At 29.0% G+C, this 230,686-nt stretch carries 227 protein-coding genes, 8 tRNA genes, 3 rRNA genes, 1 other RNA gene and 17 pseudogenes (2 of these 256 cut by a window edge); 48 read left to right on the top strand and 208 right to left on the bottom strand.

The genetic code is table 11. From position 1 onward, the window contains the following. The 7 genes and pseudogenes from HMPREF9127_RS02555 to HMPREF9127_RS09725 form a co-directional block, all read right to left on the bottom strand. Positions 1–244: the start of a nitroreductase family protein gene (locus HMPREF9127_RS02555; RefSeq protein ID WP_009448214.1), read on the bottom strand. 275 nt of this gene lie to the left of the window's left edge; only the first 244 of its 519 coding nucleotides appear in the window; it begins with the start codon at positions 242–244; its stop codon lies off the left edge, out of view. Between the two features lie 11 nt (positions 245–255). Next, positions 256–465 (bottom strand): DUF951 domain-containing protein, encoded by a 210-nt coding sequence (locus HMPREF9127_RS02550; protein WP_009372460.1) that lies wholly within the window; start codon positions 463–465, stop codon positions 256–258. 69 nt (positions 466–534) lie between these two features. Further along, positions 535–1,077 (bottom strand): mechanosensitive ion channel family protein, encoded by a 543-nt coding sequence (locus tag HMPREF9127_RS02545; RefSeq protein WP_009448233.1) that lies wholly within the window; start codon positions 1,075–1,077, stop codon positions 535–537. 200 nt (positions 1,078–1,277) lie between these two features. Then, positions 1,278–1,550, bottom strand: coding sequence for a putative Se/S carrier protein (locus HMPREF9127_RS02540; RefSeq protein ID WP_009447867.1), 273 nt, complete (start codon positions 1,548–1,550; stop codon positions 1,278–1,280). A 10-nt stretch (positions 1,551–1,560) separates the two neighbouring features. After that, a complete protein-coding gene (locus HMPREF9127_RS08855) occupies positions 1,561–1,797 on the bottom strand; it encodes a hypothetical protein (protein WP_009448424.1) in 237 nt (78 codons plus the stop codon). Between the two features lie 47 nt (positions 1,798–1,844). Continuing rightward, a complete protein-coding gene (locus HMPREF9127_RS02535) occupies positions 1,845–2,576 on the bottom strand; it encodes a hypothetical protein (RefSeq protein WP_009448446.1) in 732 nt (243 codons plus the stop codon). 8 nt (positions 2,577–2,584) lie between these two features. After that, positions 2,585–3,874 (bottom strand): annotated as a pseudogene (locus HMPREF9127_RS09725) (NAD(P)H-dependent oxidoreductase). A gap of 254 nt (positions 3,875–4,128) precedes the next feature. Between HMPREF9127_RS09725 and mreB the strand changes: the two are divergent. The 3 genes from mreB to HMPREF9127_RS08830 all read left to right on the top strand — a co-directional run bounded on the left by mreB (position 4,129) and on the right by HMPREF9127_RS08830 (position 6,100). Next, positions 4,129–5,187: a rod shape-determining protein gene (gene mreB / locus HMPREF9127_RS02525; protein WP_009448070.1), complete on the top strand. Its 1,059-nt coding sequence runs from the start codon at positions 4,129–4,131 to the stop codon at positions 5,185–5,187. 74 nt (positions 5,188–5,261) lie between these two features. Beyond that, positions 5,262–5,786 (top strand): radical SAM protein, encoded by a 525-nt coding sequence (locus tag HMPREF9127_RS08835; RefSeq protein ID WP_009447921.1) that lies wholly within the window; start codon positions 5,262–5,264, stop codon positions 5,784–5,786. Further along, the gene (locus HMPREF9127_RS08830; protein ID WP_482198142.1) at positions 5,774–6,100 is read left to right on the top strand and encodes a hypothetical protein; all 327 of its coding nucleotides are present in this window, start codon (positions 5,774–5,776) and stop codon (positions 6,098–6,100) included. Before HMPREF9127_RS08835 ends, HMPREF9127_RS08830 begins: the two co-directional genes overlap by 13 nt. Positions 6,101–6,153: 53 nt before the next feature. On the opposite strand, the pseudogene HMPREF9127_RS02515 reads toward HMPREF9127_RS08830, so the two are convergent. The 17 genes and pseudogenes from HMPREF9127_RS02515 to HMPREF9127_RS02445 form a co-directional block, all read right to left on the bottom strand. Continuing rightward, positions 6,154–6,498, bottom strand: a pseudogene (locus tag HMPREF9127_RS02515) (GNAT family N-acetyltransferase); the annotation flags it as partial. Positions 6,499–6,643: 145 nt separating this feature from the next. Continuing rightward, positions 6,644–6,913 (bottom strand): DUF2087 domain-containing protein, encoded by a 270-nt coding sequence (locus HMPREF9127_RS02510; RefSeq protein ID WP_009448025.1) that lies wholly within the window; start codon positions 6,911–6,913, stop codon positions 6,644–6,646. A gap of 73 nt (positions 6,914–6,986) precedes the next feature. Then, positions 6,987–7,514, bottom strand: a pseudogene (locus HMPREF9127_RS02505) (ATP-binding cassette domain-containing protein); the annotation flags it as partial. 91 nt (positions 7,515–7,605) lie between these two features. Further along, entirely contained in the window at positions 7,606–8,490 is an 885-nt protein-coding gene (locus HMPREF9127_RS02500; protein ID WP_255261698.1) for an ABC transporter transmembrane domain-containing protein, read from the bottom strand. A gap of 305 nt (positions 8,491–8,795) precedes the next feature. After that, positions 8,796–9,560 (bottom strand): class I SAM-dependent methyltransferase, encoded by a 765-nt coding sequence (locus HMPREF9127_RS02495; RefSeq protein ID WP_009447789.1) that lies wholly within the window; start codon positions 9,558–9,560, stop codon positions 8,796–8,798. Positions 9,561–9,688: 128 nt separating this feature from the next. Next, positions 9,689–10,078 (bottom strand): bleomycin resistance protein, encoded by a 390-nt coding sequence (locus HMPREF9127_RS02490; protein ID WP_004832955.1) that lies wholly within the window; start codon positions 10,076–10,078, stop codon positions 9,689–9,691. 278 nt (positions 10,079–10,356) lie between these two features. After that, positions 10,357–11,661, bottom strand: coding sequence for a 16S rRNA (cytosine(967)-C(5))-methyltransferase RsmB (rsmB, locus tag HMPREF9127_RS02485; RefSeq protein ID WP_009448418.1), 1,305 nt, complete (start codon positions 11,659–11,661; stop codon positions 10,357–10,359). Positions 11,662–11,713: 52 nt separating this feature from the next. Beyond that, on the bottom strand, positions 11,714–11,968 hold the full coding sequence (locus tag HMPREF9127_RS08825) for a DNA-3-methyladenine glycosylase (protein ID WP_255261671.1): 255 nt from the start codon (positions 11,966–11,968) through the stop codon (positions 11,714–11,716). Then, positions 11,917–12,582: a methionyl-tRNA formyltransferase gene (locus HMPREF9127_RS02480; protein ID WP_009447756.1), complete on the bottom strand. Its 666-nt coding sequence runs from the start codon at positions 12,580–12,582 to the stop codon at positions 11,917–11,919. Before HMPREF9127_RS02480 ends, HMPREF9127_RS08825 begins: the two co-directional genes overlap by 52 nt. Then, complete coding sequence (gene def / locus HMPREF9127_RS02475; protein ID WP_009448284.1) at positions 12,582–13,076, bottom strand: peptide deformylase; 495 nt, start codon at positions 13,074–13,076, stop codon at positions 12,582–12,584. The genes HMPREF9127_RS02480 and def overlap by 1 nt, the downstream gene beginning before the upstream one ends. Before the next feature lie 9 nt (positions 13,077–13,085). After that, positions 13,086–13,343, bottom strand: a complete 258-nt coding sequence (locus HMPREF9127_RS08820; RefSeq protein WP_009448331.1) for a hypothetical protein — start codon at positions 13,341–13,343, stop codon at positions 13,086–13,088. Beyond that, a complete protein-coding gene (gene priA, locus HMPREF9127_RS02470; RefSeq protein ID WP_009448148.1) occupies positions 13,319–15,481 on the bottom strand; it encodes a replication restart helicase PriA in 2,163 nt (720 codons plus the stop codon). Before priA ends, HMPREF9127_RS08820 begins: the two co-directional genes overlap by 25 nt. Beyond that, positions 15,475–15,750: a phosphopantothenoylcysteine decarboxylase domain-containing protein gene (locus HMPREF9127_RS08815; RefSeq protein ID WP_255261697.1), complete on the bottom strand. Its 276-nt coding sequence runs from the start codon at positions 15,748–15,750 to the stop codon at positions 15,475–15,477. The genes priA and HMPREF9127_RS08815 overlap by 7 nt, the downstream gene beginning before the upstream one ends. A 52-nt stretch (positions 15,751–15,802) precedes the next feature. Further along, on the bottom strand, positions 15,803–16,594 hold the full coding sequence (coaBC, locus tag HMPREF9127_RS02465; protein WP_255261670.1) for a bifunctional phosphopantothenoylcysteine decarboxylase/phosphopantothenate--cysteine ligase CoaBC: 792 nt from the start codon (positions 16,592–16,594) through the stop codon (positions 15,803–15,805). 60 nt (positions 16,595–16,654) lie between these two features. Then, entirely contained in the window at positions 16,655–16,852 is a 198-nt protein-coding gene (gene rpoZ, locus HMPREF9127_RS02460) for a DNA-directed RNA polymerase subunit omega (protein WP_004832943.1), read from the bottom strand. 12 nt (positions 16,853–16,864) lie between these two features. Continuing rightward, a pseudogene (gene gmk, locus HMPREF9127_RS02455) lies at positions 16,865–17,418 on the bottom strand (guanylate kinase). A 31-nt stretch (positions 17,419–17,449) separates the two neighbouring features. After that, entirely contained in the window at positions 17,450–18,334 is an 885-nt protein-coding gene (locus HMPREF9127_RS02445; protein ID WP_009448400.1) for a YicC/YloC family endoribonuclease, read from the bottom strand. A gap of 198 nt (positions 18,335–18,532) precedes the next feature. Here HMPREF9127_RS02445 and HMPREF9127_RS08340 point away from each other — a divergent pair, with 198 nt between their 5' ends. Together HMPREF9127_RS08340 and ssrA are read left to right on the top strand one after the other, a co-directional pair. Beyond that, positions 18,533–18,922 (top strand): hypothetical protein, encoded by a 390-nt coding sequence (locus HMPREF9127_RS08340; protein ID WP_009448450.1) that lies wholly within the window; start codon positions 18,533–18,535, stop codon positions 18,920–18,922. Between the two features lie 77 nt (positions 18,923–18,999). Next, positions 19,000–19,347: a transfer-messenger RNA gene (ssrA, locus tag HMPREF9127_RS07685) on the top strand. A 201-nt stretch (positions 19,348–19,548) separates the two neighbouring features. Here ssrA and HMPREF9127_RS02435 read toward each other — a convergent pair. Then, positions 19,549–19,836, bottom strand: coding sequence for a hypothetical protein (locus tag HMPREF9127_RS02435; protein ID WP_009448442.1), 288 nt, complete (start codon positions 19,834–19,836; stop codon positions 19,549–19,551). Between the two features lie 234 nt (positions 19,837–20,070). On the opposite strand from HMPREF9127_RS02435, the gene HMPREF9127_RS08185 reads away from it, so the two are divergent. The 4 genes and pseudogenes from HMPREF9127_RS08185 (at position 20,071) to HMPREF9127_RS07675 (ending at position 22,742) form a co-directional block, all read left to right on the top strand. Beyond that, on the top strand, positions 20,071–20,526 hold the full coding sequence (locus tag HMPREF9127_RS08185; protein ID WP_009448151.1) for a sunset domain-containing protein: 456 nt from the start codon (positions 20,071–20,073) through the stop codon (positions 20,524–20,526). 39 nt (positions 20,527–20,565) lie between these two features. Then, a complete protein-coding gene (locus tag HMPREF9127_RS02425; protein WP_009448252.1) occupies positions 20,566–21,120 on the top strand; it encodes a hypothetical protein in 555 nt (184 codons plus the stop codon). A gap of 344 nt (positions 21,121–21,464) precedes the next feature. After that, positions 21,465–22,516: pseudogene (locus tag HMPREF9127_RS02420) on the top strand (YeeE/YedE family protein). A gap of 52 nt (positions 22,517–22,568) precedes the next feature. Next, positions 22,569–22,742: a sulfurtransferase TusA family protein gene (locus HMPREF9127_RS07675; protein ID WP_081446152.1), complete on the top strand. Its 174-nt coding sequence runs from the start codon at positions 22,569–22,571 to the stop codon at positions 22,740–22,742. Between the two features lie 31 nt (positions 22,743–22,773). On the opposite strand, the gene HMPREF9127_RS02415 is transcribed toward HMPREF9127_RS07675, so the two are convergent. From HMPREF9127_RS02415 to HMPREF9127_RS02320, 22 genes and pseudogenes are all read right to left on the bottom strand, one after another. After that, positions 22,774–23,106: an NFACT RNA binding domain-containing protein gene (locus HMPREF9127_RS02415; protein WP_009448135.1), complete on the bottom strand. Its 333-nt coding sequence runs from the start codon at positions 23,104–23,106 to the stop codon at positions 22,774–22,776. Continuing rightward, positions 23,103–24,504: pseudogene (locus HMPREF9127_RS08810) on the bottom strand (Rqc2 family fibronectin-binding protein). The gene HMPREF9127_RS02415 and the pseudogene HMPREF9127_RS08810 overlap by 4 nt, the downstream one beginning before the upstream one ends. 17 nt (positions 24,505–24,521) lie before the next feature. Then, positions 24,522–25,340 (bottom strand): energy-coupling factor transporter transmembrane component T family protein, encoded by an 819-nt coding sequence (locus HMPREF9127_RS02400; protein ID WP_009448334.1) that lies wholly within the window; start codon positions 25,338–25,340, stop codon positions 24,522–24,524. Next, positions 25,340–26,192 (bottom strand): annotated as a pseudogene (locus HMPREF9127_RS02395) (energy-coupling factor transporter ATPase). Before HMPREF9127_RS02395 ends, HMPREF9127_RS02400 begins: the two are co-directional and overlap by 1 nt. After that, on the bottom strand, positions 26,192–27,055 hold the full coding sequence (locus HMPREF9127_RS02390) for an energy-coupling factor transporter ATPase (protein WP_009448262.1): 864 nt from the start codon (positions 27,053–27,055) through the stop codon (positions 26,192–26,194). The pseudogene HMPREF9127_RS02395 and the gene HMPREF9127_RS02390 overlap by 1 nt, the downstream one beginning before the upstream one ends. A 104-nt stretch (positions 27,056–27,159) precedes the next feature. Continuing rightward, positions 27,160–28,590, bottom strand: a complete 1,431-nt coding sequence (locus HMPREF9127_RS02385) for a cytosine permease (RefSeq protein WP_009448276.1) — start codon at positions 28,588–28,590, stop codon at positions 27,160–27,162. Then, positions 28,590–28,772 carry a hypothetical protein gene (locus tag HMPREF9127_RS02380; protein WP_009447988.1) on the bottom strand — a complete coding sequence of 61 codons (183 nt, stop codon included), beginning with the start codon at positions 28,770–28,772 and terminating at the stop codon, positions 28,590–28,592. Before HMPREF9127_RS02380 ends, HMPREF9127_RS02385 begins: the two co-directional genes overlap by 1 nt. Further along, positions 28,765–30,555: a phosphotransferase gene (locus HMPREF9127_RS02375; protein WP_009448104.1), complete on the bottom strand. Its 1,791-nt coding sequence runs from the start codon at positions 30,553–30,555 to the stop codon at positions 28,765–28,767. The genes HMPREF9127_RS02380 and HMPREF9127_RS02375 overlap by 8 nt, the downstream gene beginning before the upstream one ends. A 314-nt stretch (positions 30,556–30,869) precedes the next feature. Beyond that, positions 30,870–32,165: an oligosaccharide flippase family protein gene (locus HMPREF9127_RS02370; protein WP_009447727.1), complete on the bottom strand. Its 1,296-nt coding sequence runs from the start codon at positions 32,163–32,165 to the stop codon at positions 30,870–30,872. 19 nt (positions 32,166–32,184) lie between these two features. Further along, entirely contained in the window at positions 32,185–32,562 is a 378-nt protein-coding gene (locus tag HMPREF9127_RS08805; protein WP_009447985.1) for a LicD family protein, read from the bottom strand. Then, positions 32,538–32,996 (bottom strand): LicD family protein, encoded by a 459-nt coding sequence (locus tag HMPREF9127_RS08800; RefSeq protein ID WP_009447893.1) that lies wholly within the window; start codon positions 32,994–32,996, stop codon positions 32,538–32,540. Before HMPREF9127_RS08800 ends, HMPREF9127_RS08805 begins: the two co-directional genes overlap by 25 nt. A 10-nt stretch (positions 32,997–33,006) precedes the next feature. Beyond that, positions 33,007–33,816, bottom strand: coding sequence for a LicD family protein (locus HMPREF9127_RS02360; protein ID WP_009447710.1), 810 nt, complete (start codon positions 33,814–33,816; stop codon positions 33,007–33,009). Next, positions 33,816–34,793, bottom strand: coding sequence for a glycosyltransferase family 2 protein (locus HMPREF9127_RS02355; protein WP_009448477.1), 978 nt, complete (start codon positions 34,791–34,793; stop codon positions 33,816–33,818). The genes HMPREF9127_RS02360 and HMPREF9127_RS02355 overlap by 1 nt, the downstream gene beginning before the upstream one ends. Before the next feature lie 116 nt (positions 34,794–34,909). After that, positions 34,910–35,617, bottom strand: a complete 708-nt coding sequence (gene srtB, locus HMPREF9127_RS02350) for a class B sortase (protein WP_009447773.1) — start codon at positions 35,615–35,617, stop codon at positions 34,910–34,912. A gap of 92 nt (positions 35,618–35,709) precedes the next feature. Next, positions 35,710–36,209: pseudogene (locus HMPREF9127_RS02345) on the bottom strand (dihydrofolate reductase). Between the two features lie 237 nt (positions 36,210–36,446). Next, positions 36,447–36,794 carry a TIGR03943 family putative permease subunit gene (locus HMPREF9127_RS08795; protein ID WP_482198139.1) on the bottom strand — a complete coding sequence of 116 codons (348 nt, stop codon included), beginning with the start codon at positions 36,792–36,794 and terminating at the stop codon, positions 36,447–36,449. 5 nt (positions 36,795–36,799) lie between these two features. After that, entirely contained in the window at positions 36,800–37,123 is a 324-nt protein-coding gene (locus HMPREF9127_RS08790) for a hypothetical protein (RefSeq protein WP_009448121.1), read from the bottom strand. Further along, on the bottom strand, positions 37,116–37,934 hold the full coding sequence (locus HMPREF9127_RS02335; RefSeq protein WP_009448099.1) for a metal ABC transporter permease: 819 nt from the start codon (positions 37,932–37,934) through the stop codon (positions 37,116–37,118). The genes HMPREF9127_RS08790 and HMPREF9127_RS02335 overlap by 8 nt, the downstream gene beginning before the upstream one ends. After that, positions 37,927–38,121 (bottom strand): P-loop NTPase family protein, encoded by a 195-nt coding sequence (locus tag HMPREF9127_RS08785; protein WP_255261669.1) that lies wholly within the window; start codon positions 38,119–38,121, stop codon positions 37,927–37,929. The genes HMPREF9127_RS02335 and HMPREF9127_RS08785 overlap by 8 nt, the downstream gene beginning before the upstream one ends. 15 nt (positions 38,122–38,136) lie before the next feature. Further along, positions 38,137–38,244, bottom strand: a pseudogene (locus HMPREF9127_RS09720) (ATP-binding cassette domain-containing protein); the annotation flags it as partial. A gap of 25 nt (positions 38,245–38,269) precedes the next feature. Then, entirely contained in the window at positions 38,270–38,596 is a 327-nt protein-coding gene (locus tag HMPREF9127_RS02325; protein WP_009447919.1) for an ATP-binding cassette domain-containing protein, read from the bottom strand. Beyond that, on the bottom strand, positions 38,596–39,636 hold the full coding sequence (locus HMPREF9127_RS02320; protein ID WP_255261668.1) for a metal ABC transporter substrate-binding protein: 1,041 nt from the start codon (positions 39,634–39,636) through the stop codon (positions 38,596–38,598). The genes HMPREF9127_RS02325 and HMPREF9127_RS02320 overlap by 1 nt, the downstream gene beginning before the upstream one ends. 275 nt (positions 39,637–39,911) lie before the next feature. Here HMPREF9127_RS02320 and HMPREF9127_RS08325 point away from each other — a divergent pair, with 275 nt between their 5' ends. The 3 genes and pseudogenes from HMPREF9127_RS08325 (at position 39,912) to HMPREF9127_RS02310 (ending at position 42,191) form a co-directional block, all read left to right on the top strand. Beyond that, entirely contained in the window at positions 39,912–40,058 is a 147-nt protein-coding gene (locus HMPREF9127_RS08325; protein ID WP_009448062.1) for a hypothetical protein, read from the top strand. Between the two features lie 194 nt (positions 40,059–40,252). Beyond that, complete coding sequence (locus tag HMPREF9127_RS08320) at positions 40,253–40,690, top strand: hypothetical protein (RefSeq protein ID WP_218015489.1); 438 nt, start codon at positions 40,253–40,255, stop codon at positions 40,688–40,690. 20 nt (positions 40,691–40,710) lie between these two features. Next, positions 40,711–42,191: pseudogene (locus tag HMPREF9127_RS02310) on the top strand (nicotinate phosphoribosyltransferase). Positions 42,192–42,256: 65 nt separating this feature from the next. On the opposite strand, the gene HMPREF9127_RS02305 reads toward HMPREF9127_RS02310, so the two are convergent. The 41 genes and pseudogenes from HMPREF9127_RS02305 to rpoB form a co-directional block, all read right to left on the bottom strand. Next, on the bottom strand, positions 42,257–42,937 hold the full coding sequence (locus tag HMPREF9127_RS02305) for a hypothetical protein (RefSeq protein ID WP_009448431.1): 681 nt from the start codon (positions 42,935–42,937) through the stop codon (positions 42,257–42,259). Positions 42,938–43,002: 65 nt separating this feature from the next. After that, positions 43,003–43,956 carry an ATP synthase F0 subunit A gene (locus HMPREF9127_RS02300; RefSeq protein WP_009448169.1) on the bottom strand — a complete coding sequence of 318 codons (954 nt, stop codon included), beginning with the start codon at positions 43,954–43,956 and terminating at the stop codon, positions 43,003–43,005. Next, positions 43,943–44,674: an ABC transporter ATP-binding protein gene (locus HMPREF9127_RS02295; RefSeq protein WP_009448067.1), complete on the bottom strand. Its 732-nt coding sequence runs from the start codon at positions 44,672–44,674 to the stop codon at positions 43,943–43,945. Before HMPREF9127_RS02295 ends, HMPREF9127_RS02300 begins: the two co-directional genes overlap by 14 nt. A gap of 122 nt (positions 44,675–44,796) precedes the next feature. Next, a complete protein-coding gene (locus tag HMPREF9127_RS02290; RefSeq protein WP_009448022.1) occupies positions 44,797–45,207 on the bottom strand; it encodes a DUF5301 domain-containing protein in 411 nt (136 codons plus the stop codon). Further along, positions 45,208–45,933, bottom strand: coding sequence for a DNA/RNA non-specific endonuclease (locus HMPREF9127_RS02285; RefSeq protein ID WP_009447890.1), 726 nt, complete (start codon positions 45,931–45,933; stop codon positions 45,208–45,210). Next, a complete protein-coding gene (locus HMPREF9127_RS08780) occupies positions 45,926–46,165 on the bottom strand; it encodes a hypothetical protein (protein ID WP_009448362.1) in 240 nt (79 codons plus the stop codon). Before HMPREF9127_RS08780 ends, HMPREF9127_RS02285 begins: the two co-directional genes overlap by 8 nt. Further along, positions 46,146–46,343: a hypothetical protein gene (locus HMPREF9127_RS08775; protein WP_009448449.1), complete on the bottom strand. Its 198-nt coding sequence runs from the start codon at positions 46,341–46,343 to the stop codon at positions 46,146–46,148. Before HMPREF9127_RS08775 ends, HMPREF9127_RS08780 begins: the two co-directional genes overlap by 20 nt. Continuing rightward, the gene (tadA, locus tag HMPREF9127_RS02275; protein WP_009448314.1) at positions 46,344–46,808 is read right to left on the bottom strand and encodes a tRNA adenosine(34) deaminase TadA; all 465 of its coding nucleotides are present in this window, start codon (positions 46,806–46,808) and stop codon (positions 46,344–46,346) included. After that, entirely contained in the window at positions 46,801–47,310 is a 510-nt protein-coding gene (locus tag HMPREF9127_RS02270) for a nucleoside-triphosphatase (RefSeq protein WP_009448409.1), read from the bottom strand. The genes tadA and HMPREF9127_RS02270 overlap by 8 nt, the downstream gene beginning before the upstream one ends. After that, a complete protein-coding gene (truA, locus tag HMPREF9127_RS02265; protein WP_009448126.1) occupies positions 47,297–48,040 on the bottom strand; it encodes a tRNA pseudouridine(38-40) synthase TruA in 744 nt (247 codons plus the stop codon). The genes HMPREF9127_RS02270 and truA overlap by 14 nt, the downstream gene beginning before the upstream one ends. A 197-nt stretch (positions 48,041–48,237) precedes the next feature. Beyond that, complete coding sequence (cls, locus tag HMPREF9127_RS02260) at positions 48,238–49,731, bottom strand: cardiolipin synthase (RefSeq protein WP_009448275.1); 1,494 nt, start codon at positions 49,729–49,731, stop codon at positions 48,238–48,240. A gap of 128 nt (positions 49,732–49,859) precedes the next feature. Next, positions 49,860–49,934, bottom strand: a tRNA-Arg gene (locus tag HMPREF9127_RS02255). A gap of 14 nt (positions 49,935–49,948) precedes the next feature. After that, a complete protein-coding gene (locus HMPREF9127_RS02250; protein ID WP_009448083.1) occupies positions 49,949–50,590 on the bottom strand; it encodes an epoxyqueuosine reductase QueH in 642 nt (213 codons plus the stop codon). A gap of 135 nt (positions 50,591–50,725) precedes the next feature. Further along, positions 50,726–50,802, bottom strand: a tRNA-Met gene (locus tag HMPREF9127_RS02245). Between the two features lie 12 nt (positions 50,803–50,814). Beyond that, positions 50,815–50,903 (bottom strand) — tRNA-Leu (locus tag HMPREF9127_RS02240). A gap of 5 nt (positions 50,904–50,908) precedes the next feature. Next, positions 50,909–50,983 (bottom strand) — tRNA-Asn (locus HMPREF9127_RS02235). Further along, positions 50,984–51,099 (bottom strand): 5S ribosomal RNA (gene rrf / locus HMPREF9127_RS02230). A gap of 129 nt (positions 51,100–51,228) precedes the next feature. Then, positions 51,229–54,127: ribosomal RNA gene (locus HMPREF9127_RS02225) — 23S ribosomal RNA — on the bottom strand. Between the two features lie 33 nt (positions 54,128–54,160). After that, positions 54,161–54,236: transfer RNA gene (locus HMPREF9127_RS02220), tRNA-Ala, on the bottom strand. A 281-nt stretch (positions 54,237–54,517) separates the two neighbouring features. Next, positions 54,518–56,043, bottom strand: a 16S ribosomal RNA gene (locus tag HMPREF9127_RS02215). Together the 16S, 23S and 5S rRNA genes with 4 tRNA genes alongside form the textbook arrangement of a ribosomal RNA operon. Positions 56,044–56,339: 296 nt before the next feature. Continuing rightward, complete coding sequence (locus tag HMPREF9127_RS08770) at positions 56,340–56,777, bottom strand: aspartate/glutamate racemase family protein (RefSeq protein ID WP_255261696.1); 438 nt, start codon at positions 56,775–56,777, stop codon at positions 56,340–56,342. Between the two features lie 50 nt (positions 56,778–56,827). After that, entirely contained in the window at positions 56,828–57,163 is a 336-nt protein-coding gene (locus HMPREF9127_RS08765) for a glutamate racemase (RefSeq protein ID WP_009448087.1), read from the bottom strand. 1 nt (position 57,164) lies between these two features. Beyond that, complete coding sequence (gene ispE / locus HMPREF9127_RS02205; RefSeq protein ID WP_009448211.1) at positions 57,165–58,004, bottom strand: 4-(cytidine 5'-diphospho)-2-C-methyl-D-erythritol kinase; 840 nt, start codon at positions 58,002–58,004, stop codon at positions 57,165–57,167. Between the two features lie 367 nt (positions 58,005–58,371). Beyond that, on the bottom strand, positions 58,372–59,127 hold the full coding sequence (locus HMPREF9127_RS02200; protein ID WP_009447856.1) for an acyl-CoA dehydratase activase: 756 nt from the start codon (positions 59,125–59,127) through the stop codon (positions 58,372–58,374). Next, the gene (locus HMPREF9127_RS02195; RefSeq protein ID WP_009448014.1) at positions 59,127–60,296 is read right to left on the bottom strand and encodes a double-cubane-cluster-containing anaerobic reductase; all 1,170 of its coding nucleotides are present in this window, start codon (positions 60,294–60,296) and stop codon (positions 59,127–59,129) included. The genes HMPREF9127_RS02200 and HMPREF9127_RS02195 overlap by 1 nt, the downstream gene beginning before the upstream one ends. Before the next feature lie 294 nt (positions 60,297–60,590). Continuing rightward, positions 60,591–63,116, bottom strand: coding sequence for an insulinase family protein (locus HMPREF9127_RS02190; protein ID WP_009447819.1), 2,526 nt, complete (start codon positions 63,114–63,116; stop codon positions 60,591–60,593). Continuing rightward, a complete protein-coding gene (locus tag HMPREF9127_RS08760; protein ID WP_009447726.1) occupies positions 63,113–63,496 on the bottom strand; it encodes an insulinase family protein in 384 nt (127 codons plus the stop codon). The genes HMPREF9127_RS02190 and HMPREF9127_RS08760 overlap by 4 nt, the downstream gene beginning before the upstream one ends. Positions 63,497–63,504: 8 nt before the next feature. Then, positions 63,505–64,632 carry a M20/M25/M40 family metallo-hydrolase gene (locus HMPREF9127_RS02185; RefSeq protein ID WP_009448473.1) on the bottom strand — a complete coding sequence of 376 codons (1,128 nt, stop codon included), beginning with the start codon at positions 64,630–64,632 and terminating at the stop codon, positions 63,505–63,507. 1 nt (position 64,633) lies between these two features. Then, on the bottom strand, positions 64,634–66,004 hold the full coding sequence (locus HMPREF9127_RS02180; RefSeq protein ID WP_009448105.1) for a UDP-N-acetylmuramoyl-tripeptide--D-alanyl-D-alanine ligase: 1,371 nt from the start codon (positions 66,002–66,004) through the stop codon (positions 64,634–64,636). Between the two features lie 2 nt (positions 66,005–66,006). Beyond that, a pseudogene (locus HMPREF9127_RS02175) lies at positions 66,007–67,078 on the bottom strand (D-alanine--D-alanine ligase family protein). Positions 67,079–67,425: 347 nt separating this feature from the next. Further along, positions 67,426–68,004, bottom strand: coding sequence for an NUDIX hydrolase (locus HMPREF9127_RS02170; protein ID WP_009447830.1), 579 nt, complete (start codon positions 68,002–68,004; stop codon positions 67,426–67,428). A gap of 84 nt (positions 68,005–68,088) precedes the next feature. Then, a complete protein-coding gene (locus tag HMPREF9127_RS02165) occupies positions 68,089–68,661 on the bottom strand; it encodes a YwaF family protein (RefSeq protein WP_009448246.1) in 573 nt (190 codons plus the stop codon). A gap of 196 nt (positions 68,662–68,857) precedes the next feature. Beyond that, a complete protein-coding gene (locus HMPREF9127_RS02160) occupies positions 68,858–69,757 on the bottom strand; it encodes a C39 family peptidase (RefSeq protein WP_009448339.1) in 900 nt (299 codons plus the stop codon). A 5-nt stretch (positions 69,758–69,762) separates the two neighbouring features. Then, positions 69,763–70,833 carry a peptide chain release factor 1 gene (gene prfA / locus HMPREF9127_RS02155; RefSeq protein ID WP_009448076.1) on the bottom strand — a complete coding sequence of 357 codons (1,071 nt, stop codon included), beginning with the start codon at positions 70,831–70,833 and terminating at the stop codon, positions 69,763–69,765. 459 nt (positions 70,834–71,292) lie between these two features. Continuing rightward, a complete protein-coding gene (locus HMPREF9127_RS02150; protein ID WP_009448164.1) occupies positions 71,293–72,891 on the bottom strand; it encodes an ABC transporter ATP-binding protein in 1,599 nt (532 codons plus the stop codon). 315 nt (positions 72,892–73,206) lie between these two features. Then, positions 73,207–73,347, bottom strand: coding sequence for a hypothetical protein (locus HMPREF9127_RS08755; protein ID WP_009448205.1), 141 nt, complete (start codon positions 73,345–73,347; stop codon positions 73,207–73,209). Positions 73,348–73,370: 23 nt separating this feature from the next. Next, the gene (locus HMPREF9127_RS08750; protein WP_009448143.1) at positions 73,371–73,634 is read right to left on the bottom strand and encodes a hypothetical protein; all 264 of its coding nucleotides are present in this window, start codon (positions 73,632–73,634) and stop codon (positions 73,371–73,373) included. Between the two features lie 66 nt (positions 73,635–73,700). Next, on the bottom strand, positions 73,701–74,033 hold the full coding sequence (locus HMPREF9127_RS02140; protein ID WP_255261695.1) for a glycosyltransferase family protein: 333 nt from the start codon (positions 74,031–74,033) through the stop codon (positions 73,701–73,703). A gap of 17 nt (positions 74,034–74,050) precedes the next feature. Beyond that, a pseudogene (locus tag HMPREF9127_RS08745) lies at positions 74,051–74,784 on the bottom strand (MGDG synthase family glycosyltransferase). A gap of 51 nt (positions 74,785–74,835) precedes the next feature. Further along, the gene (rpoC, locus tag HMPREF9127_RS02125) at positions 74,836–78,480 is read right to left on the bottom strand and encodes a DNA-directed RNA polymerase subunit beta' (RefSeq protein ID WP_009448281.1); all 3,645 of its coding nucleotides are present in this window, start codon (positions 78,478–78,480) and stop codon (positions 74,836–74,838) included. Between the two features lie 64 nt (positions 78,481–78,544). Further along, on the bottom strand, positions 78,545–82,267 hold the full coding sequence (gene rpoB / locus HMPREF9127_RS02120) for a DNA-directed RNA polymerase subunit beta (RefSeq protein WP_009448162.1): 3,723 nt from the start codon (positions 82,265–82,267) through the stop codon (positions 78,545–78,547). Positions 82,268–82,547: 280 nt separating this feature from the next. Between rpoB and HMPREF9127_RS08175 the strand changes: the two genes are divergently transcribed. Next, on the top strand, positions 82,548–82,697 hold the full coding sequence (locus HMPREF9127_RS08175) for a hypothetical protein (RefSeq protein WP_009448088.1): 150 nt from the start codon (positions 82,548–82,550) through the stop codon (positions 82,695–82,697). 115 nt (positions 82,698–82,812) lie between these two features. Here the strand turns inward: HMPREF9127_RS08175 and HMPREF9127_RS02115 are convergent, their stop codons facing one another. The 9 genes from HMPREF9127_RS02115 to HMPREF9127_RS02075 form a co-directional block, all read right to left on the bottom strand. After that, entirely contained in the window at positions 82,813–83,352 is a 540-nt protein-coding gene (locus HMPREF9127_RS02115) for a GNAT family N-acetyltransferase (protein WP_009447984.1), read from the bottom strand. Positions 83,353–83,360: 8 nt separating this feature from the next. Then, complete coding sequence (locus tag HMPREF9127_RS02110; RefSeq protein ID WP_009448047.1) at positions 83,361–83,681, bottom strand: DUF1294 domain-containing protein; 321 nt, start codon at positions 83,679–83,681, stop codon at positions 83,361–83,363. Positions 83,682–83,729: 48 nt separating this feature from the next. Continuing rightward, positions 83,730–84,155 (bottom strand): Fe-S cluster assembly sulfur transfer protein SufU, encoded by a 426-nt coding sequence (gene sufU / locus HMPREF9127_RS02105; protein WP_009448461.1) that lies wholly within the window; start codon positions 84,153–84,155, stop codon positions 83,730–83,732. After that, positions 84,145–85,374, bottom strand: coding sequence for an aminotransferase class V-fold PLP-dependent enzyme (locus tag HMPREF9127_RS02100; RefSeq protein ID WP_009447847.1), 1,230 nt, complete (start codon positions 85,372–85,374; stop codon positions 84,145–84,147). Before HMPREF9127_RS02100 ends, sufU begins: the two co-directional genes overlap by 11 nt. A gap of 1 nt (position 85,375) precedes the next feature. Beyond that, on the bottom strand, positions 85,376–86,407 hold the full coding sequence (locus tag HMPREF9127_RS02095) for a SufB/SufD family protein (protein ID WP_009448111.1): 1,032 nt from the start codon (positions 86,405–86,407) through the stop codon (positions 85,376–85,378). Positions 86,408–86,418: 11 nt separating this feature from the next. Further along, positions 86,419–87,798: a Fe-S cluster assembly protein SufB gene (gene sufB, locus HMPREF9127_RS02090; RefSeq protein WP_009448303.1), complete on the bottom strand. Its 1,380-nt coding sequence runs from the start codon at positions 87,796–87,798 to the stop codon at positions 86,419–86,421. 37 nt (positions 87,799–87,835) lie between these two features. Further along, the gene (gene sufC, locus HMPREF9127_RS02085; protein ID WP_009448322.1) at positions 87,836–88,576 is read right to left on the bottom strand and encodes a Fe-S cluster assembly ATPase SufC; all 741 of its coding nucleotides are present in this window, start codon (positions 88,574–88,576) and stop codon (positions 87,836–87,838) included. Between the two features lie 99 nt (positions 88,577–88,675). Further along, positions 88,676–89,035 carry a hypothetical protein gene (locus HMPREF9127_RS02080; protein ID WP_009448387.1) on the bottom strand — a complete coding sequence of 120 codons (360 nt, stop codon included), beginning with the start codon at positions 89,033–89,035 and terminating at the stop codon, positions 88,676–88,678. A 2-nt stretch (positions 89,036–89,037) separates the two neighbouring features. Next, positions 89,038–90,315 (bottom strand): DUF1576 domain-containing protein, encoded by a 1,278-nt coding sequence (locus HMPREF9127_RS02075; RefSeq protein ID WP_141557504.1) that lies wholly within the window; start codon positions 90,313–90,315, stop codon positions 89,038–89,040. A gap of 369 nt (positions 90,316–90,684) precedes the next feature. Here HMPREF9127_RS02075 and HMPREF9127_RS02070 point away from each other — a divergent pair, with 369 nt between their 5' ends. Then, positions 90,685–92,397, top strand: a complete 1,713-nt coding sequence (locus HMPREF9127_RS02070) for an MFS transporter (RefSeq protein ID WP_009447997.1) — start codon at positions 90,685–90,687, stop codon at positions 92,395–92,397. Positions 92,398–92,439: 42 nt separating this feature from the next. Here HMPREF9127_RS02070 and HMPREF9127_RS02065 read toward each other — a convergent pair whose 3' ends face one another. The 75 genes and pseudogenes from HMPREF9127_RS02065 to HMPREF9127_RS01705 form a co-directional block, all read right to left on the bottom strand. Continuing rightward, positions 92,440–92,967, bottom strand: a complete 528-nt coding sequence (locus HMPREF9127_RS02065; RefSeq protein ID WP_009448078.1) for a cysteine hydrolase family protein — start codon at positions 92,965–92,967, stop codon at positions 92,440–92,442. A 21-nt stretch (positions 92,968–92,988) separates the two neighbouring features. Beyond that, the gene (locus HMPREF9127_RS08740) at positions 92,989–93,648 is read right to left on the bottom strand and encodes a type II secretion system F family protein (protein WP_009447760.1); all 660 of its coding nucleotides are present in this window, start codon (positions 93,646–93,648) and stop codon (positions 92,989–92,991) included. Further along, positions 93,645–94,076, bottom strand: coding sequence for a type II secretion system F family protein (locus HMPREF9127_RS08735; protein WP_009448296.1), 432 nt, complete (start codon positions 94,074–94,076; stop codon positions 93,645–93,647). The genes HMPREF9127_RS08740 and HMPREF9127_RS08735 overlap by 4 nt, the downstream gene beginning before the upstream one ends. 1 nt (position 94,077) lies before the next feature. Continuing rightward, complete coding sequence (locus HMPREF9127_RS02055) at positions 94,078–95,268, bottom strand: GspE/PulE family protein (RefSeq protein ID WP_009448405.1); 1,191 nt, start codon at positions 95,266–95,268, stop codon at positions 94,078–94,080. Between the two features lie 8 nt (positions 95,269–95,276). Beyond that, positions 95,277–96,083, bottom strand: coding sequence for a Cof-type HAD-IIB family hydrolase (locus tag HMPREF9127_RS02050; RefSeq protein WP_009448421.1), 807 nt, complete (start codon positions 96,081–96,083; stop codon positions 95,277–95,279). 46 nt (positions 96,084–96,129) lie between these two features. Continuing rightward, positions 96,130–97,956 carry a glutamine--fructose-6-phosphate transaminase (isomerizing) gene (glmS, locus tag HMPREF9127_RS02045; RefSeq protein WP_009448236.1) on the bottom strand — a complete coding sequence of 609 codons (1,827 nt, stop codon included), beginning with the start codon at positions 97,954–97,956 and terminating at the stop codon, positions 96,130–96,132. 145 nt (positions 97,957–98,101) lie between these two features. Then, positions 98,102–98,551, bottom strand: coding sequence for an ASCH domain-containing protein (locus HMPREF9127_RS02040; protein WP_009448223.1), 450 nt, complete (start codon positions 98,549–98,551; stop codon positions 98,102–98,104). 25 nt (positions 98,552–98,576) lie between these two features. Further along, entirely contained in the window at positions 98,577–98,765 is a 189-nt protein-coding gene (locus tag HMPREF9127_RS08730; protein WP_009448317.1) for a GNAT family N-acetyltransferase, read from the bottom strand. Next, the gene (locus HMPREF9127_RS02035; protein ID WP_255261667.1) at positions 98,765–99,145 is read right to left on the bottom strand and encodes a hypothetical protein; all 381 of its coding nucleotides are present in this window, start codon (positions 99,143–99,145) and stop codon (positions 98,765–98,767) included. The genes HMPREF9127_RS08730 and HMPREF9127_RS02035 overlap by 1 nt, the downstream gene beginning before the upstream one ends. A 326-nt stretch (positions 99,146–99,471) precedes the next feature. Then, entirely contained in the window at positions 99,472–99,756 is a 285-nt protein-coding gene (locus HMPREF9127_RS09645; protein ID WP_303659948.1) for a CC/Se motif family (seleno)protein, read from the bottom strand. Between the two features lie 327 nt (positions 99,757–100,083). Beyond that, the gene (locus HMPREF9127_RS02030; protein ID WP_009447870.1) at positions 100,084–100,776 is read right to left on the bottom strand and encodes a pseudouridine synthase; all 693 of its coding nucleotides are present in this window, start codon (positions 100,774–100,776) and stop codon (positions 100,084–100,086) included. A gap of 112 nt (positions 100,777–100,888) precedes the next feature. After that, entirely contained in the window at positions 100,889–103,105 is a 2,217-nt protein-coding gene (locus HMPREF9127_RS02025) for a hypothetical protein (RefSeq protein WP_009447978.1), read from the bottom strand. 421 nt (positions 103,106–103,526) lie between these two features. Next, positions 103,527–104,111, bottom strand: a complete 585-nt coding sequence (locus tag HMPREF9127_RS02020; protein WP_009448020.1) for a TetR/AcrR family transcriptional regulator — start codon at positions 104,109–104,111, stop codon at positions 103,527–103,529. 144 nt (positions 104,112–104,255) lie between these two features. Next, complete coding sequence (gene fusA / locus HMPREF9127_RS02015) at positions 104,256–106,316, bottom strand: elongation factor G (RefSeq protein WP_009448161.1); 2,061 nt, start codon at positions 106,314–106,316, stop codon at positions 104,256–104,258. A gap of 142 nt (positions 106,317–106,458) precedes the next feature. Beyond that, entirely contained in the window at positions 106,459–107,292 is an 834-nt protein-coding gene (locus HMPREF9127_RS02010) for an RnfABCDGE type electron transport complex subunit B (protein WP_009448159.1), read from the bottom strand. A 10-nt stretch (positions 107,293–107,302) separates the two neighbouring features. After that, positions 107,303–107,878 (bottom strand): electron transport complex subunit RsxA, encoded by a 576-nt coding sequence (rsxA, locus tag HMPREF9127_RS02005; protein WP_009447967.1) that lies wholly within the window; start codon positions 107,876–107,878, stop codon positions 107,303–107,305. Further along, a complete protein-coding gene (gene rsxE / locus HMPREF9127_RS02000; RefSeq protein ID WP_009448318.1) occupies positions 107,878–108,492 on the bottom strand; it encodes an electron transport complex subunit RsxE in 615 nt (204 codons plus the stop codon). The genes rsxA and rsxE overlap by 1 nt, the downstream gene beginning before the upstream one ends. 10 nt (positions 108,493–108,502) lie before the next feature. Further along, a complete protein-coding gene (locus HMPREF9127_RS01995; RefSeq protein ID WP_009447784.1) occupies positions 108,503–109,081 on the bottom strand; it encodes an RnfABCDGE type electron transport complex subunit G in 579 nt (192 codons plus the stop codon). After that, positions 109,081–110,538, bottom strand: coding sequence for an RnfABCDGE type electron transport complex subunit D (locus tag HMPREF9127_RS01990; RefSeq protein ID WP_009448123.1), 1,458 nt, complete (start codon positions 110,536–110,538; stop codon positions 109,081–109,083). Before HMPREF9127_RS01990 ends, HMPREF9127_RS01995 begins: the two co-directional genes overlap by 1 nt. Before the next feature lie 10 nt (positions 110,539–110,548). Then, positions 110,549–111,874: an electron transport complex subunit RsxC gene (gene rsxC, locus HMPREF9127_RS01985; RefSeq protein WP_009448365.1), complete on the bottom strand. Its 1,326-nt coding sequence runs from the start codon at positions 111,872–111,874 to the stop codon at positions 110,549–110,551. 318 nt (positions 111,875–112,192) lie between these two features. Then, positions 112,193–112,278 (bottom strand) — tRNA-Leu (locus tag HMPREF9127_RS01980). A gap of 27 nt (positions 112,279–112,305) precedes the next feature. Next, the gene (sdaAA, locus tag HMPREF9127_RS01975) at positions 112,306–113,097 is read right to left on the bottom strand and encodes an L-serine ammonia-lyase, iron-sulfur-dependent, subunit alpha (RefSeq protein ID WP_141557503.1); all 792 of its coding nucleotides are present in this window, start codon (positions 113,095–113,097) and stop codon (positions 112,306–112,308) included. A gap of 97 nt (positions 113,098–113,194) precedes the next feature. Continuing rightward, positions 113,195–113,857 (bottom strand): L-serine ammonia-lyase, iron-sulfur-dependent subunit beta, encoded by a 663-nt coding sequence (sdaAB, locus tag HMPREF9127_RS01970; protein ID WP_009448168.1) that lies wholly within the window; start codon positions 113,855–113,857, stop codon positions 113,195–113,197. Further along, positions 113,857–114,804: a tRNA modification radical SAM protein MnmL/YtqA gene (gene mnmL, locus HMPREF9127_RS01965; RefSeq protein WP_009447735.1), complete on the bottom strand. Its 948-nt coding sequence runs from the start codon at positions 114,802–114,804 to the stop codon at positions 113,857–113,859. The genes sdaAB and mnmL overlap by 1 nt, the downstream gene beginning before the upstream one ends. Then, positions 114,798–115,244, bottom strand: a complete 447-nt coding sequence (locus HMPREF9127_RS01960) for a peroxiredoxin (protein WP_009447844.1) — start codon at positions 115,242–115,244, stop codon at positions 114,798–114,800. The genes mnmL and HMPREF9127_RS01960 overlap by 7 nt, the downstream gene beginning before the upstream one ends. Next, positions 115,234–116,093 (bottom strand): annotated as a pseudogene (locus tag HMPREF9127_RS01955) (Cof-type HAD-IIB family hydrolase). The gene HMPREF9127_RS01960 and the pseudogene HMPREF9127_RS01955 overlap by 11 nt, the downstream one beginning before the upstream one ends. Positions 116,094–116,150: 57 nt before the next feature. Next, positions 116,151–116,453: a DUF1292 domain-containing protein gene (locus HMPREF9127_RS01950; protein WP_009448241.1), complete on the bottom strand. Its 303-nt coding sequence runs from the start codon at positions 116,451–116,453 to the stop codon at positions 116,151–116,153. 757 nt (positions 116,454–117,210) lie between these two features. Next, positions 117,211–117,720, bottom strand: coding sequence for a hypothetical protein (locus HMPREF9127_RS01945; protein WP_009448063.1), 510 nt, complete (start codon positions 117,718–117,720; stop codon positions 117,211–117,213). 219 nt (positions 117,721–117,939) lie between these two features. After that, positions 117,940–118,575: a V-type ATP synthase subunit D gene (locus HMPREF9127_RS01940; RefSeq protein ID WP_009447931.1), complete on the bottom strand. Its 636-nt coding sequence runs from the start codon at positions 118,573–118,575 to the stop codon at positions 117,940–117,942. Between the two features lie 13 nt (positions 118,576–118,588). Further along, positions 118,589–119,965 (bottom strand): V-type ATP synthase subunit B, encoded by a 1,377-nt coding sequence (locus tag HMPREF9127_RS01935; RefSeq protein WP_009447858.1) that lies wholly within the window; start codon positions 119,963–119,965, stop codon positions 118,589–118,591. Next, positions 119,958–121,727 (bottom strand): V-type ATP synthase subunit A, encoded by a 1,770-nt coding sequence (locus HMPREF9127_RS01930; RefSeq protein ID WP_009448054.1) that lies wholly within the window; start codon positions 121,725–121,727, stop codon positions 119,958–119,960. Before HMPREF9127_RS01930 ends, HMPREF9127_RS01935 begins: the two co-directional genes overlap by 8 nt. A gap of 16 nt (positions 121,728–121,743) precedes the next feature. Continuing rightward, positions 121,744–122,052, bottom strand: coding sequence for a V-type ATP synthase subunit F (locus HMPREF9127_RS01925; protein WP_009447920.1), 309 nt, complete (start codon positions 122,050–122,052; stop codon positions 121,744–121,746). Beyond that, entirely contained in the window at positions 122,045–123,031 is a 987-nt protein-coding gene (locus HMPREF9127_RS01920) for a V-type ATP synthase subunit C (RefSeq protein ID WP_009448358.1), read from the bottom strand. The genes HMPREF9127_RS01925 and HMPREF9127_RS01920 overlap by 8 nt, the downstream gene beginning before the upstream one ends. Positions 123,032–123,044: 13 nt before the next feature. Next, on the bottom strand, positions 123,045–123,596 hold the full coding sequence (locus HMPREF9127_RS01915; protein WP_009448003.1) for a V-type ATP synthase subunit E: 552 nt from the start codon (positions 123,594–123,596) through the stop codon (positions 123,045–123,047). 34 nt (positions 123,597–123,630) lie between these two features. Beyond that, entirely contained in the window at positions 123,631–124,116 is a 486-nt protein-coding gene (locus HMPREF9127_RS01910; protein ID WP_009447750.1) for a V-type ATP synthase subunit K, read from the bottom strand. Between the two features lie 43 nt (positions 124,117–124,159). Further along, on the bottom strand, positions 124,160–126,103 hold the full coding sequence (locus HMPREF9127_RS01905) for a V-type ATP synthase subunit I (protein ID WP_009447940.1): 1,944 nt from the start codon (positions 126,101–126,103) through the stop codon (positions 124,160–124,162). Beyond that, positions 126,090–126,476, bottom strand: a complete 387-nt coding sequence (locus HMPREF9127_RS01900; RefSeq protein WP_255261665.1) for a hypothetical protein — start codon at positions 126,474–126,476, stop codon at positions 126,090–126,092. Before HMPREF9127_RS01900 ends, HMPREF9127_RS01905 begins: the two co-directional genes overlap by 14 nt. Positions 126,477–126,869: 393 nt before the next feature. Then, a complete protein-coding gene (locus HMPREF9127_RS01895) occupies positions 126,870–127,181 on the bottom strand; it encodes a nitrous oxide-stimulated promoter family protein (RefSeq protein ID WP_009448394.1) in 312 nt (103 codons plus the stop codon). Between the two features lie 3 nt (positions 127,182–127,184). After that, positions 127,185–128,216 (bottom strand): S66 family peptidase, encoded by a 1,032-nt coding sequence (locus HMPREF9127_RS01890; RefSeq protein WP_009448410.1) that lies wholly within the window; start codon positions 128,214–128,216, stop codon positions 127,185–127,187. A gap of 60 nt (positions 128,217–128,276) precedes the next feature. After that, on the bottom strand, positions 128,277–128,747 hold the full coding sequence (locus HMPREF9127_RS01885; RefSeq protein WP_009448356.1) for a metallophosphoesterase family protein: 471 nt from the start codon (positions 128,745–128,747) through the stop codon (positions 128,277–128,279). A gap of 30 nt (positions 128,748–128,777) precedes the next feature. Next, positions 128,778–129,329 (bottom strand): RdgB/HAM1 family non-canonical purine NTP pyrophosphatase, encoded by a 552-nt coding sequence (rdgB, locus tag HMPREF9127_RS01880; RefSeq protein ID WP_009448220.1) that lies wholly within the window; start codon positions 129,327–129,329, stop codon positions 128,778–128,780. Further along, entirely contained in the window at positions 129,329–130,756 is a 1,428-nt protein-coding gene (gatB, locus tag HMPREF9127_RS01875; protein WP_009448092.1) for an Asp-tRNA(Asn)/Glu-tRNA(Gln) amidotransferase subunit GatB, read from the bottom strand. Before gatB ends, rdgB begins: the two co-directional genes overlap by 1 nt. Before the next feature lies 1 nt (position 130,757). Further along, entirely contained in the window at positions 130,758–132,164 is a 1,407-nt protein-coding gene (gene gatA, locus HMPREF9127_RS01870; RefSeq protein WP_009448013.1) for an Asp-tRNA(Asn)/Glu-tRNA(Gln) amidotransferase subunit GatA, read from the bottom strand. Then, positions 132,164–132,448, bottom strand: a complete 285-nt coding sequence (gene gatC, locus HMPREF9127_RS01865; protein WP_009447954.1) for an Asp-tRNA(Asn)/Glu-tRNA(Gln) amidotransferase subunit GatC — start codon at positions 132,446–132,448, stop codon at positions 132,164–132,166. Before gatC ends, gatA begins: the two co-directional genes overlap by 1 nt. 40 nt (positions 132,449–132,488) lie before the next feature. Continuing rightward, entirely contained in the window at positions 132,489–133,172 is a 684-nt protein-coding gene (locus HMPREF9127_RS01860) for a hypothetical protein (RefSeq protein WP_009447850.1), read from the bottom strand. Between the two features lie 348 nt (positions 133,173–133,520). Continuing rightward, positions 133,521–133,700, bottom strand: a complete 180-nt coding sequence (locus tag HMPREF9127_RS08725) for a putative lipoprotein (protein ID WP_009447799.1) — start codon at positions 133,698–133,700, stop codon at positions 133,521–133,523. A gap of 101 nt (positions 133,701–133,801) precedes the next feature. Next, positions 133,802–134,386, bottom strand: coding sequence for a DUF3841 domain-containing protein (locus HMPREF9127_RS01850; protein ID WP_009447908.1), 585 nt, complete (start codon positions 134,384–134,386; stop codon positions 133,802–133,804). Between the two features lie 103 nt (positions 134,387–134,489). After that, entirely contained in the window at positions 134,490–135,560 is a 1,071-nt protein-coding gene (locus HMPREF9127_RS01845) for an ABC transporter ATP-binding protein (RefSeq protein WP_009448103.1), read from the bottom strand. Between the two features lie 8 nt (positions 135,561–135,568). Further along, entirely contained in the window at positions 135,569–137,254 is a 1,686-nt protein-coding gene (locus HMPREF9127_RS01840) for an ABC transporter permease (protein ID WP_009448167.1), read from the bottom strand. 98 nt (positions 137,255–137,352) lie between these two features. Then, positions 137,353–138,411, bottom strand: a complete 1,059-nt coding sequence (locus tag HMPREF9127_RS01835; RefSeq protein WP_009448260.1) for an ABC transporter substrate-binding protein — start codon at positions 138,409–138,411, stop codon at positions 137,353–137,355. Positions 138,412–138,737: 326 nt separating this feature from the next. Continuing rightward, positions 138,738–139,847 carry a metal ABC transporter permease gene (locus tag HMPREF9127_RS01830; protein WP_009448219.1) on the bottom strand — a complete coding sequence of 370 codons (1,110 nt, stop codon included), beginning with the start codon at positions 139,845–139,847 and terminating at the stop codon, positions 138,738–138,740. Beyond that, the gene (locus HMPREF9127_RS01825; protein ID WP_009448290.1) at positions 139,844–140,728 is read right to left on the bottom strand and encodes a metal ABC transporter permease; all 885 of its coding nucleotides are present in this window, start codon (positions 140,726–140,728) and stop codon (positions 139,844–139,846) included. Before HMPREF9127_RS01825 ends, HMPREF9127_RS01830 begins: the two co-directional genes overlap by 4 nt. A 3-nt stretch (positions 140,729–140,731) precedes the next feature. Continuing rightward, positions 140,732–141,442, bottom strand: coding sequence for a metal ABC transporter ATP-binding protein (locus HMPREF9127_RS01820; protein ID WP_009447751.1), 711 nt, complete (start codon positions 141,440–141,442; stop codon positions 140,732–140,734). Positions 141,443–141,510: 68 nt separating this feature from the next. Continuing rightward, positions 141,511–142,443, bottom strand: a complete 933-nt coding sequence (locus HMPREF9127_RS01815) for a metal ABC transporter solute-binding protein, Zn/Mn family (protein ID WP_009448011.1) — start codon at positions 142,441–142,443, stop codon at positions 141,511–141,513. Between the two features lie 227 nt (positions 142,444–142,670). Continuing rightward, the gene (locus HMPREF9127_RS01810; RefSeq protein ID WP_009447843.1) at positions 142,671–143,225 is read right to left on the bottom strand and encodes a YehR family lipoprotein; all 555 of its coding nucleotides are present in this window, start codon (positions 143,223–143,225) and stop codon (positions 142,671–142,673) included. 201 nt (positions 143,226–143,426) lie between these two features. After that, complete coding sequence (locus tag HMPREF9127_RS01805) at positions 143,427–143,915, bottom strand: YehR family lipoprotein (RefSeq protein ID WP_009448349.1); 489 nt, start codon at positions 143,913–143,915, stop codon at positions 143,427–143,429. A gap of 32 nt (positions 143,916–143,947) precedes the next feature. Continuing rightward, entirely contained in the window at positions 143,948–144,424 is a 477-nt protein-coding gene (locus HMPREF9127_RS01800; protein WP_009448202.1) for a YehR family lipoprotein, read from the bottom strand. A 298-nt stretch (positions 144,425–144,722) separates the two neighbouring features. Then, positions 144,723–145,271, bottom strand: coding sequence for a LemA family protein (locus HMPREF9127_RS01795; protein ID WP_009448147.1), 549 nt, complete (start codon positions 145,269–145,271; stop codon positions 144,723–144,725). A 53-nt stretch (positions 145,272–145,324) separates the two neighbouring features. Then, entirely contained in the window at positions 145,325–147,043 is a 1,719-nt protein-coding gene (locus HMPREF9127_RS01790) for a DUF2207 family protein (RefSeq protein ID WP_009448097.1), read from the bottom strand. 101 nt (positions 147,044–147,144) lie between these two features. Beyond that, positions 147,145–148,851 (bottom strand): DUF2207 family protein, encoded by a 1,707-nt coding sequence (locus HMPREF9127_RS01785; RefSeq protein ID WP_009448222.1) that lies wholly within the window; start codon positions 148,849–148,851, stop codon positions 147,145–147,147. A 13-nt stretch (positions 148,852–148,864) separates the two neighbouring features. Further along, complete coding sequence (gltX, locus tag HMPREF9127_RS01780; RefSeq protein ID WP_009447713.1) at positions 148,865–150,313, bottom strand: glutamate--tRNA ligase; 1,449 nt, start codon at positions 150,311–150,313, stop codon at positions 148,865–148,867. A 293-nt stretch (positions 150,314–150,606) separates the two neighbouring features. Then, positions 150,607–150,966: a DUF6176 family protein gene (locus HMPREF9127_RS01775; protein WP_009447778.1), complete on the bottom strand. Its 360-nt coding sequence runs from the start codon at positions 150,964–150,966 to the stop codon at positions 150,607–150,609. Positions 150,967–150,994: 28 nt separating this feature from the next. Continuing rightward, positions 150,995–151,735 carry an alpha/beta fold hydrolase gene (locus HMPREF9127_RS01770; RefSeq protein ID WP_009447824.1) on the bottom strand — a complete coding sequence of 247 codons (741 nt, stop codon included), beginning with the start codon at positions 151,733–151,735 and terminating at the stop codon, positions 150,995–150,997. A 164-nt stretch (positions 151,736–151,899) separates the two neighbouring features. Continuing rightward, the gene (locus HMPREF9127_RS01765) at positions 151,900–152,748 is read right to left on the bottom strand and encodes a MerR family transcriptional regulator (protein WP_009448416.1); all 849 of its coding nucleotides are present in this window, start codon (positions 152,746–152,748) and stop codon (positions 151,900–151,902) included. 87 nt (positions 152,749–152,835) lie between these two features. After that, positions 152,836–154,635, bottom strand: coding sequence for a DNA cytosine methyltransferase (locus HMPREF9127_RS07660; protein ID WP_009447933.1), 1,800 nt, complete (start codon positions 154,633–154,635; stop codon positions 152,836–152,838). A gap of 518 nt (positions 154,636–155,153) precedes the next feature. Further along, entirely contained in the window at positions 155,154–155,510 is a 357-nt protein-coding gene (locus tag HMPREF9127_RS01750) for a hypothetical protein (RefSeq protein WP_009448232.1), read from the bottom strand. Positions 155,511–155,735: 225 nt separating this feature from the next. Continuing rightward, entirely contained in the window at positions 155,736–158,561 is a 2,826-nt protein-coding gene (locus tag HMPREF9127_RS01745; RefSeq protein ID WP_009448024.1) for a type I restriction endonuclease subunit R, read from the bottom strand. Next, on the bottom strand, positions 158,562–159,383 hold the full coding sequence (locus HMPREF9127_RS01740; RefSeq protein ID WP_009447996.1) for an ADP-ribosylglycohydrolase family protein: 822 nt from the start codon (positions 159,381–159,383) through the stop codon (positions 158,562–158,564). It abuts the gene before it with no gap. 16 nt (positions 159,384–159,399) lie between these two features. After that, positions 159,400–159,966 (bottom strand): annotated as a pseudogene (locus HMPREF9127_RS09715) (restriction endonuclease subunit S); the annotation flags it as partial. A gap of 87 nt (positions 159,967–160,053) precedes the next feature. Further along, positions 160,054–161,265: pseudogene (locus HMPREF9127_RS09710) on the bottom strand (restriction endonuclease subunit S); the annotation flags it as partial. Next, on the bottom strand, positions 161,258–162,838 hold the full coding sequence (locus tag HMPREF9127_RS01725; protein WP_009447776.1) for a type I restriction-modification system subunit M: 1,581 nt from the start codon (positions 162,836–162,838) through the stop codon (positions 161,258–161,260). The gene HMPREF9127_RS01725 and the pseudogene HMPREF9127_RS09710, both read right to left, overlap by 8 nt. A 62-nt stretch (positions 162,839–162,900) precedes the next feature. Next, positions 162,901–163,374: a GNAT family N-acetyltransferase gene (locus HMPREF9127_RS01720; RefSeq protein WP_009448112.1), complete on the bottom strand. Its 474-nt coding sequence runs from the start codon at positions 163,372–163,374 to the stop codon at positions 162,901–162,903. An 88-nt stretch (positions 163,375–163,462) separates the two neighbouring features. Further along, positions 163,463–164,062: a hypothetical protein gene (locus tag HMPREF9127_RS01715; RefSeq protein WP_009448188.1), complete on the bottom strand. Its 600-nt coding sequence runs from the start codon at positions 164,060–164,062 to the stop codon at positions 163,463–163,465. Positions 164,063–164,092: 30 nt separating this feature from the next. Further along, positions 164,093–167,239 (bottom strand): FtsX-like permease family protein, encoded by a 3,147-nt coding sequence (locus HMPREF9127_RS01710; protein WP_255261664.1) that lies wholly within the window; start codon positions 167,237–167,239, stop codon positions 164,093–164,095. A 76-nt stretch (positions 167,240–167,315) separates the two neighbouring features. Then, a complete protein-coding gene (locus HMPREF9127_RS01705; RefSeq protein WP_009448191.1) occupies positions 167,316–168,020 on the bottom strand; it encodes an ABC transporter ATP-binding protein in 705 nt (234 codons plus the stop codon). A 303-nt stretch (positions 168,021–168,323) separates the two neighbouring features. Between HMPREF9127_RS01705 and HMPREF9127_RS01700 the strand changes: the two genes are divergently transcribed. Both HMPREF9127_RS01700 and HMPREF9127_RS08720 read left to right on the top strand, forming a co-directional pair. After that, complete coding sequence (locus HMPREF9127_RS01700) at positions 168,324–168,749, top strand: hypothetical protein (protein WP_009448242.1); 426 nt, start codon at positions 168,324–168,326, stop codon at positions 168,747–168,749. A gap of 167 nt (positions 168,750–168,916) precedes the next feature. Beyond that, a pseudogene (locus tag HMPREF9127_RS08720) lies at positions 168,917–169,329 on the top strand (DUF6648 family protein). 40 nt (positions 169,330–169,369) lie between these two features. On the opposite strand, the gene radA reads toward HMPREF9127_RS08720, so the two are convergent. Next, positions 169,370–170,737 (bottom strand): DNA repair protein RadA, encoded by a 1,368-nt coding sequence (gene radA, locus HMPREF9127_RS01690; protein WP_009447827.1) that lies wholly within the window; start codon positions 170,735–170,737, stop codon positions 169,370–169,372. Between the two features lie 177 nt (positions 170,738–170,914). Between radA and HMPREF9127_RS01685 the strand changes: the two genes are divergently transcribed. Next, positions 170,915–172,069 carry an NAD(P)-dependent malic enzyme gene (locus HMPREF9127_RS01685; protein ID WP_009448045.1) on the top strand — a complete coding sequence of 385 codons (1,155 nt, stop codon included), beginning with the start codon at positions 170,915–170,917 and terminating at the stop codon, positions 172,067–172,069. Between the two features lie 783 nt (positions 172,070–172,852). Here the strand turns inward: HMPREF9127_RS01685 and HMPREF9127_RS01680 are convergent. The 3 genes from HMPREF9127_RS01680 to HMPREF9127_RS08710 all read right to left on the bottom strand — a co-directional run bounded on the left by HMPREF9127_RS01680 (position 172,853) and on the right by HMPREF9127_RS08710 (position 174,792). After that, positions 172,853–174,031 (bottom strand): M20 metallopeptidase family protein, encoded by a 1,179-nt coding sequence (locus HMPREF9127_RS01680; protein ID WP_009448466.1) that lies wholly within the window; start codon positions 174,029–174,031, stop codon positions 172,853–172,855. A gap of 82 nt (positions 174,032–174,113) precedes the next feature. Next, positions 174,114–174,554 (bottom strand): YczE/YyaS/YitT family protein, encoded by a 441-nt coding sequence (locus tag HMPREF9127_RS08715; protein WP_009447699.1) that lies wholly within the window; start codon positions 174,552–174,554, stop codon positions 174,114–174,116. Between the two features lie 46 nt (positions 174,555–174,600). After that, the gene (locus HMPREF9127_RS08710; protein WP_009448441.1) at positions 174,601–174,792 is read right to left on the bottom strand and encodes a DUF6198 family protein; all 192 of its coding nucleotides are present in this window, start codon (positions 174,790–174,792) and stop codon (positions 174,601–174,603) included. A 314-nt stretch (positions 174,793–175,106) separates the two neighbouring features. On the opposite strand from HMPREF9127_RS08710, the gene HMPREF9127_RS01670 reads away from it, so the two are divergent. The 10 genes from HMPREF9127_RS01670 (at position 175,107) to HMPREF9127_RS01640 (ending at position 181,542) form a co-directional block, all read left to right on the top strand. Further along, positions 175,107–176,300, top strand: coding sequence for a serpin family protein (locus HMPREF9127_RS01670; RefSeq protein WP_009448368.1), 1,194 nt, complete (start codon positions 175,107–175,109; stop codon positions 176,298–176,300). 149 nt (positions 176,301–176,449) lie between these two features. After that, positions 176,450–178,084 (top strand): DNA polymerase III subunit gamma/tau, encoded by a 1,635-nt coding sequence (gene dnaX, locus HMPREF9127_RS01665; RefSeq protein ID WP_009448270.1) that lies wholly within the window; start codon positions 176,450–176,452, stop codon positions 178,082–178,084. 54 nt (positions 178,085–178,138) lie between these two features. Next, positions 178,139–178,321 (top strand): hypothetical protein, encoded by a 183-nt coding sequence (locus HMPREF9127_RS08705; RefSeq protein WP_009448117.1) that lies wholly within the window; start codon positions 178,139–178,141, stop codon positions 178,319–178,321. Between the two features lie 151 nt (positions 178,322–178,472). After that, on the top strand, positions 178,473–178,640 hold the full coding sequence (locus HMPREF9127_RS08700) for a hypothetical protein (RefSeq protein ID WP_009448146.1): 168 nt from the start codon (positions 178,473–178,475) through the stop codon (positions 178,638–178,640). Continuing rightward, positions 178,622–179,341, top strand: a complete 720-nt coding sequence (locus HMPREF9127_RS08695; protein ID WP_482198136.1) for a serpin family protein — start codon at positions 178,622–178,624, stop codon at positions 179,339–179,341. The genes HMPREF9127_RS08700 and HMPREF9127_RS08695 overlap by 19 nt, the downstream gene beginning before the upstream one ends. A 180-nt stretch (positions 179,342–179,521) precedes the next feature. Beyond that, positions 179,522–179,863 carry a YbaB/EbfC family nucleoid-associated protein gene (locus tag HMPREF9127_RS01655; RefSeq protein ID WP_009447965.1) on the top strand — a complete coding sequence of 114 codons (342 nt, stop codon included), beginning with the start codon at positions 179,522–179,524 and terminating at the stop codon, positions 179,861–179,863. Positions 179,864–179,865: 2 nt separating this feature from the next. Beyond that, positions 179,866–180,474: a recombination mediator RecR gene (gene recR / locus HMPREF9127_RS01650; RefSeq protein WP_009447880.1), complete on the top strand. Its 609-nt coding sequence runs from the start codon at positions 179,866–179,868 to the stop codon at positions 180,472–180,474. 25 nt (positions 180,475–180,499) lie between these two features. Beyond that, the gene (locus HMPREF9127_RS01645; RefSeq protein ID WP_009447883.1) at positions 180,500–181,045 is read left to right on the top strand and encodes an AzlC family ABC transporter permease; all 546 of its coding nucleotides are present in this window, start codon (positions 180,500–180,502) and stop codon (positions 181,043–181,045) included. A gap of 20 nt (positions 181,046–181,065) precedes the next feature. Then, positions 181,066–181,215 (top strand): hypothetical protein, encoded by a 150-nt coding sequence (locus HMPREF9127_RS08155; protein ID WP_009447924.1) that lies wholly within the window; start codon positions 181,066–181,068, stop codon positions 181,213–181,215. 9 nt (positions 181,216–181,224) lie between these two features. After that, on the top strand, positions 181,225–181,542 hold the full coding sequence (locus HMPREF9127_RS01640; RefSeq protein WP_009448006.1) for an AzlD domain-containing protein: 318 nt from the start codon (positions 181,225–181,227) through the stop codon (positions 181,540–181,542). A 72-nt stretch (positions 181,543–181,614) separates the two neighbouring features. Here HMPREF9127_RS01640 and pepF read toward each other — a convergent pair whose 3' ends face one another. Then, complete coding sequence (gene pepF, locus HMPREF9127_RS01635; RefSeq protein WP_009447817.1) at positions 181,615–183,369, bottom strand: oligoendopeptidase F; 1,755 nt, start codon at positions 183,367–183,369, stop codon at positions 181,615–181,617. A gap of 231 nt (positions 183,370–183,600) precedes the next feature. Beyond that, positions 183,601–184,257 (bottom strand): hypothetical protein, encoded by a 657-nt coding sequence (locus tag HMPREF9127_RS01630; protein ID WP_009447701.1) that lies wholly within the window; start codon positions 184,255–184,257, stop codon positions 183,601–183,603. A 284-nt stretch (positions 184,258–184,541) separates the two neighbouring features. Between HMPREF9127_RS01630 and brnQ the strand changes: the two genes are divergently transcribed. Next, complete coding sequence (gene brnQ / locus HMPREF9127_RS01625) at positions 184,542–185,822, top strand: branched-chain amino acid transport system II carrier protein (RefSeq protein ID WP_009447812.1); 1,281 nt, start codon at positions 184,542–184,544, stop codon at positions 185,820–185,822. A 71-nt stretch (positions 185,823–185,893) separates the two neighbouring features. Here the strand turns inward: brnQ and HMPREF9127_RS01620 are convergent, their stop codons facing one another. The 3 genes from HMPREF9127_RS01620 to ymfI form a co-directional block, all read right to left on the bottom strand. Beyond that, entirely contained in the window at positions 185,894–186,757 is an 864-nt protein-coding gene (locus HMPREF9127_RS01620; RefSeq protein WP_009448288.1) for an MBL fold metallo-hydrolase, read from the bottom strand. Between the two features lie 137 nt (positions 186,758–186,894). Continuing rightward, positions 186,895–187,494: a 30S ribosomal protein S4 gene (gene rpsD / locus HMPREF9127_RS01615; protein ID WP_009448389.1), complete on the bottom strand. Its 600-nt coding sequence runs from the start codon at positions 187,492–187,494 to the stop codon at positions 186,895–186,897. A gap of 111 nt (positions 187,495–187,605) precedes the next feature. Next, the gene (gene ymfI / locus HMPREF9127_RS01610) at positions 187,606–188,343 is read right to left on the bottom strand and encodes an elongation factor P 5-aminopentanone reductase (protein WP_009448180.1); all 738 of its coding nucleotides are present in this window, start codon (positions 188,341–188,343) and stop codon (positions 187,606–187,608) included. Between the two features lie 166 nt (positions 188,344–188,509). Between ymfI and hpf the strand changes: the two genes are divergently transcribed. After that, complete coding sequence (gene hpf / locus HMPREF9127_RS01605; RefSeq protein ID WP_004832713.1) at positions 188,510–189,034, top strand: ribosome hibernation-promoting factor, HPF/YfiA family; 525 nt, start codon at positions 188,510–188,512, stop codon at positions 189,032–189,034. 245 nt (positions 189,035–189,279) lie between these two features. Here hpf and HMPREF9127_RS08690 read toward each other — a convergent pair whose 3' ends face one another. From HMPREF9127_RS08690 to HMPREF9127_RS01585, 4 genes are all read right to left on the bottom strand, one after another. Then, positions 189,280–189,522, bottom strand: coding sequence for a hypothetical protein (locus HMPREF9127_RS08690; RefSeq protein ID WP_009447765.1), 243 nt, complete (start codon positions 189,520–189,522; stop codon positions 189,280–189,282). 85 nt (positions 189,523–189,607) lie between these two features. Beyond that, positions 189,608–190,180, bottom strand: a complete 573-nt coding sequence (locus HMPREF9127_RS01595; RefSeq protein ID WP_009448081.1) for a hypothetical protein — start codon at positions 190,178–190,180, stop codon at positions 189,608–189,610. Between the two features lie 108 nt (positions 190,181–190,288). Beyond that, the gene (locus HMPREF9127_RS01590) at positions 190,289–191,110 is read right to left on the bottom strand and encodes an undecaprenyl-diphosphate phosphatase (protein ID WP_009447855.1); all 822 of its coding nucleotides are present in this window, start codon (positions 191,108–191,110) and stop codon (positions 190,289–190,291) included. 147 nt (positions 191,111–191,257) lie between these two features. Then, complete coding sequence (locus HMPREF9127_RS01585) at positions 191,258–191,755, bottom strand: QueT transporter family protein (RefSeq protein WP_009448174.1); 498 nt, start codon at positions 191,753–191,755, stop codon at positions 191,258–191,260. Positions 191,756–192,154: 399 nt separating this feature from the next. Here HMPREF9127_RS01585 and HMPREF9127_RS01580 point away from each other — a divergent pair, with 399 nt between their 5' ends. The 6 genes and pseudogenes from HMPREF9127_RS01580 to hydF all read left to right on the top strand — a co-directional run bounded on the left by HMPREF9127_RS01580 (position 192,155) and on the right by hydF (position 197,119). Next, complete coding sequence (locus HMPREF9127_RS01580; RefSeq protein ID WP_009448245.1) at positions 192,155–192,823, top strand: hypothetical protein; 669 nt, start codon at positions 192,155–192,157, stop codon at positions 192,821–192,823. A 347-nt stretch (positions 192,824–193,170) separates the two neighbouring features. Next, positions 193,171–193,425, top strand: coding sequence for a TM1266 family iron-only hydrogenase system putative regulator (locus tag HMPREF9127_RS01575; RefSeq protein ID WP_009448031.1), 255 nt, complete (start codon positions 193,171–193,173; stop codon positions 193,423–193,425). Positions 193,426–193,429: 4 nt separating this feature from the next. Continuing rightward, positions 193,430–194,425: a [FeFe] hydrogenase H-cluster radical SAM maturase HydE gene (hydE, locus tag HMPREF9127_RS01570; RefSeq protein WP_009447716.1), complete on the top strand. Its 996-nt coding sequence runs from the start codon at positions 193,430–193,432 to the stop codon at positions 194,423–194,425. A 75-nt stretch (positions 194,426–194,500) separates the two neighbouring features. Further along, positions 194,501–195,921 (top strand): annotated as a pseudogene (gene hydG / locus HMPREF9127_RS01565) ([FeFe] hydrogenase H-cluster radical SAM maturase HydG). Positions 195,922–195,938: 17 nt separating this feature from the next. After that, entirely contained in the window at positions 195,939–196,301 is a 363-nt protein-coding gene (locus tag HMPREF9127_RS08685) for a GTPase (protein WP_009448305.1), read from the top strand. After that, positions 196,283–197,119: a [FeFe] hydrogenase H-cluster maturation GTPase HydF gene (gene hydF / locus HMPREF9127_RS07420; RefSeq protein WP_482198134.1), complete on the top strand. Its 837-nt coding sequence runs from the start codon at positions 196,283–196,285 to the stop codon at positions 197,117–197,119. The genes HMPREF9127_RS08685 and hydF overlap by 19 nt, the downstream gene beginning before the upstream one ends. Positions 197,120–197,309: 190 nt before the next feature. Here the strand turns inward: hydF and HMPREF9127_RS01550 are convergent, their stop codons facing one another. From HMPREF9127_RS01550 to HMPREF9127_RS01525, 7 genes are all read right to left on the bottom strand, one after another. Beyond that, on the bottom strand, positions 197,310–197,645 hold the full coding sequence (locus tag HMPREF9127_RS01550; RefSeq protein WP_039849393.1) for a carboxymuconolactone decarboxylase family protein: 336 nt from the start codon (positions 197,643–197,645) through the stop codon (positions 197,310–197,312). Positions 197,646–197,822: 177 nt separating this feature from the next. After that, positions 197,823–198,113, bottom strand: coding sequence for a LysR family transcriptional regulator (locus tag HMPREF9127_RS01545; protein WP_255261663.1), 291 nt, complete (start codon positions 198,111–198,113; stop codon positions 197,823–197,825). A 43-nt stretch (positions 198,114–198,156) separates the two neighbouring features. Beyond that, a complete protein-coding gene (locus HMPREF9127_RS01540; protein WP_009447780.1) occupies positions 198,157–198,909 on the bottom strand; it encodes a formate/nitrite transporter family protein in 753 nt (250 codons plus the stop codon). A gap of 57 nt (positions 198,910–198,966) precedes the next feature. Beyond that, complete coding sequence (locus tag HMPREF9127_RS01535; protein WP_009448455.1) at positions 198,967–199,437, bottom strand: hypothetical protein; 471 nt, start codon at positions 199,435–199,437, stop codon at positions 198,967–198,969. Positions 199,438–199,447: 10 nt separating this feature from the next. Further along, positions 199,448–199,816, bottom strand: coding sequence for a YtxH domain-containing protein (locus tag HMPREF9127_RS01530; RefSeq protein ID WP_009448345.1), 369 nt, complete (start codon positions 199,814–199,816; stop codon positions 199,448–199,450). Between the two features lie 359 nt (positions 199,817–200,175). Continuing rightward, entirely contained in the window at positions 200,176–200,430 is a 255-nt protein-coding gene (locus HMPREF9127_RS08680; protein ID WP_009448128.1) for an NAD(+)/NADH kinase, read from the bottom strand. Between the two features lie 56 nt (positions 200,431–200,486). Further along, complete coding sequence (locus tag HMPREF9127_RS01525) at positions 200,487–201,251, bottom strand: ATP-NAD kinase family protein (RefSeq protein ID WP_009447752.1); 765 nt, start codon at positions 201,249–201,251, stop codon at positions 200,487–200,489. A 685-nt stretch (positions 201,252–201,936) separates the two neighbouring features. Between HMPREF9127_RS01525 and gcvT the strand changes: the two genes are divergently transcribed. From gcvT to HMPREF9127_RS01505, 4 genes are all read left to right on the top strand, one after another. Then, positions 201,937–203,040 (top strand): glycine cleavage system aminomethyltransferase GcvT, encoded by a 1,104-nt coding sequence (gene gcvT / locus HMPREF9127_RS01520; protein WP_009448075.1) that lies wholly within the window; start codon positions 201,937–201,939, stop codon positions 203,038–203,040. A 26-nt stretch (positions 203,041–203,066) separates the two neighbouring features. Continuing rightward, entirely contained in the window at positions 203,067–204,410 is a 1,344-nt protein-coding gene (gcvPA, locus tag HMPREF9127_RS01515) for an aminomethyl-transferring glycine dehydrogenase subunit GcvPA (RefSeq protein ID WP_009448018.1), read from the top strand. A gap of 1 nt (position 204,411) precedes the next feature. Beyond that, a complete protein-coding gene (gcvPB, locus tag HMPREF9127_RS01510) occupies positions 204,412–205,860 on the top strand; it encodes an aminomethyl-transferring glycine dehydrogenase subunit GcvPB (protein WP_009448280.1) in 1,449 nt (482 codons plus the stop codon). 131 nt (positions 205,861–205,991) lie between these two features. Then, positions 205,992–207,011, top strand: a complete 1,020-nt coding sequence (locus HMPREF9127_RS01505; RefSeq protein WP_009447833.1) for an oxidoreductase — start codon at positions 205,992–205,994, stop codon at positions 207,009–207,011. A gap of 64 nt (positions 207,012–207,075) precedes the next feature. On the opposite strand, the gene HMPREF9127_RS01500 is transcribed toward HMPREF9127_RS01505, so the two are convergent. After that, the gene (locus HMPREF9127_RS01500) at positions 207,076–207,774 is read right to left on the bottom strand and encodes a hypothetical protein (RefSeq protein WP_009448481.1); all 699 of its coding nucleotides are present in this window, start codon (positions 207,772–207,774) and stop codon (positions 207,076–207,078) included. Between the two features lie 14 nt (positions 207,775–207,788). Further along, positions 207,789–208,223, bottom strand: a complete 435-nt coding sequence (locus HMPREF9127_RS01495) for a hypothetical protein (RefSeq protein ID WP_009448156.1) — start codon at positions 208,221–208,223, stop codon at positions 207,789–207,791. Positions 208,224–208,576: 353 nt separating this feature from the next. Between HMPREF9127_RS01495 and HMPREF9127_RS01490 the strand changes: the two genes are divergently transcribed. Next, positions 208,577–209,950, top strand: a complete 1,374-nt coding sequence (locus HMPREF9127_RS01490; RefSeq protein WP_009448201.1) for an alanine/glycine:cation symporter family protein — start codon at positions 208,577–208,579, stop codon at positions 209,948–209,950. Positions 209,951–210,031: 81 nt separating this feature from the next. Here HMPREF9127_RS01490 and HMPREF9127_RS01485 read toward each other — a convergent pair whose 3' ends face one another. From HMPREF9127_RS01485 to HMPREF9127_RS01440, 10 genes are all read right to left on the bottom strand, one after another. Continuing rightward, a complete protein-coding gene (locus tag HMPREF9127_RS01485) occupies positions 210,032–211,624 on the bottom strand; it encodes an ABC-F family ATP-binding cassette domain-containing protein (RefSeq protein ID WP_009447930.1) in 1,593 nt (530 codons plus the stop codon). Between the two features lie 120 nt (positions 211,625–211,744). After that, positions 211,745–213,055 (bottom strand): NCS2 family permease, encoded by a 1,311-nt coding sequence (locus HMPREF9127_RS01480; protein ID WP_009448033.1) that lies wholly within the window; start codon positions 213,053–213,055, stop codon positions 211,745–211,747. Positions 213,056–213,397: 342 nt separating this feature from the next. Then, positions 213,398–214,012, bottom strand: coding sequence for an SAP domain-containing protein (locus HMPREF9127_RS01475; RefSeq protein WP_009447873.1), 615 nt, complete (start codon positions 214,010–214,012; stop codon positions 213,398–213,400). Positions 214,013–214,085: 73 nt separating this feature from the next. Beyond that, positions 214,086–215,015, bottom strand: a complete 930-nt coding sequence (locus tag HMPREF9127_RS01470) for an alpha/beta hydrolase (RefSeq protein ID WP_009447884.1) — start codon at positions 215,013–215,015, stop codon at positions 214,086–214,088. 252 nt (positions 215,016–215,267) lie between these two features. After that, on the bottom strand, positions 215,268–215,834 hold the full coding sequence (locus HMPREF9127_RS01465) for a TIM barrel protein (protein ID WP_255261691.1): 567 nt from the start codon (positions 215,832–215,834) through the stop codon (positions 215,268–215,270). Between the two features lie 11 nt (positions 215,835–215,845). Beyond that, on the bottom strand, positions 215,846–216,052 hold the full coding sequence (locus HMPREF9127_RS01460) for a hypothetical protein (protein ID WP_009448119.1): 207 nt from the start codon (positions 216,050–216,052) through the stop codon (positions 215,846–215,848). 291 nt (positions 216,053–216,343) lie between these two features. Further along, positions 216,344–217,198: a lipoyl synthase gene (gene lipA / locus HMPREF9127_RS01455; protein ID WP_009447757.1), complete on the bottom strand. Its 855-nt coding sequence runs from the start codon at positions 217,196–217,198 to the stop codon at positions 216,344–216,346. A gap of 10 nt (positions 217,199–217,208) precedes the next feature. After that, positions 217,209–218,195, bottom strand: a complete 987-nt coding sequence (lplA, locus tag HMPREF9127_RS01450; RefSeq protein WP_009447782.1) for a lipoate--protein ligase — start codon at positions 218,193–218,195, stop codon at positions 217,209–217,211. Positions 218,196–218,292: 97 nt separating this feature from the next. Beyond that, a complete protein-coding gene (locus tag HMPREF9127_RS01445; RefSeq protein ID WP_009447821.1) occupies positions 218,293–219,096 on the bottom strand; it encodes a metal ABC transporter permease in 804 nt (267 codons plus the stop codon). After that, positions 219,096–219,767, bottom strand: coding sequence for a metal ABC transporter ATP-binding protein (locus HMPREF9127_RS01440; RefSeq protein WP_009448363.1), 672 nt, complete (start codon positions 219,765–219,767; stop codon positions 219,096–219,098). Before HMPREF9127_RS01440 ends, HMPREF9127_RS01445 begins: the two co-directional genes overlap by 1 nt. 262 nt (positions 219,768–220,029) lie before the next feature. Between HMPREF9127_RS01440 and HMPREF9127_RS01435 the strand changes: the two genes are divergently transcribed. The 8 genes from HMPREF9127_RS01435 (at position 220,030) to HMPREF9127_RS01400 (ending at position 224,409) form a co-directional block, all read left to right on the top strand. After that, a complete protein-coding gene (locus HMPREF9127_RS01435; RefSeq protein WP_009448114.1) occupies positions 220,030–220,530 on the top strand; it encodes a Fur family transcriptional regulator in 501 nt (166 codons plus the stop codon). An 83-nt stretch (positions 220,531–220,613) separates the two neighbouring features. Next, positions 220,614–220,690: transfer RNA gene (locus HMPREF9127_RS01430), tRNA-His, on the top strand. A 5-nt stretch (positions 220,691–220,695) separates the two neighbouring features. Beyond that, a tRNA-Leu gene (locus tag HMPREF9127_RS01425) sits at positions 220,696–220,779 on the top strand. 81 nt (positions 220,780–220,860) lie between these two features. After that, entirely contained in the window at positions 220,861–221,763 is a 903-nt protein-coding gene (locus HMPREF9127_RS01420; protein ID WP_009448226.1) for an exonuclease, read from the top strand. Positions 221,764–221,863: 100 nt separating this feature from the next. Further along, positions 221,864–222,343 (top strand): CarD family transcriptional regulator, encoded by a 480-nt coding sequence (locus HMPREF9127_RS01415; RefSeq protein WP_009447904.1) that lies wholly within the window; start codon positions 221,864–221,866, stop codon positions 222,341–222,343. 9 nt (positions 222,344–222,352) lie between these two features. After that, the gene (locus tag HMPREF9127_RS01410) at positions 222,353–223,423 is read left to right on the top strand and encodes a PIN/TRAM domain-containing protein (RefSeq protein WP_009448028.1); all 1,071 of its coding nucleotides are present in this window, start codon (positions 222,353–222,355) and stop codon (positions 223,421–223,423) included. Between the two features lie 85 nt (positions 223,424–223,508). Then, positions 223,509–223,943, top strand: a complete 435-nt coding sequence (locus HMPREF9127_RS01405) for a hypothetical protein (protein ID WP_009447862.1) — start codon at positions 223,509–223,511, stop codon at positions 223,941–223,943. Positions 223,944–224,052: 109 nt separating this feature from the next. Further along, positions 224,053–224,409: a hypothetical protein gene (locus HMPREF9127_RS01400; RefSeq protein ID WP_009448084.1), complete on the top strand. Its 357-nt coding sequence runs from the start codon at positions 224,053–224,055 to the stop codon at positions 224,407–224,409. Positions 224,410–224,531: 122 nt separating this feature from the next. On the opposite strand, the gene HMPREF9127_RS01395 is transcribed toward HMPREF9127_RS01400, so the two are convergent. The 4 genes from HMPREF9127_RS01395 to HMPREF9127_RS01380 form a co-directional block, all read right to left on the bottom strand. Beyond that, positions 224,532–224,729: a putative Se/S carrier protein gene (locus tag HMPREF9127_RS01395; RefSeq protein ID WP_009448133.1), complete on the bottom strand. Its 198-nt coding sequence runs from the start codon at positions 224,727–224,729 to the stop codon at positions 224,532–224,534. A 55-nt stretch (positions 224,730–224,784) separates the two neighbouring features. Then, positions 224,785–226,059, bottom strand: coding sequence for a double-cubane-cluster-containing anaerobic reductase (locus HMPREF9127_RS01390; protein WP_009448336.1), 1,275 nt, complete (start codon positions 226,057–226,059; stop codon positions 224,785–224,787). A 23-nt stretch (positions 226,060–226,082) separates the two neighbouring features. After that, positions 226,083–226,898 (bottom strand): 2-hydroxyacyl-CoA dehydratase family protein, encoded by an 816-nt coding sequence (locus tag HMPREF9127_RS01385; RefSeq protein ID WP_009448408.1) that lies wholly within the window; start codon positions 226,896–226,898, stop codon positions 226,083–226,085. Positions 226,899–227,233: 335 nt separating this feature from the next. After that, on the bottom strand, positions 227,234–230,686 hold the 3' portion of the coding sequence (locus HMPREF9127_RS01380) for a hypothetical protein (RefSeq protein ID WP_009447793.1). The gene runs 189 nt beyond the window's last position; 3,453 of the gene's 3,642 nt are visible here — the last part of the coding sequence; the start codon falls outside the window, past its right edge; it ends in the stop codon at positions 227,234–227,236.

The raw sequence follows: 230,686 nt of genomic DNA, 5'->3' as shown, positions 1-230,686 counted from the left end.
ATTCATCCGAATTATATGTTATAACAAACATAAGTTGTGAATTATATTCACAAGGAGATGACTCATTTAAAAGTTTTAATTTTTCATCATCAGTACAATAGTATATTTTTATCGGTTGGCTATTTTTCGCAGTTGGTGCAATTTTCCCGGCTTCTAAAATTTTTAAAATCTTTTCTTTTTCAACCTTTTTGCTTGAAAAATCTCTTACTGAATATCTCTTTTTTGCCAATTCTAAAAAATCCATAACTACCTCCTTTATAGATTTGCAACTTTGAAAAGTTTTCCGTCTATTTCAACTTTTCTAAGTCTTTTTTCAAAATCAATTCTTTTAATCCAAACTTCCCTTTCACAACCTAGACATTTCAATTTTATTTCAATTCCCGTTTTTAAAATCTCCCATCTATTTGTGCCACAGGGATGTTCTTTTTTTAGCACTACAATGTCCGACACTTTGTATTTATACAATTTTATCACCCTTTTCAAGTTTCAAAAATTCAATATTTTTTTCTTTAAATTTTTTATACAATTCTTCTCTTAATTTTTTTCGTTTTGCCATTGCGTAGAGTGTTTACTCCAAATTGCAATAGCAATCTTTACATAATATTTTTCAGTTTCAGTAACTCCAAAAAATACCGGATTTTTGATTACACTTTTATATTTTTTTGAAAATTCTGGCGAAAAATCATTTATGATTTTCTTAACTTTTTCAACATCTACATCAGTTGGAAAACAGAAAGTAACAACAGATCTTTGATTATTTTTACTTAAATTTGTAACAGTTGTTATACTTCCGTTTGAAATGGTATTTACACTTCCATCATAACCTTGTATCTGAGTATTTCTCATATTTATAGCAATAACATTTCCTGAAATTCCATTTATTATTACATCATCTCCAATATTATATTGGTCATCCAATAAAATAAAAACTCCACTGAATAAATCTTTAATAATACTTTGAACTCCAAAGGCAATGATAATACCACCAACTCCGGCAGTAGCTATCAAAGATAAAGTATTTACATCAAAAATACTTAAAATTATAACTATTACAATAAAATAAATTATATATTTCAATACACTTGATGAGATGGAAACAATAGAATTTACTTTTTCGAATTACTAAAATCATTCTTTTTATATGTTTTAACTAAATTCGTCAAAGCCTTTGTAAAAATATAAATAATAATTTTTGCAACCAAAAAACTATGACCGATAAAACTATTTTTATAATTAAACTTCTGAGCGAGTCCGAATAAATCAAATTTTCAAAAAATTTATTCATTAATATTTATCTCCGTTACAACATTTCCTCTATCTTGTGTCTTTTCAAAAAACCAAAGATAATCTACATTTTTACCTGCCTCTTTCAATGATTTCACCGTTTCCAGCTCATTTGGATCAAGTAAAATAGCCAAACCGCAAGAACGGCTTACTTCCCTTGGCGTAGGAATTGTTTTAAATTTCTTTTCTAAATTTTTAAGTTCTTTTTCCAATTGCATTGTATGATTAACTGAATTAAAAGTCATTAATAAATATTTTTCGTTCAAAATATCCCTCCTATTTTATCTTTTTATATCTATCTTTTAATATCAAATAAACTGAATCTTCGCTCTTTATTGAATCTATTATATCTTCAGAAAATTCTTTCATACTAAAACTAGATTTGTCCACTAATACATACCCCGTTTTTTTCACCAAAAGAATCTCTCCAGTCAAATTATACATTTTTACATAGTCATTTCCAGTATCTATAGTTTTTTCAAGTTTTAAATCCTTAGCATTAAAAACTTTCAAATCCTCAGAATATAAATATATTTTTCCTGAACTATAAATAATATTCTTTAAATCTTTAATATAATATTGATTTTTAATAATATTTTTTCAAAAAGATATAATTTTTCATTTGTTACCACATAAAGTTTATCATCTGAATCATTTACAAATCCAAAATCTATTATAAACTCATTAAAAAATGTAAAATCACAAATAGACGATTTATCTTTTACATTTAATATATGAAACCTTGATTTAATAACATTTTCAGATTTTAAATAATCAGAATATACAAAATTATTATTACTTTTTGAAAATTTTACATATCCCGGATTTTGAACATCATCATTCGAATATATTTCCGTCAAATTTTCATCAAAAATTCTAAAACTTGCATTATTTACCAATATTAATTTATTATTTTCAACAAAAAAATCTAAACTCTCTTTTTCTAATGATATTTTTTTTATCTCATCAAAATTCTTACTATACATAATTAATTCATTAGGCATAAGTGAATAAATGACGTCATTTGAAATTCTAATTTTACCATTATTCACAATTTCTTTTTCTATTTTCAATTTCCCGTTTTTATTGTATCTAGAAAATTTGTTTTTCTCAAAAACAAACATTTCATCTTTTACAAATTCTATTTTATTATAGGGTTTTGAAAAATCAAAAGTAACTTCTTTATTAGCATTACCTGAGAATTTCAAACTTAAAAATATAACAAACAGAAAAACTGCAACAACAGAAATTACGATTGCAATTTTATTTTTATATTTAGAAATAATTTCCATATTTTCTCCTAAAGACCTAATTTATCTTGTTTTCTTCTAAGTTTTGTTATAATATGATTTTCATCTAATTCCACCATATCAAGAGTTATAAGTTCATCTTTTTTTACATCTACTTTTAATTGGTTTTTTTCGTAATCATAGCAATAGGTAAAAGATTTTCCTTTTTTGATACGCATGGCTAGTAATCTTTCCAAAAACGGATTTCCCGCCAATTCCATCCAAAATTTCTCCTGCTTTTAAGTCCCTCTTTGCAACTGTAACTGTATCCGAAACCTGTCCACAAGCAGGAACAATAGTTGATTCTTTTTCAACAATTGCATTATAAATTGTAATTGGAGTTTCCAAACTTGTTAAATGATAAGGTCTATAAATCGCATAATTCGGTCCGTCACCCATTTTTAAATATTTCATTAAATCGTGAACTTCATCACTATCACTTGTAACGATAGCGAAAACACCCGGAGCTACCCCAAAAGCAAAATCTACAGTCTTATAATTATTTAAAATTCCTCCCTGTTCCTTTAAAGAGAATATTTTACCAAGTTCTTTAGGTGTAGCGTTTGGACCATGACATCCGATAACGTCAGGAGTAAAACCTAAAGCATTTGCAGCACTTGTAAGTTCAATCATAGTATTTGTTCCGTCAATGAAACCTGCAAGTATTTTAGGATAAAGTCCTTTTGAAATTGCTTCTTCCCTAACATCATCTTCAGTAATATAATGATTAAGAGGATTATTTTTTCCTTTTCCTACCGCAAGTAGTTTAAAGCCCGCTCCTAAAGCAAAATCAGCAAGTTCCATAATTGCTCCCGGTTCATCTCCTGCAGAGCCTGTATAAATTACATTTTCTTTTTAGCTAAATTATATAAATAAGGTCCGATAACCGCATCACATTCAACATTTAGCATAATCATATGCTTTCTATTTTCAATAGTTTCTGTTGCTAAAATTGCTCCAAAAGGAGGATTGCCAGTTGCATCAACAATACCTTTAATATCCTGTAATTTACAAGCAATGGAATAATCGTCAGAAACGACATACATCCCATTTTTTATAGAATTTTCAATTATTTTTATATTATCACTTGTAGTAATATCTGACTTTCTAACTCCAGATGAAATAAGAGCTTCCATAGCTTTTTCAGGTTTTTCGTCAATTACAACAGAACTTGTAAGCCCTTTAATTCTTGAAAGCTGATTAACAAGTCCTTTTCCCATTTTTCCTGCTCCAACAATGGCAAACTTAACTTCTTTATTTGCATTATATAAATTATTAAGTTTGTTTTTCATTCTAAACATAAAAGTCCTCCATATTAATTTTAATTTTATTATTCTTATTTTACTACAACATATAAATTTTATCAAATTTTTTAATATTCAATTTTCCCTTTACTATCTGTAATTTTTAGTGTAAAATTATAATAGATTAATTTCGTTTAGATTGATTAATCAAGGAAATTATGTTTAAATTAAATTTGAAAATAGGATTATCCTTGTTTTTATTATGGGTAATTTTTTAAGGAAAATATATAGAAAAATTTTAGGAGATTTTTATGAAATATTTTAGAAAAACTCTTGCCATTGATTTTGGAACATCAAAGGTAGTTACTTTCGTTGAAAATAAAGGTATCGTTGTGAATGAACCATCAGTCGTTACTATGGATACATATAAAAATAAAATATTATCTTATGGAGAAACTGCAAAAAAATTATTAGGACGTACTCCCGGTAATGTAGTTGCAAAAAGACCGGTAATAGCTGGGAATATTGTAGATTTTAATGTAACTGAAGCCATTATAAAAAGAGCCATTAAGAAATCTATCGGAAAGAATTTCTTTAGACCAAATGTACTAGTTTGTATTGCAAGTGAATTGACACAAGTACAAAAAAGAGCCATTACTCAAGCAGTAAAACTTGCAGGAGCAAATAATGTTGTCCTTTTAGAAGAAACTATAACTGCTGCAATAGGCTGTGGAATTAATGTAAATGAGACATCAGGTACTATGGTTGTAGATATCGGAGCAGGAAAAACTGATATTTCTGTAATTTCAAACGGAGAAATAATAATTGCAAAAAGTTTAAATATCGGTGGAAATTCTATTGATCAAGCAATAGCAGACTTTATTCGTACAAGGTATAATATGTTGATTGGAGAAAACACTGCAGAACTTATCAAGTTATCAGCAGCAAGAGCATATCCTACAAATGACGGTTCAATGTATGAAATTAAAGGAAGAAATGTAATGAATGGACTTCCAATGCATATTTTTGTAAATGATTCGGATATTTCTCATGCAATCGGGATGACTTTAAACAAAATTTTAAATGCAATAACAGAAACTTTAGAAAAAACTCCGCCTGAATTAATTGCTGATATTTCTGAAAAAGGTTTAATTTTAACAGGAGGCACTTCTCAAATTCCAGGACTTGTTGAATTAATAACAGATAGAACACATTTAGAAGTATTAAATCCGGAAAATCCTGAATTAATGGTAATAAAAGGTGCAGGAAGATTTTTGAAAAATGTTGATTTCTCAAATGATGAAATAGAATATTTAGACGAATTAAAACGTCATGTTTTAGAACAAAAAGAACAATTAAGAAAGAGATAATATGCAAAGATATAATGATTTAAGTTCTTATCTAAAAGAAAAATTCGGTTCAAGGCTTTTAAAACTCTCCATCGATGGAGGGTTTTCTTGTCCAAATAGAAAAACGGAAAAAAGGATGTAAATTCTGCTCTGAAAGTGGAAGTGGAGAATTTACAACTAAAAGAAAGTCTATAACCGAACAATTAAACGCTCAAATCAAATTTTTAAAAGATAAAGATAAATACAATGGATATATCGCTTATTTTCAAAGTTATACAAATACATTTTTACCCATGGAAGAACTTAGAAAAATGTACTATGAGGCAATAAATTTCCCGAATGTAAAAGTGCTATCCATTGCTACAAGAGCAGATTGTTTTAATGAAGAAATTTATAATTTACTTGCAGAACTGAATGAAAAAATTGAAGTCTGGATTGAACTTGGACTACAAAGCTCAAATGAAAACACAAGAAATAATATGAATATAGGTTACAGTACGGAAACTTTTGAAAATTGTGTGAAAAGATTAAAAGAATTAAATATAAAAACTATTTTCCACATAATCTTCGGTCTTCCAAATGAAACAAAAAAGATTATAAAAATACAATTGATTATGTAAATACTAAAAAACCTTGGGGCATTAAAATTCACAGTCTCTATATTCAGAACGATTGTGAACTATATGAAGAATATTTAAAAAGTAGCTTCAAAGTTATAACTTGGGATGAATATATAGATGCTCTAATCATGGCAATAGAAAATTTAGACAAGGACATAATTATTCATAGGCTCACAGGAGATGGCGATAAAGAAAAACTTGTTGCTCCCCTTTGGTCAAAAAATAAAATTAAAACAATAGGAGAAATTAGTAAAATTCTAAAACAAAGAAATTCATATCAAGGAATAAACTACAAAAATAAAGGAGCTTTATAAAGCTCCTTTAACATTTCTCTATTAAATTAATTAACCATAAAAATATTGAAAATCTAATACAATCTATACAATTTCATACCCCATTCATCAACTCCATTTTCTACAAATCCTAAATTTTTCCAAAATCTAATTGAATTTTCTTTCATTGAATTTAAAACATAGTGATTTGCTCCAAGTGGTTTTGTATATTTTTCCAATTTTTTAAAACATTCCAAACCTTTGGATTTATTTCTAAACTCAGGATATATCCAAAAATCAAGTATAAAACATTCTCCAAAATATTTTCCATCTTCATTGGTATAAATCGTAAATTGAACAGCTCCAATTTCTATATCATTTTCAAAAAAATATGCAATATAATGTCTATCCTTATCATTATTCATACGATTTTCTAAAAAATCTCTATACTCGCTACTTGAAAAATATTATATTTCTTCCTTATCTGTAACAATTTCATCTTCTATTAAATACTTAATATGTTTATCCCAAAACACATTTGTTTCATTAACAGAAATTTCTTTTATATATATCATATCTCTACTCCTAAATTAAATCTAATACCGACTTATCAAAGAAATACTCGTTTCCATCATCAGTCCTTTTTAAAAATCCAAAGTCAACCATATATCTTCTCAAGTAGCAAAAATCTGCATAGTATTTCTTTAAAATTTCATTAATCTCTTTTTCCGTATATTTTCTTTCGTCAAAACAAATAGAAGCTAAATAAACAAAAAGTTCATATTTATCTTTCTGTTTTTTTGGCATATTTACAATCATACCATCTTTTATCCATTTATCCTTATTAAATTCCATAAATATCTCCCAAAATAATTTAACAATTGCTGTAATACAGGCTTTAGTGCGAATACTTCAATTTTTTATAATCTTAAATATAAATTATATCATCAAAATTATCCAAGAAGTCTTTTTCCACATTATGAGTAATCATAATTATTGTCTTATCTTCCATTTCCAATAACTTACTACAAACATACTTTTCCATATTTTTATCCATTGCGGAGAAAGGCTCATCTAAAAGTAATATTTCTTTACCGGATAAAATTGCTCTCAAATAATTTACTAATTGTTTTTCTCCTCCACTTAATTCGTTGTTGTTTTTTGATTTTAATAAAATATCAACTTTATTTCGCGGAATATATCTATTATCCATTTCCAAAATAGTTTTATCAAAACTGTCAAAGATACTTACATTGTCCCAAAAATTTTCAGAAAATATATGAGATTTTTGAGTTAAATACATTATCAACTGATTACAAAATCTATAAGAAACTTCTATATCATCTATTGTAATACGACCGTCTGTACAAGAAAGATTTCCATTTATAAGATTTAAAAGTGTAGATTTTCCCTTTCCACTTTCTCCGATAATTGCATATTTTTTATTTTTCTCAAAAGTATAAGAAAATTTTTAATTATATAATCATCATATTTAAAACTTACTTTATCGCATTTTATATTATTAGTAAATTTTACATTTTCCACTTTCAAATTTTATTTTCTGAAATTTCCAAAAGTACATTTTTCATAACAATTTCTACCGATTTACGAAGACTTATTGCATCAATCACAGTACGAAGTGGAAACATAAAATTTTGAATATATGCAATAGTAGCTGTTGCAATTCCGGCTGTAATTTCTCCTTTGTATAGTAGAAATGCCATAATTCCAAATGATGAAATATTAATCATATACATAACCAGCCCATTTAAAACATTTACAAAAGTTTTAAATTTCCCAAAATTATATCTGCTTTCTTCCAATTTACTAAGAGAAATTTCGTAATTCTTATTTATATTTTTGTATGTAAAACAATTTATAAATGCATAACCGCTTAATAAATCTATAATTTTTGAATTGTAAAAAGCTGTATCGTCAAGCAACTTTTTCTTCTTTTTTGAAAATTTATTGGCTGTTAAATTTGGTAAATACAAGACAATCAAAGCAACTAAATATATTATAATTGCAATTTTATAATTTAATATAAAGATATAAATTGCATAAATAATAAATGAAATCAAAGATTCAAATATCATCATAGTATATTCTAAATATTCAGCACAGGAAGCAATATCATTATTTAATCTTGAATTATAATCTCCTATACTGTTTTTATTAAAATCAGAAGGTTCTTTACAGATTATTACAGAAAACAAATTTTCTCTAAAATACAGATTAAATTCTTTTTCAAGCCTCCAAGCACTTCTTTGACTTATATATTGTGCTCCCATTCCAATAACAATAAGAAGAACAAATATCCCTGTTAATTTAACAACATCATAAATTCCATTACTATAACTATTATCAATCATATATTTTATAACAGTCGGCAAACCCGCTATTGCCAATATGTAAACAAAATGGAAAAAAATTCTTAAAAATATAAATTTTTTAATTTTTAAATATAAAATTCAAATTTATCACTCCTATTGCTACTTTTTAAGTATTTTTAATCAAAACTATCTCTTTTCGTTCATTTTTCTACGTAACTTCAAGCATTATTCTTGTTAGCTTATATTATATTTTTTCAGTTTCATTTTTATTGAAATATCCGATATTTTCTTTTCTTTTCTATTAAGGATATTATTTAATTGTTTTACTTCGACAAACTTAGATTTAGATTTTAACCCTTACGGAAAATAAAATGGACTATTCTCCTGAAGTATGTTCTATAATATTATAGTTTAATACAAAGTGTAGCTATATAGTCATTTCCATAACGTGATAATCTATTTCTTTTGTCACACGATTCATAAAAATCTATCATAGCGAGACCGTTTTTAAGTTGTCCTCTAATTTGAGTTTCTAAGGTATGGCTAAATTCATATCCATATTCTGGATTTATTGTTATCTTGCCTTCCTCTTCAAGCTTTTTTGAATTAAAAGGTATTGAAAACTTTAAAAGTAATTCCTCATCGGGTTTGTCCCATACAATGTCAGCATCATACATGTATATCCAAGGATTCATAAATCCGACCATTAACAGTCCACCCTTTTTCAATACTCGAGAGGCTTCTTTATACATGTTTTCTAAATCTTCTATATATACATTTGAAACCGGATTAAAAATAATATCAAAAGTTTCATTTTCAAATGGAAATGGTTTTGTCATATCGCCTTGAACTGTATTGATTTTTAAGCCTTCTCTTTTAGCAACCATATCATCTCTTTGTAATTGTGATTTAGAAAAATCCATTATGGTTACATCATAACCTTTTATAGCAAAAACCGGACCCTGCTGTCCACCACCACAAGCTAAACCTAATATCTTTTTTCCGTTTGCTTTTTTAAACCATTCTTTTGGAACTTTTTTCCCAACAGTTAATGCAACAGAAATTGGATTATTTCTAACTTCTTCTAATTCTTCATGTGTCAATGGCTCAGTATAGTCATTTTTTACATTATTCCATCTATCTTCATTTAATTTTATATAATTGTTCATCTTATAATCTCCTCGTAATTTTATATTATTTCGATTTAAGTTGAATATCGGCACTTTCTTTTTGTCATTTTATTTAATTGTTTTAGCGCGACAAGTCTGAGTTTACCTACCCTTCAAATCAAGAGTCATCAGTTTGTAAACCTCAATAAATATCCATTAGGATCTTGAATCAGGAACTCCATTTGTATTTCTTCAATTCCGTTAACCCTATATACACTTCTAATCAGTTCTCTGTAAATCTCTAATTGTTTGCTTTTCACTAATTCATATAGTTTCTCAATATCATCAACTGATATTGAAAAATTTATTCCTCTTCCTAAAGGATAGATTAGTTCCCCTGTATTCCAGCCATCATCATGAATTTGTTCAAACATAAACTGACTATCTTGAAAAGACATAAAAACAAATTTCACTTCCGGTCGTTCGTACTCTATTTTAAATCCTAATTCTTCATAAAAATTTTTAGTCTGAACAATATCAAAAACTGATAATTCAGGAATCAAACTATTAAACTCCATATAAACTCCTCATAAAATTCTAATTTGCCAATTTTTCATTCATTTTATTATACCACTTTCCCCCAATATTTGTCATCCAATCAAGCTGAATATTTATTTTTCTAACTATGTTTTTTAATCCACCATAAAATAGTACAAGATTTTTAAGGCTTTTTTCCCTTTTGACTTATTTTATCCTTAAATAGTTCATCATCTTGACTCATTTCCTTCCGATTTGCTAATTTTTGATTAAGACAATTTTCTTATAAAAAAGAGATTGAAGACTAGTCCTCAATCCCTTAATTCTCTTTAATAAATTTTATTATAAAAAATCCATTATGTTTTTGCTTTTCAGGTAATAATTTTATAAATTTCTCTGATTTACCCAAAAATTCAACATCTTTTATTTTTAAATTTTTATGTTTTTCTAAAAAATATTTGACATTTTCTTCATTTTCACATTTCAAAACAGAGCAAGTGCTGTAAACTATCTCTCCTTTATCTTTTAGATATTCTACTGCATTATCAAAAATTTTTCTCTGTAATTCAATTATTTCATCAATAGTTTCTTGACTTCTGAATAATTTTATTTCAGGTTTTCTATCCATAACTCCAATTCCTGAACAAATTACATCACAGAGTATATAGTCAAATTGTTCTTTATATTCCTCTTTGTAAATTGAAGCGTCAAAATTTAGTAATTTTACATTTTTTATATTAAGTCTTTTACAATTTTCTTCTATCTTTTTTAATTTACTCTTTACAATATCGTTCGCAAAGATTTCTCCACTATTTTTCATCTGAAAAGCTAGATGACAAGTTTTTCCACCCGGTGCGGAACAAATATCTAAAACTTTTGAATTTTCTTTTGGAGCTAAAACTTCTCCCGTTAAAATACTTCCAACATCTTGAACTGTAAAATCTCCTCTTTTAAAACTTTCAGTTTCCAATATATTAGTAGGATTTTCTACAAAATAAGTAAATTTTGAAATTTCAGATTTTTTTAGCTTATATCCGTCTTTTTTCAAGTCCTTAACAACTTTTTCTTCCGTCTTTTCAAAAGATGAAATTCTTATTGCAAAATGAGGTTTGAACATTGAATTTTCAAGAATTTTTATAGTTTCTTCCCTACCATAATCAGAAAGCAATATTTTTACAATATCCATATTTGCAGAATATTTTATAGAGATAGCTTCCTCTACATCGTCAGCTTCAATCTTTATAAAGTCTTCTTTATTTCTCAAAAAATTTCTTAAAGATCCATTAACAAAAGAGGAAAATTTTTTAAGTTTAAAAACTTTTGTAAGATTAACAGCCTCATTTATTATTGCAAATTCAGGAATTTTATCCATAAAAATAATCTGATAGATAGAAATTCTTAAAATATTTAATATATATGGATTGAACTTCTTAATTCTTAGTTTACAAAGCTTTTTGATTATATAATCAAGATAAATTCTATTTTCCAAAGTTCCATATACAATTTCTCTTAAAAATTTGCTATCTAAATCAGAAATATTTTTTGTGCTTTTATTTAATAAATTTGTTGAATTTGAATTTTCATCTTTGATTTCACAAAGAATTTCAACTGCAAGTTTTCTCATTATTTTAAAATTTCTCCAACTTTAATAGAATTGCCACGAAGATAGTCTTTAACTAAAACTCTTTTTTCCCTGAAAATTGAATTTCTAAAAGTTTTATACTTCCATCTAAAGTTTTAACAAAAATTGCATCATCTGAAACTTTAAAAATTGTTCCGACAATTTCATTCGGATTTTCTTTAGAAATTTCAGCTCTATGAATTTTTATATTTTCTCCCAAATATTCGCAAAATGTACTAGGCCAATTGTAAAAACCTCTTATTTTGTTGAAAATATTTCTTGAAGTATCATTAAAATTAAGTTTTCCCATTTCCTTTTTATCATTGGAGCATAGGAAAATTTATCTCCCTGTTTAACTCTGTTTTTATATTTATTCTCAAAGTCATTAATAGTTTTAACAATCAAATTTGAACCCATTTTCGATAATCTTTCATAAAGTGTTTCAGCATTATCTAAATCAGAAATTTCAGTTTCTTCAATATCCAAAACATCTCCCGTATCAAGCCCAACATCTATTGACATAATACTAACACCTGTCTTTTCTAACCCATTTACAATAGCCCAATTTATTGGTGCAGACCCTCTTAATTCAGGTAAAATTGAAGCGTGAATATTTAAAATTTTTCCATGCATAAAGTTGATTAATCTTTTATCAATTATCTGTCCAAATGCTACCACGACAATAAAATCAGGGTTTATTTCTTTTACGAATTCAAAAAATTCATCACTCTTTACACTATCAGGAGTTACAACTTCAAGACCAAGTTCCAATGCTCTTTGCTTTACGGGAGTCGGTAATAATTTTTTTCTGTTTCTAAGTTTGTCTTTTTGAGAAACAACTAAAGAAACTTCAAAATTTTCATTCAAAGTTTCTAAAGGTGGGACTGCGAAATCCGGAGTTCCCATAAAAATTATTTTTTTCATTATTCTGCCTCACCATAATACAATTTTTCATACATTTCAGCTTCTTCTCCCTCCAAAGCTAAATCTGTAAATAAAATTCCATTTAAGTGATCTATTTCATGACAAATACAAACAGCTAATAATCCTGTTGCATCAATAATTTGTTCATTTCCGTCAATATCTGTATATTTGAATTTTACTTTTTCGGGTCTCTTTACAAAACCTCTAACATCAGGAATTGAAAGACAGCCTTCAGGTCCAACTTGTTCTCCGGAACTTTCTAAAATTTCAGGATTTACCATTTTAAGTAATCCGTGTTCATCTCCGACATCAATTGTTACAAGTCTTTTTAAAATTCCTATTTGTGGACATGCAAGTCCAACTCCGTCTGAATCATACATTGTTTCTACCATATCTTCTAGTAGATTTTTTATTTTATCATCTATAACTTCGACTTTCCTTGCCTTTTTTCTAAGAACAGGATCGCCATCAATTCTAACATTTCTTAATGCCATTTTTCCTCCTTAATCTATCGTCAAAATTAATTTTCCATTTTTTTCAGTATTAAATGAATACTTTTTGTTGAAAATTAATTCTGTTAAAAATTGTCTAAAGACCTCATAGTCTTCTAGAACTTTTATAGTCAAATTATATCTATACACCATATTTACCCATTTTATAGCATCAGGATTAGGTCCTAGAATAATTATATTTTTTAAATTTATTTCTTTTTTAAATTTATCAAAAATTAAATCTCTTATTTTTTCAATTCTTCCATACAATTTTCAACACTTTTACTCTTAAATTGAAAATTCACTATATGAGCCTTTGGCGGATAAAGAAAACTTCTTCTAAAATTTATTTCTTCTCTGAAAAACTCTTCATAATTATGATCAGAAGAATTAACAATGCTATAATGACTTGGTTTATAAGTTTGGATTATAACTTTTCCCTCTTTTTCTCCACGACCTGAACGACCTGCAACCTGTGTCAAAAGCTGAAAAGTTTTTTCAGCAGATCTAAATGATGGAATATTTAAACTTATATCAGCAAGTACAACTCCTACCAAAGTTACATTTGGAAAGTCGAGCCCTTTTGAAATCATCTGAGTGCCGATAAGAATATCAATTTCCTTATTTTTCATCTTTTGGTAAACTTCTCCATAGACTCCTTTTTCCTTTGAAGTATCTGCATCTATTCTACAAACTTTAGCATCTCTAAAAGCATTTTTAATATATTCTTCCAATGCTTCTGTTCCAAAGCCGAATTCTTTTATGGATTGTTTAAAACAATTTGGACATATTTTAGGTTTTGGTTTAGTTCTTCCACACATATGACAAATGCAAATATCTTTTCTATTATCTTTATGATATGTCATGGAAATATCACAATAATCGCATTTTTGAACATAACCGCAACTTCTGCAAAAAACGAAAGAGCTTCTTCCACGTTTATTTAAAAATAAAATTACCTGTTCTTTTCTATCCAAAGTTTTTTGAATTGCTTCATAAAGACTATTGCTTAAAATACTTTTATTTCCAAGTAAAAGTTCCTCACGCATATCAACAATTTCAACTTCGGGTAAGGAATTTTTTGTAGCTCTGTTTTTTAATTCTAAAAGTTTAATATCTTCACTATCTGTTCTTGCATAGATATTTACAGACGGAGTTGCAGAGCCTAAAACAAGTTTTGCTCCTGACAATCCGACTAAATATTCTGCCACTTCGTGAGTATAATATTTTGGATTTTGATCGCTTATATAGCTTGATTCATGTTCTTCATCAATTATTACAAGCCCCAAGTTTTTTATAGGAGAAAAAATTGCAGATCTAGCTCCAACTACAATTTTTATATCCTTGTCTTGAATTTGTTTCCATTGATTTAATTTTTCAATCATTGTAAGTCTGGAATGGATAATTGCAATATCATTTTCAAAACGTCCTGAAAATCTCTCTATGGTCTGTGGTGTAAGACTAATTTCAGGAACTAAAATTATACTGCTTTTTCCCTGTTCTAACATATTTTCAACAAGTTGAAGATAAATCTCAGTCTTTCCACTACCAGTTATTCCATGAATTAAAAATTTATTATTTTCGGAATTTAAAATATTATCTAAAACATCTTTTTGTTCTTTATTTAACTTTAATTTTTTATAGCTACTTTTTTCTTCAATAGAATTTTTATAAATTTTATTTTCAGTTAAAACAAGTGCCTCCATTGAAATCAAAGAATCTACTACAGCTTTTGTAAAGTTGTTTTCTCTTAAATTTTTAACGCTTACAAAATCTTTTCCTTTTAAAAAATTCAAAAGCTCTAATTGTTTTACTGCATTTTTACGAATTTTTGAAAAGTCAAAATCTTCATTTAGTTTAACAAATTTTTCTAAAAATTTATTTTCCGAGTTGTTATATTTGTATTTTTTTACTAAAATTTTATTTTCAATTAGATAATTTACCTTTTTATCATCATTATAAAATTCTCGAATTTCTAAAATGTTTCTTCTCTTTGAAAAAAATTCAGTTTCAACAGTTGAAAATTCATTGTATTTTTCTTTATTTAAAACAAAAAATTCTTCAATTTTACTCCAGTCTCCGGGAGGCAAAACACAATTTAGACAATAGGAAAGATTTGTAATGTATTTTTCACTCATAAACTTTGCGAGTTTAATCTGTGTTTTACTTACAATTTCCTTTTCATCTATAACCATATTAATTTCTTTGAACTTTATATCTGTTTCAACATCTTTTTCATCTAAAATATTTATAACAAGTCCAATTGTTCTCTTATTTCCTTTACCAAAAGGAACAATTACCCTCTTACCTACTGAAATTTCTTCTTCTATATTTTTAGGAATTTTATAAGTAAAAATATTTTCAGCTCTTGATAGTAAAAAAGACTTAACAACAACTTCTGCTAACATATTTTCTCCAAAATAGCATCTAAAATTTTATCTGCAATTTCTCTCTTAGTTAAAACTTCCGTTTCAATTTCACTATCTTTCGTAATGATAGTAACCTTATTAAAATCAGAACCAAAGCCCCTATCTTTTAATGAAACGTCATTTGCAACTATCATATCCAAATTTTTATTCTTCATCTTTGAAATTGCATAATCTTTAACTGAATTTGTTTCAGCTGCAAAGCCTACAACAAATTGTGATTTTTTGTGCTCTGAAATACTTTTTAAAATATCAATATTATTTTCAATTTCAATATTTTCAAAATTTTCAGTCTTTTTGATTTTAAAATCTTTTTATTTTTACCTTAAAATCAACTGGTGCAGCAGGCATAATCAAAATATCTGCCTCGTCAAAATTTTCTTTAAGAGAGTTATACATATCTTCATTGGTTTTTACATCAATATATTCAATTCCAAATTTTCTGTAATCACTATTAACTTTTCCACAAACTACTTTTACATCAGCTCCACGTCTTTTAGCACATAAAGCCAATTCATTTCCCATTTTTCCACTACTGTAATTTGAAATGTATCTAACAGGATCAATGTCTTCAACTGTAGCACCATTTCCTATTAACACCTTTTTTCCTAGTAAATCTTTTTTTACAAAATAACTCTCAATTTCTTCAAAAATTCTTTCAGTAGTAGGAAATTTTCCTTTTCCATAGTCTCCACAAGCAAGACGACCATAATCCGGACTTAAAACAATATGTCTTTCTTTTAAAGCTTCAATATTTTTTTGAGTTACCGGATTTTCATACATATTAACATTCATAGATGGCACTAAAATCATCTTTTTTGTATGTGCAAGTACGATATTTGTAATCAAATTATCTGCAATTCCGTGAACAATTTTAGCCATAGTATTTGCAGTTAGTGGTGCAATAACAAAACAATCTGCATTTTTTGCAAGTTTTATATGCTTAACTTGACTATCCATATCTCTTTCATAAACATCACTATAAACTTTATTTTGACTTATTGTTTCAAAAATCAACGGATTTATAAGTTTAGTTGCGTTTTCAGTCATAACAACATTAACTTCATATCCTGCCTTAACCAACATACTTACCAAGTCTAAAGACTTGTAAATTGCAATTCCAGAAGTTACTCCAACTAAAATATTTTTTTCATCTTAATCTTCCTTTTCTTTTTTAGTTACCTTTTGAGCTACTATTTCTTGAAGTGCTTGAGTAATTGGTTTTTGAGCGTCTGTTTCCATTAAATTTTTAGATCCATTTACAATTCTTCTAGCTCTTTTACTTGTCATAACAACTAAAGCATATCTACTCTTATCAATTTTTTCCAATTCTTTAAATGATGGATTTATCATCTTTCATTCCTCCTATTTCTTAATCTTTAATCTTTCGGCTTCAATAATAGCCTTCATTTTATCTACACTTTCATCTATAAAATCATTCACTATGGAATAATTATATTCATTTAAAAATTCAACTTCTTTTTTTGCATTATTCATTCTTAAATTTACAGTTTCTTCATCTTCCGTTCCACGTTCTACAAGTCTTCTCTTTAACTCTTCAAAATCTGGTGGCAAAACAAAAACCAAAACAGCATCAGGATAATTTTTCTTAACTTGAAGTGCACCTTGAACGTCAATCTCTAAAATTACGACATCCCCTTGATTAATAGAATTTAAAACAAAATCCTTAGGAGTTCCATAATAATTCCCATGAACTCTTGCGTACTCTAAAAGTTTTTTATCTGCTATCATCTTTTCAAACTCATCATTTGAAACAAAAAATAGTTTTTCCCATGTTCTTCATTAGGTCTTTTATTTCTACTAGTTGCAGAAATTGAATACTTAATATCTTTATTATCTCTTAATAAAATATCACAAATAGTACCTTTCCCAACTCCTGACGGACCTGAAACAACCATCAAAAATCCCTTTTTCATATTACCTCCAAAACTATTCAACATTTTGAATTTGTTCTCTAAGTTTTTCTATAATAACCTTCATTTCAATAACATAAGTTGAAATTGCATAATTATTTGATTTACTTGCTATTGTATTGATTTCTCTATTCATCTCTTGTAATAAAAATTCAATTTTTTTACCAACTTGACTTTCTAAATTTAAAAACTTCTTAAAATTTTGAATATGTGAATGAAGTCTTGTGATTTCTTCACTTATATCAAGTTTATCTGTATAAAAAATTACTTCAAGATTTAATCTGTTTATTTCACTTTCAGATAATTCATCAGAAAATTCATTTAGTTTTAATTTTAATTTCTCAATTTGATTATTTAAAACATCCTCTTTTCTTTCTATGATATTTCCTAAATTATTTTCAAAAGCTAAAAGATTGTCCAACAAATCCTTATTCAGATTTTCTCCTTCAACAATTCTCATTGAAACAAGCTCGTCAACTGACTTTTCAATAGCTTCCAAAACATTCTTTTTCAAATATTCTTCATCAATCTCAGAAGTCTTAACATCAACTACATTTTCATTTCTAACAATATGCCCAATGCTTACAGAACTTTCTATTCCCAGATTTTTTGAAATATTTTTATAAGCCTCAAAATAAGCAGAAGCTAAATCATAATTAACATCCAAAGCGGAGTTATTTTCAGAAAACTTTTGTTTTCCTCTTATAAAAATATCAACTCGTCCTCTTGACAATTTTTTTCTTACGACTTTTTTTATATCTTCTTCACAAAAATTTAAAAAATATGGTAGTTTAACTTGAATATCTAAAAATTTATGATTTACAGCTTTCATCTCAAAAGACAAATCATAATTTTCATCAACGAACTCACTTCTACCATAACCGGTCATTGATTTTAACATCTTTTTCTCCTTAAACATTTATATTATTTTTATATTAATAAATTATAAATCGAACAAAAAATTTTTACAATACTTTGTTACGAAAATTTAATAATTTTCTTTAAAAATATATTTTTCATATAAAATACTTTACAAAAAACTTTAAAATCTTATAATAAAGTTGTAAATTGCTAATATTTATATAAAAAGGAGGATACTATGAAATTACTAAAAGAAAAAATTTACTCAATATTTAGTTTTTTAATATTTTTATTTTATCTAATAACCTTAGAATTATCAGCAGGTAGTTATCCTTCCGATCAACCATATATGCACAATCCAACAATATTTAAAAACTTTTTGCTAGTTATTTCTCTAATTTTTATATTTATATTTATAATAATACTGATAACAAGAAATACCAAATATTTCTTAGTGATAAATATAGGAATAATCTTATTTTTTATTTTTAGAGTTTTTGAATTTTTCAAAAAATATAAAAGATTATATCAAGATACACTAACAATAATTTTACTTATCCTTGCAATTATTTCAGTAATTATAATTTTTGTATTAATTTCAAAAATATTTAAAAAATTAAATAAATAAATGTATTTCAAATTTGACATAATTATAAAATCTGGGTATAATAAAAGTAGCTTTATAAGGCTACTTTTATTAATTATGGGGATGAACTGGCTTCGACGGGGAAGTTGCAGTATCATAAGCGAATTGTTGTATCCAATCAACATAAAAAGTGGTAAATTAAATATAAACGCAGAAAATAATAATTTTGCATTAGCTGCCTAGTCAGCTATTTGGAGTCTATTCTTTCCCCACAAAAGTCTAAACTCTATCATTAAATTCGTGGGCAACCTTTACAAAAGTTCTTAGATTTGTAATTGTATTTATAAGATACCTTTAACTGATTTTGTTAATTTATAGGTTATTGGGAAATTTAAAATTGACTGTATTCGGAGAAAGTGATATGAATGCTTTTTCGGACGTGGGTTCGACACCCACCATCTCCACCAACCTTTAGTTCTTGTTATATAAGTTTATAAAATGGCTTATTTTCAAGAACTTTTTTATTCAGTTTTTATATAATTTTATATAACTTTATATAAAATTATATATAATGGCAACCCAATGGCATCCTAAACAATAAAAAAAGGGAGCGATTAAGTTCCCCTATTCTAATTCAGTACTAACTATATTTCTTAATATTTAATTAGTTACTCAATTTTCCCTTTATAAAACAATTCTTTAGTCTTATCTATTTCAATTTTTAAACGTCTTTTAAATTCCTCATTACGTTTATCATCTCCATATTCCGCGATATCTGTTATTTCTGGTAAATCTTCGTTTAAAAATTCTGTAACTTCTGCATTTTCTTTATACATTTCATCATAATTATCACATAAATAATCTTGAACATAAAAAGCAAAATAATGAGTTTCTTTTTCTTCGTGTTTACCTTGAAAAAATAATTCTACATCATTAAATAATTTTTCTATTAACATTTTTATCTAAATTCCTTTACAATGGTATTTGAATTATTTAATATTCATTTTTAATTATACTATTTTTATAGTATAATTTTAACTTTTAAAATAAATATATTAACAATTATATTATACCATTTTAAATTAATTATTAAAGCTCTTATTTTTAAATATAAAAATAGTTGCCTTTATTTACATTTAAGTTTATAATATAGAAAAGGAAAACTTTTATTTGTTAAAGGAGAATTTATTATGAAAAAAATTGCTATTATGTTATTAATGAGCATTATATTAGTTAGTTGTTCATCAAAAAAAGAAGAAACTCAAAAAATTGAACAACAAGCAAAACTTGAAAAAGAGAAAAAAGAAACAGAAAAAATGCTAGAGGAACAAAAGAAAAAGGAAGAGGAGAAGAAAAAACTGGAAGAACAGAAACGTAAAGAAGAGGAGAAGAAAAAATTAGAGGAAGAAGAAAAGCGTAAAAAAGAGGAAGAACAACAAAAGCAAGAAGAACAAAGAAAGCAAGAAGAACAGAAAAGACAAGAAAAAGAAGCTAGTGAATCAGTAGAGATACATGCAAATATAAAATCCAAAATTTATCATATGCCAGGTCAAGCACATTATAATAGAATTTCAAGCAAAAATTTAGTTATATTTCATAGCGAACAAGAAGCTATTAATGCAGGATATAGAAAAGCAAAAAAATAGAATTAGAATAATTTATAAAAAATTTAGGGAGAATTTATTATGAAAAAAATTGCTATTACGATATTAATAAGCATTATATTAGTTAGTTGTTCTAATAAAAATAATGAAGAAAATAAAGTTGTTAAACAGTTACAAGAGCAAAAAGATTCTTTGGAAAAGAAAAATAATGAATTACAAGAAAAAAATGATTCTCTGGAAAAAGAAAATAAAGAATTAAAAGAAAAAATAAAAAATTCAGAAAATAACACTCTTAACAGTGAATCTGTTGCAAAGATTAATAAATATTTGCAAGAATTCAATAATTCTAATAAACATTTTGCCAAGACTACATTTGATGAAAAGAATAATACAGTTAATATTGAATTAGTTGAGCAAGCTGCTTCAGATGTATCAGGATTGATTGACTATAATGATAAAGGTATGATGACTAAACCAATGCTTGAAGGTTGGCAAAATGAAATTGTTGATACAGCTTTATTAATATCAAAAAATCTTGATAAAAGTATAACAGTAAAAATTTTACAACCAACAGATAAAACCAAAACTATAGTTGAAGTAAAAGCTGGAAAAGTAATTAAAGATATAATGAAATAATTTAATTAAAATCATATTATATTATAAAAGAATAATTCCCAAACAAATATTGGAGCCTACGCTCCTTTTTTGTTTGATTTGTTTCTATTTTTCATCAAAATTGTAAAATAGATTTTTCAACTTAATCTGTAAAAACTCAATTCAGATAAAATTATTAATAATTTTAGAATTATTAGTTTTGACATTTTTTAAAAATATATTTTAATTATTATGTCATAAAATATAATTAAATTTTTCTTTAATTTTCTCACAATAAGCTAATAAATCCATAAGTAAATTTAATTGACCTTTTAGCAATTTTTTGTTAAAATTGTACTTGACGATAATTTAAAAAGGAGGATAATATGATTTATACAGGATTACTTTTTGGTTTTCTTTTTGGCTTTTTATTAAAGAGATCAAGATTTTGTCCAACAGGAACTATTCGTGATATTTATCTTGAAAAGAGATATTATAACTTAGTTTTACTCTTAGCAATTATTTTTACTAATGCTTTGATTTATCATATACTACGTTATTTTGAGCTTGTTCCAATGACATTTTTAGTAGAATTTCCGGTAATCGGTATTGCGTTTGGTAGCTTAATATTCGGTTTTGGTGCAGTTATGTGCAACGGATGTCTAACAAGCACTCTTATAAAAAGCGGTGACGGTAGAATTATTGGATTGATTTCTCTAGTAACCTTCACAATAACATCATATATTGCTGTAAAAGGACCGTTAAAACCTCTTTCCAATTATTTTGCAAATGGAAAATTGACTTTACCGGATGAATTTTTAGAAAAATTACCTTTTTCACCAATAATATTATGTGCAGTTGTAGTTTTAGTATTATACTTCCTAATGTTCAGACATTATAAATCACATAAATTAAAATTTAAGTTGCCTAGTAGATATACAGGTATTCGCCACATATTTTGTGAAAAGATGTGGTCAAAAGAACTTACTGTTATTTTAATAGGTCTTTTAATGGGATTAGCTTTTTATTTTAGTAGCCTAACAGGACGTATTGGTAGTTTCGGGATTTCAACACCGATTTTGACTTGGGCAGATAAAATTTGTCCAATAGAAACTGCCGGTATAGGATGAGGCGTTGACGGCCAAGGTCTTGGCTGGGGAAGTATGTTTGTTTTAGGAATTATACTCGGTTCTTTCTTTACATCTTTTATTAGTAAAGAATTTTCAATCATTATGCCGAATAAAAAACAATAATATACACAATCATAGGTAGTGCATTAATGGCACTTGGAGCTATTTGGGGACAAGGTTGTATCATTTCAAACGGATTTGTTTTCACCGCTCAATTATCTATGAAAGGTTGGTTTGCATTTGTATTCTTAATGCTAGGAATTTGGATAAGTGCAAGAATATTTTTAGTTACAAAACAAAGGAGTTAAGATGGACGTAATAAAAGTAAATACACACGGACTTGATTGACCTCTTCCACTTATAGAGCTTAAAAAAGCTTTAGGTGATGCTCAGGTTGGGCAAATTATTGAATTGGAATTTACATGTCCAGAAGCTGTTGGAACTTTACCTTTATATTGTCAAGAACATAATCATGAAATTTTATCTTTTGATAAACTTGACAGAGAAGGTTGGGTAATAGTTTTAAAAAAATAGAAAAACAAAAAATAGAATGGTTTTTGCCATTCTATTTTTTATATTTATCATACAATTTATCTTTAAAGTCTATAAATAAGGTTTTGTAATTATCGTAATATACCATTCCAAGCCCTGTTCCCTTTGCTTTTCGGATATGTTTTTTTTCTGTGTAATCTACATTTGCATATCCTTCATTTTTAAAATAACTATAATACCCTGCTAAAAATCCGGCAATTTTATAGTCATCTTCTGTTAGGTTTGCACCTCTTAAGATTACATGGCTTCCCGGAACATCTTGTGCATGGAAAAATATATCATTTTTATTTGCAAATTTTAATGTTAGATTTTCATTTTGTAAATTATTTTTTCCAACATAAATCAATGCTCCTGAGTCTGTTTCAAAGACATAAGGCTTTGACTTTTCAAGTTTTTGTTTATTTTTTTACTTTTCCTTACATATCCTAAAGAAATAAGTTCCTCTTCAATTTCAGAAAGCTCGTTTAATTCTGTAATAATTTCAATAGTTTCCAAAATTTGTTTTATATACTTCATTTCTTCTTCAATTTTCGGCAATTCAGCCTTTATTATTTCGTCAGCAGTTTTTAACTTTTTATATTTTTTATAATATGCTTCAATATTTTCTCTTGGAGATTTCTTTTCGTCAAGTGAAATTTCAATATCTTTCATATTATCATAAATATTTCCTACCGATATTTTTTCATTCCCTTTTCTATCTTATAGATATTTATGGAAAGTAAATCGGCATAATTTTTTAAATCCTCTTTACTTTGATTATTCAAAAGTTCATCATTCATTGCCAAATATTTATTTGTAAGTCTGTTTAATTTTGTAGTCAAAATCTTTTTAAATCCTGAAGCCTTTTGATTTATCCTATCTCTTAGAGAATTGTTATGATAAAAACTTTCGACTAATTTTGATAAACTATCGACACTTTCTTTTTTTCATACAAATTCAAGTCAAAACAATAAAAATCTTTGTTGTTATTCATTTCATCTTTAATAAAAATTGGATAATAATTTTTAGCTTTAATATTTTCAACTAATTTCACAAAATTTTCATCAATTCTTTGTATATTTTCCACACTTAAATTTGCAGAATTTATATCCGAATCAACATTTGAATTATTTAATAACTCATAGGAAATTATTGGAGAAAATCCTAAATAATTTGAATAAAAGAACTTTTTCATTGAAATTGGCTCTGAATTTTTCAAAATTTCAGAAGGTAATTTATAATTTTCATCTAAAATATTCTCTTTTTCATCCTTTACAAAAAAGTAATCCTTATTAGGAAAAACCTCTCTTATACTACTTTGTCTGGAGTCTATATGCTTAATTGCATCAATAATTTTATTGCTCTCTTTATCAACAAGAATTATATTTGAATGTTTTCCCATAATTTCAATAATTAAAAGTTTTTTACTAAGTTCTTTTAATTCATTTAAATTTTCAATTTCAAAGCAAACAACTCTATCCATTTTATGTTGATATATATTTTTAATAGTACCTCCAACTAAATGTTTCCTTAACAACATACAAAAATTATATGCGGTTATCGGATTTTTTTTGCTTTTTTCACTCAAATGAATTCTTGAAAGATTATTTGCACAAGAAAGTAATAATTTATAATTCTCCTTGTTGTAAATCTGTAAATTTATTTCATTTTTATCCGGTTGATTTATCTTATTTATTTTTCCATTTAATAAAAGCGGATATATTTCATCAACAACCGCTTTTGTAAAAATTCCATCAAAACTCATTTTTCTTTCCTTTATTTCTATTTAAAAATCCAAATATTCAAGAAATATCTTGATGCTATCACAAGCCCAAAAACTACAGTTAGAAAAGCCATAACTAAATAATCTGTTCTCGTATATTTTAGAACATTCATTCTGGTTCTACCTTCTCCACCTCTATAACATCTAGCCTCCATAGCAACAGCAAGTTCATCTGCACGTTTTAGAGCATTTACAAAAAGTGGAACAAGTAACGGAATCAAACTTTTAGCTCTTGTTATAATACTACCCGTTTCAAAATCTGCTCCTCTTGCAGTTTGTGCCTTTGTAATTTTATCCATCTCATCTAAAATTGTCGGTATAAATCTAAGAGCTATTGTCATCATCATTGCAACGGAATGTGCAGGGAACTTTATTTTTTCAAAAGGTTTCATAACATATTCCAAAGCATCTGTAAGCACAATAGGACTTGTAGTAAGAGTTAAAAGACTTGTTCCTATAACCAAAAGTATTATTCTAACACTCATAAAAGCACTTAATTTAATTCCTTCTTTGGTTATATTTATAATCCATATTCTAAATAAAACCTCTCCAGGTGTTAAAAGTAAATTTAAAATTACTGTAAATAAAACAATATAAAAAATTCCCCTTAAACCTTTTAAAACCATTAAAATCGGTAACTTTGCTATTTTTATAATTGAAAACAAAAAAATTGCAAGTGGTATAAAAACAAGAAAACTTTTTATAAAAAATATAGAAAGTATAAACATAAAAATAAAATATAGTTTAAGTCTGGGATCCAATCTGTGAACAATACTGTCTCCCGGAAAAAATCTACCTATTGATATATTTTTTACCATTAATTTTTCCTCAATTCTCTTTTAATTTCGTTAAAAGCTTCATCAACTGTTAGAATATTTTTGCTAAAATGATGTCCTTTTTTCTTAGAATATCCATAAGTTCCGTAATTTGCGGAACATTAAGTCCAACTTTTTTCAAATCATCAACATCACTAAAAGCTTCTTTTGTACTCTTATCTAAATGAATCTGTCCGTTTTTCATTATAATTATTCTATTTACAAGTTTTGCAACATCCTCCATACTATGAGAAATCAAAACTATTGTAATATTATTTTTTTCGTAAAGTCTTTTAATTTGAAAAAACAATTCATCTCTACCTTTAGGATCAAGTCCTGCAGTTGGTTCATCTAAAATCAGAATATCAGGTTTCATAGCCAAAATTCCTGCTATCGCAACCCTTCTCTTTTGTCCTCCTGAAATTTCAAAAGGAGATTTATCCTTTTTAGCTTCATAGTCAAGACCAACAAGCTCCATAGCTTCTTTTACTCTTTCTGTAACTTCAGCTTCACTAAGCCCCATATTTTTAGGACCAAAAGCAATATCTTTTTCAATTGTCTCTTCAAAAAGTTGATACTCAGGATATTGAAAAACCAATCCAATCTTATATCTCAAACCACTTTTAGCAAGTGTCTTATCTTTAGTATTCATATCCCCTATAAAAACATCTCCGCTTGTCGGCTTTAAAATACCATTAAAATGTTGAATCAGCGTTGATTTTCCACTTCCTGTATGCCCTATAATACCAACAAATTCACCCTTTTTATAGTTAAATCTATATTATCCAAAGCAAGTTTTTCAAAAGGAGTTTTTTCTCCATAGACAAAACTTACATTTTTAAAATTTATATCCATTATTTTAATTTTCTCTCCAAAAATTCTATCATTTCATCATTAGTTAAAATATCAGAAGGAATTTCAATCCCTTCATTCTTTAAAAGATAAGCAAGCTCTGTAACCTGTGGTACTGAAAGTCCTAATTCCCTTAAAGTTTCAACATTTGAAAAAACTTTTTTAGGACTGTCATCAAACTCAATCTTTCCCTCATTTAAAACGATAACTCTATCAGCAAGAACAGCCTCTTCCATATAATGAGTTATATACATAATTGTTTTATTTTCTTCTCTATTCAATTTTAAAATAGTATCCATAATATCTTTTCTTCCAATAGGATCTAGCATTGCAGTTGATTCGTCAAAAATTATTACTTCCGATTTCATTGAAAGAATACCTGCTATTGCAATTCTTTGCTTTTGTCCCCCTGAAAGCATATGTGGAGAATGTTTTTTATACTCTTGCATCTCAACAATTTTTAAAGCATCATCAACCCTTCGTCTTATTTCTGCTGAAGGTACTCCTAAATTTTCAGGTCCAAAAGCAACGTCCTCCTCTACAACTGTCGCAACAAGTTGATTATCAGGATTTTGAAAAACCATTGCACATTTTTGTCTAATATCCCAAATTCTATTTTCGTCTTTTGTATTAATTCCAAAAATTTCAATTTCCCCATCTGTTGGAATAATCTGTGCATTTAAAAGTTTTGCCAAAGTAGATTTTCCGCTTCCATTATGTCCTAAAATGGAAATCAATTCGCCTTTATTTACAGAAAAACTGACTCCATCCAAAGCAGTACTCTTTTTATCATCTTCTCCGGTATATTCATATCTTACATCTTTTATATCAATTATTTTTCTCTCACAATCATCACCTACTAACAACTTATGATAACATAAACAATACTTTTTTTCAATAACAACAACTATTGAATACCCAAAAAACTGACAAAAAAAGACAACTTTTTATAAAGTTGTCTTGAAATATTCTATACTATTTCCAAATCATTTCTATCTTTTAACATATATGATTTTAAAGGAGTTAAACTTGCAATCCAATATATAAGTCCTCCGAAAATTGCTGTAAAACCACTACCTGTTGTAACTAAGAACAGATTGCTTTTAATCGCTCCCGTCATTGGATTGTAAACGAATAACATTGCTAATGTAAAAGTTATTATCACAACTCCAATACCAACCAAGTTAAATCCGTTTGTAAACTTATATGCATTATGCCCCTTAATAAAAAAGGCGGATTTTAGAGATATCATTCTTTTCCTTACTATTAAATAATCTACAACAATCATTCCGATTATAGGACCTTGAATATATGCAGCCAGTGAAATAAATGAACCGAAATATTCTTCAACTCCACCCCAAATAGTCAATCCGCTAACATAAATCATAGCTATAATAACTAATTTTTTGTAGCTTAGTTTAGGCATACCGCTCTTTATTATCATACAATTTACATAAGAACCTGTTCCCTGTGTTCCAATATTAGCAAAAGCAACCAAAAGTAAACTTAATAATGCAAATCCGGGAGTTGCCAAAGTAGATAACATTTTTGTAGGATCACTTTCATATACACCTGTTCTTACAAACATTGCCAATGCCATAACCCCTCCTGTAGCTACGAAAAAAGGCGCTACGACTCCATAGGATAAACTTGTTGCCCAATATCCGCTTTTTTCAGATCTTGCAAGCCTTGGCAGTACAAGAGCCTGTGTTGACCAAGAAAATGCAAAAGCGATATTTCCTTCTGCAGATAACATAAAGTTTTGTAATTTTGTAGTTCCTTCGGCTAAAACAGGTTTAACTTTTAATATATCAGAAAGAGGAACTGCAAAAAGACAAATCGCAACTATTATAACTCCAACTATAAGCAAAGCCATAACTAAAAATCTGTTTGTCCACTTAATAACCTCAGGACCTCCAAGCGCAATTAAAGTTCCAAGAACAACACATACCGTTCCAAGTAACGGTTTAAAAATTACAGGATTTAATTCAACACCAAAACTTAATGCAAGATTAATCATAGATGATGCAAAGAGATTTGCCGCAACCGCATACCAACCGAAGTTGGCAAAACTTATAACTGTCGATAAAATTGCAACACCTTTTTCTCCTAAAACACTTCTCAACCATATCCACAAATCTATTCCATAACGCACAGCAAACAAAACCGGTAAACATTCTATCATAACAAATATTAGATTAAAACAGAAAATATTTATAATCATCTGTTTGAATCCTAAAAATTGTGCAACATAAGCTCCTTGCGTATAACACCAAGTTGCAATTGCAAAACCGCTTGTAGTTAAAAATAAATCTAAGAAAGAATACTTTCTTTCCGAATTCATCATAGGAACAACACCTGTTATAGTCTCCTGCTGAATATAATTTAATTTTCCACTCATTATTCAATTACTCCTATCATGCATAATATAATTAAAAATATAGAAATTATTACAATTCCCCAAATAAGAATCCAATCTGTTTTCGTAATTTTTTTAGGAAATTCATAATCTTCTTTAGACATTATTTCTAATCTTTTTTCTGTTTCTTCATAAATAATTTTTTCAATAGATAGATTATTCATCACTTTCTCCTTGTTCATATAATTTCAAAGCATAGTCAGCATATTCTTTAGTATGGTTATACCAAATATATAAATATTCACCAATGCTCTTTCCTTGAATTTCTTGATTAATTGCCCATAAGAACCAATAAAATGAGCTTACTGCGACATAGGCAATATAATGTCTTAATTCTTCAACTGATGGATTTCCGTCAAAATATTCTTTTATTACATCCATAGCCTCATCAAAAGAGTATGTTGAGCAAGTAATAAAACAACCAATATCTCCTGCGGGATCTGACATTGCAGAATATTCCCAATCAATTAAGTACATTTCATCTCTACTGTCCATTAAAAAATTCAAATCATAGCTATCGCAATGACAAAGACATTCTTTTAAACCATCTTTTTCAATAAAGGATTTTAATCTATAAATTTTATCATTCATTACATTAATATCTTCAAAATCATCACGATGTGAATTTTTTATTTTAATTTTAAAGTTTTCAATTTCATCAAAGATATTAAATTTATAATCTGTTTCTTTACCACTTGTATGCAATTTCTTAAGCATAGAGATTGCCCTTTTTACATTCTTTTTATCATCATAATCAAGAATTTTTACATCTTCGATAAATTTTGAAATTTTCCAACCGCTGTTCGCATCCATATAGATATAAGTGTCGTCTAAACCCAATTCTTTTGCAATTTTCATTGAATCAAACTCACTTTTTCTATTTATGATTAATTCAGTTCCGGGACCCGGATGTCTATAAACATAGGAATTCCCATTATAACTAAATTTGAAAGAAGTGTTAGTCATTCCCATCTTTATAGGTTTAATATCCTTTATTTCTTCTTCATTACATTTTAGAACACCACAAACATTTTGAAATATTTTAGAGTCCGAATTAGTAACATATTTTTCGTCAAAAAGTCTTAATTCGTCTAAAGAGTCAAATTCTTTTATGTCTTCTACATCATATTTTCTGATATACATATTATCAAGCTCTTTTAGATGACGCATATAAAAAGTTTCCCATAAATTTTCTTTAACTGACTGTTCGTGATATTCTGCTTTTAACAATTTTGCAAATTTATCGCTAAATTCTCTGTCAAAAAATACATGTCCCAACATTATCCAATCGTCTTTTCCACCAATTGTTATTCCTTTTATTCTTCCCTTTTTATCACATTCTGCAAAGTATTCATCACTTTCTCCCTCTTGATAAACTGCAGAATAATATGCTCTATAAACATATTTTTCAAAAGGATTTTTTGGAAAATAATTATCTGAAGAACAAATATAAGTATTTTTTAATTTTTCAGTAACAAGAATTAGAGAAGAAGTATTATTAAATCTGTAATAATCTTCATTAACTACTATATTTATGCCAAATTTTTCAGCTAAATAAAACATCTTTTCCTTCATATATCCTACAACTAAGGTAATATCTTCAATTCCTGCTTCTTTTAGTTGCAATATTTCTCTTTCAATTAATTTTTCTCCCTTAACATTTAAAAGACCTTTTGGATTCTCATAACAAAGGGGAGCAAATCTTGAACTCATTCCTGCAGCCATTATGATTGCATTATCAACCTTATATGGCTCTAATTCATAATATCCTTTAGCTGTAATTTTAAAATCTTTATCTATAAATTCATTATTTTTTAATTCTTTTAAAGTTTCATTAACTTTTCCCAAAGAAATTTTTGTAATATCTGAAATTTCTCTTTGAGTAAATTTTTTATCTTGATTTTTAAAAAATAAATTTAAAATATCAAATTGTTGTATTGTCAGCATAAATACCTCCTTAATTAACTTGTTCATAAATTATATCATATAATAGAAAAATGAACAACAAAAAAGTTCTAAAAATTTAATTTTAGAACTTTAAAATTATTACTCTGAATTATGATTTTTTGCCTTGAATTTATATTTTCTAACTGTGAATTTACTTTTTATTCCATCAATTGTAATAAATAAAATTTTGTCCTTTGTAATTAACATAATTATAAAATAGTATAGAACGCAAGATACAATAATGGCTAAAACTCTTATAAAAAATTGTAAATTCAATGTCAATGAATATTTTAAAATATGATTTATTCCATAAGTTATTGCAAAAAAGGAATAGAACATAATACATATTTCACATAAGATTTTAATATTCCATTTATAGAAATTATATTTCTCTTAGTTATAAAGTAAACTTGAATTATCAATACCACAATTTCTGAAAATAATGTTGTATAGACAAAGTATTCAGGTTGAACAACTTTCAATTTAAATAAAACAATATTTAAAATTAAGTTCATAAATCCACCTATAAAATAGAATGCAGTTATATTTTTTTCATATCCCCTTACAAATAAAACTTGATTTGCAAGAAGTTGATCCAAAGCCCACATAACTATTCTAAGAGAAAACAGTTTTAAAATAAAACCAGCTTCTAAATATTTTTCACCTGCATATATCAGCATTACTTCATCAGAAACACAGCTTAATCCTATCCCCATAGGAATTACCAAGAATAAAAATGTCTTTGCAACTTGATTTAATAATTCTGAATAATTTTTTTCATCACTATTTCCATGATAATATGAAAGCCTTGGAATACTTACTACTATTATAGAATAAACTACGCTTGTAATAAGTTGAGCTATCGACAAAGCAAAAGTATAATATGAAACTGAAATCTTTGCATCTAGTAATGAAAGGAAAGCTCTATCTAATGCAGTATATAACATATATGAATTAGCTAAAAGCAACATTCCAATCAACGGTTTTATATGAACTAAGATATCTTGTAATTCAATTTTTACAAATTTTACTTTTCTTTTTATAAAATAAAAACTTATTAAATAATTTATAAGATTTGTAATTGATAAAATAAAAGCATAATTAACAATATCATCAGCTTTTCGTACAAATGCAAAAATCGAAACAAGCATTAGTACACGGATAAATAATGTCTTAAAAAGTATAAAACCGTAATTTTCAAAAGCCTCATTCATCCACTCTATAGTTACAAATTGTGTAAAAATCTGAATACTAAGTGCGATATATAACATATACATATTGGAATTTACATTTAAAAGCATATATCCAATATACAACATCCCAATACTCAAAGAACTAATTACATTTATAGAAAAAAGAACAGTAAAATTTTTACTTATTTCTTTCATATTATTTTTAACTCTACTTATCGAACGAATTCCATAACTATAGATTCCAAATGCAGCAAATGGAATAAACAAATTTAATATAGAATTTGCAGCGTTAAATTCCCCATAAGCCTCCTTACTCAAAATTCTAGCAAGGTATGGTCCCGTAATCAGAGGAAACAGAATATTAAAAACTCTAACTAAAATACTCGCTAAAGCATTAACTTTTATATTTTTTGCCATATCTAAAATTATTTCTCCCTTATTTTATTCTGTAAGCATCTAATAGATGTGATTTATATTCAATTTCCGCATCTGAAGGCTTTTGCATATAATCTCCATAAAATTGAGTTAAAATCTTATCATAATTTTTAGGAGCTGGTACCATCATATCTTCAAAAGGTAATTCTATCAGCTCTTCATAAGTTCCTGTTTCAAAAACTTCCTTCATTCCTGTTTTATCAACTCCTACAGCCGCCTCATAAATACCATTATCATCAGAATATCTTTCAACAAGTTTATCAATTTTCTTTGTGAAATATCTTGGATTTACAAATGCTAACAAATACCAAAAGACAACTCTACAAAAATCTTTTATTCTGCTATCTTTATGAATTATATATTTTTCTTTATGAAACAAATATGTTTTAAAGTCACCATCAAATGAGCTTTTTTCACAAAATTTAAGTCATTAAATTTATCAATAGGAAATATATCAACAAAAACATTACTATCTTTTCTATTTCTCTTTACACTATCTTCCAAAAGAGTATGTTTATCTATTACTACAAAAAAGTTTTGAAAATACCAATCACTATTATCCTTGGATAGAATTGTATATCTTTCATTATTTTCTTCAATAACAGCTCTTTGAAATCTCTCATAATCTTCTCTAAACATTGCAACATCAATGTCATCATCCCAAGGAATAAAGCCTTTATGTCTAACTGCTCCAAGTAAAGTTCCATAACTTACAAAATATTTTATATTATATTTTTTACAAACATAATCAATAAACTTTAAAATATTTAATTCATATTTTTTTAGCTCATCAACTGTGAGTCTTTCTTTCATCTTAATTCTCCTAATCTATATAATAAGCCTTAATTTCATGAGGATATACTCTCTTTTCAGCAGGTGGAAATTCCATATAATCGCCATAATATTTTTTCAAAATCTCATCATATTTTTTCGGTGCAAAAAAATTATAGCATTCAAACTCGAACTCTGCCAGTTCATCAAATGGATTATAATCAAAAACATCATCATATTTCAATTTTGAACAACCTACAACCCCAAAATATTTTCCGTTTTCTTTGGAATAACTTTCAACAGCTTTTTTGATTTTTTTCGCAAAAAATCTTGGAGATACAGGTTTTAACATCGTCCAGAAAAATAATCTAACAAAATCTTTCAACTTACTGTCCCCATACTGTATATTTTCTTTTTTTGAAAAAGATAAAAGTTTAAAACTTTCTAACTTATATGTTTTTTCAACTAATTTTAAATCTTCAAAAGAATCTATCGGAAAAATATCAATAAAAATTCCTAAGTCATAAGTTTTATAATTTCTTTCATCTTCTATCTTAGTCTTTGAATTTATAACTTTTATGAAATTATTATAGTACTTGTCATCAGTTTCTAAAGACAAAATCTTATAAATTCCATCATCTTTTGAAAATAAATCTATAAACTTTTCATAGTCTTTTCTAAACATACAAATATCTATGTCATCATCCCAAGGAATAAATCCCTTATGTCTTACTGCTCCAATTAATGTTCCATAATTTAAGAAATATTTTATATTATTTTTAACACAAAAATCATGAACATATTTTAAAATTTCAAGCTCTATGGATTTTATTTCATCCATAGAAAGATATTTTTTTTCCATTAAGCATTTACTCCTTTTTTCTTCAAATCTTTTAAAAGTAAAAATCTATATAATTTAACATTTAATTTTAGCATTAATACAGCAATTCTTCTACTTTTTCTGAAATTTTTATTTTTGTAAATTCTCCAAAAATTTTTCTTTAAAAATCCTAAAACTTCTCTATATTCTGAAACCTCTTTATAATTTTCACTCATTAACATTTTATCAAAAACCATAAAATGTGCATAGGAAAGCCTGAAAAAAGCATATTTTGAAAGAGAAGGAATCTCTCTATTTATATATTCATAAAAATTGGAATAAATCTCTATGCAATTCATATTTTTTACAGTATATGGCTTTGTTGTAATGCTATTTTCTCTGTGAAAATAATAATAATAAGGCTTTGTTGTTACAACATATTTTTTAGCATATTTTACAAGCTCAAACTGATAGAAAGCATCTTCATAAATTTTGCCTACAGGAAATGAAATCTTACTTGCAATTTCATAGGATATGAGTTTATTACAGATAGTGCCGGGAATTTTTTCGCCGATAAAATACTCTTTTAAAAATCTTTCCTTTCCACAACAAAAATAAATTTCTTCCTTACATTGTGGAGATTGATTGTCTGAATATACATTATAAACCCCACAAACAGATACATCCGCATCTTCTTCTTTTATATTTTTATATAGTTCTTCAACCATTTCCTCTGCAATATAATCGTCAGAATCTATAAATAATACATATTTTCCTGTTGCAAATTGCATTCCGTGATTTCTTGCACTGGATAATCCGCCATTTTCTTTAGTATAAAGTTTTGCTCTGTTGTCACTTTGAACAAATTCTCTACATATATTCTCACTATTGTCTGTTGCTCCATCATTTACTATTATAATCTCTATATTCTTATATGTTTGATTTGCAATTGACTCCAAACATTTTTTTACATATTTTTCTACATTATATACAGGTACAATAACACTTATTTTGTCCATAATTCTCCTTTATATTAAAATCAAAAATTATAATGTTAATACAAATTATACTATAAATCCTTAAAATTTACAATTTTTCACAAAAAACAAAGGAGATGTAAAATCTCCTTAAAAATTTACTTCTCTTTTAATTTTGCAAACAAAATTCTTCTCGCAGTATTATCATCCGGTGTCTTACAAGTTACAAGCATTAGAAGTTTTGTATTTTCATCAATCTTATCAACTTCAGCTTTTGGAATATGTTTAGCCAATTCTTTTTTCATCGCCTTTACATCTTCATTTCTCTTTGAACTTAGTTCATAAAGTGAAGTATCGGGATCAACTAAATCAATTCCAAGAACCTCATATTCCAATTTACCTTTTTCTGTATAAACATAAAATGTCTTATGACTTTCTAAAAAAGACTTATCTTCAAACTTTCTTAAGTCATAAAATTTTGTTTTGTCCCAAATATTATGTCCGAATATATAACTGATTCTATCTGAAAAATCCGCTTTATTATACATATCTAAAAACAATGTTCCCGTTACAGGATATGTATTTTTCTTAAAATCTCTCCACAGATAGTAATCATTGTCTTTTCCTTGAACTAAAGGCTCATCTATATTAGTTCCCGGAATTTCAAGCCAACCTATTGAATCAGAATTTAATTTTTTTAACTCTTCCAAGTTTACAACTTTTTCAGTATTTTTTTCTTTTTCGCCTGAATTTGCCGACGGTGCCTTAAAAACAGTTTCCTTTAAACTGTTTAAATCTTTCCCTGCCTTATATGAACCATAATAATCTTTTATTATATGTCCTGCAGAATAAGCAAAGACTCCCAAACATATTACAAATAATATATTCCAAAACCATTTTTTTGCTTTATTCTGTTTTTTCTACCCTTTTTTATATTTATATCTTCATTTTTCATATTTTAAATCCTTTCATAAGTATAGAAAGTCAATTTTGGATTTTCATTTTTACCTTCATTTTTTTCAGTAATCTTCCACATACTTTCATCAATATCAGGAAAATGACTATCCGCATCTATTATTTCTTTTTCTTCATATTTTGTAATATACATTCTTGAGCAAAAACCAATTAATTGCTTATAAATACTCATTCCTCCACAAACAAAAAACTTTTCACTTGGATTTTCTTTTATGAAATTAATCAAATCTTCTATATTTTTAAATGTCATTACTCCGTCAAAAGAAAAATCACTATTTGTCAAAACAATATTTTTCTTTTTGGGAGAGGTTTAATTTTAAAACCTTCAAAAGTTTTTCTCCCACAAATTATAGAATTTCCACAAGTTTTTTCTTTAAAAAAATTCATATCTTCTTTTAGAAAATACAATAAATTATTATCCTTACCTATTGCATTACTTTTTTCAGTAATTGCAACTATTAAATATAAATTATCTAATACCATATTTTTATCCTTTTTGTTTTTTCTTAAATAACAACTTATTTAGAAACTTATTCATTGTTGTTATTATATCATAATCTCTTTTTGATAATTAAATTAATGTAATTATGATGAAATAATTACAGCTTTATCATAAGGCATAAATCTGTAATTATTATATCATAAATTGCTTTTTATATCTAATTTTTTGTTTTAATATTTATACCCAATTTGCAAAAAAATTGGAGATATTGTCCCCAATTAGTTTTGAAAATGAATTAATTTTCCTTTCGGTTCTACTTCTTTTATCTCAATTAGTTTGAGTTTGACAACTTTTCCGGATTTATATTTATCTACTATTACTTCACCAATCATTTCATACCATTTATCCTTTTCAGGATATTTTCCATCAGTAATATATTCAAATCCGATTACGCTGTCATTATAACAACAACCCGGTCCCTCTCTTAAAATAGCATAGATAACCTCTCCTGTATCTTTATCTTCAAATCTTACATTTTGCCCTGAAATTCTAACTTTTTTACCTATATATTCATCTTTATTTACATAAATATCATTTACAAGAGCCAAAAATATTCCATCGGAAATATTTATTATTCCGTCCTTTGAATCTGCATCTCTTTTTTCATTAAGTTGGTCTTTTGTAAGTTCATCTTTTTTTCAGGTTGTTTGTATTCATTATTAGAATTATCTTGATTTTTATGTCTTTCTATTTTATAATCGTCAGGATTTTGATTTTTATCAGTTTCAGTAGATTTTTTATCTTTATCGGTTCCGGCATTTTCAGGGTCATCCTTTAAAGCACTTTTTAAATCATTTTTATTCTCTTTGTTTGTAACAAATTTATTACTGTCAGATTTTGAACAAGAACATAATAATAGACAAGATAATACTAAACTCAATATTTTTTTATTCACTTATAAACCTCCTTACTATGCAGGATAAAATAAATAAAACTAAATTAACTAATACCACACTCGCACCTGTCGGTGTAGAATAGATATATGATAGAGTTATTCCTATAAATAATGCCATTACTGAAATTATAACTGATGAAATAACTACAATTTTATAGCTTTTAAAAATTCTCATAGAAGTCATTGCAGGAAATATAATTAAACATGAAATTAACATACTTCCCATAAATTTCATTCCAATAACTATGGTAACAGAAATTAGAATTGTAACTAAAGTATTGTATAGATTTACATTTAATCCACTAGCCTTTGCAAAATCTTCATCAATAGTAATGGTATATATTTTATTATACAATAAAATATATGAAATTAAAACCACAATTCCCAATACAAAACTGATGTACATATCACTTCTTTTCATAATCAATATACTTCCGAATAAGTAATTACATACATCAACATTTAGTCCTTTGGTTACAGCAGTAAAAGTTACCCCAATAGAAACGGAAACACAGCTTAAAAGAGCAATCGCAGTATCACTACTTATATTATATTTTTCTCCATATTTTAAAAGGATAATTCCCGCTACAATTACTATCGGCATAGAAAATTCCATTGGAGAAATATCAAAAGAAAGAGCGATTGATAGAGCGGCAAAGGAAACGTTCGAAAGTCCTACTCCTATCATTGCATATCTCTTTAAAACTAAAGTTATTCCAAGTAGAGCAGAGCTTATTGAAATTAAAAGTCCAACGATTATTGCCTTTACCATAAAGGGATAACTTAACATTTCTGAAATTATACTAATCAAATTTAATTTCCCCCTTTTCAAATTTTTCCAAAACATTTTCGATGACTTTATTTTCTTTTCCTAAAACCAAAGCTCTGTTTGAATATTTAAAAGCCTCTTCATCATGACTTATCATAACAATAGTAAGTCCTTCTTTATTTAGTTTTTCCAAAATATCATATAACATTTTTCTAACATTGATATCCAAAGAATTTGTAGGCTCGTCTAAAAATATAATCTTTTCGGATATACAAAGACATCTACAAAGTAAAACTCTCTGTCTTTGTCCTATGGAAAGAGAGCTTATACTCTTATCTTTAATATCCCAAAGATTTAATTTTTTAAATTCTCCTTAACTATTTCCCTATCTTTTGAAGTATAGAAAAATTTTGAATAAACGGCTCTTGAAGATAAAACAAATTCCCATATTGTTGATGGGAATTCTTTTTTAATAAAATTTCTTGAGACATATATCCACAAGTTTTAAAATTCTTTTTTATTTCTCCTGAAGAAATATTTTTTAAGCCTAAAATTCCTTTCATTAGAGTAGATTTTCCTACTCCATTTTTTCCTAAGATGAGGAAGAAATCTCCCTCATCAACGGAAAAACTTAAATTATCAATTATTTTATTATTTTTATAAAAAATATCTAAATTTTCACAAATTAAAATTTTTTCTCTCATTAATTAAGTCCTTCTTTTAATGCCTCAACATTCTTTTTCATAAGATCTATATAAGTTATACCCTTATCAAACTCATCTTTAGTTACAGTATGAATTGAATGTAAAAGTTTAACCTTTGCTCCTGAGTCTTTTGCTACCGTTTCAGCCATTTCACCTTTACCCATTTCGATACGATATACTACCGGAATTTTATTTTCTTTTATATAATCAACCATTTGCTTTATTTGTCCTGCACTTGCTGTTGCCTCAACACTACAAGCTGAAAATAGTGCTCTATACTCTAAACCTAAGTCTGCAAATAAATATCTGAAAGGAAATCTATCGGCAATAACAACTTTTTTAATCTTTGCTTTATCTACAACATCATGTAATTCCTTATCTACATCTTCAAGTTGCTTAATATAATTTTTAGCATTTTCTTTATAAAATTCAGCATTAGCAGGATCTTTTTCAACCAATGCATCAGTTATACTTTTCGCCATTAAAATTGCATTTTTAGGTGATGTCCAATAATGTGGATCCAATTCTTTTTCATGATGCTTATCATGTTCTTCTTTTTCTTCTTTTTCGTTATGCTTATGATTATGATTCTTTTCATCTTTATGACTATGTTTTTCTTCATCTTTATGATTATGTTTCTCTTCTTTTTCGTGTTCATGGTCGTGGTCATGCTCTTTTTCATCATGATTATGTTCATGTTTCATTCCATCAACTGTTTCTTCTTCAAGCTGTTTAATACCGTCAACCAACTTAACGACTTTTTTATTTTTCATATCTATGCTTTTAGTCAAAGTTTCAACCCATTTATCATGATCTGTTCCACCATAGATAAACATATCAGCATTTTCAACTGTTTTTATATCTTGTGGAGTCGGATTAAATGAATGAACATCAACTCCCGGTTTTACCATCAATTCCAAATCAATTTTATCCTTTGCAATTGCTCTTGTTATATCATATTCAGGAAAAATTGTAGTTACAACCTTTAATTTACTCTTTGTATTCTCTCCATTATCTTTTTTTCGGTTTTCGCAGTACAACCTGTAATCAACACAGTTCCTGCCAAAATTAAACCAAAAACTTTTTTTGAAATATTTTTCATATAGTACCCCCATTTGAGAAATTTTTAAAATTAAAATTTCATTAGAATAATTCTAATTATTAATATTGTATCACAAAAATAAAAATAATCCATAAATAAGAATAGTTTTTATTTCCATTTGATGTAAATGTGATATAATATAAATAAATAGAAAAAAATTATTAAAAGTGTTATAATAGAAATTGTTATAATAAATAAATTTAAGGGGGATTTATGAAAACTTTATTTGAAAAGCAACATATGAAATTTACTCGGAAAGACGGAAGTGTTTTAACTGTAAGAAAAGATGGAGTATCTTATGAAGATGCAAAAAAGAAAAGAAGAGTTTTGATATTTCATTTGATAAAATTTCCTATATAATAGCACTTAGCTATTGTAATTCTAATTCAAATTATAATTTATTATTTGAAAAGAAAGATAAGTCAGCTCCGATTGATTTTACATCAGACACTACAATTATAAATGATTGTCATAATATTTTAGAAACTAAGTCTATACTTCTAGCTCATGCTGCATACAAACTTACAAAAGATTTTCCAAATAATCTTGATACTTTGGATATAGATTTAGCTCGTAGTTTGAGAGAAAAAGCTATTCGTATTTCTAATGGTGTTATCTCCGGAGCAAAGCATAGCATAAATATTAATGAAATTCGTAGAGTACAATGTGCATCAAATGGTACAATTTCAAACCTTTTAATATACAAAAAGGAGAAAAAAACATTCTGGAATATTCCTGATATGAGAATTCCTTGTAACGAAATTACTTTACCTCTAATTGAGGCAATTGTTACAAGAAATACCGGAAATGGAATTGATTTTTCTTGGGGAAACGGTTTTGATCAAAAAAATAGTCTATATATTATTATTCGTTATATGGATTCCAACTTTTTTGTAAATAGTGAAGGTAATTTTGATACAGAATGGCAAAAACAAGTACATGATAGAATTTTTATTCTTGATCATGACCTTGAATATTTATTAAATAAATAGACTTTCTATGGAGGTTTTTTATGAACAGAAATTTTAATGAATTCAATATTTCTATTCTTTCAGATTTTTATGAGTACACTATGGCTCAAGGATATTTTAATGAAAATATGGATGATAAAATTACATATTTTGATGTTTTTTATAGAAATAATCCTGACAACGCAAGTTATGCAATTTTTTCAGGTTTAGAGCATTTAACTGAGATTCTTAATTCAATGAAATTCAATAAGGAAGATATAGAATATTTTAAATCTTTGAATACTTTTGATGATAAGTTTTTAAACTTTTTAGAAAACTTTAAGTTTGAATGTGATATTTGGTCAGTTCCTGAAGGAAGTGTAATCTTCCCTAATGAACCAATTATGACTGTAAGAGGTCCCGCAGTTCAAGCACAGTTAATAGAAACAATAGCCCTATTGATAATAAATCATGAAAGTTTAATTGCAACAAAGTCAAGTAGAATAAAACGAGCTGCAAAAGGTAGAGCTGTTATGGAATTTGGAGCAAGACGTGCACAAGGCATTGACGCTTCTGTATATGGAGCAAAGGCTTCATATATAGCTGGTATTGATGGAACGTCCAATGTTTTAACAGGAAAATTATTTAATATTCCGGTTCTTGGAACAATGGCTCACTCTTGGGTACAGATGTTTGATACTGAGTTGGATGCTTTTAAAGCATTTGCAAAATCTTTCCCAAATAATTGTGTATTACTTGTAGATACTTATAATACGTTACAATCCGGTGTTCCAAATGCAATAAAGACTTTTGATGAAATTCTAAAACCTATGGGAATAAGACCTAAAGGAATTAGACTTGACAGCGGAGATTTAGCTTATCTTTCTAAACAAGCCAGAAAAATGTTGGATGATGCAGGATATGAAGATGCACAAATAGTAGTTTCAAACTCACTTGATGAATATACTATTAGAGATTTATTACATCAAGGAGCTCAAATTAATTCCTTTGGAATCGGAGAAAGACTTATAACTTCAAAAACTCATCCAGTCTTTGGTGGAGTTTATAAATTAGTAGCAATAGAAGAAGACGGAAAGATTATTCCAAAGATAAAAGTCTCAGAAAATGTTGATAAAATTACAACACCTGGAGTTAAAAATCTATATAGAATATATGATAGAAAACAAATAAAGCAGAAGCTGATTTGATTACATTATTTGATGAAAAAATTGATGAAAGTAAACCTATTTCAATTTTCCACCCTATTTACACTTGGAAGACAACTACTTACGATGATTATATCCTAAGACCTATGTTAAAACAAATTTTTAAACACGGAGAATTAATTTACAAACTTCCGGATATTGAAGAAATAAGAAAATATTGTGCGAGTGAAGTTGAAAGTCTTTGGGATGAATTTAAAAGATTTGATAATCCTCATATTTATAAGGTTGATCTTTCCAAAGATTTATGGGAACTAAAGAATAATTTACTAAAAGAAACAGTTAAAATATCTAAAAAGTCAAAAAAACAGAGCGATTAAATCACTCTGTTTTTTTATATAAAATTTAATTCTAATCCTATCGTGAATTATCATGAAATTTTTATTTATAATCTCTTTAATAATCTCTTAAATAATTTTCTGTCTATCAAATAAGATATTATTGCTGTCAACAAAATTATAATCACATCCGCTAAAACAATATATGGTACATCGTAGTTCCATTTAAACATCTTAATAGTTGTAAAAATGATTAATCCGTATAAGCCATAATTAATTAAAATAGAAACAAATACATTCATTCCGCCTGCACCACCATTTAATGCTTCTTTTGGTGTTTTCCAATCAAAATATGGATTAATCAGTCCTAAAATCATATTTAAACTTCCACTTGTAAATAAAGTTAAAAACATTCCAAATATAACGGCAACATATACAAGAGGATTGAAAATATATAAAATCATTGACAATGCTATAATTATTAAAGCAGAAATAAAATGTAATACTTGGCAAGCAAAAATTCTTGAGATTATATGTGTATTAATTCCTATCGGTGCAGTAGCTATTACCCAAAAAGATTTTCCTTCTCTGGAAACAGAACTTGTTGTAAGTGAAGAAAGTCCACAAAAAAGTCCTAAACCTGCTCCTACTCCAAATCCGGCAATAAGTAAATAACCTATTGATGTAGTAGATACTAAATAATTAATAGCAAATGTTAATTGTGATTTGAACTTTAGTCCATAATATACAGCAATACCGCCTCCAATTAGAACCATTAAGTCTATCATAATTACCTGCATAAAATATGTCGGCGTTGTTATAATTTCGTTAAATTCTTTTTTGAATAAAACAACTAATTTATATTGTCTTGAATGAGCAACACCTTGTTTTTTCTCTTTTCAATAACTGCTTTACTTTCTTTTGAAACTACATTTACACTTCTTAAAATTTCAAGATAATTTCTATCTGCAAAATATTTCAATAAGAATGAAAGGACTATACAAATAATTAAGCCTATTCCTAAATTTGTAATAGATATAATGATACTATCAGAAATCAATATTTTCTTCATCCAAACTACAAAGAAAAATATTGATGAAAGCTTTTTGTCAAAATCTACAACAATTTTTCCTAAATTGATTCCTAAAGCAGGATTTGAAGCAGCTTGAGTAAATATCATATATAATACAAATAATCCTATTGTAAATAATCCGTAAATCAATTTTAGAAATCTGTTGAATATCTTACTTGTTCTAAGCAATTTACCAAAAATTAATATTATAACTCCTGTTAATAAAATAGCTTCTAAATTAAGTAATATTAGACCTAAAAAAGTAAAGATATAAAAATCAATTCCTTTTCCAAGAGTATATCCTGTTACTCCAAATGCAATAACAAAGATTAAAAAGAATGATATAAAAAATGTTATTGCTAAAGAATAGATTCTAGATAAAAATATATCACTACCGGATATTGGTAAAGATAACAATATTTCCGTTTCATTGTTTTTTTCAATGAAAACAAATGCGGTTGCCAATGATAAAAATAATGTTACTATAAATATCCCTACAGAAAAAGTAGTTAAACTTGCTTTTCCTAATTCACTTTGAAAATTATTAGCAAGGAACTTTCCAAGTTTAGGAGCTCCCCATATAAACATTATAGCAAAGAAAATTATCCCCATTGCACCTTGAAAACTAGCTGATCTTTTTCCTTTGGTTTTTATATTTTGTCTTATAGATAAAATTGCAAAAAAATCAATTGAAACAAAATATTTTATTAAGGTCCATAGTTTAGATTTTTTCATTGTCTGTCAACTCCAAGAATATTTTTTCTAAATCTTCATTTGAATGTTCTTCTGTTTTCAATTCAGATAATTTACCACAAAATGCAATTTTTCCTTTATTTATTATAACTAATTTATCACAAATTTTTTCTGCAACTTCCATAACATGTGTTGAAAAAATTACAGTATTTCCGCTATCTGCAAATTCTCTTAAAATATTTTTTAAATTAAAGGATGTCTTTACATCCAATCCAACCATTGGTTCATCAAGAATTAAAACCTTAGGAGAAGTAATCAACGCTCCAATCAAAACTAATTTTTGACGCATACCGTGAGAATAGCTGTCTATAGTACTGTAAATTGCATCTCCTAAAGCTAATTTCTGATTATACTCTTCAATTTTTTCTTTTCTAATTTTTTCATCTATCCCATAAATATCAGCAATAAAGTTCAAATATTTTATTCCTGTCATCTTAGTATAAATATCCGGATTGTCAGGAACATAACTAATCATTTCCTTAACCTTTATAGAATTTTCTAGAGTATCAACTCCATTAACCGTGATTTTCCCTTCAGTTTGTTCCAAAATTCCAACCATCATTTTTAAACTTGTACTCTTACCGGCTCCGTTAGGACCTAGAAATCCAAAAATTTCTCCCTCATCAATTTTAAAACTCACATTGTCAACAGCCTTAACACCTTTAGAAAAAACTTTTGAAACATTTTTGAACTCAATCATTCTATAATACCTCCTTATCAAATATTAAAAAGTTTTAATAATAATTGAAAACTTTTCCTAGTTAATTTTATCACATTCTTAGATAAAAAATCAACATTAATCATTTAACCAATTTATCTTATTTACTTTATCTTTTTTATTCTAAATACTCCTGTATATGGTTGTTCAAAATAAAAATATTTCTCTTCAGTATAATCTCTAGATTTGTATATATACATTATTGATGGGCTATTTTTAGCTTCTTTATGATAAAAACTTACTTTTAAATATTTTTCAATATTTGTAGGTTCATCAGAAATAGATTCTTTTTTAATCTTTGTAGCGGATGATACTGAGTCTATAAAAATTTTTACATCTTCTTCTTTTTCTATTTTTATTACTTCTTTTTCACTTTTTGTTTTTTTGTCAACTTCAATTACTTTAATATACTCTAAATCTTTAGATTTTGGAAGTGAAATTTTTTGATTTCCACAAGAAGATAACAATAATAAAAATATCATAAAAATTGCATATTTCTTTAAACTTTTCATCATTTATTTTCTCCTCGATTCTCCTGTTTTATAATCTATTTCTATATTTGGCTGAACATTAAAACAATATACATTAAATTTAATTGCTTTCCCGTTATCTTCAATAGAAATCGCTTCAATTTGAACTCCTCTTGCGACAAGTTCGTTACCTACAAAAATCGGTGTTACTCTGTATCTAACGTGGTTATTAGTTTCCTTTACATAATCTGCAACCATATTTTCAAAAGGTAACATTCCTTTTGTGTTCAAATATCTTGTACCGGTTATTAAATTTCTTTTATTTGCATTTTCTCCCGCAAGTTGAAATCCAATTAAATGGCAACGATTATATAAATTTCCACCCTTTATTCCATTATATTTTATAGATTTCCATCCTGAAGGCTTTACAGAAGAAATACTTTCTCTCTTTGAAGTTGGCATTAAATCCTTACCTATTATTGAATCTGCAACTCCACATCTCTTTAGAGAGTCAAGCTCGGAATATTTTTCAAAAGATTTTGGAACTAATTCACTTTTTTCAAAATTTGGCTCATTATTATTTATTACTACATAAGGCTTTCCTTTATATTCCGGTAAATTATTTATATCAAGACCAACTATATTACTATTCTTATTCTTATTTTCAATATATCTATAAGTAAAAAATGAAATAAACAATGTTAGCACAATAAGTAACAAAGATCCAAAAATACGAATATTTTTCTTATCAATTCTTAACTTATTATTCATCTTTATTCTCCTTTACGAATATTTTTCTCGTAATTTTATCATGGCTCTTTCCTTTAAACTCAAAGACTTCTTTTTCTTTCCAACAGTCTTTTAAAAATTCCTCAAAAACTTCATCAAAAGGATAATTTCTATTCCAAAAATAGACTATAATTTCATCTACTAATGATAAAAATTTTTCTAAAAAATCCCCTTCATATAAAAAATAGAATTTTCTATAATTTTTGTTTTTCATCAATAATTTCAAAATTAAATTCAAAATCCTTATATAAATCATAGCTATATTCACTTACAAAAAGTTTTGAATTTCCAATTAATTCAAAAAGATTTTTTCTCTGTAACTCATCTTGACTTTGTCTTTTATGAAAAAAACTTATTCCATTATTTTCATCTAAACAAACTACTAATTTCATTTATTTTTTCTTTTCACTCCTCAAATTTTTAAAAAATTCTTGTAAAATATCTAAACATTCATTCTCTAAAACCCCGGTTTCTATAATTGACTTATGATTAAGTTCTTGTCTATCTAAAACATTCTCTATTGAACCACAAAAACCTCTTTTTATATCCATAGCTCCAATCACAACTCTTTTTATTCTACTATTTATAATTGCTCCCGCACACATACAACATGGCTCAAGTGTTATAAAAATCTCTGTACCCTCAAGTCTAAAATCACCAAGTTTTTTTCCTGCTTTTTTAATCGCTATAATTTCTGCATGATAGATTCCGCTTTTTCTGTTCAAAACCTGATTATAACCTCTTGAAATTATCTTATCATCTTTAACAATTACACAACCGACTGGTACTTCTCCTTTATCATAAGCCTTTTTCGCCTCTTTTAAAGCGAATTTCATAAAATATTCATCTCTATTCATAAAAATTATCCAAATCAAAAATTACAAAATTTTTCAATTTATCCAAATTTTTAACTATTGGATTCCCACCTTTCTTAAGTACTGCAAAAATTCTATTTTTTTCGAAAAGAGAAAGTAATTTATTGCAATATTCATCCAAATGTAACTCCTTATTCCCTATCTCATCAAAAACTAGAATATCAGTATCTTTAAAATCTTCCATAAATTCATAACTTTTTTTTAAGAAAAATTCATCATAAAATTTCATTTCTTTTTCCCTTTCCCCAATGATAAATCTTTCTTCCGTTCCATATCTAAAAAGTTCTATTCTAAATTTATCAGTAATAACAAGCTCTGTCATAATACCATCAATCTTTGAATTTTGGTAATATTTTTTAATAAAAGCTCTTAAAAGGGTACTTTTCCCCACCTTGATATTCCCGGTTATCAAAATATGATTTTTTCCAGTATCTACTTTTCTTAAACTTTCAACTAAAAAATCTAAATCCCTAAAATTTATCATATAAAATCTCCATTAAATAAAGACCATTTGGACTTAAAGTTATTCCCGCCCTAGTTCTGTCTTCACTATCTAAAATTTTTTCAAGCTCATCTTCTTCAATCAATCCTCTACCTATATCGACTAAAGTTCCAACCATTATTCGAACTTGATTTCTGATAAAGCTTTGTCCCTTAATCAAAAAAATCAAATCATTATTTTCTTTATATATTTCAAAGGACTTAATATCTCTAACAGGATTAGTATTACCTGTTCTAGGTCCCATAAATGCCTTGAAGCTCTTTTTTCCAATGAAATGCTCTTTCGCCCTTTGCATCTTTTCAATATCTAAGGGATACGGAAAATTAGCCTTATAATTATAGTAAATAGGATCCATAACCTCGTCTAAATTTAAAATATATTTATATGTTTTCATTGTAGCATCAAATCTTGAATGAAAATCCTCAGAAACTTCTTTAGAATCCAAAACTCTAACCCCAATAGGTAAAAAATGATTTAAAGCTGTTTTAAAATTCAAAACTCCAACATTACTTTCAGTATGAAAATTTATTATATGTCTTAAAGAATGAACTCCTCTATCTGTTCTTCCTGCTGATATAATATTAATATTTTCTCCGGTAATTTTCTTTAGGGCACTCTCTATCTCTCCTTGAACAGTTATTACATCATCTTGCTTTTGAAAACCAAAAAACAAACTCCCGTCATAACTAATTGTGAGCATAATATTTCTCATAAATATCTCCATTTTTATAATATTCTAGACTATTATTTTATCATAATGTTGTTAATAAATACAACTTTAAAAATATATTATATAAATTTTAAAAATAAGAACCCCACCCTTCCACGATGCTTCGCATCGGGTGGGTTCCCGGGAACCTTGTTGTTTCACAATAAAAAAGAACTTTTACTAAAAAGCAAAAGTCCGTTTTACATTAATGGCGCAAACAATTTTAATAATGATTGCAAAATTCTCGTAATTAATTTTCTTGATTTTATCCATTCAGGTGTTATTTCTATAGATTCTTTTAAAGTATTTTCAAAATCTGCCTTTACATCATTTACTATTAGAGTTCCAAATGTCCAAACAGCACATTCAAAGTGAAGATAAAGACTCCTATAATCCAAATTTATACTTCCAATAACAACAAATCCATCGTCACAAAGAAAATTCTTTGCATGGATAAATCCCTTTTCAAATTCATATATCTTTACTCCATTATCAACAAGATTTTTATAAAAAGATCTTGTAAGTAAATGAACATATTTCTTATCTGGAATATGTGGTGTTATAATTCTAACATCTACCCCTGTTTTTGCAGCACTAATTAATGCTTTTTCCATTTCCCAAGTTATAATTAGATAAGGTGTTGTTATATAGATATATCTATTTGCACGTCTAATCATATTCAAATACATATTTTCACTAGTGGATTCCATAACTGGCGTTTCAGAAAAAGGAATTACAACCCCTAGTTCCTCTTTAATTGTAGAATTCTTCTGAATATCATTTCTATCGTATAAAATTGAAATATCAGTGTTCTCACCTGTTGAATAATCCCAAAGAGAAATAAACATATTTATAAATTGCCAAACTGCATGACCTTCAAGTCTTAAAACAGAATCTTTCCAATAACCATATTTTTCAATAACATTTATATATTCATCTGCAATATTTATTCCCCCTGTATAAGCTATTTTCCCATCTATAATTGTCATTTTTCTATGTGTCCTATTATTATGTTTTGGCAAAATAATACCTTTTACTTTATTAAATTCTACAACTTGTATTCCTGAATTTCTAATCTCCGCTAACTTTTTGTTAGATAAAGTCAAAATACTTCCGACATCATCAACAATAATTCTAACTTCAACACCTGTATTAACTTTTTCTTTCAAAATTTTTAAAACAGTATTTAAGAAAAAACCTTCTGAAATAATAAAATATTCCATAAAAATAAATTTTTCTGCAGATTTTAAGTCATTTAAATAATCTTCAAAACTATCTTCCCCTGAACCATAATATTTAGTTTCAGTATTAAAAAATATTGGACTGCCAGTTGCACTGTTGATATATTTAGCCTGTCTATAAACATTCATATCGGAATCATTTAAGTTTTCTACATCATAGTCTTTTGACAAATCCATAGAATCTTTAAATTTGATAGAAAAACCATAAAGTCTCTTTTTTACAGATTTTAAAAGCCTTTTTTCTCCAAAAGTCAGATAAATTATTCCACCTAAAAATGGAATAACTACTACAATTAATATCCATGCTATTTTAAAAGCTGGATTAATATTATCATTTATAATTATAAATGTAAAAATCATTCCAACAATTAAGTTTAAACTGTATAAATAAATAAAATATCTATTAAAATATATCAAAAATACTGTTAAAAATAATAGTTGAATTAAGACCATACAAAATATGAAAAAAATCCTACTAAAAATAAAATTAAAAAATTTTTCATTCTTTCTCCTAAATAAATATTTATATATTATTCTACTATATTTTTATAAAGAAAAAGTACATTAATAAATGTACTTTTTGGCGTTCTTGGCGGGAATCGAACCCACAACGGTCCCTTAGGAGGGGACTGTTATATCCATTTAACTACAAGAACATAAGAAAAGAAGGCTATGAGCTTTCTTTTAACTTTTTAAATTCTTCTCTTTCCAACTTAGAAAAAATACATCCACAGTAATCTTGTCTATACATCCCAAACATCAAAGAAAGTTCAACACTTCTTTTATATCCATTTCTCTTTTTAAAATCAGATGGAAGATGTTTTACTCCAATTTCTTCGGCAATTTTTTGACCAATTTCATTTAAAATTTGTGAATTTTTATGTGGACTTATTGTTAAAGTTGTCGTAAAATAGTCAAATTTTTCAGATTTTGCTAATAATGCAGCTTCTCTTAATCGTAATTCATAACAATTATGGCAACGAATGGACCCTTCTTTCATTTTTTCCATCCCTTTTACAATTTTATAAAATCTATCTACATCATATTTTCCAACTACCATATCTATTGGATATTTTCCATTAATTTTTTCAATCAATTTTCTTTGCTCTTCAACTCTAAAAAAATACTCTTCCTTAGGATAAATATTAGGATTATAGTAAAAAATTGTAATTCTAAAATAATTAGACAAATACTCAAGACAATAACTGCTACAAGGTCCACAACATGAATGTAGTAGAAGAGTTGGTGCATAATTATTTTTTTCATTTTCTTTTATTATATTGTCTAATAATAATTGATAATTCTCTTTCATATTTGCCTCCTTACCGTTTTATTTTAACACAAATATACTTTAAAATCAAATCTTAAGTAATTATATAAAATATCAATTTTATATAATTTAAGCCAATTTTTACACAAAAAAAGAATAATCTTTCGATTATTCTTGTGGTTGCGGGAGCAGGATTTGAACCTACGACCTTCGGGTTATGAGCCCGACGAGCTACCAAACTGCTCCATCCCGCGATATAAAAAAATTGGTGCCGAGGACCGGAATCGAACCGGTACGATGAGTTAACATCGCAGGATTTTAAGTCCTGTGCGTCTGCCAGTTCCGCCACCCCGGCACAATTGGCTCCCAGGGTGGGGCTCGAACCCACAACCTACCGGTTAACAGCCGGGTGCTCCACCATTGAGCTACCTAGGAGTTTGGCTGTTTTCTATTCTCCCAGTACGAAATGTACTAGTACCTTCGACGTTTAAGAGCTTAACTTCTGTGTTCGGGATGGGAACAGGTGTATCCTCCTAGCCATCACAGCCATACTATTTAATGAACTTCTACGTTCGAGAGTAACAAGATTATCTTCTCAATCATAAAAATCCATACTTTTTTGTCTTTTCTTTTTCAATATACTTCTGTTTAAAACCCCTACAACTAAAGAGTATATATTTCTGGTCAAGCTTTCGATTTATTAGTATCAGTTAGCTTTGATGTTGCCACCTTTACACCTCTGACCTATCTACGACATTTTCTGTATCGAATCTCTCTTGCATTTCTGCAACAGGAAATCTCATCTTGAGGGGGGCTTCGTGCTTAGATGCCTTCAGCACTTATCCCTTCCAGACTTAGCTATTCAGCATTACCATTGGCATGATAACTGATACACCAGCGGTCTGTCCATCCCGGTCCTCTCGTACTAAGGACAGCTCCTCTCAAATTTCCTTCGCCCACGATGGATAGGGACCGAACTGTCTCACGACGTTCTGAACCCAGCTCGCGTGCCTCTTTAATGGGCGAACAGCCCAACCCTTGGGACCTACTCCAGCCCCAGGATGAGACGAGCCGACATCGAGGTGCCAAACCTCCCCGTCGATGTGAACTCTTGGGGGAGATAAGCCTGTTATCCCCGGGGTAGCTTTTATCCGTTGAGCGATGGCCCTTCCACTCGGTACCACCGGATCACTAAGTCCTAGTTTCCTATCTGCTCCACTTGTTGGTGTCGCAGTTAAGCTCCCTTTTGCCTTTGCACTCTTAGAATGATTTCCATCCATTCTGAGGGAACCTTTGAACGCCTCCGTTACTCTTTAGGAGGCGACCGCCCCAGTCAAACTGCCCAACTGACAGTGTCCTTATACTCGCTTCAGAGTATCAAGTTAGAAATTTAGTATCAAAAGAGTGGTATCCCAACAGCGACTCCACGAAAACTGGCGCTCTCGCTTCTTCGTCTCCCACCTATCCTGTACATTTAATACCAAATTCCAATGCCAGCCTACAGTAAAGCTCCACGGGGTCTTTCCGTCCTATCGTGGGTAAGTCGCATCTTCACGACTACTACAATTTCACCGGATCCTTTGTTGAGACAGTGCCCAAATCATTACACCTTTCGTGCGGGTCGGAACTTACCCGACAAGGAATTTCGCTACCTTAGGACCGTTATAGTTACGGCCGCCGTTTACTGGGGCTTAAGTTCTATGCTTCGATTGCTCTTACATTTCCCCTTAACCTTCCAGCACCGGGCAGGTGTCAGCCCCTATACTTCATCTTTCGATTTAGCAGAGACTTGTGTTTTTGGTAAACAGTTGCTTGGGCCTATTCTCTGCGACCACTCTATGCTCCATACGCAAGTATCTCACATCTAATGGTACCCCTTCTCCCGAAGTTACGGGGTCATTTTGCCGAGTTCCTTAACAAAGGTTCTTCCGCGCGTCTTAGGATTCTCTCCTTGCCTACCTGTGTCGGTTTTGGTACGGGTATCTTCTCACTCAATAGTACCTTTTCTTGGCAGTTTGGAATCTGTTGCTTCACTACTTATTTTTCGCTCCCCATCGCATCTCGATATTAAGAATAGGGATTTGCCTCTACTCTCTACCTACTTGCTTAGACGTGCTCTACCATTCACACGCTCAACATATCCTCCTGCGTCAGTACTTCTCTCAAACATTCAAAGATAGTACAGGAATCTCAACCTGTTGTCCATCGCTTACGCTTTTCAGCCTGGGCTTAGGTCCCGACTTACCCTGAGAGGACGAGCCTTCCTCAGGAATCCTTAGGCTTTCGACGGGAGGGATTCTCACCCTCCTTTTCGCTACTCATGCCAGCATTCTCTCTTCTGTAAAGTCCACTTCGTCTTACAACTTAGCTTCGTCCCTTACACAATGCTCCTCTACCACTAATTTAATTAGTCCACAGCTTCGGTATTAGATTTTAGCCCCGTTCATTTTCGGCGCTCTACCACTTGACCAGTGAGCTATTACGCACTCTTTAAATGTATGGCTGCTTCTAAGCCAACATCCTGGTTGTCTAAGTAGTAAAACATCCTTTCCCACTTAATCTATATTTAGGGACCTTAGCTGGTGGTCTGGGCTCTTTCCCTTTCGACTATGAAGCTTATCCCACATAGTCTGACTCCCAATCATCATTTATCAGGTATTCGCAGTTTGATAACTTTCGGTAATGTCTAACACCCCTACGGTATTCAGTGCTCTACCCCCTGTAAACTAAATTGAGGCTAGCCCTAAAGCTATTTCGAGGAGAACCAGCTATCTCCAAGTTCGATTGGCTTTTCACCCCTATCCACAAGTCATCCGATAGCTTTTAAACGCTACCCGGTTCGGTCCTCCATGAAATTTTACTTTCACTTCAACCTGCTCATGGATAGATCACCTGGTTTCGGGTCTATGGCATACGACTTTCCGCCCTATTCAGACTCGGTTTCCCTACGGCTCCGTAACTTCATTACTTAACCTCGCCGCACACCATAACTCGCTGGCCCGTTCTACAAAAAGTACGATATCATCTCTCTTAAGACTCTATCTGCTTGTAGGCATAAGGTTTCAGGTTCTATTTCACTCCCCTCCCGGGGTTCTTTTCACCTTTCCCTCACGGTACTATTCTCTATCGGTCACTGAGTAGTATTTAGCCTTAGGGGGTGGTCCCCCTATATTCACACAGGATTTCTCGTGTCCCATGCTACTCTTTTAAAGTCAGATTCAGTCAGATTTCGTTTACAAGACTTTCACTTTCTTCGGTTGATCTTCCCAGACCATTCAACTATCTTTCCTCTTCCTTAACTTAATTTGGGCTCTTTCCATTTCGCTCGCCGCTACTTTGAAAATCGAATTTTTTCTTTCTTTTCGTCTGGCTACTTAGATGTTTCAGTTCACCAACTATTCCCTCTTGTTGCTATGTATTCACAACAAGATACTTGAGGTTTGCTCAAGTGGGTTTCCCCATTCGGACATTCCCGGATCTAAGGATATTTGCTCCTCCCCGAGACTTTTCGCAGCTTGTCACGTCCTTCTTCGGCTCTCAGTGCCAAGGCATTCACCTTATGCCCTTGGTCGCTTGACCAGAAATATATTTCTCTTTAATTGTCAGGTTTCTTGGTGGAGATGAGGAGATTCGAACTCCTGACCCCCTGCTTGCAAGGCAGGTGCTCTCCCAACTGAGCTACACCCCCAAAATGTTTTTTTACGACAGTATAAATTTTTGGGGGTTTTGCGTACCCGGCTTTGAAATTTACAAAAATTTATTTTTGTTTAAATTTCTAAGAATTGGGTGCACCCCCACTCAATAATTATTAAGTATTTACTACTAATTATCAAATGTTTTATACTATCCTAGCTATTTACTTCTTTTAGTTAGCCTTACAGCTTTTGGTTTAAAATTAAAAAAATCGAACCAAAAAACAGTGATAAAACTAAGAATTTATTTTGAACTGTCGTTCTTAGTACTCCTTAGAAAGGAGGTGATCCAGCCGCACCTTCCGATACGGCTACCTTGTTACGACTTCACCCCAGTCATTAACCCTACCTTCGACGCCTTCCTCCTTGCGGTTAGATCGGCGGCTTCGGGTATTGCCAACTCCCATGGTGTGACGGGCGGTGTGTACAAGACCCGGGAACGCATTCACCGCAACATTCTGATTTGCGATTACTAGCAACTCCGACTTCATGTAGGCGAGTTGCAGCCTACAATCCGAACTGAGATTGGCTTTTAGAGTTTTGCTTGACATCACTATCTTGCTTCTCGTTGTACCAACCATTGTAGCACGTGTGTAGCCCAAGACATAAAGGGCATGATGATTTGACGTCATCCCCACCTTCCTCCGATTTATCATCGGCAGTCTCTCCAGAGTCCCCATCATTACATGCTGGTAACTGAAGATAAGGGTTGCGCTCGTTGCGGGACTTAACCCAACATCTCACGACACGAGCTGACGACAACCATGCACCACCTGTATAGCTGTCCCGAGGGACTTATCAATTTCTCAATAACTCAACTATATGTCAAGCCTTGGTAAGGTTCTTCGCGTTGCTTCGAATTAAACCACATGCTCCGCTGCTTGTGCGGGTCCCCGTCAATTCCTTTGAGTTTCAGTGTTGCCACCGTACTCCCCAGGCGGAATGCTTAATGTGTTAACTTCGGCACCGAGATTTGACTCCCAACACCTAGCATTCATCGTTTACGGCGTGGACTACCAGGGTATCTAATCCTGTTTGCTCCCCACGCTTTCGTACCTGAGCGTCAGTAAAAGTCCAGAAAGTCGCCTTCGCCACCGGTATTCCTCCTAATATCTACGCATTTCACCGCTACACTAGGAATTCCACTTTCCTCTCCTTCACTCAAGCCTTCCAGTTTCAAGTGCTTAATGAGGTTAAGCCTCACGCTTTCACACCTGACTTAAAAGGCCGCCTACGTACCCTTTACGCCCAATAATTCCGGACAACGCTCGCCCCATACGTATTACCGCGGCTGCTGGCACGTATTTAGCCGGGGCTTCCTCCTATGATACCGTCATTATCTTCTCATAGGACAGAGCTTTACGATTCGAAAACCTTCTTCGCTCACGCGGCGTCGCTGCATCAGGGTTCCCCCCATTGTGCAATATTCCCCACTGCTGCCTCCCGTAGGAGTTTGGACCGTGTCTCAGTTCCAATGTGGCCGTTCATCCTCTCAGACCGGCTACTGATCGTTGCCTTGGTAGGCCTTTACCCTTCCAACTAGCTAATCAGACGCGAGCCCATCTTACACCGATAAATCTTTGACCCCTATATCATGCGATACTGTGGTCTCATGCGGTATTAATCGTCGTTTCCAACGGCTATCCCCCTGTGTAAGGTAGGTTGCTCACGTGTTACTCACCCGTTCGCCACTTTCATTTTACTTCCATTCCCGAAAGAATTTCCACAAAAATCACGTTCGACTTGCATGTGTTAAGCACGCCGCCAGCGTTCGTCCTGAGCCAGGATCAAACTCTCTATTAAAAGTTCGTCTGCTCTCGCTGACTTTTGTTACACCAAATTATTGTTTTTCTTTGTACTCTCAAAGTTTTTATCACTATATGAAATTTTTAATGTTTCACAACAACCATTACATTATACAACATATTTTTTTGGTTGTCAACACTTTTTTTAAAAATTTTTATAAAAAATTTTTTACATAAAAAGCGACCCAGTTCTCACTGGGTCTTTATTATATCAATTATTTTTATAGTTGTCAATACTTTTTTCTAGCTTTGTAGTCATTTTTATAATAATTATCATTCAATTATTATACATCCCTATTTCTCATCAATACATTTTTCTTTTAAATTTATTTTCTTAATGTTTGGATTATCAATATTTATAAAATCTAACAAATTTCTTCTAAATTTATTTTCATCATCTGTAATATAAAATATGTTATTTTTGTTATTTTGAACTTCTTCATTTAGTAAACTATTTTTTTCTAAATAATTTTTCATTTCAATCGCTGTTTCTTTAGCCGGATTTACTAAATTTATATTTTTCCCAACAACAGTTTTTATTGTATTTTCTAATATTGGGTAATGAGTACACCCCATTACAATAGTATCTACATTTTGTTTTATTAATTCATCTAAATAGAATTTTGTTGTTTCCATAGCTATAGTCGTATCGGACAATCCGTCTTCTACTATGGGAACAAAAAGAGGGCATGCTTTTGAATATACTATATTTTCAATACTTTCATTCTTTATATTTTTTTCATAAGCTCCACTTAAAATAGTGGCATTGGTTCCTATTACACCTATTTTTTATTTATTGTTATATTATTTGCCATTTTACTTCCAGGAACAATTACTCCCAATATATACATGTCAAATATTTCTTTAAGCATATCAAGAGCAACTGCAGAAACAGTATTACAAGCAATAATTAAAGCTTTTATATCTTTTTTATCCAAAAATTCAATACATTCTTTTGAAAATCTTTTAATGGTGTCTTCGCTTCGATTTCCGTATGGAACTCTTGCTGTATCTCCAAAATAGACTATTTTTTCATTAGGCAAAATTTCCATTAATTCTTTGACAACAGTAAGTCCTCCTATTCCGGAATCAAAAACTCCTATTGATCTATTATCCATATTATCTCTCCATTGTTTTTACTTTGAAAGTATTTTTGTATAATTTTTTAAAATAATTATATGCATTTTCAATATCTTTATCATTCTTATAAATTCCAAATACAGTTGGTCCCGATCCGCTCATAAGAGATTTAACACAATTAAATTCGTACATTTTATCTTTTATTTCTTGAATTTCAGGACAATATGAAATTGATACTTCTTCCATTACATTATATAAATTATCAAAAAACTCATCATAGTTTTTATTTTTATATACACTTACAAGTTTATCCACTCTATCACTATTTCCTGTTGGAACAATATTAGAATATATATATGGTGTGGAAATTTCAACTCCATTATTTACAATTAAAATATTCGTTTCCGGTAACCTATCTAAAATTTCAAGCTCATCGCCAATTCCTCTCGTTCTTGCTGTTTTCCCAACAAGTAAATAAGGAATATCCGCTCCTATACTTCTCCCAATTTTTTTTCTGTCTTCCAAACTCATATTGAGTCCTAAAATTTCATCAATCATTTCTATTACAACAGCGGAATTCGTACTACCCCCCGCTATTCCTGCAGAAACCGGTATGTTTTTTTCTATATGTATTAAAAAATTTTCCCTAAATTTATATTTATCTTTCATTGCAAGATAGGCTTTATAAACTAAATTATTTTCATCTAAAGGAATATCTTTTGAATTAGAAGTTATTTTAAATTCATCAGAAATTTTAACTTCAACCTCGTCATATAAATCTATAATTTGCATAATTCCATCTATATTATGATAACCATCTTGCCTTTTTTCTATTACATCTAAAGTTAAATTTATTTTTGCATAAGATTTCTTTTTCATAAAATCTCCTTTATCATCCACTTTATATACTTTAAGTTATTTTACCATAATTTTAGTTAAAAGACAAAATTTACTTATTATACTTAAAAAATTTATTTATAATAAATAGAAAAAAGTATTGACTTTTTTAGTTAGAAGTGTTATACTTTGATTAGGTAAAATTTTAGTGCTTAGACCTAAAAATGTTTTACTTTAAAGAATAACATAACCTATATTACTCATTGAATTTTAATGAGTTACTCTCTCCAAATTACGGTGTACCCCCAAATCACCGTAACACTTAAAAGAAAGCTTATAGCTTTCTTTTTTTTATAAATTATTTTTTCAAAAAAAAATTCTGTTAAAAACAGAACTTTTTATAATCTATTTACTTTCCCATAAGCGCAGCGCCTAAAGCACCTGCAAATCTTCCTAACTCATGAGTTTCTACTTTTTTCCCTAAAAGTTTTTCTAAAAGCTCAACCATATATGGGTTGTTAGAAAAACCTCCTGTCAAAAAGTATAAATCGGCTTCATTTCTAAATTTTCTAGTTTGTCCTACAACTTTATTCGCTATTGAATGAACAACTCCACTTGCAATATCTTCTTTTGCTCTTCCCTGTCCCATAAGAGAAATAATTTCAGATTCAGCAAAAACTGTACAAGTTGAGCTTATTGGTATTGGAGTTCCGATTTTAGATAATTCAAACATTTCATCTAAAGTAACTCCAAGTCTGTTACTCATAACTTCCAAGAATTTTCCCGTTCCGGCTGAACATTTATCATTCATTATAAAATCACTTACCATACCGTTTGAAATATTTATAATTTTTGTATCTTGCCCGCCAATATCTATAACATCACAATCTCTTTTTAATAGATACATAGCGCCCTTTGAGTGAGTTGTAATTTCAGTAACAACCCTATCAGCATAAGGAACAGAAACCCTTCCATATCCTGTTGCTACTACATATGAATTATCTACATCAAATCCATTTTCAACTAAGTTTTTGTAAATTTCTCCAGAAGTTTCTTTACTATTCCAACCCGAAGGCATCAATATTTTATAAAGTATTTCATCTTTATCCTTATCATATACGACTACTTTTGAGGCTGTTGAGCCTATATCTATTCCTATATTCATTATATCATCTCCAAAAACGCTTCAATTCTAGTGGAAACCTGTCCTACATCCGTCATAGAATAATCAGATTCTATATACATATATGGTTTGCCTTTTTTCTCCGTTACAAACTTTTTAACTTTTGTAGATTCTACAGCAAAGGTGTGACAAGCTTGAAGTACAATTTCAATAACTGCATCAACTTGATATTCATCTATTAACATATTCAAATCTTTAAATCTTTTTTCATTAGGTGACATAACTGAACAACTTAGATTTAAATACTTTTGAGCGATTGCATCAATTGGATTATCTAATGTTTCATCAATAAGTTCAAGTTTTTCTCGAACTCCTGAACAGTTTTCATAAACTACAATATCTGCTCCGGCTTCCTCTATTTTAGTCAATATTTTTTCACGAATTCCACCCACAGGACAACCAGTAATTAAAATCCTTGGTCTGTCACTTTTTTTACCCTTAAGCTCTTTTTCCCACATCTCATAAACTTCTTTAGTCTTTTCGATGATACTTTGATTTTTTTCTTCCCTATTAAAATTAAAACCAAAAGCATCTTGAGTTCCGCTCATTGTTACTCCACTTAAAGGTGATGGATTTAGTTTTCCCAGTTCAAAAAAATTTCTTAAATTTTTCCTTTCCTGATTTCCCGTTTTTATTGCTTCCCATAATTTCTCATCAGTTATTTTAACATCAAAAGTTTCTTCCAACTTTCTTTTTAATTTATAAATTTCATTAGTCCAAAGTTTTAAAGATAATCCATCCTGATTGTTTTGTGGCAATTGCATAACATGAACATCTTTAAAATCTCCCATAATCTCATACATCTTTTTCTTTCCGTCACAAGTTGTTTCCCCAATTACAATATCTGAAAAATAGAAATATGGACAAGTATCACTTACAGCAAAACCATAACTTGATTTTATAAGTGGGCAAAGATTTTTGGGTAAATCTCTTTCAGCATATTTTATAGAATCTTCAGTTGTGGCACATAAACTTACAGGAACAAGTCCAGCAGCATAAATCACTTCTTGAGGAGTGTATGTACAAAAAATACCTGCAACTTTTTTCCCGGATTCCTTTAATTCTTTCATTTTTAAAAAGCCATTTTTTCTCGTTTCATTAAAATCCTCAAAATTACTTGGAAGTTTAATATTATAATTTTCTTTTTTCATTTTATCTCCTTTTTTAGTTATAAAAGTAAATCAAAATGCTTACAAATAGATTATATATCATTTACTTTAAAATGTTAAATTCTTTTTTCTTATTAAATAATCATTATTCATAAGAAAAACCTATTATAAGCAAAAAAGACAAGTCTAAGAAGAACTCATCTCTTTTGCATATTGGAATATTATATACTTAAAAAGGCGGTAATATAAAAAACAAATCACTTAAAAATCACAATAAAATAGGTTAAGAATTAACTTAACCTAAATTTATTTTCTAAAAAAGTAATAATCACAGAATTATTTTTTCAAAATAACAATATTCTTAAATTCTTCAGAATTTTCTTTTATTCTATTTGTATTTCCTACAACTACAAAAGTATCTTGAGTTAATACTTTGCCTATTACTTCTGAAAGTCCTTTTAAATCTTCTAATTTTGCATTTAAAAGCTCCTCTAGATAGATTTCTAATTCTTTTTCATCTGACCCAGTAATATACATAATCATAGAAGTATAACCTTTATGTTTTGGTGTAAGTAATGGATTAAAATCTTTCACTAATGAAATTTTAAAACTTTCTAAATCTTCATCATTTATTTCCATATCTGATACATATTTTCCAACAGTTAAAAATATTTCTTTTGTAGATTTTAAATTAGGATCCCTATAACTAAACATAATTATTTCACTATCTTTAGTTATACTAAAACCGGCACCATAAGCTCCACCAATTGCCCTGATATTATTATGCATATGAGTCGTACTCAAAATTTTAGAAAGTAATGCAAAACTTCCTGAAAACTCAACACCATACTTTTTCATATCTCCTGCAAAAGTAACATAATTTACATCAGAAGAAGTCGCAATTCCTTCTTTTAAATTTTCTTTTTCAAATGTAAAATCATAAGAAGAATCTTCTATTTTAGGAAACTCTTTTACAAGTCCGACAAATTCTTTTTCTATACTTTCGAAATTTTCCTCTGTTGTTGTTATATTTACAATTGATTCATTTAACTTAAACATTCTATTGTAAACAAATTCCATTTTTTCAATTACATTATCAATTTTTTCATCAAAATTTTCAGCTAAATCTTGAATAAACTTCAAATAATCAATTCCTTTGACTTTTTCATCATAATATGCTTTATTTGAAAAATATGATTTTGCTCTATTTATTCCATATAAATGTCCTGCGCCTAGAACATCTTGTTCTAATTCGCCTTTTATAGCTAAAACTTCTTCTTTTATTCTATTCTTATCTGTAAAAATTGTTTCTTTTAATAAGATTTTTAAAAGTTCGACAGTTTCTTTAAGTTTTTCAGTGAAGAATTTTACACTAACAATAAATTTAGGAACAAATTTTTCTCTATTCTTTGAATTTGTCAATGTTGCAATTGTAGTTGAAATTCCTCCACAACGTAAAAATGTTTCAACTGAAAAGTCTTTGTAAGTCATTGACTTTTTATCCAAAGATTTTAATAAATTTTCGATTAATGATAGATATACTATTTCATCCTTTGAAATATGCTTTAAATCAAAACAAATATCTACATAATTAATGCCTGAAGTGAAAATATTATGTTTTAAAACTGTTATATCTTCAACTTTATCTATATCATTTGGAATTTTTAAAGTTTCTTTATCTATATCTTCAATTTTCAACTTCGGAATTGTAGCTTTTTGTTCATCAGTGCTTTCTGTTTGTTGGTATTCAATTAAATTCTTTGTGTTTTCAATTATTTTTTCAACTTGAATTTTATTTAAACACTCCTTATATCTCTTTAGCCATTCTTTTTGAGCTAAATCTTTTTTGTCATTAAGTCCTGCACTTGGTGAAAGAATGATAAACGCCTTGTGATTGTTATTTAAAATCTTTTCTTCAATGATTCTTTCCAACAATCTATTATTTAAAATTTCTTCTCTAATTTCTGATAATGCTTCGTCAAAAGAAAGTGAATCCATAGGATTTTTACCATATAACCAATTATCGCAAATATGCATCATACATTCAATTCCGGCAGTTGTAGAATTTAAAAGTTCTCTTACAGTAAATTCTGTCCTATTTAAAACAGCCATTAACTTATCTTTTTCAATTCCATTTTTTACTATGTCTCTTAAAGTATTTTCAACAATTTCTTTGAATTTATCTAAATTTTCTCTTTCAGAATTTACAATAAATACTCCAAAACTTGAAAATTTTGTAGATTCCATAGCAATAGGTGCAACATCTTCGCAGATATTTTCTTTAAGAATTGCCTCTTTTAAATAAGCACCTTGCATTTCAACTAATAGGTCATTTAATAACTTTGAGATAATTCCATCTTTTAATCCATCACTTTCTCCAAAACATGAAACATAGGCTAAAAATGTTTTATTTTTAGTATCTTCATCTTTAGAAACTGAATATTCATCAAAGACATTTTTAGGCTTATCAAAAGGTTTTTGATTTCCTTCAAAATTGTCAAGTTCTTCCTTTTCAAATTTTGAAAGATATTCTCTATCCAAAAATTCAAGTCTTTCTTCCATATCACAATCCCCATATAAATAAATATATGAGTTTGAAGGATGATAGTATTTTGAATGAAATTCACAAAAATCCTCATAAGTCAATTTTGGAATTTCATAAGGTTCCCCACCCGATTCTTTGGCATAAACAGTATCAGGGCAAAGAGCATTATTTACTCTATAATAAAGAGTTGTTTCGGGAACTGAATAAGCCCCCTTCATTTCGTTATAAACTACACCTTTGATATTAAGCTCGTCTTTTTCGTTTTCAAGTTCATAATGCCAACCTTCTTGCATAAAAATTCTTCTATCAGATTTCATCGCAGGATAAAAACAGCATCCATATATACATCCATTAAGTTTTTAAAGTCTTTTTCATTTCTACTTGAAACCGGATAAACTGTTTTATCAGGAAAAGTCATAGCATTTAAAAATGTTGCTGTACTAATTTTAACCATATCCATAAAAGGTTCTTTAGTTTGAAATTTTCTTGAACCTGAAAGTACGCAATGCTCAATTATATGGCAAATTCCCGTATTATCTGTAGGAATAGTTTTAAATCCAATACCAAAAGTTTTATTGTCATCATTATTTTTCATCAAAAAAACTCTAGCACCTGTTTTTTCGTGTTCAAGTAAAACACAATCAGAATTTACATCCTTTATATATTTTTCTTGAATTAATTTATATCCTTTATACATATTGCCTCCTATTTTGTAATGAATTCTAAAACAGCTTCAGCTGTTTTTTCCATATCGGAAATAACTAAATATTCTTCAATTGTATGAATTTTATACATTCCAACTCCTAAAATCACAGAATTGAAACCATTTTTTAAATAAATATTTCCGTCACAACCTCCACCTATTTTAATAGGTTTTGCTGTAACTCCAACTTTTTTATATGCATCTAAAACTCTATTTAACAAAATATTTCCGTCAATTTGTTTTAGAGGTGGATAATCATATTTAACTTCAATATTACATTTTACTTCAAAGTCTTTTGCTGTTTTTTCAAAAATATCTACATAATTATCAACATTTTCTTTTGCTTCATCTTCATTTAAACATCTAACTTCCATTCTGATTTTACAATCTTTAGGAACTACATTTGTCGGAAATTCAGATATTATACTTCCGATATTTGAAGTAGTATGGTCATTTAATCTTCCTATTTTCATCTTTGCAATAGCATTACTCATAGCTATGATTGCACTTCTTCCCTTTTCAGGCTCAATTCCCGCATGTGCAGAAGCTCCCTCATAATGAACATTTATCTTATACATACAAGGCCCTTCAACTGCTACTAAATCCGCTCCTCCACCATTATCAAGTACAAGCATATCTTTTGCAGGCATAAATTCAGCCGGAATTTCTTCCCATTTAATTGATTTTGCACCCAAAAGTCCAACTTCTTCTGACGGAGTTATAACTGCAAATACATCATTATGCGGCAAATTATTTTCAACTAAATTTTCAAAAGTTTCTAAAATTATTGCAACTCCGCCCTTATCATCTCCTCCTAGAGTTGTTTCAGTTCTTGTTTTAACAAGTCCGTCTTCAACATAAACATCCAAATCCTTTGAAGGTTCAACAACATCCATATGTGCAGAAAGTGATATCGCTTTTAATTTTTCGTCATCACAATTTTTTTCAAGTTTTGCAATAATTACAGGGGTGTTTCCGCCATATTCAGCTGAATGGTCATGTAAAATATATTTAACACCAAGTTTTTCTAATCTTTCTATTATATATTTCATAACATTTATTTCGTTTTTTGACGGCGAATAAATCTTTACCAAATCCAAAAATATATTTAAAAGTCTTTCTTTATTCATACTAAATCTCCTTTAACATTTCAATTATATTCTCTAGTTTCATTCCTCTACTTCCCTTTACCATAATTAAAGTATCGTCTGAAATGATTTCTTTAACCTTCTTTACAACTTCCTCATTAGTATCAAAGTGGAAAAGATTATTTACATTGAAATTTCTATTTGCTCCATTATAAATATCCTTAGCCAACTCTCCAATGCAAATAACATAATCAATCTTATTTTTGTCTATCTTTTCTCCTACTGCAAAATGAAGTTTTCTTTCATTTTCTCCAAGCTCAAGCATATCGGAAAGAATTAAAATTTTATTTTTGTAACCTTTCATAGTATAAACTGTTTCTATACAGGACGTTAGACTTTGAGGATTGGACTTATAACAGTCATTTAAAACATCAAAACTTGGCAAATGCATAAGTTCCATTCTCATTCCTGTAAGTTTTACATTTGAAAGTCCTCTTACAATGTCACCATAATTCATTCCTAAAAGTCCTGCAATTGTAATTGCTACTGAAACATTATAAATTTGATGTTTTCCAATAAAAGGAATACTGTAAGCATATTCTCCGATTGAAAAACTGCTTCCCTCTTCATCCGAACGAATAGGTCTTATAATTACGTCGGAATCTTCTCTTGTACCTATTTTAATAACTCTTTGAGGAATAGTATATTCTTTTATTACTTCTCTTAAAATCTCATCATCATTATTATAAATAAAAATTCCATCAGGTTTTAACCCTTCTAAAATTTCAAACTTTACCCTAGCTATATTTTCTTTAGTTCCAAGCTCTAACAAATGACTATCTCCAATATTTGTAATAACTGCAATATCAGGATTTGCAATATTTGTAAGTGTTCTAATATCTCCAAAGCGATCCATTCCCATCTCTAGAACAATAGCTTCATCATCCAAATTCATTTCCATAATTGTCTTAGGAAGTCCAATATCATTATTAAAATTTTTTGCAGTCTTATGAACTCTAAAATTCTCTCTTAAAATTGATGCTAAAATATCTTTAGTTCCAGTCTTTCCATTAGAACCGGTTATACCTATAACTTTAGCTCCGGTTGCCTTTAAATAACTACTTGCAAGTTTTTGATATGCTTGTAGAGTATCATCTACAATAATTACTCCTGCATCAAGATATGGTGTAGGATGCCTTTTATCCCATAAAGTAGCGATCGCTCCTTTTTTTATAGCTTCAAAGGCAAAATTATGTCCATCAAATCTTCCACCAACAAGAGGAATAAATAGATTATTTATTTCTATGTCACGAGTATCTGTAGAAACTCCTTCTACAACTCTATCTTTCATACTTGTAGTTATCAAGTTACCATCAACTATTTTAGCGATAGTTTCCAAAGTTGCTTTTAACATAATTACCCCCTATTTGTAGTCAAAGAATCTTTTTCTTTTTTATTTTCAACCGCAAGATCAATTAACTCGTCCAAAAAATCGCTATAAGTCTTTCCGAAAGTTTTCATATACATTGCAGGAGCCATAGAAACAGCAGTCATTCCCGGAATTGTATTAATTTCATTTACGAGCATTTTTCTATCACTATCTCTTACAAAAATATCAACTCTAGCAAAACCCTTACAATTTGTAACTGCATAGGCTCTTTTTGCTACAGATTGAATTTCTTTAATTTCTTCATCAGTTAAATCCCAAGGAATAATATGATCTGTAGTTTCGTCAAAGTATTTTGCTTCATAGTCAAAAAATTCTCTAGTAACTTTTACACCACCGGGTAAACTAGCTTTCAAAATATTATTTCCCATAACTAAAACTTGAAGCTCATCGCCAACAACAGCTTCTTCAACTAAAACTCTATTATCATATTTAAAAGCCTCAACAAGAGCGGGTTCAATTTCTTCTTTTTTGTTACCTTTGTAACTCCAACACTTGAACCTGCATTACAAGGCTTTACAAAAGAAGCTTCTCCAATTTTTTCAATAATATTTTTAATTTGTAAATCCTTATTCTTATCAAATTCGTACTTTGTAACTAAATAATATTCAGGTTGTAAAATCCCATTACCTGCAAAGACGTCATTCGCAGTTCCCTTATCCATACAAACCGCTGAAGATAAAACATTATTTCCAACATAAGTAAGATCCATTATATCAAAAAAGCCTTGAATAGTTCCATCTTCAGAGAAAGTTCCATGCATCGCAGGGAAGAAAATAGCATTTTCATTTACAAAGTCATTTGAAAAAAATTTTGAAATAGAATCTGCAACATTTCCATGTCCTTCTACAACTAGTTCATTTTCATTTTCAATATTCTTATTATTTTCTCCCAAGTAATTCCATCTTCCACATTTATCTACATAAATAGGAAATATCTTATATTTTTTCTATCTAAATTATTTATAACCGACTTTGCAGTTAAAACAGAAATTTCATGTTCTGTACTCTTTCCCCCATATAATAAATATAAATTTTTCATATCTAAAACTCCTTTTTTATAATATAAATATTACATTATAGTATACCATAAATTGAGATTTTTTCATAATTTTAGCAAAAAATTTTTATCATTATTTATATGACTTCAGTTATATTCTCAACATTAGCTGTAACTTATCCTGTTGTGCTTTATATACCAAAAAAAGAAAAATAGTAAGACAAAATCTAATTTGAATTATTAAACCTTCACAATAAAAAAGTACTGCTTCAAAAACTTGAAAACAAGTAATGAATGCAGTACTTTTTATTGTAATTAAATTAATATATTATCTTCAATATCCTCTGTAATTCTAATATAAGTACATATTTTTAAAATCCGAACCTATATTACATAGAAAGCTTTTTAGCATTTTCTATTTTCTTAGCTATATTTCTATAAATTGACATTTCTTTAAATTCCTTCCAATCAACCCATTCAAAATTATTAACTTCACTTAAATCAATATTAACATCTAATTCTTCTTCACAGAAAAATAAATATTGCAAATCATAATGATAATGTTTTTTCTCTTCTTTAATTATGTTTTCAGGAATTTTATGAACAGAAATATTAAGTGGTACTAGCTCATTTAACAAATCTACTTTATAATATGTCAACTTTTCTATTTCTATACCTGTCTCTTCTAAAAGTTCTCTTTTTGAAGACTCTAAAGGATTTAAATCTGTAGGTTCTATATGTCCTCCAGGTTGTAAATATTTTTTTAGAAAATTATGATAAACTAATAAAATTTTGTTTGTTTTTTTTGAAACAACAAAACACGATGATGTAAAATGACCAGTAAAATTCTTTCTATCAATCAAATTTCTATCAGATTTATTATGTAATTGATTACATATAATATTAAAATCTTCTTCGTTTTTATTGTTTTTTACATAATCCTCAAATATTTTTTCATACATACCCATATTCATTATCCTCCAAAGAAAATCAGGTGTATTCTTAAATCCACTTTTTTATTTATTATATTATTAATTCATCCTCAATTATTTTTAATTCTCAATCTTTCTATTTATTATTTTAAATTTCCCATCTCTTGATTTCATAAAATATGAATGTACAAGATATAATGCAAAATTTAACATCAACATCATAATTGCAATATATGTTATTGGATGCAATCTACCAGCTACATCTTTAAAAATTGGGGGTTCTGATAAAAACGCATAGTTACATTTTGTAAAGCTGTTAAAAATGATTACTGCAATATGCAAAATGTTGGTAAAAACAAAAACTTCTGTATATTTTTTGAATGAAATTTCTATTTCTTCAACAAAGAATATATAACAACTCACCCAAAGCAACATAGTATGTCCTACAAAGAAACTTATCCAAGTATAATGTGGAAATACAAATTTATCCAACTCCGGTGTCAAAAGAGCAACTATTGAGCCTACAAAGCCCAAATAAATCCCAATCCTTTTTGACTTATCATTATTAAAAAATACTCCATATATCAAACATAAAATCGCAACTCTGCAATCATATAAAGGCAAACTCGTTTCAATTGAAAATGAACCGCTTAACAAATACCAAGCATATAATATTAATTGTTGTAAAAACAATACTATAACAAAATTTTTAAAATATTTTTATTACTATTTTTATTTTATCTCTATATCTATAAATTAAAATAGCCCCCATAAAAGCAATTATAACAAGTATAATATGAGTAAAACCGTATTTTTCTATATCATATCCATCCGGTTCAGATCTAAAAAATAAAATAAAAATCTAAAATTTTTTCTAAAAAATTCAAAACTACTCTCCTTTATCAAAAGACCAAGAATTCTTTATCTGTGGCTTCAATCTTTCAAAACTCCATTTTTCATTCGTATTTGTAGGACTGCTTGAATCATTTATAATAAACATTCCGTCTTCATCAACTCCAACTAAAACAATATAATGTCCAATTGAAGAAAAATCTCCAGGTCCTACATTTGCAATTATAGGTCTTCCGTTCTTTAACTCATCCTTATAAATTTTTTCATTTGTTGACAGCTCTTTAACTTTAATGCCATATTTTTTGGGAACTTCCGTAAAATATTGCCACCCCGTTCCCGAACCTTCAGCATATTCTTCATATTGTATCATTTCAACGGGTGTAATGGAATTATCTTTTAAAAGTCCGGAAATAACCATTGCCATTGACGTAGGACCACAACCGTTTATAGCAATATTTTCATCAGTATATTTATTTTGACCCCAACGTCTGTCCCATTGCAAATAATACGGAATATCTCTTTTAAAATCAACACTTTCTCCAATAAAATTATCTACAGTCCTATTCTCAAGTTTATCTTTTATAAAAAGTTTTGCGGACGGATTTCTGTAAAGCAAAGCTAAATAACTAAAACTCAGCTTATCTTTACTTTTTAAAATTTCTTGAATCTCTTTGTCATTACTGTTATTAAGTCCGTCCAGAATAGTTTTTTCAGACAAAATATTTGATTTCTTTCCTGTATTAACCTTTGTTGAAAGTTTACTAACATCTATTCCATTTGCATTCAAATCTTTAATTTCTTCTACATTATTGACCGTAACTTCTGTTTTCATTTCTTTTTTGTCAAAAACTAAATTAAAAAATACAAATATCCCAAACACATACAATACAATATAAATACCAAATTTAGTTAATTTATTTTGTAAATTGTAATTCATATAATCTACTCCGCAATTGCCAGCATCTTTTTTGCCTGATCGCTTGTAATTAGAGCATCTATCATATCGGAAATATCTCCATTTAAGAAACTATCCAATTGATAAATAGTCATATTTATTCTATGATCCGTAACTCTTCCTTGAGGAAAATTATAAGTTCTTATTCTTTCAGATCTATCTCCGGAACCTATTTGTGATTTTCTTGCATCTGCAATATCCTTATTTTGTTCTTCTTGATACTTTTCGTAAAGTCTTGATTTCAAAATCTTCATTGCCTTATCTTTATTCTTAAGTTGTGATTTTTCATCTTGACAAGTAACAACAAGTCCCGTTGGGATATGGGTAATTCTTACAGCAGAGTCAGTTGTATTTACACATTGTCCACCATTACCACTTGCTCTATAAACGTCAATTCTTAAATCATTTTGATTTATAACAACATCGACATCTTCAACTTCCGGTAAAACTGCAACAGTTGCTGCAGAAGTATGAATTCTTCCACTTGATTCAGTAGCAGGAACACGTTGTACTCTGTGTACTCCACTTTCATATTTCAATTTTGAATATGCCCCTTTACCTTTAACTAAGAAAACAACTTCTTTAATTCCACCAACTCCTTGTTCTGAAATACTCATTATTTCAGTTTTCCATCTTTGTTTGTCAGCAAACATTCTATACATTCTAAGTAAATCTTCTGCGAAAAGTCCCGCTTCATCTCCACCGGTACCGGCTCTTACTTCCATAAATACATTCTTTTCATCATTAGGGTCTTTTGGTAATAACAAAATTTTAAGATCTTGTTCTTCCTTTTCAATACTATCTTCAAGCTCTGAAATTTCTTCCTTAACAAGTTCTTTCATTTCATCGTCTAAACTTTCCTTTAACAATTCTTTATTTTCTTCAAGTTCTTTCTTATGTTTAGAATATTCTCTATATTTTTCAACAATAGGTTTCATATCACCATGTTCTTTAGCAAGTTTTTGCCAAACATTCATATCTTTCATAATTTCAGGATCTATAATTTTCTTTTCAAGTTCCTCAAATTTTTCTACTAATAGTTCTAATTTATCAAACAAAGTATATCTCTCCTTTTATAACTACAATCAACTTTAATTTATCTTAACAATTTATTTTTATCTAAAATATATAGCTTTATCAATAGGCATAAAGCCAATAATTAAATCATAACTCCTTTACGATAACTTTTCTATGGTAGTTATGATGAAATATAAGTAGCTTTGCCATTAGGCGCAAAGCTTTTAATTATATCATAACTCCTTTATGATACTTTTTCTATGGTAGTTATGATGAAATATAAGTAGCTTTGTCATTAGGCGCAAAGCTTTTAATTATATCATAACTCCTTTACGATACTTTTTCTATGGTAGTTATGATGAAATATAAGTAGCCTTGCCATTAGGCGCAAAGCTACTTATATTATAACACACTTACTATATTATTGTAAAATTTTCTCACTAAAAAATATCCTATAAAAAAGATAACCCGACACATAAGTATCGGGAATGTAATTATTGCTAACAATTTTTTATTATATTAATTTCTTCTCCTGTAAATTCTAAAATGTAGTCATACATTTTTACATTTTCTTCTGAATAATTGTGAGAAATATTAATAAATCCTAAGTTTTTATCATTTAAAATCATTTTTTCAATTATTGAAATTGAATTTTTATCAATATTGCTCATAGCTTCATCAAATACCAAAAAATTACTATTTCTAAGTAATGCTCTTGCAATTATAATTTTTTGTTTTTCACCACCTGAAATTGAAAGATTTAATTCATTCAAATTTTCATTTCTATTTTCAATAAGTTTTTTATCCAAATTTACTTTATTTAAAATATCATATATCAAATTATCCTCAATATTTTTAAATAGAGTTATATTTGAAACTATGTTTTCATTAAATAGAAACGAATTTTGTTCAACATAGACAATATTTTTTGAAATATCAGGATAATTCTTTATATTTTTACCATTTATCTTTATATTTCCGCTATAATTTTCAAACTCCCCAAACAGTAATTTCAAAATCGTACTCTTTCCTGAGCCGTTTTGACCTCTAATAAGGTATTTTTTACCACTTTCAAAAACATTTGAAAAATTATCAATAATATATTTATTCTCATTATAAGAAAAACTTACATTTTCGAATTCAATTTTCTCAACTCTCTCTTGCTCATTTTCTTCAAATTCGCAATCGGATAATGTTTCAAATAAATCATTTTTAACTTTCTTTATAGAAAATACAGTTATCAAATAGCTGGAAATGGTATTAATCGGATAGATTAACAAGTCAGATAATTGCAATATTGCTATAAAAGCTCCGATAGTTTCTTTTCCACTGATAATTGAACTGATTACAACATAATATATTAAAAATTGTGATATAAACGAAATTGCCCCCATACTAATTTCTAGAACTGCATTTTTTATGCTATATCTATAAGCATATTTTTGTTCATCAGATGAAATAGACTCCATTTTATCATTTATATTTTTTTCTACGGAATATCTTTTTATAATCCCTATTCCCTCAACAATATCATAAAAAGCTGTATTCAATTGTCTTAATCCTAAAATGCTCTTTTCTCTTATTCTTTGCATATCTATTTCGAAAAAATAAGGAATTAGGATTGATATAATATTTGTTCCTAGAATAATAAATGATGCAATAATATTTAATGAAAACAGCAAATACATATACCAAATAATAGATACTGCTTGAAATATAATATGTGGTATTGTTAAATAGTATTCTTCTACAACAGATTCTATCTCATTATTATAAATAGAATAAAGCTCTTGAGGATTTTCTCCCTTTTTACCCTTTAACAAAATTCCTCTTATAAAAAGATTTCTAAGCCTCATATATAATAATCTTCTATATTTAGCATTCAACAATTTACCAATAAATTCAGAATACAATACTAAAACTATTAGTAGAGCATATTTTACAAAATATCCAAAAATTTTATCAAATTGTTTAGCTGTTATGCTATCTGTAATTTCCTTAATTATCATTGGCATATTAGCATTTGAATAAACTGTAAAAATACTAAAAATAACAATTAATATAGAATATAGATAAATATTTTTCTTTAATTTTTTCATAACTAAACTCCATTAGTTTTTTCTTTAAAATATTATTCTAATAATTTACATAGACATTGTATCATATAAGAAATCTCATTTCAAATATTTTATGCTCAAAGCTTTTATAATAATTTCAACAAAAAATTTTTTTCACAAAAAAAGCTATGTAAAAATTTTACATAGCTTATTTTCTATAAATTTTAAGTGTGGTATTTACATACCAGTATTACTGTGATTAGTGTGACTTTGCTTTTAACTATAAGTATAACCAAAAAGTATGTGACTCTTTTATACCCCTTTTTTAATAAATTATCTTAATTAAAAAATTTTTTCTCATAAAAAAAGAGAGTAACAAACTCTCATTAAAAATATCATCTTATTTTTTTCTTCAGTTTTTTCGCCTCTTGATGCTTTTACGTTTTTAACGTAATTTTCAGCAGCTTTTCCTAATTTAACAACTTCATCCTTGCCCATTTTATCTTCTTTAACTTGAGCAATTAAGCTTTCATATTTTTTTGAATGCTTTCTTTGTCAGCATCCTTTAAATTAGGAATTTCTAATTCGATAGCTTTTTGAGCTTCTAATGCTTTTATAGTTGCATTTTTTTCTTCTTCAGAAGCCTTTTCCATCTTTGGTTCTTCTTTCTTTTCTTCTTTCTTTTCTTCTGCTTTCTTATTTTCAGCCGGTTTTGATTGACAAGCAACCATTGAACCCATTAATAATATAGCCATAGCAGAAATTAAATATTTTTTAATTTTCATATAAAACCTCCTAAAATCTCTATCCACGATGAATTATACTATAAGACATCCTTTTTGTCAATAAATTTAGCTTATTTTTTCAACTAATTCTGCAATCTTATCTACTGAAAAACCTTCAGCAATATCTTTCATATTTAAAGACATATATTCCACTCTTCTTCTATTTTTGTAAAACTTTTTTATCTCCTTTACAACAGCATTAATACTATCAGCATAAACTCCAATCTCTTCCTCAACAACGAAGTTTTTATTTTCTTCTTCATGTCCCGGAATGAAAAATGGAATTATAAGCGGAATATTTTTAATTATTGCCTCCGTAACTGTAAGCCCTCCGGGTTTTGTAATCAGAAGTTGATTTTCTTCCATAAGTCTTGCAACTTCATTTGTATAACCTAAAATTTCAAGTCTATTTTCATCTATAAAAAGACTATATTTTTTTCAAGTTTTTCTTTTAATTCTTCATTTTTACCACAGACCATAGTAAGTCTTATATCATTTGAAATATCCAAAATCGGCATAATATATTCCGAAAAATCATTCATTCCCAAAGTTCCAAATATAGTTAAAATATTAAAGCCTTCTTTTTTTTCATAATGTCTTTCTTTAAAATTGTCACTTATAGGAATTCCATAAGCACAAATTCTCTCTTCTTTTATTCCATCATCAATCATTCTGTTTTTTGTAAATTCGGTCGCTACAATATAATAGTCAACATAATCACTAAAATACATTTTATGCGTTATAAAATCGGTAATTACCGAAATAAATGGAACATCATAATATTTTTTTGCTTTATATGTTCCATAATTCCAATAGCAAAAACATGAGTTCCAATAACTACACTTGGTCTTTTTTCTTCCAATATAGGTAATATTTTATTACTCAACATATTTAAAATTGGTTTTGAAAAAACATTTTGTGTTTGAGTTATATTAGTTCCCTTATAAATAAGCCCATAAATTTCAGGTGTCTTAGTTACAATTCCCAAATATCCGCCAACGAGTAAGCTGTCTAACTTTTCTGAAATTTCCTTTAACAAATCTATTTCTTCTACATCGAAACCTCTTTGTTCGAGTTTCTCTCTAATATTATTTGCAGCTTTATTATGTCCCCCACCAAAAGATGCAGTTAAAATTAAAGCTTTTTTCATCTTATGCCTCACTTTATAGAAAGAGTCGGAAAATTTTTCCGACTCTAAATATTATTCTTCAACTATTTCTACTTCTTCAGTATCAATTTCAGTTTCTTTTACTTCTGCTTCTGCTTTTACTTCTGCTTCTGCTTTTAATTCATCAAATGTATGATCTTCTTCAGGTTCAGCATGTTCAAGAGCAGCTTCTCTAGCAAGTCTATCTTCTTCTTCCATTGTTTCATAGTCAATTTCAATAGATTTATAAACTTTCATACCAGTTCCTGCAGGGATAAGTTTACCTAAGATTACATTTTCTTTTAATCCTATTAAACCATCTGCTTTTCCTTTGATAGAAGCATCAGTTAAAACTCTGGTAGTTTCTTGGAATGATGCAGCTGATAAGAAACTTTCAGTTGCAAGAGATGCCTTAGTAATACCAAGTAATACATTATCGAATGTAGCCGGCATTTTATCTTCTTCAAGCATTTCTCTATTAACAGCTTCAACTTCTCTAAAAGGAACTAAACTTCCTTCTAAGAAATTAGTATCTCCTGAAGTATCTATTTTAACTTTAGAAAGCATTTGTTTTATGATGATTTCAATATGTCTGTCGTCGATATCTACCCCTTGGTTACGATATACTTTTTGAACTTCTTTAGTGATATATTCTTGAACACCTGTTGGTCCTTTTATAGCTAAAATATCATGTGGATTTATAGAACCTTCAGTAAGCATATCTCCTGCTTTGATTTCTTCTCCATCTTTAACTTTAATTCTAGCTCCATAAGGTATAGCATAGATTCTTTCATCACCGTCTTCAGCAGTTACAACTATATCATATCTCTTCTTATTATCAACTAATTTTACAGTACCGTCTATTTCAGTTATATAAGCAAGTCCTTTAGGTTTTCTAGCTTCAAAAAGTTCTTCAACACGAGGAAGACCTTGAGTAATTCCAACACCGGCAACCCCACCTGAGTGGAATGTTCTCATCGTAAGCTGAGTACCAGGTTCTCCGATAGATTGAGCAGCTATAATTCCTACTGCTTCACCAATATTAACAGGGTTTCCTGTTGCAAGGTTACGTCCATAACATTTTGCACAAACACCATGTTTTGATTTACAACCTAAAACTGAACGAACTTTTAATTCTGTAATTCCAAGTTTTTCAACTTTTTCTGCCAAAGCTTCTGTAATCATTTCATTTTTATAAATTAGTATTTCTCCTGTATTAGGATTTAAAACATCTTCAAATGAATGTCTTCCTACGATTCTATCTGCAAGTTTTTCAACTATAGCATTTCCATCTTTAAAGTCTTTTGCTAATACATATTCATCTGTACAACAGTCGTCTTCTCTAACAATAACATCTTGTGAAACATCTACAAGTCTTCTTGTTAAATATCCAGAGTCAGCTGTTCTAAGAGCGGTATCTGAAAGACCTTTTCTGGAACCGTGAGTTGAGATAAAGAATTCTTGAACTGAAAGACCTTCTCTAAAGTTTGCTTTAATAGGAATTTCTACGATTCTACCGGTTGCAGAACTCATAAGTCCACGCATTCCGGCTAACTGTCTAATTTGGTTGATATTACCTCTGGCTCCTGAGTCCGCCATAATTGAGATACTATTTGTAGGATCTTGTTTTGCAACAAGAATCTTTGTAATATCTTCAGTAGCTTTTGTCCAAACAGAAATTACATATTCATATCTTTCTTGTTCAGAAACTAAACCATCTCTAAACAATTCTTCATAAACTGCAATTTTATGTTCCGCTTCTTTAAGAATTTCCCATTTTTCTTCAGGAACTATTACGTCATTCATTGAGATAGAAATAGCTCCTACAGTTGAATATTTATATCCTGTAGATTTAATATAGTCTAATACTTCAGCAGTTTTAATATTTCCATGTTTTCTAAAACATTTATCTACTATCTTACCAAGCATTTTTTTATCTACAAGTCTATCTATTTCTAATGAGAATTTATCTTTACTTCTATCAACAAATCCTAAATCTTGTGGAATATGTTCATTAAATATAAATCTACCAACAGTTGATTTTACGATTTGACTTTCTCCTGTTTCTTCATCTCTATACAAGATATTAACAGTATCATGAATTTTAACATTATTTGTAGAATAAGCCTTAAACATTTCATCATAATCCATAAATGAACGAACGGCTTGTTCTTCAACAGTTCCACTTGTTAAATAATATGAACCTAATACCATATCTTGTGTAGGAGTTGTGATAGGCTTACCGTCTTTTGGTGCTAAAATATTATTTGTAGAAAGCATCAAAAGTCTTGCTTCTGCTTGAGCTTCAGTTGATAAAGGTAAATGGACCGCCATTTGGTCTCCGTCAAAGTCGGCATTATATGCCGTACAAACCAATGGATGCAATTTTATAGCCTTTCCTTCAACTAAAACCGGTTCAAATGCTTGAATACCAAGTCTGTGAAGAGTCGGTGCTCTATTTAAAAGCACAGGATGATCTTTAATAACTTTATCTAAGATGTCCCAAACATTTGAATTTAATCTTTCTACATATTTCTTAGCACTTTTAATATTATGAACAATTCCATCTTCAACCAATTGTTTCATAATAAAAGGTTTAAATAGCTCAAGAGCCATTTTTTTAGGAAGCCCACATTGGTGGAATTTCAAATCCGGACCTACTACGATTACAGAACGTCCTGAATAGTCAACACGTTTTCCAAGTAAGTTTTGTCTAAATCTTCCTGTTTTACCTTTTAACATATCTGATAGAGATTTAAGTTCTCTATTTCCTGCTCCTGTTACAGCTTTTCCGTGTCTTCCATTATCTATTAATGTATCCACAGCTTCTTGTAACATTCTCTTTTCATTTCTCATAATGATTTCAGGAGCATGAATTTCTATAAGTTTTTTCAATCTGTTATTTCTATTTATAACACGTCTATACAAATCATTTAAGTCTGAAGTTGCAAATCTACCACCTTCAAGTTGAACCATCGGTCTTAAATCAGGCGGAATAACAGGAACAACATCAATAATCATCCATTCAGGTCTATTTCCTGATTTTCTGAAAGCTTCACAAACTTCAAGTCTTCTTGAAAGTCTAATTTTCTTTTGACCTGTTGCATCCACAAGACCTTTTTTCAACTCATCTGAAAGTTCATCTAAATTAATATTTTCTAAAAGCTCTTTAATTGCTTCAGCACCCATTCCAACTCTGAAATTTTCTGCACCAAATTTTTCACAAGCTTCTCCATATTCGCCTTCAGTTAGTAATTGCTTAACATAAAGGTCAGTATCTTTTGCATCAAGAACAACATAATTTGCAAAATATAGTATTTTTTCAAGGGCTCTTGGACTCATATCCAATATAAGTCCCATTCTTGAAGGTATTCCTTTGAAATACCAGATATGTGAAACCGGAGCAACAAGTTCGATATGACCCATTCTTTCACGTCTTACTTTAGACTTTGTTATTTCAACTCCACATTTTTCACATACATTTCCCTTGTATTTTATTCTTTTATACTTACCACAATTACATTCCCAGTCCTTTACCGGTCCGAATATCTTTTCACAGAAAAGTCCATCTTTTTCCGGTTTTAGTGTTCTGTAATTTATGGTTTCTGGTTTTTTAACTTCTCCTCTTGACCAGCTTCTTATCTTATCAGGTGAAGCCAAGCCAATTTTCATTGCATCAAAATTATTTAATTCCAACAAGGAGTCCACTCCCTTCCTCTATGCTATTGATCAATATCTTCTTCTATAAACATTTTGTACTTATCTACTTCTTCTGAACTGTTTTTTCTTTTTCATCTTTATCTTCTAAAAAACTAAGGTCAAAACCGTCAAAATCTTCTTCCTTATTTTCTGATTTTTCATAGAATGAATCAAAGTCAAAATCTTCCTCTTCTTCCTCTTCTTCTCTGGCATACTCTTCATTTAAAACAAGTTGAGCCTTTATTTCATCAGAATTTTCTCTAAGTTTGATTTCTTCTCCTTCTTCATCAATCAATTTTACATCTAGACATAATGATTGTAATTCTTTCATAAGAACTTTGAAGGATTCAGGAATTCCCGGTTCAGGAATATTTACACCCTTAACAATTGATTCATAAGTCTTAACTCTACCTACAATGTCATCACTCTTAACAGTTAGCATTTCTTGTAAAGTATGACTTGCGCCATATGCTTCTAATGCCCAAACTTCCATTTCTCCAAATCTTTGTCCACCAAATTGTGCTTTACCGCCAAGCGGTTGTTGAGTAACTAAAGAATATGGTCCGATAGATCTAGCATGGATTTTTTCATCTACCAAATGGTGAAGTTTTAACATATACATATAACCAACAGTTACAGGATTGTCAAATTCATCTCCTGTTCTTCCGTCTCTAAGTCTTATTTTACCTGATTCAGGACAACCAGCAAGTCTTAATGCATCAAGTACATCAACATCACTTGCTCCGTCAAATACTGGTGTTGCAACTTTCCAACCAAGTCTTTTAGCTGCAAGTCCTAAATGAACTTCAAGCACTTGTCCTATGTTCATACGAGAAGGTACCCCTAATGGATTAAGAACGATTTGTAAAGGAGTTCCATCCGGTAAGAATGGCATATCTTCTTGAGGCATTATTCTTGAAATAACCCCTTTGTTACCATGTCTACCACACATTTTATCCCCTACATTAATCTTTCTCTTAGTGGCTACATAAACTCTAACCACTTCATTAACTCCTGGTGGTAATTCATCTCCGTTTTTTCTACTATAACATTTAACATCTACAACAATACCTGTTTCTCCATGAGGAACTCTTAAAGAAGTATCTCTTACTTCTCTAGCTTTTTCTCCAAAAATAGCTCTTAAAAGTCTTTCTTCTGCACTTAATTCAGTTTCTCCCTTAGGTGATACTTTACCAACTAAGATATCTCCCGAATTAACTTCAGCACCAATTCTTATAATACCATTTTCATCCAAGTTCTTTCTCATATCTTCACCGATATTTATAACATCTCTTGTGATTTCTTCAGAACCTAATTTGATTTCTCTCGCTTCACATTCATGTTCTTCAATGTGTAATGAAGTTAAAACATCATCTATAACAAGTTGTTCATTTAACAACATCGCATCTTCATAGTTATAGCCTTCCCAGTTCATAAATGCCATTAAAATATTTTTACCTAATGCAATTTCTCCATTTTCAGTTGAAGGTCCATCGGCAATAATATCTCCTGCATTTATTCTGTCATTTTCATTAACTATAGGTCTTTGATTAATTGTTGTTCCTTGGTTTGAACGTTTAAATTTAAGTAATCTATATTTATCAACTACATTATCTAAATCTCTTTTAATATGAATTTCATCACTATCAACTTTTGTAACAATTCCTGAATTTTTAGCAACGATAACAACACCACTATCTCTTGCCGCTTTATGTTCTATACCGGTTCCTACGATAGGAGCTTCAGTAACAAGTAGAGGCACTGCTTGTCTTTGCATGTTTGAGCCCATCAACGCACGAGTAGCATCGTCATTTTCAAGGAAAGGAATCATTGCTGTACCAACTGATACAATTTGTTGAGGAGAAACGTCCATAAGTTGAATTGTATCTCTTGGATAAATATCATTTTCGCCATTAATACCACGACCACTTACTCTTTCGTTTACAAAACGTCCATTTTCATCAAGTGGTTCATTGGCTTGAGCGATAATAACTTCATCTTCTTCATCAGCAGTTAAATAAACAATGTCCTTTGTAGCAATTCCATTATTTACAACACGATATGGAGTTTCAATAAATCCATATTGATCAACTCTTGCATAAGTTGTTAGAGAAGTAATTAGACCGATGTTTGGACCTTCTGGAGTTTCTATCGGACAAATTCTTCCGTAGTGACTTTCATGAACGTCTCTTACTTCGTATCCTGCTCTATCTCTACTAAGACCACCAGGTCCTAATGCTGATAATCTTCTCTTATGAGTAAGTTCTGCAAGTGGATTGTTTTGATCCATGAATTGTGATAATTGTGAAGAACCGAAGAATTCTTTTAAAGATGCAACAAGAGGTCTTATATTGATAAGTCCTTGAGGCGTAGCAAGGTCCGGATCTTGAGTTGACATTCTTTCTCTAACAACTCTTTCCATTCTTGATAAACCAATTCTAAATTGATTTTGTAAAAGTTCTCCAACAGCTCTAACTCTTCTATTTCCTAAATGGTCAATATCATCACAAATTCCAAGACCATAGAATAAGTTAAATTCATAACTTACAGTAGCTTCGATATCATCACGAATAATATGAGTAGGAGAAAGCTCTTTAACTCTATTTCTAACAGCTCTCTTAACTTGTGTTTCATATTCTTCGCCTTCATATTCTGATGCAGCTTCTAAAATTTCCATCATAACCGGATAGTAAATTTTTTCTGAAAGTCCATTGCATGTAATGTCAAATCCTAATTCAAACGCACTAATATCAACAAAGTGGTTACCAACAACGATAATCTCTTTATCTTCAACTTTTACATGAACTCTCTTATATCCTGCATTTTCAATTTTTTCAGCAAGTTCTTCTGAAATATAATCTCCAACACTTGCAATTTTTTCCATTTCACCGAATTTATCAGTCTTGAAAATATCTTCAGCTAAAATTGTTCCTATTAATCTATTTCTTAAAGCTAATTTCTTATTAAATTTATATCTACCAACTTTTGCAAGATCATATCTTCTAGGATCAAAAAGTAAATTATGTAATAAACTTTCCCCACTTTCAACAGTAGCAGGATCCCCCGGTTTTAATTTTCTATAAATTTCAAGAATAGCTTCTTGATAACTCTTTGTTATATCTTTTTCCAAAGTAGTATGAAGTTCTTTAATATCTCCGAAATTTTCAACCATTTCTTCATTTGTTTCATATAACAACGCCCTAATCATAGTTGTTATAGGCAATTTTCTTGTTCTGTCAATACGAACACTTACAACTCCGTTTGTGTCGGTATCATATTCTAACCAAGCACCTCTGTTTGGAATTACTGTTGAAGAAAATAACTTATTACCTGACTTGTCAATTTCTTCTCCATAATATACACCCGGACTTCTAACAAGCTGACTTACGATAACTCTTTCAGCCCCATTAATAATAAAAGTCCCGTTGTCAGTCATCAATGGAATTTCTCCCATAAACACTTCTTGTTCTTTAACTTCACCTGTATTATTGTTTGTTAAACGAACATCAACTTTTAGAAGTGTAGAATAGTTCATATCCCTATCCTTACATTCTTGTTCTGAATACTTTGGAGCATTTTCTAAACGATAATTTAAAAATTCCAGCTTCATAGCTTCGGAATAGTCTCTAATCGGACTAATATCGTCAAAAACATCTCTAATTCCTTGCTTAATAAACCAATCATAACTATCAGTTTGAATGGCAATTAGGTTTGGAAGATCCAAAACATTTTGAATTTTTGAATAACTAACCCTTTCTGTGATTCCATACTTTTCAGTATGCGTCATAAAACTTCACCCCTTTGAAAAATTAAAAAAGATAAAAATACATATTATCCCACTATTACATTATTATCTTTAAATTTTAACAGATTTTTTGTAAAATGTAAAGTCTTTTTTAGAATTTTTTCATTTTTTTAGACAGAAATTGACCTTTGAACCTGATAATTTTAATTTTACATTATGAATACTTTAATTAAATACTATATTATGGTATAATACAGTTGTAAATATATTGTTCTGATAGTTCAATAAATCACTATTTAATATTAATCTAAAGGAGGCACTTATGAGAAAAAAATGGACAAATTATTTAGTAACCACTTTATTAGTATTTTTAATTATATTTGATTTCAACAACCTTTCCACTATTACAATTACTTGTATGGCAATAGCAATAGCTTTTAATTTATACGATTTATTTAAAGATAAATTTTAACTTTTAATATTTTTTTATAAATTCCGCTTTTTAGTGGAATTTTTTCATTTAAAAAGGAAGTAAATTTATTACTTCCTTTAAATAATTCCTAATTCTTTCATATCTTTGACTTTAATTATTTAATTGTTTTATAATTTTTCCTAAGTTCATATGCTGAATATTTTATATCAGTTCCTGATTTAATAAATTCAGTTTCTTTAAAAATCTCAAATCCATTCTTAAAACAAATCTTCAGAGATGAAATATTTTCTTTTGCAATTAATGTGTTTATAATTTCTACATTATATAATTTTAAGAATTTACACAAACCATTAACAAGTTCTGTTCCATAACCTCTATTCCATTCAGTTAGCTTTATCGAATATCCTATGCCCCATATTTTCTTACTCTTTTCAACTTCAAAAGCACAAGCAGTTCCTATTATTTCATCATTTTCTTTTTTAAAAACTGAAAAATAGAAATCGTCAGTCCATTTTTCCGAATTTTCCAACTCATCTTTCAATATATCTCTAAGTTCTTCTCCATTTTTGTAAAATGGATCACACATATATTTTCCGGATATTTCATTTCCCCATTCTTTCGCTGCGTAATCACAATCGGAAAACTGCATATCTGCTATATTCAATCTTTCTGTAGAAAATCTAATATTTTTCATAACATCACCTAAAACATATATTTATATAAATAATATAAAATCAAAACTTTAACTATAAAAAATAGCGGAACTAAAATTCTAAATTTTAGCTTTTTAGTTTTATGTCTAAATATTTGCATGGATAGAAAAGCACCAATAGAGCCGAACAAAAAAGCTGATAACAATAAGCTATTCTCTGAAATTCTATTCTTGCCTTTTATAGCTTTTCTTTTATCAATATAAAATATTGTAAAAGATATTAAATTCATTATAAAAATTATAGAAATCAATAATTTATAGTTGTATAACAAACCGTCTAAAAGCAAATATAATATAAAAAATATCCTCATATACCCTCCTATTCAAAAAGTCGCAACTCAAAAGAGCTACGACCATATTTAATTAGCTTCAAGTATATTTTTTAATGTATGCCAAGCAAGAACAGCACATTTAACTCTTGCAGGCATTGTAGAAATATTTTGAAGAGCTATGGCATCTTTAAGTTTTTTTAGCTCATCGCCCTCAAGACCTTCTGTAATCATTGCCAAAAAGGTTTCACAAAGTTCCTTTGCTTCATCTAAAGTCTTTCCTCTTACCAAATCAATCATAAGTGATGTTGAGGCTTGAGAAATAGCACAACCTACTCCAACATAAGAGGCATCTTTGATTATACCATCTTCAATATCTAATTGTAATGTAATTTCATCTCCACAACTTGGGTTATGACCTTTTTCTTCGTGAGTCGGATGTTCCAAATATCTTTTATTTTTTGTATTTCTACTTTCTTCTGTTATTATCTCAGTATAAATTTCTCTAATGTCCAAGATGTAATATTCTCCTTACTTCTTTTAATTTATCAATGAAATATTCTACTTCTTCTTTAGTGTTATAGAAAGAAAAACTCACTCTACAAGTTGCATTTTCATTCAAATATCTATGCAAAGGCTCTGCACAATGATGCCCACTTCTTATTGCAATTCCAAAGCTATCAAGTATTGAAGATACATCATGAGGATGTGCATCTTTTACATTAAAAGCTATAACTGGACATCTGTTTTCTTCAGTTGTAGTATAAGTCTTTATGAAATCTAACTTTTTCATTTCTTCAAAAGCAAAATTCATAAGTTCTCTTTCCAATTTTTCTATATAATCAAAACCTAGTTCTTCAAGGTAATCAATCGCAGCTCCAAGTGAAGCAACCGCTCCAACATTTTGTGTCCCTGCTTCAAAACGGCCTGCAGGTAAAAGATATGTTGAATAATCCTCATAAACATATTCAATCATATCTCCTCCATAAAGGAATGGATTCATCTCTTTTAAGAGGTCAAACTTTCCATAAAGTACACCAACGCCCATTGCACTTAACATTTTATGTCCTGAAAAGGCTAAGAAATCAACATCTAAATCCTGAACATCCAGTTTTTTATGCGCAACAATTTGAGATGCATCAACTAAAACTTTTGCTCCATTTTTATGTGCTATTTCAATAACTTTTTTGATGTCAGGCATTGTAGCTACTACATTTGAAGCAGCAGTTATACATACTAATTTTACTTTATCGGAAATTTTATCTTCAAAAGATTTCATATCCAATTGGAAATTATCATCAAGGTAAATATAGTTAAGTTTAGCACCTGTTTTTTCTTTTAAAAATTGCCAAGTACATAAATTACTATGATGCTCCATAATACTAAGCATTATTTCATCATCTTTTTCTAATTTAGTAAGATAACAATAGGCAACTAAATTAAGTGCCTCACTTGCATTTTTTGTAAAAATTATTTCGGTAGTTCTCTTTGCATTAAGAAAATTCTTAACTTTTTTTCTTGTTCCCTCATAAATTTCAGTCGCAGACATACTTAAATAATGACTGCCTCTATGTGGACTTCCATTTTGATAAGAGTAATAATTTGTTATAGTATCAATAACAGCTTGTGGCTTTTGGCTTGTAGCTGCATTGTCTAAATAAATAACTTTTTTCCCAACTTTTTCTTCATTCAAATATGGAAAATCTCTTCTAATATCAAGAATAGTTTTAGTCATATTATACCTCCGAAAGTTTTTTGGATAAAGTTGTATAAACTCTCTCTCTCATTTCTTCACTATCTATCAAGTCAATAGTTTCAGCAAATTTTGATTCTAAAATCAATCTCTTTGCTTCAGATTCACTAAAACCACGACTCATAATGTAAAATAGTATATTTTCATCAATTTTCCCCGCACTCGCTGCATGAATTCCTTCAACATCATCTTCAGTACAAAGTAAAATAGGAACTGCAACATTTTTTATATCATCAGAAAGTAATGTTACATATTCTTGTTCAGAACCTTTAGAAGTAGATGAGCCACGCTTAAAGTCGATAGTTACTCTACAAGTCTTTTGAGCTCTATCAGCTAATGCTCCCTTAATAGACAAATCATAATTTGTAGCACGTCCTCTTTGAGTTGCCACATAATTAAAATCTAATTTTTGTTCGTTTTTTCCGAAATAAATAGAATTTACGTTGACATTTGAATTGTTATCAACGAGATCTCCTATATAGGAAACATAATTTTCTCTGCCTCCTAAATCAACTTGAACAAATTCAACATTTGCATTTTCTTTAACTTTGTAATAAACACTTTGAATACTCAAAACATCTAAAGAAAATCTTTGAGAAATGAAAATTTTTACATTACTGTTTTCTTCAGCTTCAACTTCTATAATAGAATGTCTGAATCCTTTAACACTTTCTCTTGAAAAATAGTCCAAAGTCAAGTTTAAAGTTGAATTTTTTTCAGCTTTTATTTTTATAATATCAACTAATTGATTGTTTTCTTCATTTAATTCTAATGAAACAACTTGATTTAAAGAATTTTCTTTCGTTGAAACAAAATCCATTTTTAAATTTGTAAATTCTTTTAATTTTTCAGCTATTTCATTTGAAAAAGAAAATTTTTCATAAGAAAAATTAAGATTTTTATTTTCATCCTTAATTAAAGAATATTCTTTTGGATTTAAATTAGGTAATAGTACTTCTGTATTATTAACTCTTGTTGCATTCCAAGTATTACTTGGTATAAAATTTCCTCTCATACAGACACCTCCTAACCAATAGTTCCTTCAAGTTCTAGATTAATCAAAGCATTCATTTCAACAGCATATTCCAAAGGTAATTCCTTTGCAATCGGTTCAGCAAAACCTCTAACAATCATAGCTTTTGCCTCTTCTTCAGGAATACCGCGACTCATTAGATAGAAAATTACATCATCGTCAATTCTACCAATTTTTGCTTCATGACCTAAGTCGATATCTGATGTTTGAATATCTATTACCGGAATTGTATCTGATTGAGATTCTTGATCCAACATCAAAGATTCACAAGTTACAGTTGATTTACAACCCGGACAGTTTGGTTTTACACTTACAAGGCCTCTGTAAATAGCAACTCCATTACCCTTTGATATGGATTTTGAATTTATTGATGAGCTTGTTTTTGGAGCAGCATGAATAACTTTTGCTCCTGTATCTAAGTATTGATCATTTCCTGCAAAAGTGATTCCTGTAAATTCACTCTTTGCTCCTTCTCCTCTCAATACACTCATTGGATATAGTAAACTTACCTTTGAGCCAAAGGATCCAGAAACCCATTCAATAGTTCCATTTTCATCAACAATTGCTCTTTTTGTATTTAAGTTATACATATTTCTTGACCAATTTTCAATTGTAGAATATCTTAAAGTTGCATTTTTCTTTACGAAAAGTTCAACTGCTCCGGCATGAACATTTAAAACATTGTATTTTGGAGCTGAACAGCCTTCAATAAAGTGGCAATAAGCTCCCTCTTCAATAATAATTAAAGTATGTTCAAATTGTCCCGCACCCGGTGCATTAAGTCTGAAATATGATTGTAAAGGAATACTTACATTAACCCCCTTTGGAACATAAACAAAGGAGCCACCACTCCAAACTGCATAATGTAGCGCAGCATATCTATGATCTTCAGGTTTTATGCAAGTCATAAAATATTCTTTTATTATATCAGGGTATTCTCTTACGGCAGTTTCAAAATCTGTATAAATAACTCCTTGTTTCCTCATTTTCTCAGTTAAGCTATGATAAACAACTTCACTGTCGTATTGAGCTCCAACTCCTGAAAGTGCACTTTTATATTCCGCTTCCGGAATACCAAGCGCATCAAATGTTCCCTTAATATCTTCAGGCAACTCATTCCAATCTTCACTCATTTTTGCGTCCGGACGAATATATGTTGTAATTTCATTTATATCAACAGGAGACAAATCAGGTCCCCAATTTGGATTTTTAGATTTTTCAAAAACTTCCAATGCTTTAAGTCTTAATTCCAACATCCAGTCAGGTTCATTTTTCTCTTTGGAAATTTGCATAACAATATCACGAGTTAAGCCTTTTTCAGTTTTTGAAAAATACCTTACTTCGTTTTTTATATCATAGACACCTCTGTCCATTTCTTCTACTTGCGTTTTTTTCTTTCTGATGTCATAACTACACCTCTTGTTCAACCCAAGAATAACCTTCTTTTTGAATTTTATCAATCAAAGAGGCATCTGATGTTTTTACAATTTTACCATTATATAAAACATGAACATAATCCGGTTTAATTCTTGATAATATTGCCCTGTGATGAGTTATGATTAAAATTGATTTATTTTCACTTTTAAATTTTTCAACATTTTCAGAAACAACCTTAACTGCATCAATATCAAGTCCGGAATCAGTTTCATCCAACATTACAAGTGCAGGATTTAACATAACCATTTGTAAAATTTCAGTTTTTTTCTTTTCTCCACCGGAAAATCCGACATTCAAATATCTTTGAGCATAAGAAGCGTCCATAGTTAAACTTTCCATTTTTTCTTCAAGCTCTCTTTGAAATTCGATAACACTTTCTTTTTCTCCTGTTATTGACATTCTTGAAGCTCTAATAAAATTTGAAACGGTAACTCCAGGAACTTCTTCCGGATTTTGAAAAGACATAAACATCCCAAGCTTTGCTCTCTCATCTGCTCTTAATTCATTTATGTTTTCACCCTTAAAAAATATGTCGCCCTTTGTAACTTCATAATTAGGATGAGCCATAATGGAATTTGTAAGTGTAGATTTTCCTGCTCCATTTGGTCCCATAATGACATGAACCTTTCCCTCAAAGATATCTAAATTGATACCTTTTAAAATTTCCTTATCTCCAACATTAACATGAAGATTTTTCACCTCTAATATTTTCATATATGTTACTCCTTATAGTAGTTTTATTTAGCATAATTGTTATAATACCCAGAGCATATAACAATAAACTAATATGTACGTTTCTCCAAATATTAAAGGCTAGAAATTTCTAACTAATAATATAGTCAAAAGACCATCTTCTGAGTAAGAAACAATAGCTTCGTCAACCATAGAACCCAAAGCATCTATATTAGACATATCGCTAGAGTCACTTCCAAATCCAATTAGATTTTCATAATAATTTTCAAACTCCGGAAGTCTGGCAGAATTTGATATTCTATTTAATTCTTCCAAATCTTTCGGTTTTATTTTAACATTTCCTTCAGCTATAACTCTCAAGGAATTCTTTTCTATTTTAAAATCTATTTTTAAATCTTGAACTCTTTTACTAAAATAATAATGAACAAGTCCGCTAACTATTAATTTAGCATAATGCTCTTCATTTTTAATTGTATTCAAAATTATTCCTCCTCGTTTTTATCAAAAAATCTTGAATTTTTGATTGCCTCAAAAACCGGGACTAAAGTTGCTGCCACAAAACCTCCCGAAAATCCATTGTTATAAAGGTTTAAGCCTCCATGTAGAAGTCCAACACTGGAAACAATTGAAACATGACAAAAACCTGCAAACATCCCCGCAAAAAAACCATATTCTCCCGAAACCGGTGCTAGATTTGTAGCAAATAAAATTGTAACAGTTGCAGATACACTATGTGGATCGTAAATATTAAAAAAGTAAGCTATAACTGTTCCAACAAGAATTGGAAATACATTCTTTATATGTTTCCCAAATATCCCAAAACCGAAAATGGTAAAAATCCCTCCAAGTATAGGTCCGTTTAACGGTTGATTCATAAAAATAACATAAGTTGTATATAGAAGTCCAAGTGCAGACATGTTAATCATGCTAACACCTCTACCATAGATATTACCAAAATCAGAAGGTGCTCTACCACTATTTTTTAATAAATTGCCTAAATTTTTAAAACTAAATCCATTTAGATAAAATCCTAGAGCAAATACTACTGCAAAGAATACATACATAATAATTGCTATCCGTAAATTTCCTTTACTTACAACATTTACATTTTTAACTTCTAAATTAAAAGATTTAAAAACTCCTTGAATAAAAAGTCCGATAACTCCACAAGTAAAACCAATATTATATAAGCTATAACCTTGATGAAAACGTAAAAATGATGCAGAAAGTGCAGGGATAAGCATTCCAATTAAAATTCCTACAGCATAAGAAATAAGTAATCCTTTAAAAAACGGTAACCCTATTCCAAAACAAATATAACTTACAACAGGACCCAGTGCAGTTCCAAAAAGGCTATTCATTGTTAAAGTATTAAATTTCAAACCTTCTATTTTACCATAAAGATAGACTCCAAAAGTTATCGGAATTGTATTAAATAGATTTTTTCCAAAAAGAGAAAAACCGAAAAGTGTAAAAAGTGCAGCTATAATAGGACCTGTCAACAATTGTTGTCTTCTCCACAACACAAAAGATGCTAATAACATAAGTAAACCAGCATTTAAAAATGTTGCCCCTATTCCACCTACTGCCATATAATCAGTAAGTAAATGACTTGGAGATTTTAAAATATTAATATAACCGTCTAAAATTTCTTTAGGACTGTCAAAAAGCAAGCCTACAGACATCGCCAAAATAGAAAATATAAATATCGCATCATATCTATAATGGTTTTTTACATATATCTTTTCTCTACTCAACACATTTCCTCCAAAATTTCCTCACATATATTGTAACATATAAAAAAAGAAATGTGAACAACTAAAGTACTTAAATAGAAAAAAAGATTATTAAATTTAGTGCCTACAATAAAATTAATATTTTTAATATCGATATTTATTATTAATAACAAGTTTTAAAAATTTATCCGTTTTAATAGTTTTTTACATAAAGACGTTATCGTCGTTAATTAAATTATACATCTTAAGCTACTTTTTTTCAATAAAACTATCTAAAATTTTCTTTTTCCTCTATGTTTTTCCATTAATAAAAATTATGTTATTACTTATATATTGTTTAAGTATATTTTTTATTATAATATGTTAAAATAGTCTTGTAAAGGAGGATTTTATATGAAAATATATGTAAATAGAATTTTATCTTCAATAAAGGATGAATTTGAAAAGACATCCCATCAAAATGAATATGGAGAAAAGATTTTTGAATTTACTCAAAAAAAGAAAGTTAAAACAAATGGATCTGTTTTTATACAAAGTTTAATATTTATGCTTATAGTTTCAGCTTTATTCTTCTATATTGCATTACCTATTATAAACTATGCCCATATTTCATTTTACTTTTTTCTTGGCGTAATCGCATTAAGTTTTGTAGGATTTTCTTCATTTTTGGAAAATGTAAAAAATGTAAATGATAAAACAAGTAAGGCTTTTAGAAAGATATTAATTTCAATATTAGTTGCTTCTATTGGTTTTTACGGTTTTGCAACTTTATTATCTTCCCAAGCTTTCAATGCAAAAAGATATTCAAATCTTATTGATAAGCAAGAAGGTATTTTTAAAGATGATGTAAAGCCTATTAATTTTAATCAAATCCCAGTCGTTGACAAGACAACCGCCGAAAGATTAGGCTCAAGAAAACTTGGCGAAATCGGAGGAGATTTGGTATCACAATATGATATTGACCCAACATATCCCCAAATAAATATAAAAGGAAAGCCATTTAGAGTTACTCCTCTTACCTATTCAGGACTTGTTAAATGGTTTGTAAATCAATCAAAGGGTCTTGGATATTATATTTCTGTAGATATGGCAAGTCAAGATACAAAACTTGTAAAACTTGAAAAACCAATTTTTTATAGTTTTTCAGATAAATTAAATAGAAATATAAAAAGACATATTCGTCTTAAAAGACCGACTTATATAATCGGAGAAATAAATTTTGAGATAGATGATGAAGGTAATCCTTTCTGGGTTGCATCCGTTCTAAAACCTACTATTAATTTAGTTGGAGGTATGGATGTAAGTAAAGTTTTAATTATAGATGCAAATTCCGGGGAAATTAAGGAACACGATAAAAAAGATGTACCTGCTTGGGTAGATAGAGTTTATCCTGCAGAAATGATTGAAGAACAACTTGTTTTCAATGGTGTCTATAAAAAGGGATTTATAAATAGATATATAAAACAAACCGGCGTTACAAAACCTACAAAGGGATATAATTATCTATCAATTGGTGAAGATATTTATTTTTATACAGGGATAACTTCTGTTCTTTCAGATAAATCAAATATCGGTTTCGTACTTGTAAATATGAGAACAAAAGAGACAAAATTTTATCCCGTTTCCTCTGCCGAAGAATTTTCAGTTATGGAAAGTGCAAGAGGTAGTGTTCAAGAGAAGGGATATACTTCAACATTCCCTATTCTAATAAACTTAAATAATCGACCGACATATTTTATGAGTTTAAAAGACGGAGCAGAACTTACAAAACTTTTCGCACTTATAGATGCACAAAAATATCAAAATGTTGCTGTAGGTAGTGACATTAACGAAACTGTAAAAAATTATAATAAATTAAATGCAGATTTAATTGATCCAAATGCAGAGAACAATTCATCTGTTGAGAGAACTATAAAAGAAATAAAATCGGTTAATATAGAGGGAAATACATTCTTCTACTTTACTACAAAAGAAGATAATTTAATCTATATTGCAGGAGTTTCCATTTCAAATGATTTAATTTTTGCAAAAGAAAATGATAAATTTAAAATTTCAGGATATAAAAATGATGACGGTACATTTAATGTTACAGGAGTAAAGAAATAGACTAAAAAAGCAAGTTGGATTAAACCTAACTTGCTTTTTTTATTAAATAAATTCTTCTTTATATTCATCTAAATACAAAACATTTACCATATTTGACCAGTTTAGTATTGAACCTATAAAATCTTGAATATCCAATCCGGGCATTTCATAAGTATTTTCATCACAAACCGTTCCAGTTGCATCTTCTATAAAATAAACCTTGAAATTTTTATCAGCTGCAACTATAGAAGTAAATAAACAACAATATTCAGTATTAAAACCACAAATAACCAATTCAGTTATGTCTTCATTTTTTAAAATTTTTTCAAGATTAGTATTGAAAAATGAGTCTGGCTTACTTTTCTCAACTATATATTTTGCATTTATATCCAAATTATCTATTATTTCAATACCTTCGCAATTTTTGTATAAAGGGCTTTCAATATTTTCATCAAGATGTTTTGTAAAAATAATTGGCATATTTTTACATTTAAAATCTTCAATCAACCACCTAATTTTATTTATTTCATCACTACAATCTCTTTGATTTATTATCCCTTTCTGTAAATCAATTACAAGTAACGCTCTCATATACTACCTCCATCAAAATAATTACTCTATACTTATTCCATTTGATAAATCAAAAATTGGTATTGCTATTGCAAATACTATAAATGCAACAAATAGAGAAATTAAAATAATTATTACGGGTTGTAAATATTGTAAAATTTTATCAACAGAATAATTTATCTTTGAGTCATAGTATTCAGTTGCACTTTCCAGTATTTCAACTAAATTTTCACTACTTTCTCCTATTGCAAGCATATTTATAAATGCCGGATTAAAAATCAAATCGTCCTCTAAAGATTTTGAGATTAATTTACCACTTTTTATTTCCAGAATAGCATTTTCTAAATGTTCTTTTATAAAGACATTTCCGGTAGAATTTTTTATTATCTCCAAACTGTCAACTATATTTATATTTCCATTTAATAAAATAGTAAAATTCTTTGCAATTATGGAAGTGATATAGTTTTGATAATGTGACTTTATATATGGAATTTTAAAAAGCAATTTTCCAAAAAATTTTCTAACTTTATATTTTTTAAAAATTAGTTTTAAAAATACAATAAAAATCAAAATTCCTAAAATTACAAATAAATAATTATATTTAATAAAATCCATACTTTTAATTAAAAGTTTTGTAATAGCCGGTAATTCAATATTGCTGTCGTTAAAAATATCTAAAAATACAGGTATTACATTATTCAAAAGAAAATTAAAACGACAACTGTAACCGACAACAAAATAATCGGATAAGTTAATATACTTATAAGTTTTTGTTTTAATTTATACTTTTTCTCATAATATGATGAAAGATATAAAAAAACTTCTGAAAGTCTTTCCGAACTTTCTCCTGATTTTATTAAAGATAAAAACAAATTATCAAATTTATTGACCTTTAAAAAAGAATTATACAAATCATTACCACGCAATAAATTTTCATAAACTTCTGAAAAAATTTTCTTTAAATTCTTATTAGGAGAAGTTTTCGAAAGTAAATTTATCGTTTCGGCAGTATTAATATTTGATTTTAAGAGAAGTCCCGCCTCTTTTAAAGAAATGCTTAAATCCAATAAATTGTGTTTATTTCCTATTTCCATATTTAAAATATTAAAAACTTTTTCTTTAAAGCTCATTTTAAAATTCTCCTAACGAAAATAAAATTTTATTTACTTCTTCAAAACTCGTTATTCCGTCTGCTATTTTTCTAAGTCCGTTTTTGTATAAACTTTCATTTCCGTTTTTCTTAAAATATTCATAAAGTCTTACACTATTACAATTTCCATTTATTATCTCTTTTATTTCATCATCTAAAATTAAAGATTCCAAAATTAAAGTTCTACCAATATATCCTCTATTGCAATGTTCACAACCACATTTTTCATAGATATATTTAGGTGTTTCAAGATTATTTTCTTTAAAAATTTCTTTTTCAAAATTTGTTAAATCTCTTTTAATTTTACATTTTGGGCAAAGTTTTCTAACAAGTCTTTGAGATAAAATTGCTATTACACCTGAAGAAATAACATAATTTTCTATTCCTAAATTCAAAAGTCTTATTATTGCTGAAACCGTGTCTGCAGTATGCAAAGTCGTGAAGATAAGATGTCCTGTTATTCCTGCTCTTAGAGCAATATTTGCAGTTTCTCTATCTCTCATCTCTCCAACTAATCCGACTTCAAAATCTTGTCTTAACATCGCTCTAAGACCAGTCGCAAAGTCAAGTCCCAAAGCTGAATTTATATTTATTTGATTTATTCCACTAATTCTAACTTCAACAGGATCTTCCAAAGTAATTATGTTGATATTTTCATTTTGTAATTTTTTTACAAATGAATACAATGTAGATGACTTTCCACTTCCCGTAGGACCACTTATAATTAGAACTCCATTTGGACTTTTTATTATATTTTCAATTAATTGCCTTTCTTCGTCATATAATCCCAGATTTTCTATGTCAATTTTAAAATTTCCAGCATTTAAAATTCTCATTACAATTTTTTCACCCAAAATTACAGGAACTGATGCAACTCTAATGTCAACTAAATTCCCATTATAATCAAAATCCAGTCTTCCATCTTGTGGCATTCTCTTAATTGTAATATCCATTTTTGAAATAATCTTTATACGAGAAATAATAATTGGGGCATTTAAACTATTTATTTGATAAATATCAATTAGCTCTCCATCTATTCTGTATCTTATATAAAAATTATTTTCTCTAGGTTCAAAATGTATATCTGAAGCATTATTTTTAATTGCATTTAAAATAACTTCATTTACAAAACTTTCTACATTTTCGATTTTTTCAACAAAATTCTTTTCCATAATTTCCTCTAAACAAATTTTCTTATGGCTTTTGCAACCCCATCATTTTTATTCGTATCAGTTATATAATCAACATTTTTCTTAACATTTTCCATTGCATTTCCCATTGCAACAGAAAGTCCACAAATATTTAGCATAGGTATATCATTTTCTCCATCGCCCATTGCAATAGTCTCTGATATATCAATATCATTAAGTCTGCATATTTCTTTTAAGCAAGAGCCTTTATCCGTATCTTTTGCCATTAACTCAAGAAAAAAAGGAAGAGAAAAAGAAATAGTGTATTCATTCTTTATTGTATCAGTAAATTTATCGTCCAATTCTTTTAATACATCATATTCTTGACAAATTCCTATTTTCAAAACTTTTTCTTCCAAATTATTGTCTATAATATATTGTTTTACATCTCTAACTCTGGCTATTTTAGGATTTATAAATTTTGAAATAATTTCAACATATTCATCATTAGAATCTTTAGTAAAAATAAAATCCTTTAAAAACACAATTGGTGAAAAACCATTATTCTCAATTATTTCTAAAATATCAAAAAGATACTTCTTTTCTAAACTCTTTACAAATTTTGGAGTTTCACTATAAGTTGTAGAAACTAAACTTCCATTTAAAGCTCCATAATAAGTATCTAGCTTTAAACTCTTTAAAATCTCTTTAACTGTAAACTCCTCTCTACCTGAAATAAATGCAATTTTTACACCCTTACTCATAGCATAAAATAAACTATCTTTAACTTCATCAGATATTTCATGATTTTCGTTAAAAGTAGTTCCATCCATATCAAGAGCTATTAATTTATACATAATTTTCTCCTTTATATAAAAAAGGGACTTCCCAGTCCCTTTAATTCTATTCAACCGTAACAGATTTTGCTAAATTTCTTGGCTTATCAACATCGTTTCCCTTTGCCAATGATGCATAGTAAGCAATAAGTTGACTAGCAACAACAGAAATAATAGGCATTAAAATTTCTATAGTACCTGGAATTAATATTCTTTCATCTGAAACACCAAAATTGTTATCTAACTGAGATATTTCAAAAACTTTAGCCCCTCTAGCCTTTACTTCTTTTACATTTGAAATAACTTTTTCATATAATCTCTCTTGAGTTGCAATTACAAAAACAGGTGTACCATCTTCAATTAATGCAATAGTTCCATGTTTTAATTCTCCCGCCGCAAAGCTTTCAGTATAAATATATGATATTTCTTTTAATTTCAATGCACTTTCCATAGCAGTATAGTAGTCAAGACCTCTTCCTAAATAAAAACAAGTAGTCTTATCCATTAATTCCAATGCAATTTTTTTGTAAATTTCTGTATCTTTTAATAATAATTCTATCTTACTAGGCAATTCCTTTAGATGAGCAATTATATTCTTATATTCATCGGAAGAAATTGTTCCTAAAATTTCACCAAATTTTAAAGCAATCATATATAGAGCTGTAACTTGTGTTGTATATCCCTTTGTACTGGCAACGGCAATTTCCGGACCTGCCCAAGTATAGAATACATTGTCAGATTCTCTTGCAATTGATGAACCTACAACATTTGTAACACTCAAAATAGTTGCTCCTTTGGCTTTTGACTCTCTAAGTGCTGCCAAAGTATCTGCAGTTTCTCCAGATTGACTGATTATTATAACTAAAGTCTTATCATCAATCATTCTGTCTGAGTATCTAAATTCAGAAGCAACATCCACAATTACCGGAAATCTTAAAGCCTTTTCCAAAATTTCTCTACTTACAAGTCCTGCATGATAAGCTGTTCCACAGGCAACAATATAGCATTTATTAAATTTACTTAAATTTCCATCTAATAAACCATCCATTCCATCTAAAATTAACTCATCTTTGTCATTTAATCTTCTACGGAAAGTAGCTTCAATTACCTTTGGTTGTTCGTAAATTTCCTTTAACATAAAATGATCATATCCATCTTTTGTAGCAGCTTCCACAGACCAATCAATATGTGTAATTTCTCTATTTACAACATTATTTTTTGCATCATAAACAGTATATTTTCCATCTTTAAAATGAATTAAATCTCTGTTTTCAAGATAGATAACATCTCTTGTATATTTTAAAATTGCAATAACATCTGATGCAATAAAAAATTCATCATTTCCAATTCCTACAACTAATGGACTTTCTTTTCTCATTCCAATAAGTTCTTTAGTATCTTCCTTTAAAATTCCAAAAGCATAGCTTCCCTTAACTTTATCTTTCATCTTAAAAACAGTACTTAAGAAATCTCCATCATCTAAATCTTCCAATAATTGAGGAATAACTTCAGTATCTGTTTCAGATTTAAAAATATAATTCTTTTTCAAAAGTTCTTCCTTCAAATGTAAATAATTTTCAATTATTCCATTATGAACAACTGCAAATTTAGAATTCATACTCAAATGAGGATGTGAATTTTCATCTGATGGAACTCCATGTGTAGCCCATCTTGTATGTCCTACACCAATATTTGAAATTTTATTTTTATATTCATTTTCCAATTTTTCTCTTAAATTACTAATTCTTCCAACAGTCTTAACAACATCTATCTTATTATCTTCCAAGAATGCAATTCCTGAAGAATCATATCCTCTATATTCTAAAGTTTCAAGTCCGTTTAAAATCTTATCAATAGCATTTGAACTGCCAATATATCCAACAATACCGCACATAAAATTTCCTCCTTTTATTAATTCTACTGCTACTTATTTAATAATGTTATCATATTTTACATATTTTTGCAAGTAGAAAATTTATCATATAATTAAATTTACATTAATTTATTATAGAAGAAAACTTATTTTTGTAATATTTTATCTAATACACTTTTTCAAACACTTCACATACCATAGGAGCTTGTTCATAAAAATCTTTACCTAAATTTTTAAATTCTTCCTTAAAATATTCATCATGAACTTTTTTCCAATATTCATAACTTCTATCGCCTTCACCTTCGAGCCAAGCGTGATTAAAAGATATTAAATTATAAGCTAAAATATATACCTCTCTTGTTATTGTAATACATTTTGGTTCTCCTGAACCACCTAAAATAATATTGTATTCACCCACTTTTGGAATTTCTTCATCATTTTCATAAAGCTCATATGCAGAAGTTGTAGCAGTTTTTATTCCCTTATTTACTAAATCAGCTAACTCATCTGCCATTTCTTTAGTATTACCGAAACTCCATGCTTCATATTTTGCATCCATAGGAATATTCTTTTCCTTACAAAAATTTCCCCAATAATCTTTAATTTTATCTGTCATATTTATTAACTCCTAAAAATGCTGATTATTTTTCAGACAAATCTATCCAATATCTCTCTAAATAAACTTTATCTTTTGGCTCATAAACGGTAGATTCATAAATACCTCCATTGTTTATGATTACTCTTTTACTCGCTTCATTTTCTTTTAAACAGGTTATTAATATTTTTTTAAATCCCATTACTTTACAAATAGGCAGAATTTCCTTTAACATCAGAGTTGCATAACCTTTTTTCTTTCAGAATGACATACTGAATATCCGATATGACCACCATATTTTTCAAAAAATTCGTTTAGATAATGTCTTATTTGAATAACACCTATTATTTTATTATCTTCTTCTCTGATAAAGATGAACTGAGTTTGTGGAACATATTCTTTTGGACAGGTATCTTCTGAGGAAAAATCTTCAACCTGTTTTATCCAGTCAGAAATATTTTCCATTCTTCTTAAAGATAGACAGCCATCCATATCTCCACCATTTATTATAAATTCTTCTCTAAAATTTTGTATTTCTTTTTCATATTCCATTGTAGGTTTAATCAATTTAAAATCTTTAGCCATATTATCACCCTTATCTCTAAAATTGGTCATACATAATAATTATTTTATAATCGCTATTAAATATTCTAAACCATAAAAATTTGCTGAAGATATTTCAACAAATGCATCTTCAGAAATCTTTCTACTTACATATACATTATATTCATCAACCTCAAAAAAGTCAAAAGCATTTGTATTTTTTGGTATACCAATCGAAACCGACGGTTTTAATTCAGTTGAACAATTTCAGTTACTCCAACCTTTTAGTTCAACCATTATATCTCTTTGATTTTCTTTTAAAAGTTTTTTTGCATTATTATTTATAACAACTTTAATAAAAATCCCTCCAAACAAAAAAGACTGAATTAACAGTCTTTTTAAACAATTATTCCATTAACTACTAAATTTTCCATAAAAAGAAAACTTATAGTTGAAACAGTAACAGTATCATTGACTGCTTTTATACCGTTCATAAGATACACATCAATTCCATCTATATTTTCTAATGTGTACTTATCTACATTTAAAGGTTTACCTAATGAAGCCATTGGTTTTAAAACAATTCCACTTCAGGAACTACAACCTTTAACATCAACAGTGATAACACTGTTGCTTTTTTTGTTTAAAAAATTCTTTGCTTTTTCATCAATTATAATTTTCATAATCATCTCTCCTAACGTTCTGATAGGAAAAATATACCCACTAAAAAAGTTATTTAACTTTTTATCAAAATATTTTTCTGATTATATTTTTATAAATTTCATCCATAGGAGCAAAAAATTCTTTATCATTAAGATAACTTAAATCCCCATCAATATTTCTAAAAATTATTGTTTCAGCATGTAAAAATTGGCTTCTTAAATCAAAATTATCTCTAAAAAACTTATTAACTTCTGCATTTCCATATTTAATATCTCCAATAATATAAAAACCCTTACTGCTTAAATGACTTCTAATCTGATGTGTTCTTCCGGTTATAAGTTTTATTTTTAGTAGGCTAAATTCATCATTATTTTTTCTACATAAATTTCTGTTATAGAGTCTTTACCGTTTTTAGAAATAGTAGATTTATTTTTTTCTTCGTCTTTTTCAATCTTTTCATTAATTACAAAATTTTTCTTAACTTTTCCACTTACAATAGTCTTATAATATTTTTCTATTGAATTTTCTTTTAATCTATTTAACTCTCTAAGCGCCTTTGAATTTTTTGCTCCTATAACAAGCCCTGAAGTATTTCTATCCAATCTGTTAATTATTGCAGGAACAAAAGTCTTTTCAGCTCTTGGATTATAATCTCCCTTTTCAAGTAAATATCCAATCATAAAATCCACCAAATTATTTCCATAATCTTCTTTAGATGATGCATGGGATAATAAATTTTTAGGTTTATTCATAACAATAATATTTTCATCTTCATAAACAATATCAAGTTTTTTAGAATATGAATATTTCTTTGACTTTGAAACAATCAGTTTTTCCAGTTCTTCTTCATAAATAAAAATATTGATTACATCATTTAAAGCTAAAATATAACTTGAATCAACCTTTTTTCTATTAACTTTTATCTTTTTTGTTCTCAAAAATTTTTGAATCATAGAAGTACTTGCATTATTCAAATATTTTTTTAAAAATCTGTCAATTCTTTGCCCAGAATCATTTATATTAACTTTAATATCTCTCATAAATCTCTCTCTTATCTAAAATTTCAAATCAATTAAAACAAATTATAACCGATAAAAATTTTTATGTCAATGAAAAAATCCCAAAGCTTTAACTTTGAGATTTTTAAATTAACTATTTATTTCTCTTTTTATTTATAGCAATCATTGCTCCGAAAAGTAATGTCGGAACAGCTAAACTTATTCCTGCAATAGAAGTTCTAGGTAATTTTTGTGATTTTTTAACTTCCTTTTTAACTTCTTTTTTGTTTTCATATACAATAGAGTATTTTGAGAAGTGAGTAGTTGTAAATGTAACATTTTTATCGTCTTGTGTAAAATCAAGACTTTCTAATTTCCCATCTTCATTTACATAACAAACTTCCTTAACTCTTTCACCTTTTCGTTTTTCCAATGTTACCTTATAATTTTGGTTTGGCATTTTTTCTGTATTATTTTTAAGAGTGAAGAAAATATCAAACAAATCCGCATTTTTATTTTTTAAAGCATCAACCGTATTTTTATCCAATCTCTTAACAATCAGCTTTAATTTAGCATTTAAACCATCGCCTTCAACAGTAACTTTTTCTTCGCCGTTTACAATCTTATTTACTTTTTCGTCAGGTTGATTTGAGTCTCCGGGCATATTTGGATTATTTTGATTACCCGGTTCTTCAGGTTTGCTTGGCTCTTCATCTTTAATTTCAAATTTTTTCAAATTATCCATTGCAGTATTTAATTCTTCAATCTTTTTAAGAGCATATTCGGGAATGGTTTCTTCTAATTCTATTTTTGATGCATCAATTACATTTTGCAAATCTGTTTTAGCTTTTTCAGCTTCTTTACTGTTTTCAAATTTAGTATTTTTTAAATAATCCACAGCTTTATCATATAGAGCTTTAAAATCATTATAAATTTGTGTTTTATCTACTTTTTCAAGTGTAAAAGTCTTATTATACTTATCAGGATTTGAAGTATCTGTTTCCTTGTCGTCTATTTCTCTTTCAACACTTATAACTTTTATATTTCCTTTGTCATCAACAGTAAAGTCCATACCGAAAGGAACAGATTTATGTTTAAACATTTCCATCTTTGAAATTGTTATATTGTATAATCTTCCAAAAGAAGAACCCTTTGCAGCTTCTCCTTCAAGCATAAAAACAACTTTTCCATTTTCATCTGATTTTGCTTTTCTGTATGAAGATAATCTTGGAGAAAGTCTGTTTATAGAGAACTCTACTCCCTTTGCAGGTGTTCCGTCTTTATATTTAGCATAAAATTCAACAGGAAAAGTATCAAATTTTTCAGAATCTTTATGAGATCCTCTAAATTCAACTATAGCATCTTCCACACTATTTACTTCTTTATCATTGATTTTTGTAATCATACCCTTTTCATTTGTAGTAAATTCAAAAACTTCAGTTTCAAAAGTCATTGTTTTATCTGTACTTCTAAGTCTTAATTGGTATTTAACATTGCTCTTAAAACCGCTGAATTTAACTTCACCTTTTTCATTTGTTGAACCTTGTTGAATAATATTAGGTATTGGATTAAATTCCATTAAACCGACTTTAAAATCAACTTTAGGTTTGCCTTCAAATAATACTCTAACTAAAACTTCTTTGGAGCCTTTAGCTTCTTCATTTTCCGGTTTTTCAGGTTCAGATGTAATTTTAACTAAATTCAGCTCCATAGATTCTTTTTCATCAATAGTGTAAGAGCCATCATCTTCATATACATCCAATCTTATATCTTTCATTGTGTAATCATTATTTTCCTTAAGTTTTAATGTATAAATTCCATCAGGAAGCTTTAAATTTAACATTGATTTATCAGAAGTTGCTGTTGTAACTAACTTTCCTGTTTCTTGATTATAAATTTCAAACTCATAATTGCCCATTACGACATCTTTCTTATCCCCGTTTTGAGTAGTTAGAATAATAGTAAAAGAAATTTCTTTTGCTTTTTCTTCAACTTTTTTCTTTGTAAGCATTAAGTTTACAATACTATCATAATTAGGAATTTCCCCATCTGTTACTGTGAAACTTACATCTTTCATAGTATATTCAGCATCTTTTAATCTTATAGTATATTTGCCGTCTGAAAGTTTTAAATTCAGCATAGACATCATACTTTGTACTTCTGTAATTTCACCCTTTTCATTTAGAATCTCAAAAGTAAAGTCCTTATTCATAATAGGACCGTTTTGGTCTGAAACAACAAAAGTAAAATCTTGTTTTTCTTGTGCATATGTAATTTTACTATCATTTCCTTGTGTAGAAAAAGCTGTTGTAGTAAAAATATTAAATGCTAGTAAACCAACTAGAAATTTTTTTAACATTTTTTGGTTCATATATATCCTCCTTGATTTTTTTATTATTTTATCATAAAGTTGATAATAAAAAAATCGCATACTGTAGTCGGATAAAAATCTATAATTTATTTTTTCAATTATAAATATCAGCATGCTACATTTAATCAATATCTAAAATTGTTTATAGTTTATCTTATATAAAAGTGTAAAAACTAAATCAAAGTATAAATTAATTAATATGGATATAAAACGTTATATTATTAAAATAGATATTATATTTACTCAAAGAATTTTTATTAAAAAATTTCGTTAAATTTTTGATAAAGTTAAAATTATAATATTTTATTAAAAATTTCTTCCAAAAATAATATTACAAAATTGTAATAATGTATTTTTTTAAATATTTTAAATTTAATAATTTCTAATTTTCCTATTACTCCACAAAAAAAGAGTAGTCAAACTACCCTTTCAAAATTTTTAAATATTCTATTATAACATTTTTTATTATCGCTCTATTCTTTATAAATTTACTTTTTACCTTTAAGATATCTCTTCCTAAAATAAGACTATTCATAAAATCTGTTAAAAAATCATACTCATCGTAATTGAAATCTAAACCAAATTTTTTAAAAAGTTTATTCAAATAGATAAAAGTTTCTTCTTTCAACTTCTGGAATAACTTTTCTAAATTTTCATCGTATTGCTTTTCTTGAAGAAATATAGTATAAACTTTAGAAAGTTCATTATCATCCAAAATTTTGTCCACAATAACTTCAGATATAATATCGTATTTATCTAAATTTTTATTTACTGACAAAAAATGATCAACTATTTCGAATCTATATTCACAACCATCTTCCATTAAGTCATATAGTATATCAGTGGTGCTTTTATAATATCTATAGACTCCACCCTTACTCATGCCACTATTTGCAATGACATCCTCCATAGTTGTATTATGAAATCCCTTACGAAGAAAAACGTCCTTAGCACTATATCTTATCTGCCATTTTCTCTCTTCTGCAGGTAATCTTTCATTTCGCATTTGTTTACTCCTAATTATGTAAAATTTATTTTAACAAAAACCCATCCTTAAATTTTTAAGGATGGGATTTATTGTGAAACAACAAGGTTCCCGATAACCCTCCAGATGTGAAGCATCGTGGAAGGGTTGGGTTCTTATAATTATCTATTTTTCTATCTTTGACTCTTCAATAATCTTTTCAGCAATATTTGCAGGAACTTCTTCATATCTATCAAATTCCATTGAGAAATCTCCTCTTGCTTGAGTCATTGATCTTAAATCTATAGCATATTCAAAAAGTTCAGAATGTGGTGCTTCTCCGATAACAAGTTGAGTTCCGTCCTCAAGCATTTCCATGCCTAAAACTTTTCCTCTTCTCTTGTTTAAGTCTCCCATTACATCTCCCATATAGCTTTCAGGAATTCTAACTTCAACTTTCATTATAGGTTCAAGTAAAACAGGATGTGCTTGTTCCATTCCTTTCTTAAATGCTAGAGAAGCAGCAATTTTAAATGCCATTTCATTAGAATCAACAGGGTGATATGAACCATCATAAAGAGTTGCCTTAACATTCACAACAGGATATCCCGCTAAAATCCCTTTTTCAAGACTATCTCTAATACCTTTTTCAACTGCAGGGAAGTAATTTCTAGGAACAGCTCCTCCAAAAACTTCTTCTGTAAATTCAAATTCTTCTGTTGTAGGTTCAAATCTCATAAATACATCTCCGTATTGACCGGCTCCACCGGATTGTTTTTTATGTTTTCCTTGAACATCAGACTTTCCTTTAATAGTTTCTCTATAAGCAATTCTTAAAGGAATAATATTAGTTTCTACACCATAAACATTTTTAAGTTTATCTAAAACTATTTGAAGTTGAACATTTCCTTGCCCACCTATCAAATGTTGTTTAGTTTCTACATTTCTTTCAGATACGAAACTTGGATCCTCTTCATGTAATTTATGAAGAGCTTGGGAAATCTTATCTTCATCATTTTTAGATTTAGGTTCTATTGCAAAATAAAGATTTGGTTTTGGATATTTAATCTTCTTATAAAGAGTTTTATTTTGCTTATCACAAATAGTATCTCCTGTTTCAGTTAAATTAAGTTTTGAAACAGCTCCAATATCCCCGGCAACTATTTCAGATGCTTCTATTTGAGTTTTTCCTCTTAAGAAGAAAAGCCCTGCAGCCTTATCCATCTCATCTTTGGTTGAGTTGAAAATTTCTGTATCTCTAGTAATTTTTCCACTCATAACTTTAAATATTGATATTCTTCCAATGAATGGGTCAACAACAGTTTTGAAAACAACTGCTGAGAAAGGTTCATTCACATCAATCTTTCTTACATTATCATCTTCATTTCTAAAACCTCTTTTTGCTCTTTCATCATTTGGAGCAGGCATATAGTCAGTGATAATATCAAGCAACATATCTATTCCAGCTCCTGTAGTAGCAGAACCACAAATTAAAGGAACAGCAGAACCGTTTAACAATGCACTTGTTACACCCTTCATAAACTCTTCATGGCTAAATTCTTCTCCTTCAAAGAATTTTTCCATAAGTTCATCGTCAGTTTCTGCTACAACTTCTACTATTGTATCATAAACATGATTTACTTCTTCAACTCTTATTTCAGGGATTTCAACTTCTTTTCTTTCAAATCCATCATATTCATAAGCCTTTTTATTTAAAACGTCAATAATACCTTTAAAATTTTCACCTTCGCCAAGTGCAAGTGTAAATGGAATAACTTTTTTGCCAAAAGCTATGTGTAAATCACTAACTACTTTTGCAAAGTTTACATTTTCTTTATCCATTTTATTTACAAAGATAATTCTAGGTAATTCAATACTTTCAGTATATTTTAAAACTTTTTCAGCTCCAACTTCAATACCATTTTGTGCATCTAAAACAACTAAAGCGGCTTCTGAAGCTCTAAGAGAACTATAAACTTCCCCACTAAAATCAAAATATCCCGGAGTGTCAATTAAATTTATCTTAAAGTCTTTCCATTCAACAGGTGCAACAGCAGTTGAAATAGAAACTCCTCTTGAAATTTCTTCTTTATCAAAGTCAGTTACGGTATTTCCGTCCTCAACCTTACCAAGTCTTTTCAAATTGCCTGTTTTATAAAGTAATGCCTCACAAACTGAAGTCTTACCACTGGCACTATGTCCAACTAATGCAAGATTTCTAATCTTTTCTGTAGAATATGATTTCATATCTAATTCCCCCTAACATATCATAAAATAGATAAATTAATACCTTAGAAATATTATAATATGGAAATGTTTTCAAGTCAAGTTTTTTTATAAAAAAACTAGAGACAACAACAAAAAAAGAGCGAATAATCTCGCTCTTAAGTTATGCTACTTCATTTACTTTTTCAGCCATTTTCTTTAATAACCCAGGATGAATTGCATTTGTAGGGCATTTATCTGCAGCTTGTAAAAGTAATTCTTCATCTAAACCTTGTTTATAATTTACAACAGCTAAATTGTTTTCAATAACAAATGCTTCCGGATAAACTCTTGCACACATTTTACATCCAATACATCCAACTTTACAAGCATTTTTAACAACATTTCCAGCTGCAAAACTCTTACATTTTACCATAACCGTTTGTTCATAAGGAACCAAATCAATTAAATTCTTTGGACAAATTTCTATACATTTATTACAAGCTGTACAATTTTCTTTATTTACAACCGCAATTCCATTTATCATTTCTATTGCATTAAATCCACAAACATCTTGACAAGTCCCACATCCTAAACATCCATAGGCACAAGTCTTACTTCCTCCTTGCATTGAGTTGTTTACCCTACAATCTCTAATGCCGGTATATATGTATTTTTCCTTTGCAAAATCCTTATCTCCTTGACACATTACACAAGCTACCATTCTTTGAACATCCCCTGCTTCTGTGCCTAAAAGTTTTGCAAGTCTTTCTACCAAGTCAGCTCCTCCGACAGGACAAGCATTTATTCCCGCAGTTCCTTCTGCAATGGCTTTTGCAAGACCGTCACAACCCGGAAATCCACAAGCACCACAGTTTGCTCCAGGCAATTCATTTCTAACTTGTATAACTTTTTCATCTACTTTTACAAAAAATACTTTTGAAGCAAATGCAAGTATCAATGCAAATAAAATACCTAAAACACTAAGTAACAAAACCGGTATCATTATTTCATTCATAATCTCACCTCTATACTAATCCCGCAAATCCATAAAATGCCAGAGACATAAGTCCAATGGTAATTAATGTAAGAGGAACTCCTTCAAGATTTTTAGGAACTTCTGTCAATTCCAACTTTTCTCTTATAGAAGCCAAACAAACAATGGCTAATAAAAATCCAAGTGATGCTCCTAAACCATTAAATATTGTTTCTAACAAATTATATTCTTTTTGTATATTTGTAATTGCAACACCTAAAACTACACAGTTTGTTGTTATAAGTGGTAGGAAAACTCCTAAAGCATTATAAAGATTTGGACTCATTTTTTTAAGTACCATTTCAACAAATTGTACTAAAGTTGCTATTACAAGTATAAACACGATTGTTTGTAAATATTCAAGACCTAAAGTATCCAATAATGTCTTTTGAATTACCCAAGTTACAGCACTTGAAATTGTAATTACGAATGTAACTGCCATACCCATACCAAATGCAGTTTCAACTTTATTTGATACACCAATCAACGGACAAATTCCCAAGAATTGTCCTAAAACATAGTTATTTACTAAAATTGATGCAACTAAAATTTTTAATATTGTAGCCATTAGTTACCCCCTTCTTTTTTAGCACTAACTTTTTTACTTAACATATTAAATCCTGCTACTAAAAGTCCAAGAATAATAAATGCTCCCGGAGCTTGTGTAATAACACCGATACTTACATAATTTTTTCCAAGAATTGGAAAACCAAGCCAAGTTCCATTACCTAAAACTTCACGAACACTTGCTAGTACAACCAATGCAAAAGTAAAGCCAACTCCTTGCCCAATTCCATCCACCATTGATGAAAAAACTGTATTCTTTGATGCAAAAGACTCTGCTCTCGCAAGGATTAAACAGTTTACTACTATAAGTGGTATAAATAATCCCAAACTATCGTAAAGAGCAGGTATATATGCTGCCAAGAACATTTGTACCAATGTTACAAATGTGGCTATAATTACTACATAAGCTGGAATTCTAACTTTATCCGGAATAAATTTTCTAAGGCTGGAAATTACAATATTTGAACAAGTTACTACAAATATTACTGATGATCCCATACCTATCGCATTTACAACACTTGTTGTTACAGCTAATACGGAACACATACCAACAAGTTGAACAAGTACAGGGTTGTTTGAAAATATACCATCAAAGAAAATCTTTTTTAATTTCATATTATCCCTCCTACTTTTCAAGTTCTTGTAATGCATCTATTGCAGCATTTAATCCGTTTAGAACTGCATTAACACTTATTGTTGTTCCAGTTATTGCTTGAATATCATTGTCTGCATCCGGATGTAAATTTTTTACCAGATGTTCAGTAACTTTATTTCCTACAACGCTTTTTGCGTATTCTTCAGTCGTTACTCTACTTCCAAGACCAGGTGTTTCACTATGTTTTAAAACTTTAAAACCAACTATAGTTTTATTTTCGGTATTTATAGCCATAAGCATTGAAATATCTCCGCCATAACCATTTTTCCCCAATGTTTTAAAAACATAACCTACCGTTTTATCTGATTTCTTCGCAACTTCTATTTTTTCTATATTTTTTATCTTTGTTTTTATTGTATTAAGTTTTTCTTCTTCAACAGTTTCAAACTTATCAGCTTCAGCAAAAACTTCTTTTAAAGCCGCCTCATATTGAGCCTTTTCTCTTGCTTTAATAACCGGAGAAGTAAAACTGTTTGCAAATGCAAGAACGAAACCTGCAATTGCAGTAATTAAAAACAATCTGACTGTCAATTTAATAGTTTCTTTCATTACTTTTTAACTCTCCCTTCTCCAAAAACTTTAGGGACACAATATTTTTCTAAAAGTGGTGTAAAGATATTCATAAATAGAATTGAATAACTTACCCCTTCCGGTAAACTACCAAAGTTCCTTATGAGTGCAGTTATAATACCACAACCCATAGCAAAAAATATTTGAGCTTTTCTATTAACAGGAGCTGATACATAATCAGTAGCCATAAAAAATGCCCCTAATATAAGTCCACCCATTAAAAGTTGAACCGGTAAATTTGCCACAGGAGTTCCTGTAAGAGCTAAAACAACTGCAGTTGTAGATATAAATACAAGTGGAATTCTAAGCTGAATAACACCTCTATACAATAAATATCCTGCTCCAATCAATAAACATATAGTTGAAACTTCTCCGATACAACCACCTCTTACACCTATAAATGCTTCAAGAAAATTTACTTGAGTTCCCTTTGATAAAGGTGTCGCATAAGTTGCAGCATCTAATGAAGAATAAGTTGAGGAATTTATCAAATTTGAAATTCCTGAATTAGGTGCAACATAATTTGACATTGCTGTTGGGAATGATGCCATTAATGCAGCTCTTGCAGCAAGTGCAGGGTTCATAAAGTTCATTCCAAGTCCACCGTATAATTGTTTAACGATTATAATTGCAAACATACTTCCAAGTGCAACCATCCAATAAGGAATAGTAACAGGTACGTTAAAAGCAATAAGCATTCCGGTAATTACTGCAGAAAAATCTTTAATAGTAATAGGTTTATGTGTCAATTTTTCGTAAATGTATTCAGAACCCACTGCAAATGCTATTGATACCAATGTAACCAATAATGCTCTAATGCCAAAGAAATAAATTCCGGCAAGTAATGTTGGTATCAAGGCAATAACAACATCTCTCATAACTGTACTTACTGTAGCTTCACTTCTTAAATGAGGAGATGATCCTACAAATAACTTCATTTGTGGTTCTTCATTACGTCCACCTCTTGCAGGTCTTTCACGCCTTTCTCTTGCAGGTCTTTCTTCTGAAGAATCACTGCTTTCTGCTGATCTCTCTCTTCTTTCTCTTGCAGGACGTTCTGTCCTCTCCCTAGGTTCTCTAGGAGTTCTTTCACGTCTTTCTCTTACAGGTCTTTCTGATTTTGTTTCTTCATTTGCTTGTGAATTTTCTGTTGTATCAGAACTTGTATTTTCTTTCTCAGAAACGACTCTTGATCTTCTTTCCCTTACAGGTCTTTCTGATCTTTCCCTAGGTTCTCTAGGAGTTCTTTCTCTTCTCTCTCTAATAGGTCTTTCTGATTTTGTTTCTTCAGTAGTCGAAGCTGTTTCAATATTTTCATTTTCAACTTCTTTTACTTCTTCAACATTTTCAGTTACGACTTCGTTTTCTTTTATCTCAATGTCCGTCCCATTTTCTAATTCAGAAGGGACTTCAACTTTTAAATCTTTTTCTTCCATAGTACCCTCCTTATGCTCTCTTTCCTTTACCTTGTTTTCTTACTTCAGCTTTTCCAAGTCTGATAGTTTCAACTAAAGGTCTGTTTGACGGACAAATATATGAGCAGGAACCACATTCAATACAATCCATTAAATGTAATTTTTCCGCCTCGTCAATTCTATTTTTCAAAGTATATAGCTGTAAATACAAAGGCTGTAAGTACACAGGACAAATATCAACACATCTTCCACATCTGATACAAGGACTTACAGCTTTAGGTGCGCTTTCCTCTTGAGTCATAAAAAGTAATCCACCCATAGCTTTACCTGTAGTTACATTAGGAGTATATTGTGTTTCACCCATCATTGGTCCACCTGAAATGATTTTTCCGGGTTCACTTTCATATCCTCCAATAAACTCTACAATATCGGAAACTTTTGATCCTACTCTAACCATAACATTTTGTGGTTCTTTTAGTGCATGTCCAGTCATAGTAACCAATTTTTCATATAGTGGCTTACCATGTAAAACAGCATCATTAATTGCAATTGAAGTATTAGCATTTATTACTCTTATGCCAACTGCTGAAGTAGAAGCTCCTGCAGGTACAACTATTCCGGTTGTAGCTTGGATAAGTCTTTTTTGGTCTCCTTGAGGATATTTAGTTTTTACAACACTTACAGTTACCTCAGGATAAGACTTTGAAGCTTCTTTCAATTTATCAATAGCAAGCGGTTTATTATCTTCAATACCTAAAATACCTTTTTTTGCTCCCATCGCTTTCATTGCAAGTAAAAGACCCATAACAACTTTTTCAGGATATAATTCCATCATAAGTTGATCACTTGTTAAATATGGCTCACATTCAGCGCAGTTTATTATTATGTAGTCTGTAATCTGTCCTTCTCTCGCTGTTAATTTAACATGAGTAGGAAATCCTGCGCCTCCAAGTCCAACAATTCCGGCTTCTTTTATGGCGTCTATTATGTCCGTCGCGCTTACTTCATCAATAGTTAAATTCTTTTCTTCATATCCCAATTCATCTAAACCGTCATTTTCGATAGTTATTCCTTGACACATAACACCTGTTGCAGTCATAATCTCATCAATAGATTTAACTTTACCGCTAACACTTGAATGGACATTTGCAGAAATAAAAGCTGAAGCCTCTCCAATTTTTTGTCCAACTTTTACCAAATCATTTTTACTAACCAAACAAGTAGCGGGTGCACCCGAGTGTTGTGATAGAGGTATAGTTACTACCTTAGGTACAAAACCGAAATTTATAGGTTTCGAATTAGTTAACTCTTTAAAGTCGTGGATATGTTTTCCGCCTTTAAAAGTGTTCACACTCACTTTATTCACCTCTTTTTATTATCACAATTTTTAAAATTTCTCTATAAATAAAATTAATAATATTAAAATTTTAGTATATAGAAAAGATTTTTCAAAAAACTTGTATTCACGATTATTTTACACTATTTTTACTTCAATGTCAATTTAATCTTAAGCAGTGAATTGATAAAAAGTAGCAAATCATCTTAGATTTTTAACTTTAATTATAAATATTTTTTATTGATAATTATTTATTGATTATACTATGAAATGTATTCTTAATTTTGAATCAATATTGATTTCTTCACAAAAAAACTCCGTTAGTTTTTCTAACGGAGTTGGTGCAGAAAAAGGGATTCGAACCCTCACAAGCTTTGCTCACTACCCCCTCAAGATAGCGTGTCTACCAGTTCCACCATTTCTGCATAAATCGGACTTAAAAAAGTCCGTTATTAACTTAATCTGTCCGGAAATACTTTACATTCCATTTTCTTTGCAGATGGACATGCTGCACATCCACCTAATGCAGTTTCTCTTAAAGTTTCAGGTAATGCATTTCCAACTTCATACATTGCTTGGACCACCTCGTCAAAAGGCACTATAGATTCTACTCCTGCAAGTGCAATATCACTTGCAACCAGAGCATTAATAGTTCCTGTTCCATTTCTTAAAGCACAAGGAAATTCTACAAGCCCTGCTACCGGATCACAAACCAATCCCAATACAGAAAGCATTGCAAAGGATGAAGCTGTCAAAGATTGTTCCGGAGTTCCACCATGTAATTCTACTATTGCTGCTGCACTCATTGCCGCTGCTGCACCACATTCAGCTTGACAACCACCTTCTGCTCCGGAAATTGTTGCATTTGTTGCAATAATTCTTCCAATTGTTCCGGAAACTAGAAGTGCCATTAGCATTTGGTCATCTGTAAAATTATATTTATCTTGAATCCAAGAAAGACTACCGGGTAAAATTCCTGCACCTCCGGCAGTTGGAGCAGCTACAATTTTTCCCATACCGGCATTTACTTCAGAAGTTGAAAAACCCCTAGCAATAGCTGTGACCATAGACTCTCCTAATATACTTTTTCCACTTTGTGCATATCTCAAAATTTTCTTTGCATTTCCACCGGTTATTTTAAAAGGATTGATTTTATCATTAGTTATAACATCGGAAGCTGATGCTTTCATTACTTCATAAGTTTCCCTAAGCATCTCTAAAAGTTCTTCTTTTGTTATACCCATTTCTTCAAGTTGGTGTTCCAATGCAATTTCACTAATTTTTTTATTTTTTCTTTACATAAACGTAATAATTGTTCTCCTGATGAAATCATATAACCTCCTACAATGGTTTTAAAATCATACAATCCAACATATCAGGTAATTTGCTTATTCTATAAATAGCCATTTCATCAATTCCTCCATCAATTTCCATAACAGCAGATGCAACTCCATCCTCCCTATTCATAATCAAACTACCGATATTTATCTTATTTTCAGCTAAAATTGTACTAACTTGAGCAATCATTCCATATCTGTCGTTATATTTAAGGATTATTGTATTATATACACCACCAAATTTAACGTCAACTCCATTAATATTTGTAATTTCAATGGCACCACCACCAATTGAAGAACCTATTACATAAAAACTATCCCCATTTGATTCAATAAATTCAGTCTTAACTGTATTTGGATGAGCAAATAATAAATCCATTGGAACAAAAGAAAAATCAATACCTCTCTTTGTAGCAATATCCAAAGCATCCCTTATTCTTTCGTCATCAGTATCATATCCTAATATTCCACCGACCAAAGCTCTATCAGTTCCGTGACCTTGATATGTATTTTTAAAACTTCCATGTAAATGAAAAATTACTTTCTTTATATCTCTTGCATAAATAATTTTTGCAATTCGTCCAAGCCTGCAAGCTCCAGCAGTATGGGAACTTGAAGGTCCAATCATAATAGGACCTATAACATCAAAAAGTCCATAGTTTTTCATTATTTTTTCACTACTCCTTCAAAATTATTAAACAAATCTCCCTGTTTAAAATGATTTTTCTCCATTTTTTCTAAAATTTCATCTCTAATCTTCCACCAACTCGTATTCCAGTTACAAAACAAGCTATTTTTTTCAGGAACACGACCAAGAAGTCTTTGTAAAACTATTTTTTCGTCTAGATTTCTTAAAAAAGAAATTACCAAGTCGATAAATTTCTCCTTACTTATTAATTCAATTTCTCCATTTAAGTACATTTCGCCTAAAACAGTATTTTTTACTATGTATAGCGAATGTAATTTTACCTCTTCAATTTTTAAAGCTGATAAAATCTTTGCAGATTCAATCATATCTAACTCATCATCCCATGGAAGTCCAACGATGATATGAGTACAAACTCTAAACCCAAATTTATGAATTAAATTAACAGCATTTATAAATTCAGCCAAAGTATGACCTCTATTTAACTTTATTAAAGTTCTATAATTTACAGTTTGCAAACCCAATTCAAAATCTATTTCTAAATTTCTATTCTTTTGAAAATTCTTTAAAAATAATAATTGCTCTTCTAAAATACAATCCGGTCTTGTTGACAGAGAAATCCCAATTATGTCCTCATCAACAACACTATCCTCTATCATCTTTTTAAAATCATCCATTCCAAGATATGTATTTGTAAAATTTTGAAAATATACAATAAATTTTTTAGCATTGTATTTTTTTGAAATATAGGCTTTATTTCTCAAGACCTGTTCTCTTACAGACATAGAGAAATGACAATTTTCAAAAGAACCGCCTTCCTCTCCACAAAAAATACAACCGCCCGTTGCGATATTACCATCTCTGTTCGGACAGCTTAAATTGAGTTTAACAGGCAGTTTATAAACTTTTTCTCCATAAATATCTTTAAGATATTTGGAATATGTTCTGTAAAAATCTTCCTCTAACATTCTAATTCCTTCAATGCTTCTAGTACTTTTATAGCATGGTCTTTAGCTTTTACATTTCTAAATTCTTTTAAAATATTTCCCTTATCGTCCAAAATAAAAGTGGATCTGACAGTTCCCATATACTCTTTACCACACATTTTTTTTAGTTTCCAAACATCAAAATGCTCTTGAATTGAAATATCCTCGTCAGAAACCAATTCAACGGTTAAATTATGTTTTTCAATAAATTTCTTATGACTGGCAAGAGAATCCTTACTAACCCCGATAATAACCGCATTTAACTTTTCAAACTCACTTTTAAGTTCACTAAATTGTATAGCCTCCAAAGTACAACCTGAAGTGTTGTCCTTAGGATAAAAATACAAAATTATCTTCTTTCCTTTATACTTATCTAAAGAAAATTCACCATTTATTCCATTAAACTTTAAATTACAAGCCATTTTTTTCTCCTAAAACATCCCTAAACAATTTCTTTAACTCAAAATATACTCCATCTTCATTATTTGTAAATTCAGTAATATTATTTGTCAAAGACTTTAACTCATCAATTCCGTTTTTCATCGCAAAACCAATACCGGAATTTTTTATCATAGATTTATCATTAAATTCGTCGCCAAAAGACACAACATCTGAAAGTTCAATATTTTTGCTTTTAAGATAATTAGTTACTGCAACCCATTTATCAGCTTTTTCAGATTGAAACTCCAAAACTTTTTTTCCATTAGGTATAAAATACCTATTTTTTACCAAATTATGCTCTTTATCAAACAATCCGTAAAATTCATCAATTTTTCTTTTTGATCCAAAAAGGCTATACATAAAACAGTTTGTAAAGAATTCATATCAACTTGGCTAAAATACTTAATACAATCTGTAGCAATCTTTTTGTCAGCAATATTTTCTTCAAAATGACTTTTCTTAGGTTGTCCGTCTTTTATGGCGAGATGATAACCGTCCACAAAAGAATCCACATAAACATAAGGATTCATTCCACAATCCAAAGCCTTATTATAAACTTCCAAAAATTTAGAATTTTTTACATATTCAACATTAATTAATTTGTTGGACTCCTTAAATCTGCTCATAGCTCCATTATTAGCACAGACTATGATATCTCTCTTTAAAGGTTGTAAAAATCCTGATGCCATATAAAAATGCCTACCTGTAGCGATTACGACCTCTATTCCATTTTCAATCAAATTGTCCAACAATTTAAAACTCCGCGCAGATATCTTTTTATCATCATCCAATAGAGTTCCATCTAAATCTAAACAAACTGCCTTTAACATAAATACCTCATTTATTAAAAAAATAAAGTGCCGATAACGGCACTTCGTGGACTAATCTTATTCTTCGTCTTCTTCAACTAAAGCGTCAAATGCGTCAGAAACCTTATTGAATTCTTCATCATCTTCGATTTCTTCAACTTCATATTCTCCGTCTTCTTTTTCTATATATTTGCAAAGTAAGATACTTCCGTCTTCTTGACTTTGAAGTGCAATATATTCTTTTTCTTCAACTTCAAAAACTCCAATAACTTCAAAAGTTTCTTCTTTTCCATCTTCGTTTTCAAAAACTAATAATTCAGCTTCCATTTCTTCTTCGCAACCGCAACCACAGCCACATCCACAGCCTTTGTTTTCTTCCATTTTGTATGTCCTCCTTAAAATTTTTAAAATCTTAAATTTTAAATTGATAAAAGATATTTTTCATAAAAATATGAAATACATATCTACAATAATGATACCACATTTTTCAAAAAAACATAGCTTTTTAAAATATTTTTTTAATAATATTTTTTAAAAAAATATTTTATTCACAATTTTTTATTGATAATGTTAAAATAAACCAATTTTTCCTGATTTCCTATTCAAAAATTAAAGTTATCCCATATTATTATAAAAGTTATCCACAAAATAAAGGTCAAAATATCCACTTATCCACAAGTTATTCAACTTATCCACAATTTTACAAAAACACTTTACTTTTTTTATTATCATTTAATCACATATAATAAAATTATGAAGTGATAAATTTACCTATATATAAATTAAGACAATTGAAAAACTTTCCTTTGTTTATAATATCAAGCATCTTTACAATACAATAAAAAAGTTTATCAAATATAAATATGATAAACTCATTTATTACTATACTTATTTTTTATTAACAGAATTACCTTATACAAATTTTCTATCAACTACATAATGTAATATTTTAACTTTTATTAATTTTTTTGATTTTTAAATAACTCTAAATAAAGTGTATAAACATTATATGCAAATGTTGCAATTGCAACTAGATAAATAATAATTGCAATATATAGCATAAATGTTGAAAAATTCTTAATAGATATTTTTAAAATTAAGCTACTGATAATAGCAATCGCATTTCCACCCAAAAAGTTTATATTTGTTGTTTTTTTATAAAATCTTTTCTTTTTTCAAGAACTACAGTTTTATAGTAAATAACTGCAATTAAAACTATTGATAAAAAAATCAAAAAATGAGAAAAATCTCTAAGTTTAACAATTGTCTTTAAAGATTCTATCTTGGACATAGTCTTAGCAAAACCTGATAGGACATTTTCTGAATTAATTTTCAAACTTTTATAACTACCTAATCCTATAAGTTTAATAACTATATAAAGCAGATTGAGTACAAAAACTGCTGAAATTCCTCCCATAATGTATTCTAACAAATTTTTCTTAGAAATAATTTTATCAAACTTTTCTTTAAAATCAACTTTGCTCTCTACAACCTTGTCAAAATTACCCTTATCTTCAATATCTTTTACTTCAACATTTTCATTTACTGTTTCCTGTTCTTCAGTTTTTTCAGTTTCAATTTCTGTTTTATTTTCCTTTTCTTCTAAGTTTTTGTCAATTTCTAAATCATCTTTTTTTAAATTGTCCATAATATCCCTCCTCAAAATAAATCATATAACTTTTATTATATTATGTTATTATGTTATTACCGTTATATTATACTACTATATAACAACTTTTTCAAGTGATTCAAACAGAGTGTATAAAAAATAAGAACCCCACCCTTCCACGATGCTTCGCATCGGCTGGGTGCCCGGGAACCTTGTTGTTTCACAATAAAAAGCTGTTGCAATTTGCAACAGCTTTTCCTATACTTGTTTAGCTATAATATCCTTAACTTTCATAAGTCTTGTAATAGTAGCTCTTTCGTTTTCATCTAATTTCATTCTGATGAATTTAATTGTTTCTTCCAAGTCCGGAATTGTTCTATACTCAAGAGCATTTACTCTTCTACGAGTCTTTTCAATTTCATCTGCCATTAGTTGACAAGCTTTTTCAACTTCTGCAAGTTCTAAAAGCTTATCCATTATTGAATGTAATTCTAAAATTGCATCGTCAAGTTCAGAAGATGTTTGAGCATAACCATAAGGGAAAATTGCTCCACTTGATTCCGTTCTATCGAATTCCATTTTAGGAATATTTACACTCATTACATTTTTTGTCTCAATGGCAACGGATACCTGTTCTTTCGGAAAGGCAACAGCTTGTTCCAAAAATTCGGGACTCATAACAGCACTTGCTAAAAGAAAAGATTTGAATGAATTTGAAAGTTCTTCTTCAACTTCAAGACGAAGTTTTTTATTTTTTCTAACCATTTCTATAAATCTTCTCATAAGTTCATCTTGTTTATCTTTAAGAAGTTTATGACCTCTTTTAGCAGTTACAAGTCTTCCTTTAAGATTTGAAAGAGCCATACGTGTAGGATTTACATTTAGCTTTGCCATCTATATCTCCCCTTTATTCTGTCTTTCCTAAATATTTATCAATATATTCCTCTCTAATTCTCTTAAGTTCTGTTCTTGGAACTATACTTAATAATTCCCAACCTAAGTTTAAAGTTTCTTCTATCGTCCTGTTTGTTTCATATCCTTGGTCAACATATCTCTTATCAAAAGCATCTGCAAATTTTGCGAATGCTTTATCTGCTTCTGATAATGCTGATTCACCTAGGATTACTGCCAATTCACGAGCCTCTCTACCTGATGCATAACCGGCATAGATTTGGTTCATTGTCTCTGCATGATCTTCTCTTGTCTTTCCTTTACCGATACCTTTATCTTTAAGTCTTGATAGTGAAGGAATTACAAAAATTGGCGGTTGAATACCTTGTTTATATAATTCTCTTGAAAGAATAATTTGTCCTTCTGTAATATATCCTGTAAGGTCAGGGATTGGGTGAGTAATATCATCTTCTGGCATTGTTAAAATAGGAATTTGTGTAATTGATCCCGGTCTTCCTTTAAGTCTTCCTGCTCTTTCATAGATAGTTGAAAGGTCAGTATATAGATATCCCGGATAACCACGACGTCCCGGAACTTCTTTTCTGGCTGCAGAAACTTCACGAAGTGCTTCTGCATAATTTGTAAGGTCAGTTAAGATTACCAAAACATGCATTCCCTTTTCAAATGCCAAATATTCAGCACAAGTAAGAGCCATACGAGGAGTTGCAATTCTTTCTATTGCAGGGTCATTTGCAAGGTTCATAAACAAAACTGCTCTGTCTATCGCACCTGTTTTTGTAAAGTCATCAATAAAGAATTGAGCTTCTTCAAAAGTGATACCCATTGCTCCAAATACTACGGCGAATTTTTCTCCACCACCAAGTACTCTTGCTTGTCTTGCAATTTGTGCAGCTACATTGTTATGCGGAAGCCCTGAACCTGAGAAAATAGGTAATTTTTGTCCTCTAACCAATGTATTAAGTCCATCTATCGTAGAAATACCTGTTTGAATAAATTCTGAAGGATAGTCTCTTGATACAGGATTGATTGGAGATCCGTTAATATCTATCTTCATTTCGGGAATAATCTTTGGTCCTTTATCAATAGGATTACCAAGTCCATCAAAAATTCTTCCAATCATATCTTCAGAAACTCCTAGTTCAAGAGGATGACCTAAAAATCTACAAGTTGTATCTCTTAAGTTAATTCCTGATGAGCCTTCAAACAATTGAACCATTGCCTTATCCCCATTAATTTCAAGAACTTTTCCCCTTCTCTTTTCTCCGTTTTGAACTCTAACTTCAACTAATTCTTCATATTTAACACCTTCAACGCCTTCAACAACCATCAAAGGTCCTACTACTTCTTTTACTGTCTTATACTCTTTAAGCATTAGAGTTACCTCCTTCGCTTATTAATTTTTCTATATCAGCCTTAACTGTTTCGAATAATTCATCAAATTTTTCCAATTCTTTTTCAGAAATATTTTTACTTCTTGCTATTCCTTCACGAGAGTCAATCTTTAATATTTCATCAAGATATACTCCTGAATTTAATGCTTTTTTAGCTTCATCATAGAAACCCAAAATAAGACTTAACATTTTAAATTGCTTTGGAAGAGAACAATAAGTATCAACTTCATGGAAAGCATTTTGTTGTAAGAAATCTTCTCTTAAAGATTTTGCAACTTCAAGTTTTAATTGATCCGCTTCTGAAAGCGAATCTCTACCTACAAGACGAACAACTTCCTGTAAATTTGATTCTTCTTGTAAAAGTGCCATTGATTGTATTCTGTATTCAGAGAATTTTTTATCAATGCTTTCATCCATAAACTTATCCATTTTATCTTGATATAATGAATAAGAGTTCAACCAGTTAATAGCAGGGAAATGTCTTCTATAAGATAATGCATAATCAAGTCCCCAGAACACTTTTACTATTCTAAGTGTAGCTTGTGATACCGGTTCAGAAATATCTCCACCCGGAGGAGAAACCGCTCCAATTACTGTTAAAGCCCCTTCTCTATCTTCTCCTAAACATTTTACAAAACCAGCTCTTTCATAAAAGTCTGCAACTCTTGATGCAAGATATGCCGGATAACCTTCATCACCGGGCATTTCTTCAAGACGACCGGACATTTCACGAAGTGCTTCTGCCCAACGAGAAGTTGAATCAGCCATAAGAGCTACTGAATATCCCATATCTCTAAAATATTCTCCGATAGTAATACCTGTATAAATTGATGCTTCACGAGCAGCTACCGGCATATTAGAAGTATTTGCTATAAGAACTGTTCTTTTCATAAGTGATTGACCGGTTTTTGGGTCAAGAATTTCAGGAAATTCCATAAGTACGTCAGTCATTTCGTTTCCACGTTCTCCACAACCAACATAAATTACTATTTCCGCATCCGCCCATTTTGCAAGTTGGTGTTGAACAACTGTCTTACCTGAACCGAAAGGTCCCGGAATTGCAGCAGCCCCACCCTTTGCTACTGGGAAGAAAGTATCAATTATTCTTTGACCTGTTACAAGGGGTCTAATTGGATCCAATTTTCTTGCATAAGGACGTCCTTTACGTACCGGCCATTTTTGAATCATATTTAATTCTTTAATTCCGTTGTCAGTTTCTATTTTACAAATAATTTCATCAACTGTATGATAACCTGATAAAATTTCAACTATTTTTCCATTTACAGCAGGAGGAACCATAATCTTATGAGAAACAACTGTAGTCTCCTGAACTGTACCGATTATATTTCCTTCAAAAACTTCATCTCCAACTTTTACTGTTGGAACAAAATCCCAGCTTTTTTCTCTGTCCAACGGTAATACACTTACACCTCTTAAAAGGAAATCTCCGGCTTTTGCTTGTAGAGCTTCAAGAGGTCTTTGAATACCGTCAAACATTTGTTCTAACATTCCCGGTCCAAGTTCAATAGAAAGTGGACTACCTGTTGAATAAACATCATCTCCAGGTCCTATACCAGTAGTTTCTTCATAAACTTGGATTGAGGCTTTGTCGCCTCTCATTTCTATAATTTCTCCAATGAGCTTATTTTTAGAAACTTCAACAACATCATATACGTTCGCGTCTTCCATCCCTTCTGCAACTACAAGAGGTCCGGAAACTTTAATAACTTTACCGACTTTCAATATAAGCCCTCGCTTTCTATAATATATTTGATCCAACAGCTTTTTCAACATTCTTGTTGATATTCTCTAAGCCTATATTCAAACTACCTCTGTTGCTAGGTATTAAAATCACTGCTGGAATAACTTCACTGTTATATCTTTGAATAGTTTCTGGAATATCTTTTGCTAACTGTTCAGTAACAAAGATAATTCCATAATCTTCTTTTGCTAGTTTGTCAATAATTCTTCTGGCATCATTACCTTCAATTGCAGTGAAAACATGAACCCCAAGTGCTCTAAAGGCAAGAACCGAATCCTTATCGCCAATTACAGCTATCTTATACATAAACTTCACGCAACCTTTCTTTAATGAATTCAGCAGATAATCCATTGACTTTTCCTACTAATATAAGTCTTAAGTTCTTAATTTCCAATTCTTTTGCGAAAAGAAAACTAAAAATAACTTCTGCTCCATAATGGATAGATTTAGTTTTTCTAACTATTTCAACTAAATAATCATCCATACTTTTTTCAAAGCTATTAAGAGAATTAGTATTTTTATACTCTTCTACGATTTTAGATAAAACTCTACCAATCTTATAAGCCTTTAACTTAATAGGTAAAAGTTCAATATCCTCATAGAACATTTCTAAAATCCTGTCTGTTTCGATATCTCCACCTTTTATCAAAACTTTTTCCAAAGTTTCTTTTACTTGATTTTGTTTTCTACATCTTATAAAAGTTCTAAGATTAAAAAAATCAATCATAGCTCTAAAATATTCTGAAATCATTTCAAGTTTAAATTCTTCAGTTAAATTCAAAACTTTTTCAAAGTATTTTTTATCTATAAAGATATCAATGTCTTGAGGGTCTTTTGTAATTTCGAAAAATTCTAAACATTCTTTAAAATCTTTTGATAAGTCCTCATCATCTTTTAAGGCTAATTCTCTAAATGTTTCAATTTCATTTGCATCTAACATACAATACATTGAGTCAAATTTTTCTTTTAAAATATGCTCTTTTACCAAAACTTTTAAGTTGTGATATTCATATTTACAAGAAAGTATCTCAACTAAAGATTTTTCAGGAGAAATTTCCATAACATCTTTGTATGTTTTATCCAAAACTTCTGACAAAACCTGTTCATAATTCTCAGGTCTATCCAATTTTGAAATTTCACTTGAATAAGAAGTTTCATTAAGTAACTTAATTGCATCTTCAAGAGTCTTTGCATCAGCAAGTCTATGAAGTTGTTGTTTAGTAAGGAGATTTTTCTCAGCATGACGAATTCTAACACTTGATTGGATAAAATTTTCTCTATCCATGATACACCTCCTATTAACTAAATAACTTATCTGCTACTTCTTGTTCCAAGTCTTCCTTTATTAAATCAACTAAACTTGAAAATTCATTATTTAAAATAATTTTTCCATTTTTTAGTGAAAATCCACTTTCAACAGTTTCATTTGCAACTTTAATTCCAAATAATTTTTCTCCTGCCAATTTCTTTTCACCTTCAGTAAGAATAATCTCGCTATCTTCTTTAATATCTAAAGTTTTTAATGATTTTTCGACAAAACTTAAATAATCTTCATGATTTAAAGTTTTTAATTTTTCTTTAGTCAATTCAAAGACTTTATTTATCACTTCTTGTTTTGCAACTAAAATCATATCTCTTGCTGTTAAACTTGAGTTTGAAATTATTCTATCTTTAGATTGTGTACCCTCTGCTTTTGCTTTTTCAATTATCTTATCAGCTTTTTTTTGAGCTTCACTTTCTGTTTTTCCAACAAGATCTGCAACTTCCATTCTAGCATCTTTTACTATTTTTTCAGATTCATTTTTAGCATCTTGAAGGATTTCATCTATAATATTGTCCAAATTAGACATTCTATCACATCCTTTTTATTTTATTTAATGCTTTTTATTTGAATGCAACGCTTGAAAGTAATAAGAATGACATAGCAAATGCTAAGATTGCATAAGTTTCAACCATTACTGAAAGGATAATACCTTTTGTTTGATGTTCTTCATTTTTTGCTAAGATATTAATACCTGCAACTGCAACTCTTGCTTGGTAATAAGCTGATTTTAATCCCACGATACCGACAGGTAGAGAAACCATAACATAGTATAAGCCTTCAACTAAACTCATATCAACTCTTAATTTGAACATTATGAAAAGACCTATTACAAATCCGTAAAGTCCTTGTGTACCAGGTAATAATTGTAATACCATTGCTTTACCGAATTTTTCAGGTTCATCAATAACCAACCCTGCTGCAGCTTCCCCTGCCATTTGAACACCTCTTGCAGAACCAAGTCCAGCTAATAATACCGCAAGTGCCGCTCCTAATATACCAAATACAACTCCACCATTTTGTGCTAATACAGCCATAAATTCTTTCATTACAAAATCTCCTTTTCATTTGTTTTTATTTTTTATTTTAGAATTATTTTACTTCTATATATTTCTTATCACTTCTAAATTTCTTAAACGCCTTTCCACCACCTTCGTAAAATTTACTGAAAAATTCCACGTACATAAGTCTAGAAGTATGAACATAAGCTGATAAGAAACTTAAAAATATATTAAATGCTTGAGCAAACACAAAAACTATCACTCCGAAAATTATTCCTACAATTCCTCCACCTACAAGCATTTTTACAATTATATTGATTGCTACTGCAATAAAACCGCCCGCAAGTCCAAGAGCCATAAGTCTAAGATATGAGACAAAATCTCCAATATAAGATGTTATTCCATAAAGTGAATACAGTCCTCCTGCAATTCTTCCTGCGATACTTTTTGAATCTCTGGCTCCAAATGCAACAATACCCAACATCCCAATTATCATTCCATAAAAAGCTATTGTATTTACTATCTTAGGCATTGTAACCGCTTTACCGATAATAACTAAAATAACAGAAGTCAAAGTCAAGTACCAAAGGAATACATCATAGAATGCATCCATAGGCTTTCCGTTTTTGATTAATACATAAGCTTTCATTCCCAATCCAAAAGCTAAATGTACTCCACCAAATGCTAAAGACAGTATCAGAACTGTCATAAAATCTTTTGATGAGTCCAAAATTTGAGTTGGTAAAGTAATTAAATCTCCAAAAGCCGAACCGTAAATTAATCCCCATATCATAGTTGAAAAACTAAGTGCAAAGAAAAATTTTAAGAATTTTTTTGTTGAATCGTTAAACTTCAATGTCTTTAAAGCTATGCCTGAACCTATGAATAAGATTAATCCATAAGCAAAGTCCGCAACCATCATTCCAAAGAAAATCCAATAAAATATTGACAATATAAATGTTGGATCAACTTCATCATATTTTGGAAGGGCATACATATTTGTAACTGATTCAAAAAGTGATGCTATCTTGTTATTCTTTAAGATAATTGGAACATTCGGATCATCATTTTTAGCATCTTCAATTTCCAAATAAACTTTGGAAGCTGATACTTTTTCAAGCAAAGCCTTGAAATTATCCTCTTTATCAGCCGGAATATATCCTTGAATGATATCCAATTTATCAGTAGCCTTAAAGTTTGAAACTACTGTATTTCTGAGAGATAAATTTTGATAATATTCATAAACACTTTTCATTTTTTGAATATTTCCGGTAAAGTTTTTAATCTCATCAGTTAAAATGATATTATCGTCTTCCAAAATTTTCTTTTCTTCTTCTAATTTTTTAATTTCTTTTGAAACTTCACCTTTTATTTCTAAATTAACTTCAGAAAAACCGTTTACTCTTAAGTTTTCAAATACTGCTTCATTTTCTGTTTCATTAGTAAAAATAATACAATATGAATTTCTTCCAACTATATCTACTTCTTCAAAATATGTATATTTCAAATCTACAGTAGATGATTTAAACTTTTCAATATTCCTAGTCGGAATATATCCCATTATGAATTTTAATTTTTTAAATGAATTTAAGTCTTCAATAGGTTCCTTAATCGAATTCCAAGGTAATAATTCTTTAATTGAATTATCTATAGCTGTCAATTTTTGATTATTTGACTCCATCTTTTTACTTATATCATTCAAATTGTTAAAATCTGGAATATAATCATAAGAATTAGCTTCTTGTTCAAGTTCACTAAAAGTATAAACTATAGGACCTTTCTTTAAAGCAGATAAACCTTTTTCCTTTTCAACAAAACGACCTAAATAATCAATCATCCATTTTACTCTTGTGGAGTCTTCGATATAGTTATTATCTACTGTATTAATATCCACTTCTTTTAGATAATCAAATTGGTCAACAGCATCAGATTTTGAAAAGTTAACATAACCGAATCTTTGAAGTTCTTCTAGCAATCGCTTCCTTTCAGCTTCAAAAGCAAATAAAGTGAATTTCTTCATTTTAACTATTGCCATTTACATTCACAATCCTCTCTACTATTGAATTAACCACAGATTCTAACTTATTATCTTCAACAGATTTGATAAGTTCAACATATTTTTTAGCTCTTTCAATAACCGGCTTTGCCAACATATCGCCTTCATTGATTAAACCAAATTTTATTTCTTCAGCTTTTTTATTAGCTTCGCTAATAACTTTATCAGAAATTTCTTCACATTCTTTCTCAGAATTTTTCTTCAAAGTCATAGCTTCAAGTTTTGCCTCATCAACTAAAGATTTCGCTTTCAACTCTGCATCCTTAACTCTGTTTATAGCATCAGTAGTCATTTCATCACCTCCTAAAATTAAACAGTATTTTAAACCAAAAATTAAAAATAACATTTTCATAAAAACATATTAAATCTTATAAATTTAAAACACCTATTTTATTATTACTTTAAAATAAAGTTAGTTTATTTTAAAACAAATTTTTTCTCCCCTCTATTTTAATCGTAAGAATATTATAAACTTTTTTTTCATTTTTTCAAGTTCATTTTAACAGAAAAAACTTTTTCATAAAAGATTTACTGTGATATCAGTTTATATCAATTTGTTTTTATTTTACCCTTAATTTACTGAATTAAATATATTATAAATATAGATTAAAGTCAATGATTAATCCCAAAGAAATATGTTAAATAAATATTCAAATTTCAATGTTAGTCAAGTATTTTACGACAATAATTCATAATGTTTTTTCTATAAAAAATTTTTATTTAAAAATATATTTAAAACTTATTTTTAAAATCTACTTATTATATGATAAATAACTAATAATGGATGGTGAAATAACATCCTAGGTCCTGAAAATTTCATAATTTGTTTTACTTTTTCTTTCATTTTAGGACTATAACAAGGATTTTTACAATTTGAACAAAAAGTTTTTGTATCCATATATTTACAATTATCTATTCTATTTAAAGAATAATTTAAAACATCCCTACACTCATCACATAATTTATCATTTTTGTGATTTTTCTTACAATACAATTTCACCATTTCAGTTATTACTTTTTTCTCTCTATCTCTTTTCTTTTCAATATTATTCTTCATAACTTATTCTTTAAATTCTATAATTTGCTTTTCAACATCTACTTTTGCATCTACTCCAAAAGGAATAATACATCTTGGAGTGCTATGTCCAACATTTATATTATATACTATGGACAAATCTTGATTTTTTATTTCATCAAGAAGAATTTGTTTATACTCTTCATAATACTCTTCGTTTTGTGGTTTTCCTATAATCAAACCTGAAATAACATCAAATATTCCATATTCTTGAAGTTTAAGAATCATTTTTCTAAATAACTCTGGTTTAGGCTTTTCTTCGCTAGTTTCAAGAAGTAAGATTTTATTTTCCCACTCATTCAAACTTGGAAATAAATCATACTTTTTACATAAATATACTGAATCTTCATATCTTGGAGTATCAAAAATGTTAAATATAGAATCCAAACAACCACCCAATATTTTACCTTCAAATTTTGAATCTCCTCTTAATAATTCAAATCCTCCATTATGATGTTCTTCCATTGAAATTCCAATAGCTTTTTCACTAAAATCCTCTCTCTCGTTATACCAAACATCGCTGGGATATATTTCTTTAATTTTTCCGGTATTAATTAATTCTTCAAAGAAATGCTTTGAATATGGTAGCATTTCATTTGACAATTCACAAACATCAGGTAAAAATGCTTGTCCATAGAATGTTTTTATCCCTACTTTATTTAGCATTAAATGATTAATTGTAGTATCTGAAAAGCCTAAAAATATTTTCTGCTTTGCTACTTTTTCTAATTCACTATTTTCGAACAAATAAGGCAATAATCTATAAGTATCATCTCCACCTATCGCACATAATATCATATCAATTGAATCATCTTTAAAAGCTTTTATTAAATCTTCTGCCCTTTCTTTAGGATTATTTTTTATAAATTCAATACCCTTTTTTGAATTAGGTAAAAATTCAATTTCAATTCCATATTTTTTTAGTCTCTCAATTCCAATTTTAACTTCATGTAAAACAAAATCTTCTCCTAATATCCCACTTGATAAAGATATAATACCTATTTTTCTTACTCTCATATATTCCTCCATAGAAAAAATCAGCTAAAGAACCGACCAAATTGTCGGTTATAAAGCCGATTATTTTAAATTTATTCTATTAACACTTTTTTCAATTAAATTTACGATATAATATCCCTTTGTATCTCCCTGTCTTGGAAGAGTTGTACTACCGGGATTTAAAACAGTTATTCCATCAACTCTTTCTCTTAAATGAACATGAGTATGCCCGAAAAGAGCATAATCCGCCCCAACTTCTTTAGCTTTTTCAACTATTTTATCAATTCCATTATCAACATCATATTTATGCCCATGAGTTAAAAAGAATTTTTTTCTTCTAATTTCTAAAACCAATTCTTCCGGAATATCCTTAGGATTTTTATCACAATTTCCTGCAACTGCATATATTTCCATCCCTGTTATTTGTTCTATCTTCTTTACATCTTCGGAATCATCCCCAAGATGAAGAACAATATCAACCTTATTTCTTTGCAAACTGTATGCAACAGGAAGTACAATTCCATGAGTATCACTAACAACTGCTACTATCATATCTATCACCTAAAATATTTTTTAAATCTTCTAATGCTCTTTTTCTATGACTAAATTTATTTTTTCTTCGGAACTTATTTCAGCCAAAGTTTTTTCCATATTTTCAGGAATAAAAATCTTGTCATATCCAAAGCCATTTTCTCCTCTTTCAACTTCTGAAATAGTTCCTTTTAAAATTCCCTTTGCTATAAATTCTTTTCCATTTTCATCAACAAAGACAATTACTGTTTTAAAATATGCGCTTCTATCAGATTTTCCTTCAAGATTTCTTAAAAGCTTCTCTCTATTTGCTTCACTATTTCCATGTTCTCCTGCATATCTTGCAGATAGCACTCCCGGTTCTCCATTTAAAGCATTTACGAAAAGTCCGGTATCATCAGCTAAAACAGCAAAAGAACAATATTCTCTTAGCTTTTCAGCTTTTAGCTTTGAATTTTCCTCAAGTGTATCATAAATTTCTTCAAATTCTTCATTTACACCCAATTCACTTTTAGTTACTATTTCAAAATTGAACTTACTTAAAATTGCAAGCATTTCCTTGACTTTATTTTTGTTATCCGTAGATAATGCTACCTTTTTCATTAAACTAACCTTTCTAAAATCAATTCATTGAATTTTTGAGGATTTCCCTTGCCTTTTGAAGCCTTCATACATTGTCCCATCAAAAATCCTAACGCTCTGTCTTTTCCATTTTTATAGTCTTCAATTGAAGATGGATTATTTTTTAGAACTTCTTCAACTATTTCAATCAATGCGCTGTCATCTGAAATTTGAATTAATCCTCTTTCTTCAACAACTTTTAGAGGATCAAAATCTCCTTTTTCAAATAATTCTCTAAGAAGTTTTTTACCTACATTTGCATTAATCTTATTTTCTTTAACTAATTTTAAAAGACTTGCAAAAGATTCAATATTTAAAGGAATTTCTTCAAATTCAATTTCCAAATCTTTAACTCTTCTTAGAACATCGGAAAGCAACCAGTTGGAAACAAGAGTTGCATCATCAACTTTTTTAACTACTCTTTCAAAATATTCAGATAAATATTTGTTTTGAGTTAATACATTTGCATCATATTCTGAAAGTTTGTATTCAGCTAAAAATCTATTTTTCTTATTCTTTGGAAGCTCCGGCATTTTTTCCTTAATAGCTTCAACAAAGTCTTTTTCAAGTTTGATATATGGAATATCAGGCTCAACACTAAATCTATAATCATTTCCCTCTTCTTTATGACGCATAATTATAGTTTCAAGCTTTGATTCATCCCAACGTCTTGTCTCTTTTTCACCAACAATATTATTCTTAACATTTTCTATATGTCTTTTTTGTTCATATTCCATAGCACGAAGTGCAGCCTTAAATGAATTTAGATTTTTAATTTCAGTAATTTTTGTCTTAAATCCACTTTCTTCATCAACTATATTTAAGTTTACATCACAACGAAGTGAGCCTTCTTCCATCTTAACATCTGAAATTCCAAGATATTTTATAGTTTCTTTTAAATTTGTCAAAAAGGCAATAGCCTCTTCAGGACTGTTCATATCAGGTTCAGATACAATTTCAATTAATGGAACTCCCGCTCTGTTATAGTCCATTAGAGTATGTCCATTTTCATTATGAATTGACTTTCCTGTATCTTCTTCAATATGAATTCTTTGTAATCTAAGTTTCTTCACTCCATTTTCAGTATCAATTTCTATATATCCATTTTTACAAATAGGAGTTCTCTCTTGAGTTATTTGATAACCCTTTACTAAATCAGGATAAAAATATTTTTTTCTGTCCATTTTCATATCCATAGAAATTTCACAATTAAAGGCATTACCTGCCATTATTGCATATTCAATCGCTCTTTTATTTATTCTTGGAAGAGTTCCCGGATGCCCTAAACAAATAGGGCAAACATTAGTATTTGGAGGACAACCATATTCATTTTTACAACCACAGAACATTTTTGTATCAGTTTGTAACTCAACGTGAATTTCAAGTCCTATTATTGTTTTTAAACTCATATTAAAGCCCCCTTTCAAAATTCATTGCAAGATTTAATAATCTTTCATCATCAAATCTCTTACCTATAAATTGAACACTTCCACAAATTTTTTTAAGATTTAAAGGAATGGAAATAGCTGGAAGCCCTGCAAAATTTACAGGCACATTAAAAGTATCTCCGGCATAAGATTTTAAAGCATTGTCCTTTTCAGCACCAATCTTCCCTGGCAAACAAGTTGTAGTAGGAGTTAAAATAAAATCATATTCTGAAAGTACTTTATTTACTTCTTTACTTATCAAATCTCTAACTTCCAAGCCTTTTTTATAAAGAACTTGATTGTTTGAGCTTGCAAGATAGAAAGTTCCCATTGCAATTCTTCTTTGAACTTCTTCTCCAAAACCTTCACTTCTAGTATTTGTAAAAAGTTCTCTTGTTGAGTCGTAATTTTCAGTTCTATATCCATATCTGATACCGTCAAATCTTGACATATTACTTGAAACTTCAGAGCTCATAATAACACTATATACATTTGTAGAATGCTTAATATATTTGAAATCTACTTCTTCAATTATAGCGCCTTGATTTTTTAAATTTTCAATCGCCTTTTTATAATCTTTTAAAATAATTTCGTCAATTTCATAATTTTCGATATTAGAAACTGTTGCAATTTTAATACCCTTTAAAGAAAAATCTTTATCTTCCTTAATATCTACAGCATCTCTCATTGTAACTGCATCCATTTTATCCAAACCGCCAATTGTATTTAAAACAGGCAAAATTGATTTAACATCACTTGATAAAATTCCTACTTGATCTAAACTACTTGCCATAGAAACAACTCCATATCTTGAAATCATTCCATAAGTAGGTTTATATCCTACACAAGCACAAAAAGATGCAGGATTTCTAACAGAACCACCTGTATCGGATCCTAAACTAATCATTGCTAAATCTGCACTTACACTACTTGCAGAGCCTGAAGATGAACCGCCGGGAATTAAACTTTCGTCAAGCGGATTTTTTGTTGCTCCAAAATAAGAAGTCTCACCTGAACCACCCATTGCAAATTCATCCATATTAACTTTTCCTAGAATAACAGCGTCTTCTTCCAAAAGTCTATCAATAATTGTAGCATTAAAAATTGGATAATAATTTTCCAAAATTTTTGAACCGCAAGTACTCTTATATCCTTTAACTAAAATATTATCCTTAATAGAAACTGAAACTCCAAAAAGAGAGCCCAATTTTTCTTTATTTTTTAATTTATTATTTAAAAATTCAACTCTTTCCATAATTTTTTCTTTAGAAAAATCAAGAAAAATATTCAAATCTTTTTTATCTTCAATTCTCTTTATAACATCAGTATAAAATGAAATCAAATCTACCTTACCACTGATAAAATCTTCTCTTATACTTAAAATATCCATTATTTCACAACCCTTTGCAATCTAAAATATCCATACTCTTTGTCACTTGCATTCAAAAGTGCATCTTCCCTTGAAATACTTTCTTCAACCACATCTTCTCTCAAAGGACTGTTATGTTCCACAACTATTTCTAGTGCTTCACATTCTGAAGTATCAAGTTCCATAATTTCATTGGCAAAAACAAGAACATCATCAAACTTTTTAGCAATAATATCAAGTTCTTCTTCTTTTACATTCAAGTTTGCAAGATAATAAATTTTCTTTACTTCTTCCTTACTAACCATAAAAATCTCCTATCTGAAATATTAATTATCAAGTATTATTTTAACATATTTTGACCAAAAAAACAAAAGAGTTGGACTTCCAACTCTTTAATTTTATGATTATTCTATCTTTTAAATCACTACTTTTCAATATATTTTTTATTGCTTCTTCTCTTATTTTACCTTCAAGTTCAAATTCTTCCGGATAATGATCTGCTTTTTCTAATTCTATTCTGAACTCTGATTTTTTACCTGAAAGTGAAATTTTACCAAATTTCAATCCTGATATCATATACCACGGATCAGTTTCCGAATGTCTCAAAAACAGTAAATATTCCTCATCCTTTTCCATTAACTCATATCCTGCAATATGATAAATCTTTCCCGTTTCCTCATCTATTCCGGCACTTTCATAAACATCTATAACATCTCCCGGTTTAAAATTACCTTTAAAAACCTTTTCTATTTTAAAATTCGAGATTGTATATACACCATAAACACCATTATAAACTTTATCCTTTTCTATTGTAGATGGATTTTGTTTTATTTTTTTACCCAAAACAATTACTTCCGTTTCCTTTTCAACATCATTCAAATTTCCATAATAATCTAGCTTAGCATCTGCAATAATATCATTCCCATATTGATATTTTCTAAAATTATTTTCATACGATTTAGTTCTTCCATTGCTACAAGAAGTCAATAAAAAGAACGATAGAAATAAAATTTTAAATTTATTTTTCATAACATCCCCCTTACTTCTTATTTTTAAAAAACAACTAATGGCAAAAAACTATGCATTAGTTTCTTACAATTTTTATTCACATATTTATTTAGGGTCACCCTTTTTATATTCAGTATTCGTTTCAACATCAACAATGGTTTTTTCATCTTTTATCCAAAATTTCTTTTCAGGGAAAAATTAGCAGTTAAGTACTTTTTTCCATCTTCTTCAAAAATTTTGGGTTCTAAAAATTTCCATCATCCGTAAAATTACCACGAAGTTTTTTAACGGATTCTTTTGAACATTTATCAAAGTCTATAGGTTTAGCCTTATAATACATACAAGGCACACCATAATATTCACCATTATCTAAAACAATTTGTGAATCATACGCATAATAATATCCACAAATTTTTCAACCTCTTTACTTGCCTTTCTAACTACTTGCTTATTTGTATTATCATCATTAACTTTAGAACTTTTAGAACAACCGGAAAAAGCAATAAAAACCGGCAAAATCAAAACAAACTTTCTAAAAAATTTTTTCATAATATCCTCCTTGAAATTATTCAAAGTCTAACCTAAAATATGTACATTATAGCATTTTCCAAAAATTCTAAAATAATTATTTATTATATTCACAGTTAAATTTAAGGAATAATATCTCCTTTATTTACAATGGCAAAAATCCATTCTTTTTTTATTTTCCAAATGTTTGCTTGAACTCTGTAAATATCCCATTCATCAATATCGAATATTCTAGCCCAACTGTCTATAACTATTTGTCTTTCTTCTGGAAAAACATTCTTATACTTTCCCTCAAAAAACTCAAATCCGTTATCTATCCCTTTTTCTTTTAATCTTTTTTTATACTTTTTATCATCTTCTTCATTCAAAGGGATATAATGATGATTGAGTACATAATCCCATTTAACTCCATCAAAATAGATTATCTCATCTTTTGGAACATCTAAAACATATACAACTGTATTTTCAATTACGGGCATACAATTCTTATTACTTACTCCACACCAAACAGGCATTTCAACTTCATCAGGTTTTGGAACTCTTTTACTTGCCTCTTTTACAAAATAATTATAACAACCTAAGATGTAGTCAGAAATCACTCCGAAATTTTCTTTGACATAAGAAATTTTATTTGTAAAATAACCTTTCTCTTCAATCTCTTTTAAAGAGCGAATATCTTGTCTTGTATATAATCTTACAGTTTCCATATATTCACATCCCTTCTATTTTATTATATCGCATTAAATCATAAAAATCAATATGACCATAAGACATAAAAAAGCTATTGAAAAAATTCAATAGCTTCTGTTCTTAAGTTATTATCTTTGTATAATCTTTTCCGTCATCATCAAATACCATAAAGTTTTTAATTCTCAATTTGATATTTGCATTTTCTTCGTAAACTCCGTAAGTTTCAACATGGTCTATAACTCTAACTACATTGTCATTTCCTAAATCTACTTTACAGTCATTTACATCTCCAAGATAGAATTGACTTACAAGTTTTGCATCAATAGTTCCATCTCTTTCGTCTATTCTAAGAGCTTCTGGTCTTATTGCAACTATAACATTACCTATCTTATCTCCGTCATAAGGTAATTTCTTTCCGGTATTTGCAAGTTCAACAAAGCCGTCTTTTGCAACTCCCTTAATGAAATTAACACGACCCACAAAGTTTGCAACAAAAGGATTTACAGGATTTCTGTAAATTTCTTCAGGAGTTCCTATTTGTTGAACAACACCTTTATTAATCAAAATAATTCTATCACTCATTGTCATAGCTTCTATTTGATCATGTGTTACATATACAACTGTAATTCCAAGTCTTTTTTGTATCTCTTTTATTTCAAAACGCATTTCTTCTCTTAGTTTAGCATCCAAGTTTGAAAGTGGTTCATCAAGTAAAAGTAATTTAGGTTTTGCAATCAAAGCACGTCCTAATGCAACCCTTTGTTGTTGTCCACCTGAAAGTTCTGATGGAGCTCTATCTTTATATTGAGATAAGTGAACTATTTCTAAAACTTTTTCAACTCTCTCTTTTATTTCTTCTTTCTTTATACCGGCTATTTTCAAAGGATAGGCAACATTGTCAAAAACATTCATATGAGGCCAAACTGCATATGATTGAAATACCATTCCTATTCCTCTTTTTTCAGGCGGAAGGAATGTTTTTCCTCCTGAAACAACTTTATCTCCTATTAGTATTTCTCCACTTGTAGGTTTTTCAAATCCCGCTATAAGTCTTAACATTGTTGTTTTACCACAACCTGAAGGTCCTAATAGAGTTATAAATTCACCATCTTTAAAAGTATCTGTAAAAGGTTTTAAAACTTCTACATTACCAAAAGATTTACTTAATTCTTTTATAGTAATCGTTGACATTTTTCCTCCTAAATTGAAAACTTACCTTTTGTAAGTTTATTTAAAATCCAGTTAACTACCAATACAAAAATCAAAATTGCAGTAGCAAGTACACTTGCAATTTGTTGACTATGATAAGTTTGATAATTGTAAAGTTCAAAACCGATTGTCTTTGTATGAGATGAATACAAAAGTGTACTCATAGTAAGTTCATAGAAACAAGGCATAAATATTAAAAATATACCTGCAACAATTGAAGGCATTATAAGCGGTGCAGTAACATCCTTAATCATTCTAAGCCAGCCTGCTCCGGAGATTTGTGATGCCTCTTCAAGAGAAGGATGCACCTGACTCATTCCTGAAACTACTGTTCTCATTCCCATCAACATATACTTAATCATATATGCAATAATCATAATATATATTGTATTGTAAATATTTATTCCAAATTTTCCACTCATTGTCATTATAAGGGCAAGAGCTATGGCAATACTTGGTGTTCCTGAACCTACTGTTATTAAAAAGTCAGGAATTCTTCTTCCCTTAACTCTAGTTCTCTCAAGCAAATAAGCCATCATACAGGAAATTATTATTCCCAAAAATGCCGCTGCTGAAGCTGCAACCAAACTGTTTATTGTCGAGCTTAATATACTATCCCTTGTAAGCATTTGTTGCCAAAATCTAAATGAGATATTTCTTGCAGACAATGGCTTACCCATATTGATAGTTATAGAAGTAAGAGCAACAGTTATAAAAGGAACAACTACTACTATAAAAGAAAAAATTGTAACTAATATTGTAAGTGGAGTTCTCCATTTTCCTAAATCAACTATTGTAGGTCTTGTAGATTTTCCACTCATTGTTATAAATTGTTTCTTTCCTAGCACAAATGTTGAAACATACAAAACTAAATTAGCAATTATCATTAAGAATACTGCAAGAGTTGTAGCATCAATTATTCCTTCTTCATTACCAATATGAACAAACTCAATTATTCTTGTTGTAACAGTGTGAATTTGTCCCGGTGCTCCAACTATTGACGGAATACCATAACAAGATGCAGCAGTTACAAAAACTAAAAGTGCTGCTGCTATTAAACTTGGTGTCATCATTGGAATTGTAACTGTAAATAATGTCTTTAAAGGACTTGCTCCTGAAATTCTTGCAGCTTCTTCAAGAGAAGGATCCATTTTTTCCATCGCACGAGAAATTGTGATAAAAGCATAAGGATAATAAAAACAAGTAAGTACCCAAATCATTCCCCATACACTGTAAATATTGAAAATCGGTTCACTAAGTCCAAATAATTTTTGAATTAACATATTTAAAGTTCCAACTCTTGGATTTAAAAGTCTAAGCCAAGCCATAGCCCCTACATAAGGAGGAACCATATATGTAACAACGAACATAGTTCTAAATATTTTTTTACCATATAAATTAGTTCTTCCAACTAAAAATGCAAGTGGAAAAGCAATTAACATTCCAAAAAATGTTGTAGCAATTGCAGTAACTAGAGTATTTCTAATAGCTATAAAATTTGCATCATAACTATAAACTCTCTTAAAAGCCTCAAAAGTAAAGCTTCCACTTGGAAATAAGGATTTAACAAAGAGATATAAAAGTGGAAAAACTTCAAAAACAAGCAAAAGTGCAACAATAGATAGCATTATTATCCACTTTATATCCAATCTAAATTTTCTTTCTGTCTTTTGCATAAAATAAACCTTTCATTAACAAGAGGGAGTTTCCTCCCTCTGTTATATATTTTTATTCTAAAATAATAAATTTCCATTTTTTATATGGTTATTATCTATTATTTTTTACCAATTGTATCTGTAAACATCTTTCTTAGAGAATCTCTATCTTTAACTAATTGTTCCCATTTAACATTTATACTATTTGATGTAATTTCAGAAGTTTTGATTGCATCATAAGGAACTTCAGGGAAATCTTTTAATACAGAGTGCATCCAGCCCTTAACTATATATTTTTGTCCTTCTTCTGATAAGAACCATTTTGAAATAGCTTCTGCAGCTTTTGTATTTTTGTTTTCTGTTAATTTTTCATCTACAACCATAATTGGTGAAGGAACTACAATTGTTCCATCTTTTGGATATATAACTTCCAATGAAGAGTTGTCATCTTGTCTTTTCTTTAAAACAGATTCTTCAAGAATCATAAGTTCATCCATTTCGCCAGTTTCAAGTTTAGTTAAAGCAACACTACCTGCTTCAATAGCAACTTTTCTCTTAGCCAAATTAGTGAAATATTCATCTTTATACTTATCCTTTAATCCACTTATAGCTGCAAGAGCAGTACCTGATTTTAAAGGATCTGACATAGAAATTTTTCCTGTAAGACTTTCTTTTTCAGCAAATTCTTTAAAACTTTGTGCTATATTTTCTTTCTTTGTTTTTTCCGGATTATAAGCTAAAACCATATTAGAAATTCTAACAGGATACCAATATCCTTCTTTATCATATTCGAATGCCAATTTATCTTTGTTTTCAATTTCAAATTTATGTAAAATCTTCTTTTCTTTTAATTCGTAAGCATAAGAAGGTTCTGCAACCATTATAATATCACAAGCAAGTTTTCCTGCTTCAATTTCCCCTGCGATTTTTGTTTGTAAAGTTCCTGTTCCGCCTTGGAAAAATTCAATTTCACAATTAGGGAATTTTTTCTTAAGTGCAGGTTTCATATTAGCAATAATATCTTCATACATTGAAGTATAAATTCTAATTTTTCCTGTAACTTCTTCATTTGCCTTCATATCTTTGCCTGTATCATCTTTCTTTCCGGAATCTCCCCCACAAGCAGTAGCTCCAATCATTAATGCTGACAACATAAGTGCCAAAAATTTCTTTTTCATAATCCCTCCTAAATAGAAATGTTATCTTTTGTTGAGTAAACACCTCACGACTAATTATATTCAAAATCTACAAAAAATCTACATATTTTTAGTTGATTTTATAAAAATTTTAAAATTTTCGATTATTTTTGTAGGGACAAAATAGTCCCTACAAAATAATTATCCCTACTTATTAGTTATTATTTAAAACATAGTAAAAATAAATAAAAACAAAAAAGAGAGATTTTTTATGAAAAATTGTCTCTCTTTTAATTTTTTATTAAATTTTTGAAATAATTTAGATTAGAATTAGAAAACGATTCTAAAAAATTATTCATCATATTATCTTACTTCATCCACTCATTAAATTTATTCAAAGTTTTTTCTCTGCCTATATCGGTAACTTTTATAATGTCATTTTCAATATAAGCAAATTTTTTATTTAATATATTCTTTAAAACTTTTTCAAATTTATTCTTTGCATAACATAAATGCTCATTTATTTTTACAACATTACACTCGATGTCAGCTCTTTCAGTATTTTCATGATTTATAATATGAAGCATCATTGTAACCTCTGCAAATTCAGCCCTTTTTCTGTTTTCATTTAATATTTTTTTGATAATTCCGTTTCTCGGTTCAAATATAAATACTAATAAAAATATCAATCCGTTAACTATGGCTATTGTTCCGGCAATAGAAAGGTCATAAATATATGCCATATAAAATCCTATTACACTACTTAAAACTCCCGTGAAAACACTTATAAATATCATTTTCTTCAAATCATGTGTTAATAGATATGCCGTTGCAGACGGAACAACCATATATGAAATTACAAGTATTGAACCCACCGCATTAAATGCTCCTACAGTTGTTATAGAAACTAAACTCATCAAAGCGTAATAAATAACAGCCGGTGCAAATCCGGAAATCAAACTTAAATTTTTATCAAATGTAGAAATCTTCAATTCTTTAAAGAACACCCAAATAAAAATCAAATCAATTAAAAATATTACTGCCATTACAAAAATAACCTTTGACATTTCATAACCGAAAAACTCGATTCTCGGAATTATTGAAAATGCAACTTCTCCAACTAAAACGGAGTCAATACAGAGATGCACTCCTCTTAAAAATTTTGAAATCAATATTATAGCAATACTGAATAAAAACGGAAATACAAGTCCGATAGAAGAATCTTCATGTAAAGTCGTCTTCTGATTAATAAGTTCTGTCAAAAATACAGTAAGTATTCCAACCAGTCCGGCACCGACAATCAGCAAAGGACTTGTCAAATCTTTTGTAATGAAAAAAGCAATTACGATTCCAAGTAAAATTGTATGAGTTATAGAATCTATCATCATAGACATTTTTCTAAGAATTAAAAATGGTCCCAATAGTGAACAAGCAGCTGAAACTAAACTTACAGCTATTAAAATTTCTAATTGTCTCATTTAGTCCCTCCTTGCATAGTTCTCTTTTTACTGAATAAAATTCCTTTTTTAGGCGAAAATAATATACTAAAAAATACAATTAAACTTGCAACTATCGCTATAACCGGTCCTGTTGACAACCCTTTATAGTACATACTTATAAATGAGCCGGTAATTCCGGAGAAAGCTCCAAAAATCCCTGATAAAATCATCATAATATTAAATTTGTCAGTCCACTGTCTTGCAGCTACAGGCGGTGCAATAAGCATTGTACTCATAAGAATTACTCCAACTGATTGAATTCCCATAACTATTGAAATTACAAGCAAAACTATTAATATTCCTGTCATTAAATTTATAGAAAATCCCTTTGTTTGAGCAAATTCAGGATCGAAGGAAAAAAGTTTTAACTCTTTCCAAAACAATAAAATTACAAATAACACCAAGATAATTATTCCGATTAAAAAATATATATCTTTTTTCAAAAAAGCGGCAGCTTGTCCGAATATGAATTTATCAAGACCCGCTTGATTTGTATTTGCCTTTCTTTGAATAAGTGCAAGCAGAACAATACCAAGTCCGAAAAATGTTGATAGAACTATTGCCAATGCACTGTCAAATTTTACTTTTGATTTCAAATCAATTCCAAAAATAAGAAGTGCAGCTATAACTCCTGCAATAAAAGCTCCAAGAAGTAAAAATTCTAAATTTTTAATTCCAAGCACCATAAAGGCAATACAAACGCCGGGAAGAGTTGAGTGACTGATTGCATCACAAATAAGCCCCTGCTTTTTTACCGTAACATATACTCCCATAATTCCGCTTAAAAATCCTAAAAGTCCTGAGCCCAAAGCTATCATCATAAAAGTATAGTCGGTAAGTAAATCTAAAATTCCATTCATAATCTACACCCTATAAGTCTTATTAATATTTTCTTCAGTAAAAACATCCTTAACCGAACCTGAAGCGATAACCAATTTATTTAAAAGTACCACATCATCAAAATATTCCTCAACAGTTCTTAAATCGTGATGAACAACTATGATTGTCTTTCCGTTATCCCTTAGATCCTTTAAAATTTTCATAATTTCTTTTTCAGTTTTAGCATCAACCCCTTTTAGAGGCTCATCTAAAAAATATATTTCGCTATCTTGAACTAATGCTCTCGCCAAGAAAACTCTCTGCTGTTGTCCCCCGGAAAGGTCGCTTATCTGTCTGTCAACAAAATCTTCCATTCCAAGTTTTTTTAAAGCCTCCAAAGATAATTCCTTTTCCTTTTTACCTGCTCTCTTTATCCAACCAAGCTTTCCATAAGTTCCCATCATAACAACATCCAAAACATCTGTCGGAAAATCCCAATCTACAGATTCGCTCTGTGGAACATAAGAAATATCTTTTCTAAATTCCTTATATGGCTTTTCGAAAAATGAAATTTTTCCGGATGAAGTTGGAATTAAATTTAACATTGCCTTTAGCAAAGTGGATTTACCCGCACCATTCGGTCCCATAATTGCAGTAAGTTTTCCTTTTTTAAAATCCAAGTCAGCATCCCAAACTACAGGTTTCAAATAATAGGCAATAGTTAAATCTTCAACTTTTACAGCTATCTCATCCATTTTATTCCTCCATAAAATAAAAATCTCCATAATATAAGTATATATATTTAGGAGATTTTTTTCAAGTATTATTTTAAAGCGTCAACTATTGTATCAATATTGTATTTAAACATTGAGATATAAGTATTTTCTTTTGTATTATCATCTCCCAATGAGTCAGAATATAACTCTCCACCTATTTTTACATTATGTCCTTTAGCTTTACAAGATTCAACTAAAGATTCAATAGTTTTCTTAGGAACTGAAGATTCAACGAAAACTGCTTTAATTTTAGTTTCAACTAAAAAGTCTGAAAGTTTCTTTATATCAGCAGCACTTGCTTCTGATTCCGTACTAATTCCTTGAATAGCTTCTACTCTAAAGCCAAATTCTTTTGCAAAATAGTTAAAAGCATCATGTGCAGTAACCAAAACTCTTTGATTTTCAGGTAATTCTGATACTTTTTTCTTTATATATTCTGAAAGTTCATCAAGTTCTTTTTCATATTTAGCAAGATTTTTATCAATTTCTTCAGCTTTTGAGCTGTCTGCTTTCTTTAAACCCTCTGCAACATTTTTAGCAGCAATTTTCCAATTCTTAACACTAAACCAGATATGCGGATCGTTTGGACCTGCTCCTTCTTCATCCCAAGGAAGTAAACTATCTGATGGAATATTTTTTGATGCAGTTATAACATTTTTATTTTGTTTTTCTAGACCTTGTAAAATTTCTCCCATTTGTCCTTCCAAATGTAATCCGTTTACAACTACGACATCAGCTTTTTCAAGTTTCTCAACATCTCCCGCTGTTGGCTTATATAAATGAGGGTCAACTCCCGCTTTCATCATTCCTTCTACTTCAAAATTGTCTCCACCTATTTGCTTTACCAAATCTGTAAGCATTGTACTTGTAGCAATAACTTTTTTCTTTGTAGTGTTTTGCTCAGTTCTCTTTTCCCCATCTTTATTTTTATTATCATCTTTTTTGGTACAAGCTCCTAAAACCCCTACAGAAAGTACCAATGCAAGTAATAAAATAATTTTTTTCTCATATTTCCCTCCTAAAATCTTTTATAAAGAGTTTATTATCTCTTACCCATATATATTACCACATTTTTAAAATAATATCAATTATTATTATCTTTTTTTAAAAAAATTTTTTATTATAGAACAACAAGTTTCCGGGTACCCACACGTTACGAAGAATTATGGAATGTTGGGTTCTTATTGCGAAACAAACTTATTTTTTACTATTTATTACATACCTCATATCCTTTTTTGAAATAAAAAAAGCACAGACAAAACTTTTTCGTTGTCTGTGCACTGAAGTAGTATAAAACTGCTTTTTTATAATTATTTTTTTGTTCTGTATAACCTAATTTAATTAATCCTTCTTCAGTCTTTTTCATACTAACTTTTACTTTAGCAGGATCTTGGAAATTTGGTCCAAGAATTTTCTTTGCTTTTTCAAAATCAATATCTGTATAGTCGATTTCTAAATCTTCAATGAATTTATCATCTTGATAGTCAATAGATTGTTTTATACCTTTAATTCCTTGATAATTTTTAGCAACCGGATCTAATAACTTTTGTGCAGCTTCTTTACTATTTGCTTTTGGTAATTGAGCGTAAACACCAACATTTTGAGTATTTTGTTTTAAAACTTTATCATCCTTTTCAATATAAGTATAGGTAATTGTAGTTTTTATACCATTTTTATCAAGTACAAAAGTTTTTGTAGTAGTTTCCTCTTTACCTGAACATGCTGTAGCTAATACTACAACAAAAAGCATAGCAATTGACAATAAAATATTTTTTATTTTTTCATAATCTTCCTCCGTTAATAAATATATATAAGTAATTTTATCATATTAAAAAGTTTTATTCAAATTATCTAAAATCTAATTATGCTATAAAAAAATTATTTAAACAGCATAGATTATACCGTTTAAACAATTACAAAGGTCAATGATTTATCATTGACCTTTGCTATTTTTAAAATAATATTATTTTTCTTTAAATCCGGCTTCTAAAAGAGATTTTTCCACTTCTTTAAAACTTTTAATCTTCTTCAAGCCTTCTTCAAGATTTCCTGAAGATTTTTCAGAAACTTTTCCACCAAAAGAACCCGCTAATGCCTTTAGTTTTTCAGGATCTATTTTATTTAAGTCAATACTAACTTTTATAGTAGCATCACTATCACCATAATCAACGTCAAACTTAACGCCTTCAACACTTCCTATTACACCAGTTAACATAGAAAACATTAATTTTGCTTGTTCTTTATTTTCTATTTCTAATGATTTATAAGACATTTTAGCATCAATATTCATTGAATTTACAGTATCATCTTTGTATTTTACTTTTACTGTCATTTCACTTCCATTTTCTGACTTGTAGAAAGATTTACTTTTTTCTCCACCACTACAAGCTACCAATAATACAATTGAAAAAACTAAGATAAAACTTGTAAATATTCTTTTAAAATTTTTCATAGCCTACCTCCTTATAATCATAACAATAAATATTATTTTTGTTCTTTAAATCCTTGTGAGATTACCATTTCAGCACTTTTTTCCATACTAACCTTAGTTTTTGTAGGATCTCCTGAGAAAGACATTCCCGGAAGATTTTTTGCTTTTTCATAGTCAAAATCTGTATAATCTACTTCAACTTCTTCAACAAATTTATCATCTGTAATTTCAAGGGTTTCTTTTAATCCTTTAATTCCTTGATATTGTTTAGAAAAAGTTTGTAATTGTTGTTTAATCTTTTCAATATCTTGACCTTGAAATGATGAAAATGCACCTTCAGTTTTACTAGTTTGTTTAACAACTTTGTCTTCTTTTTCGATATAATGATAAACTACAGTTGTCTTAACTCCATTTGTTTCTCTAACAAAAGTTCTTGTAACAGTAGTAGCTTCTTTACTAGAACAAGCAGTTGCTAATACTATAACAAATAACATTGCTAAAGATAAACCAATCTTTTTTAATTTTTTCATAAAGTACCTCCGTATAAATATTTATAACTTATTTTACCATATTAAAAAATTTTTATCAAACATTTTTTAACACTTTTTTATAAAAAACGTGTAATTTAAGAGCTTTACTATTTTGATTTTTATTATCTTTAGTAATGTTTTAATTTTTAAGTAATTTAACTCATTTTGTAGTTTGTAAGTTAATTTACTAAAGTTGATATTTGTTTTAAAAGCACCCAAAAGGGTGCTTTTTATTGTGAAACAACAAGGTTCCCAGAAATCCCCCGATGCAAAGCATCGTGGATGGGTAAAGTTCTTTTTACTCCCAACTTGGAGGAGCTACTTTTTCTTCAGTATTTTTAAAATATTCATATTCAGTGAATCCTAACATTCTAGAAATTAATACTACAGGGAATACTAACATAGTTCTATTAAATCTAGTAACTGTATCATTGTAAATCATTCTAGAATTTTTTACATCCTGTTCATAAGAATCAATCTTATCCATTGTACTTAGATACAATGTATTTGCCTTCAAGTCAGGATATGCTTCAACAACAACTGCAAGTCTAGAAAGTGCTTGAGTAAACATAGTATCATCTGCTTCAATATCTTTTACAGTACTAGCACTATTTACTCCGCCTCTTGCTTGTATTACTTTTTCCAATGTTTCAGCTTCATGTGCTGAATACTTCTTAGTTGCTTCAATCAAAGATTTTAAAGCATCCCATCTTGATTCAACATTTGCAGCTATTTGTCCCATAGCATTCTTTACCATTTCTCTAAGTCTTATTAATCTATTATAGCTTGACATTAGCCATAATCCTAAAACGACTACCAATGCGAGAATTACATATAATGCTGTCATAATCTTTCTCCTTTCCAAATGTATATATTTTATTATATTATACTAATACCCAATTATCGAGTTCCTCCACCGGAACCGCCACCGAAGGAGCCACCGCCACCTCCGATACTTGTGAATCCTCCGCCACCGCCGGAAGATTTTTGAACACTTTTAGAATAAGCATCTAAGAAATTATTAGAGAATACATGAGAGTAAAGCATAGCTGTATGCAATGAATTCACATCTACATCATACTTTTCTAAAAATTCCGGAGATAATTTTTTTAGTTGTTTTTCAACTTCATCAGCAACATCAAAAAGTGTCGCATAAATCAATAAATCTTTCCAAACTTTTATCTCTGAAACTTCTCTTTCGCTTAATAATGAAAAATCTTTTAAATAATTATAATATTTTATAAGATGTTCAGTAAATTTCTTACCTTTTTCATTATATTTATATGTCCACTTTCCTTTCTCATTCATCTCGAGCAAATCATATTTTCTAGCATAACTTAGAGAATCTTGTTTCATAGACTCCTGTAAAGATTTAAAAGAATTTTGATTATTTTCCTTTTTTAAATAAGCAGTAAATTCATTTTCCTGTAGAATTTCATCATCTCTAGCTGCTTTTACAACCATAGTATATAACTTTCTCTCTACTGTTGTTTCAAAATCATAATCTATTTTATTATTGATTTTTAAAGATAAAACTTCTTTTTTAAAAATAAAGCCCTTTTCCTCAGTCATAGGTATCAATACTTTTCCTTGAATCCATTTTAGAAAATATGCTCTAATTATTGACTCTGCTCCATCAAATCCTGCACATTTTAAAATGTGAGATAATTGCCACCATTCTTTTTCAGGGATATCTCTATAATATTCTCCTTTGAAATCTCCCTTTTTATATCCACCTTTAAGTTTCTTACTAGAAGTGACTGCAGTAGCAGTTCCGAATATCCCTATAAGCAAAAATACTATAGCCTTTACAGCAATTCCATAAAGTTTTTGTTTATTTTTATTACTACTACTCTTTTTAATATAACTTGAGCCTTTAAATGCCATATCTTGATAATATGAAAAGTCTTTATTTATAATTTCACCTGAAGTAAATTCACCTTTATTTAACTGAACTAAAACTGTTACATAGTTGGAACTTGAAAGACCGGTTAAGCTATTAAAAACTATACTTCCATCTATAAATTCTATTTTTCCCTTATTACCAAAAGCCCAAATTTTAGAATTTGTATTGTCAAACTTTCCTTCTTCTTTTGAAATTGTAACTTTAACTTCTTTTGGTGCGGCACTTAAATTGTCATTTACAAATTTCCAAAATATCATATCAGAGTCATTTAAAAGTTTTATAAAATTTGTTACTTTATATCTTAATACAAAAGTTTTTCTCTGATATTCTCCAAATCCAAAACAGAGTTCATAGCCGCTTGAAGTTTTTAAAACTCCTGATTTTCCCGCTTTTTGTTCCCTGCTCAACTTTGTATTCCAATATTCCAAACTTTCATAAGGAATTTCTTCTCCATCTTTAATCTCTGAAACTCTAAAATTCTCAATTTTACTAGTTCCTAAATTCCCAATAGGAATATAGTATTCAGTTCCCTTTGAGGCTTGAAAATCCATAATACTTTCAATATCTGCACTTCCATCCTTGTTAATTCTAACTTTTATTTCATTTTTATAAAAAGTATCTGCAAAAGAATTATTGGACTGAATAACAAAAAGTCCGAGCAGTATAAAAGAAAATATAAAAAATCTTTTAAAAAAATTCTTAAAAATTTTCATAAGCCCCCTATACCAACCTTCTTATTATATTATTTGCAAAACTTGTATTACTAAATAGCTCTACAAGTTTTGCAAATTTTTAATTTTTTATTATGCCGGAACTATCTAGTTCCACCACCATCTCCTCCACCGAATGAATCATCTCCACCGCCGGTACTTGTAAAGCCTCCACCACCGTCTGAAGCTTTTTCAACACTACTATCATATGCATCTGCAAAATCAGTAGAGAATACATCAGAATAAATAACTGCTGCATGCAATGTATCTAAATCAACACCGGCATTTCTCAACAATTCAGGAGAAAGTTGTTTTAATTGTTTTTCAACAACATCCGCAACATCATAAAGTGTAGCATAAATTAACAAATATTTCCAAACTTTTATCTCTGAAATTTCTCTTTCACTTAATAATGAAAAATCATTCAAATAGTTATAATATTTTACTAATTTCCCTGAAAATTCTGTACCCTTTTCATTATAAGACTGACTATATTTTCCTTTATCACTCTTTTCAAAAAGGTCATTTTGTCTTGCATACTCAAAAGATAATTCTTCCAAATCATCTTCCAGTGATTCATATTCTTCTTGATGATCTGTATCTTCTAAATACTTTGAAAATTCATTTTGTTGTAAAATTCCGTCAACTCCGGCTGCTTCTTCAAACATAGCGAATAATTTTCTCTCTACTTTTGATTCGAAATTATTAGCAAAACCTCTATTTATTTTTAGAGCCAACACATCTTTTTTAAAGATAAGTCCCTTTTCTTCAGTTACAGGAATCAATATCTTTTCTTGTATCCATTTCAAGAAAAATGCTCTAATAATTGAGTCTTGACCATCAAATCCGGCGTTATCCAACAAATAGGATAATTTCCACCATTCTTTTTCCGGAATATCTCTATAATATTCTCCCTTTAAGTCTCCCATTCCATATCCTCTGTTCTTTTTCTTGCCAAATACTTTAAAAAGAACTATAAGAGCAACAACTATCCCTATTATAATGTAGAAAAACTTATTACTACTTTTTTCATTTGAATTTTCAGATTTTTTCTTATAATCGGAGCCTTTAAATGCCAAATCTTGATAGTATGAAAAGTCTTTATCTATAGTTTCTCCTGCAGTGAAATCTCCTTTATTTAGTTTAACTAAAACTGTTACATAATTAGAACTTGTAAGTCCTGTCAAACTTTCAAAAACTATTTTTCCATCTAAGAATTCTATCTTACCTTTGTTTCCGAAAGCCCAAATCTTAGAATTAGTATCATCAAACTTACCATCTTCTTTAAAAATAGTAAGTTTAACTTCTCCTGGAGCAGCACTTAGTCCTTTATTTACAAATTGCCAATAAATCATATCAGAGTCTTTTAAAAGTTTTATAAAATCAGTTACTCTATATCTTAAAATAAAAGTTTTTCTCTGATATTCTCCAAAACCAAAGCAGAGTTCATAACCTTTTTCAGTTTTTACAATTCCTGACTTTTTAGCTTTTTCTTCTCTACTTAACTTAGTGTCCCAAGACTCTACACTCTCATAAAGAACTTCTTGTCCATCAACAAATTCGGAAACTTTGAAATTAACTATATCACTTTTCCCAAGATTATTTAAAGGAATATAATACTCAGTTCCCTTTGTTGGTTGAAAGTCCATAATACTTTCAATGTCAGCACTTCCGTCTTTGTTAATTCTAACATTAATTGCATTTTTGTAAAAAGTATCTGCAAAAGAATCGTTGAAAGGTATTACTATCAAACCTAGCAGTACTAAAGAAAATACAAAGATTCTTTTTGCCCAATTTCCAAGATTTTTCATAAGCCTCCGCCTCCTATTTCAATCTTCTTAGAATTTCTCCTTTACCTAAAATTTCTAAAATGTTTGAAAGTTCAGGGCCGTGAACTTGACCTGTAAGCAATGCTCTAACAGGCATATATAAGTCTTTTCCTTTATAACCTGAAGCCTTTTGGATTTTTTTCATAAATCCTTTAGCAGTTTCTTCATCCATTTCATCAATTTGAGATAATTCTTCTTCCATCTTTTCCTTTAAAATTTCTATATGTTCAACATTTCTCATTTCTAAAGCATCCGGTTCAACATCAACATCTTCAAATAAAAATCTTGATTGTTCAACAATTTCAGGAAGTCTTGAAATAGATTCTTGGAAAGTTTTTGTAATCAGCTCAAGTCTATTTTCACAAATATCTTCTTTGATAAAACCTGCTTCAACTAAATAAGGTTTAACAAGTTTTGCAAGTTCAGAAATTTCCATTTTTCTTATATATTGAGCATTAACCCAATCCAATTTATCTACATCAAAAACTCCTCCTGATTTAGAAACTCTTTCAAAAGAGAATTGTTTAACCATTTCATCTAAAGATAAAATTTCTTCATTACTTTCAGGACTCCAACCTACAAGAGCAAGATAATTTATAAGAGCTTCCGGTAAATATCCTTTTAATCTGAAATCTTCAACAGATGCATCGTCATTTCTCTTGGATAATTTCTTACCACTCTTGTTCAAAACTGTTGGTAAATGAACAAAAGTAGGTTTTTCAAAACCTAGAGCCTCATAAAGATAAATATGTTTAGGAGTAGATGAAATCCATTCGTCCCCTCTTACAATATGAGTAATTCCCATTAAATGATCATCAACTACTACCGCGAAATGATAAGTCGGAAAACCGTCAGCCTTAATCAAAACTTGGTCATCCATATCATTTGTATTTATTGTGATTTTGCCTTTGATAACATCCTCAAAAACAATATCTCTATTTTCAGGTAACTTCAATCTGATAACATAACTTTCGCCGTTTGCAATTCTCTTTTTAGCGTCTTCAATACTAACGCCTCTACAAAGTCCGTCATATCTTGGAATTTTTCCGTCAGCCTTTTGTTGATTTTTTACATCATCAAGTCTTTCTTTGCTACAGAAACAATAATAAGCATAGCCTTTTTCAATAAGTTCCTCTGCATATTTATTGTAAATTCCCTTTTCAACTCTGTCGGATTGAATATATGGACCACAATCTCCCTTTTCTGTAATATTGCCATTTTCATCAAGACAAACACCTTCATCCGCCTCAACTCCCGCCCACTTAAGTTCGTGAATTAAATTTTCGATAGCCCCTTCAACATATCTTGTTCTATCTGTATCTTCTATTCTAAGCAAAAATTTTCCTCCTTTTTGCTTAGCATATAAATAATTATAAAGCGCAGTTCTAAGTCCTCCTATATGTAAATATCCTGTTGGACTTGGTGCAAAACGTAATCTAACCATTCCTCTTTTTTCCCTCCTAAAAAATATCATATATTTATAATAATTATATATCAATTACATTATTTTGTAAAGGTTTTTAACAAAAAAACTAGCTCAAATGCATACATAAAAACCATAAATCTATAACGATTACATTTTATACTTGCAATTCGTTAAAATATTAATTCTATTTATATATAATACATTATTAACATAATAAAAATACATCTTTACTTTACTCTTTTTAAAAACAAATAGGCACAATTTTACATATTGCAAATAAAATATTCCATCTAATCTTATTAAATTTTAATTTATTTAACATTTGAAACATCCCCCATCAAATTAGCTATATGATGAGGAATCATGGAAACTTGCATTGACATTTCAACATGATAATTTTTATCTACACATTCATCCCAATACTCAAGATGCTTTTTATCTATCCATGAATCAGACTCCTCCACTCTTCTTCCATTTTCTCCCTGAATTGAATACCAATAAAGATACTCTTCATCTTCACATTTTTCTCGAAAAATAGTTTCTACATACATTTTCTCTCCGTCCAAAGTAAGTAATACTTCCTCCATATTTTCATTTAAAAAATTCATCCACTTATCTACTACTTCCGACTTCCCTTTTCTGACACGAAATCGTGATAATTCTATATTCATACTTTCCCCCAAAAAATAGTACTTTTTTTTATATTTGACTTTCTAAAAATTTACAATATTCTAAATTATCTTCTGTAATTTTATCACAATGCCCATAACCTTCCCATACTTTTAATTTAACATAAGGTAGTTTTTTGGGTATCACCTTCTTCGCTTCTTTATAATCAAACTCTTTAGAACCATAACAAAAAATCAGCTTTTCTTGCTCATCCTTAGATAAATCTGGAATTTTTACAAAAGAACAGTCGTGAATTATATTCACAATACTTTCATCATCCATCCTTATAAAAGACTCTGCCATTATTTTACCAAATTCCGCTCCATATAGAGTAGTCATTTTTTTTACAGCAAAATTCTTATCTTTAAGAGCTTTCTTATGTTTTCTCAAAAAAATTTTCTTAAAAAGAAAATCTAAAAAATAGGCTTTTTGCCACAAACTAGCTCCTTCAAAAACACATTTATCTACAATTATATCCTTGCTATTTAATAAATTTAACAATACTACTCCACCTAAAGAGGCTCCAAAAGCTAAATTTATCTTATCTATTCCGTTTTCAATTAAATAATTCTTTATTTTATTAGCTTCCATTTCCGCTGACTTATATACTTCTCTTGACTTTCCATGTGCTGATAAGTCCGGAATTATATATCTATAATCCCCTAATATATTGTCAGCAATTAAAAATTTCATTCCCTCAGCAGAAGATAACATAGGATGAATAAGTAATATTACCTTTTTGCCACCCTTATTAATATCAACAAAATTCATTTTTTGCTCCTTAATTTCCGTATTATCAATAATCTTTTTAATTTAACTCTATTATATCACTTGTTACAGTTCTAATCTATAAAAAATTTAAAAGAGAGTGATTTTTCACTCTCTCAAATATTTTTTTACTTATTTTTAAAGTATATATAGTTTATATTTTTGGACTACCCTTTAAGATTAAGAAATTGCTCATTTGCCTTTAACAACTTTTCGTAATAGTCATTATAACTCTTACTAAATTTTCTAATTAGTGGAATTGCTATCTCATAATACTTATTATCTTTCATATATTCTTTGAACTTATCTTGAATCTGTTTCATCATACTATTTTTATATTCTTCACTATTCTTATAAAATTCATATTGTGAAATAGCATCTTTGTTATTTTTAAGCCACTCTTCTGCATTTTCAATTGCTTCAATTTTAGATTTATTGACTTCTTTTAAGCTCTGAATATCAAATGCAGAACTTATCTTCTCAATATAACTCTGCTCATCTTTAGTTAATTCAAAATTAGGAAGTTTATCTAGATATTCAACATATTTTTTAAAATACTCTTCCTCATCTTTTTCTAAAGGTTCATTTAAAAAAGGTTGATAAGCTGAAAAAATCATTTGTCCAAAATATCCGGGGAATATTCTTTCTAACCTCTCATAAATAGACTCTTCAGACTCAATCAATTCTAATTTTCTGTTAATAACTTCTTGATTTTCTCCTTTTATGATAAGTTCAAGAACTTCTTTCTTTCTCTCATCAATATCTAACTGATGTTGTATTCTTCTTAAAACTGAATACAATATATCTCCATCAGAAGACAAGCAACTTTCTATCTCTAAAATACTCATACCTATTTTTCTAAATAATGATATTTTTATTAAAACATCTAAATCTTCATCACTATAATCCCTATAACCATTCACTACTTTTTTAGGATTGATAAGCCCTTTTTCCTCATAATATTCAATTGCTTTTCTAATTAAACCGGTTTTCTTTTGAACTTCATTTCTTAACATAATTTCTACCTCCTTTAATTAAAGGATATCACTGTCCCCAGGGGACATGTCAAGTGGTTAATAAAAAATTAACAGCAAACTAAAATTCTACACTAAATCAATTCTATTTTTTGCAATATTGAAATATTCCTCAGAAATTTCAATTCCTATAAATTTTCTATTTTCCATCAAAGCAGCAACTCCTGTTGTTCCGCTTCCACAGAACATATCCAAAATCACATCATCTTCATTAGTATGAATTCTAATCAATTTTCTCATTAACTCTAAGCTCTTTTGAGTAGGATGTGGAGTTCTTTCAGTACCACTAACTGTCGAAGTCATAAAGCTAGATCTTAAATAAGGAACATCTTTTGGCTTGTTAAAAATCCATTTTGCTTTTTTCTTTACTGCCCAAATCGCAAACTCTGTATCTTGAACATATCTTCGATTTATATTTCTTGGCATAGGATTTGATTTTTTCCACTCTATAAAATCTTTAACATCAAAACCGTTTTGTTCTAAAGCTTCAATTATAAAACTAATATATCTATAAGAACAAAATATAATAATCGAACCATTATCCTTTACCAATTTAGAATATTTAGAAATCCAACTTGTTAAATCAAAATTCTTATCCCATATACCAAAGTCAATACCTTTTCGCTTAGAAGTCTTCATTGTTGAAAAGTTATTTTCCTTAGAAATGGAATAAGGAGGATCAGTTATAATATGGTCAACCTTAATATTATTTTGAACTAAATAATTATAAACATAATCTGCATTCCCATTAAAAATTGTATATCTATCCGTTTCAATCTTTTTATCAAAAAAATTAACTTGTCGTATTATTGATTTTCCAATAGCCTTCGCAAAAAACGGAGGTACTGCATTCCCGATTTGTTTACAAACTTCAGTTTTACTGCCACAAAAATAATAAGAATCCGGAAAACTTTGCAATCTTGCGGCTTCTCTTGGAGTAATCGCCCTATTTAGATAAGGATGTGAATTTTTTCCATTTGATGGTGTATCAAATCTTGTATCAATAGCAGGACTTGGCTTATCCCATTCTAATCTTGACCATGTTGTCTTGAATTTTTGATTTCCATGTAGTTCTATGGGCAAACTGCTTTTGTCCCCTTCCGGTGGAATCATAGACAATTTTTTCAAAGAATTTTTAGAATGATTTGTAGCAATATGATTATATAAAATACCTTCCGGATTTCTTAATGTTTTTTGATAATCTGATTCTGCAAAATTTTTATAAACAGCTAAATTATTACCTTCACCGGATTCAAGAAAAGCTAAATCAGAAATAGCTTCCCTTACAGATATTTTTTTATATTCTTCTCTAATAAGATTTTCAAAATCAAAAGAAAAATCTTTACAACCTATAATTACCGCTCTTTCCCTATTTTGTGGGACACCAAAATCAGAAGCATCTAAAATGCAATATTCTACATTGTATCCCATTAGTTGAAAAGTTTTCACTATTTCATCAATAAAAAAGCCATTTGTAGCAGAAATTATATTCTTTACATTCTCTATTAGAAATATCTCCGGATTCAATCTTCTCACCATATAAATAAAATCTAAAAGCAAAGCATTTTTATTATCGGAAAGTGCCAAGCCTTTCCCGGTACTAGCAAAACTTTTACAAGGCGGTTCCCCAACTATCATATTAACTTTAAGTTCAATACATTTTTTCTCAATTTTGCTCTTTACTTTTTCACTAGTTATATCTCCTAAAATACATTCAGCATTAATATTATTATGCTTAAAAGTATCCAATGCAAACTTGTTAATATCATTTGCTACCACAGTAGCAAAACCTTGAACTTGATTTAAACCACAAGAAAGTCCCCCCGCTCCCGAGAATAAATCTAAAATTCTATACCTTATATCCTTCATATAAATCACACTCTCTAAAACAATTTGAGGGAATAAATTTTTTTCCCTCAATGAATTATATCATCTTTTATATCTCATTTCAATAATTTTTTACAAAGTAAATAAAAAATCATACAGAGAAAAATTAAAAATTTTTACCGAAATATAATAACTTTGCATCGTATAGTCAATTGTTATTTCACTAAAAAAAGAGTTCATACTGAACTCCTTTATATAATTATTATTATAAAAGCTCATTAAGATTCCTGCCGTCAATGCAACGAATCCAACTATTCTCAAACTCATTATAAGAAAAATCATTAAAATTAGACCTTATTTCTTCTAGACTTAGTGGCAAAAATGCAGATAAATGTGATTCACTTATTCCATTATTTTTTTATCATTAATCTTAACTTTCCCTACAAATCTATCTATATTGTGGTTTATATAATCTACTACTTCATTTACACTCAACAGAAGCAAACCGTCTGGTTTTGGTAATTTTCCTTCACTTGTGCATATTATTTTACCATTGTAAATTAGATAAACAACATAATCTGCATATCCATCAAAAAATACTTCCCTACTTTAGAAATTCTAATTTTATGGATAAACTCAAGCCTAGATAAAAAATCATTTTGATTTAACTCCCAATTATCACCATAATGTCCAGCAGAAATTACATCAATCCTTATATCTCCATAATTGCCAAAATTTTGACTAAATTGAACATCAACTTTCTTACCATTTACTATTAAATCTACAGCTTTAATGTCCTTTAAATTATTTCTCTTTGAATCAAAATGCATACTATTAAAAATAAAATTAACACAGTTTTCAGTTAATTCTTGCAGAACACCATAATAATTTTTACTATTAGCACTATTATTGTACATTTTCTCCTCCTGTAAGATAAAGTTTTGGATTAAATTCCAACAAAAACTTCGACAACTTTTCTTATTTTTTCTAAGACTATTTCTTTTTTCTTTTCTCTTACTCCACCTCTTCTGGATAGTGGTGGAATTATACCGTCTAATTCATCTCCAGCATATTCAACATATCCTTTAGATATGGATTTTCTATAAATCTGTTGGCTTTTTCATTTAGATTTTCTTCAGCAATTAGTTGATTAATTTTAACTTCCTTTTCCTTTTTGCAAAATCATAAAAAGTTTCAATAATATCGTCAGTATTTTTCAACTCTGATAATCTTGTTTTGCTAATGAATTCCATAACTAAATCTTCTTTTGCTCTTGTTCCAAGACTTGATCTGATTACTCTACGAACTTCTGCTTTTAAACTTTCGATATCGTCATTTTCTCTTGCCTTTTCAAGAATCAAAGCTAAAATATAATCTAGATTAATTTCGTCAGTCTTTAGCAAATCAATTTGAAATTCAACATCTGAAAAGTCAATTTGTGCTTCTTCAGCTTCTTTGCTTCTTCTTTCGTTCAAAATACTCTCTCTGATATCGACATATACACTTTTCATATCTTGCATTAGTCTTTCAGAAATAATTTTTTCAAAACTTTCAAACTCATCAAAATTTCTAAGAATATTCTCAGCCTTTAACAACTCTCCAAAAAGCTGTACAAATTCTTTTTTATCAGCTTCAAGTACAATTTCAGTTGGGTCAGGAAATTTAGCAATTATTTCTTCACATATATCCTTATAACCTTTAAATTTCTTTCCTGTTTCTTCATCTGTAAAGCCGTTGATGTATTCATCATAACTCTTTTCTAAAATTACATTGACACTATTTTCATCTCCAAAAGTTTTAATCGCATCTTCTGTAGCTCTTTCCAAATTTCTAAAACATACTATATTTCCAAAAGTTTTTACTTTATTTAAGATACGATTAGTTCTTGAAAATGCTTGAATAAGTCCATGATATCTTAAATTTTTATCTACAAATAAAGTATTTAATGTAGGTGCATCAAAACCTGTTAAAAACATTCCAACTACAATAAGCAAATCAACTTCCTTAATTTTAACTCTGTTAGATAAATCAGAATAATAATTTTGGAATTCCTTTCCTTCAGTTGAAAAATTGGTTTTAAAAAGTTTATTATAGTCATTTATTGCCTTATTCAAGAACTCTTTAGCTGTAGAATCCATAGCCGACGGTTCAAAATTTTCATCCTCTATTTCACCGATTGCAGATGGTTCTTCATTGGCAGAAAAACTATAGATTGTAGCAACTTTTAATCTCTTTTCTTCCGGCAAAGACTCTTGTTGTTTTTGAAATTCTTCATAATACAATTTTGCAGCCTCTACACTCTGAACAGCAAACATCGCATTGAATCCATTTAATCTTCTATGTTTTAAATCATAAAACTCATTTCTATGTGTCTTAGTATCAAAAACTTTTAAAATATATTTAGTAATTTCAGTTATACGGTCAGGATGCATTAACATTTTTTTCTCTAATTTCTTTAGTTTTTCCTCATCCGTTTCCATTTCAATTTCCTTGAATTTAGGAGTAATATTATTATAATCTACTTTAAATTTTAAAACTTTTCCATCTCTAATCGCATCTGTAATTACATAACAATGAAGTTGAGCACCAAATGTTCCTGAAGTTGTATCTCCTTTAAGAGAATTTTCAGCAAAAATAGGTGTTCCAGTAAATCCGAATTGATAATATTTTTTAAATGATTTTCTGATATTTTTTTGCGCATCTCCAAACTGTGAACGATGACATTCATCAAAGATAAGAACACATTGTTTATCATAAATTGGATGATTAGGATTTTTCTTTACAAATTCATTTAACTTTTGAATTGTAGTAACTACAATTCTATTGTCATCCTTTTCAATGGATTTTTTAAGTTCCTTAGTGTCCTTGCTTCCATTTACACTATCTTCTTGAAATCTTTTATATTCTTTCATAGTTTGATAGTCCAAATCTTTTCTATCAACTACAAAAAATACTTTATCAATAAAATCAAGATTAGTCGCAAGTCTTGCAGTCTTAAAAGAAGTTAGAGTTTTACCGGAACCTGTAGTATGCCAAATAAAACCACCAGCTTCTGCAGTTCCTGCTTTTTTACTCTCATAGCTTGACTTTATTTTCCATAAAATTCTTTCGGTAGCTGCTATCTGATAAGGTCTCATAATAAGCAAAGTGTTACTCGCATCAAAAACACAATATTTTGTAAGCACTTCAAGAATAACTCTTTTTTCAAAAAATGTTTTAGTAAAATCTTCTAAATCACGAATAACCTTATTTTTAGCATCTGCCCATTCACAAGTAAATTCATAATTATTTTTATTTTTTGCAGTTGTATTTGCAAAATATCTCGTATAAGTTCCGTTGGAGATTACAAAAATTTGCACAAATTTATAAAGAGAATGATCTAAATTAAAACTCTCTTTACTATATCTGTGAATTTGATTAAATGCCTCATGTAAATTTACTCCTCTTTTCTTTAACTCTATATGAACTAAAGGCAAGCCATTTACTAAAATAGTTACATCATAACGATTTTGATTTTTTTCTCCGGAAGTAACTTGATTTACAACTTGTAAAAAATTATTGTGAATATTATTTTTGTCAATAATCTTTATATTTTTTAAATGTCCATCATCAAAAGTAAAATCGTAAATATAGTCCTCTTGTATTTTTCTTGTCTTTTCAATCATTCCATCCTTTGGGCAATCTAAATACTCAGTTAAAAATCTTTCCCATTCAGATTTTGAAAAAGATACATTATTTAATCTTTCAATTTGAACTTTTAAATTACCATACAGTTCTTCACTTGTTGTAAATTTTACTCTTTCATATCCTTGAGAAACTAAATTAGCTATCAACTCTCTTTCAAGTTCAGCTTCACTTTGATATGAGCCTCCGCCAACCCTATTATTTTTGTCATAATGTGCTAAGATAATTCCTCCTGTCATCTCAGCAATAGTTGACACACTGTATTTACTCATTTCCTCTGACATCTAAATACTCCCTCCATAAGTTTTAGAAACAAATTCTAAAAATTCTTCCAATTTCTTCACTACTTCTTTATCCAATTTTTCAATCCATCTTTTAGGAATACTTTCATATCCAAATTTTGATCCTGCAATACTTCCTGCAATCCCTGCAATTGTATCTGCATCTCCGCCGTGATTTACAGCACCAATGATACAATCTTCAAAATATTTCTTTTCACTCCAATAAATAGCATTATTGAAAGTATTGACAACATATCCACTGGGCTCTAAAAGAACTCTCTTTTTTAGACTTATTCTCTTCCCTAAAATATGAGCTTTTATAATTTCTGTATATTCCTTTAAAATATTTCTACAAATATCATTATTATGAGTAATATCCCCTTGAATAAAATTAAGTTCAACAGATTTTTCTGAATTTAATAGTGAGCAAGGTAGGGCTCTCATAAGACTTCCATTTCCCAAAGCAGTATTATCCTCTGCAATATAATTTCCGGACTCCTTATAAAAACCTATTGCTTTCCTACATTGATTTCCAATGTCTTTAGGATTTGTATCATACCAAGCCACAAAACTATCAGCTACATCTTTCTTAAAATTCTTAAAATCATTTTTCATAAGAACTTCCATAACACAAATCGACATCTGTGTATCATCTGTAACCTCTCCAGCCATTAAGTCGAGCCAACCTCCACCTACTATATCAGTTAGCTTTCCGTACTCACTTTTTATTTCAGTATCACTCATAAATTCAGTAGTCGCTCCCATTGCATCACCAATTGCAAAACCATATAGAGCACCCTTTAACCTGTTTTTAATATTATTCATATATCCTCACTTTAAATTATCTTTTAAAACTTAGTAATTTTTCTCTGTAATACTCATATTGCTTTTGTCTTAATTCAATTTCCTTTGGCAAGCCTTTAGAAATATTATTTACAATAGAATCAAATTTATCAAGAATAGAAACAATATGCTCTTGAACCTTGATTGATGGAATAAGAAATTGTAATTTTCCAATTTCTCCAAGATTTATTTTTATAGGAGTTGCATTATGCAAAATTCTTTTACTCAATTCTTTTTTTCCTTGACTACTTTCAATTAAATATTTTAAAAATTTACTCAACACAATATCATTACTTGGTCTAATCAATGTTAATGTTACATAATATGCTAAATTATCATCATTTTCAACAATAGCACAAGTTCCAATATCTCCTATCCTAGTCATAAAAACATCATTTTTTCTAGGCTTAACCTTAAATTTATTATATTCTTCTGCTGTTATATATTTATTAGTTCCATATATATTTTTTATATCTTGAACACTTACAAACGGGACTCCTGTATTAACATATTTTGGAGTTTGATGAGTTCCATCATACAATTCAGCAACATCTTCTAACCTTTTTAATTTAACATCAAAAACACTAACACCTACAATTTCTGCAACTTCTTTTAGTAATTCAAAATAACTATTAGAAATTAGATTGTGTGTGTGTGTGTGTGTGTGTGTGTGTTTAGCACAACTTACATCAAATGTCAAGAGTTTTTCACGATAATATTCATATTGTTTTTGTCTTTGTTCAATTTCTTGTGGCAACAAACCTTTTGTATCAGCCAACAAAGATTGAAATTCATCAAGAATTTCAACTACTTTGTTTTGAATTTCAATTGGTGGCAATATTATTTTAATATTTTTCAAATTGTAATTATATAACCTATTTATTGTTCCCCCTGTTGAAGGATTCCATTTAACTATCTGATAAAAATAATATAAATATTTGTTTAAAACTAATCTTTCATTATGTGAAAGCCAAACTATATTACTATCTTGAAAATAAGCATCTTCACCATCAAAAATTACTGTTTTTCCAATTGTTCCACTTGCTGAAAGTAAAATTTCTCCATTTTTTGGATAATTGTATTTTTCTCTATATTCACGAAATAAATCTTGAGAGATAAAAGAATCTGCCTCTTTCCCAAAAGTACCAATTTTATAAAATGGAACTTCTCCTTGTGATGATGTTTGCTCTTTTAAAATTCTTTTACACATTTGAATTTCACCAATCTCTCCAAGAGTTATGAATTTTAATTCATAATCTTTACTTACTAACCTATCAATTTTCGCAGAAATATTATTCAAATATCCTTCACTTAAAAGCATGTCTCTATAAAATTCATACTGTTTAGTTCTGGACTCTAATTCAGCTTGTAATTCAGTAACATAATTTGTGAATTTGTCAAGTGTTTTTACAATTTTTTCTTGTGTTTCTATTGATGGAATAGGGATTTTTATTCTTTCAACTACATTACTCATTAATTTCGGGTTTCCAGAACCTCCTTTTACATGTTTTTTTGCTTCAATTTGTAACCAATATACTATAAACTTAACCAATAATTTTTTATTATCTTTTGGCTCAATCAATCCACAAATATTTGTTACTGAGAACTTTCCATTTCTATAGAAAACCGTCCCAGCATATGCTCCATCTGTAGTCCATGATGCAAATTCTCCATCAAAATCATATGTGCTTATACTTCCTATTTCTCCATTATTTCTTGTTTGAGATGAATATACAGGAAATTCCCCTTTATGTTCCTCTAAATAGATTTTAGATATAACACGACCCCTCTTAATATTACAAACTTCTCCTAGTTTTTTCCATTCTACTTTTTCACCTTTTAGTAATTCATCTATTTTACTCATCTTCAAGCTCCTTTACAATTTCGTTTATTGAGCTTCTTAATTCGTCTATTTTCTTTACTGTTTCTTCAATTTCTTTGTTTAGAACTTTTATGTCAATTTTTTCTCTGGTATCTTCTTTTTCTACATAAGTAGAAACGGATAAGTTATAGTCATTTTCTTCTATTTCAGTTCTATCTACATATCTTGAAAAATATTCTTTGTCTGTTCTATTTCTAAATTCTTCAACTATTGCGCTTATATTTTTTTCTTCCAAGATATTATTATTTGTTTCTTTTTTAAATTCTTTACTTGCATCAATAAAAAGCACCTTGTTTTCAGTTTTGTTTTTCGCCATAACTAAGACACAAGTTGCTATTGATGTACCGAAAAATAGATTTTCAGGTAATTGTATTACACAGTCTATAAAGTTATTATCTATTAAATATTTACGTATTGTTCTTTCTGCTCCTTTTCTGTAGAAAATTCCCGGAAAGCATACTATTGCAGCTCTACCATTGCTTGAAAGATAGCTTAGTGAGTGCATAATAAAAGCATAGTCTGCATAAGATTTTGGTGCTAATTTTCCTGCAGGAGCAAAACGTACATCATTAATCAAAGTAGGGTCTGAATCACCTATCCATTTAATTGAATATGGCGGATTTGAAACAATAGCATCAAAAGGCTTTTCGTCATTATGTAGCGGATTAAGTAATGTATCTCCTCTTTTAATAGAAAAGTCATTGTAATTTACATTGTGAAGAAACATATTCATACGAGCTAGGTTAAAGTTGGTCATATTAATTTCTTGACCAAAAAAGCCCTCATCTATGATATGCTCATCAAATTGTTTTTTCATTTGCAAAAGTAAACTTCCACTTCCACATGTTGGGTCATACACTTTGTTTATCTTTTCTTTTCTGTCCATTACAATTCTTGCTAAAAGTTTTGATACAGTTTGTGGAGTAAAAAATTCACCACCGGATTTTCCGGCATTACTTGCATAGTTAGAAATTAGATATTCATAAGCATCACCAAAGGCGTCAATATGATTATCTTTAAAATTTTCAAAATTTATTTGAGCTATTCCTGTTAAGATATCTCTTAATCTCTTGTTTTTTTCTGCTACAGTTCCACCAAGTCTATTGCTTGTTGTGTCAATATCATCGAAAAGACCTTTGATGTCGTCCTCAGATTCAGAGCCAATAGCACTTTTTTCAATGTCAGAAAAGATATTAGCAAGTTCTGTATTTAAGTTTTCATTATCTTTTGCACTTGCTACTACATTTTCAAAAAGTTGACTAGGCAAAATAAAAAATCCTTTTTCTTCTATTGTTCCACTTTTAAAGTCTCTTTTTGCTTCATCATCTGAAATTTTTGCATACTTAAAATCAGGATCTCCTGCTAAATGTTCATTTTCATCAAAATAATCTCTTAAGTTTTCAGAAATAAATCTGTAAAACAAAATCCCCAATATATATTGTTTAAAATCCCAGCCATCTACGGCACCACGAACATCATCTGCAATAGCCCATATCTTTCTATGAAGCTCTGCTCTCTGTGCTGTCTCATTATTTTCTTTTGAAAAATTCGACATTTTCTCTCCCTCTCTTTATTTTTAATATTTTTATTTTGTCATTATATTTTTTACTACATTTTTTATAAAACCAATTCATAAATAAGCAAATCCTCGCTACTTATTAGCTTAAAATCGTTATTTGTTGCGATTTTTTGTGTTGCTAATTGTCTTTTATCACATTCGATAATGAGTGAATGGATATTTTTATTTTTTGCATAGTCAATTAGTGATTTTGCTATTTCGTCTGCTATGCCCTGTCCCCAATAGTTTGAATTTAAGATAAATCCAATTTCGTAACTGTCTTTATTGTATTTGTGAAAAATAATATGTCCAATTAATTTTTTGTTTTCTTTATATTCTAAAGCAAATACTCGTAGAGGATAAGACAGAGCATTTTTGTTAAAAAAGTCTTTTGTGTCTTCTAAAGTGAAAGGTGTTTCAATGTATTCCATCACTTTAGGGTTACTTAATATAAGATATAGATCATCTACATCTGATTGTTTAAATTGTCTTATCCTACACCTTTTTGTTTCTATATTTAAAATATGTTCCAAGATTATGACTCCTAATTATTTCTATTCAACATCTTTTAATGATTCTATCATTGGAACTTTGTAAATAAATTTTATCATATCATTTTCTCTATTTAGAGAAGTACTCTTTTCCAAGTTGCCAAAGATATTGGTCAATTTGCTTAAGACTATATTCATTTAAACCATAGAATTTTTGGAATTCTATAATTATGCCTTTGAATTTAACATAATCTTTCAAGTCTTCGTTTTTAAAATCGAAAAACTTATGACATTTTCTAAAATATCTAAGTATCCTATCGACATAACTATCATAAATTGGATAATCTTTTGAATTATGATGACTACAATATTTTGAAGCAAAAGAGTATAATTTTTTCATTTCACCTCCAAGGGTTACTGATTGAATATCACTAACCGCAGAAATATCACCTTTTTTAAGTCTAGAATCTATATCAGTAACGTCATCAAGTATATGCTTGGCAACCGGATAGATTGAAATAATACCTGTACTATAAAATTTATTAAGTGTTGTTACCTTTAATAGAATATCATTAATATCTGTATTCTTTGGGCATAGTTTCAAGAATAGTTTATTAAGTGCTTCCTCTTTATCACAATATTCCTTATTGTCATCCCATTTTTTTAGATATTTTTTAACCTCTTCAATTGATGGTTTAGGAATAATAATTTCCTCTTTGTATTTTGTCATTTTTTCTACCTCTCTTTTTTAAAATATTTTCTATTCCACGTCTTTTAATGATTCTATCATTGGAACTTTTTTAAGCATTATTTTTACTACGAAGTAAACAATGAATGTAAAAAATAGTGTTACTAGTGCTGAGTAAATGTAGCTTATTAATTTTACTTTGTTGAAAAATCTGATTGAGTCCATAGCAAGTTGTTCCATAATGTTTATGTGAAGGCTATATCCTACAAATATTCCCAGTCCTATTCCTATCATTGTTAGTATTACGGTTTCTTTGTAAATATAATTGTCAATTTCCAAAGGATAGAAGCCTAAAACTTTAAGTGTTGCAATTTCTCTTTTTCTTTCAGAGATATTTATATTACTTAAATTATATAGAACTACTATTGACAAGAAGCCTGAACATATTACAATTAGCAAGATAATTGAGTTTACGCTGTAAGATGCATCATCAATTATTTTTTTCAAAGAGTAGATACTTACACCTTTTACTGCAACGGAATTTTTTTCCAAATCATTTATTACTTTTTCAATATTGTCCTTACTTCCGTCATTTAAAAGCATTAATTTAGTATTTTTTATAGGTTTTCTAAAGAATGTCTGTTCATAAGTTTTTTCATTCATTATAAAGAAATTACCGACATGATTTTCAAAAATTCCCGCAACAACTCCCTTATACTCTTTATTGTTATTTATAAAGGTGATTTCATCTCCAACTGAAAGAGAAAATTTTTCAGCTAATTTTCTATTTATATAGATACCGTCATTTAATTTTTCAATTTTTTGCTCCCCATTGTAAAGTGCAAAGAATTTTGAAAAATCGCTCAAATTATCTGTTGTAAAAACGGCAATTCTTTCGTCAAAACTCTTATCTGATTTTATATTTACAGATGTTGTTGCTATATCAATACTTTCGTTAATATCCTTATCGGCTTTTATTTCTTCATCAAATTTATCCAAATCTTTTTGTAATGCCATCGGATTGTAAATAACTGATGTGTGATATTTTGTGTATTTTGAGTATTGTAAATCGGAAACTCCGTCAAGGCTATCTTTTATTCCAAATCCAAGAACCAAAAGTCCCATACATCCCATTACACCTATTATTGTCATTGTAAGTCTTAGTTTATATCTGAATACATTTCTTAGAGTTGCTTTTTGTAAAAAAGAAAGTTCTTTCCAAATATAAGGTATTTTTTCCAGAAATACGAAATTTCCGGACTTTGGAGCTTTTGCTCTCATAAGTGATGAAATTTTTTCCTTTAGTGTTTTCATACAAGTTATATATGATACAAAAGCTGTGCAGAAAATTGCAATTAAAATTCCAACAGTAATTATTTCCGGATAGTAATTGTCAAAAACTTTTGGAAATATAAAGGCTTTTAAGTATGAACCATATACAAGCGGAGAAATTATTTTAAATCCTAAAACAGTTCCTATTGCTCCCCCTATCAAACTAGCTAAAAGTCCATAGTAAAAATATTGCTTTGCAATGTCCATATTGCTATATCCCAATGCCTTTAATGTTCCTATCTGTATTCTATTTTCATCAACCATTCTAGTCATTGTTGTAAGTGATACCAAAAGAGCGATGAAATAGAAAAATAATGAGAATACATTTGAAACTCCATAAATTCCATTAGCTGCAAAATAAACTTTTGAAGTCGCTGATGAACTGAATCCGTCTTCTATATTGTAAGTTGGCTCTATCAATTTAGATAAAATTTCATCTCCTTCAGAAATTTTACTGTCTGCCTCTGAAATTTTACTTTTGGCATCTTCCACTTCATCTTTTCCTTTATTTAATTTTAAGTTATTTTCTTCAATTTCCGCCTTTTTTTCAACTAATTTTGAATAGTATTCATCAAATTTACGCATTCCTTGTTTTGCTTGACTTTTCAATTCGTCCATTTTATTTTCTAAATTTTCAATTTCAAAAGCTAATTTTTTATCCCCTTCATCTAATTTAGAAATATTTTCTGAAATAACTGATAAATTCGTATTAACAGAATCTAAATTTTTTTGAATTGTCTGTAAAGCAATATTTAATTCAGCTAATTTTTTATTAATTCCTTCTTTCTTTGCCTTATATTCATTTTCGTCAATCAAATTTGAATTGTAATTTTCTTCAAGTAATCTCAATTCCTGATTTAAGGCTTTTATTCCCAATTCAATTTCTGATTTCTTTTTTTCTAATTCTTCTTTGTTTTTTACCAAAGAATTATTTTTATCGACTAAATCTTCCCTATTTTTATATAACTCAGTCCTTTTGTCATACAAATTATTTATAGCATCTGTCAATTTATCTTGATTTTCATTTATTAAATTAATAAACTGATTTTTTTGGTAATTCAAATCTGCAAAAGCTCTTCTTAAATCTTTTCGACCATTTTCCAACTTTTCAAGATTTTCTTGTAATTTTTTTTCGTTTTCTTCAAGATCTAATTTATTTTTAGAAAGTTCTTCCTTATTTTCATCTAAAATATCTCGTTTTTGTGAGTAAATTAACTCATAAACTTCTCCGGCTCTATTTTTAAACATTTCTTGTAACATAAGTTTTTTATCATTTTTTAAATTTTCAAAACTTTTGCTATTCATATTCAAATTATTTAAGTCTGAGAAAATTATTTTTGCATACGAAAAGTAGGTGAAATCAAAAGTATCTTTTGAAACTATCGCCAAATATCCGTTTTCTGTAGTTCCCATTAATAGTGTAGTTAAAACTTCAGGACTTTTGATAAAGCCTTTTACAGTAAATTTATTTTGTTTTAATTTTTTTACTTCGTCTTTAAAAATTCCAAATTTTTCAACATTTTTAAAGTCTATTTCATCTCCGATTTTGTATTTATCTCTCAATCTTTCATCCAATAAAATATCGGAGTCCGATGTAATATCTTCCCCTTCTATTACTTGAACGGTACTTATTTTTTCGGGCTTATTTTCAATAGTAAAATCGACTTCTCGATCTTCGTCTTTTAGATTTATACTATATCCATATTCAACATCTTTTAAATTTTCCAAACGGGAAATTATATCCTCATCTTCTTTTTGCAATCCAAAATTTGAAGAAATTTTAAAATCATATAAATTCCCTTCGCTAATGTGTTTATCTACACTTCTTCGCATTATATGTGGAGTTATTTTAAGTCCGACAAATACCATTACTCCAAGTCCTATCATAAATACGATGGATAAAAATTTTGGAAATGTTCGAAAGATTGTTCTGTAAAAATTTTTAAACAATGTTTTTTTCATACTACCACTCAATTTCCTTTATGTCCTTTGGATTTTTATTTAAAATCACTTTTTTTACTGTACTGTCGTTAATTTCAATAACTCTGTCTGCCATTGGTGCAATGGCTTGATTATGAGTGATTAAAATTACAGTTGTATTTGTACTTTTACATCTTTGATGTAGAAGCTCTAAAATTTTTTTACCTGTATGATAATCTAAAGCTCCTGTAGGCTCATCGCAGAGAAGCAATTTAGGATTTTTACATAGAGCTCTGGCTATTGCAACTCTCTGTTGTTCCCCACCGGATAATTGGCTAGGAAAATTTTTTAGTCTATGAGACAATTCAACAGACTCCAAAACGCCTGTCGGATTTAAACTTTCCTTTACAATTTGTCCTGCCAGTTCAACATTTTCCAAAACAGTTAAGTTTGAAATTAAATTGTAAAATTGAAAGACAAAGCCTACATCATATCTTCTATAGTCATTTAATTGTCTTTTATTAAATTTACAAATATCTTTACCATCTATATAGATTTCTCCACTTGTAGCATCATCCATTCCGCCTAAGATATTTAGAATTGTAGATTTTCCCGCTCCTGAAGGTCCAACGATAACGCAAAATTCACCATGCTCTATTTCGAAAGAAACATCCCTATTTGCAACAATCTCTGAACTCTTCCCTTCATTATATTTTTTATAAACGTTTTTAAATTCAACAAAAGCCATAATTCCCCCTGTTTCAATATATTCAATATATTTTTAAAATTATAAAATTATCCATATCTACCTAATTTTACTTTAGCACAAAACTGAAAAAAAATCAAGATTTGTAAATTTTATAAATTGAAAATATTTTTAGCAAATCATTTTTATATCTTCTAATTTTAATATCGTTTGCAAAAATATTTTTTGAAATTATTAAAAATATTTATTTTTCAAACTTTATATTAAACTTTTTTATAGAAAAAACACTTGTATTATTTATTGCAAAATGGTATAATGAGAAAAAGAAATTAAGGGGTGGTTGAAATGTTAAATTTTGTACTTGGTCCTTCAGGATCTGGAAAAACTAAATGGTTAATAGATAAAGCTAACGAAGAAATGAGAAAAGGAAATGGAAATATCATTTTTATTGATACTGATGACACTCATATTTTCAGCTTAGACCACAGTGTTAGATTAACAAATGCAAAAGAATACGAAATAGTAAATCTTGACAAATTATTCGGATTTATTTTCGGAATTGTTTCAAGAGATTATGATGTGGAAAAAATCTATATCGACGGTATCTATTCAATAATTGATCTTGATAGCGAAAAGCTTTGTAAATTTAAGAAAGATGTCGATGCACTTTGTGAAGATCACAAACTTGAAGTTTTCATGGGAATTAATCTTCCTAAAGAACAACTTTGTGAAGGTGGTCAAGCAAGTTGTGTAGAATTAAAAGTTGACTAGATTTAAAAAGCATCGTTAAGGTGCTTTTTTTGTGATATGAATATACCTACAGTACAACTTGAAAAATTTTTCAAAAAGAGAAATGAATTAATTACTGACCTTTCAATTGGAAAAATAGATAAAATTTCTTTTTTAGAAAAAATTATGAATTGATACAAAATTTAAGTATGAAACCACTTTTAAATATATCCTCGCTGGAAGAAGGAATGTATAATTACCAATATTACAATATTCTAGCAAAGTTTTTTAAACAAAAATCAATTTTGTATTCAAATAATAGAAAAAACAAAAAAAGTATAATGAAAATCTTATGAAATCTAATAATTATTATGCAGAAAAAGATAAATATCTTTTTAAGATTATTGACTTTTTGGATGAAAATTCCACAGAGGCATATTTCATAGATATGAATTCAAAAAGACTTAATAATTCTATTTATGAAATTGTAGTAAAGGATGTTGAATATGCAATTTTTCACTCTATGAACGGTAAGATTTTAGAAAAATTGAAAGAAAAAAATATATTTATAAATGAAATTAGAATTTCAAAAATAAATGACTATGTTAATACTAATATTTAAAAGGTTGTGTAGCACATACACAACCTTCTTTTCTTAATAATTAAACATTTCTAAAAACTTTGTCAATAACTTCTTTTAGTGTTTTAGATTTTTCAACTTTTAATGTTTTTAAATTCTTTATATCCACAACTTCATTTGAAATATATACCTTTTTGTAGCCCATTCTGTCAAGTTCTATTAATCTTTCACTTAAATTCGGAACTTTCTTTAATTCTCCTGTAAGTCCAACTTCTGCAATAAATACATTATCTCTTGGAACCGCTTTATTTAAAATCGAAGACGCAACAGAAATAATTACAGCCAAATTTACAGATTGTTCTGATATTTTTAGTCCTCCCGTAGTCTTTAAAATTACATTTTTATTATATAAATTAAATCCGGCTCTTTCTTCTAAAATTGAAAGCAATGTATTTAATTGATCTTTTTTAAGACTGTCCCCGATTCTTGCAGGATAACTTGTAAAAGACTGTGAAACCAAACTTTCAACTTCAACAACTAACATTCTGCTTCCCTCTTTTACAACGGACAATACACTTCCACAAATGTCCTTTTCTCTTTGAGTTACAAAAAATTCTGACGGATTTTTAATTTCCAAAAGTCCGTACTCTTCCATTTTAAAAAGTCCGATTTCTCCCGTTCTTCCAAATCTGTTTTTTGTACTTGTAAGAGTTCTTAAACTTTCATCAGACTCTCCCTCTAGTAGTAAAACTGAATCCACCATATGCTCCAAAGTCCTAAGTCCTGCCATTTCATCTTGTTTTGTCATATGGCAAACTATAAAGACTGCTCTTGGCTTTTTATTATTTTTTGCAATTCTAACCAATTCATTTATACATTCGACAGTCTGTGTCGGAGAACCTGCTCTTGAAGGAATTGAACTTAACATAACAGTTTGAATACTGTCTAAAATTACAATTTCAGCGTCAACCTCTTCAATTGAATTTAAAGCCTCATCCATACTTTGTGTAGATTGAATCCAAATATTTTCAGGAATTTCCTTTACAATTCTATTTGCCCTCGACTTTATCTGTGATGAACTTTCCTCTGCAGAAATATAGATAGTTTTTACATTTTTACTCGCGAAGTCTAGTGCAAGTTGTAAAAGCAATGTACTTTTACCACAACCGGGTCTTGCAGTTAAAATATTTACACTATCCCTTACAATTCCACCACCTAAAACACGATTTAACTCATCTATTCCTGTTATAAATCTATCATTTTCATTTACATTTACATTTTTAAGTTTTTCAACTTTTCCCTTTGCAACAATTTTATCGCTAGAGCTTTTTACATCGGAAACTTCAATCTCTTCTATCGTTCCCCAACTACCGCAAAAACTACATTTTCCTTGCCAACCCAATGACTCTTTTTTGCAATTTGAACATATATATTTTTTCTTTATCTTCATTTTAATCACCAACTATATTTTAATGTAAAAATTTTTAAAAAGCAATAGGAGAAATTTAATCTATTGTGTATATTAAAAAATTTAATGAAATTCACTTTCGCTTTTTGTATTGACTTTTGGAATTCTTTGTAGTATATTAAATTTGAATGAATATTTTTATATAAAGGAGATAAAAAAATGGATGTTTACGAAAAAGCCTTGTTGCTTCATGAACAATGGCAAGGAAAACTATCAACAGAATTAAAAGCAGAATTGAATAATGCAGAGGATTTAACTTATGCATATACTCCGGGTGTTGCAAGACCTTGTATGGAAATAAGCAAAGACCCTTCTTTAGCTTATAAATATACAAGCAAAGCTAATACTATTGCTGTTATTTCTGATGGAACTGCTGTTTTAGGTCTTGGAGATATAGGTCCTGAAGCGGCTATGCCTGTTATGGAAGGAAAGTGTTGTTTATTTAAAAAATTCGGTGGAGTTAATGCTGTTCCTCTAGTTTTAAATACAAAAGACCCTAAGGAAATTATTTCAATTGTAAAAGCTCTTGCTCCTACATTTGGTGGAATTAATCTTGAAGATATTTCTTCTCCAAGATGTGTTGAAATTGAAAGAACATTAATAGATGAACTTGATATTCCGGTATTCCACGATGACCAACATGGTACTGCAATAGTTGTTACAGCGGCTTTAATCAATGCATTAAAATTAGTAAAAAAAGAAGCTAAGGATGTAAAAGTTGTTGTTTCAGGAGCCGGTGCTGCAGGATATTCAATCATAAAATTAATTATGACGTTGGGTGTTGAAAATGTAATAGCATTCGACTCAAAAGGTGCAATCAATAAAAAACATTCAGAAAATTATAATTTTGTAAAGAAAGAATTAGCTGAAATAACAAATAAAGAACAAAAAGATATGACTATGAAAGAAGCATTTGTAGGTGCCGACGTATTCATAGGAGTAAGTCAAAAAGATTTAGTTACTAAAGAAATGGTAGCTTCAATGAATAAAGATGCGATTGTATTTGCAATGGCAAATCCTCAACCTGAAATTCTTTATGCAGATGCAAAAGAAGCCGGAGCAAGAGTTGCTGCAACAGGAAGATCAGATATGCCTAATCAAATTAACAATGTAGTTGCTTTCCCTGGAATTTTTAAAGGTGCTTTAGAAGCAAAGGCTAAGAAAATTACTGATGAAATGAAATTAGCTGCAGCATACGGACTTGCAAGTATGATTCCTGATGACAAAATTAGAGAAGATTATATTATTGTTTCCGCTTTTGAAGAAAATGTTGCTGATACTGTTGCAAAAGCAGTTGCAGAAAAAGTTAAATAGTAAATATTTAGTATTAAAATCCTCAACAAATGTTGAGGATTTTTTGTTTATAATGTTTTTTGGATGTATAGAAGATACATTTAGTTTTACTTGTAAACAAGTAAAACTATGAGATCTCTCGACTACGCTCGAGATGATGTATTAGGGGAATTTCTTTACCAGTTGTTATGACGTGAAACTTTTTGTTTACTTAACGATTTTTTTAAAAGATTATTTACTGTTCACATTAAACTATTATACGAAGATTTTTCCTTATACGTCATTTTGGCTGACACGTTAGCGAAACTGATTCTAGCCCTAACTTTTGCTGTTTACAAGAAACAAAGTTAGGGCTAGATTGACTCCGTTATACTCCACTCAAGATGACGTATTAGGCACATTTCTTTAGCAATTGTTATGACGCGAAACTTTTTGTTTACTTAACGATTTTTTTAAAGATTATTTACTGTTCACGTTAAGCTATTGAACGAAGATTTTTCCTTGTACGTCATTTCGACCATAGCGTTAGCGAAATCGAATCTAGCCCTAACTTTTGTTGTTTATTCATAAACAACAAAAAGTAGGTCTGACACAAAGATTGTTCAAATCTTTGATTTGAGTATAATCGACTGTGGAAATCTCACATTTTTGTTGCAAATAAGAACCCCACCCTTCCACGATGCTTTGCATCGGGTGGGTTCCCGGGAACCTTGTTGTTTCACAATAAAAATGAATGTATCGGAGATACATAAAAAATAAATTTGAGAATACAAAATAGATTGTCGTTTTCGACAATCCATTTTATTAACTCAAATATTTAAAAACAGTTCCTAATACTGCACACATTCCCTTGTAAAACAAACTTTCTTCAACATCAAATTTGCTATGATGATGAGGATAAATTTTATCACCCTCGTGAAGCTTAGGGTTTGAAAGCATAAAGTAAGTTCCTTTTGCTCTTTGTAAGAAGTAAGCAACATCTTCTCCACCCATACTTGGATTTTTTATTATTTCAACTGAATCCTCTCCTAAAACTTCTTTTGTGTTTTCTATAAAAAATTCAGTAAATTTTTCATCATTCATTACTACCGGATACATAAAGTGATAAATTGTTTCAGCTTCACAATTATAAGTTTTTGCAATCCCATCTGCGATTTCTTCAATTCTCTTTGCAATAAATTCTCTAACTTTTTCGTCTAAAGTTCTAACTGTTCCCTTGATATAAACAGATTCCGGAATTACATTATGAGCAGTTCCTCCTCTAATTATTCCGATAGTCAAAACTGCATTTGAAATTGGATTTATTTCTCTTGAAATTATCTTTTGAAGTCCAAGCACAATTTCTGATGAAACTACAATCGGATCTGCTGACAGATGAGGTGTTGCAGCATGCGATGATTTTCCTTTTACAGTTATTTCAAAAATATCAGCAGATGCCATTATGGCTCCTGTTTTTACTCCTATTTTCCCATATTCAATAGGAATTAAACAGCCTTCGTGAAGTCCTATTACCGCATCAACTTTAGGATTTTCCATACAGCCCTCTTCAATCATAGGTAAAGCCCCTCCCGGCGTTTCTTCTCCGGGTTGGAAAAATATTTTTACTGTTCCTTTAAGTTTATCTCTATTTTCGTTTAATATCATACAAGCTCCAAGTGCCATAGCAGTATGTCCATCATGTCCACAAGCATGCATATTTCCATTTGTAGATGCAAAAGGAAGTCCTGTTTCTTCAACAACGGGAAGTGCATCACTATCCGCTCTTATCGCTATACATTTTCCCTCTTGCTCTCCATCAATTTGAACAACAATTGCATTTCCATTTAACAATTTTTTGTAGTTTACACCTATTTCATCTAAAACTTTTGAAATATATTCCATTGTCTTTGGCAGTTCCAACTCCAATTCCGGAATTTGATGTAAATCTCTTCTTATTTTTATAACTTTCTCTTCTTTTTCTTTAACTAATTTTATAATATCCATGAAAAACTCCTTGTTTTTAATTGAATTAATATAGCTATATAATACCACTTTTTACAACAAAAAAATAGGGTTCCCTCCTATTTTAAGCAATAACTTCTTTTTGAAATTTTTCTTCATCACTATTTACACTATCAGCCAATCCCTCGTCCAATATTCCATTAAGAACAGGAGTAAGAAATTTTCTGATAAGTTGTATAAAAGGTCCTGTAAAGAATGTTATAATTAATGTTCCAATTCCGACAGTACTTCCCAATGAAAAGCCTATTATAACAAGTATAAAATCTGAAACAACTCTTACAGTTCTGTAAGGAAATTTTATTTTATCACTTATCAATTCAGAGATTCCATCAGCCGCTCCAACACCTAAACCCGCAAAGATGTAAACTGCAACTCCGATAGATATGATAAATGTTCCTATTAAACAAATTATAACTCTATAAACTAAATGTATATCTTGTAAATTAATCCATCCAAAAAGAAAATTCATAGTTTCAACTGTATAACCTACCGTAAAAATAGCCAAAATTGATGATATATTTATATATTTTTATCCACAAAGAATATTATACTTAAAAAACTAAGTTAAAAATTACTGCACAATTTCCATAGCTTAATCCTAAATGTTTGGACATTCCAAGCTGAACTGTACTTGCAGGATCAAATCCCAAATTTACTTTTATTGTTAAAAATACACCTATTCCCAATATAATCATTCCGATTATAGTCATAGCAGTCCTAATAAATAATTTATCTTTTTTCATCTTTTTATCTCCTAAACGCACATATAATTATTCTATAAAAAATAAAAAATTTGTCAATATTTAAAAATGAATTTATAAAGTATTCTGTATTTAAAGAATTTTGTTAATTTATTTAAAATTATACTTTATCTAAAAAATAGTTGACATGTTTTTATAAAAGTGTTACTATGGTATTGTAATAAATTATTTTTTATTTGAAAAGATAAGATTCCCTGACACCATCCGATGCCAAGCATCGTGGAAGAGTGGGATTATTATTCATTATTACATATTTTTAATATTTAGTTATTCCAGTATAAAAGCGGAGGTGTGCTATGAAAAAACTATTAAAAACTATCCTAATTTTATTTATTTCTATTTCTTTGGTATCTTGTTCAAAGGCAGAAAATCCAAAAGCACCAAAGAAAGTTGAAAAATCAGGAAAGTTATTCCCGGAAAACAAAGATAAATTAGTATTTGACAAAAGAAGAGTAGTTACTTTGAACAAAGTTAATTTTGATATTTTTAAAAATTTGGTGAAAGAAAATGGAAATGATAAAAATATATTTTTATCACCTATGTCAATACAACAATCTATTTATATGATTTCTCTAGCCACAGATGATAGAGAAGATCTAAGCGGTTTAACTTCTATCATTAGTGGTCACATTCTAAATTTAAAATTAAAAAATTCATCCCTATCAAACTTAATTACATTAAATTTAGAAAATATCAAAGGTGAAACAAAAGAAATTAACTATGATAATATTAGAACAGTTAAAACTGCAAAAGAAGGAACTGAATATTATCAAGATTTTCAATATTCTATATTAAAAGAAGTTTTGGATGATAAAGAATTAGAAAATACTTCTATAGCCGGTTTTTTTAGTGCAGTACATTTTGAAGCAAAATGGGATCAACCATTTAGTAAAGAAAAAACTGAAAAACGAGATTTCACAAAACTTGACGGCACAAAAATACAAGTAGATACAATGCTTAATACATTTAAAAATGTAAAAGGTATATCAGATAATAATATAGATATGTTTGCGATTAAAGCAAATGGTTCAAATATTTATTTCATAAGAAAGAAAAATAACGATATGTTAGGAACCGGAGACTTATTATCTTATATTTCAGATTTAAGAGAAAGTACTGAAACTTATGACGTAAATTTCTATTTACCAAAAATAGATATAAAATCTAGTGTTGACTGTAAAAGTTCTTACAAAAAATTTGTTTCAGAAAAACTATTTAATTCTTTTAAACTTGAAAAATTATTGGGAAATGCCGAAATTAAAATAACTGAAGCTAAGCAAAATTCAATTTTAAAAATTGATGAAAATGGTATAAATGTTAAAGATGCAGAAAAATCATCAAACGAATCAAATGGTGTCGCAAAAAACGGTGAATTAACAGTAAAAATGGATGGACCTTTTTATATTGTTATTGAAGACATGGAAGAAAACGCTAATACTGAAATGATAACTTTTTCATCATATATAGCTGATCCAAGTAGTAACAAATAGAGATTGCAGGTCTTAATCATAATAGTAAATACAATTAGAAAAATGTAGATAATTAAAAAATTAGAGAAATTGATTTTTTCAATTTCTCTTTTTATGATATAATATATATATATATATAATACATTAATCAAAATATTAGAGGTGAAATTTTGAAACAAGCCATATATAGAGAATTTAGACCAAAGGATTTTACAAGAGTTGTTGGGCAAGAACATATAGTCGAAATTTTAAAAAATCAAATAAGAACAGGAAATTTAGGTCATGCCTATCTGTTTTCAGGAATCAGAGGAACAGGAAAGACGAGTTGTGCCAAAATTTTTGCACGTGCAGTGAATTGTTTAAATCCGATTGACGGAAATCCTTGTAATGAATGTGAAAATTGTAAAATGATTTTAGAAGACAAGGCTCTTGAAGTTGTCGAAATGGATGCTGCAAGTAATAGACGTATTGACGATATAAGGGAATTAAAGGAAAAAGTAATCTATCCCCCACAAATTGTAAAATACAAGGTCTATATAATAGATGAAGCCCATATGATTACAAATGAAGGTTTTAATGCTCTTTTAAAAATATTAGAAGAACCGCCTAAACATTTAATTTTCATACTTGCGACAACTGAAATTGACAAACTTCCTGATACTATCATTTCAAGATGTCAAAGATTTGAATTTAAAAGAATTAATAATTCAGATATAGTTAAAAATATAAATTATGTTTTAAATAATCTAAATGTCGAAGTGGAAGAAGATGGAATTAATTTGATTTCAGAACTTTCTTCAGGGGCGATGAGAGATGCACTAAGTCTTTTGGATCAAGTCGTTGCTACGGGAAAAGAAAAAATTACCATTGAAGATATAAATGAATGTTTGGGACTTGTAAACCTGAATATGTTATTCGAGCTTTCAAAGTCAATTTTAAATTCTTCAAAAAATGAGACAATAGAAACTTTTAGAAATTTAGTTGAAAATGGAAAGACTCCACATAATATTATTATTGATTTAATAAAACATTTCAGAAATATAATTTTAGTAAAAAGTGTAAAAAAAGAACTTACAACTCTAAATGATGTTGAGTATAAGAGGTATTTAGAACATTCAAACAAATTTGAAATAGCTGAGCTTATTTACATTTTAGAAAATCTATTAGATGTTGAAGATAAGATGAAAAAAAGTGATATGCAAAATGCTCTAGCTGAACTTTTAATTATAAAAATATGCTCTTTTAAAAAAGAAAAATCTGAAATGGAAAAGAGAATTGAAAGTCTTGAAGAAATTATAAAGAGCGGAAATTTAAAAGTTGATATTGTAGAAAAAGTTGATTCTACAAAAGAAGTTGAGGAAGAAGTTGTTGAAGCTGTTCAAAATACAGAAGATTTAGAACATTATAAATATATTGAAAATCCAATAGAATCAGAAGATATTGAAAATGATGAAAATGTTGTAGCTGTTGCTAATAAAGACAAAATTGAAGATATAGAGCAACCTAATGAAGATATTTACGAAAAGATAGATTTAACATCTTTTAAGGATGTTTTAAAAACAACCATTTTCAAAAAAACAGTATCCAAACTTTTTGATGAGAGTGTAAAAGAAATTTACTATTTTCCAAAAGAAAATTTCTTACATATTGACTGTAAAGAATATTTATTTAAGTTTGGAAGTTATAAATTAGATGAAAATAATTCTTTCATTTTAAAGGAAACTGTTGTTTTAAATGAATTTTTTACAAAGGTTAATATGCCGGTTCAAAATTCTTTGACTGTTTATGCAAATTTTATAGATTAGTTCAGACTGTTGTTGATTTTTAGCCTATTATATTGTCTAGAATGGAGGTATGCTATGAAAAAACTATTAAAAACAATTTTTTTGATGTTCATTTCAATTTCTTTTGTATCTTGCACTAAGGCGGAGAAATTATTTCCTGAAAACAGAGAAAAACTGGTATTTGATGCATCACAGACAAAGCAGACAAATAAAGTAAATATGGATATTTTTACAGCTTTATTAAAAACAAAAAACTGACGATAATTTAGTTCTATCCCCTATTTCAATACAAAGATGTTTAGATTTAATCTCTCTTTGTACTGATGACAGAGAAAATTTACCACTTTTTAAATTTTACGATCAATCACATCTTCAAAATTTAAAATTTAAAAATACTAAGTTGGCAAATTTGATTTTAATAAACTTACAAAATATCAAAGGTGAAACTAAAAATCTTAATTATGACAATATTAAAACAGTTAAATCAGCAGAAGAAGGAACTAAAGTTTATCAAAAATTTCAAAAATCCAACTTAGATGAAATTTTGGATAAAGAAAAATATCTGATGATGTTGTAGCCAGTTTTATCGACACAATTAATTACGAGGTAAAATGGAAACAACCATTTGACGAAAAAAAGACTGAAAAAAGAGATTTTACAAAATCTGACGGCACAAAAATACAAGTTGATACAATGTATAATCATTTTGAAAATGTAACAGCTATATCTAATGATGTAATGGAAATATTTTCTATTAGGTCAAATGATTCAAATATTTATTTTATAAAGCCTAAAGAAGAACATAATTTTTCTGCAGAACAATTACAAGATCTTATAAATACTTTTAAAGAAAATAAGGAAAGATATGAAGTAAATTTCTATTTGCCAAAAATAGATATTAAATCACAGGTTGATTTTATGAATCTATTTCCAAAGATTGGACTTGGCAAATTGCTAAATGAATTCAAAATAGAAAAATTATTGCCTGATATGAATGTTAAAGTTTGTAAGGCTAAACAAACTTCTACATTAAAAATTAATGAAAAAGGTGCAAAAGCAAAAGCAGTAACAAAAATAGATGTTAAAGAGACAAGTATGCCTGTGGAAAACAAAAATATTGATATTAAAATGGATAGACCTTTCTATATCATTATAGAAGACCATGACGAAAACAGCAAGGCAGATTTGATAACTTTCACAGCATATATTGTAGATCCAAGTAAAAATAAATTTAGTTTAAAGGCAGTATCGGATTTAATCCGATATTGCTTTTTTTAGTCTTTACAAAATTATATATACTTTATCTTATTATTGTAAATTATTGATTTATCCTTAAAAAAATGCTATTATAAAGTATAAATTTTGAAGTTTTATGTTATTTGATTAACAAAAAAATTTTATTAAAAACAAATTTGAGATTAAATAATTTGATTATTTAATTTTTTTTAGGAGGTAATTATGGCTAAAGGCGGTTTCCCTAAATTCGGCGGTGGCATGAATATGGGCAATATGATGAAACAAATGCAAAAAATGCAAAGAGAACTTGAAAATACGCAAAAACTTTTAGATGAAGAAGAAGTTTCTGCAACATCAGGTGGTGGAGCAGTTGAAGTAACTGTTAATGGAAAAAAAGAAGTTTTAAGTATCAAACTTGATCCTGAAGTTGTTGATCCTGATGATATAGAAATGTTACAAGATTTAATTATGACAGCTATAAATGAAGCTAATAGAAAAGCTCAAGAAAAACACGATTCAGAAATTAATAAAATAACAGGCGGAATTAATATTCCGGGATTATAAAAATGAATAATTATACTAAATCTATAGATGAAGTTATTCACTATTTGTCAAAACTTCCATCTATCGGAAGAAAATCTGCAACTAAAATGGCTTTGAAAATTTTAGAAATGGATGATGATTTTACTATTGGATTTGCAAAAAGTCTTATTAATATGAAAAAGAATACTCATCATTGTAAAATTTGTGGAAATTTAACAGAAGATGAAATCTGCAATATTTGTGCTGATGAAAAGAGAGATAAGTCAATTATTACTATTGTAGAAGATATGCAAGGTGTAATAAGCCTTGAAAAAACTAAAGTATATAAAGGAACTTATCATATTTTAAATGGTCTTGTTACTCCAAGAGAAGGAATAACTTTAGACGACTTAAATGTAGATTCACTTTTAGATAGAATTGAAAAAGATAATGTAAAGGAAGTTATTTTCGCTATAAGTCAAACAATTGACGGCGAATTAACTGAAATTTATATTGTAGATTTACTAAAAAATTTCAAAAACTTAAAAATTTCAAAGATTGCTAATGGAATTCCTATAGGTAGAAGCATAGACAATTATGATGAATTAACATTTTTAAAGGCATTAGAGGACAGAAGAGAGATAGAATATTAGGTTTCTAATGTTTATGGGGGAAAATATGAAATCGACAAAGAACAATTTTATTTCAGGTGTTCGACATTCAATACCTATATGGATAGGTTATATCCCATCAGCAATTACTTTGGGAATTCTATGTAATACTAATTCACTAGGTTTGTTACATGCTTTTTTAAGTTCTTTTGTTTTATATTCGGGTGCTGCCCAATTTATGTTGGTAGGTTTTTTGACATCAAGTGTTCCGCTTTTCGGAATTGCAGTTTCCGTATTTTTATTAAACACAAGACTATTCCTTATGTCTGCTACTCTTGGAGCAACAGTAGATAAGGTAAATCATAAAGCGTTCCCTATTGTAGGATGGTTACTAACAGATGAAAGTTTTTCTATACTTTCATTTAATAAAGACAAAGTAAACACAGCTTTTACACTTGGTGTGCAAATTCCACCTTATTTTATTTGGGGAATTTTCACAATAGTGGGTTACTTTTTGGGAGATTTTTTACCACAAAATTTAAAGGTTGCTTTCAGTGTCGGTCTTCTTGGACTTTTCGTAGCACTATTAGTACCGAATGTAAAAAACATTTAGTAACTGTAAGAGTTGTCATCGTGACAGCAATAATATACTCTATTATCTATTATACAAAAATGTTTCCTCTAGGTTGGGATATAGTTTTTTCAATAATACTTTCTTCAATAGTAGGTATATTCTTAATTGGAGATGAAACTTTAGAAGATAAAGAAGAAATAAAAGAATAAGGAGAAATTATGGACAAATATTACTATTATATCGTAGGCACATTAATCGCCGCAGCTGTAACAATAATTCCAAAAGTTCTTCCACTATTCTTTCTTAAAGGAAAAACTTTTAATAAGAAACTAATGACTTTCTTTAAAATTGTACCCTATACTTCCATGTCGGTACTAATTTTAAGAGAAGTCTTGGTTGCAGAGTCAGCCAACAAATTAATGTTTACGGTTACAATTGCAGTTGCTTCAGTAGTTTCGTATATAACTAGAAATATGGTACTTACTGTTTTTGCATCAATACTTACAACATTTTTATATATGAATTTTCTTATATAAGTATTTAAGGAGCTTTAAGCTCCTATTTTTGTGCAAAAAAAGATACTGAATAAAATCAGTATCTTTTGTAAATTATTCTTGTTCTATCTTATCAGTTAATCTTTCCATTTCGTCAATTAAACTTCCGATATACTCAATTGTATTAAGAAGCGGTGCATCTGTTGTAACATCAACATCTGCCATTTTTGCAAGATCTACCGGATTTTTACTTCCACCGGCTTTTAGAACTTCAATCCATTGTGCAGCCTTTGAATTATCCTTTAAAATATTTAGACACATTTGTGTTCCGATTGTTAAACCTGCACTGTAAGTATATGAATAAAGTCCCATGTAGTAATGAGGTTGTCTCATCCACGTTCTTTCAACTCCATCTGCAAGTTCAACATCTTCACCAAAGAATTTTTCCATAGTTTCTTTAAAGATTGTATTTAAAGTTTCAGCGTCAACAGCTCCGCCTTTATCTATAATTTTATAAACTTCTCTTTGATAATATGCTTCTAAGAAATGTGTTACGAAATTATGATAATATGTTTTTGAAATTATTTCTGAAATAATCCATCTTCTTTCCCTATCAGTCTTTGCATTTTCAAGTAAATAATGAGCCATAATCAATTCATTTGTTGTTGATGGTGCTTCTACAAAATAAGTTGAACAATCAACATTTAAAATATTTTGATTTTGGTGACAAAGTGAGAAATGTCCACCATGTCCAAGTTCATGAGCAACTGTAAGAATGTCGGACATATTTCCTGACCAAGTTAAAAGTACATAAGGATGCACTTTATATGGACTTGCACAGAAAGCACCTGAGGCCTTTCCTTCATTATCCACATAGTCAATATACCTATTATCGAAAGCTCTTTCCAAATAAGCTTTATAATCATTTCCTAAAACTGATAATCCATCAATTACCATATTTTTACATTCATCAATACTGTAAACTTTTTGGAATTCAGAATCTAAAGGCATTTTCATATCTGAAAAAGTCATTTTATCTAATTTATTTACTCTCTTTAAAAGTCTTGCATATTTTCTAATATGTGGTGCAAGTTTTTCCATAATAACATCACATTGTCTATTATACATATCCATTGTAACTTCTTGTGAAGCTAGTAAATAATCAAAAACACTGTCGTATTTTCTAACTTTAGACATTGCCTTATCTTGTTGAACATTGCTATAATATGCACTTGCAAACGTATTTTCGTATTTTTCTAAAGTCTTGTAGAATTTCTTAAAAGCATCTCTTCTAAATTCAGTATTTGAACTAACTTCAAAACATCCTTCAAAAATATTGTAAGTCATTGGAGTTTTTACACCATTTACTTCAACATCTTCAAAAGATAAGTCTTGCATTTTTGATTGTTGATATACTCTATAAGGGGTTTCAAAACTTCCTGATAAAGCTGAAAGTGTGCTTTCAACTTCTTTTGATAAAGTATGATCTTTTCTGTCTAAAAGTTTTTCTAAAAATCTTCTATTTTCAGAATTTTCTTTCATAGCCTTTTCTATAATTCTCTTATCATTTGCTAAAATTTCAGTTTCTACAAAGCTAAGTTTGGCATTAACCGGAGCAATGGTATTCTCAAAATCTACAATTCTTTCAAACTGTTCTTTACCACCTAAATCTGTTTCATAGTCCAAACTTGCATAGTTAGCAGTTAAATCAATCAATACATAAATAGGTTTTAAATCTTCCAAACAGCTATTTATAGTACAGTAGCAATCAAGTTTTCCTTCGTAAATTTTTACAAGCTCATCTGTTTTTTCTACTATTTCTTTAAGGGCATTTTTATAATCTTCTTCTGTTTTAAAAAGATCAGTCAAATCCCAAGTTAATTTTTATCTACTTCATTTCTTTTCATATCATACCTCCTAAAATGTTTTCTCCCACAATATCTATTCTACCATATTTTAAAATTTTTTCATCAAATTAATAAAAAATATTAATTAAATTATCAAAAAATCGAGATAAAATGATAATGAATCATCTTAATCCCGATTTTAATACAAATATCTTAAATTTACCTTAAAAATTTATTACAAATTAAATCTTTATTAATCACAAATAGCTATAATTCTATAAAAATCCGCTTCCCAACTATTTCTTGATTTTTTTATATACTCCTTTGCTTTTTCAAAATTTTCATCAAGCCATTTGTCAACATCTTCGTTTTTGGAAAGCATATCATAAAATTTTGCTTCATCAACTTCGGAATGAATGCTTTGATAGCATCTTGTAATTTTTAAATTATCTTTTTTATCTCTGGTAACAGTAAGCTCAAGTACTACAGAATTTCCGCTAATTTCATCAGATTTAGAATAAACAAATTCAGTTATAACTTGCAAATTAAAATTATAAAAATTTCCCTCTTGCTTCCACTTTTCAACATCTACAGGTTTTACTATAACTTCATATCTATAGTAATAATTATCCAATTCTTTATTCTTTAAATCATTATACTTAATTTTATAATTCATAAGTTTTAGGACGTCTTTTGAAAAATAGATCTCTAAATTATTCTTTTCACCCAAATCTTGATTTCTATAAAATTTGTAAATGGCATCAGAAGCAAAATCCACTTCTTTAGAAAATATCTTCTCTTTATCTTGAATTTCAGTTTGAATATCTTTAGCTACGGATTTATTTATACTAAAAGAACATAAGGCAAATATTGAGAAAAGGCTTAATATTATTAATCTTTTTATTTTCATAATAATCCTCCTACAAAATTATTTACATAAAACATCCCTACCAATTTAATTATACCATACTTTTTTGTTTGTCTAGTGATATTGTATTAAACTGTTATGCTATAAAATATAATAATTTTCTTTAAATTTTATAAAAGATATATAATATAAATAAAAATTATTTGTAAAAAACCGTTTTTACTATTGAGTTTTTTATGAATTTCTTGTAAAATATGTTTAGACAAAATACAATTTTTCTTAGTTTTGATATTTTGATTTTTTTATTTTTAAGGAGAGGGAATGTAATGAACAAAAAGAATAGCATAATTGATATGTTAACATTTGGTTTTGCACTTTTTGCAATGTTTTTTGGAGCAGGAAATTTGATTTTTCCCCCATATTTGGGAGTTCTTTCAGGTAGCTCTTGGTTTATCACATTTTTAGGCTTTACAGTTACTGCTGTTGGTCTTGCACTTGTAGCTCTAATGGCTGTTACATATTATGAATGTGATATAATGAAATTTTTTAGTCCTATAGGAAAGAAACCTGCTTTAGTTTTGAGTTTTATGGTTATTATGTGTGTTGGACCGCTTCTTGTAATTCCAAGAACGGGTGCAACAGCTTATGAAATGGGAATCAAACCTATATTGGGATTTCATAATACTTTTACTATAACAGCAGTAGCTATAATATTCTATTCGCTAACTTACTTTTTAACTGTAAGACCATCAAAGGTTGTAGATATTATCGGAAAATTTTTAACTCCTTTTTTAATTCTTGCATTAGTTGTAATAATTGTTAAAGGAATAATTTCTCCACTTGGAGCTCCTGCAGAAACCGCTAAAATAAATAGTGTATTAGGAAAAGGATTAATTGACGGTTATCAAACAATGGACTGTTTTGTATCTTTAGCAGTAGGATCAGTTTTATTATTGACATTAAAAAATAAAGGTTACAGCGAACCAAAACAACAAGTAAAAATGTTGTTTAAATCAGGTCTTATCGCTTGTACTACTTTAGGATTAATCTATGGCGGTCTTACATATCTTGGAGCAACTGTTTCTGCAAAATATGGACTAGATGTTGAACAATCTCAAATAATTGTAAATGTAACACAAAATCTTTTAGGAAATGCCGGAAAAATTGCTTTAGGTTTAGCATCATTCCTTGCTTGTTTAACAACTTCAATAGGACTTACATCAGCATCAGGAGAATATTTGGTAAATATTACAAAAGGAAAAATTAAATATTCTACTTTTATACTTTGTATTTGTATATTTGGAACTGCAGCTGCAATAATCGGAGTTAGTGGAATAGTAAAAATCGGTGCTCCAATACTTGCCGTTGTTTATCCACCAACAATAGTTTTAATTATACTTGCATTCTTTAAAGATAAAATTAAAAATGATTTAATCTTTAAATTACCTGCTTTTACAGCAGTTACAATAAGTTTTATTCAAGTGCTTTATGAACAATTGGGAATTTTAAAATTTATAACTATTTTACCATTAAGTGATATAGGTTTTAACTGGATAATTCCAAGTTTTATAGCATTTGTAATAGCATTATTTATTAAAAAGAAATAAAATCTAATAGTATTTAAAAAAAGGTGATGTTCAAAATATAACATCACCTTTTCTATAAAAATTTTTAAATTTTAGCATTTTTCAAGCAATACATTTCTTGCATTTTCTTCTGTATCACAACTTTCATCAAAGCCGTCATAGGGTGCTTTAGGGTCATGAACTTTCGGTTTTCTCCTTAATGAATTACAAATTTCATCTGTATGAGCAAAAGCAAAGTCTATATCATCAGTCCAGCCTGTATGCCCTGTAATAATTTTTAACTTAAGATTTCTTTTTCTAAGAATTTCTTCCAATCTTTTAAGCGATTTTATTTGCAACTTTCTATCTTCTGCAAGATTATTTAAAAACGCGTAACCGCCGTCTGCACCAAACCAAATTGTATCTCCGGTAAATAAATAAGTATCATCAATTAGATATACAAGATGTCCCCAAGTATGACCGGGAACAAGAATTGCTTCTATTTTAATATTTCCAATGTAAAACACTTCTCCATCATCAATCAAAACTTTTTTATTATCAATATTCACTTGAGGTAATTTATGTAAACCCCAAAACACTTTACGCCTTTTACGGCCTTCTAAATACTCGTTTTCAATTCTTCCAATATATATTGTTGATTTGCTAAATAATTCATCACTGCCTCTTTCAATGGCTCCTACATGATCTGTATCTTGATGAGTAATTAAAATCTCTTTTATATCTTTCGGACTGATATTAAGCCAACTCATCTTTTCCTCAAGTCTATCATAATTATATCCCGCATCAATCATAATAGTATAACCATCTTTTGTATAAAAGTAAATATTAGCTACATATTCTCTAATACAGCTTACTCTTTCATCAATAAAACCCGTATTTAAAGGTTTAAATATTTCTTTTCCTCGAAACAGAAAAGACATAATTTTTACTTGAAATTCTGAATCTTTTTTTGACATATATTTCACCTTTATCCTTTCTGATAGAATCTAAACTAAAAAGAGGAATCAATTATAAAACGCAACAGAGAAATTTACATTTCATACTATATTTGTTAAAAAACACAAAAAAGCACGATGATTCGTGCTTTGTTTTGTTAAATTAATCTTGAGTAGAATTCTACTACTAATGAGTCTTGAATTTCAATAGGAACTTCGCTTCTTTCAGGCATTCTTAATAAAGTTGCTTTTAATCCTTCTTTCTTTTCGATGTAAGGAACAACTCCTAAGAATGTAGATTCAAAGTTTTCTTTGAACATTTCAACTTTTTGTGATTTTTCTCTTAAAGTGATTTCATCTCCAACTTGTACTTCGTATGAAGGTATATCAACTTTTTTACCATTAACAAGCATATGTCCATGAACTACCATTTGTCTAGCTTGTCTGATTGAAGAAGCAAATCCCATTCTGTAAACAAGGTTATCTAATCTTGTTTCTAACATCATAACAAGAGCATCCCCTGTTATATGTTCTTTTTGTCTAAGTGCTTTTTCTACATAAGTTCTGAATTGTTTTTCCATTACTCCATAGTAAGCTCTTAATCTTTGCTTTTCAAGTAATTGTAAACCATATTCTGTTAATTTTTTGTCGTTTCTTGCAAGACCTTTACCCATTCTTTTGTTAGCTTTTGGGTGTCCGCATACATTTAAGCCTAGTCTTCTTGATTGTTTAAATCTAGGTCCCATCATTTTTGCCATATTTTCATACTCCCCATAAATTATTTGCCGCGATAATTTATAGCCACGCATAGATTATACAACTTTTTTAAACTTTTGTAAATAGCTTTTTTATGTTTTTTTCAGTATTTTTTAAATAAAAGCTCCCCCATTTACATTTAAAACATGTCCTGTTATATAAGAGGCTTCTTTGGAAATCAAAAATTTTACCACATCTGCAATCTCTTCAGGTTTTGCAAGTCTTTGTAAAGGAAATTCAGAGCAATAAGCCTCAATACTTTCCTTTGGAACATCCTTTAACATATCAGTATCAACTCCACCGGGTGCAACTGTATTTACAGTTATACCGGAATACCCTAACTCCTTTGCAAGAGCCTTATTCATAGAAATAATCGCTCCTTTAGTAGCTGAATAATGTGCCTCAAGTGCTCCCCCTGTAACTCCCCATATTGAACTTATTCCAATTATTTTCCCATATTTATTATTAATCATTGAAGGAATCGCCCTTTTTATGCAACGATATGATCCATGCACATTTACATTAAAAATATCTTCCCATTCCTCTTCTGTAATATCCTGAAAAAATCTCACACTTGCAATCCCTGCATTATTTATTAGAATATCTACATTTCCAAAATTTTTTTCTATTTCATTAAACATATTTTCAACTTCGGTAGTCTTTCTTATATCCGCTTGTATCATTAAGACATTCGAATTATATGTTTTTATTTCTTCAAAAACTTTTTTTGCCTCTATTTCGTTTTCTTTATAATTTATAACTATATTATAATTTTCTTTTGCCAAAGCCTTTGCAATTGCAGAACCAATGCCCCTTGATGAGCCGGTTATAAGTACAGTATCTCTTTTCATAATATCTCCTTTTAAAATAAATACTAATTAAGTATAACATAAAATAATATAAAAATAAAAATTTTAGTTTCAATTTAGGTATTTAACGGAAAAATATGGTATAATATAAGTAACATTATATTTGCATTTTTAATGCAAATATAAAAAATGTTAGGGAGGTATTGGTATGAAATTACAATTTATAGGTAAAAACATTGAAGTTACAAATGCTTTAAAAGAAATCACTGCTAAAAAGTTTGAAAAATTGGATAAATTTTTCTCTAAAGACATTGAAGGTAAAGTTACTTACAGTGCAGTTAAAAACGATAAGATTTTTGAAGCTACAATTTATTTACCAAATAGCACAATACTTAGAGCAGAAGAAAGCACAAACGATATGTATACTTCAATAGACATCGTTTTGGATAATCTTGAAAGACAAATAAGAAAAAACAAAACTAAACTACAAAAGAAATATCAAGCTTTAGAAACTATAAGATTTGAAAAAATTGCTGAACCTTTGGAAGAAGAAGAATCAAAAATTGTTAGAGTTAAAAAATTCGATGTAGCTACGATGTCTGAAGAAGAAGCTATTTTACAAATAGAACTTTTAAACCATGACTTTTTCATTTTCAAGAATGCAAAAGATTATAAAACAAATGTATTATATAAGAGAAAAGATGGAAATTACGGTTTAATAATAGCTGATTAAGTAATAAAAAATGTTTTTAAATAAAATCGCAGGTTATCACCTGCGATTTTTTTATCTCTCCGACATATATTTTTCTACTTCATCAGGAGTTAATTTTCTAACCTGTGTATTTTCATATTCTTGGTATTCTTCAACAATAAAAACAGGTTTCATTTTTTCGCAAATTTTTCCTTTATTTCTTTTTAAATAATCTTTTAAACACTTTTCATCTTCAAAAATCTTATAAGAAAGTCTTCCATTTTCACTTAAAATCTCATAAATACCACATGGTTTTTTGTCGTATAATCAGCTGTTCTCAAATATAATTTTGCAATTTCCAAAGATTTAAAAGGAAAATTCCAACGTTGTAATCCTCTCTTTTTATCGTATTCAATACAAATACATCTTCCACAAGTTCCACAGATATATTGAGTATGATTTTCCAAACAATCTATCGGATTTAATAGTGGTGTCATCCTACTTTGATTTACATAACATTCTTTACACATTAAGCTCACTTCCTTTTTTAATTTTCTTTACTTTTAAAAATTTATTAAAAAAAGTCAACAATTCTCAGTTGTTGACCTTTTTATCCTAGTTTTTATTTAATATTTTATCCAAAGAATCTAAATCTTTTTCTCTAGTGATATACATATCTTCATCACCATCAATTGAATTGTATTTTACAATAGAATAATCTTTATATCTATATATTATAGTACCACCATCTTTATACATTTCACTAGTAGAGTTTCCATTTTCCCTATCATTTTTTAGCTTTTGAATTAATTTATCTTCATCCAAAATTCCTTTTGAGATAGCATCTTTAATATTGTATGAAGTACCATCTAATTCTATTGTAAATTCCATACCAACAGTATAGATATCAAATGGCACTTTAGAATTTTTCTCTGAAACTTTTTTAACCCCATTTCCTCCAGTATCCTTAACTGTAAATTTCAAACCTTTTTCTTTTTTTTCATCTTTATTTTCATCAGGCTTTTTATCTTTTTCGTCCTCTTCAATGTTTTCTTTAATCTTTTTCTCTTTAGCATCTATTTGAGTATTATCTTTTGGTTTTTCTTCCGGTATCGGTCTTTTCTTGCAAGAAACAAAAGTAGTACAAAGACAGATTGTAAGAGCCATAATTAGAAATCTTTTTTTCATAGATATCATCTCCTTTATTATGTTAATTCAGTTTATCAAATATAACAAAAAAAGTCAAATAGATTAATTTTTCTATTTAACTTTTTAATTTTTTATTTAAAGATATTTTTAATGTAAAATATAATATAAAATTAAAATTACACCAAGAACGATTCTGTAATATCCGAAAACTTTGAAGTCGTGTTTTTTAATATATCTCATCAACATTTTAATTGCCATAACGGAAACTACAAATGCCACAAGCATTCCAAGTATTAAAATGAAAAATTGGAAAAAGCTAAATGCAAAGCCAAATTTTCTAAGTTTTAATAAACTTGCACCAAACATAACTGGAATTGACATAAAGAATGAAAATTCTGCCGCTAAACTTCTTGAAAGTCCAAGAATTAAAGCTCCAATTATAGTAGCTCCAGATCTAGAAGTCCCCGGAATTAAACTTAAAACTTGAAAACATCCTACATAAAAAGCCAATGTGTAACTTAAATCTTCAAATCTTTTTATATTTTGTTTTTTAAATTTCGGATTATTTTCAACAACTATAAATAAAATACCATATAAAACTAAGGTAAATGCAACTGTTGGAAAATTATAAAAATATTTTTCCAAAGTCTTATCAAAAAGCACTCCCAAAACTCCTGCAGGAATGACTCCGACAATAACTTTTAACCACATATTAATCGTATCTTTTTGTTGTTCCTTAGTCTTCCTTTTCGAAAAAGGATTTAACTTGTTAAAAAACATAATTACAACCGCAAGGATAGCTCCAAGTTGAATAACAACTAAAAACATCTCTTTAAATTCAGCAGACTGATTTAATTTTAAAAATTCATCAACCAAAATCATATGACCTGTACTGCTAACAGGTAGCCATTCGGTAATTCCTTCAACAATACCTAAAATTATAACTTTGATTATATCTAATAACCACATAATATTTCTCCTTCTTAAAATAAAATTATAGTCAAAGTTTACCACATTTTAATAAATTTGAAAAGGGGTGTAAATATTTTATTTATTATTTGATTATCTAAAAAGCAACAAAAAAATTGGTATGAATAACCACACCAATTTTTACATTTATTTTATATCTCTTTTAAACTCAAGAGCTTTTGTAAAAGCTTTGTTTTTACATAAAATATAAAAAACAGGGACTCCTACCGCATAGATAACTAAGGCTTCAGAAAGCATAAGTTCTCCTAATATAGCCCAAAAACCTACAGGATTTGGCATCATAAAATATATTTCCAATGCTATTGGAAGCATACCTACTAAAACTGGTACTAAACAAGCTATGTAGAAGTTTTTAATTTTAGTCATAATCAATGCAACTACAAAAGTTGCCAAAGTTCCAACCACCATATCAATAATTCCTACTGTACTAGCGATATTTGCTAAAAAGCAACCTAATGTTACACCAATTGTGTATTCCGGATTAAAAAATGGTAAAATTGCTAAAGTTTCTGAAAGTCTAAATTGTAAACTTCCATAGCCCAATCCAAAAGTTTCTGAAAGAATAGTCAATACAACATAAATTGCCGCTACCATTCCCTGTCTTGTAATTTTTTTAACGTTCATATTTCCTCCTTTTTTGGAGTGCTTTGTTCAACAAAAAAAGGGCAAATGTGCCCCAGCACTTGATTTTTAAAGTGGGTGCCAAGCAAAACACTTTTCTTCTAAATTTAATTCTTTGTAAAAATTACCATAATATTTTAACATAAAATATTATTTTTCAACAAAATAAAATATGATAAAAAGTGTTTTTTTCATAAAATACTTGACTTAATTTGAGTAAAGTGATATATTTATAGTGTATAGCGAATATGTTGATTTGGTTAAAAATTATATTAAAATCTTATTATATAGATTGCTAATATGGATAGAACAAATATAGTTGTATTTTATAGATTTTCTGTAACTATAATTATTTTAAAAAGTAAAAAGGAGTGATTTTATGAAAAAATAAAAATTTTGTTCATGTTTTTGGTATCAACTTTGTTGTTATCGTCTTGTGCTTCAAAGAGCAATAAAGTAGATCAACTTTATGGGAAAAGATATGGAGCTGTTGATTCAGGAATTACTGTAATTAAAAAGAGTAAATTATATTCCGTTTTATCCTTTAGATTATCTGAAAATGCAGTTTTTAAAGATAATGTAGCAGAACGTATATCAGGTGGAGATTTTGATTATCCTAAAGTAGTAAGAAAAGGTGGTAAAGAATTTTTAACTGCCGAAGGCTTACCAGATGATAGATTTGAAATAGTTTCAGAGAATGTAATTGTAGATAACTATACTGGATTCGAATTTACTCATTATGATAGAGTTCCGGATAAAGAAATGGAAAAGTATTATGGTAATGTATATGAAGGACCTAAGGGCGGAACTGTTGAAATAGTTAAGAAGACAGAAGATTATTCTTTCATAAGCTTTGAATTACCTATGAATGAGGAATTTGAATATAAAGGAGAAGGTCCAAAAATTTATGGTGGATTTTATGACTATCCAAGTATTGTAAAAATTGGAGATAAAAGATATATAAGAGCAGAAAATTTAGAAGAACAAAGACTTGAAATTATCAATGATAATGTCATTTTAGACACTAAAACAGGTTATGAATTCGGTCTTAAAAATCTTAGCAAAAAATAATTTTAAAAGTTCAGTAATTAAATTTAGTTACTGAACTTTTTTTATATAAGTCTTAATTTATTATGTTATACTAGAATGTAATATAAACATAAAAAATGTCTAACTGAAAGATTAAGATTTTAATTTTTTTCTGAAAGAAAGATATTCTACTTTACATATTACATATCATACTCAATAAAATGGATTTAATCCATAATATCAAGGCGGTGTTTTTTATTTATATAAATTAACACAAGCTTATTTTGTATTGCTATAATTTTTAGAACAATTTCAAAAAAACACGATACCGTATGAATTTAGAGAATATCTTCTTTCATACGGTTTTTTATGGAATAAAGGAGGTAAAAATGCAAGAAAATCGCTTAGCTTTAATCGGAATTATTGTAGAAGACCTAACAAAAGCAAATACTATTAATGATATTTTGCACGAATATGGTTCTTATATTGTAAGTATAATGGGAATTCCCTACAAGACAAGAGGTGTTTCTCTAATAAGCATTATCATCGATGCACCTACAAATGTTATTAACAGCTTATCCGGAAAATTGGGAATGTTAGAGGGTGTTAATGTAAAAACATCCTATACAAAATCAAAGGAGTAATTCATTGAATATACATCCGAAAATTCAAAAACTCCTAGATGATATTTCTGTAAAGAATATTCTATCCCTACTTGAATTAGATGATTTTTCTTCGGTGTTTGAATATGCAGATAAAATAAATTATCTTAATCACGGAAAATATATTGATATTAGAGCTATTGTAGAATTTTCAAATTACTGCAAAAGAAAATGTAAATACTGTGGATTAAATTCTACCAATTCTTCTGCCAAGCGTTATCGAATGACAGAAAAAGAGATAATACATACAGCTATAGAAGCAAGAAAAGCGGGATATTTAACCGCTGTACTTCAATCGGGAGAAGATTCGTATTTTACAGTAGAAAAATTGGGATTTATCATAAAGGAAATAAAGAAACAAGTGGATATGTTTATTACATTAAGCTGTGGAGAAAAAACTTTTGAAGAACTTACATATTTAAAAGAGTGCAGAGCGGATAGATATTTACTAAAACACGAAACGGCAGATGACTTGCTCTATGATAGACTTCACCCTTGTGGAACTCTTGTAAATCGTACAGAATGTCTGAGAAATCTCAAAAAACTCGGATATGAAAGCGGTGGCGGTTTTATGATTGGACTACCTACTCAAAGTTTGGAAACAATCGCAAAGGATATTTTTCTTCTTTATGATTTGCAATGTGATATGGCAGGAATTGGTCCTTTTATTCCACATCCGGAGACGGAACTAAATAATTATTCTGCCGGTAGTACGGAACTTACAAAAAAAGCTGTTGCCATTACCAGAATCATCTTGCCGAAGGCAAACTTACCTGCAACAACTTCACTTGGTGTATTGGATAGTAAAGAAAATAATAATTTATTCTCCTGTGGTGCAAATGTAATTATGCGAAAAGTTACCCCACCTGAATATGTAAAACTTTATGAAATCTATCCAACTGATATCAATGTAAAAAACATTGAAGAAGAAAGAAAAGAATTGGAGTTAGCAATTCGAACTCTTGAAAAAATACCGAGATAATTGTACATAATAATTTAATTAAATCATAAAATTAATTATAACAACAAGGCTCATACTGACTAAAGGAGGATAAATATGGCAAAATATAATCCTGCATCCAGTCATGCAGAAGAATTTATAAATAATCAAGAAATTTTAGATACGATAGAATATGCACAAAAAACAAAAATAATTTAGAGTTAATGCGTAAAGTGTTGGAAAAAGGAAAAAACGACAAGGACTTACACATCGTGAAGCTGCACTATTATTAGAATGTGAGGATAAACAAATTCTCTCTGAAATGTTTGAACTTGCAAAAGAAATAAAAGAAGGTATATACGGAAAAAGAATTGTATTATTCGCACCGCTTTATTTATCCAATTATTGTGTAAATGGTTGTCTTTACTGCCCTTATCATAAAAAGAATACACATATTCGCCGAAAAAATTAACACAGGAAGAAATTAGAAAAGAAGTAATTGCATTACAGGATATGGGACATAAAAGACTTGCATTAGAAGCTGGAGAGGATCCTATTCACTCCCCAATCGAGTACATTCTGGAAAGTATTGATACTATCTATAATATCCATCATAAAAATGGAGCAATACGTCGTGTCAATGTAAATATTGCAGCTACTTCTGTTGAAAATTATAAAAAACTTGAACAAGCAGGAATCGGTACCTATATCCTATTTCAAGAAACATACCATAAAGATACATACGAAGCTCTTCATCCAACAGGTCCAAAACATAATTATGCATATCATACAGAGGCGATGGATCGTGCAATGGAAGGAGATATTGACGATGTAGGTATAGGTGTATTGTTCGGGCTTTATAAATATCGCTATGATTTTGTAGGATTGATTATGCATGCAGAACATTTAGAGGCAAAATTTGGAGTAGGTCCTCATACAATAAGTGTTCCCCGTATTCGTCCTGCAGATGACATCGACATCAATGAATTTCCGGAAGCAATTGTCGATTCCCTATTTAAAAAAATTGTTGCATTAATTCGTATTTCTACACCATATACTGGAATGATTATTTCAACAAGAGAATCTGCCGAATCTCGTAAAGATGTTTTAGAAATCGGTGTTTCTCAAATAAGTGGCGGATCCTTTACAAGTGTTGGAGGATATGCCGAAAGAGAATTAGAAGAAGAAAGCTCCGCTCAATTTGATACAAGTGATAAACGTACTCTTGATGAAATTATGTATTGGTTAATGGAATCAGGTTATATTCCTAGTTTCTGTACAGCTTGTTACAGAGCAGGTCGTACCGGAGATCGCTTTATGTCTCTTGCAAAATCAGGCCAAATTGGAAATGTATGTCAGCCTAATTCGCTTATGACTTTGACTGAGTATCTTATTGACTATGCATCTCCACAAACAAAAAACTTGGAGAACAACTTGTAAAAAGAGAATTGGAAAATATTCTTAATCCAAAGATTAAAAAACGTTCAGAAGACTATATTCGTCAAATGGAACATGGTTCTCGTGACTTTAGATTTTAAGATAAGGAGGAAACAAATTGCAAACAACTCCAAACGCAAATAGAATTCATATCGCCTTTTTTGGAAAAACTAATGTCGGTAAATCTTCCCTTATCAATGCAATTGCAAATCAAACTATATCTCTTGTATCCGAACAGAAGGGAACAACGACAGATCCTGTTAAAAAAGCAATTGAAATTCATCCGGTAGGTCCTTGTCTTTTAATTGATACAGCAGGATTTGACGATGATAGTATTCTTGGAAATGAAAGAATTGAACTTACAAAACAAGTTATTGAACAGACAGATATTGCCGTATTATTATTTGGCGATAATTCCTTTGAAAAAGAGAGAGAATGGATTAATTATTTAGAAGAAAAAATATACCAATTATTTTTGTAATTAATAAATCAGATATTGTTGATAGCAAAAAGATAACAATTGAAATAGAAAATGAATTCAAAAAGAAGCCTATTTGTGTCAGTGCATTGAATAAAGAAAATCTTGACATCTTGTTAAAAGAATTTCAAAATATAAGTAAAGACTTAGAAAAAGAAGAGTCAATCTGTGCTCATCTTGTCAAACCACTTGATACTGTATTATTAGTAATGCCTCAAGATATTCAAGCTCCAAAAGGGAGATTGATTTTACCACAGGTGCAGACAATTCGCGATTTACTGGATAATAAATGCGTTGTAATTTCCACAAGTTTTGAACAGTTTGATCAAGCTCTTGAAGCTTTAACAAAAGCTCCAAACTTAATTATTACGGATTCTCAATTATTTGCAAAAGTATTTCCAAAAAAACCAAAGAATAGTTTATTGACTTCTTTTTCTGTTCTTTTTTCAAAGTACAAAGGAGATATTGAGGAATTTATTCGTGGCTCACAAAAATTGGATTCTTTGGATGAAAACTCAAAAGTTTTAATTGCAGAAGCCTGTGCTCATAAACCACTTAAAGAAGACATAGGAAGAGTAAAATTGCCCAGATTATTACGCAAAAAAATTCATCCGGATTTAAAAATCGACATTGTTTCCGGAAATGACTTTCCAAAAGATTTAAGTCACTACGATGTAATTATTCATTGTGGTGCTTGTATGTTTAACAAAAAGCATGTAATGAGTCGTGTTGAACAGGCAATTAATCAGAAAATTCCAATTACTAACTATGGTATTGCCATCGCAAAACTAAATGGCATTTTAGAATATATTGACTATTAAATTTAGAAAAACTCCTACATTATTAGGAGTTTTTTTCTCTAGAAATCAACTATTTCTAAATATTATGTATTAAAATTTAATTATCATCCTTTATCATAAATTTAGACATAAAAACTGCACCCATTTCCTATTAAAATTTGGGGTGCAGTAAAAAATTCACTACTTTTTAAAGTTGTTTTTATTATTTACATTATTTAGACAATTGGTCAAATGCTTCTAATGCCTTTCCTCCATAAATAGTTGAAGGTCCTCCGCCCATAAGAACCGCAACGGAAATAATTCCGGCAATTTCTTCTCTTGTAACTTTTAGATTAATAAGATTTCTTACATGAGCTTCAATACAACCTTCACAACGAACAGCTACTGCAATTCCAAGTGCAATATATTCTTTTTCTTTTACAGTTAATGCTCCATCCTTAAAAACTGCTCCAAAAAGATCGCTAAAAGCTTTCATTTCGTTAGGTAGAGCTCCACCTAAATTTTTTGAGTTTTCTACAACATTTTGTAATCCTTTTACATGATCCATCTTAAAAGACCTCCTTTTTTTTATTTTTACATTTATTATATACCCATTTTTTATTTTAATCCCATAATTATCCAAATTTTCACAACATTTTTCATCAATTGAATGTAAAATTTTATTTTTAACAAAAAACGGAGAGTTTTTACTTCTCCGCTTTATTAATTTCATTTTTAAAATTTGCTATTTCTTTTTCAACAAATTCTTTTGTTTTTTATTAATTTGTTCATAAAATGACATTAGTTTTCTAGCCTCTTCAGTTAGTGTTGAACCTCCACCACCTTTTCCTCCGATTTTACCAACCAGAAGTTTACAATTCAAATCCTTTTCAGAACGAATTATCATTTTATAGGCTTTGGAATATGCCATTTTCATTTCTTTACAAGCTCTATTGACTGATTTATATTCGTCAATCAATAAGAGTAATCTATATAATCCATTTCCAAATGAATAATCTTCATTATACAAAGTCAATTTTACATTAAAATTTTTGGAAACTCCAACATTAATACATCCCCTAATCTCTATAAGCGAAATAATAACAAATAGCTACTATACTTCCACCAATTATATTTCCTATTGTAACAGGGATTAAATCATATATAACCGCTCCCACACCTATATCTGATAATATAACGGATAGTGAAAGATAGAACATATTTGCAACACTGTGCTCAAATCCGCAAATTAAGAACAATATAACGGAAATTGCACAAGCGCAGAATTTTGAAACTCCATCTTTACAAGCATAAGACATCCAAACTCCCAAACAAACGAAAATATTACATCCTATCCCTTTAAATAAAAGTACTATAAAACTTTCTGTAGTTTTTGAAACGGTAATCTTATGCAAAAATTCTAGCATTTGTGGCGACAATACACTTGCAAAATAAATAATTAGTGACACAAAAATCGCACCGACAAAATTAAATAAGTAAACAGATACCCAATTTCTAAACATCTTCAGAAATGTAATCCTCTTTCCCAATGCAGGAGCTAACATCAAAACATTTCCTGTAAATAAATCAGCACCGGCAACAACTACGGCAAAAAGCCCAAAAGAGAAACAAACTCCGGAGATAAATTTTCCATAAGTGGCATTTAAACTCGCCATTCCCGTATTAACAACTATATAAGAAAGTCCACTCAAGGCAATAAACATACCAGCTAAAAAAGCTAAAATCAGCATTTTATGAAGTTTATAATTAGCCTTGCCCTCTCCAATTTTATACAACGATTCTAACAATTCCAATTTTCCTATAACTCCCATGATGTCCTCCCATCTTTATAAAAAAATAGAAATTAGAAAAAGTCGATATTATAAAAATTATTTTTTTCTAAAAAAAGATCTTATAGTTTCTACAATATTCATAATCATGTCAACCTTATCGATGACAATGTCAACATTTTCTCTAATATCCATTGTAGTATCCACAACTTGTTCTGCAACAAATCTTGTAGATATATTAATATCCTCAGTAATATCTCTTACATTTTCAAGTGTTGAACTTACATTTTCAACACTGTCAATTACATCATCCTTTGTATTAACTAAAATTTCATCAGTTTTTTCAAGAATTTCATTTGCATTAGTGACAGCTTTGTCAGCATTTTCAACCAGGCTTGGCAATTTTTCAGCAACTGAAACCAAACTTTCTTCGCTCTTTTCCAAAATGGTATTCATTCTTCCGAAAAATTTTATTAACTTAGTGAAGAAACAAATACAAGCTAACAAGCAAACTATTGCAACTAAATAAAGAATAACTCTTAAAGTTAAATCTAAATCTATTGTTACCATTTTTCCCTCACTATTCTTCTGTTGATTCTGTTATATCCATTTCTTCAACTTCCGGAGAAATTTCAGTCATATTTCTATTAGTGAAATCATCATATTTTTCTTCAACAGCTTCTTTAACTTCTTTAGCTTTATCAGCAACAACTTTAACAGCATTATTTACATTTTCACTTACATATTCAACACCGTCTTTAGTTGCTTTAACAATATCTTCTCTTGTTTCTTTCCCTGACTTAGGAGCAAATAAGATACCAATTCCTGCACCAACAGCAGCTCCAACTGTAATCTTTGCAGCATTGGATAATTTTTCTTTTCTTATTTTTCTTCTAACTTCTCTTTCTCTTTCTAAACGTCTTTGTTCAATATACTTTGCTAAGCTCATAAAAAACCCCCTAATCATTTATTATCTTATTAAAAAGTCTTTCGGTTCCTGTCATTTTATAGACCTTCGCAATTGAAGGTGGGCAAACTGTCTTAAATCTCACGGTTTCCTTAAAAAAGGCTGCCATCAAAGTAAGAACTCCGTAATCCCTTATAAAAAATGTAGGTATAATTAAACAGGAACCTTAGACAATATTATTATAACATACTTTAGCCCAAAAAGGTAGTACTAAATAAAAATATATAGAAATTTTATACAAAGTTTAAAACAATAACTAATTAAATTAATATGCTTAAGTTATAAAATCATATTGTTTAGATAATATATAAAAAAAGACGATATTTCTATCGCCTAATTTATTATTCATTATCTACTAACATCATTTTTTCTCTTTCATATCCAATTTTAACCCTATAGTAGCCTTTTAATTTCTTATCTATTTCTTCGTCCATTGTATAAGCTACGAGATGACCTGATGTTATACTCTCAAGTTTCCCGTTTGTTGCAATTATTATAATATCTTTTTTGTCGATTTTTCTTAAAACATTTGCACTTAATTGTTGATTTCCACGTCCAAATACATAACCTTGTCCACCCATCGGAGTTACAATCAAAATAGCTCTTTCATCTCCAATTACTTCAAGTATATCTTTTTCACTACAATCTTTTTTTACAAGTTTTTTATTTTAATTATATCAACACCTAATACAGTATAAGGTAAATCCAATTCTTTCATGATATACATAGGAGTTGTTCCGGATCCAATTATATAGAAAATATCATCTTTCATACCATCTATTACATCACAGGCAATTGAAACTTGAGCGTCGCTATCTGATTGAGGAGTTTGTGATTTTTTATTTTGTAAATATCTTTGATCAAAAGGAACTCTTAGATAACCATAAAGTCTAACTTCTACTCTATCATCCCTAAAAGCGTCTTCGTCAATATCAACGACATCTTTTTCAATTACCGGAAGCTCCACTCCATTTATAACTTCAAAAAGAAGACTTCCTGCTTGTTCAGGAGTGTTTCCATAAACAGGTGAGTGAATTTTTACTCCCGCAGGTACTCCAATTACCGGAATCTTATCTTCTATAACTGAATAAACATCTCTTGCTGTTCCGTCTCCACCTACAAAGAAAATCAATTCAATGCCATTTTCTAAAAAGTATTTTAAAAGTTCTCTTGAATCAGTAACTGATGATTTTTCAGAGGCATTATAAACAATTTCATAATCTAAGCCAAGCTCTTTACATTCTTCTTCTCCCATAAGTCCACTTGCAGTAAAGACTTTAAATTTGTCTTTTAACTCAACAACTTTCCTCAATGCCTTTTTAGCTTTTTCAGGAGCTTCTTGAACAGCACCAAGTGCTATTGCTTTTTCTAAAATACCTTCTCCATCAGTTCCTTTAAGTCCTACTCTACCACCCATTCCGGCAATAGGATTTACTAAAAGTCCAATTTTTTCATAATAACCTCCTCGATAATAATTTGTATTATTCTTTTATAATTATATCACAAAAATTTTATACCCGAAATATAAATTTTAAAAATATTTGAATAACGATATTTTGTTTTTAGATAAAAAAATTTGATTAAACTTTTAAAAAATATTTTTAACAAGATATAAATTTCTAAAAAAAGTTTTTGACAAAAAGTCATTTTTTCTGTATATTTTAACTTTTGTAACATAATCTTTGTATAATTAAAAAATTTTTATAAAAAAATTTTATTTTAATTATATTTTTAAATATATTAAAAATAATTTTTTATTATTTTATCAATAGTTATAGTAAATCTTATCAATATTTAGTTTGTAGATAAAATATTTTAAATATTTTTAAAAAAAGTTTTATATTTTTATATTATTTTGTAATTATTTAGGGTATAATTTTCGTATATTACTAATCTATAAGTTAAAATTAAAACGTTTTTATTTTAAAATAGCCCTATTTTGTTAATTATATGAATAATAGTTTTAGTTTAGTAAAGAACTTTTTAGAATTTTAGAAAAAGACTATTGTATTTTTTGTTTTTTATAATATAATTACCTTAAGGAAAGTAGGTTATCTTATTAGAGGTAATTAATTTCTATTAAATTTAAGGAGGAATTTGATATGGCTGCACAAAAAACACCATTGTACGACAAACACGTTTCATATGGAGGAGAAGTTGTTGATTACGCAGGTTGGTTATTACCTGTTAAATATGAAGGATTAGCTCCTGAACATCATGCTGTTAGAAATAACGCTGGTTTATTCGACGTTTCACATATGGGAGAAGTTACTGTTAAAGGTAAAGATGCTTTTGACTATGTAAATCATTTAATCACTAATGATTTAGGAACTATTGGTGACGGACAAGTTATTTACTCTTTATTATGTAATGAAAATGGTGGAGTTGTTGATGATTTACTAGTTTATAGAAAAGGTCAAGATGATATGTACATTGTAGTTAATGCTGCAAATACAGATAAAGACTTTGATTGGTTCTTAAAACAAAAAGGAAACTACGATGTAGAAATTAAAAATATTTCATCAGAAACTGCACAAATTGCATTACAAGGCCCTAAGGCTGAAAAAGTATTACAAAAATTAGCTAAAAATGTTGATTTAGCAAATGAAATAAAATTCTTTACTTTTAAAGAAAATGTTGAACTTGGAGATTGTGGAAAATTCCTAGTTTCACGTACAGGTTATACAGGTGAAGACGGATTTGAAGTTTACGGTTCAGGTGAAGATATTAATAAATTATGGGATGAAATACTTAAAATTGGTAAGGAAGATGGAGTTGTTCCTTGTGGTTTAGGCTGTAGAGATACTCTAAGATTTGAAGCGTCTCTTCCACTTTATGGAAATGAAATGGACGACGTTATTACTCCACTTGAAGCAGGTCTTGGATATTTCGTTAAATTAAAACAAGAAGCTGATTTCATCGGTAAGGCTGCTTTAACTAAACTTAAAGAAGCCGGCGTTCCTAGAAAATTAATCGGTCTTGAATTAACTGGTAAAGGTATTGCAAGACATGGTGCAAAAGTATTCAAAGGCGATAAAGAAATCGGATTTGTTACAACTGGTTATATGTCACCTACATTGGGCAAAACTATTGCAAATGTAATTGTTGATGCAGATCAAGCTGAAATAGGAAACGAAGTTCAAGTTGAAATCAGAAACAAAAGAGTTCCTGCTGTATTAATCAGTAAGAAATTTCTTAAAAAATAATTAAATCATTAGGAGGTAGATTCTATATGTATCCTTATATTTCTCTAACAGAACAAGATGTTAAAGATATGTTAGATAGCCTTGGTATTAATTCTGTTGAAGATTTATTCTCAGACATTCCTGAAGAATTAAAATTAAAGAGAGAATTAAATATTCCAAAAGCAAAAAGCGAGTTGGAAGTTTATAACTATCTAACTAAGTTAGCAAGTAAAAATGCATCTTCAAGTGAATATCCAACATTTTTAGGTGCAGGTGCTTATGATCATTATATTCCTGCTGTTATTCCAACAATTATTAGCAGAAGTGAATTTTTAACTTCTTATACTCCATATCAACCTGAAATCAGTCAAGGAACTTTACAATATATTTTTGAATTCCAAACTATGATTTCAAATCTAACTGGAATGGATTATGCGAATGCATCACTTTATGATCAAGGAACTGGCTTAGCTGAAGCAGCAATTATGACTGCACATAATGCTAAGAAGAAAAAAGTTTTAGTTTCTGAAGCTATCGCACCTTGGTCAAGAGAAGTTTTAAAAACTTACCTTCATGCTCAACATATTGAAATGGAAGTTGTTAAAACTTGCAATGGTGTAACTTGTATTGATGATTTAAAAGCAAAATTAAATGACGAAATTGGTGCTGTTTTAGTTCAAAATCCAAACTTCTTCGGTAATATTGAAGATGTAACTAAGATTTCAGAACTTGCTCATAGCATCAAAAAATGTTACTCAGTAGTTTCTGTTGATCCATCTTCTTTGGGAGCTTTAAAGAAACCATCTGATTGTAATGTAGACGTAGTTGTAGGTGAAGCTCAACCACTAGGTATCCCTATTTCATTTGGTGGACCATACTTAGGATTTATGGCTGTGAATAAAGAATTTTTAAGAAAAATTCCGGGAAGAATAGTTGGACAAACTGTTGACAGAGATGGAAAGAGATGTTGGGTTCTTACTTTATCAGCCAGAGAACAACATATTAAGAGAGAGAAAGCTACTTCAAATATCTGTTCTAACCAAGGTCTTAATGTTTTGACTGCAGCAATTTATATGGATCTTTTAGGTAAAGAAGGTCTTAAAGAACTTTCAAAACAATGTATAAAGAAAGCTCATTATCTTTACAAGAAACTTTTAGAAACAGGTAAATTCGAAAAAGTTTTTGATGCTCCTTTCTACAAAGAATTTGCATTAAAAGCTAAAAAACCGGTTTGCGAATTAAATAAAAAATTATTTGAAAACGGAATAATCGGTGGTTTCGATCTTGGAAAGTACTATCCTGAATTAGAAAATGTTATTATGTTTGCAGTTACAGAAAAACGTACTAAGGAAGAAATAGACAAACTATGTAAGGTATTGGAGGAAGCATAATATGAAATACGATAAATTAATATTTGAACTATCAAAACCTGGTAAAATTGGTCATAAATTACCAGAATTGGATGTTGAAGATGTATGTATTAAAGAGCTGATTCCTGCTGAACTTTTAAATGATGGCGAAATTGATTTACCGGAAGTTTCCGAACCGGAAGTTGTTAGACATTTTGTAAATCTTTCAAATAAAAACTTTGGTGTTGATACAGGATTTTATCCACTAGGATCTTGTACAATGAAATACAATCCAAAAATCAATGAAGCTATGTGTGCTCTTCCGGATTTTGCAACACTTCATCCAAATATTCCTGAATGTGGAGCTCAAGGTGCTTTACAATTAATGTATGAACTTGGAGAAGCTTTAAATGAAACTTCAGGTATGGATGCTTGCACATTACAACCTGCAGCTGGAGCTCATGGTGAAATAACAGGTATTATGTTATTTAAAGCATATCATGAAAACAACAAAGATTTCCAAAGAGATAAAATTATAATTCCTGATTCAGCTCATGGAACTAACCCTGCAACAGCTACAATGGCAGGATATAAAATTATCGAAATTAAATCTTGTGAAAATGGATTAGTTGATATTGAAGCATTAAAAGCAGCAGTTGGTGACGATACTGCAGGACTTATGCTTACTAACCCAAATACATTAGGATTATTTGAAAAAGAAATTCAAGAAATTACAAAAATCGTTCACGATGCTGGCGGTTTAGTATATTATGATGGAGCAAATGCCAATGCAATATTAGGACATGTTAGACCTGGAGATATGGGATTTGATGCAATTCACTATAATCTTCATAAGACATTCTCTACTCCTCACGGTGGTGGAGGTCCTGGTGCAGGTTATGTTGGATGTAAAGATTTCTTAAAAGACTTCTTACCGGTTCCTATAGTTATTAAAAACGGTGAAAAATACAGCTTATCTTATGATGTTCCAAAGACATTAGGTAAGATGAAAGATTTCTATGGACACTTTGGTGTATTAGTTAGAGCTTATGCTTATATTTTAGCTTTAGGTGCTGACGGACTTAAGAAATCAAGTGATTATGCAGTATTAAATTCTAATTACTTAGCAAATAAATTAAGAGATTACTACAATCTTCCAGAAAATGTTAAATTCAAACATGAATTTGTACTCGGTGGATTAAAGAATCCTAACGGATTAGTAACTCTTGACGTAGCTAAGAGATTAATGGATATGGGATATCACCCACCAACTGTATACTTCCCATTGATTGTTCATGAAGCAATGATGATTGAACCTACTGAAAGTGAATCAAAAGAAACTCTTGATGGATTTGCTGAATCTCTTATTAAGATTGCAAAAGAAGCAGAAACAAATCCTGAAATTGTTCACGCAGCACCTCATGACACAGAAATCAAACGTCCAGATGAAACATTAGCTGCTAAAGAATTAATCTTAAAATATACAAAATAGTATAAATTTTTAAAAAGCTGTTATTAAAGTAACAGCTTTTTTTTACCTATTTTTAGAAAATATTTTAATAAATAATCATTATCTAAAAAAATTAGGGTATAAATTAGTCAGAAAAATATAGGAGGTTTTTTATGAGTAAACTTTTAAGCCCTATGGAAATAGGTAGAAATAGATTTAAAAATAGAGTTGTTATGGCTCCAATGTGTATGTTTCATACAAAAACTGTAGATGGAGTTTTGACTAAAGAGCATTTTGATCACTATGTGGCAAGAGCTTTAGGTGGAGTTTCCGGAATAATTGTTGAAGCAACAATGGTTAATCCTAATGGCGGAATTAGAAAAGTAGATTTAGGATTATACAATGAAATTCAAATGAAAGCATTTAAAGAGCTTGTGGATAGAGTTCATAATTATGATTGCAAAATCGGAATTCAATTAAGCCATGCAGGAAGAAAAGCAGACTCATCTTATGATGATATTATTGCACCAAGTGCAATTCCTTTTTCAGACGAAAAAGCTCCAAGAGAATTAACAAAAGAAGAAATTATTTCTTTACAAGATGATTTTGTAAATTCTGTAAAACTTGCAAAACAAGCTGGTTTTGATTTTGTAGAAATTCACGGAGCACATGGATATTTGATAAATCAATTTTTATCTCCCCTATCCAATCAAAGAAATGACAAATATGGTGGTAGTTTAGAAAAAAGATATAAATTTTTAGGAGATATTTTAAAAGCGATTAAAAATATAGATATTGATGTTCATATTAGAGTTTCCGCTAACGAATATGATGAAAATGGAAATTCTTTAGAAGATATTATAAAAATTCTAAAACTTGCAAAAGAAGATGGAGTTGTTTTCAACAGTATTTCTAGTGGCGGAGTTGTTCCAAAAAGTCCACTAGTTTATCCCGGATATCAAGCAGAATTAAGTAGAGAAATTAAAAAAGCAGCCCTTACAGTTTCCGCAGTCGGTCTTTTAGAAGACTATGGTTTATGTGAGTATTTACTTCAAAGTGATGCCTGTGATATGATTTACCAAGGAAGAACACTTTTAAAAAATCCGAACTGGGTTTATGGAGCCGGAGCATATTTTAACGAAGGAAAAGAAATAGAATATCCTCTGTATTCATACTCTGCAATAAAATTTTAAAATTATTTAAAGAAAAAGTAGCTTACAAAAGTAGGCTACTTTTTTAAATAATATGCTGTAATAATTAAATATGTATTACTCTTGATTCATTTTTGTTATATGCAGTATCATGAAATAGGTATTTTCCATGTATTTTGTTTTCGTACATAACCATTATTAGTGGTACTATCAAGCTCTTAATAGCATAAGTACTAATAAAAATTAAAAATACTTTTATATCTATAAATTCCAATTTTCTATAAAAAATATAATAAAGTATCCCAAAATTAACTGCTATATTAAAAATAGTAGCCAATGTAGCAACAACAATATTTGTTTTAATGCTGGATTTTAAAATTTTTATCGTGTATAAAGCTAATATGGATATATTATAAATACAAATAGGTTTATAGTCTTTTCTGTAAATTACTAATGATTTTCTATTATACAAATATTGTCTTCCGTTAGGTCTTATACTCCATTCATTAATCCAAACATGACTAACAGCATCAACATCTTCCCAAGGAATTAGTAAATCTATTTTTCTTAGGTATATTCCTTCTTTACATATATAAAATTTCCAACCAACAATAGAAAAAACTATAATAATTATAAGAAAAATTCCAATGAAAAAATAGTTTAATTGCCATAGTTTTAAATTAAAATTAAAGAATTGTATTATTGCATTTTTATCAGCTATTATCATATTTATAATGAGAATGCCAAAAGTAAGTATAAATAATATAAATCTGTAAAAAATACTATGAAATTTTATCTTTTTCATATTCTCTCCTTATCTTAACTAATCAAAATAAACAGTATGAATTTTGACATTATATTTTTGGGTTTCTTTTTTAAACTTTTAACCAACTCACTATTAGCTTTATTTTTACCGAATATAATACCTCTACTCTTCCCATTTTTCAACTGAATTGTTAGCATATATCTTCTTCCATTAAGCTTTACCGCTCTAAGGCTATTCACATCAATTGATCTTATTTCTTTTAAAGGAATAACTCTATCAAAAATATAAAGTGCATTATGTATATAAAAATTTCCATTTGAAATATGATAAGGTCTAAAAACACTTCCACCACTTCGAACTATTATTGAAAATCTACGAAATATTATAATAAAAAAAGCAACAGAAAGAAATATCAAAGCATTTCTTGTAATACTATATTGCCACATATCTTTAAATCCTATCCAAAAATACCTAAAAAAATCAGACATATTAAAACCTCTTTAAATTAATATTACATTAATAATTATACTATAAGCTCTAATTGTATTCAATATCCGCTTTTAACTTATATCTTATAGATTTTCAATAAATCTTATATTGTTAGCAAAGGAAAATTTGATATAATTTTAGTGTAAAATCAACTCAAATATTCAATATAATATATTGAGTTTTTCAAAATTTTTTTAGAATTTTCATTAAAATTTACTAATTTAATTTACCATTATTTACAAAACTATATTCTATTTATGTCCCTATTTTTTGAAATTAAAGTTGTATAATATTCTTAAGGAAAACATTATTACAATATAGTGTTTTTCGAAAATTGAAAGGGGGATTTTTTATGGATTCATTGATTTCTGTATTATCAAAATTTGCCAATTGGCTTTGGGGACCTCCTCTAATGATATTATTAGTAGGTGGCGGTATTTTTTTAACATTTAGATTGGGATTTTTCCAAATTCGTTATTTTCCTTATATTATGAAACAAACTTTTGGGAAAATGTTTAGTAAAAACAAATCCGGTGAAGGAACTGTTTCACCTTTCCAGGCTGCAACTGCTGCTCTTGCTTCATCTATTGGTGCTGCAAATATAGTTGTTGTACCTTCAATTATTTTTATAGCAGGTCCCGGTTCTATACTTTGGATGTGGATTACTGCTATAGTAGGTCAAGCAACAAAATTCGGTGAAATTGTACTTGGTATTCTTTACAGACAAAAGAACGAAGAAGGCGAGTTTGTTGGTGGTGCTTGTTACTACTTACAACATGGTATTGGCGGAAAAGCCGGAAAAATTTTAGGTTCACTTGTAGCATTTTTCTTTATGATTGAAATTTTACCTTCAATTACATTACAAACACTTGCTGCAGCAGGACCTTTAGGACAATTAGGAATTCACAAATACATTGCTATAGGATTTATATTCTTCTTAGTAATATTGGTAGTTTATGGTGGAATTAAGAGAATTGGACAAGTAACTGAAAAATTGGTTCCATTTATGGCATTAATTTATTTAATCTTTGGAGTTATAGTTCTTGCAATTAATATAAATAAAGTTCCTGAAGCATTTAAAATGATTTTTGTCGGTGCTTTTAATCCTACAGCCATAGCCGGTGGAGCTACAGGTTGGGCTGTGAAAAAGGCAATAACAAATGGAGTTGCTCGTGGTGTTTACTCAAACGAATCAGGTATGGGTTCTGCACCTTATGCACATTCAACAGCAATAACAGATCATCCTGCAAGACAAGGAATGTGGGGAGTTTTTGAAGTATTTGTAGATACAATAGTAGTTTGTACAATGTCTGCACTTATTGTTTTAACAACAGGAATATGGAAAAATCCTGAATATAAATCTATAGCTGTTGAAAGAGCATTCAACTCAATCTTTGGAAATATCGGTAGCGCAGTAGTTTCAATCTCATTGTTTTTATTCGTTCTTTCAACAATAATCGTAATAGTATTCTATGTTGAAAAACTTGCAGAATATCTATTCGGAACAAAAGTAGGAAAAATTATGAGATTTGTTGCAACTATTATGATAGTTTTAGCAGCAGTTCTTTCATTTGAACATGCAGGAGTTTTCCTAGACTTAACATTAGGTCTTGTAGTTATTCCTAATATGATTGGAATAATACTTATGAGTGGAAAAATCAAAAAGGCAAAAGATGAATTCTTCCATACTGAAGGAAAATTTTACTTAAAAGATAAAGCTGAATAGCCTTCTATAGAATTTTTTTAAAAGAAAAATCCGAGTTTAGTCGCTCGGATTTTTTCTTTAAATTTATTTAGTTTCAAATTTTTATTGACCTTCTACGAATCTGTCAATATATTCTTGATAAGTCATAAGTCTATCTTCAAATATATTTTCTTCAATGTGAATAATTCTATTTGCGATTGTATTCATAAATTCAGTATCGTGACTTGCAAATAAAATATTTCCCTTAAATGCTTTAAGTCCGTTATTCAAACTTATTATACTTTCAAGATCCAAATGATTTGTTGGTTGATCAAGGATTAAAACATTAGAATTTTTAAGCATCATATAGGATAACATCATTCTAACTTTTTCTCCCCCGGAAAGTTTTTGAGCAGGTTTTAAAGCCTCATCTCCGGAGAACAACATTCTTCCCAAAAATCCTCTAATATAAATTTCAGATTGTTCAGTTGAAAATTGTCTTAACCAATCAATCAAATTGTAAGGAGTATCTTTAAAAAATTCTGTATTGTCTTTTGGAAAATAAGATCTTGAAGTAGTAACTCCCCATTTAAAACTTCCGCTGTCAGCTTCCATCTCTCCGGCTAAAATTTTAAAAAGAGTTGTAATTGCAAGCTCATCTCCGATAAAACCAATCTTATCATTTTTATTTACCATAAATGAAACCTTGTCTAAAACTAATCTTCCTTCAATTGTCTTTGAAATTTCATTCACTTCCAAAATTTGATTTCCAACTTCTCTTTCCATTTCAAAACCTACAAAAGGATAACGTCTTGTTGAAGGTTGAATATCTTCGATTTGAATTTTATCAAGTAATTTTTTACGGCTTGTAGCTTGTTTTGACTTACTCTTATTTGCAGAGAATCTTGCGATAAAGTTTTGTAACTCTTTAATTTTATCTTCTTTTTTCTTGTTTTGGTCTTTTAACATCTGTGCTGCAAGTTGACTAGATTCATACCAGAAATCGTAGTTTCCGACAAAAATCTTAATCTTTTTAAAATCAATATCCACCATATGGGTACAAATATTATTTAAGAAATATCTATCGTGGCTAACTACAATAACAGTTCCCTCATAGTCCATAAGGAAATTTTCTAACCATAAAATACTCTTGATATCCAAGTCATTAGTAGGTTCGTCAAGTATTAAAATTTCAGGATTCCCAAAAAGTGCCTTTGCAAGTAAAACTTTAACTTTTTCCTTACCTGAAAGCTCACTCATCTTTTTCTCATGCAATTCAGTTCCAATACCAAGACCTTGTAAAAGAGCTGAAGCATTTGCTTCTGCACTCCAACCGTCCATGTCTGCAAATTCCGCTTCAAGTTCAGAAGCTAAAATTCCGTCCTCGTCTGAAAAATCTTCCTTTGCATAAATTGCTTCTTTTTCTCTAATGATTTCCATTAAACGAGCATTTCCCATTATTACAACATCAATTACTTTTTCATCTTCAAACTTAAAGTGATCTTGTTCCAAAAAACTCATACGAGTATTCGGTTTTATAGAAACACTTCCGGTATCAGGTTCAAGTCTTCCCTCTAAAATCTTAAGAAAAGTTGACTTTCCCGCTCCGTTCGCTCCAATTACCCCATAACAGTTTCCCGGAGTAAAAGATAAATTTACATCATCAAAAAGTTTTTGACCTTGAAAACTCAAACTTAAATCTATTACACTTATCATTCTTTCACCTCATAATTTATTCTCTATTAAACATAAGTTAGATTATACTATATTTAGGGTAATTAATCAACTAAAAAAATGAGTCTTAAAGACCCATTTTTAAATAATAATATTTTTTTATTACATAAATGCTTCTGCTACAAATTTTAATATAAATAGTAAAGCTAAAATATATACAACAGGAGAAGCTTCTTTTCTTCTACCTGAAACTAATTTTAATATTGCATAAGAAACTATACCAAAAACAATTCCGTTTGCGATTGAGTATGATAGAGGCATCATAATAATAGTCAAAAATGCTGGTAGTGCTTCTGTATAGTCATCAAAGTTAATTTTCTTAACTCCTGTAATCATAAATAATCCTACTACAATTAATGCAGAAGATGTTGCATAAGTTGGAATAACTGCAAAAATAGGTTGGAAAATTAAAGCTAGTAGGAAAAGGCAAGCTGTTACTATCGCTGTAAGTCCTGTTCTTCCACCTTCAGCAACTCCCGCTGCACTTTCAACAAATGTAGTTACTGTTGATGTTCCAAGCATTGCTCCTACTGTTGTTCCTATTGAATCTGCAAAAAGTGCTTGTCTTGCTTTAGGTAAATTGCCGTCTTTATCCAACATATCAGCCTTTGATGCAACTCCTACTAAAGTTCCAACCGTGTCGAATAAATCAACGAATAAAAATGCAAAAAGAGCTACAAACATTTCTGTGGATAAAATTTTACTGAAATCAAATTTCATAAAAATAGGTGCAATACTTGAAGGCTTTCCTATGACAGCCTTTGGAAGTTCAGAAACCCCACAGATTATTGATACTATTGTAGTAGCTATCATTCCAAATAGAATTGCTCCCGGAACTTTTTTTACAAGTAAGAAAATAGTAAATAAGATACCAAAAATTGTGATTAATGATGTCGCACTTGTAATTGTTCCAAGATCAAGAGGTATTCCCTTTCCTTGTTTAACAAGTCCCGCTTGATATAATCCTAAAAATGCAATAAAGATACCGATACCTGCACTTACTGCTTGTTTAAGTGAATATGGCATAGCATTTACAATCATCTCTCTAACTTTTGTAAAAGTTAAAATTAAAAATACAATACCTTCTAATAAAACAGCTGTTAATGCGAATTGCCAACTATATCCTTTACCAATTACGATTGTATAAGCAAAGTATGCATTTAAACCCATACCAGGAGCTAATGCAAAAGGATAATTAGCAAGAAGTGCCATTATGACTGTTCCTATAAATGATGCAATAGCTGTTGTTGTAAATACAGCTCCCTTATCCATTCCGGCTTCAGATAAAATCGCAGGGTTTACAACTAATATGTACGCCATAGTCATAAAGGTAGTAATACCTGCTAAAACTTCTGTTCTAACAGATGTTTTGTGTTCTTTGAGTTTGAAAAAGTTTTCAAAAAATGTACTCATAATTCCTCCTAAAAAAATTTTAAAAACAAAAAAATAACTCTTAAAAAATTAACAGCCAAAAAATAAACGCCCAAAAAGTAGGCTTCAAGCGAAACCTACCTTCTGGGCTTTTCTCCCTTAGGTGTAGTGCATAGCACCTGCACAGCTTGGACCTGCAAGAAAAATCTTCGGAACCCTATGTGCACTTTCTCTTTGAGTTATCAATATCACATCAATATAATAACAGTAAATAATTCTTTTGTCAATATCTATTTATTAGCTAATATTCTCAATTTAATTTTAAAAAAGGAATAACAATTCTTTACGATTTAATATTCCTTTATTAGTCTGATTAACAGGTATTTATTTTCGATATTCCTTTACTTTACGAGAATACTTATCCAACAATTCTCTCGAATATTTTTTTTCGTTTTTTGAATCTTTAGCCTCTTTCCAAAGAATAGAAGCAACTTTTAACTTATTCGAATAGTCTAAACTAGATTTATCTGAGCAAAAGTCTTTTAAAAATTGATTCCATTCACAAACTGAATTATCATACTTTGCATAATCAGATTTTCCATAATACACATTTAGCATATCCTTAATTGTAAAATTCAAATCTTTATCTTTTTTTACTTTTCTCCAAGATGTCGCCATATCAGCATTAAATTTAAATGGTGATATTCCTGTTAAACTAGAAAAGTATTCTCTAAACTTTGCATTAAAGGAAAAACCACACTCAAGTAATGGCGTATCTAGAGTAATATTTTCTACTTTCTTCTTTTCTTTTGTTATTACAGTCTTTTTAATGACATTTCCTTTAAAATACTCCTCAATAATACAATTGAGTTCTTGTTTTGTCCCTCTATATTCTAAACCCAGTAATTTACATATTTGAGAAAGTTCTTCACGATACCAATAATATTTACAAAATTCTTCAAACGATTTAATTTTGTGAAACTCCGGTCTTTTTTTCAATGTTTTTCCTCCAATAAATAGCAATTAAAACTAAAGAGGAGTAACTTTTAATATAACTCCTCTTTATCCTCCCTTAGTTATTTTCATATATACTTTCTAAAAATTTATAGATATCAAGATATACCTTCTCTTTTCCAATTTCATTTAAAATTTCATGTCTCATTTGTGCATAGAGTTTTATTTTTACATTTTTCATTCCAACTTTTTTGTACAATCTATAACTTTCTAAAACACCTTTACCATAATCTCCTACCGGATCAGATTTTCCGGAAATAAAAAGAATAGGTAAATCTTTATTTATATTTTCAACATTCTTTTTATAAGACATCTCTTTTATCAAAGTTAACAAATCCAAATAGAAAGTATTTGTACATAAAAATCCACAATCTTTATCTAAAATATAATCTTCAACCGCTTTTTCATCTCTTGTAAGCCAATCGAAATCGGTACTTTTATTTTTTATTCTGGAATTATATCCTTTAAAGGCAAGTTTGTTTATAAAAGCACTCTTTTTAGTCCCGTTTTTTCCACTCAAAACTTTAGCTAATAATATTCCTATTCTATGTTTTATACCACAAAGTTCAGTAGTTCCACAAATAATCGCTCCATCTACACAATCAGAATATTTATTCAAAAAATTTCTAACGATAAGCGAACCCATACTATGTCCAAATATTACAATTTGTTTATCCGGAAATTCTTTTTTAATATATTTATTAAGGTCATGAACATCTTCAACCAATTTGATATATCCATCTTCATCTGCAATATGCCCTTTTAGTCCTTCATCTTCACAAGTTTTTCCATGTCCTCTATTGTCCATTCCAAAGACTCTAATTCCCTGTTTTTCCAAAAATTGAGCAAAGTCTTTATATCTTCTTATATGTTCTTCCATTCCATGACAAATTTGCACAATCATTTTAGGATTTTTTAAATTTTCAGAAAAATCGACACAATATAAGCTTTTGTCATCAATACTTGAATTTATATAAAACTCTTTCATAAAACACCTCATAATCACAAGTTACAATTATTTTACCACAAATTACTTAATAAATATAGTGTCTTGGTTGTTTCACAATAAAAACCCCACCATCCCACGATGCTTCGCATCGGGCGGGTACCCGGGAACCTTGTTGTTTCACAATAAAAAACTTATTTTTACAATATTATGACACAACTGTTATAAGAGAAAATGTATAAAAAAGAAAATATTTTGTATAATTGTAATATCAAAAAATTCCATTCTAATTTTCTATATTTCTTTTAACTTTTTAACAGTTCTTCTAATTTTATCAATATCAAAATCTCTATATTCAATTACAAAAGGAACTTCTGAATTTAATTTTAATATGTTTCTAATAATAAATTCATAATTCACAGTTCCTGTTCCTAACTCTTTATGCGAATCTATGTCTCCATTATTATCATGAATATGAACCCCGATAATATAATTGTAGAGTTCATTCAAATTGTCATTATAATATGCTACATTATAGTGTCCTAAATCAAATAAAAATTTAAAATCTTTAACTCCATCCACTATTTTTTTGATATCTCTAAAATCATCCCCCAATAACAACTTACCATTTTTTTGATATGGTAAATTTTCAATACCAATAGGTGTCAAAAATTTATTATTTTCATAAAATTTCCTAAAATCTTCAATTAACAACTCAATCCTATCAGTCATTTTTGCTCTTCCAGATCCACACTCTCCAATATGTAATGTCAACCATTTAGCAGATGTTTTATCACATAAATTCAAAAAATCTCTTAATATATCAAAAGATGTCATTTTTAATCTGTTAACTTTCTCAATGAAATTGAGCCCTAAAGTTCCATGATAACTAATACTAATATTATTATTTTTTTTAATTCTGAAACAAATTTTACAAAATCCTTTGAAAAATAGTAGCTATCTATGTCAGAATTCTTTATCTGAATTTCAAAATGTTTTATACCCATACTAAGAAGTAAATTTACCAATTCTTTATCAAATAGATATTCTATTTTTTCAATTTTTAATCCTATTATCATAACTAACCCCATCTACATAACTTTTCAAACTTCCATTACTATTTTATTATTTTATGTACATTAAAATTTCTATCCAAATAAAACTCTTGATAATTGATTTATTATATTATTAGAGTTTCTTTCAAAAAACATTTTCTCTATATTATTTTAATATAGATTATTGATATTAAAGATATTCTATACTTTTCAAAAAATTTTGTCAACAATTTGTAATAACTATATAATAAGTAAATTACTTTATATATTTTATAAAAAAACTCATTTCTACAATCGTAAAAATGAGTTCTATAATTAAAGTGCTTCTGCGTGATATGAGCTTCTTACCAGTGGTCCTGAGTTTACTCTTAAAAATCCCATCTTAAAAGCTATATCTCTATATCTATCAAATTGTTGTGGATGGACATATTCCTTAACAGCTATATGGAATTTTGTTGGTTGTAAATATTGTCCAACAGTTACCATATCGCATCCTACTTCTCTAAGAGCCTTGAAAACTTCAACAACTTGTTCTTCAGTTTCTCCAAAACCCACCATAAGTCCTGATTTTGTTTTAAGTCCACATTCCTTTGCATATCTTAAAACCTCTAAACTTCTTTGGAAGTTTGCAGCAGGTCTTACTTTTGGATAGAATGCAGGGATTGTTTCAACATTGTGGTTTAAAACATCCGGTCTTGTTTCATAGATAATATCCATTAATTCTTTTCTTCCTGACATATCCGGAATTAAAAGTTCTATTGTAGTTTCAGGATTATACTTTCTACATTGTCTTACAACTTCTGCAAATTGATTTGCTCCTTCATCCGGTAAATCATCTCTTGTTACTGATGTTACTACAGCATGTTTTAATCCTAAAATTTGAACTGCTTTAGCAAGATTTTCAGGTTCATTTAAATCAACGGGATCCGGAGTATGTCTTGTTACATTACAAAAAGTACAATTTCTTGTACAGTTTCTCCCTAAAATCATGAAAGTCGCAGTCCTTCTTGAATAACATTCCATCTTATTAGGACAATTTGCTTCATGACAAACAGTATGTAAGTTTAAACCTTCAACCATACTTTCAACATCAGTTGTATTCTTGTCTCCCTGAATTTTTAGTTTTAACCATTCAGGTTTTCTCATTATTTCTGCTTTTTTTCTTAGCATATTACACCTCTTAAAACAATTTAATTATATCATCAATAAAGACTTCTTTATCCATTGACTTAATATATCTGTCAAGCTCAATATCTTTAAGGGCTTCTTCAATTGACTCTTTAGAACATTGAACTCCTCTTAATATACTACACAATTTATCTATACCCAATTCACTAAAGAAATCCCCTTCAATTGAAATGTCTTTAATCCGTCCATTTTCAATATCAAGTCCAATTTCTACAACTCCACAGGAATATTTTTCGGCTTTTCTGTTCTTTTTTAAAGAGCCATTTCCATAATTCCAATCTTTTGTAGCAAAAAGAGAATCTCTAATTTCATAGATTTTTTTCATCTCTTCTTCAGTTAAAATCGTAGTACCTGTAATTTTGTATTCTTCTTTTATATATTCTATCGCTTTATCCATAAAATTTTCAACATTTAATTCAATCATATCGCCTATAAATCCAACTCTGGATCTTACCGATTGAACAGCTTTGCCTTTAAATTTTATATCTCTCGATTTTAAAGAATTAGTTAAATTATACAGATTTGCTTTAAACAAAAAAGTTCCATGATGTAAAATCTTTTCTTTGTTTTGATATTGAGCATTCCCACTTACCTTTGCTCCGTCTATTTGAATATCATTTCTTCCTGTAAACTCTGCATTAAGTCCCAAAGATTTCAAGAAATTAACAACAGGCTTTGCAAATTTTTTAAAAGAAGAATCTACATCATCTCCGGTTTTTTTAGTTATAAAACTATATTGCATATTTTCCGTATCACAATATATTGCACCACCACCGGATAATCTTCTAATTACATCCATATTATTTGCATTTGTAAAATCTAAATTTACTTCCAAATCAATATTTTGATATCTTCCAATCAAAATACAAGGTCTATTTCTCCAAAGCATAAAAATATCTTCATCATAATTTTCCATTAGATAAAGCTCGATTGCATGATTTAATGCGGGATCAAAATTTTTATTTTCAACAAAAATCATATTATCTCTCCATAAATTAATTTTAACACAACTATATTTTACCACAAATTAAGTTATAAAAATAGTGCACAAAAAAAGAAAACCAATATGATTTTCTTTAAATTTTTAATAGCTTTCTTAAATTTTGAAAAATTACTATTATAAAAAGCACGGCAATTCCGGTTAATACCATTGTTCCGCCGGGTTTTAATCCTTGATAAAATGAAATTACAATTCCTGCTATTGTAAAAGTCATTCCAAATAATATAGAGTAAATAACAGTTTGAAAATAAGATTTTGAAATTCTTAAAGCACAGGCTACAGGAACAACCATAAGAGAAGAAACCATTAAAACTCCAACAGTTCTTGAAGCGATAGAAATAGAAAGAGAAATTAAAAATGTAAAAATTATATTTACAGTTTGAACTTTAATTCCTGCAAGTCTTGCTCCGACTTCATCAAAAGAAACATATAATAAAGCCTTGTAAAGCACTGTGAAAACTGTTATTACAATAAAAAATACCAATGTAACTAAAATAACTTCAAAATCACTTATAGCCACAATACTCCCAAATAAAAAGCTGTTAAAATTGGCTGCCCCCTTTACGAAATCAGAAAGAACTGCAGCAAGTCCAATTCCTAAACTCATCATTATTGCTGTTGATATATCTGAATTTTTCGGAAAATATCTTCTCATAATCTCTATGGAAAAACTTGCAATCGCACAGGAAATTATAGCAGTAATAATCGGATTTACTCTAAAAATAAGACCAATTGTAACACCCGCAAGAGAAACATGGGAAAGAGCATCTCCAATCATAGAATTTCTCTTATTTACCATAACAACCCCAATGCAAGGTATAACAATGGATAGCATAATTCCAACTAAAAAAGCTCTTCTCATAAATTCAAGTTGAAACATTATCTTACCACCACTTTCTTATCTTTTATTTCCACAACCTTTGTCAAATTATCTTTCATAATCTCAAGCTCGTGAGTTACAAGTAAAATTGTAATTCCATGCACTCTGTTGAGATGAGTTAAAATTTTAAAAAGTTGATTTTTACTTTCCTTGTCAATTCCCGTTGTAGGTTCATCAAAAATTAAAATCTTTGGATTATTTATCAAAGATTTTGCAATCATAATTCTCTGTTGTTGCCCACCACTCATTTTATTTATAGGTGTATTGGCAAAATCAAGCATATTAACTTGAGATAATGCCCTCTTTGCTAGTTCAATATGGCTTTTTCTAGAAAACTTAAAAAAGCCCATTTTTTCGTAAAGATTTAAAGTTACAATCTCCATAGCAGTTATGGGAAAATTAGGTATATTACTCGCATTTATCTGTGGAACATATCCAATTGTATTCCATTCTTTAAAATTTTTAATATTCGTATCTTCTATAAATATCTCTCCACTTGAAGGATTAAGCTCCCTTAAAATCAATTTGAGTAAAGTTGATTTCCCACTCCCATTTGCTCCGATTATAGCGATAAAATCTTTCTCTTGAATATCAAAAGAAAGATTTTCCAAAACATTAATACCTCCACTGTAAGAGAAAGACAGATTTTTTATTGAAATAATATTTTTCAAATCATTCTCCTATTTGTATCTTCAACTGTGGCTTTTAAATTTTTTCCATAAGTTGAATATATTCTTTATTTTTTTCTATTCATTATTTACATTAGCTTTGCCACATACTGAAAAAAGTGATATAATAATGGCAAAGGAAATGATTTTAGTTATGATTTTTTCGTAATTTCTCCTTTTAAGAGCACTTATTTGCAAATAGCACTCATTTACATACAGTATTATATACCCATTTCATCTAAAAATCAAGCAAAGGAGAGTATTTATGAAAAAAGCTTTTTTGAAAATTCTAAAAGATAATGACTTAAAAATTACAAAAAACAGATTAGCAATTCTAAAAGAATTAGAAAAAAGAGAAGTTCCTACAACTGCTGAAGATATTTACAATGCTATCTCAACAAAGGGCGAAAAATTCAGCATTTCAAGTATCTATAGAGCATTGAATCAATTTTGCGAAAAAAATATTGCAAAAAGAACTGCAGAAATAGACGGAACTACATATTATCAATTAAATAGCGGACATATCCACAGTTTAATTTGTGAAAAATGTAAAAAAATAATTCCAATAAACCATTGCCCAATACATAGCTTAATTGACGATATTGAACATAAAACTGATTTTATCGTAACAGGTCATCATTTAGAAATAAAAGGTATTTGCAAAAATTGTCAAGAAAAACTCACAGAAGAAGAGCTGGAATGTATTAAAGATTCCAGCAAAGAAGTACATAGTAATCACAAATGTAAAGATGAACATTGTATATAAATATTAAAAATTTTTAAAAAGTATTGACAAATTTTTTATAAATTGATATAATATACAGGCATTCAGAATGAATGTAAAGTTTGGTGGGTGTGGCCTAGCTGGTTAGGGCGTCAGATTGTGGCTCTGAAGGTCATGGGTTCGAATCCCATCATCCACCCCATATATGCAGGAATGGCGGAACTGGCAGACGCGCTAGACTTAGGATCTAGTGTCATTGACGTGGGGGTTCAAGTCCTCTTTCCTGCACCATTTCTATTACTGTAGAAGTATTAAAAAAGTAGAGTTTTGACTCTACTTTTTTTCTTTTTTAAATTTAAGAAAGGAGTTGTTATGAAAAAAGTTGTAAATATTGAAAAAACTGACTCTGATTTTGAAGATTATATTTTATTTGATATAGAAACAACAGGTCTTAATAGAACTAAAGACTTTATGTATATGTTCGGAATTTGCGAGAAAAAAGGAAAAAATTTAATCTATTCTCAATACTATATTGAAGACGAAGCAGAAGAAAAAGAGCTGATTTTAACAGTAAAAGAGCTTTTAAAATCAAAAAAAGTCATCTCATACAATGGAGATAGGTTTGACTTTCCATTTATCAGAAAAAAAATGGAAAAATACAATATTCTAAAAATTGATTTTCAAAATATAGATATTTATAGACAATTCCAAAAACTTAACTTTTTTCTAGATGAACCTAGTCTAAAGGCTATTAATTTGGGAAAAAGACTTGGATTTGACGTTCATGACCATGTTAATCAACAAGAAATGCCTAAAATCTACAAGATGTATCAAGAGCTTAAAGATAAAGAGATGCTGTCAAAGCTGATTTACCACAATTATATTGACCTTAAAGTTTTAAGTTATATCTATGAGTATAAAGAAAGCATTTTAAACAAAATTTTAACTATTAATAACAAAAAATTTAAAGGAATTTTAAAAACAATTTATATTCAAAAAAATTATCTTATAATAAGACTTTTTAATATAAAAAATATAGATATAAATTTTCACGAAAGCAATTACAGTATTACAAGCAATAAAGATGAAATAAAAATCACTTTGGAATTAGAAAGTGGAATAATTGAAAACAATATAAAAGCTAAAGTTTTTAAATCAAAATATGAAAATAAAATCTTTAAAGAATCTTCAAATTTAAATGAAAACTTTGTTCTTATAATAAAAAATAACAAAATAATAAAAGAAAATTTACTCCTTTTATTAAACTTAATCTAATAATGTTAAGTTCTAAACAATCCTTTAATTTTTTTATAATTTGGTGTATAATAGTATTGGAGGTTGTTATGTAGTTAGGGTTTTATTTTAGGAGTTTGCTATGGATGTTGGAGACAGAATATTTTATCCTATGCATGGAGCAGGATTGGTTAAAAGCATAGAAATCAAAAGTTTCGGCGATAATTGTGAAAGATTTTATGTTATAGAACTCCCTTTTGAGCAAAATTTACATATTTTTATTAAAGAAAAAGATATTGATAAATTTGAATTTAGAGAGCTCGTAAACGAAGACACCCTTGATAGAGTTTACAATTATATTAATAATGAGAAATGCCCTATGCCAAACAATTGGATTCAAAGATATAGAGAAAACACACAAAAGCTTAAGTCTTCTGATATTTTCGAAATTGCTTATGTTTTTAAAGGTTTGGCTGTTAGAAACGAAAAGGGTAAACTTTCTCTAAAAGAATTATTCATGTTAAACCTTGCAAAGCGAATTTTGATTTCAGAATTTGTAATGGTAAGTGGTTTTCCAAAAAACAAAATAAATAAAATTATAGATTATTCTATAGAACATTAGGAGGAAAGTATGTATAAAGTTTTAAGGTACTTGACCTTTGTTTTTGGTGGGCTTATTGGGATTTTATTAGCCTACGGAGTTGGTCAAGTTTTTGAGTTACGTTTAAGTAACCCTGTTATAGTTTCGATTTATTCGGTTTTTGCAATTATTTTTGGTATTATTTTTTATTTATTATTCCCCGCAATTTTAAAGAAACTAACAGGTAATTTTGATGTTATGATTAAAAAAGCTCAAAAGACACCAACTTCAGATTTTGTTATCGCAATCTTGGGACTTATAGTTGGTCTTGTTATAGCTTTCTTAATTTCATTACCTATTTCAAATATAAAATTTCCGGTTATCGGAAATTTATTGAGCGCAACAATTAGTATTTTTATATATGTTGCACTCGGATTTGTAGGAATTAAAATTGCAGTAGATAAAAAAGAAGAAATCTTGAAATTCAAAATTTTTTCAAAAGAAAAATCCAACAAAAAAGGGCATTCTTGTCCTAAAATATTAGATACTTCTGTTATTATTGACGGAAGAATTTACGATATAGTAAAAACAGGTTTTGTAGAAGGGCCAATTATAATTCCGATGTTTATGGTTAAAGAATTGCAATATATTGCCGATTCTGAAGATCCAAACAGAAGACAAAGAGGCAGACGCGGTCTTGATATTTTAGATTTGTTACAAAACGAAAAGAATATTGAAATAAAAATTGTAGATAAAGATTATAAGAATATTAAGGAAGTTGATCATAAACTTTTAAAATTGACAGAAGATTATAATGGTAAGTTAATTACTAATGACTATAATTTAAATAAAGTCGCATCACTTCAAAAAATTTCTATACTCAATGTAAATGAACTTGCACTTGCAGTTAAACCGGTTGTAATTCAAGGAGAAAAGCTTGTTGTTGAAGTCATTAATCGTGGTAAAGAGCCTGAACAAGGTCTTGGTTATCTTCCTGACGGAACTATGATTGTAGTTGAAGACGGAAAAGATTACATCGGACAGACAATAGAAACAACCGTTACAAGTATATTGCAAACACCTGCTGGTAAGATGATATTTACAAGAAAGAATTTAAAATAAAATATTTATTTCAAAGGAATTTATTTCACCATGCTTTATATAAAGTATGTTGATTTTTTAAAAAATTTATTGAAAGGAGAAATTTATGAACGAAAGAATCTACAAATCAACTTCTTTTCAATTTGTAAAAGAATTGATAACGTTGGTTATTGCTTGTGCATTTTTAGGCTTTATTTTACATTTCTTTGTCCAACTATATGTCAATGTAATAGTGGTAGCAATTGTAGGAATTGTGTCATTATATTTTACACTTAGTGATAAAAAATTATATGTTAAAGTTACTGATGAAACTTTAACAGTCGTAAAAGGCAAAAAAATTGATGAATATAATATAGAAGAATGTGCAATGAAAGCTAGAATAAAAAATAATGATATTCTAACTTTATATGTAACTGATTCAAATGATAATACTAAAAGTTATGATCTTTCATTATTAGGTTATAAACAATTTCAAAAGCTCATTGAAGATCTTACTATTATCGGAGATAAAGCGGAAGCAATAACGCTAAAAGCGGAATAAATATATAGGAGGACATTATGGATAATATTTCACAAATGATTAAAAATATGGGAGTTATGGCTTATATAATTCCTGCAGTTTTAATAGTTTATGTTATCGGAATCGTAATTTGGATGAAAAAAGAAAACAAGGATATGAAAAATGGCTTTCAGATCACCCTGATGCAGTTAAAATTTATTTATCTACAAGTTTTAGCCCTATCACTTCAAAATCTCTTGTAGGAAGAATTATAAGTCCAAATGCTTATCCGAGTATTGCTTATGAAGGAACTAAGTCTGTAATTTATGCATTACCGGGAACTGTTGATGTTGAGCTTACTTACAGTTATACAAGACCCGGAATACTTCATAAAAATGTAACTACAACTTGGGGTCCTACAAAACTTTCACTTGAAGTTGAAAAAGGCAAAACTTATTCTTTAGCTTTTGATAAAGAAGAAGAAACTTTTAAACTAAGTGTTCAATAATAATTGAAAGCAAAAAATTTGGCAATTAAAGTAGGATTTTTATATAAAAATAAAATTATAAAATTCTCATAGATAAAAGAAAAGCCCTTAACTTGTAACAAATACAAGCAGGGCTTTTCTTTTTAACAAAATTTCATTCTATTAGGATTTATATCCTTCTCTTTTTCATAAAATTTTAAAATCTCAATACCATTATCAGAAATTAACTTTTCAATTAATCCTTTATCTTCAATATCATAGAATAAAATACTTATTCCGCAACAATGATCTTCAGTTTTTGGAGTCGGCGCTATTGTACATTTTATTCCATTTTCCTTCATTAATCGATAAAGCTCCTGTCCATTTTTGGTATCTTTAAAAAAATATAATATAACATTAGCTTAACATCTCAATGAATGCACCAATTCTTGTTTTTAATTGTTCACTATCTGCATCCGTATAGTCAGTTTCGATTCCTAGAACAGGAATTTTTGCTTCTTTCAAAGCTCTTTCAACTATTGTTCCCTCTGTATCATAAAGTGTACAGAACTTCAAGTTTACATCAATAACTCCGTCAATATTATATTCTTTAACCAATCTTATTATGTCTTCAACTCTTTCAGTATTCGGAGTAAAACATGCACAGTTGATATTTCCTAAATATCTACGAGTTAAATTTTCAACCATTTCATCAATTGTATTTCCACTTTCATCAACAAGATGTTCAGAATATCTATTACCTGTACACATTTCTTCACAGACAATCATTCCACCTATATTTTCAACTATTTGGTGAATCTTCCAGTTTGGAATTGAAAGTGGAGTACCTGTAAGTAAAATTCTCTTTGTACCTTTTTTGAATACACTTACATTATTCTTTGCTCTTTCTTCAAGTTCGTCACAAAGTCTATTTACTTGTGCAGTAAATCTTACAGGGTCATCATAAAATGCTATTTGTGTAATAAGTAGTACATCTCTTCCTGAAATAGGTACATTTTCAAGTTTTCTAAAATTATTTAATCTTTGAAGTGCCTTTCTCTTGTTATTCAAAGTTACAATTGCATTTCTAAGGCTTTCTTCTGTAATTTTATTTCCAGTCAATTTTTCAAGTTCAGCCATATAGCCTTCTATTTCTTCTTTCCATTTAACAAAGTCTTTTTCTCTCTTCATTTGTGGAATATCCATTATATACATTGGAGCATCTTTTGCTAAAATTTCCCAAGCTTTTTTCTTTCCATCACAAGTTGTTTCTCCAACGAATAAATCGGCAATTCTAAAGAATGGACAAGTTCTGTCGAATCTTGCACCCAAAGATGCTTTAATCAACGGACAAGTAGATGTTGGAAGTACTTTTTCTCCACCCGGAACCCAAAATTGAGATCCGCTACATAGCCCTGTCGCAATAGCTCCTGCTGCAACTACAACTTCATCAGGAACATGGATACAGAAAGAGCCTACAACTTTCCCACCCTTCTTTTGAAATTCAATAAGTTCTGCAGGTCTAATTCCGTGAATTTCTGCAACTACCATATTGAAATAATCCATACTCTCAGGTCTGTTTTCTTGACTTAAAAAAACATCTCCAAATGCGACAGGTAAAACTTCGCATAAAATATCATGAGTATTAACGTCCATATCTAATTCTTCCCACATTTTTCTGTAATCAGCCATTTCTTGCCTCCTAAAATAAATTTTTATTTATTACCATAGGGACAATCTTGAAATACAATATCTAATTTCTCTTCTTTTTCTTGATTATACTTCTCTTTTAAAAATTCATAACCACTACTTTTATAAGTCTTAAAAACTTCTCCAAGACAAAAATTTTCTATGATTTTATAGTCCTTATATTTTTTATCAATATCGTCCAAAATCTGAATTGCTCTTGGAATATATAGTTTCTGCCTTTTTTTATCTACATCTTTAAAATTAGATAAAATTCTATCAATCATATTATTTTTTTCTTCCAAAGAGAAAATAAATTGAGTATAAAATTCGACTTCGTATAAAAATTTGGAGTCAATATCTGTTTTTGAAAGTTTTTCTAAATTTGAAGAAATATTTTTTGATAACTCAACGGCTTTTAAAAAATTTTTTTCAGAAAATTCTCGTTTATAGACTTCTTCTACTCTATTTTTTAACTCTCCCAAATTTTTGTCATAGAAAAAAATCTTATCTTTTAAATTATCTTTCAATATTTTTAAAAGTAAAGGACAAGAATTATCTACAACTATCAATTTTGCATTATAAAGTAAAGGGCATTTTTTAGTAATAGCATAAGTTAAAGTTGAATCAACTATGCTACACAAATCTTTTTCATTTGAATATTCCAATATGTATTTATCTACTCCGTCCAAAGGTAGAGGCACCAAGTCAAAGCCGTAAAATATTTCTTTCGGAACAGTTCTTCCCAAACAACCTATTATGTATATTTCGTTTTCTAAGCCCATTATTGTCTCTACAAAAGCATTTCGCCTAAGTTCCAAAACTTCTTCTCTCAAATTTTCCATAACCGTCATTGATATTAAATCATAACTCCTTAATTTATACTCGTTATTCTTTTAGACATTTTCAAGAAATTCTATGATAAAATAACTTTTAGCTATGTATCTGACTATTTTTAACACTCACCTCCGGCTTAAAATATTTGTTATTATTATTTAGCCAAATACAATACTTTATATATTTACATTTGTATTATAACACATATATATTACGTAGTAAAATTAGAATTATTAATTGAAAATACTTATTCATTATAATTATTTATAATATAATGCTGGTTTTATAATATTTATAAAAAAGAACTCCAATAAAAATATTGGAGTTCTTTATAATTACGATACTATCTTCTCTTTTTAGATATTACAGCTGTAGCAATTCCTAAAAGAACAGTAGGTAATAATGAGATTTGTGCAATACCTGTTCTAGCTAATTTTGGTTTTCTAGCAGTTCTGTTATCAGGTTTTACATCTTTTATAGGTTTATTATTGTCATTTCCCGGTTTGTTATTATCATCCCCAGGTTTACTGTTATCATTTCCCGGTTTGTTGTTATCTTCAGGTTTTTCAGCTCTATACTCTACTGCATATTTTGAAAAATGATTTGCAACAAATTTTATATAACCATCATTATGCACAAAAGTTAAAACTTCAAGCTTTCCGTCATCATCAACATAATAAAGTTGGTCTGCAATTTTTCCTTTTTCTTTAGGAATTTCAACCACATAATGTCCAACAGGTAAATTTACCTTTTCTTTTGTAACTGCATCTCTAAATGAAATATCAAATAATGAGACATTTTTACCTTTCAAAGAAGGAATTTGATTAGCATCTATTTTTTCAACTACAAGTTCCTTTCCGGCTAAATTCTTTCCTGTTACAGATATCTTAGTTTCTTCATCTGTAAGTGTAATTTCTTCTTCAGGATTTTCAGGTTTAACACCATCCAATTTTTCTGTCTTTTCCTTTAAATCCTTTGTTAATTTGTTTACATTTTCTTGACTTACAGGATTTTCTACAGCCTTAACAGCTTCTTCTAACGCTTTGTCAAATTCGTTTTTGATTTCTTCTGTAGCATATTTGTATTTATCTGTACCTTTTGCAGTATTCGCATTTGTTATTGCTTTATTTAATTCGTCAAGATTTATATTACTCTTATAGATAAAAGTTACTTCTTTAATATCTCTAACTTTTTCTTCGTGAATATGTCCAATTTCTTTTTCTTCAACACTTCCGTCGGCTCTAACAATCTTGTATTTTATAGCTTCAAAATTTGCATTATTTTCTATAGGTCTTACATTAAAAGATCTAAGTTTAGACCATTTATAACCTTTAACAGTCGCACCTTTGAAAACTAATTTTCCATCTTCTGTTTCATGTTTTACTGTTACTTCAGATATTTCATCTGCTGTCATATTTTCTTTTTTGCCAACTTTGTCATTTACAACAGTCGCTCTTACAAAAACTTCTTGGTCATAGTTTTCACCGTCAACAGCAACTAAGTATTTAAAAGTAACATCACCATTTGGATTAGTAGGGATTGTAACATTTCTTGGGCAAATAAGTTCAAACATTTGAGTATTTCCATTACCGTAAATTCCAGTACCGTCTGCACTTACCATTATGAAATTGTCCATACTGTCTGAAGTACCTTCATTTTGCAATGGATACCATTCTACTCCGTTTTCATCTACAATTTTTATCTTTGTCAAGGCTTTATTGAAATTAGCTCCAAACATAGTAACCCAAGTTTTTTTACTTTCTTGACCTACAGGAGTATATGTGTGAGTTACATCCGGTTGTTCTGTACCGCCACCTGATGTTCCATAAGATTGAATTGACATAAAACTTAAGATAGGTTTGTCAGTTATTTTATCAGTAGGTAAAACTGTTGCAACTAATCTTTTAGCCCTATTTTCCAATATATTTACTCCAATTGCTGAAGAATATGTCTTTCCATTATCCAATGATACCATGACTGAATAAGTTTCAGCTTTATCGGTTTTATTTTCAGGTAAGGTAAAACTTATAATTTGTTCAGTATTATTTACAACTTCTACATTTACATTTGCTGATTCTGTTATTTCTGAATTTGAAGTTTTATCCTTATTATTTATTAGAATTTTGACCTTAACAGCTTCACTTAAGTTTTCTCCAACTAATTTAACCTTTACATTTCCGCCGGCTTTAGTTAGAACTTCGCCTTCAACAAAATTAGCTTCATTTACCGTTGGGAAAGCATCTTTTATAAATTGTTCAAAAGCTCTATTTTCTCTGTTTTCCCCGTCTTTTATTATTCTTTCTTCAAATCTAATTGTCGCACCGATTTTAATATCTATTTTATTAGCCAAAGTTATGACAATTTTATCTCCAACAACTTCAACCTTATCTTCCGCTTTTAACTTTTCAAAATTGTCTGTTGTAGATTTTTTATAAGAAATACCGGCTTTTAAAGTTTCATTATCTTTAACTTCAAAAACTCTCTCATCAAATTTTACAGTTATTTTTGTCTTACTATTGTCAAGATATACATTACTTGGTAATAAATCTATAATATCTCCACTTTCTTCGCCACCTACAGTAACAGTAACCTCTTTATCATTTAATCTAATCTTATAAACTTCTTCCTTATTTGATTTTGCTTCAGGGAATTTTAAAGTTGCACTTTGAACTTTATTTGTTCCGTTGAAAGTGTAATCCATATTAATTTTATTTTCAACACCGTTTTCAACCTTAAAAATTTCAAGTTTAAGTTTATCAGACTCTAAATTTTCACCTTTTACAGTAATAGTATTAACCCCTCCTACCTTTGGCATATTAGGAGTTTTTACTTTAAGTTCATTTATTACCATATTATTTTCTTCAAATCCCGGAGCAACTGTAACAGTTACTGTCGGATTATCTTGAAATACTGTTTCAGACCCGTTTGTATTGAATTTTAAAGTATAAACTTGTTCACTTGTTGTATTATTTTTAGGAAAATCAATTGAAACAGTCTTTTTAGCCTTGTCCCCTGTTACTACAGCACTTTTTCCTAAATCAGTTGGTACATTATTTAATAAAACTTGAACCTTTACTTGATCAGCAGGAATATGATTGTCATTAATTCTTTTAGTAATTAATTCTAAATTTGCTTTTCCGCCCTCTGTTGGTAAGTTTTGATTTTCAGGTGTTACTCTGACGATTGCATTTTCATCATTATTTTGTTCAGAAGGAGCAACTTTAATAGTAACTGTCGGTTCAGCTTGAAAATCTGTTTCAGAGCCTTTTGCATTAAATTTTATAGTATAAACTTGTTCCTTAGAAGTAGTATTTTTAGGAAAATTCAAAGTAATTGTCTTTTTAGCTTTTTCACCTTTTACTTCTACATTTTTTCCTAATTCAGTTACAACCCCATCTAATGATATTTGAAGTTTTACATTTTCAGGAGAAATATGTTTATCATTAATTTTCTTAGTATATACAGTTAAATTTACTTCTCCACCTTCTGTTGGCAAATTTTCTTTATCTGCCATTGCATTTAAAATCGCATTTTCTTCAACAGGATTTGGTTGTTCAGGATTTACCGGAGGAACTACAACTCCACCACCGCCATTTGATGTACTCTTTCTAATTCTAACAAGCTTTTTAAATTCTTCATAAAATGAACCGGAATTACCATTTACACCAAAAGCAACTTCATATTGTATGCTTTTTCCTGTTTCATTTTTTGGAAAAGTTAAAGTAACTATTTTTCTACTTGAACTTTCTTTTGTTTCTTCAGAAAAAGTCATTGACTTTTCAACTTCTGTTAAACG

The sequence above is a fragment of the Parvimonas sp. oral taxon 393 str. F0440 genome (assembly GCA_000223315.2).
In the GTDB taxonomy this organism is placed as follows: Bacteria; Bacillota; Clostridia; order Tissierellales; family Peptoniphilaceae; genus Parvimonas.
The sequence above is the reverse complement of the archived record's forward strand: the minus strand, read 5'-3'. Positions and strand labels throughout refer to the sequence as shown.

Bases quoted from the DNA above. Each gene is read 5' to 3' on its own strand.
- HMPREF9127_RS02325 (WP_009447919.1), bottom strand. From the start codon at position 38,596: ATGAGAGAAAAAATTTTAATTTGTGAAAATTTAGATATTTTTTATAAA.
- HMPREF9127_RS01640 (WP_009448006.1), top strand. From the start codon at position 181,225: ATGGACAAATATTACTATTATATCGTAGGCACATTAATCGCCGCAGCT.
- HMPREF9127_RS02065 (WP_009448078.1), bottom strand. From the start codon at position 92,967: ATGAGAGCGTTACTTGTAATTGATTTACAGAAAGGGATAATAAATCAA.
- HMPREF9127_RS01820 (WP_009447751.1), bottom strand. From the start codon at position 141,442: ATGGATGAGATAGCTGTAAAAGTTGAAGATTTAACTATTGCCTATTAT.
- HMPREF9127_RS02200 (WP_009447856.1), bottom strand. From the start codon at position 59,127: ATGAATATAGGAATAGATATAGGCTCAACAGCCTCAAAAGTAGTCGTA.
- HMPREF9127_RS01805 (WP_009448349.1), bottom strand. From the start codon at position 143,915: ATGAAAAATTTTAAAAGAATATTTACAAGTTTTATCTTAGTTTTTTCA.
- HMPREF9127_RS01530 (WP_009448345.1), bottom strand. From the start codon at position 199,816: ATGAGCTTAGCAAAGTATATTGAACAAAGACGTTTAGAAAGAGAAAGA.
- lplA (WP_009447782.1), bottom strand. From the start codon at position 218,195: ATGATTTTTGTTGAAAATAAAAATTTTGATCCCGCATTAAATCATGCA.
- HMPREF9127_RS02195 (WP_009448014.1), bottom strand. From the start codon at position 60,296: ATGAAAAAAGAAAATTATAATATTAAACTTCCAAGTAATTTTGAGGAT.
- HMPREF9127_RS01885 (WP_009448356.1), bottom strand. From the start codon at position 128,747: ATGATAGTAGCAGTTGTTAGTGATACTCATGGAATTGTACTTCCTGTT.
- HMPREF9127_RS01950 (WP_009448241.1), bottom strand. From the start codon at position 116,453: ATGGAAGAAAACAAAGGCTGTGGATGTGGCTGTGGTTGCGGTTGCGAA.
- HMPREF9127_RS02020 (WP_009448020.1), bottom strand. From the start codon at position 104,111: ATGCGAAATGAAAGATTACCTGCAGAAGAGAGAAAATGGCAGATAAGA.
- HMPREF9127_RS02490 (WP_004832955.1), bottom strand. From the start codon at position 10,078: ATGGAGTTTAATAGTTTGATTCCTGAATTATCAGTTTTTGATATTGTT.
- HMPREF9127_RS01645 (WP_009447883.1), top strand. From the start codon at position 180,500: ATGAAATCGACAAAGAACAATTTTATTTCAGGTGTTCGACATTCAATA.
- rpoZ (WP_004832943.1), bottom strand. From the start codon at position 16,852: ATGATAAATCCATCATTTAAAGAATTGGAAAAAATTGATAAGAGTAGA.
- HMPREF9127_RS02100 (WP_009447847.1), bottom strand. From the start codon at position 85,374: ATGACTAAAACTATTCTTGATATTAGAAGAGATTTTCCATATTTGAAT.
- HMPREF9127_RS01850 (WP_009447908.1), bottom strand. From the start codon at position 134,386: ATGGAAACTGTAAGATTATATACAAGACAAGATATTCGCTCTTTAAAA.
- HMPREF9127_RS01860 (WP_009447850.1), bottom strand. From the start codon at position 133,172: ATGAAAAATAAATTTAAAATTTTATTTCTATCGTTCTTTTTATTGACT.
- gatB (WP_009448092.1), bottom strand. From the start codon at position 130,756: ATGAGTTTAAAAACAATAATAGGACTTGAAATTCACGTTGAGTTACAA.
- HMPREF9127_RS01995 (WP_009447784.1), bottom strand. From the start codon at position 109,081: ATGAAAGAAACTATTAAATTGACAGTCAGATTGTTTTTAATTACTGCA.
- HMPREF9127_RS01535 (WP_009448455.1), bottom strand. From the start codon at position 199,437: ATGGTAACAATAGATTTAGATTTAACTTTAAGAGTTATTCTTTATTTA.
- HMPREF9127_RS01935 (WP_009447858.1), bottom strand. From the start codon at position 119,965: ATGCTTAAAGAGTATAAGACAGTAAAAGAAGTAGTAGGACCTTTGATG.
- HMPREF9127_RS01835 (WP_009448260.1), bottom strand. From the start codon at position 138,411: ATGAAAAAGAAATTTTTGGCACTTATGTTGTCAGCATTAATGATTGGA.
- brnQ (WP_009447812.1), top strand. From the start codon at position 184,542: ATGAACAAAAAGAATAGCATAATTGATATGTTAACATTTGGTTTTGCA.
- HMPREF9127_RS01740 (WP_009447996.1), bottom strand. From the start codon at position 159,383: ATGAATAATATTAAAAACAGGTTAAAGGGTGCTCTATATGGTTTTGCA.
- gltX (WP_009447713.1), bottom strand. From the start codon at position 150,313: ATGGTTAGATTACGTTTTGCACCAAGTCCAACAGGATATTTACATATA.
- HMPREF9127_RS07660 (WP_009447933.1), bottom strand. From the start codon at position 154,635: ATGAAGGATATAAGGTATAGAATTTTAGATTTATTCTCGGGAGCGGGG.
- priA (WP_009448148.1), bottom strand. From the start codon at position 15,481: ATGTTAGCAGAAGTTGTTGTTAAGTCTTTTTTACTATCAAGAGCTGAA.
- HMPREF9127_RS01505 (WP_009447833.1), top strand. From the start codon at position 205,992: ATGAGTAAACTTTTAAGCCCTATGGAAATAGGTAGAAATAGATTTAAA.
- HMPREF9127_RS02385 (WP_009448276.1), bottom strand. From the start codon at position 28,590: ATGAGTGGAAAATTAAATTATATTCAGCAGGAGACTATAACAGGTGTT.
- gcvPB (WP_009448280.1), top strand. From the start codon at position 204,412: ATGAAATACGATAAATTAATATTTGAACTATCAAAACCTGGTAAAATT.
- HMPREF9127_RS08765 (WP_009448087.1), bottom strand. From the start codon at position 57,163: ATGGATAATAGATCAATAGGAGTTTTTGATTCCGGAATAGGAGGACTT.
- HMPREF9127_RS01920 (WP_009448358.1), bottom strand. From the start codon at position 123,031: ATGGATAGAGAAAATTTTATCCAATCAAGTGTTAGAATTCGTCATGCT.
- HMPREF9127_RS02150 (WP_009448164.1), bottom strand. From the start codon at position 72,891: ATGAAAAAATTAAAGAAAAATATTTATCTATATTCTATATTAATTGTT.
- sufC (WP_009448322.1), bottom strand. From the start codon at position 88,576: ATGAAAATATTAGAGGTGAAAAATCTTCATGTTAATGTTGGAGATAAG.
- sdaAB (WP_009448168.1), bottom strand. From the start codon at position 113,857: ATGAAAAACTATGGACTTTTTGATGTTATAGGTCCTATTATGATTGGA.
- rsxE (WP_009448318.1), bottom strand. From the start codon at position 108,492: ATGAAATTAAAAAAGATTTTCTTTGATGGTATATTTTCAAACAACCCT.
- HMPREF9127_RS08835 (WP_009447921.1), top strand. From the start codon at position 5,262: ATGGAGGGTTTTCTTGTCCAAATAGAAAAACGGAAAAAAGGATGTAAA.
- ispE (WP_009448211.1), bottom strand. From the start codon at position 58,004: ATGAAAAAGAAATCTTATGCAAAAATAAATTTAACTTTAGATGTAATA.
- HMPREF9127_RS01745 (WP_009448024.1), bottom strand. From the start codon at position 158,561: ATGTCAGAGGAAATGAGTAAATACAGTGTGTCAACTATTGCTGAGATG.
- HMPREF9127_RS01765 (WP_009448416.1), bottom strand. From the start codon at position 152,748: ATGTTAAGAAATGAAGTTCAAAAGAAAACCGGTTTAATTAGAAAAGCA.
- HMPREF9127_RS01830 (WP_009448219.1), bottom strand. From the start codon at position 139,847: ATGAGACAATTAGAAATTTTAATAGCTGTAAGTTTAGTTTCAGCTGCT.
- HMPREF9127_RS01395 (WP_009448133.1), bottom strand. From the start codon at position 224,729: ATGAAGGAAAATGGAATAAAATGTACAATAGCGCCGACTCCAAAAACT.
- HMPREF9127_RS08725 (WP_009447799.1), bottom strand. From the start codon at position 133,700: ATGAAAAAATTTTTTAGAAAGTTTGTTTTGATTTTGCCGGTTTTTATT.
- HMPREF9127_RS08760 (WP_009447726.1), bottom strand. From the start codon at position 63,496: ATGTATAAAGGATATAAATTAATTCAAGAAAAATATATAAAGGATGTA.
- HMPREF9127_RS02355 (WP_009448477.1), bottom strand. From the start codon at position 34,793: ATGGACAAAATAAGTGTTATTGTACCTGTATATAATGTAGAAAAATAT.
- gcvT (WP_009448075.1), top strand. From the start codon at position 201,937: ATGGCTGCACAAAAAACACCATTGTACGACAAACACGTTTCATATGGA.
- HMPREF9127_RS01630 (WP_009447701.1), bottom strand. From the start codon at position 184,257: ATGAAAATAAAAAGATTAATAATATTAAGCCTTTTCTCAATATTTGCC.
- HMPREF9127_RS01940 (WP_009447931.1), bottom strand. From the start codon at position 118,575: ATGGCAAAGCTAAATGTAAATCCTACACGTATGGCTCTTTCAAATCTT.
- HMPREF9127_RS02055 (WP_009448405.1), bottom strand. From the start codon at position 95,268: ATGGAAAAGAATTTTGTTGAAAAAATCGAAAATGTAGAAAGTTTTGTA.
- HMPREF9127_RS01590 (WP_009447855.1), bottom strand. From the start codon at position 191,110: ATGTGGTTATTAGATATAATCAAAGTTATAATTTTAGGTATTGTTGAA.
- HMPREF9127_RS02010 (WP_009448159.1), bottom strand. From the start codon at position 107,292: ATGAATGAAATAATGATACCGGTTTTGTTACTTAGTGTTTTAGGTATT.
- HMPREF9127_RS08775 (WP_009448449.1), bottom strand. From the start codon at position 46,343: ATGAAATTAGTAGTTTGTTTAGATGAAAATAATGGAATAAGTTTTTTT.
- HMPREF9127_RS01470 (WP_009447884.1), bottom strand. From the start codon at position 215,015: ATGAAAGAGTTTTATATAAATTCAAGTATTGATGACAAAAGCTTATAT.
- tadA (WP_009448314.1), bottom strand. From the start codon at position 46,808: ATGAATAGAGATGAATATTTTATGAAATTCGCTTTAAAAGAGGCGAAA.
- HMPREF9127_RS08825 (WP_255261671.1), bottom strand. From the start codon at position 11,968: ATGGGAAAACTTAATTTTAATGATACTTCAAGAAATATTTTCAACAAA.
- HMPREF9127_RS01895 (WP_009448394.1), bottom strand. From the start codon at position 127,181: ATGAAGAATAATATTGAAAAGAAAAGAGATAGAGAGAAAAAAGTAATA.
- def (WP_009448284.1), bottom strand. From the start codon at position 13,076: ATGGCATTAAGAAATGTTAGAATTGATGGCGATCCTGTTCTTAGAAAA.
- HMPREF9127_RS08735 (WP_009448296.1), bottom strand. From the start codon at position 94,076: ATGAGCTTTAAAGAAAAAGTTTTTAATATTTTAAATATGGAAATAGGA.
- HMPREF9127_RS01685 (WP_009448045.1), top strand. From the start codon at position 170,915: ATGGATGTTTACGAAAAAGCCTTGTTGCTTCATGAACAATGGCAAGGA.
- rdgB (WP_009448220.1), bottom strand. From the start codon at position 129,329: ATGAAAAAGGTAGCATTATCTACGGATAACAAAAATAAAGTCAAGGAA.
- HMPREF9127_RS08750 (WP_009448143.1), bottom strand. From the start codon at position 73,634: ATGAAAATTAAAAAATATTTAATTTCTGCTATGGCTATATTATTAATG.
- HMPREF9127_RS01710 (WP_255261664.1), bottom strand. From the start codon at position 167,239: ATGATAGGACTTGGAGTAATGGTATTTGTCGGACTTAAAATAACTCCA.
- HMPREF9127_RS08800 (WP_009447893.1), bottom strand. From the start codon at position 32,996: ATGAAAGAAAGACTCACAGTTGATGAGCTAAAAAAATATGAATTAAAT.
- HMPREF9127_RS02535 (WP_009448446.1), bottom strand. From the start codon at position 2,576: ATGGAAATTATTTCTAAATATAAAAATAAAATTGCAATCGTAATTTCT.
- HMPREF9127_RS01775 (WP_009447778.1), bottom strand. From the start codon at position 150,966: ATGAATATAGAATTATCACGATTTCGTGTCAGAAAAGGGAAGTCGGAA.
- HMPREF9127_RS02185 (WP_009448473.1), bottom strand. From the start codon at position 64,632: ATGAATAAAGAAAGACTTTTAAATATATTTTTGGATTTGGTAAAGATT.
- HMPREF9127_RS02360 (WP_009447710.1), bottom strand. From the start codon at position 33,816: ATGGAAAAAAAATATCTTTCTATGGATGAAATAAAATCCATAGAGCTT.
- HMPREF9127_RS01460 (WP_009448119.1), bottom strand. From the start codon at position 216,052: ATGATAATAGGATTAAAAATTGAAAAAATAGAATATCTATTTGATAAA.
- HMPREF9127_RS01435 (WP_009448114.1), top strand. From the start codon at position 220,030: ATGAAAAAAGCTTTTTTGAAAATTCTAAAAGATAATGACTTAAAAATT.
- HMPREF9127_RS01550 (WP_039849393.1), bottom strand. From the start codon at position 197,645: ATGGATCATGTAAAAGGATTACAAAATGTTGTAGAAAACTCAAAAAAT.
- HMPREF9127_RS08185 (WP_009448151.1), top strand. From the start codon at position 20,071: ATGAAAAAAATTGCTATTATGTTATTAATGAGCATTATATTAGTTAGT.
- HMPREF9127_RS01890 (WP_009448410.1), bottom strand. From the start codon at position 128,216: ATGAGAGTAAGAAAAATAGGTATTATATCTTTATCAAGTGGGATATTA.
- HMPREF9127_RS08710 (WP_009448441.1), bottom strand. From the start codon at position 174,792: ATGAAAAAAGATAAATTATTTATTAGGACTGCTATGACTATAATCGGA.
- HMPREF9127_RS01800 (WP_009448202.1), bottom strand. From the start codon at position 144,424: ATGAAAAAATTAAAAAAGATTGGTTTATCTTTAGCAATGTTATTTGTT.
- HMPREF9127_RS01580 (WP_009448245.1), top strand. From the start codon at position 192,155: ATGTTTTTGGTATCAACTTTGTTGTTATCGTCTTGTGCTTCAAAGAGC.
- HMPREF9127_RS01825 (WP_009448290.1), bottom strand. From the start codon at position 140,728: ATGAATGGAATTTTAGATTTACTTACCGACTATACTTTTATGATGATA.
- HMPREF9127_RS02510 (WP_009448025.1), bottom strand. From the start codon at position 6,913: ATGGAATTTAATAAGGATAAATGGATAAAAGATGGTATGATTGTAAAT.
- HMPREF9127_RS01485 (WP_009447930.1), bottom strand. From the start codon at position 211,624: ATGATAAGTGTAATAGATTTAAGTTTGAGTTTTCAAGGTCAAAAACTT.
- radA (WP_009447827.1), bottom strand. From the start codon at position 170,737: ATGAAGATAAAGAAAAAATATATATGTTCAAATTGCAAAAAAGAGTCA.
- HMPREF9127_RS02025 (WP_009447978.1), bottom strand. From the start codon at position 103,105: ATGAACCAAAAAATGTTAAAAAAATTTCTAGTTGGTTTACTAGCATTT.
- HMPREF9127_RS02095 (WP_009448111.1), bottom strand. From the start codon at position 86,407: ATGAGAGGAAATTTTATACCAAGTAATACTTGGAATGCAACAAGAGTT.
- gatA (WP_009448013.1), bottom strand. From the start codon at position 132,164: ATGGATATTTTAAGTATAAGAGAAGATTTTATCAGTGGTAAGGTAGAT.
- HMPREF9127_RS01750 (WP_009448232.1), bottom strand. From the start codon at position 155,510: ATGTACAATAATAGTGCTAATAGTAAAAATTATTATGGTGTTCTGCAA.
- HMPREF9127_RS01700 (WP_009448242.1), top strand. From the start codon at position 168,324: ATGTTAAATTTTGTACTTGGTCCTTCAGGATCTGGAAAAACTAAATGG.
- HMPREF9127_RS01945 (WP_009448063.1), bottom strand. From the start codon at position 117,720: ATGGACAATTTAAAAAAAGATGATTTAGAAATTGACAAAAACTTAGAA.
- rsxA (WP_009447967.1), bottom strand. From the start codon at position 107,878: ATGGCTACAATATTAAAAATTTTAGTTGCATCAATTTTAGTAAATAAC.
- HMPREF9127_RS01575 (WP_009448031.1), top strand. From the start codon at position 193,171: ATGCAAGAAAATCGCTTAGCTTTAATCGGAATTATTGTAGAAGACCTA.
- HMPREF9127_RS01410 (WP_009448028.1), top strand. From the start codon at position 222,353: ATGTATAAAGTTTTAAGGTACTTGACCTTTGTTTTTGGTGGGCTTATT.
- HMPREF9127_RS02035 (WP_255261667.1), bottom strand. From the start codon at position 99,145: ATGACCAATTTTAGAGATAAGGGTGATAATATGGCTAAAGATTTTAAA.
- HMPREF9127_RS01500 (WP_009448481.1), bottom strand. From the start codon at position 207,774: ATGAAAAAGATAAAATTTCATAGTATTTTTTACAGATTTATATTATTT.
- HMPREF9127_RS01420 (WP_009448226.1), top strand. From the start codon at position 220,861: ATGAAAAAAGTTGTAAATATTGAAAAAACTGACTCTGATTTTGAAGAT.
- ymfI (WP_009448180.1), bottom strand. From the start codon at position 188,343: ATGAAAAGAGATACTGTACTTATAACCGGCTCATCAAGGGGCATTGGT.
- HMPREF9127_RS02160 (WP_009448339.1), bottom strand. From the start codon at position 69,757: ATGAATTACAATTTACAAAATAAATTAACTAAATTTGGTATTTATATT.
- HMPREF9127_RS08755 (WP_009448205.1), bottom strand. From the start codon at position 73,347: ATGGGCAAGGATGAAGTTGTTAAATTAGGAAAAGCTGCTGAAAATTAC.
- HMPREF9127_RS01655 (WP_009447965.1), top strand. From the start codon at position 179,522: ATGGCTAAAGGCGGTTTCCCTAAATTCGGCGGTGGCATGAATATGGGC.
- HMPREF9127_RS01795 (WP_009448147.1), bottom strand. From the start codon at position 145,271: ATGACAGCATTATATGTAATTCTCGCATTGGTAGTCGTTTTAGGATTA.
- mreB (WP_009448070.1), top strand. From the start codon at position 4,129: ATGAAATATTTTAGAAAAACTCTTGCCATTGATTTTGGAACATCAAAG.
- HMPREF9127_RS01845 (WP_009448103.1), bottom strand. From the start codon at position 135,560: ATGTCAACGATTACTATAAAAGAATTAAGTAAATCTTTTGGTAATGTA.
- rpsD (WP_009448389.1), bottom strand. From the start codon at position 187,494: ATGGCAAAAATGATGGGACCTAGATTTAAACAATCAAGAAGACTAGGC.
- HMPREF9127_RS01905 (WP_009447940.1), bottom strand. From the start codon at position 126,103: ATGGCAATAGTTAAAATGAAGAAATTCACTTTATTTGCTTTTGAAGCT.
- glmS (WP_009448236.1), bottom strand. From the start codon at position 97,956: ATGTGCGGTATTGTTGGATATATTGGCAGTTCAAATGCTATTGATAAG.
- HMPREF9127_RS08175 (WP_009448088.1), top strand. From the start codon at position 82,548: ATGAGAAAAAAATGGACAAATTATTTAGTAACCACTTTATTAGTATTT.
- HMPREF9127_RS01960 (WP_009447844.1), bottom strand. From the start codon at position 115,244: ATGGCTTGTAATTTAAAGTTTAATGGAATAAATGGTGAATTTTCTTTA.
- mnmL (WP_009447735.1), bottom strand. From the start codon at position 114,804: ATGTTAGAGGAAGATTTTTACAGAACATATTCCAAATATCTTAAAGAT.
- HMPREF9127_RS02030 (WP_009447870.1), bottom strand. From the start codon at position 100,776: ATGAGAGATATTAAAGTTAATATAAATGATTCTGGGCAAAGAATTGAC.
- HMPREF9127_RS02040 (WP_009448223.1), bottom strand. From the start codon at position 98,551: ATGACAGATAAAATTAAAGATTATTGGGGAAATTTTTGTAAGGAAAAG.
- HMPREF9127_RS02110 (WP_009448047.1), bottom strand. From the start codon at position 83,681: ATGAGGATATTTTTTATATTATATTTGCTTTTAGACGGTTTGTTATAC.
- gatC (WP_009447954.1), bottom strand. From the start codon at position 132,448: ATGGTTAGTAAGGAAGAAGTAAAGAAAATTTATTATCTTGCAAACTTG.
- HMPREF9127_RS02285 (WP_009447890.1), bottom strand. From the start codon at position 45,933: ATGAATAATAAGTTAAGAATTGATAAGAAAAATATTCGTATTTTTGGA.
- sdaAA (WP_141557503.1), bottom strand. From the start codon at position 113,097: ATGGGTATAACAAAAGAAGAACTTTTAGAGATGCTTAGGGAAACTTAT.
- hpf (WP_004832713.1), top strand. From the start codon at position 188,510: ATGAAATTACAATTTATAGGTAAAAACATTGAAGTTACAAATGCTTTA.
- fusA (WP_009448161.1), bottom strand. From the start codon at position 106,316: ATGAAATCATATTCTACAGAAAAGATTAGAAATCTTGCATTAGTTGGA.
- HMPREF9127_RS02180 (WP_009448105.1), bottom strand. From the start codon at position 66,004: ATGTTAAAAGCAACTTTGGAAACTATCGCTAAAATAGTTGATGGTAAC.
- HMPREF9127_RS01445 (WP_009447821.1), bottom strand. From the start codon at position 219,096: ATGTTTCAACTTGAATTTATGAGAAGAGCTTTTTTAGTTGGAATTATG.
- HMPREF9127_RS01385 (WP_009448408.1), bottom strand. From the start codon at position 226,898: ATGGAAAATTTGAGAGAAGAAGTTTTGGAACTTAGGCGAAATGCTTTT.
- rpoB (WP_009448162.1), bottom strand. From the start codon at position 82,267: ATGACGCATACTGAAAAGTATGGAATCACAGAAAGGGTTAGTTATTCA.
- HMPREF9127_RS02290 (WP_009448022.1), bottom strand. From the start codon at position 45,207: ATGATGAAAAGTTTAAAGAAATATGCAATTTTTATGATATTTTTATTA.
- cls (WP_009448275.1), bottom strand. From the start codon at position 49,731: ATGGTCTTAATTCAACTATTATTTTTAACAGTATTTTTGATATATTTT.
- HMPREF9127_RS01915 (WP_009448003.1), bottom strand. From the start codon at position 123,596: ATGTCTAATTTGGACAATATTATAGATGAAATCCTTCAAGATGCTAAA.
- HMPREF9127_RS02250 (WP_009448083.1), bottom strand. From the start codon at position 50,590: ATGAAAGAGAATTATCAATTATTATTAGACAATATAATAAAAGAAAAT.
- HMPREF9127_RS01725 (WP_009447776.1), bottom strand. From the start codon at position 162,838: ATGTCGAATTTTTCAAAAGAAAATAATGAGACAGCACAGAGAGCAGAG.
- HMPREF9127_RS08325 (WP_009448062.1), top strand. From the start codon at position 39,912: ATGAAAACTTTATTTGAAAAGCAACATATGAAATTTACTCGGAAAGAC.
- HMPREF9127_RS01525 (WP_009447752.1), bottom strand. From the start codon at position 201,251: ATGGGTGGTAGAGTAGGACTTAAAGGAACTGATGGAGAAGGTATTTTA.
- HMPREF9127_RS01405 (WP_009447862.1), top strand. From the start codon at position 223,509: ATGAACGAAAGAATCTACAAATCAACTTCTTTTCAATTTGTAAAAGAA.
- HMPREF9127_RS01490 (WP_009448201.1), top strand. From the start codon at position 208,577: ATGGATTCATTGATTTCTGTATTATCAAAATTTGCCAATTGGCTTTGG.
- HMPREF9127_RS01585 (WP_009448174.1), bottom strand. From the start codon at position 191,755: ATGAACGTTAAAAAAATTACAAGACAGGGAATGGTAGCGGCAATTTAT.
- HMPREF9127_RS02425 (WP_009448252.1), top strand. From the start codon at position 20,566: ATGAAAAAAATTGCTATTACGATATTAATAAGCATTATATTAGTTAGT.
- recR (WP_009447880.1), top strand. From the start codon at position 179,866: ATGAATAATTATACTAAATCTATAGATGAAGTTATTCACTATTTGTCA.
- HMPREF9127_RS01910 (WP_009447750.1), bottom strand. From the start codon at position 124,116: ATGAAAGAATTTATGGCTGTATTAGCACAAAATGGTGGAGTTGTATTT.
- HMPREF9127_RS02305 (WP_009448431.1), bottom strand. From the start codon at position 42,937: ATGATAGACTTAATGGTTCTAATTGGAGGCGGTATTGCTGTATATTAT.
- HMPREF9127_RS02400 (WP_009448334.1), bottom strand. From the start codon at position 25,340: ATGGTAAAAAATATATCAATAGGTAGATTTTTTCCGGGAGACAGTATT.
- HMPREF9127_RS08780 (WP_009448362.1), bottom strand. From the start codon at position 46,165: ATGAAAAACAAAAATTATAGAAAATTCTATTTTTTATATGAAGGGGAT.
- HMPREF9127_RS01990 (WP_009448123.1), bottom strand. From the start codon at position 110,538: ATGGAAGAAAAAGATTTAAAAGTTGAAGTCCCTTCTGAATTAGAAAAT.
- HMPREF9127_RS01540 (WP_009447780.1), bottom strand. From the start codon at position 198,909: ATGGGAGTTATAGGAAAATTGGAATTGTTAGAATCGTTGTATAAAATT.
- HMPREF9127_RS01790 (WP_009448097.1), bottom strand. From the start codon at position 147,043: ATGAAAATTTTTAAGAATTTTTTTAAAAGATTTTTTATATTTTCTTTT.
- lipA (WP_009447757.1), bottom strand. From the start codon at position 217,198: ATGCTAAGAAAAAAAGCAGAAATAATGAGAAAACCTGAATGGTTAAAA.
- HMPREF9127_RS02445 (WP_009448400.1), bottom strand. From the start codon at position 18,334: ATGTTAAAATCAATGACCGGTTATGGTAGAAGTGAGTTCGTTGATGAA.
- HMPREF9127_RS01715 (WP_009448188.1), bottom strand. From the start codon at position 164,062: ATGACAAAATACAAAGAGGAAATTATTATTCCTAAACCATCAATTGAA.
- HMPREF9127_RS08705 (WP_009448117.1), top strand. From the start codon at position 178,139: ATGAAAAAACTATTAAAAACAATTTTTTTGATGTTCATTTCAATTTCT.
- HMPREF9127_RS01670 (WP_009448368.1), top strand. From the start codon at position 175,107: ATGAAAAAACTATTAAAAACTATCCTAATTTTATTTATTTCTATTTCT.
- HMPREF9127_RS01595 (WP_009448081.1), bottom strand. From the start codon at position 190,180: ATGAAAAAAAGATTTCTAATTATGGCTCTTACAATCTGTCTTTGTACT.
- HMPREF9127_RS01390 (WP_009448336.1), bottom strand. From the start codon at position 226,059: ATGGCTGATTACAGAAAAATGTGGGAAGAATTAGATATGGACGTTAAT.
- HMPREF9127_RS08340 (WP_009448450.1), top strand. From the start codon at position 18,533: ATGAAATTACTAAAAGAAAAAATTTACTCAATATTTAGTTTTTTAATA.
- HMPREF9127_RS08690 (WP_009447765.1), bottom strand. From the start codon at position 189,522: ATGTGTAAAGAATGTTATGTAAATCAAAGTAGGATGACACCACTATTA.
- HMPREF9127_RS01925 (WP_009447920.1), bottom strand. From the start codon at position 122,052: ATGTATAAGATAGCTGTAATTGGCGATAAGGATTCGGTTCTTGCCTTT.
- HMPREF9127_RS08730 (WP_009448317.1), bottom strand. From the start codon at position 98,765: ATGTTAAAGGAAATTCTGCCTATTTGTAAAGTAATGGGATTTAAAAAA.
- HMPREF9127_RS01705 (WP_009448191.1), bottom strand. From the start codon at position 168,020: ATGGCTTTTGTTGAATTTAAAAACGTTTATAAAAAATATAATGAAGGG.
- truA (WP_009448126.1), bottom strand. From the start codon at position 48,040: ATGAGAAATATTATGCTCACAATTAGTTATGACGGGAGTTTGTTTTTT.
- HMPREF9127_RS02435 (WP_009448442.1), bottom strand. From the start codon at position 19,836: ATGTTAATAGAAAAATTATTTAATGATGTAGAATTATTTTTTCAAGGT.
- HMPREF9127_RS02370 (WP_009447727.1), bottom strand. From the start codon at position 32,165: ATGGCAAAAAATATAAAAGTTAATGCTTTAGCGAGTATTTTAGTTAGA.
- HMPREF9127_RS02380 (WP_009447988.1), bottom strand. From the start codon at position 28,772: ATGAATAATCTATCTATTGAAAAAATTATTTATGAAGAAACAGAAAAA.
- HMPREF9127_RS01680 (WP_009448466.1), bottom strand. From the start codon at position 174,031: ATGGATATTATAAAATTAGTTAAAGAAAAAGAAGAGAAAGTTATAAAA.
- HMPREF9127_RS02495 (WP_009447789.1), bottom strand. From the start codon at position 9,560: ATGAACAATTATATAAAATTAAATGAAGATAGATGGAATAATGTAAAA.
- HMPREF9127_RS01840 (WP_009448167.1), bottom strand. From the start codon at position 137,254: ATGCAAAAGACAGAAAGAAAATTTAGATTGGATATAAAGTGGATAATA.
- HMPREF9127_RS02170 (WP_009447830.1), bottom strand. From the start codon at position 68,004: ATGGGTATGTATGAAAAAATATTTGAGGATTATGTAAAAAACAATAAA.
- HMPREF9127_RS02295 (WP_009448067.1), bottom strand. From the start codon at position 44,674: ATGATTGAGTTCAAAAATGTTTCAAAAGTTTTTTCTAAAGGTGTTAAG.
- HMPREF9127_RS01770 (WP_009447824.1), bottom strand. From the start codon at position 151,735: ATGAATTTTGTTGATATTAATAAGGGTGGCAAAAAGGTAATATTACTT.
- HMPREF9127_RS02115 (WP_009447984.1), bottom strand. From the start codon at position 83,352: ATGAAAAATATTAGATTTTCTACAGAAAGATTGAATATAGCAGATATG.
- sufB (WP_009448303.1), bottom strand. From the start codon at position 87,798: ATGGACAGAGGTGTCTATGATATAAAAAACGAAGTAAGGTATTTTTCA.
- HMPREF9127_RS02190 (WP_009447819.1), bottom strand. From the start codon at position 63,116: ATGAAATCTGATAGAAGAATTTTTATGCAAGAAGGTTGGCATTATGAA.
- HMPREF9127_RS02050 (WP_009448421.1), bottom strand. From the start codon at position 96,083: ATGTATAAATTAATAGCTCTTGATATGGATGGAACTACTTTTAACGAA.
- gcvPA (WP_009448018.1), top strand. From the start codon at position 203,067: ATGTATCCTTATATTTCTCTAACAGAACAAGATGTTAAAGATATGTTA.
- HMPREF9127_RS01900 (WP_255261665.1), bottom strand. From the start codon at position 126,476: ATGAAAATGTTATTTTTAATTTTTGGTTTAAAATACTGTTTAATTTTA.
- HMPREF9127_RS01495 (WP_009448156.1), bottom strand. From the start codon at position 208,223: ATGTCTGATTTTTTTAGGTATTTTTGGATAGGATTTAAAGATATGTGG.
- HMPREF9127_RS02300 (WP_009448169.1), bottom strand. From the start codon at position 43,956: ATGAAAAAATCTAAACTATGGACCTTAATAAAATATTTTGTTTCAATT.
- HMPREF9127_RS02070 (WP_009447997.1), top strand. From the start codon at position 90,685: ATGAAAATATATGTAAATAGAATTTTATCTTCAATAAAGGATGAATTT.
- HMPREF9127_RS01785 (WP_009448222.1), bottom strand. From the start codon at position 148,851: ATGAAAAATCTTGGAAATTGGGCAAAAAGAATCTTTGTATTTTCTTTA.
- HMPREF9127_RS01415 (WP_009447904.1), top strand. From the start codon at position 221,864: ATGGATGTTGGAGACAGAATATTTTATCCTATGCATGGAGCAGGATTG.
- HMPREF9127_RS02270 (WP_009448409.1), bottom strand. From the start codon at position 47,310: ATGATAAATTTTAGGGATTTAGATTTTTTAGTTGAAAGTTTAAGAAAA.
- rsmB (WP_009448418.1), bottom strand. From the start codon at position 11,661: ATGAGAAAACTTGCAGTTGAAATTCTTTGTGAAATCAAAGATGAAAAT.
- HMPREF9127_RS01480 (WP_009448033.1), bottom strand. From the start codon at position 213,055: ATGAGTACATTTTTTGAAAACTTTTTCAAACTCAAAGAACACAAAACA.
- HMPREF9127_RS02480 (WP_009447756.1), bottom strand. From the start codon at position 12,582: ATGAAAAAAATAATTTTTATGGGAACTCCGGATTTCGCAGTCCCACCT.
- HMPREF9127_RS02375 (WP_009448104.1), bottom strand. From the start codon at position 30,555: ATGCTGACAATACAACAATTTGATATTTTAAATTTATTTTTTAAAAAT.
- HMPREF9127_RS01620 (WP_009448288.1), bottom strand. From the start codon at position 186,757: ATGTCAAAAAAAGATTCAGAATTTCAAGTAAAAATTATGTCTTTTCTG.